General features: G+C 59.2%; 213 protein-coding genes and 1 other RNA gene (2 of these 214 only partly in view). 96 read left to right on the forward strand and 118 right to left on the reverse strand.

The genetic code is table 11. The features are described 5' to 3' along the window. The 5 genes from tpiA to rlmE all read right to left on the reverse strand — a co-directional run. Nucleotides 1-617, reverse strand: partial view of a triose-phosphate isomerase gene (gene tpiA, locus DK870_RS07640; protein ID WP_090365788.1) — the 5' portion only. It extends 139 nt beyond the left edge of the window; 617 of the gene's 756 nt are visible here — the first part of the coding sequence; its start codon is at nt 615-617; its stop codon lies off the left edge, out of view. Nucleotides 618-683: 66 nt separating this feature from the next. Beyond that, on the reverse strand, nt 684-2,021 hold the full coding sequence (glmM, locus tag DK870_RS07645; RefSeq protein WP_090365786.1) for a phosphoglucosamine mutase: 1,338 nt from the start codon (nt 2,019-2,021) through the stop codon (nt 684-686). Between the two features lie 16 nt (nt 2,022-2,037). After that, the gene (gene folP / locus DK870_RS07650; RefSeq protein WP_161548376.1) at nt 2,038-2,892 is read right to left on the reverse strand and encodes a dihydropteroate synthase; all 855 of its coding nucleotides are present in this window, start codon (nt 2,890-2,892) and stop codon (nt 2,038-2,040) included. Between the two features lie 8 nt (nt 2,893-2,900). Continuing rightward, nucleotides 2,901-4,811, reverse strand: a complete 1,911-nt coding sequence (gene ftsH / locus DK870_RS07655) for an ATP-dependent zinc metalloprotease FtsH (protein ID WP_027605365.1) — start codon at nt 4,809-4,811, stop codon at nt 2,901-2,903. Between the two features lie 200 nt (nt 4,812-5,011). After that, nucleotides 5,012-5,662: a 23S rRNA (uridine(2552)-2'-O)-methyltransferase RlmE gene (gene rlmE, locus DK870_RS07660; protein WP_010206606.1), complete on the reverse strand. Its 651-nt coding sequence runs from the start codon at nt 5,660-5,662 to the stop codon at nt 5,012-5,014. A gap of 107 nt (nt 5,663-5,769) precedes the next feature. Between rlmE and DK870_RS07665 the strand changes: the two genes are divergently transcribed. Further along, nucleotides 5,770-6,078, forward strand: coding sequence for a YhbY family RNA-binding protein (locus DK870_RS07665; protein WP_010206607.1), 309 nt, complete (start codon nt 5,770-5,772; stop codon nt 6,076-6,078). A 6-nt stretch (nt 6,079-6,084) separates the two neighbouring features. On the opposite strand, the gene DK870_RS07670 is transcribed toward DK870_RS07665, so the two are convergent. The 8 genes from DK870_RS07670 to grpE form a co-directional block, all read right to left on the reverse strand. Further along, complete coding sequence (locus DK870_RS07670) at nt 6,085-6,489, reverse strand: hypothetical protein (protein WP_060752267.1); 405 nt, start codon at nt 6,487-6,489, stop codon at nt 6,085-6,087. Nucleotides 6,490-6,517: 28 nt separating this feature from the next. After that, entirely contained in the window at nt 6,518-6,994 is a 477-nt protein-coding gene (gene greA, locus DK870_RS07675) for a transcription elongation factor GreA (protein ID WP_060752268.1), read from the reverse strand. Beyond that, nucleotides 6,991-10,212 carry a carbamoyl-phosphate synthase large subunit gene (gene carB / locus DK870_RS07680; RefSeq protein WP_090365780.1) on the reverse strand — a complete coding sequence of 1,074 codons (3,222 nt, stop codon included), beginning with the start codon at nt 10,210-10,212 and terminating at the stop codon, nt 6,991-6,993. Before carB ends, greA begins: the two co-directional genes overlap by 4 nt. A gap of 105 nt (nt 10,213-10,317) precedes the next feature. Continuing rightward, on the reverse strand, nt 10,318-11,454 hold the full coding sequence (gene carA / locus DK870_RS07685; protein ID WP_090365778.1) for a glutamine-hydrolyzing carbamoyl-phosphate synthase small subunit: 1,137 nt from the start codon (nt 11,452-11,454) through the stop codon (nt 10,318-10,320). A gap of 259 nt (nt 11,455-11,713) precedes the next feature. Continuing rightward, nucleotides 11,714-12,520 (reverse strand): 4-hydroxy-tetrahydrodipicolinate reductase, encoded by an 807-nt coding sequence (gene dapB / locus DK870_RS07690; protein ID WP_161548377.1) that lies wholly within the window; start codon nt 12,518-12,520, stop codon nt 11,714-11,716. 10 nt (nt 12,521-12,530) lie between these two features. Beyond that, nucleotides 12,531-13,655 carry a molecular chaperone DnaJ gene (gene dnaJ / locus DK870_RS07695; protein ID WP_060752272.1) on the reverse strand — a complete coding sequence of 375 codons (1,125 nt, stop codon included), beginning with the start codon at nt 13,653-13,655 and terminating at the stop codon, nt 12,531-12,533. A 318-nt stretch (nt 13,656-13,973) separates the two neighbouring features. Then, nucleotides 13,974-15,890: a molecular chaperone DnaK gene (gene dnaK / locus DK870_RS07700; RefSeq protein ID WP_060752273.1), complete on the reverse strand. Its 1,917-nt coding sequence runs from the start codon at nt 15,888-15,890 to the stop codon at nt 13,974-13,976. Between the two features lie 102 nt (nt 15,891-15,992). Continuing rightward, nucleotides 15,993-16,553, reverse strand: coding sequence for a nucleotide exchange factor GrpE (gene grpE / locus DK870_RS07705; RefSeq protein WP_161548378.1), 561 nt, complete (start codon nt 16,551-16,553; stop codon nt 15,993-15,995). Nucleotides 16,554-16,807: 254 nt separating this feature from the next. Here grpE and recN point away from each other — a divergent pair, with 254 nt between their 5' ends. Next, nucleotides 16,808-18,481: a DNA repair protein RecN gene (recN, locus tag DK870_RS07710; RefSeq protein ID WP_060752275.1), complete on the forward strand. Its 1,674-nt coding sequence runs from the start codon at nt 16,808-16,810 to the stop codon at nt 18,479-18,481. An 88-nt stretch (nt 18,482-18,569) separates the two neighbouring features. On the opposite strand, the gene fur is transcribed toward recN, so the two are convergent. After that, a complete protein-coding gene (gene fur / locus DK870_RS07715) occupies nt 18,570-18,974 on the reverse strand; it encodes a ferric iron uptake transcriptional regulator (RefSeq protein ID WP_090365772.1) in 405 nt (134 codons plus the stop codon). Between the two features lie 99 nt (nt 18,975-19,073). Between fur and DK870_RS07720 the strand changes: the two genes are divergently transcribed. Then, nucleotides 19,074-19,601, forward strand: coding sequence for an outer membrane protein assembly factor BamE (locus tag DK870_RS07720; protein WP_060752277.1), 528 nt, complete (start codon nt 19,074-19,076; stop codon nt 19,599-19,601). 64 nt (nt 19,602-19,665) lie between these two features. Here the strand turns inward: DK870_RS07720 and DK870_RS07725 are convergent, their stop codons facing one another. Then, the gene (locus DK870_RS07725) at nt 19,666-19,968 is read right to left on the reverse strand and encodes an RnfH family protein (protein WP_161548379.1); all 303 of its coding nucleotides are present in this window, start codon (nt 19,966-19,968) and stop codon (nt 19,666-19,668) included. Beyond that, entirely contained in the window at nt 19,961-20,395 is a 435-nt protein-coding gene (locus tag DK870_RS07730; protein ID WP_060752279.1) for a type II toxin-antitoxin system RatA family toxin, read from the reverse strand. The genes DK870_RS07725 and DK870_RS07730 overlap by 8 nt, the downstream gene beginning before the upstream one ends. Nucleotides 20,396-20,562: 167 nt before the next feature. Between DK870_RS07730 and smpB the strand changes: the two genes are divergently transcribed. After that, nucleotides 20,563-21,045: an SsrA-binding protein SmpB gene (gene smpB, locus DK870_RS07735; protein WP_060752280.1), complete on the forward strand. Its 483-nt coding sequence runs from the start codon at nt 20,563-20,565 to the stop codon at nt 21,043-21,045. A 37-nt stretch (nt 21,046-21,082) separates the two neighbouring features. Here smpB and DK870_RS07740 read toward each other — a convergent pair whose 3' ends face one another. After that, nucleotides 21,083-21,850 (reverse strand): GntR family transcriptional regulator, encoded by a 768-nt coding sequence (locus DK870_RS07740; RefSeq protein ID WP_060752281.1) that lies wholly within the window; start codon nt 21,848-21,850, stop codon nt 21,083-21,085. A gap of 263 nt (nt 21,851-22,113) precedes the next feature. Here DK870_RS07740 and DK870_RS07745 point away from each other — a divergent pair, with 263 nt between their 5' ends. The 8 genes from DK870_RS07745 to DK870_RS07775 all read left to right on the forward strand — a co-directional run bounded on the left by DK870_RS07745 (nt 22,114) and on the right by DK870_RS07775 (nt 33,165). Then, the gene (locus DK870_RS07745; protein ID WP_060752282.1) at nt 22,114-23,808 is read left to right on the forward strand and encodes a lactate permease LctP family transporter; all 1,695 of its coding nucleotides are present in this window, start codon (nt 22,114-22,116) and stop codon (nt 23,806-23,808) included. Between the two features lie 71 nt (nt 23,809-23,879). Further along, nucleotides 23,880-26,690 carry an FAD-binding and (Fe-S)-binding domain-containing protein gene (locus DK870_RS07750; RefSeq protein ID WP_161548380.1) on the forward strand — a complete coding sequence of 937 codons (2,811 nt, stop codon included), beginning with the start codon at nt 23,880-23,882 and terminating at the stop codon, nt 26,688-26,690. A gap of 136 nt (nt 26,691-26,826) precedes the next feature. Beyond that, nucleotides 26,827-27,108 carry a hypothetical protein gene (locus DK870_RS07755; protein ID WP_060752284.1) on the forward strand — a complete coding sequence of 94 codons (282 nt, stop codon included), beginning with the start codon at nt 26,827-26,829 and terminating at the stop codon, nt 27,106-27,108. A 102-nt stretch (nt 27,109-27,210) separates the two neighbouring features. Next, nucleotides 27,211-27,600: a transfer-messenger RNA gene (ssrA, locus tag DK870_RS07760) on the forward strand. A gap of 187 nt (nt 27,601-27,787) precedes the next feature. Continuing rightward, a complete protein-coding gene (locus DK870_RS07765; RefSeq protein WP_161548381.1) occupies nt 27,788-29,044 on the forward strand; it encodes an integrase domain-containing protein in 1,257 nt (418 codons plus the stop codon). A gap of 950 nt (nt 29,045-29,994) precedes the next feature. Then, complete coding sequence (locus DK870_RS07770) at nt 29,995-30,975, forward strand: integrase domain-containing protein (protein ID WP_161548485.1); 981 nt, start codon at nt 29,995-29,997, stop codon at nt 30,973-30,975. Then, entirely contained in the window at nt 30,972-31,247 is a 276-nt protein-coding gene (locus DK870_RS29645; RefSeq protein ID WP_242787448.1) for a hypothetical protein, read from the forward strand. The genes DK870_RS07770 and DK870_RS29645 overlap by 4 nt, the downstream gene beginning before the upstream one ends. Before the next feature lie 265 nt (nt 31,248-31,512). Continuing rightward, nucleotides 31,513-33,165 (forward strand): DUF6119 family protein, encoded by a 1,653-nt coding sequence (locus DK870_RS07775; RefSeq protein WP_372241668.1) that lies wholly within the window; start codon nt 31,513-31,515, stop codon nt 33,163-33,165. Nucleotides 33,166-33,363: 198 nt separating this feature from the next. Here the strand turns inward: DK870_RS07775 and DK870_RS07780 are convergent, their stop codons facing one another. From DK870_RS07780 to DK870_RS07835, 12 genes are all read right to left on the reverse strand, one after another. Then, nucleotides 33,364-34,758, reverse strand: a complete 1,395-nt coding sequence (locus DK870_RS07780; RefSeq protein WP_161548383.1) for an N-6 DNA methylase — start codon at nt 34,756-34,758, stop codon at nt 33,364-33,366. A gap of 5 nt (nt 34,759-34,763) precedes the next feature. Beyond that, the gene (locus DK870_RS07785) at nt 34,764-35,351 is read right to left on the reverse strand and encodes a restriction endonuclease subunit S (protein ID WP_122554819.1); all 588 of its coding nucleotides are present in this window, start codon (nt 35,349-35,351) and stop codon (nt 34,764-34,766) included. Further along, nucleotides 35,317-35,529 (reverse strand): hypothetical protein, encoded by a 213-nt coding sequence (locus tag DK870_RS07790; protein ID WP_161548384.1) that lies wholly within the window; start codon nt 35,527-35,529, stop codon nt 35,317-35,319. The genes DK870_RS07785 and DK870_RS07790 overlap by 35 nt, the downstream gene beginning before the upstream one ends. 280 nt (nt 35,530-35,809) lie before the next feature. Then, complete coding sequence (locus tag DK870_RS07795) at nt 35,810-38,998, reverse strand: type I restriction endonuclease subunit R (RefSeq protein ID WP_161548385.1); 3,189 nt, start codon at nt 38,996-38,998, stop codon at nt 35,810-35,812. Nucleotides 38,999-39,275: 277 nt separating this feature from the next. Further along, a complete protein-coding gene (locus DK870_RS07800) occupies nt 39,276-40,226 on the reverse strand; it encodes a GIY-YIG nuclease family protein (RefSeq protein ID WP_161548386.1) in 951 nt (316 codons plus the stop codon). After that, nucleotides 40,223-41,527: a restriction endonuclease subunit S gene (locus DK870_RS07805; RefSeq protein ID WP_161548387.1), complete on the reverse strand. Its 1,305-nt coding sequence runs from the start codon at nt 41,525-41,527 to the stop codon at nt 40,223-40,225. Before DK870_RS07805 ends, DK870_RS07800 begins: the two co-directional genes overlap by 4 nt. Then, entirely contained in the window at nt 41,524-43,443 is a 1,920-nt protein-coding gene (locus tag DK870_RS07810; RefSeq protein ID WP_161548388.1) for a class I SAM-dependent DNA methyltransferase, read from the reverse strand. The genes DK870_RS07805 and DK870_RS07810 overlap by 4 nt, the downstream gene beginning before the upstream one ends. Before the next feature lie 624 nt (nt 43,444-44,067). Further along, nucleotides 44,068-44,307 (reverse strand): hypothetical protein, encoded by a 240-nt coding sequence (locus DK870_RS07815; RefSeq protein WP_161548389.1) that lies wholly within the window; start codon nt 44,305-44,307, stop codon nt 44,068-44,070. A 60-nt stretch (nt 44,308-44,367) separates the two neighbouring features. Then, entirely contained in the window at nt 44,368-44,532 is a 165-nt protein-coding gene (locus tag DK870_RS07820) for a DUF2474 domain-containing protein (protein ID WP_161548390.1), read from the reverse strand. Then, a complete protein-coding gene (cydB, locus tag DK870_RS07825; RefSeq protein ID WP_090365752.1) occupies nt 44,519-45,535 on the reverse strand; it encodes a cytochrome d ubiquinol oxidase subunit II in 1,017 nt (338 codons plus the stop codon). The genes DK870_RS07820 and cydB (DK870_RS07825) overlap by 14 nt, the downstream gene beginning before the upstream one ends. A gap of 15 nt (nt 45,536-45,550) precedes the next feature. Continuing rightward, nucleotides 45,551-46,972, reverse strand: coding sequence for a cytochrome ubiquinol oxidase subunit I (locus tag DK870_RS07830; protein WP_090365750.1), 1,422 nt, complete (start codon nt 46,970-46,972; stop codon nt 45,551-45,553). Nucleotides 46,973-47,065: 93 nt separating this feature from the next. Continuing rightward, nucleotides 47,066-49,390, reverse strand: a complete 2,325-nt coding sequence (locus tag DK870_RS07835; protein WP_161548391.1) for an FdhF/YdeP family oxidoreductase — start codon at nt 49,388-49,390, stop codon at nt 47,066-47,068. Nucleotides 49,391-49,824: 434 nt separating this feature from the next. Here DK870_RS07835 and moaA point away from each other — a divergent pair, with 434 nt between their 5' ends. The 5 genes from moaA to moaE are packed head-to-tail and all read left to right on the forward strand — an operon-like array spanning nt 49,825 to nt 52,971. Beyond that, a complete protein-coding gene (moaA, locus tag DK870_RS07840; RefSeq protein ID WP_161548392.1) occupies nt 49,825-50,823 on the forward strand; it encodes a GTP 3',8-cyclase MoaA in 999 nt (332 codons plus the stop codon). Between the two features lie 36 nt (nt 50,824-50,859). Further along, nucleotides 50,860-51,759, forward strand: a complete 900-nt coding sequence (locus DK870_RS07845; RefSeq protein WP_161548393.1) for a bestrophin family protein — start codon at nt 50,860-50,862, stop codon at nt 51,757-51,759. Nucleotides 51,760-51,772: 13 nt separating this feature from the next. Beyond that, on the forward strand, nt 51,773-52,264 hold the full coding sequence (gene moaC / locus DK870_RS07850) for a cyclic pyranopterin monophosphate synthase MoaC (RefSeq protein WP_161548394.1): 492 nt from the start codon (nt 51,773-51,775) through the stop codon (nt 52,262-52,264). Continuing rightward, nucleotides 52,264-52,515, forward strand: coding sequence for a molybdopterin converting factor subunit 1 (moaD, locus tag DK870_RS07855; protein ID WP_090365743.1), 252 nt, complete (start codon nt 52,264-52,266; stop codon nt 52,513-52,515). The genes moaC and moaD overlap by 1 nt, the downstream gene beginning before the upstream one ends. Nucleotides 52,516-52,518: 3 nt before the next feature. Beyond that, nucleotides 52,519-52,971, forward strand: a complete 453-nt coding sequence (moaE, locus tag DK870_RS07860) for a molybdopterin synthase catalytic subunit MoaE (RefSeq protein ID WP_161548395.1) — start codon at nt 52,519-52,521, stop codon at nt 52,969-52,971. Nucleotides 52,972-52,974: 3 nt separating this feature from the next. On the opposite strand, the gene glp is transcribed toward moaE, so the two are convergent. Further along, nucleotides 52,975-54,180: a gephyrin-like molybdotransferase Glp gene (gene glp / locus DK870_RS07865; RefSeq protein WP_161548396.1), complete on the reverse strand. Its 1,206-nt coding sequence runs from the start codon at nt 54,178-54,180 to the stop codon at nt 52,975-52,977. Continuing rightward, complete coding sequence (gene moaB, locus DK870_RS07870) at nt 54,177-54,716, reverse strand: molybdenum cofactor biosynthesis protein B (RefSeq protein ID WP_161548397.1); 540 nt, start codon at nt 54,714-54,716, stop codon at nt 54,177-54,179. The genes glp and moaB overlap by 4 nt, the downstream gene beginning before the upstream one ends. Before the next feature lie 275 nt (nt 54,717-54,991). Here moaB and DK870_RS07875 point away from each other — a divergent pair, with 275 nt between their 5' ends. The 4 genes from DK870_RS07875 (at nt 54,992) to DK870_RS07890 (ending at nt 59,401) form a co-directional block, all read left to right on the forward strand. After that, nucleotides 54,992-55,891: a LysR family transcriptional regulator gene (locus DK870_RS07875; protein WP_161548398.1), complete on the forward strand. Its 900-nt coding sequence runs from the start codon at nt 54,992-54,994 to the stop codon at nt 55,889-55,891. 13 nt (nt 55,892-55,904) lie between these two features. Then, entirely contained in the window at nt 55,905-56,732 is an 828-nt protein-coding gene (gene fdhD / locus DK870_RS07880) for a formate dehydrogenase accessory sulfurtransferase FdhD (RefSeq protein WP_161548399.1), read from the forward strand. A gap of 74 nt (nt 56,733-56,806) precedes the next feature. Continuing rightward, nucleotides 56,807-57,832: a hypothetical protein gene (locus DK870_RS07885; protein WP_161548400.1), complete on the forward strand. Its 1,026-nt coding sequence runs from the start codon at nt 56,807-56,809 to the stop codon at nt 57,830-57,832. A 129-nt stretch (nt 57,833-57,961) separates the two neighbouring features. After that, nucleotides 57,962-59,401, forward strand: coding sequence for a glycosyltransferase family 39 protein (locus DK870_RS07890; protein WP_161548401.1), 1,440 nt, complete (start codon nt 57,962-57,964; stop codon nt 59,399-59,401). Nucleotides 59,402-59,416: 15 nt separating this feature from the next. On the opposite strand, the gene DK870_RS07895 is transcribed toward DK870_RS07890, so the two are convergent. After that, nucleotides 59,417-59,905, reverse strand: coding sequence for a TIGR00645 family protein (locus DK870_RS07895; RefSeq protein ID WP_060752294.1), 489 nt, complete (start codon nt 59,903-59,905; stop codon nt 59,417-59,419). 162 nt (nt 59,906-60,067) lie between these two features. Between DK870_RS07895 and DK870_RS07900 the strand changes: the two genes are divergently transcribed. Next, nucleotides 60,068-61,891, forward strand: coding sequence for a hypothetical protein (locus DK870_RS07900; RefSeq protein ID WP_161548402.1), 1,824 nt, complete (start codon nt 60,068-60,070; stop codon nt 61,889-61,891). Nucleotides 61,892-61,896: 5 nt separating this feature from the next. Here DK870_RS07900 and DK870_RS07905 read toward each other — a convergent pair whose 3' ends face one another. Both DK870_RS07905 and DK870_RS07910 read right to left on the reverse strand, forming a co-directional pair. Further along, nucleotides 61,897-62,214 (reverse strand): hypothetical protein, encoded by a 318-nt coding sequence (locus DK870_RS07905; RefSeq protein ID WP_060752295.1) that lies wholly within the window; start codon nt 62,212-62,214, stop codon nt 61,897-61,899. A 312-nt stretch (nt 62,215-62,526) separates the two neighbouring features. Continuing rightward, a complete protein-coding gene (locus tag DK870_RS07910) occupies nt 62,527-64,965 on the reverse strand; it encodes a Lon protease family protein (protein WP_161548403.1) in 2,439 nt (812 codons plus the stop codon). A 269-nt stretch (nt 64,966-65,234) separates the two neighbouring features. Between DK870_RS07910 and DK870_RS07915 the strand changes: the two genes are divergently transcribed. The 5 genes from DK870_RS07915 (at nt 65,235) to DK870_RS07935 (ending at nt 69,281) form a co-directional block, all read left to right on the forward strand. After that, nucleotides 65,235-65,723: a DUF3015 domain-containing protein gene (locus DK870_RS07915; protein WP_060752297.1), complete on the forward strand. Its 489-nt coding sequence runs from the start codon at nt 65,235-65,237 to the stop codon at nt 65,721-65,723. A 91-nt stretch (nt 65,724-65,814) separates the two neighbouring features. Continuing rightward, the gene (locus DK870_RS07920; RefSeq protein WP_104996025.1) at nt 65,815-67,668 is read left to right on the forward strand and encodes a DUF4105 domain-containing protein; all 1,854 of its coding nucleotides are present in this window, start codon (nt 65,815-65,817) and stop codon (nt 67,666-67,668) included. Between the two features lie 156 nt (nt 67,669-67,824). Beyond that, nucleotides 67,825-68,130, forward strand: a complete 306-nt coding sequence (locus tag DK870_RS07925) for a chorismate mutase (protein ID WP_060752299.1) — start codon at nt 67,825-67,827, stop codon at nt 68,128-68,130. Nucleotides 68,131-68,356: 226 nt separating this feature from the next. After that, on the forward strand, nt 68,357-68,713 hold the full coding sequence (locus DK870_RS07930; protein WP_060752300.1) for a hypothetical protein: 357 nt from the start codon (nt 68,357-68,359) through the stop codon (nt 68,711-68,713). A gap of 70 nt (nt 68,714-68,783) precedes the next feature. Beyond that, complete coding sequence (locus DK870_RS07935; protein ID WP_060752301.1) at nt 68,784-69,281, forward strand: GreA/GreB family elongation factor; 498 nt, start codon at nt 68,784-68,786, stop codon at nt 69,279-69,281. Here the strand turns inward: DK870_RS07935 and gdhA are convergent. Together gdhA and ettA are read right to left on the reverse strand one after the other, a co-directional pair. After that, entirely contained in the window at nt 69,278-70,615 is a 1,338-nt protein-coding gene (gene gdhA / locus DK870_RS07940; RefSeq protein WP_161548404.1) for an NADP-specific glutamate dehydrogenase, read from the reverse strand. The two genes, DK870_RS07935 and gdhA, sit on opposite strands and share 4 nt — an antisense overlap. Nucleotides 70,616-70,966: 351 nt before the next feature. Next, nucleotides 70,967-72,631, reverse strand: a complete 1,665-nt coding sequence (ettA, locus tag DK870_RS07945; RefSeq protein WP_060752303.1) for an energy-dependent translational throttle protein EttA — start codon at nt 72,629-72,631, stop codon at nt 70,967-70,969. Nucleotides 72,632-72,915: 284 nt separating this feature from the next. Between ettA and DK870_RS07950 the strand changes: the two genes are divergently transcribed. Then, nucleotides 72,916-76,767, forward strand: coding sequence for a bifunctional diguanylate cyclase/phosphodiesterase (locus DK870_RS07950; protein ID WP_161548405.1), 3,852 nt, complete (start codon nt 72,916-72,918; stop codon nt 76,765-76,767). 157 nt (nt 76,768-76,924) lie between these two features. Beyond that, complete coding sequence (glyA, locus tag DK870_RS07955; protein ID WP_060752305.1) at nt 76,925-78,178, forward strand: serine hydroxymethyltransferase; 1,254 nt, start codon at nt 76,925-76,927, stop codon at nt 78,176-78,178. A 122-nt stretch (nt 78,179-78,300) separates the two neighbouring features. On the opposite strand, the gene yjiA is transcribed toward glyA, so the two are convergent. The 3 genes from yjiA to DK870_RS07970 form a co-directional block, all read right to left on the reverse strand. Further along, nucleotides 78,301-79,260, reverse strand: coding sequence for a GTPase (gene yjiA / locus DK870_RS07960; RefSeq protein ID WP_104996029.1), 960 nt, complete (start codon nt 79,258-79,260; stop codon nt 78,301-78,303). A 150-nt stretch (nt 79,261-79,410) separates the two neighbouring features. After that, nucleotides 79,411-79,608: a YbdD/YjiX family protein gene (locus DK870_RS07965; protein ID WP_003194308.1), complete on the reverse strand. Its 198-nt coding sequence runs from the start codon at nt 79,606-79,608 to the stop codon at nt 79,411-79,413. Nucleotides 79,609-79,623: 15 nt separating this feature from the next. Then, nucleotides 79,624-81,690, reverse strand: a complete 2,067-nt coding sequence (locus DK870_RS07970) for a carbon starvation CstA family protein (RefSeq protein ID WP_161548406.1) — start codon at nt 81,688-81,690, stop codon at nt 79,624-79,626. Between the two features lie 173 nt (nt 81,691-81,863). On the opposite strand from DK870_RS07970, the gene DK870_RS07975 reads away from it, so the two are divergent. Beyond that, nucleotides 81,864-82,232: a PilZ domain-containing protein gene (locus DK870_RS07975; protein WP_104996031.1), complete on the forward strand. Its 369-nt coding sequence runs from the start codon at nt 81,864-81,866 to the stop codon at nt 82,230-82,232. Nucleotides 82,233-82,236: 4 nt separating this feature from the next. On the opposite strand, the gene DK870_RS07980 is transcribed toward DK870_RS07975, so the two are convergent. From DK870_RS07980 to katB, 4 genes are read right to left on the reverse strand one after another with little or no spacing between them, the layout of a single operon-like run. After that, the gene (locus DK870_RS07980; protein ID WP_104996032.1) at nt 82,237-82,974 is read right to left on the reverse strand and encodes a hypothetical protein; all 738 of its coding nucleotides are present in this window, start codon (nt 82,972-82,974) and stop codon (nt 82,237-82,239) included. Between the two features lie 16 nt (nt 82,975-82,990). Further along, on the reverse strand, nt 82,991-84,358 hold the full coding sequence (gene radA, locus DK870_RS07985; protein ID WP_060752310.1) for a DNA repair protein RadA: 1,368 nt from the start codon (nt 84,356-84,358) through the stop codon (nt 82,991-82,993). Nucleotides 84,359-84,393: 35 nt separating this feature from the next. After that, nucleotides 84,394-84,933: an ankyrin repeat domain-containing protein gene (locus DK870_RS07990; RefSeq protein ID WP_060752311.1), complete on the reverse strand. Its 540-nt coding sequence runs from the start codon at nt 84,931-84,933 to the stop codon at nt 84,394-84,396. A gap of 55 nt (nt 84,934-84,988) precedes the next feature. Then, the gene (gene katB, locus DK870_RS07995) at nt 84,989-86,530 is read right to left on the reverse strand and encodes a catalase KatB (protein WP_060752312.1); all 1,542 of its coding nucleotides are present in this window, start codon (nt 86,528-86,530) and stop codon (nt 84,989-84,991) included. A gap of 287 nt (nt 86,531-86,817) precedes the next feature. On the opposite strand from katB, the gene mscL reads away from it, so the two are divergent. Beyond that, nucleotides 86,818-87,234 (forward strand): large-conductance mechanosensitive channel protein MscL, encoded by a 417-nt coding sequence (gene mscL, locus DK870_RS08000; RefSeq protein ID WP_060752313.1) that lies wholly within the window; start codon nt 86,818-86,820, stop codon nt 87,232-87,234. A 40-nt stretch (nt 87,235-87,274) separates the two neighbouring features. On the opposite strand, the gene DK870_RS08005 is transcribed toward mscL, so the two are convergent. Next, complete coding sequence (locus DK870_RS08005) at nt 87,275-88,051, reverse strand: ferredoxin--NADP reductase (protein WP_104996033.1); 777 nt, start codon at nt 88,049-88,051, stop codon at nt 87,275-87,277. A 445-nt stretch (nt 88,052-88,496) separates the two neighbouring features. On the opposite strand from DK870_RS08005, the gene DK870_RS08010 reads away from it, so the two are divergent. Together DK870_RS08010 and DK870_RS08015 are read left to right on the forward strand one after the other, a co-directional pair. Then, nucleotides 88,497-89,207, forward strand: coding sequence for a LuxR family transcriptional regulator (locus tag DK870_RS08010; protein WP_104996034.1), 711 nt, complete (start codon nt 88,497-88,499; stop codon nt 89,205-89,207). Nucleotides 89,208-89,350: 143 nt separating this feature from the next. Then, nucleotides 89,351-90,475: a class I SAM-dependent methyltransferase gene (locus DK870_RS08015; protein ID WP_104996035.1), complete on the forward strand. Its 1,125-nt coding sequence runs from the start codon at nt 89,351-89,353 to the stop codon at nt 90,473-90,475. Nucleotides 90,476-90,540: 65 nt separating this feature from the next. On the opposite strand, the gene DK870_RS08020 is transcribed toward DK870_RS08015, so the two are convergent. From DK870_RS08020 to DK870_RS08030, 3 genes are read right to left on the reverse strand one after another with little or no spacing between them, the layout of a single operon-like run. Continuing rightward, on the reverse strand, nt 90,541-90,708 hold the full coding sequence (locus DK870_RS08020) for a DUF2474 domain-containing protein (protein WP_081086932.1): 168 nt from the start codon (nt 90,706-90,708) through the stop codon (nt 90,541-90,543). Nucleotides 90,709-90,721: 13 nt separating this feature from the next. Further along, complete coding sequence (gene cydB / locus DK870_RS08025) at nt 90,722-91,729, reverse strand: cytochrome d ubiquinol oxidase subunit II (protein WP_060752317.1); 1,008 nt, start codon at nt 91,727-91,729, stop codon at nt 90,722-90,724. Nucleotide 91,730: 1 nt separating this feature from the next. Further along, nucleotides 91,731-93,170 carry a cytochrome ubiquinol oxidase subunit I gene (locus DK870_RS08030; RefSeq protein WP_104996036.1) on the reverse strand — a complete coding sequence of 480 codons (1,440 nt, stop codon included), beginning with the start codon at nt 93,168-93,170 and terminating at the stop codon, nt 91,731-91,733. Nucleotides 93,171-93,487: 317 nt separating this feature from the next. On the opposite strand from DK870_RS08030, the gene DK870_RS08035 reads away from it, so the two are divergent. After that, nucleotides 93,488-94,726: an MFS transporter gene (locus DK870_RS08035; protein WP_104996037.1), complete on the forward strand. Its 1,239-nt coding sequence runs from the start codon at nt 93,488-93,490 to the stop codon at nt 94,724-94,726. Here DK870_RS08035 and DK870_RS08040 read toward each other — a convergent pair. From DK870_RS08040 to DK870_RS08055, 4 genes are all read right to left on the reverse strand, one after another. Continuing rightward, nucleotides 94,723-96,906, reverse strand: a complete 2,184-nt coding sequence (locus DK870_RS08040; protein WP_060752320.1) for a xanthine dehydrogenase family protein molybdopterin-binding subunit — start codon at nt 96,904-96,906, stop codon at nt 94,723-94,725. The genes DK870_RS08035 and DK870_RS08040 overlap by 4 nt on opposite strands. Continuing rightward, on the reverse strand, nt 96,903-97,892 hold the full coding sequence (locus DK870_RS08045) for a xanthine dehydrogenase family protein subunit M (protein WP_104996038.1): 990 nt from the start codon (nt 97,890-97,892) through the stop codon (nt 96,903-96,905). Before DK870_RS08045 ends, DK870_RS08040 begins: the two co-directional genes overlap by 4 nt. Beyond that, nucleotides 97,889-98,398: a (2Fe-2S)-binding protein gene (locus tag DK870_RS08050; RefSeq protein WP_161548407.1), complete on the reverse strand. Its 510-nt coding sequence runs from the start codon at nt 98,396-98,398 to the stop codon at nt 97,889-97,891. Before DK870_RS08050 ends, DK870_RS08045 begins: the two co-directional genes overlap by 4 nt. A 96-nt stretch (nt 98,399-98,494) precedes the next feature. Then, nucleotides 98,495-98,941, reverse strand: a complete 447-nt coding sequence (locus DK870_RS08055; protein ID WP_090365702.1) for a DUF4879 domain-containing protein — start codon at nt 98,939-98,941, stop codon at nt 98,495-98,497. Nucleotides 98,942-99,163: 222 nt separating this feature from the next. Between DK870_RS08055 and DK870_RS08060 the strand changes: the two genes are divergently transcribed. From DK870_RS08060 to DK870_RS08075, 4 genes are all read left to right on the forward strand, one after another. Next, nucleotides 99,164-100,459, forward strand: coding sequence for an NCS2 family permease (locus tag DK870_RS08060; RefSeq protein WP_161548408.1), 1,296 nt, complete (start codon nt 99,164-99,166; stop codon nt 100,457-100,459). Next, the gene (trmA, locus tag DK870_RS08065) at nt 100,456-101,535 is read left to right on the forward strand and encodes a tRNA (uridine(54)-C5)-methyltransferase TrmA (RefSeq protein WP_161548409.1); all 1,080 of its coding nucleotides are present in this window, start codon (nt 100,456-100,458) and stop codon (nt 101,533-101,535) included. The genes DK870_RS08060 and trmA overlap by 4 nt, the downstream gene beginning before the upstream one ends. Nucleotides 101,536-101,702: 167 nt before the next feature. Continuing rightward, nucleotides 101,703-102,152, forward strand: a complete 450-nt coding sequence (aroQ, locus tag DK870_RS08070; RefSeq protein WP_060752326.1) for a type II 3-dehydroquinate dehydratase — start codon at nt 101,703-101,705, stop codon at nt 102,150-102,152. After that, nucleotides 102,149-102,997 (forward strand): shikimate dehydrogenase, encoded by an 849-nt coding sequence (locus DK870_RS08075; RefSeq protein WP_104996040.1) that lies wholly within the window; start codon nt 102,149-102,151, stop codon nt 102,995-102,997. Before aroQ ends, DK870_RS08075 begins: the two co-directional genes overlap by 4 nt. 184 nt (nt 102,998-103,181) lie before the next feature. Here the strand turns inward: DK870_RS08075 and DK870_RS08080 are convergent, their stop codons facing one another. Both DK870_RS08080 and quiC read right to left on the reverse strand, forming a co-directional pair. Next, nucleotides 103,182-103,823, reverse strand: coding sequence for a TetR/AcrR family transcriptional regulator (locus tag DK870_RS08080; protein WP_060752328.1), 642 nt, complete (start codon nt 103,821-103,823; stop codon nt 103,182-103,184). 77 nt (nt 103,824-103,900) lie between these two features. Next, entirely contained in the window at nt 103,901-105,802 is a 1,902-nt protein-coding gene (gene quiC, locus DK870_RS08085; protein WP_161548410.1) for a 3-dehydroshikimate dehydratase QuiC, read from the reverse strand. Between the two features lie 224 nt (nt 105,803-106,026). On the opposite strand from quiC, the gene DK870_RS08090 reads away from it, so the two are divergent. Beyond that, nucleotides 106,027-107,361, forward strand: coding sequence for an MFS transporter (locus DK870_RS08090; RefSeq protein WP_161548411.1), 1,335 nt, complete (start codon nt 106,027-106,029; stop codon nt 107,359-107,361). 36 nt (nt 107,362-107,397) lie between these two features. On the opposite strand, the gene DK870_RS08095 is transcribed toward DK870_RS08090, so the two are convergent. Continuing rightward, entirely contained in the window at nt 107,398-108,276 is an 879-nt protein-coding gene (locus tag DK870_RS08095) for a DMT family transporter (RefSeq protein ID WP_090365694.1), read from the reverse strand. Between the two features lie 199 nt (nt 108,277-108,475). Here DK870_RS08095 and DK870_RS08100 point away from each other — a divergent pair, with 199 nt between their 5' ends. Genes DK870_RS08100 through DK870_RS08110 form a run of 3 tightly spaced genes read left to right on the forward strand, consistent with a single transcriptional unit; the run spans nt 108,476 to nt 110,821 of the window. Next, entirely contained in the window at nt 108,476-108,892 is a 417-nt protein-coding gene (locus DK870_RS08100) for a membrane lipoprotein lipid attachment site-containing protein (protein ID WP_161548412.1), read from the forward strand. 54 nt (nt 108,893-108,946) lie between these two features. Continuing rightward, nucleotides 108,947-109,834 carry a neutral zinc metallopeptidase gene (locus DK870_RS08105; RefSeq protein ID WP_060752333.1) on the forward strand — a complete coding sequence of 296 codons (888 nt, stop codon included), beginning with the start codon at nt 108,947-108,949 and terminating at the stop codon, nt 109,832-109,834. Then, nucleotides 109,835-110,821 (forward strand): alpha/beta hydrolase, encoded by a 987-nt coding sequence (locus DK870_RS08110; RefSeq protein WP_161548413.1) that lies wholly within the window; start codon nt 109,835-109,837, stop codon nt 110,819-110,821. Between the two features lie 184 nt (nt 110,822-111,005). Here DK870_RS08110 and DK870_RS08115 read toward each other — a convergent pair whose 3' ends face one another. The 3 genes from DK870_RS08115 to DK870_RS08125 are packed head-to-tail and all read right to left on the reverse strand — an operon-like array spanning nt 111,006 to nt 113,079. Further along, entirely contained in the window at nt 111,006-111,605 is a 600-nt protein-coding gene (locus tag DK870_RS08115) for an HAD family hydrolase (protein ID WP_161548414.1), read from the reverse strand. Continuing rightward, entirely contained in the window at nt 111,602-112,471 is an 870-nt protein-coding gene (tesB, locus tag DK870_RS08120; RefSeq protein ID WP_060752336.1) for an acyl-CoA thioesterase II, read from the reverse strand. The genes DK870_RS08115 and tesB overlap by 4 nt, the downstream gene beginning before the upstream one ends. A gap of 38 nt (nt 112,472-112,509) precedes the next feature. Then, nucleotides 112,510-113,079, reverse strand: a complete 570-nt coding sequence (locus DK870_RS08125; RefSeq protein WP_060752337.1) for a GNAT family N-acetyltransferase — start codon at nt 113,077-113,079, stop codon at nt 112,510-112,512. Nucleotides 113,080-113,154: 75 nt separating this feature from the next. Here DK870_RS08125 and DK870_RS08130 point away from each other — a divergent pair, with 75 nt between their 5' ends. Together DK870_RS08130 and DK870_RS08135 are read left to right on the forward strand one after the other, a co-directional pair. Further along, the gene (locus DK870_RS08130) at nt 113,155-114,075 is read left to right on the forward strand and encodes a histone deacetylase (protein WP_060752338.1); all 921 of its coding nucleotides are present in this window, start codon (nt 113,155-113,157) and stop codon (nt 114,073-114,075) included. A gap of 172 nt (nt 114,076-114,247) precedes the next feature. Continuing rightward, the gene (locus DK870_RS08135; RefSeq protein ID WP_161548415.1) at nt 114,248-115,474 is read left to right on the forward strand and encodes a TIGR03862 family flavoprotein; all 1,227 of its coding nucleotides are present in this window, start codon (nt 114,248-114,250) and stop codon (nt 115,472-115,474) included. 116 nt (nt 115,475-115,590) lie between these two features. Here the strand turns inward: DK870_RS08135 and DK870_RS08140 are convergent, their stop codons facing one another. Together DK870_RS08140 and yedA are read right to left on the reverse strand one after the other, a co-directional pair. Further along, nucleotides 115,591-116,925 (reverse strand): DEAD/DEAH box helicase, encoded by a 1,335-nt coding sequence (locus DK870_RS08140; protein ID WP_161548416.1) that lies wholly within the window; start codon nt 116,923-116,925, stop codon nt 115,591-115,593. 48 nt (nt 116,926-116,973) lie between these two features. Next, entirely contained in the window at nt 116,974-117,870 is an 897-nt protein-coding gene (gene yedA, locus DK870_RS08145; RefSeq protein ID WP_104996046.1) for a drug/metabolite exporter YedA, read from the reverse strand. Nucleotides 117,871-118,031: 161 nt separating this feature from the next. Here yedA and DK870_RS08150 point away from each other — a divergent pair, with 161 nt between their 5' ends. Both DK870_RS08150 and DK870_RS08155 read left to right on the forward strand, forming a co-directional pair. After that, a complete protein-coding gene (locus tag DK870_RS08150; protein ID WP_090365685.1) occupies nt 118,032-118,487 on the forward strand; it encodes an Lrp/AsnC family transcriptional regulator in 456 nt (151 codons plus the stop codon). Further along, nucleotides 118,477-119,175: a cyclase family protein gene (locus tag DK870_RS08155; protein ID WP_161548417.1), complete on the forward strand. Its 699-nt coding sequence runs from the start codon at nt 118,477-118,479 to the stop codon at nt 119,173-119,175. Before DK870_RS08150 ends, DK870_RS08155 begins: the two co-directional genes overlap by 11 nt. 118 nt (nt 119,176-119,293) lie before the next feature. Here the strand turns inward: DK870_RS08155 and DK870_RS08160 are convergent, their stop codons facing one another. From DK870_RS08160 to DK870_RS08170, 3 genes are all read right to left on the reverse strand, one after another. Beyond that, entirely contained in the window at nt 119,294-119,905 is a 612-nt protein-coding gene (locus tag DK870_RS08160; RefSeq protein ID WP_104996048.1) for a PolC-type DNA polymerase III, read from the reverse strand. 43 nt (nt 119,906-119,948) lie between these two features. Then, on the reverse strand, nt 119,949-120,425 hold the full coding sequence (locus DK870_RS08165; RefSeq protein WP_104996049.1) for an NYN domain-containing protein: 477 nt from the start codon (nt 120,423-120,425) through the stop codon (nt 119,949-119,951). Nucleotides 120,426-120,553: 128 nt separating this feature from the next. Next, on the reverse strand, nt 120,554-121,318 hold the full coding sequence (locus tag DK870_RS08170) for a DUF2076 domain-containing protein (RefSeq protein WP_161548418.1): 765 nt from the start codon (nt 121,316-121,318) through the stop codon (nt 120,554-120,556). 181 nt (nt 121,319-121,499) lie between these two features. On the opposite strand from DK870_RS08170, the gene DK870_RS08175 reads away from it, so the two are divergent. Further along, nucleotides 121,500-122,159 (forward strand): YciC family protein, encoded by a 660-nt coding sequence (locus DK870_RS08175; RefSeq protein ID WP_126870832.1) that lies wholly within the window; start codon nt 121,500-121,502, stop codon nt 122,157-122,159. A 41-nt stretch (nt 122,160-122,200) separates the two neighbouring features. Next, on the forward strand, nt 122,201-123,289 hold the full coding sequence (locus tag DK870_RS08180; RefSeq protein ID WP_060752347.1) for an endonuclease/exonuclease/phosphatase family protein: 1,089 nt from the start codon (nt 122,201-122,203) through the stop codon (nt 123,287-123,289). 63 nt (nt 123,290-123,352) lie between these two features. Here the strand turns inward: DK870_RS08180 and hrpB are convergent, their stop codons facing one another. Beyond that, nucleotides 123,353-125,860 carry an ATP-dependent helicase HrpB gene (gene hrpB / locus DK870_RS08185; protein ID WP_161548419.1) on the reverse strand — a complete coding sequence of 836 codons (2,508 nt, stop codon included), beginning with the start codon at nt 125,858-125,860 and terminating at the stop codon, nt 123,353-123,355. 252 nt (nt 125,861-126,112) lie between these two features. On the opposite strand from hrpB, the gene DK870_RS08190 reads away from it, so the two are divergent. Further along, nucleotides 126,113-126,532 (forward strand): hypothetical protein, encoded by a 420-nt coding sequence (locus DK870_RS08190; protein ID WP_060754700.1) that lies wholly within the window; start codon nt 126,113-126,115, stop codon nt 126,530-126,532. 9 nt (nt 126,533-126,541) lie between these two features. Continuing rightward, a complete protein-coding gene (locus DK870_RS08195; RefSeq protein WP_060754701.1) occupies nt 126,542-127,435 on the forward strand; it encodes a cation diffusion facilitator family transporter in 894 nt (297 codons plus the stop codon). Here the strand turns inward: DK870_RS08195 and DK870_RS08200 are convergent. After that, nucleotides 127,432-128,481 (reverse strand): DUF6515 family protein, encoded by a 1,050-nt coding sequence (locus DK870_RS08200; RefSeq protein WP_104996054.1) that lies wholly within the window; start codon nt 128,479-128,481, stop codon nt 127,432-127,434. The two genes, DK870_RS08195 and DK870_RS08200, sit on opposite strands and share 4 nt — an antisense overlap. A gap of 431 nt (nt 128,482-128,912) precedes the next feature. Between DK870_RS08200 and DK870_RS08205 the strand changes: the two genes are divergently transcribed. Together DK870_RS08205 and DK870_RS08210 are read left to right on the forward strand one after the other, a co-directional pair. Next, the gene (locus tag DK870_RS08205; protein ID WP_003194418.1) at nt 128,913-129,392 is read left to right on the forward strand and encodes an Lrp/AsnC family transcriptional regulator; all 480 of its coding nucleotides are present in this window, start codon (nt 128,913-128,915) and stop codon (nt 129,390-129,392) included. A 205-nt stretch (nt 129,393-129,597) separates the two neighbouring features. After that, nucleotides 129,598-129,807 carry a DUF2788 domain-containing protein gene (locus DK870_RS08210; protein ID WP_032884769.1) on the forward strand — a complete coding sequence of 70 codons (210 nt, stop codon included), beginning with the start codon at nt 129,598-129,600 and terminating at the stop codon, nt 129,805-129,807. Here DK870_RS08210 and DK870_RS08215 read toward each other — a convergent pair. The 4 genes from DK870_RS08215 to DK870_RS08230 all read right to left on the reverse strand — a co-directional run bounded on the left by DK870_RS08215 (nt 129,802) and on the right by DK870_RS08230 (nt 136,260). Beyond that, on the reverse strand, nt 129,802-130,437 hold the full coding sequence (locus tag DK870_RS08215; protein ID WP_090365671.1) for a pseudouridine synthase: 636 nt from the start codon (nt 130,435-130,437) through the stop codon (nt 129,802-129,804). The genes DK870_RS08210 and DK870_RS08215 overlap by 6 nt on opposite strands. Before the next feature lie 72 nt (nt 130,438-130,509). Then, nucleotides 130,510-131,982: an AMP nucleosidase gene (amn, locus tag DK870_RS08220; RefSeq protein WP_161548420.1), complete on the reverse strand. Its 1,473-nt coding sequence runs from the start codon at nt 131,980-131,982 to the stop codon at nt 130,510-130,512. A 100-nt stretch (nt 131,983-132,082) separates the two neighbouring features. After that, nucleotides 132,083-133,732 (reverse strand): acyl-CoA dehydrogenase family protein, encoded by a 1,650-nt coding sequence (locus tag DK870_RS08225; RefSeq protein WP_104996055.1) that lies wholly within the window; start codon nt 133,730-133,732, stop codon nt 132,083-132,085. A 110-nt stretch (nt 133,733-133,842) separates the two neighbouring features. Further along, nucleotides 133,843-136,260: a hybrid sensor histidine kinase/response regulator gene (locus tag DK870_RS08230; RefSeq protein ID WP_161548421.1), complete on the reverse strand. Its 2,418-nt coding sequence runs from the start codon at nt 136,258-136,260 to the stop codon at nt 133,843-133,845. 287 nt (nt 136,261-136,547) lie between these two features. Here DK870_RS08230 and DK870_RS08235 point away from each other — a divergent pair, with 287 nt between their 5' ends. The 4 genes from DK870_RS08235 (at nt 136,548) to DK870_RS08250 (ending at nt 140,099) form a co-directional block, all read left to right on the forward strand. Next, the gene (locus DK870_RS08235) at nt 136,548-137,345 is read left to right on the forward strand and encodes a hydroxymethylpyrimidine/phosphomethylpyrimidine kinase (RefSeq protein ID WP_060754707.1); all 798 of its coding nucleotides are present in this window, start codon (nt 136,548-136,550) and stop codon (nt 137,343-137,345) included. Between the two features lie 32 nt (nt 137,346-137,377). Next, nucleotides 137,378-138,004 carry a thiamine phosphate synthase gene (thiE, locus tag DK870_RS08240; protein WP_060754708.1) on the forward strand — a complete coding sequence of 209 codons (627 nt, stop codon included), beginning with the start codon at nt 137,378-137,380 and terminating at the stop codon, nt 138,002-138,004. 30 nt (nt 138,005-138,034) lie between these two features. Then, nucleotides 138,035-139,318 (forward strand): glutamate-1-semialdehyde 2,1-aminomutase, encoded by a 1,284-nt coding sequence (gene hemL / locus DK870_RS08245; RefSeq protein WP_161548422.1) that lies wholly within the window; start codon nt 138,035-138,037, stop codon nt 139,316-139,318. 226 nt (nt 139,319-139,544) lie between these two features. Continuing rightward, entirely contained in the window at nt 139,545-140,099 is a 555-nt protein-coding gene (locus DK870_RS08250; RefSeq protein ID WP_161548423.1) for a tetratricopeptide repeat protein, read from the forward strand. 147 nt (nt 140,100-140,246) lie between these two features. Here DK870_RS08250 and DK870_RS08255 read toward each other — a convergent pair whose 3' ends face one another. Further along, entirely contained in the window at nt 140,247-140,573 is a 327-nt protein-coding gene (locus tag DK870_RS08255; RefSeq protein WP_040071161.1) for a DUF1820 family protein, read from the reverse strand. 132 nt (nt 140,574-140,705) lie between these two features. Between DK870_RS08255 and miaB the strand changes: the two genes are divergently transcribed. The 5 genes from miaB to lnt all read left to right on the forward strand — a co-directional run bounded on the left by miaB (nt 140,706) and on the right by lnt (nt 146,113). Then, nucleotides 140,706-142,034 carry a tRNA (N6-isopentenyl adenosine(37)-C2)-methylthiotransferase MiaB gene (gene miaB / locus DK870_RS08260; RefSeq protein ID WP_161548424.1) on the forward strand — a complete coding sequence of 443 codons (1,329 nt, stop codon included), beginning with the start codon at nt 140,706-140,708 and terminating at the stop codon, nt 142,032-142,034. A 215-nt stretch (nt 142,035-142,249) separates the two neighbouring features. Beyond that, nucleotides 142,250-143,248: a PhoH family protein gene (locus tag DK870_RS08265; protein WP_161548425.1), complete on the forward strand. Its 999-nt coding sequence runs from the start codon at nt 142,250-142,252 to the stop codon at nt 143,246-143,248. Next, a complete protein-coding gene (gene ybeY, locus DK870_RS08270) occupies nt 143,241-143,699 on the forward strand; it encodes an rRNA maturation RNase YbeY (protein WP_060754712.1) in 459 nt (152 codons plus the stop codon). Before DK870_RS08265 ends, ybeY begins: the two co-directional genes overlap by 8 nt. Before the next feature lie 42 nt (nt 143,700-143,741). After that, entirely contained in the window at nt 143,742-144,581 is an 840-nt protein-coding gene (locus DK870_RS08275) for an HlyC/CorC family transporter (RefSeq protein ID WP_017735641.1), read from the forward strand. Between the two features lie 8 nt (nt 144,582-144,589). Then, the gene (gene lnt / locus DK870_RS08280; protein ID WP_161548426.1) at nt 144,590-146,113 is read left to right on the forward strand and encodes an apolipoprotein N-acyltransferase; all 1,524 of its coding nucleotides are present in this window, start codon (nt 144,590-144,592) and stop codon (nt 146,111-146,113) included. A gap of 48 nt (nt 146,114-146,161) precedes the next feature. On the opposite strand, the gene DK870_RS08285 is transcribed toward lnt, so the two are convergent. Both DK870_RS08285 and DK870_RS08290 read right to left on the reverse strand, forming a co-directional pair. Continuing rightward, a complete protein-coding gene (locus DK870_RS08285; protein WP_060754715.1) occupies nt 146,162-146,923 on the reverse strand; it encodes a YdcF family protein in 762 nt (253 codons plus the stop codon). Nucleotides 146,924-147,025: 102 nt separating this feature from the next. After that, a complete protein-coding gene (locus DK870_RS08290) occupies nt 147,026-147,349 on the reverse strand; it encodes a hypothetical protein (RefSeq protein WP_060754716.1) in 324 nt (107 codons plus the stop codon). 260 nt (nt 147,350-147,609) lie between these two features. Here DK870_RS08290 and leuS point away from each other — a divergent pair, with 260 nt between their 5' ends. The 5 genes from leuS (at nt 147,610) to DK870_RS08315 (ending at nt 153,655) form a co-directional block, all read left to right on the forward strand. Then, nucleotides 147,610-150,216 (forward strand): leucine--tRNA ligase, encoded by a 2,607-nt coding sequence (gene leuS / locus DK870_RS08295; protein ID WP_060754717.1) that lies wholly within the window; start codon nt 147,610-147,612, stop codon nt 150,214-150,216. Between the two features lie 88 nt (nt 150,217-150,304). Further along, nucleotides 150,305-150,910: an LPS assembly lipoprotein LptE gene (gene lptE, locus DK870_RS08300; protein ID WP_060754718.1), complete on the forward strand. Its 606-nt coding sequence runs from the start codon at nt 150,305-150,307 to the stop codon at nt 150,908-150,910. A gap of 39 nt (nt 150,911-150,949) precedes the next feature. After that, the gene (holA, locus tag DK870_RS08305; protein WP_090365653.1) at nt 150,950-151,987 is read left to right on the forward strand and encodes a DNA polymerase III subunit delta; all 1,038 of its coding nucleotides are present in this window, start codon (nt 150,950-150,952) and stop codon (nt 151,985-151,987) included. A gap of 116 nt (nt 151,988-152,103) precedes the next feature. Next, nucleotides 152,104-152,268: an alternative ribosome rescue factor ArfA gene (arfA, locus tag DK870_RS08310; RefSeq protein ID WP_003176285.1), complete on the forward strand. Its 165-nt coding sequence runs from the start codon at nt 152,104-152,106 to the stop codon at nt 152,266-152,268. A 61-nt stretch (nt 152,269-152,329) separates the two neighbouring features. Then, nucleotides 152,330-153,655 (forward strand): lytic murein transglycosylase, encoded by a 1,326-nt coding sequence (locus DK870_RS08315; protein WP_161548427.1) that lies wholly within the window; start codon nt 152,330-152,332, stop codon nt 153,653-153,655. 118 nt (nt 153,656-153,773) lie between these two features. On the opposite strand, the gene DK870_RS08320 is transcribed toward DK870_RS08315, so the two are convergent. The 13 genes from DK870_RS08320 to DK870_RS08380 form a co-directional block, all read right to left on the reverse strand. Then, nucleotides 153,774-154,694, reverse strand: coding sequence for an LD-carboxypeptidase (locus tag DK870_RS08320; RefSeq protein WP_090365650.1), 921 nt, complete (start codon nt 154,692-154,694; stop codon nt 153,774-153,776). 138 nt (nt 154,695-154,832) lie between these two features. Continuing rightward, nucleotides 154,833-155,834, reverse strand: a complete 1,002-nt coding sequence (gene lipA, locus DK870_RS08325) for a lipoyl synthase (RefSeq protein ID WP_161548486.1) — start codon at nt 155,832-155,834, stop codon at nt 154,833-154,835. A gap of 26 nt (nt 155,835-155,860) precedes the next feature. Then, entirely contained in the window at nt 155,861-156,508 is a 648-nt protein-coding gene (gene lipB, locus DK870_RS08330) for a lipoyl(octanoyl) transferase LipB (protein WP_104996062.1), read from the reverse strand. Then, nucleotides 156,508-156,783, reverse strand: coding sequence for a DUF493 domain-containing protein (locus tag DK870_RS08335; protein WP_090365645.1), 276 nt, complete (start codon nt 156,781-156,783; stop codon nt 156,508-156,510). The genes lipB and DK870_RS08335 overlap by 1 nt, the downstream gene beginning before the upstream one ends. A gap of 84 nt (nt 156,784-156,867) precedes the next feature. Next, entirely contained in the window at nt 156,868-158,025 is a 1,158-nt protein-coding gene (locus DK870_RS08340) for a D-alanyl-D-alanine carboxypeptidase family protein (protein WP_060754725.1), read from the reverse strand. A gap of 182 nt (nt 158,026-158,207) precedes the next feature. Beyond that, nucleotides 158,208-159,209: a septal ring lytic transglycosylase RlpA family protein gene (locus DK870_RS08345; protein ID WP_060754726.1), complete on the reverse strand. Its 1,002-nt coding sequence runs from the start codon at nt 159,207-159,209 to the stop codon at nt 158,208-158,210. Beyond that, nucleotides 159,209-160,219: a lytic murein transglycosylase B gene (mltB, locus tag DK870_RS08350; RefSeq protein WP_161548428.1), complete on the reverse strand. Its 1,011-nt coding sequence runs from the start codon at nt 160,217-160,219 to the stop codon at nt 159,209-159,211. The genes DK870_RS08345 and mltB overlap by 1 nt, the downstream gene beginning before the upstream one ends. Before the next feature lie 17 nt (nt 160,220-160,236). Next, entirely contained in the window at nt 160,237-161,340 is a 1,104-nt protein-coding gene (rodA, locus tag DK870_RS08355) for a rod shape-determining protein RodA (RefSeq protein WP_057703348.1), read from the reverse strand. Between the two features lie 31 nt (nt 161,341-161,371). Beyond that, entirely contained in the window at nt 161,372-163,270 is a 1,899-nt protein-coding gene (gene mrdA / locus DK870_RS08360) for a penicillin-binding protein 2 (protein ID WP_161548429.1), read from the reverse strand. A 15-nt stretch (nt 163,271-163,285) separates the two neighbouring features. Next, nucleotides 163,286-163,753 (reverse strand): 23S rRNA (pseudouridine(1915)-N(3))-methyltransferase RlmH, encoded by a 468-nt coding sequence (rlmH, locus tag DK870_RS08365; protein ID WP_003176297.1) that lies wholly within the window; start codon nt 163,751-163,753, stop codon nt 163,286-163,288. A gap of 9 nt (nt 163,754-163,762) precedes the next feature. Next, a complete protein-coding gene (rsfS, locus tag DK870_RS08370; RefSeq protein ID WP_003176298.1) occupies nt 163,763-164,257 on the reverse strand; it encodes a ribosome silencing factor in 495 nt (164 codons plus the stop codon). Between the two features lie 69 nt (nt 164,258-164,326). Beyond that, nucleotides 164,327-164,971 (reverse strand): nicotinate-nucleotide adenylyltransferase, encoded by a 645-nt coding sequence (nadD, locus tag DK870_RS08375; RefSeq protein ID WP_060754729.1) that lies wholly within the window; start codon nt 164,969-164,971, stop codon nt 164,327-164,329. Beyond that, nucleotides 164,971-166,236: a glutamate-5-semialdehyde dehydrogenase gene (locus DK870_RS08380; protein ID WP_104996065.1), complete on the reverse strand. Its 1,266-nt coding sequence runs from the start codon at nt 166,234-166,236 to the stop codon at nt 164,971-164,973. Before DK870_RS08380 ends, nadD begins: the two co-directional genes overlap by 1 nt. 174 nt (nt 166,237-166,410) lie before the next feature. Between DK870_RS08380 and DK870_RS08385 the strand changes: the two genes are divergently transcribed. Together DK870_RS08385 and DK870_RS08390 are read left to right on the forward strand one after the other, a co-directional pair. Next, nucleotides 166,411-167,094, forward strand: a complete 684-nt coding sequence (locus tag DK870_RS08385; RefSeq protein ID WP_161548487.1) for a DNA-3-methyladenine glycosylase — start codon at nt 166,411-166,413, stop codon at nt 167,092-167,094. A 25-nt stretch (nt 167,095-167,119) separates the two neighbouring features. Then, nucleotides 167,120-168,436 carry a bifunctional DedA family/phosphatase PAP2 family protein gene (locus DK870_RS08390; RefSeq protein WP_161548430.1) on the forward strand — a complete coding sequence of 439 codons (1,317 nt, stop codon included), beginning with the start codon at nt 167,120-167,122 and terminating at the stop codon, nt 168,434-168,436. Here DK870_RS08390 and DK870_RS08395 read toward each other — a convergent pair. Genes DK870_RS08395 through DK870_RS08405 form a run of 3 tightly spaced genes read right to left on the reverse strand, consistent with a single transcriptional unit; the run spans nt 168,430 to nt 170,111 of the window. Next, on the reverse strand, nt 168,430-169,023 hold the full coding sequence (locus DK870_RS08395) for an LON peptidase substrate-binding domain-containing protein (RefSeq protein ID WP_060754733.1): 594 nt from the start codon (nt 169,021-169,023) through the stop codon (nt 168,430-168,432). The two genes, DK870_RS08390 and DK870_RS08395, sit on opposite strands and share 7 nt — an antisense overlap. A gap of 21 nt (nt 169,024-169,044) precedes the next feature. Next, complete coding sequence (locus tag DK870_RS08400) at nt 169,045-169,761, reverse strand: LrgB family protein (RefSeq protein ID WP_161548431.1); 717 nt, start codon at nt 169,759-169,761, stop codon at nt 169,045-169,047. Continuing rightward, entirely contained in the window at nt 169,758-170,111 is a 354-nt protein-coding gene (locus DK870_RS08405; RefSeq protein ID WP_161548432.1) for a CidA/LrgA family protein, read from the reverse strand. The genes DK870_RS08400 and DK870_RS08405 overlap by 4 nt, the downstream gene beginning before the upstream one ends. Before the next feature lie 160 nt (nt 170,112-170,271). Here DK870_RS08405 and DK870_RS08410 point away from each other — a divergent pair, with 160 nt between their 5' ends. The 3 genes from DK870_RS08410 to DK870_RS08420 all read left to right on the forward strand — a co-directional run bounded on the left by DK870_RS08410 (nt 170,272) and on the right by DK870_RS08420 (nt 173,223). Further along, the gene (locus DK870_RS08410) at nt 170,272-170,727 is read left to right on the forward strand and encodes a MaoC family dehydratase (RefSeq protein ID WP_003194496.1); all 456 of its coding nucleotides are present in this window, start codon (nt 170,272-170,274) and stop codon (nt 170,725-170,727) included. 105 nt (nt 170,728-170,832) lie between these two features. Then, on the forward strand, nt 170,833-172,551 hold the full coding sequence (locus tag DK870_RS08415; RefSeq protein ID WP_161548433.1) for a C13 family peptidase: 1,719 nt from the start codon (nt 170,833-170,835) through the stop codon (nt 172,549-172,551). A gap of 30 nt (nt 172,552-172,581) precedes the next feature. Beyond that, nucleotides 172,582-173,223 carry an oxidoreductase gene (locus DK870_RS08420; RefSeq protein WP_060754738.1) on the forward strand — a complete coding sequence of 214 codons (642 nt, stop codon included), beginning with the start codon at nt 172,582-172,584 and terminating at the stop codon, nt 173,221-173,223. Nucleotides 173,224-173,290: 67 nt separating this feature from the next. Here the strand turns inward: DK870_RS08420 and DK870_RS29965 are convergent, their stop codons facing one another. From DK870_RS29965 to DK870_RS08450, 7 genes are all read right to left on the reverse strand, one after another. Beyond that, nucleotides 173,291-173,497 (reverse strand): YceK/YidQ family lipoprotein, encoded by a 207-nt coding sequence (locus DK870_RS29965; protein WP_372241665.1) that lies wholly within the window; start codon nt 173,495-173,497, stop codon nt 173,291-173,293. Between the two features lie 42 nt (nt 173,498-173,539). Further along, nucleotides 173,540-173,668: a YceK/YidQ family lipoprotein gene (locus DK870_RS29970; RefSeq protein WP_372241666.1), complete on the reverse strand. Its 129-nt coding sequence runs from the start codon at nt 173,666-173,668 to the stop codon at nt 173,540-173,542. Nucleotides 173,669-173,873: 205 nt separating this feature from the next. Then, nucleotides 173,874-174,158 carry a YceK/YidQ family lipoprotein gene (locus DK870_RS08430; protein WP_060754739.1) on the reverse strand — a complete coding sequence of 95 codons (285 nt, stop codon included), beginning with the start codon at nt 174,156-174,158 and terminating at the stop codon, nt 173,874-173,876. After that, on the reverse strand, nt 174,151-174,780 hold the full coding sequence (ubiX, locus tag DK870_RS08435) for a flavin prenyltransferase UbiX (protein ID WP_060754740.1): 630 nt from the start codon (nt 174,778-174,780) through the stop codon (nt 174,151-174,153). Before ubiX ends, DK870_RS08430 begins: the two co-directional genes overlap by 8 nt. Further along, nucleotides 174,777-176,126 carry a UDP-N-acetylmuramate:L-alanyl-gamma-D-glutamyl-meso-diaminopimelate ligase gene (gene mpl / locus DK870_RS08440; protein WP_090365629.1) on the reverse strand — a complete coding sequence of 450 codons (1,350 nt, stop codon included), beginning with the start codon at nt 176,124-176,126 and terminating at the stop codon, nt 174,777-174,779. Before mpl ends, ubiX begins: the two co-directional genes overlap by 4 nt. A 154-nt stretch (nt 176,127-176,280) precedes the next feature. Next, on the reverse strand, nt 176,281-177,204 hold the full coding sequence (locus DK870_RS08445) for a hypothetical protein (protein ID WP_218580454.1): 924 nt from the start codon (nt 177,202-177,204) through the stop codon (nt 176,281-176,283). Between the two features lie 98 nt (nt 177,205-177,302). Continuing rightward, nucleotides 177,303-179,234 carry a sigma-54-dependent Fis family transcriptional regulator gene (locus DK870_RS08450; RefSeq protein WP_161548435.1) on the reverse strand — a complete coding sequence of 644 codons (1,932 nt, stop codon included), beginning with the start codon at nt 179,232-179,234 and terminating at the stop codon, nt 177,303-177,305. A gap of 271 nt (nt 179,235-179,505) precedes the next feature. Here DK870_RS08450 and DK870_RS08455 point away from each other — a divergent pair, with 271 nt between their 5' ends. From DK870_RS08455 to DK870_RS08505, 11 genes are all read left to right on the forward strand, one after another. Then, nucleotides 179,506-181,026, forward strand: a complete 1,521-nt coding sequence (locus DK870_RS08455; RefSeq protein ID WP_104996070.1) for an aldehyde dehydrogenase family protein — start codon at nt 179,506-179,508, stop codon at nt 181,024-181,026. A 176-nt stretch (nt 181,027-181,202) separates the two neighbouring features. Beyond that, the gene (eat, locus tag DK870_RS08460) at nt 181,203-182,636 is read left to right on the forward strand and encodes an ethanolamine permease (RefSeq protein WP_060754745.1); all 1,434 of its coding nucleotides are present in this window, start codon (nt 181,203-181,205) and stop codon (nt 182,634-182,636) included. 53 nt (nt 182,637-182,689) lie between these two features. Continuing rightward, nucleotides 182,690-184,084, forward strand: coding sequence for an ethanolamine ammonia-lyase subunit EutB (locus tag DK870_RS08465; protein WP_161548436.1), 1,395 nt, complete (start codon nt 182,690-182,692; stop codon nt 184,082-184,084). Continuing rightward, nucleotides 184,081-184,920 (forward strand): ethanolamine ammonia-lyase subunit EutC, encoded by an 840-nt coding sequence (gene eutC / locus DK870_RS08470; RefSeq protein ID WP_104996073.1) that lies wholly within the window; start codon nt 184,081-184,083, stop codon nt 184,918-184,920. The genes DK870_RS08465 and eutC overlap by 4 nt, the downstream gene beginning before the upstream one ends. An 89-nt stretch (nt 184,921-185,009) precedes the next feature. Further along, nucleotides 185,010-185,468, forward strand: coding sequence for an N-acetyltransferase (locus DK870_RS08475; RefSeq protein ID WP_060754748.1), 459 nt, complete (start codon nt 185,010-185,012; stop codon nt 185,466-185,468). 325 nt (nt 185,469-185,793) lie between these two features. Next, entirely contained in the window at nt 185,794-186,447 is a 654-nt protein-coding gene (locus tag DK870_RS08480) for a DedA family protein (protein ID WP_060754749.1), read from the forward strand. A gap of 6 nt (nt 186,448-186,453) precedes the next feature. After that, the gene (locus tag DK870_RS08485; protein ID WP_060754750.1) at nt 186,454-187,269 is read left to right on the forward strand and encodes a zinc-dependent peptidase; all 816 of its coding nucleotides are present in this window, start codon (nt 186,454-186,456) and stop codon (nt 187,267-187,269) included. Between the two features lie 109 nt (nt 187,270-187,378). Then, nucleotides 187,379-187,906, forward strand: a complete 528-nt coding sequence (gene ppa / locus DK870_RS08490) for an inorganic diphosphatase (protein WP_003176323.1) — start codon at nt 187,379-187,381, stop codon at nt 187,904-187,906. A 214-nt stretch (nt 187,907-188,120) separates the two neighbouring features. Continuing rightward, nucleotides 188,121-188,891, forward strand: coding sequence for a S24 family peptidase (locus DK870_RS08495; protein ID WP_081087018.1), 771 nt, complete (start codon nt 188,121-188,123; stop codon nt 188,889-188,891). Between the two features lie 369 nt (nt 188,892-189,260). Beyond that, nucleotides 189,261-190,475, forward strand: coding sequence for an integrase arm-type DNA-binding domain-containing protein (locus tag DK870_RS08500; RefSeq protein WP_161548437.1), 1,215 nt, complete (start codon nt 189,261-189,263; stop codon nt 190,473-190,475). A 58-nt stretch (nt 190,476-190,533) separates the two neighbouring features. After that, entirely contained in the window at nt 190,534-191,244 is a 711-nt protein-coding gene (locus DK870_RS08505) for a hypothetical protein (RefSeq protein ID WP_161548438.1), read from the forward strand. Between the two features lie 51 nt (nt 191,245-191,295). On the opposite strand, the gene DK870_RS08510 is transcribed toward DK870_RS08505, so the two are convergent. Together DK870_RS08510 and DK870_RS08515 are read right to left on the reverse strand one after the other, a co-directional pair. Next, entirely contained in the window at nt 191,296-192,387 is a 1,092-nt protein-coding gene (locus DK870_RS08510; protein ID WP_161548439.1) for an inovirus-type Gp2 protein, read from the reverse strand. Nucleotides 192,388-192,610: 223 nt separating this feature from the next. Continuing rightward, nucleotides 192,611-192,829 carry an AlpA family transcriptional regulator gene (locus tag DK870_RS08515; RefSeq protein WP_161548440.1) on the reverse strand — a complete coding sequence of 73 codons (219 nt, stop codon included), beginning with the start codon at nt 192,827-192,829 and terminating at the stop codon, nt 192,611-192,613. An 815-nt stretch (nt 192,830-193,644) separates the two neighbouring features. Here DK870_RS08515 and DK870_RS08520 point away from each other — a divergent pair. Further along, nucleotides 193,645-194,613, forward strand: coding sequence for a DUF932 domain-containing protein (locus tag DK870_RS08520; RefSeq protein ID WP_161548441.1), 969 nt, complete (start codon nt 193,645-193,647; stop codon nt 194,611-194,613). 470 nt (nt 194,614-195,083) lie between these two features. Here the strand turns inward: DK870_RS08520 and DK870_RS08525 are convergent, their stop codons facing one another. The 3 genes from DK870_RS08525 to DK870_RS08535 all read right to left on the reverse strand — a co-directional run bounded on the left by DK870_RS08525 (nt 195,084) and on the right by DK870_RS08535 (nt 198,109). Beyond that, a complete protein-coding gene (locus tag DK870_RS08525) occupies nt 195,084-196,226 on the reverse strand; it encodes a hypothetical protein (protein ID WP_161548442.1) in 1,143 nt (380 codons plus the stop codon). Further along, nucleotides 196,226-197,497 (reverse strand): hypothetical protein, encoded by a 1,272-nt coding sequence (locus tag DK870_RS08530; protein ID WP_161548443.1) that lies wholly within the window; start codon nt 197,495-197,497, stop codon nt 196,226-196,228. The genes DK870_RS08525 and DK870_RS08530 overlap by 1 nt, the downstream gene beginning before the upstream one ends. Nucleotides 197,498-197,761: 264 nt before the next feature. Further along, nucleotides 197,762-198,109 (reverse strand): helix-turn-helix domain-containing protein, encoded by a 348-nt coding sequence (locus DK870_RS08535; RefSeq protein ID WP_161548444.1) that lies wholly within the window; start codon nt 198,107-198,109, stop codon nt 197,762-197,764. Between the two features lie 299 nt (nt 198,110-198,408). On the opposite strand from DK870_RS08535, the gene DK870_RS08540 reads away from it, so the two are divergent. Continuing rightward, nucleotides 198,409-199,041, forward strand: coding sequence for a hypothetical protein (locus tag DK870_RS08540; protein WP_161548445.1), 633 nt, complete (start codon nt 198,409-198,411; stop codon nt 199,039-199,041). A 123-nt stretch (nt 199,042-199,164) separates the two neighbouring features. On the opposite strand, the gene DK870_RS08545 is transcribed toward DK870_RS08540, so the two are convergent. Beyond that, on the reverse strand, nt 199,165-199,965 hold the full coding sequence (locus DK870_RS08545; RefSeq protein WP_161548446.1) for an HNH endonuclease: 801 nt from the start codon (nt 199,963-199,965) through the stop codon (nt 199,165-199,167). Between the two features lie 320 nt (nt 199,966-200,285). Between DK870_RS08545 and DK870_RS08550 the strand changes: the two genes are divergently transcribed. Continuing rightward, nucleotides 200,286-201,140 carry a hypothetical protein gene (locus DK870_RS08550; protein ID WP_161548447.1) on the forward strand — a complete coding sequence of 285 codons (855 nt, stop codon included), beginning with the start codon at nt 200,286-200,288 and terminating at the stop codon, nt 201,138-201,140. Here DK870_RS08550 and DK870_RS08555 read toward each other — a convergent pair whose 3' ends face one another. The 7 genes from DK870_RS08555 to DK870_RS08585 all read right to left on the reverse strand — a co-directional run bounded on the left by DK870_RS08555 (nt 201,141) and on the right by DK870_RS08585 (nt 209,841). Further along, the gene (locus DK870_RS08555) at nt 201,141-202,481 is read right to left on the reverse strand and encodes a DNA cytosine methyltransferase (RefSeq protein ID WP_161548448.1); all 1,341 of its coding nucleotides are present in this window, start codon (nt 202,479-202,481) and stop codon (nt 201,141-201,143) included. A 14-nt stretch (nt 202,482-202,495) separates the two neighbouring features. Beyond that, complete coding sequence (locus DK870_RS08560; protein ID WP_161548449.1) at nt 202,496-202,939, reverse strand: very short patch repair endonuclease; 444 nt, start codon at nt 202,937-202,939, stop codon at nt 202,496-202,498. A 36-nt stretch (nt 202,940-202,975) separates the two neighbouring features. Next, nucleotides 202,976-203,098 (reverse strand): transposase domain-containing protein, encoded by a 123-nt coding sequence (locus DK870_RS08565; protein ID WP_372241667.1) that lies wholly within the window; start codon nt 203,096-203,098, stop codon nt 202,976-202,978. Between the two features lie 28 nt (nt 203,099-203,126). Then, on the reverse strand, nt 203,127-206,234 hold the full coding sequence (locus DK870_RS08570) for an AAA family ATPase (RefSeq protein ID WP_161548450.1): 3,108 nt from the start codon (nt 206,232-206,234) through the stop codon (nt 203,127-203,129). Next, nucleotides 206,235-207,992 (reverse strand): hypothetical protein, encoded by a 1,758-nt coding sequence (locus DK870_RS08575; RefSeq protein WP_161548451.1) that lies wholly within the window; start codon nt 207,990-207,992, stop codon nt 206,235-206,237. A 281-nt stretch (nt 207,993-208,273) separates the two neighbouring features. Continuing rightward, nucleotides 208,274-209,377, reverse strand: a complete 1,104-nt coding sequence (locus DK870_RS08580; RefSeq protein WP_161548452.1) for an endonuclease NucS domain-containing protein — start codon at nt 209,375-209,377, stop codon at nt 208,274-208,276. Nucleotides 209,378-209,622: 245 nt separating this feature from the next. Continuing rightward, on the reverse strand, nt 209,623-209,841 hold the full coding sequence (locus DK870_RS08585) for a hypothetical protein (RefSeq protein ID WP_060755230.1): 219 nt from the start codon (nt 209,839-209,841) through the stop codon (nt 209,623-209,625). 574 nt (nt 209,842-210,415) lie between these two features. Between DK870_RS08585 and DK870_RS08590 the strand changes: the two genes are divergently transcribed. The 3 genes from DK870_RS08590 to DK870_RS08600 all read left to right on the forward strand — a co-directional run bounded on the left by DK870_RS08590 (nt 210,416) and on the right by DK870_RS08600 (nt 213,875). After that, nucleotides 210,416-211,816, forward strand: a complete 1,401-nt coding sequence (locus DK870_RS08590; RefSeq protein WP_161548453.1) for an amino acid permease — start codon at nt 210,416-210,418, stop codon at nt 211,814-211,816. Continuing rightward, nucleotides 211,800-213,071 carry an aspartate aminotransferase family protein gene (locus DK870_RS08595; RefSeq protein ID WP_161548454.1) on the forward strand — a complete coding sequence of 424 codons (1,272 nt, stop codon included), beginning with the start codon at nt 211,800-211,802 and terminating at the stop codon, nt 213,069-213,071. Before DK870_RS08590 ends, DK870_RS08595 begins: the two co-directional genes overlap by 17 nt. Before the next feature lie 75 nt (nt 213,072-213,146). Next, on the forward strand, nt 213,147-213,875 hold the full coding sequence (locus tag DK870_RS08600; RefSeq protein ID WP_161548455.1) for a TetR/AcrR family transcriptional regulator C-terminal domain-containing protein: 729 nt from the start codon (nt 213,147-213,149) through the stop codon (nt 213,873-213,875). Between the two features lie 24 nt (nt 213,876-213,899). Here the strand turns inward: DK870_RS08600 and DK870_RS08605 are convergent, their stop codons facing one another. The 8 genes from DK870_RS08605 to DK870_RS08640 all read right to left on the reverse strand — a co-directional run bounded on the left by DK870_RS08605 (nt 213,900) and on the right by DK870_RS08640 (nt 219,923). Continuing rightward, on the reverse strand, nt 213,900-215,057 hold the full coding sequence (locus DK870_RS08605; protein ID WP_161548456.1) for a glutathionylspermidine synthase family protein: 1,158 nt from the start codon (nt 215,055-215,057) through the stop codon (nt 213,900-213,902). Nucleotides 215,058-215,069: 12 nt separating this feature from the next. After that, nucleotides 215,070-215,783 (reverse strand): DUF1190 domain-containing protein, encoded by a 714-nt coding sequence (locus DK870_RS08610; protein ID WP_060755234.1) that lies wholly within the window; start codon nt 215,781-215,783, stop codon nt 215,070-215,072. Between the two features lie 18 nt (nt 215,784-215,801). Further along, the gene (locus DK870_RS08615; RefSeq protein ID WP_161548457.1) at nt 215,802-216,230 is read right to left on the reverse strand and encodes a DUF350 domain-containing protein; all 429 of its coding nucleotides are present in this window, start codon (nt 216,228-216,230) and stop codon (nt 215,802-215,804) included. A 15-nt stretch (nt 216,231-216,245) separates the two neighbouring features. Further along, entirely contained in the window at nt 216,246-216,920 is a 675-nt protein-coding gene (locus DK870_RS08620; protein WP_090365618.1) for a DUF2491 family protein, read from the reverse strand. Beyond that, nucleotides 216,907-217,941, reverse strand: a complete 1,035-nt coding sequence (locus tag DK870_RS08625) for an ion channel (protein ID WP_090365617.1) — start codon at nt 217,939-217,941, stop codon at nt 216,907-216,909. The genes DK870_RS08620 and DK870_RS08625 overlap by 14 nt, the downstream gene beginning before the upstream one ends. Nucleotides 217,942-218,010: 69 nt before the next feature. Beyond that, nucleotides 218,011-218,571 carry a rhomboid family intramembrane serine protease gene (locus tag DK870_RS08630; RefSeq protein ID WP_161548458.1) on the reverse strand — a complete coding sequence of 187 codons (561 nt, stop codon included), beginning with the start codon at nt 218,569-218,571 and terminating at the stop codon, nt 218,011-218,013. 54 nt (nt 218,572-218,625) lie between these two features. Then, complete coding sequence (locus DK870_RS08635) at nt 218,626-219,324, reverse strand: PspA/IM30 family protein (RefSeq protein WP_060755239.1); 699 nt, start codon at nt 219,322-219,324, stop codon at nt 218,626-218,628. A gap of 17 nt (nt 219,325-219,341) precedes the next feature. Beyond that, entirely contained in the window at nt 219,342-219,923 is a 582-nt protein-coding gene (locus DK870_RS08640; protein ID WP_161548459.1) for a YjfI family protein, read from the reverse strand. Nucleotides 219,924-220,251: 328 nt separating this feature from the next. On the opposite strand from DK870_RS08640, the gene ycaC reads away from it, so the two are divergent. Further along, nucleotides 220,252-220,884 carry an isochorismate family cysteine hydrolase YcaC gene (gene ycaC, locus DK870_RS08645; RefSeq protein WP_104996077.1) on the forward strand — a complete coding sequence of 211 codons (633 nt, stop codon included), beginning with the start codon at nt 220,252-220,254 and terminating at the stop codon, nt 220,882-220,884. A 69-nt stretch (nt 220,885-220,953) separates the two neighbouring features. Here the strand turns inward: ycaC and DK870_RS08650 are convergent, their stop codons facing one another. Continuing rightward, nucleotides 220,954-221,985, reverse strand: a complete 1,032-nt coding sequence (locus DK870_RS08650) for a YhcG family protein (RefSeq protein ID WP_161548460.1) — start codon at nt 221,983-221,985, stop codon at nt 220,954-220,956. Nucleotides 221,986-222,189: 204 nt separating this feature from the next. Between DK870_RS08650 and DK870_RS08655 the strand changes: the two genes are divergently transcribed. From DK870_RS08655 to DK870_RS08685, 7 genes are all read left to right on the forward strand, one after another. Next, nucleotides 222,190-222,834 (forward strand): NAD(P)H-dependent oxidoreductase, encoded by a 645-nt coding sequence (locus DK870_RS08655; protein WP_060755243.1) that lies wholly within the window; start codon nt 222,190-222,192, stop codon nt 222,832-222,834. Further along, nucleotides 222,773-223,153 (forward strand): MerR family transcriptional regulator, encoded by a 381-nt coding sequence (locus DK870_RS08660; RefSeq protein WP_060755244.1) that lies wholly within the window; start codon nt 222,773-222,775, stop codon nt 223,151-223,153. The genes DK870_RS08655 and DK870_RS08660 overlap by 62 nt, the downstream gene beginning before the upstream one ends. Before the next feature lie 90 nt (nt 223,154-223,243). Beyond that, nucleotides 223,244-224,383: a Fic family protein gene (locus DK870_RS08665; RefSeq protein WP_161548461.1), complete on the forward strand. Its 1,140-nt coding sequence runs from the start codon at nt 223,244-223,246 to the stop codon at nt 224,381-224,383. A gap of 78 nt (nt 224,384-224,461) precedes the next feature. Next, nucleotides 224,462-224,704, forward strand: coding sequence for an exodeoxyribonuclease VII small subunit (locus tag DK870_RS08670; RefSeq protein WP_003194556.1), 243 nt, complete (start codon nt 224,462-224,464; stop codon nt 224,702-224,704). Further along, entirely contained in the window at nt 224,701-225,588 is an 888-nt protein-coding gene (ispA, locus tag DK870_RS08675; protein ID WP_090365606.1) for a (2E,6E)-farnesyl diphosphate synthase, read from the forward strand. The genes DK870_RS08670 and ispA overlap by 4 nt, the downstream gene beginning before the upstream one ends. Before the next feature lie 123 nt (nt 225,589-225,711). After that, entirely contained in the window at nt 225,712-227,610 is a 1,899-nt protein-coding gene (gene dxs / locus DK870_RS08680) for a 1-deoxy-D-xylulose-5-phosphate synthase (RefSeq protein WP_060755247.1), read from the forward strand. Nucleotides 227,611-227,747: 137 nt separating this feature from the next. Beyond that, nucleotides 227,748-229,631: a TonB-dependent receptor domain-containing protein gene (locus DK870_RS08685; RefSeq protein ID WP_104996082.1), complete on the forward strand. Its 1,884-nt coding sequence runs from the start codon at nt 227,748-227,750 to the stop codon at nt 229,629-229,631. On the opposite strand, the gene DK870_RS08690 is transcribed toward DK870_RS08685, so the two are convergent. Both DK870_RS08690 and DK870_RS08695 read right to left on the reverse strand, forming a co-directional pair. After that, on the reverse strand, nt 229,628-230,422 hold the full coding sequence (locus tag DK870_RS08690) for a cobalamin-binding protein (protein ID WP_104996083.1): 795 nt from the start codon (nt 230,420-230,422) through the stop codon (nt 229,628-229,630). The two genes, DK870_RS08685 and DK870_RS08690, sit on opposite strands and share 4 nt — an antisense overlap. Beyond that, a protein-coding gene (locus tag DK870_RS08695; protein WP_161548462.1) for an MFS transporter crosses the window boundary here: on the reverse strand, nt 230,419-230,686 show its 3' portion. 152 nt of this gene lie beyond the right edge of the window; 268 of the gene's 420 nt are visible here — the last part of the coding sequence; its start codon lies off the right edge, out of view — the gene reads right to left on this strand; the stop codon is at nt 230,419-230,421. The genes DK870_RS08690 and DK870_RS08695 overlap by 4 nt, the downstream gene beginning before the upstream one ends.

The raw sequence follows: 230,686 nt of genomic DNA on the forward strand, positions 1-230,686 counted from the left end.
CGCACACCTTGTGCAACTTCAGAATTCTCTGCCGCCAACTGCGCGCGAATGGCTGCGTGCACATCCTGCGCTTGTTGCGGCGTAGCAGTCAGCCCGGTGCCAATGGCCCAGACCGGCTCGTAAGCAATTACCGCCTTTGCAAATGCACCAACACCCAGCTCCTCGATGATGCTGCCCAGCTGACGCGAGACAACTTCAAGAGTCTTGCCCGATTCACGCTGCTCAAGGGTCTCCCCTATGCACAACACCGGAACCAAGCCACAAGCCTGTGCGGCAGCGAACTTGCGATTGAGTGTCCCATCACGCTCGCCCATCATCTGACGACGCTCGGAGTGCCCGACAAGCACATAGGAACAACCCGCATCAACCAGCTGACTCGGCGATATCTCGCCGGTCAACGCACCTTGCATGGGCTCCACCGCAGAGTTCTGCGCGCCGACCTGAATCGACTTGCCCTTCAAGCCTTCAATCACTTGATTGATATGCAAGCAAGGCGGGAAAACCGCAACATCAACACCGCTAGGCAAGGCCAGGTGACGAAGGCCATTGATCAGCTCAGCGACACTGGCGCGGGTACCGTGCATCTTCCAGTTACCAGCTACCATAGTGCGACGCATGCTGTACCCCGTCGGTCAAAGTGGGCGCAGATGTTACCCAACCACACCCTCACTGGCAAGCCGAATTCAGCCGCAAACTTCAGTTACCAGTTTTGCCAGGTCTTCGGCATGGCCGCGGACCTGATTTTCATCATCACCCTCGACCATAACGCGCACCAAAGGCTCTGTGCCGGACTTACGCAGCAGCACACGGCCACGCCCCGCCATCGCCAGGGTCACGCGCTCGCAAGCCTCCTTAACAGAAGGGTGTTCGATTGGGTTTTCACCCCCAGCGAAACGCACATTGAGCAAAACCTGCGGGCACTTGCGCAGAGCCTGACGCGCCTGAGCCAGGCTCTCATCACGACGGCGCAGGGACAGCAAAACCTGCAAGGCCGCAATAATCGCATCACCCGTGGTGGTGTGATGGAAACAGACCACGTGCCCGGAGTTCTCACCACCCACCTGCCAGTTGCGCTCAAGCAACTCGGCGATGACATAGCGATCCCCCACGTTGGCCCGCACGAAGGGAATTCCCAGATCCGCCAGTGCCAATTCCAAGCCAAGGTTGCTCATCAGCGTACCGACGACCCCCCCTTGCAGCTTATTACGCTCATGCAGGTCGCGAGCAATGATGAACAACAGGTCATCACCATCGACCACCGCACCGGTGTGGTCCACCATCAGAACCCGGTCGCCATCACCGTCAAAAGCGATCCCCAGGTCAGCATGCTCCGCAAGAACTGCGGCCTGCAGCTGCCCCATGTGGGTGGAGCCACAGTTTTCATTGATGTTCAAACCGTTGGGCTGGGCCGACAGCACTGTCACATCAGCGCCCAACTCCTTGAACACGCTTGGAGCTACCTTGTAGGTGGCCCCATGAGCGCAGTCCACAACAATCTTCAGCCCAGCGAAATTGGTACTGGTGGGTACGCTGCTCTTGCAAAACTCGATGTAACGGCCAGAGGCGTCGTTGATACGCGATACCTTACCCAGCTTGCTGGATTCGACCACCGTCATTGGCGCGTCCAGCAACTCCTCAATCATCAACTCGATCTCGTCCGGCAGCTTCGTGCCCTGCCCCGAGAAAAACTTGATGCCATTGTCATCATGAGGATTGTGCGAAGCACTGATCACGATACCGGCTTCAGCGTGAAATGTACGGGTCAGGTAAGCGATTGCCGGTGTCGGCATAGGCCCCAGCAACATCACATCGGCACCTGCGGCGGACAAACCGGCCTCCAGTGCAGACTCAAACATATAACCTGAAATACGGGTGTCCTTGCCTACCAGGATGCGGCACGCGCCCATGCTACGGAACGCCATACCTGCCGCCCAACCCAGCTTCAGCATAAAGTCAGGAGTAATAGGGAATTCGCCGACACGACCACGAATGCCGTCGGTGCCAAAATACTTTTTAGTCATAAATACTCCATCATTCTTATTTGGCGGACTCTACAGCCTCAATCATGCGCACCACATCGACAGTCTCTGCGACGTCATGCACACGCAAAATACGCGCGCCCTTGGCCACTGCGAGCGCTGCAAGCGCAAGACCGCCATATAGCCGCTCGCCCACCGGGCGATTCAAGGCCAGCCCTATCATGCTCTTACGCGAAACACCGACCAACAAAGGCCGACCCAGCACATGCAAGGATTCCATGTGCTTAAACAGACTCAAATTGTGCTGTAACGTTTTGGCAAAACCAAAACCGGGGTCAAGGATGATCTTCTCGGGTGGAATTCCCACAGTGGCACATTGAGCAATACGCTCAGCAAGAAACCCACTGACCTCACCGACCAAGTCATTGTAATGAGGACTGTCCTGCATATTGCCGGGCTCCCCCAGCATATGCATCAAGCAGACCGGCAAACCGGTCGCCGCTGCCGCATCCAGTGCGCCATCCCGTTGAAGAGATCGCACATCATTGATCAGCCCCGCCCCTAAACGCGCTGTTTCGCGCATCACAGCCGGAGTCGATGTATCGACCGAGATGATCACATCCAGCTCACGTGCAATACGCTCGACGATCGGCGCCACCCGCTCCAGCTCCTCCAATGGAGAAACCACGCGAGCACCAGGCCGAGTCGACTCACCACCGACATCGATCAGCGTCGCCCCCGCAGCCACCATTGCTTCAGCGTGACGCAATGCAGCATCCGACTGGCTGAAGCGGCCACCATCGGAAAAGGAGTCGGGGGTTACGTTAAGAATACCCATCACATGAGTATGGGCCAAATCAAGAACCCGGCTGCCGCAAGGCAACCGGGTGGTAGAGGACAACGCAGAAGTCATTTCAAACCTTAGTGGTCAGCTGCCGGGCCGCCGATCGGGGTTTCAGGGCGCTCATTCTGTACCACTGGCGGGGTGCCCGAGGTACCCGAACCACCCTCCCAATCGCGAGGTTCACGCGGTGCGCGCCCGGCCATGATGTCGTCGATCTGGTCGGCATCAATGGTTTCATACTTCATCAGCGCATCAGCCATCGCATCCAGCTTGTCGCGATTGTCGGTCAGGATCTGCTTGGCCGTGCCATAGCACTGGTCGATGATGCTGCGCACTTCGGAGTCGATCAGCTTGGCTGTCTCGCCGGAGAAGCTGGCATTCTGACCACCACCGCCACGTCCCAGGAACACTTCGCCTTCTTCCTCGGCGTACATCAATGGGCCGAGTTTTTCGGACAAGCCCCACTTGGTCACCATGTTCCGCGCAATCTGGCTGGCACGCATGATGTCGTTGGAGGCGCCGGTGGTTACACCATCGAAACCAAGGGTCATTTCCTCAGCGATCCGACCACCGTACAGCGAGCAGATCTGGCTGATCAAGGCACGCTTGGAGAGGCTATAACGATCCTCTTCCGGCAGGAACATGGTGACACCCAGCGCCCGGCCACGAGGAATGATCGATACTTTGTAGACCGGATCGTGCTCAGGCACAACGCGACCGACAATAGCGTGACCGGCTTCGTGATAAGCGGTGTTCTGCTTCTCTTTTTCGGACATGACCATGGATTTGCGCTCTGCGCCCATCATGATCTTGTCTTTCGCCAGTTCGAACTCTTTCATTTCGACGATGCGCTTGCCGGTACGAGCAGCGAACAATGAAGCTTCGTTCACCAGGTTGGCCAAGTCAGCACCGGAGAAGCCTGGAGTACCACGAGCAATCACCGCCGGAGCGACGTCATCGCCCATCGGTACTTTGCGCATGTGCACTTTAAGGATCTGCTCGCGGCCCCGGATATCCGGCAGACCGACGACAACCTGACGGTCGAAACGCCCCGGACGCAACAGCGCAGGGTCCAGCACGTCCGGACGGTTGGTCGCGGCAATGACAATGATGCCGTCATTCATCTCAAAGCCATCCATCTCAACCAGCAACTGGTTGAGTGTCTGCTCACGCTCGTCATGACCGCCGCCCATGCCAGCACCACGATGGCGACCAACGGCGTCGATTTCGTCGATAAAGATGATGCATGGCGCGTGTTTCTTAGCCTGTTCGAACATATCGCGAACACGGCTGGCACCGACACCAACGAACATTTCGACGAAGTCGGAACCGGAAATGGTGAAGAACGGCACCTTCGCCTCGCCGGCAATCGCCTTGGCGAGCAAGGTTTTACCAGTACCTGGAGGACCTACCATCAGCACGCCACGAGGGATGCGACCACCCAGGCGCTGGAACTTGCCCGGATCACGCAGGAACTCGACCAGCTCACCCACTTCTTCCTTGGCTTCATCGCAACCGGCAACGTCAGCCAGTGTGGTTTTCACTTGGTCCTCGGAGAGCAGGCGCGCCTTGCTCTTGCCGAAGCTCATCGGCCCGCCCTTGCCTCCCGCGCCACCTTGCATCTGGCGCATGAAGAACATGAACACGGCGATAATCACCAGGATCGGGAAGCTCGCCACCAGGAGTTGAGTCCAGATGCTCTGCTGCTCAGGCTGCTTGCCTTCGACAACCACGTGGTTATCCACCAGGTCGCCGATCAGACCGTTATCCTGAATGGCCGGACGAATGGTCTTGAAGCTGTCGCCATCGTTGCGCTTGCCGGTGATCACGTAGCCATCAACCGCCACGCGCTCGACCTTGCCATCCTTAACTTGCTGGATGAAGTCGGAATAGTTGAGGGTCTGCGGCTCGTTAGGGCTGGAGAAGTTGTTCATCACCGTCACCAGGACAGCCGCGATGATCAACCACAGGATCAGATTCTTTGCCATATCGTTCAATTAACTACCCTCTGAAGCAAGCTCCGCTACTGGCGCGCGCTTCGCATGATATTCACCGGCCTAACTTACTACATTACCTACAACTCTGGCAGGCGCCGTCTGTAACCCTTTGTGAAACTTTGACTACACAATATTCGTAAAGCTTCGTGACGAAAGCGATATAAAAAAACCTATCGGCTCTCTTAAAAACCTCAAAGACGCTCATCACTGGCGGCGCCTTCGATACCGCGGAACCCCCGCGCCAACAGATACTGCTCGCGAGATCGGTCCCGGGAGGAGTCTGGTTTGCGCATCTGCACCTTGTCGAACAGCTTGCGGATGTTCTTGTGGTACTCGTCGAAACCTTCACCCTGGAAAACCTTGACCAGGAAATCACCACCCGGACGCAATACCCGCCCCGCCAGGTCCAGTGCCAACTCGCAGAGAAACATGGCTCGCGGCATATCAACAGCCGGTAATCCACTCATATTGGGGGCCATGTCGGAAATCACAAGGTCTACCTGCGAATTTCCCACAGCCTCCAATATCTCGGCCAGCACGGCATCCTGGGTAAAGTCGCCATGCACGAAGGTCACATCCGGGATGCTGTCCATCTCAAGGATGTCGGAAGCGATCAACCGGCCTTGCCCACCAATCAGACGACTGGCCACCTGGGACCAGCCACCCGGGGCAGCCCCGAGGTCGATCACGCTCATGCCGGGGCGAAACAATTTGTCTTTGTCCTGGAGCTCCAGCAGTTTGTAACTGGCCCGGGAACGATAGCCATCCTTTTGCGCCTTTTTGACGTAAGGATCGTTGAAATGCTCTTGCAGCCACTTAAGGCTAGTTTTGGAACGGGCCACGGGCCACCTCGAAAAATAAAACGGGTCGTGATTAACTGGGCGGTCCCGGACTCGCTCGGGTAAACTGGCCGCCGCTTTTTTACAAGATCAGACGCAGGGGTCAGATTATGCCGCTCACTCAAGAGCAGAAGAAACAGTACAAATCCATTGGCCACCATCTGAAACCAGTTCTGATTGTGGCAGACAACGGTTTGACTGAAGGTGTGTTAGCCGAATTTGAACGCGCACTGAACGATCATGAGCTGATCAAAATCAAGGTCAACATCCTTGATCGCGAAGCACGCCTGGCCGCCATTGCAGAACTGTGCAAGGTCGGTAAAGCGGACCTGGTTCAGGTCATCGGCAAGATGGCGCTGCTGTATCGCAAGAATTTCAGCGTCAACAAGCAATTGTCGAACGTTCATCGCTTCAAGTAACAAGGGTCACGGGCGCGCTTCGCGCGCCCCGCCACTCCACCCTGGCGCCGGCTGTAAAACCAGCACCAACCCGCAGAACCCTAGCACAAGATAGCTGAATAGCTGCCAGCGCAACGCTTCCGGCAACCATACATGCACCACGCAAAACATTGCGCATGCATACAGCGCCACCAACAGCAGTTGGCCGCGAATATCCCGCCATAAACTCCCCAAGCCTTCGGCCTTGATCAGCACCAGCACCTGGAGCGTCACGCACGCCGCCGCAAAATCCACCAGCAGCGCACTGAGCAATCCGTCGATCTCATCGATCAGCAACGGCGCCAGACCAATCAGGCCCAGCACCGGTAACACGCCAACATGAAACAGCCACAGGCCACCCACCCAAAGCATCTGGGCGAGTTGCCAAAGCATGGCGCCCACACTAAATGGGCGCCGTCTTTCAGATGTGACGAACTTCAACAATCTCGTACTCGATCACGCCACTTGGCGTTTTCACAGCCACCACATCACCCTCTTCCTTGGCAATCAAGGCACGGGCAATCGGCGAACCTACAGAGATCTTGCCCTGCTTGATGTCAGCTTCGTCCTCACCCACGATGTGGTAAGTCACGCTTTCATCGGTCTCGACGTTGGCGATTTCAACGGTGGTGCCGAAAATCACCTTACCCGTATGGGGAATGGTCGTCACATCGATGACCACCGAGTTCTGAAGACGGCCTTCGATATCGCGAATACGCGCCTCGACCATACCCTGCTGCTCACGAGCAGCGTGGTATTCGGCGTTCTCTTTCAAGTCACCCAGCTCACGGGCCGTACCGATGTCCTGGCTCAGCTTCGGACGGACGACCTTGGTCAGATGGGCGTGCTCCTCTTCCAGGGCCTTGAAACCCTGGACAGTCATGGGGTATTTGGTCATGCCTTCAATCCTGCGTGTAGATCCTGCAAGCGACGCACGGTCTTTTCCGGACCGAACTTGAGCGCTTCGCAGATGGCTTCGCCAGCAGCAATAGTCGTGGTGCAGTAGATCTTGTGCTGCAAGGCGTTACGACGGATGGAGTAAGAGTCCGCGATCGACTGGCGACCTTCGGTGGTGTTGATGATCAGAGTGACTTCGTCATTCTTGATCATGTCGACCACGTGCGGACGGCCTTCCGTCACCTTGTTCACGCGACGTACTTTCAGGCCCGCAGCCTCGATCAGCTTGGCGGTCCCGGCAGTGGCCACGACTTCGAAGCCCAAGTTGATCAGATCACGGGCCACGCCTGCAACCAGTGGCTTGTCATCATCACGCACGCTGATAAACGCAGTACCGCCGGTCGGCAGCACTTCGCTGGCACCCATCTGGGCCTTGGCGAACGCCTCACCGAAGGTATCGCCCACGCCCATCACTTCACCGGTGGACTTCATCTCTGGGCCCAGGATCGGGTCCACACCAGGGAATTTGGCGAATGGGAACACCGCCTCTTTCACGCTGTAGAAGTTCGGAATGATTTCCTGGGTGAAGCCGATTTCCTTCAGGGTCTTACCCGCCATCACGCGGGCAGCGATCATGGCCAGAGACACACCGATGCACTTGGAAACAAACGGTACGGTACGCGAAGCACGCGGGTTGACTTCGATGACGTAGATGTCCTCGCCTTGCAGCGCCAACTGTACGTTCATCAAGCCGACTACACCCAGCTCCAGGGCCATTTTCTTGACCTGCTCACGCATCACGTCCTGGATGTGTACCGGCAGCGAATAAGGCGGCAGCGAGCAAGCGGAGTCACCGGAGTGAACACCGGCCTGTTCGATGTGCTGCATGATCGCGCCGATCACCACGTCGGTACCGTCGCAAACAGCGTCCACGTCCATTTCGATGGCGCAGTTGAGGAAGTGGTCCAGCAGCACCGGGCTGTCGTTGGACACTTTCACCGCATCACGCAGGTAACGCTTGAGTTCTTCTTCTTCGTAGACGATTTCCATTGCACGACCGCCCAATACGTAGGACGGACGCACCACCAGCGGGTAGCCGATCTTGCTGGCCGCACGGATGGCTTCGTCTTCGCTGCGCACGGTGGCGTTTGGTGGCTGGCGCAGGTTCAGGCGCTCGACCATTTGCTGGAAGCGCTCACGGTCTTCAGCGCGGTCGATGGCGTCAGGGCTGGTACCGATGATCGGCACACCGGCAGCTTCCAGGGCACGCGCCAGCTTCAGCGGGGTTTGGCCGCCGTACTGGACGATCACGCCTTTAGGCTTCTCGACGCGCACGATTTCCAGCACGTCTTCCAAGGTCACTGGCTCGAAGTACAGGCGATCGGAGGTGTCGTAGTCGGTGGAAACGGTTTCCGGGTTGCAGTTGACCATGATGGTTTCGTAACCGTCTTCGCGCAGAGCGAGGGCGGCGTGCACGCAGCAGTAGTCGAACTCGATACCCTGGCCGATACGGTTCGGACCACCACCCAGGATCATGATCTTGTCGCGGCCCGACGGCGCAGCTTCGCACTCTTCCTCGTAGGTGGAGTACAGGTAGGCGGTGTCGGTGGAGAACTCGGCAGCACAGGTGTCAACGCGCTTGTAGACCGGGAAGATCTCCAGCTTGTGACGATGGGTGCGCAGGTTTTTCTCGGTCACACCCAGCAATTTGGCCAGGCGCTGGTCGGAGAACCCCTTGCGCTTGAGGCGGAACATCATGTCGCGGTCGATGCTGGCCAGGCCCAAGGTCTTGACCTTCTCTTCTTCCTTGATCAGATCTTCGATCTGGACCAGGAACCAAGGGTCAATCATGTTCATGCCGAAGATGTCTTCAACGCTCATGCCGGCACGGAAGGCGTCAGCCACGTACCAGATACGCTCGGCGCCCGGCACGGTCAGCTCGCGCTTGAGCACACTCATGCTTTCCGGGCTGGCCAGGTCGAGCTTCTCGTCCAGGCCGCAAACGCCCACTTCCAGGCCGCGCAGGGCTTTCTGCAGGGATTCCTGGAAGGTACGGCCGATGGCCATGACTTCACCCACAGACTTCATCTGAGTGGTCAGGCGCGCGTCGGCCTTGGCGAATTTTTCGAAAGCAAAACGTGGCAGCTTGGTCACGACGTAGTCGATGGACGGCTCGAAAGACGCCGGGGTCTTGCCGCCGGTGATGTCGTTCGACAACTCGTCCAGGGTATAACCCACTGCCAGCTTGGCCGCGACCTTGGCAATCGGGAAGCCGGTGGCTTTCGAAGCCAGGGCCGACGAACGCGATACACGCGGGTTCATTTCGATCACGACCATGCGGCCGGTGTTCGGGCAGATGCCGAACTGTACGTTGGAACCACCGGTTTCCACGCCGATCTCGCGCAGTACCGCCAGGGAGGCGTTACGCAGGATCTGGTATTCCTTGTCGGTCAGGGTCTGTGCCGGAGCCACGGTGATCGAGTCACCGGTGTGCACGCCCATCGGGTCGAAGTTTTCGATAGAGCAGACGATGATGCAGTTGTCCTTTTTATCGCGGACAACCTCCATCTCGTACTCTTTCCAACCGATCAGGGATTCGTCGATCAGCAGCTCTTTGGTCGGCGAAAGGTCCAGACCACGGGAGCAGATTTCTTCGAACTCTTCACGGTTGTAGGCGATACCGCCACCGGTGCCACCCATGGTGAAGGATGGACGGATGATGCACGGGAAACCTAGGGTCTCGAGGACCGCATTGGCTTCTTCCATGCTGTGGGCGATACCCGAACGCGGGCATGCCAGGCCGATGGACTTCATGGCCTTGTCGAAACGCGAACGGTCTTCAGCTTTGTCGATGGTGTCGGCATTGGCACCGATCATCTCTACGCCGAATTTCTCCAGGACGCCTTCGCGCTCCAGGTCCAGGGCGCAGTTCAGAGCAGTCTGGCCGCCCATGGTCGGCAACAGTGCGTCCGGACGCTCTTTCTCGATGATCTTGGCAACGGTCTGCCACTTGATCGGTTCGATGTAGGTAGCGTCGGCCATGGCCGGGTCGGTCATGATGGTGGCCGGGTTGGAGTTCACCAGGATGACGCGGTAACCCTCTTCGCGCAGTGCTTTACAAGCCTGGGCGCCGGAGTAGTCGAATTCGCAGGCCTGGCCGATCACGATCGGGCCGGCGCCGAGAATCAGGATGCTTTTTATGTCTGTACGTTTTGGCATGGGTTTGTCACTCAAATCCGCAGGTCAGTCGGCAAGCCGTCTTGAACAATCTTTGAAGCGCCTGCAGGGGCCACCGAGGTCCGGGGCCGCCCGCAAGCCGCTCAGTCAGCGTCGCTTGGCCATCTCATTGATGAAACGGTCGAACAGCGGCGCGACGTCGTTCGGGCCCGGGCTGGCCTCAGGGTGGCCCTGGAAGCTGAACGCGCTCTTGTCGGTGCGCTCGATACCCTGCAGGGAACCGTCGAACAGCGACTTGTGAATAGCGCGAACATTGCTCGGCAAGGTTGCCTCATCCACCGCAAAACCGTGGTTCTGGCTGGTGATCATCACAACGCCAGTGTCCAGGTCTTGTACCGGGTGGTTGGCACCGTGGTGGCCGTGGCCCATTTTCAGGGTCTTGGCGCCGGAGGCCAGGGCCAGCAGCTGGTGGCCCAGGCAGATACCGAATACAGGAATCTCGGTTTCCAGCACGTCCTTGATCGCCTGGATAGCGTAGTCGCATGGCTCGGGGTCACCCGGGCCGTTGGACAGGAATACGCCATCCGGTTGCAGAGCGAGCACATCGCTGGCCGGGGTTTGCGCCGGAACCACCGTCACGCGGCAGCCGCGCTCGACCAGCATGCGCAGGATGTTGTACTTGACGCCGTAGTCGTAGGCCACTACGTGGTAAGGCAACTCAGCGGCTTCGATGGTCGCATGGTCATCAGTCTTCAAATCCCAGACCGTGGAGCGCCACTCGTACTTCTCTTTGACGCTGACGACCTTCGCCAGGTCCATGCCTTTCAGGCCAGGGAAACCTTGCGCCGCGGCAATCGCCGCCTCTTCGGAGATATTGTCACCGACCATGATGCAGCCGTTCTGCGAGCCTTTTTCACGCAGGATGCGTGTGAGGCGGCGAGTGTCGATACCGGCGATCGCCACAACGTTGTTGGCTTTCAGGTAATCGGACAGCGACATCGTATTACGCCAGTTGCTCGCAACCAGTGGCAGGTCACGAATCACCAGACCCGCCGACCAGACACGATCAGACTCGACATCTTCCGGTGTAGTACCGGTGTTGCCGATGTGCGGATAGGTCAGGGTAACGATCTGCTGGGCGTAGGAAGGATCAGTAAGGATTTCCTGATAGCCGGTCATGGCAGTGTTGAACACTACCTCTCCAACGGTTTGACCGTCGGCTCCAATGGCATCGCCGCGAAAAATGCTGCCATCAGCAAGGGCGAGTATGGCTGGCTTAGTCAAGAAGACCTCCCGTAAATAAAGCCTGAAAGGGCGATCGCAGGTTGTAAAAAAGCGGAGTGACGTATGGACACGTCACCCCGCTTGTTCACTGAATTATTCTGCGCGCTTTTAGTGGACACACTAAAGCTGTAGCTTACAGAAAAAGGCTTTTTGGGTCCACCGCTAATGAGCCTTAAAGGCAGGGGAATGCGACAGGACGTCGCCTAGCGGGTAAAAACGGGGCCTAAGCATAAGCTTGAGCCCCCCTTTTAGCTACTGATTAGTGCAGATCCAGCACGTCACGCATGTCGTAAAGGCCAGGCTCACGCCCTTCCAGCCAAAGCGCGGCACGCACCGCGCCCTTGGCGAACGTCATACGGCTGGACGCTTTGTGAGTGATTTCCAGGCGCTCGCCTTCAGCGGCGAACAACACAGTGTGATCTCCCACCACATCACCGCCGCGAACCGTGGCAAACCCGATGGTGTCATGCGCGCGCGCACCGGTATGGCCTTCACGACCGTAAACGGCGACTTTCGACAAATCACGCCCCAACGCATCGGCAATTGCCTCACCCATACGCAGCGCGGTACCGGACGGCGCATCGATCTTGTGGCGATGATGAGTCTCGATAATCTCGATATCCGCCTCATCACCCAGCACGCGAGCCGCCAGATCCAGCAGCTTGAGCGAAAGGTTCACACCCACGCTGAAATTGGCGGCGAAGACGATAGGAATATCCTTGCCCGCCTCCACCAACAACTGCTTCTGCTCGGCACTCAAGCCCGTGGTACCGATCACCATGGCCTTGCCGGCCTTGCGGCAGAACGCCAGGTTCTTCAGCATCACGTCCGGCAGGGTGAAATCGATCAATACGTCGAACTCGTCAGCCACCTGTTCCAGGTTGCCGGACAGCGAAACGCCGATACGCCCCAACGAGGCCAGCTCACCGGCATCCGCACCGATCAATGTGCTACCGGGGCGCACGATGGCCGCGGTCAGCCCAGAAGCCGGCGAGCGCTGCTGCACCGCCTCGACCAGCGCCTTGCCCATGCGCCCTGCAGCGCCCATTACGGCTATACGTCGCATACTCACTTCCTTACAGGTCGCCGAAGAAGCGCTTCACGCCATCGAAAAAGCCAGTGGTCTTCGGAGAGTGGGAGTGATCCCCCTCCAACGAACTGCGGAATTCTTCAAGCAATTCACGCTGACGGCGATTCAGGTTGACCGGCGTTTCCACCGCCACGCGGCACATCAGGTCACCGGCGCCACCGCCGCGCACCGGCGCAACGCCTTTGCCACGGATGCGGAACTGTTTGCCGGTCTGTGTGCCTTCAGGAATCTTGAGTTTCACACGCCCATCAAGCGTCGGAATCTCGATCTCGCCACCCAAAGCCGCATCGACAAAACTGATCGGCACTTCACAGAACAGGTGCTTGCCATCACGCTGGAAGATCGAGTGCTCACGCACGTTGATCACCACGTACAAGTCCCCCGTAGGGCCGCCCTGAGTACCCGCCTCGCCCTCGCCCGACAGGCGAATACGATCACCGGTATCCACACCCGCCGGCACTTTCACCGACAGGGTCTTGTACTCTTCGACACGCCCTTCGCCGTGGCAGGAGTCGCACGGGTCGGAAATGATCTTGCCCTGGCCATGGCAGCGCGGGCAGGTCTGCTGCACCGAGAAGAAACCTTGCTGCATGCGTACCTGGCCGATACCCCCACAGGTCGGGCAAGTAATCGGCGAGGAGCCCTTCTTGGCACCCGAGCCATCACACGGCTTGCAGTTGACCAGCGTCGGCACACGAATGTTGACACTGGTACCGCGTACGGCTTCTTCCAGGTTCAGTTCCAGGGTGTAGCGCAGATCGCTGCCGCGCTGGGCACCGCCACGCTGGCCACCACGACCACCACCAAAGAAGTCGCTGAAGACATCGCCGAAGATATCGGAGAAGTTCTGACCACCAAAACCGGCGCCACCACCGCCCATGCTCGGATCGACGCCGGCATGGCCGTACTGGTCGTAGGCCGCACGCTTGTTAGGATCAGATAGGCATTCGTAGGCTTCGTTGGCCTCTTTGAACAGTTCTTCGGATTCCTTGCTATCCGGATTACGGTCCGGGTGATGCTTCATCGCCAGGCGACGGTAGGCCTTCTTCAGGTCCGACTCGCTGGAGCTGCGCTCCACACCCAATACTTCGTAATAGTCACGCTTTGCCATAAGTCTTTGCACTCTTAAGGACGTTCAGCCAGACCCTCCTGAGCCTTGCCAAACTCGTTGAGCCCCAATACAGGCCCGGACCCAACTCACGTCAATTCAACGATCCTGGTCATTACTACTTTTTAACCGGAGCCCCGATCAAAAACGCGGTATTTACTGCTCGGGAAGCAGGAGCATTCCCGGTCACACCGCCAGCATCCGAACGCTGTCGCATGCTGTAAAAATTCGCGTACCCCAGACACGCCAACGCGGGAGCAAGCTCCCGCGCGGCGACATCCTACCAGTCACCGCTTGATAGCGGTCAACCGGACGACCAACTTACTTGTTGTCTTTGACTTCTTCGAACTCAGCATCGACAACGTCGTCATGCTTGGCTTCAGGCTCAGCGTGTTGCGCGCCGCCTTCAGGCTGGGCCTGTTGTTCGGCGTACATTTTCTGAGCGACTGGCGCGGAGACCTTCGACAGCTCTTCGATCTTGGCTTCGATGGCAGCCTTGTCGTCGCCTTTGACAGCGGCTTCCAGGGCAACCACGGCAGCTTCGATTGCAGTTTTCTCTTCAGCAGTCACTTTATCGCCAGCATCAGCGACCATTTTGCGGGTCGAGTGAACCAGGGCATCGCCTTGGTTACGCGCACCGGCCAATTCTGCAAACTTGGCGTCCGCGTCGGCATTGGCTTCGGCATCACGAATCATCTGTTGAATTTCTTCATCAGACAGGCCGGAGTTGGCCTTGATGGTGATCTTCTGCTCTTTGCCGGTCGCCTTGTCTTTCGCACCGACGTGCAGGATACCGTTGGCGTCGATGTCGAAGGTCACTTCGATTTGTGGCACGCCACGTGGTGCTGGTGGAATCTCGGACAGGTCGAACTTGCCCAGGGATTTGTTCTGTGCAGCCTGCTTACGCTCACCTTGCAGCACGTGAATAGTCACGGCGCCCTGGTTGTCGTCGGCAGTCGAGAACACTTGCGATTTCTTGGTAGGAATCGTGGTGTTTTTCTCGATCAGTGCAGTCATCACGCCGCCCATGGTTTCGATACCCAGGGTCAGCGGGCTGACGTCCAGCAGCAGTACGTCTTTCACGTCACCAGCCAGTACCGCGCCCTGAATAGCAGCACCCATGGCAACCGCTTCGTCCGGGTTCACGTCTTTACGTGCTTCCTTGCCGAAGAACTCGGTGACTTTCTGCTGTACCAGTGGCATACGGGTCTGACCGCCCACCAGGATCACGTCGTTGATGGAGCCAACGTCGATACCTGCGTCTTTCAGGGCGATGCGGCAAGGTTCGATGGTGCGCTGAACCAGGTCTTCAACCAGCGCTTCCAACTTGGCGCGCGAGATCTTCACGTTCAAGTGCTTCGGACCGGTGGCGTCTGCAGTGATGTACGGCAGGTTCACGTCGGTCGACATGCTCGAGGACAGCTCGATCTTGGCTTTCTCAGCGGCTTCTTTCAGGCGCTGCATGGCCAGCGGGTCACCCTTGAGGTTCATGCCGCTTTCTTTCTTGAATTCGTCAACCAGGTAGTCGATCAGACGAATGTCAAAGTCTTCACCACCCAGGAACGTATCACCGTTGGTGGCCAACACTTCGAACTGGTGCTCGCCGTCGACTTCCGCGATCTCGATCACGGAAACGTCGAAGGTACCGCCACCCAGGTCATAAACGATCACAGTGTGGTCGCCTTTGGCCTTGTCCATACCGTAGGCCAGAGCCGCCGCGGTAGGTTCGTTGATGATACGTTTTACATCCAGGCCCGCGATGCGGCCGGCGTCTTTGGTCGCCTGGCGCTGGCTGTCGTTGAAGTAGGCCGGAACGGTGATCACCGCTTCAGTCACGGTTTCACCCAGGTAATCTTCGGCAGTCTTCTTCATCTTTTTCAAGACTTCAGCCGAGATTTGCGGTGCAGACATCTTGTTGCCGTTTACTTCAACCCAGGCGTCACCGTTGTCAGCCTTGGCGATTTTGTAAGGCACCATCTTGATGTCTTTCTGTACGACTTCTTCGTCGAACTTACGACCGATCAGACGTTTTACCGCATACAGCGTGTTATGCGGGTTAGTCACGGCCTGACGCTTGGCCGACTGGCCGACGAGGATTTCACCGTCGTTGGCGTATGCAATGATCGACGGCGTGGTACGCGCGCCTTCGGCGTTTTCAATGACTTTTGCAACGCCGTTTTCCAGCACGGAGACGCAGGAGTTGGTAGTCCCCAGGTCGATACCGATAATTTTGCCCATGATTTACTCTCCCGAAACTTGAATTTGGATGCCGCAGCAGTGGTGGCTAACCGCGGTAGCACTTAAACGCTTGACTTATAGATGGGGCCGTTGCGACTGATTTCAAGCCTGCTCATCAATAGAAGGTGAAACGGGTGCAGGAGCCTTGCTCACCACCACCATTGCCGGGCGCAGCAAGCGACCGTTAAGCAGATAACCCTTCTGGAACACTTTCAACACACTGTTAGGCTCAAGGTCATGGCTCTCTTGCATGGCCATGGCTTGGTGATGCTCGGCGTTGAACGGCTCGCCGCCTTGTGGATCGATCGCTTCCAACTGATAACGCTTCAGGGTGTCCTGGAACATTTTCAGGGTCAGCTCGATCCCTTCACGCATCGCACGGATGTTTTCGTCGTCCGGGTTGGACAGCTCAAGGCCGCGTTCCAGGCTGTCGATAATCGGCAGCAAGTCGCCGGCAAATTTTTCCAGCGCGAACTTGTGAGCCTTTTCTACATCCTGCTCGGCACGGCGGCGGACGTTCTGCAGATCGGCGGCAACACGCAAAGACTGATCCTGCGCAGCGGCCAATTGCTCTTCAAGCACTTGTACACGAATTGCCAGCTCATCGCCGACAGCCGAATTGGCGTCTGGAGTTTGCGTATCCTGCGTCTGTTCGTCAGCCATAGATTTCTCCTTTCAAAATCATGCGCGAACTCGACTCGCGCTTCTGTTCCGGTATATGGGGTCACAATTTCCAGGTTCAAGGGCGCAGGCGTTACCAAAAGTCTTTCACAGGCCCGGGAGCATTTCCGTCGCATTCATTCCGTATCGCACTAAGAAAAAACAATACTCAAGCAAATCGAGCTAAGCGCCAGGATTGTCAGGCCCGAACGAAACACTGTATAAATAACCAGACCTAAAGCCTGGGAGCGGCCGTCATGCTGGTGCACCTGTCCGTACATAACTACGCCATTGTTGAACACCTTGATCTCGAGCTGGATCGCGGGATGAGCGTAATCACAGGCGAAACCGGCGCCGGCAAGTCGATCATGCTCGACGCGCTGGGCCTGACCCTGGGCGACCGTGCCGACAGTGGCGTGGTCCGCCCCGGCGCGGACAAGGCCGATATCCTGGCCACCTTTGATCTGGCGGACATCCCTGAAGCGGAAGCCTGGCTGGCCGAACGCGACCTCAATAACGAAGGCCCATGCATCCTGCGCCGGGTCATCACTGCCGAAGGGCGCTCACGCGGCTATATCAACGGCACGCCCTGCCCCCTTGGCGACCTGAAAGCGCTGGGCGAGCTGCTGATCGACATCCACAGCCAGCACGAACATCAATCCCTGCTGAAAACCGATACCCACCGTCGCCTGCTGGACGAATACGCCGGGGCTACCGACCTGGCCCGCCAAGTGCAGCTTGCCGCCCAACGCTGGCGCCAGACCCGCCAGGAGCTGGAGCGCCTGTCCAACTCCGGCGACGAACAACGCGCTCGCCACCAGTTACTCAGCTATCAACTTGAAGAACTGGAAAGCCTGGGCCTGGGCGAGACGGAGCTGGAGCAGCTGGAACAGGAACACAAGAACCTCACCAACGCAGAAACCCTGCTGGGCATTTGTCGCCAGGTAGTGGAGCAGTGCAGCGAAAGTGATTCGGGCAATGTGCTCAATGCACTTACGGCCAGCCTCAATCGGCTGTCCAGCGTCAACAGCGCATCCGGCTCATTGAGCGAAGCCACCACCCTGCTGACCAGCGCACAGATCCAGGTTGAGGAGGCAGTGGGCGAACTGAATCGCTTCCTGGACCACTTTGATGCCGACCCTGCTCGTCTCCAGGAAATAGAAGAACGCCTGGACACCATCTACACCCTGGCGCGCAAACACCGGATCCAACCCACTGAAGTGGCGACGATGCAGCAGAAATTGCTGGATGAAATCGAAACCCTCAACGCAAATGACGAATCCATCGAACGCCTGGGTGAAGAGCTCGCTTCGTTTGCCCGTCATTACCAGGAGAAAGCACGAGAACTCAGTGACCTGCGCCGTCAAGCGGCCACTGGCCTGGCCGCTGCGGTGGAACAGGAAATCCAGCGCCTGGGCATGCCGGGCGGTCGCTTTACCATCGAGTTGCGCACCAACGCCACTAATGAACTGCAACCCCACGGCCTGGAGCAGGTAGAGCTGCTGGTCAGCGCCAACCCAGGGCAACCGCTCAAGGCACTGGCCAAAGTGGCGTCCGGCGGCGAGCTGTCGCGCATCAGCCTGGCCATACAGGTGATAACGGCCCAGACCTCACGCGTCCCCACCCTGGTGTTCGACGAAGTGGACGTTGGGATCGGCGGGCCGACTGCTGAGATTGTTGGTCAGCTGTTGCGACGCTTGGGAGATCGCGGCCAGGTGCTGACGGTGACCCACTTGCCGCAGGTAGCTGCCCAAGGGCATCAGCACCTATTTGTACATAAAGTGCGGGGCAGTGATGCAACGCATACCGCAGTGTCCAAGCTGAACAAATCGGAACGTGTGGAGGAAGTGGCACGCATGTTGGGCGGTATAGACCTGACCAAAGAGTCCTTGGCTCACGCCAAGAAAATGGTGGTAGCCGCCAAGGCTTAGCCAAGCCTTTCTTTATATAGAGGTAGAAAACACGAAGGCGACCCTGAGGTCGCCTTCGATCGTTGCGCGGAGTGAATCCGCGTCATTTTTACTTTTTCTTACGGATGTACAGAACCAGATTGTGGTCGACCAATTCGAATCCATGGTCCTCGGCAATCTTATGTTGCAGAGCTTCGATCTCGGGGCTGGTGAACTCGATAACCTCATTGGTATCCAGGTCAACCATGTGGTCATGGTGACCACCGTCAGCCAATTCAAACACCGCATGACCGCCGTCGAAATTATGGCGAACCACCAGCCCAGCGGCTTCAAACTGGGTCAGCACACGATAAACCGTGGCCAGGCCAACGTCCTCGTTAGACTCCATCAGCGCCTTGTAGACATCCTCGGCACTCATGTGGCGCTGCTCAGCAGAATCGAGCATTTGTAGAATTTTGACTCGTGGCAGAGTCACTTTGAGACCGACTTTGCGTAGTTCGCTATTTTCAACCATGGTTAGCTTTCTCGCGGATGCTGCTTCGCAGCTTCTCTTAATACGGGTATGATCGGCGTTTAACGTTGTCCCAGCCAAGATAGTGGAAGTCGCCCACCGATGCAAAACACCAAGCTCTTGCTAACCAGTTTCACCTTTGTGGGACTGCTCGCACTCGCCGGTTGTTCATTCCCCGGGGTTTACAAAATCGACATCCAACAGGGCAATGTCGTCACGCAGGACATGATAGACCAGTTACGCCCGGGAATGACCCGACGGCAAGTACGGTTTATCATGGGCAACCCCCTGTTGACCGACACTTTCCATGCCGATCGCTGGGATTATCTCTACAGCATCCAGCCTGGTGGCGGTGAACGCCAACAGGAGCGCGTCAGCGTTATTTTTAATGGCAACGATCAGCTTGTCAGCCTGTCAGGTGACTTCAAGCCCGGTGTAAGCCGCGATGACGCCCTGCTCGGCAAGGATAACGGCACGAACGTGAGCGCGCCTGCACAGGACGCCGAGAAGCCGAAGTCCGAAGAGCCTGCCAAGCCCGGCTCCTTGCTGGACCAGATCCAGAAGGACGTCGACGGCGTGAAGACCGTCCCGGTCCCGACACCAGAACCTCTGGACGCCAGCCCGCAGTAACTGTGCGGCAAGCAACAAAAAAGCCCGGCATGCCGGGCTTTTTGTTGCGTGTCATCTGGCGAACCTATGTGCCTTGCTGCCTGGTCATCGCAGCCTTGGCCGCACGCAGCCTACGCACCTCTTTAGGGTCTGCCAGCAACGGCCGGTAGATCTCGATACGATCACCCGCGTTGACGGTACGCTCATCCGGCTTTTCGACCACCTTGCCGAAAATACCCAAGGGATACTCAGCCAGCTCCACCCCGGGAAATTGCGCCGCAATCCCCGACGCCCGCACCGCGCCCCTTAAACTCGTGCCCACCGGTACCGTTACCGCCAACAACACCTGGCGGTCCTCGGCGGCATACACCACTTCAATCTCAACCATGCAGTTGTTTGGCTCGCTGGCAAAATGCGTCCACCAGCGTATTGGCCGCCTGATTGAACAGAGGGCCCAATGTCGCCCGCACAACCGGACCCGCGTAATCAAAGGACAGGTCCAGGCTGATCTTGCAGGCTTTATCGGTCAGCGCCTTGAAGACCCACACCCCATGCAATTGAGTGAAGGGGCCTTCCTGCAGGTTCATTTCGATGGATTGCCCAGGCACCAGCACATTCCGCGTAACAAAGTGCTGGCTGAGACCACCCTTGGCCACCCCGACACTGGCAACCATATGCTCATCAGTGCTTTCCAGCACTTGCGCAGTAGAACACCACGGCAGGAACTCCGGGTAACGCGCCACGTCGTTGACCAGGTCATAGAGCGCCTGCGCCGGATAGGGCAGCAGGGCCGAACGTTGAATATGCGTCGTCATGTGAGCGTGATTTCCACTGCTGAGGCAAACATCGCGAAAAGAACAGCCGGATCCGCGAGCGAAAAAGATCAAAGAACTGTCTGCATTGTCCGGGATTCGTCGAACACGCTCAAGCACGCAGGTTGACCGTAGCCGACACGCTCGCAACTCCCTATAATGCCGCCCCTATGGCTAAACAAAAGAAACACCCCACAGGGACCATCGCGCAAAATAAAAAGGCGCGACACGATTACTTCATCGAACATCGGTTCGAGGCTGGTCTGGTCCTGGCCGGCTGGGAAGTAAAAAGTCTGCGCGCCAGCAAACTGCAACTGGTCGACAGCTACGTATTGCTCAAGGATGGCGAGGCATGGCTGCTTGGCAGTCATATCACCCCGCTGACCACCGCGAGCACCCACGTGATTGCCGACCCGGTACGCACGCGCAAACTGCTGCTCAATGCCCGCGAGATCGATAAACTCGCGGCAGCCGTACAGCAGAAGGGCTATGCCTGCGTCTGCTTGTCCTGGTACTGGAGCAAGCACCTGGTCAAGTGCGAGATCGCACTGGGCAAGGGCAAGAAGGAATACGACAAGCGCGATACCGAGCGCGAACGCGACTCCAACCGTGAGCTGCATCGCGCCGTGCGCAACAAGGGCAAGGAAGAGTAGCCCTTGCGAGGCTGTAGCCTGGGGTGGCTCACCCCGGCTACATGCCTTTACGCCGCTCCGCCCGCGCCACGCGCTGAACCTCCTGACGTACTTCCTCCAACACTTCCTGCACATACAGCAGGTGACGTGTTGAGACTTCCCGTGCCTGCTCGGCCCGCCCCTCGATAATTGCCAGATACAAGTCCCGATGCTGACTGATGAGCATGTCGCGCGTCTCGGTACGTTGCTGGTACATGCCACCGATATTGGTCACCACGTTGCGCTTGAGCAGATCGAACAGCCCCCGAATGGTGTGCAACAACACCGCGTTATGGCTAGCCTCGGCAATCGCCAAATGAAACCGCGCATCGGCCGCCCCCTCTTCCAGGCGGCTTACCTCGTCGGCCCGCGTGTAGCAATCCTGCAACGCGTCAAACGCTGCGGTCAGCCGCTCACGGTCGACCTCGGTGGCGCGCAGCGCCGCGTAATAGGCACAGGACGCCTCAAGCGTCTGGCGAAACTCCAACAGGTCACGCTGCGCCTCGGGGTTGTTTTCCAACAGATGCAGCAACGGATCACTGAAGGTCGACCCCAGCGACTCCGCCACATAGTTACCCCCGCCCTGGCGACTGACCAACAACCCCTTGGCCGCCAGCTTCTGGATCGCCTCACGCAACGACGGACGCGACACGCCAAACCGCTCCGCCAGAGCACGCTCTGCCGGCAAGCGTTCGCCTGACTTCAACGTGCCCTCGAGGATCATGCCCTCAAGCTGCTCGACAATATCGTCAGACAAACGGCGCTGCCGCACCTGATCAAACCCCATAACTCACTCCCCACAACCCCGACCACTCGCCGGGGCCTCTATTCTCGCCTATCGCCGCGCTTGCAGCACCTATCAGAACTCCCTCGATTGACCCAACCAGAACCCCCTCGCCGACGACGCTACGACCAAAGTTTGCCAAGCGGCAAATTGACACACCCACGCCAAGGCTTTTACTCTAGCCGACAGCGCTTGTAAATTGGTCTTACCAATTATCCAAGATGACTGAATCGCGCCTGACCAACAACAATTAGGGGCCACCCCATATGCAAACCTGGCAACAGCTCTACAGCCCTCTCGGCAGCCTCGGCCTGTCCGCATTGGCCGCCGTTATCCCGATCGTATTCTTCTTCCTGGCCCTGGCCGTGTTTCGCCTCAAAGGCCACGTCGCCGGGAGCATCACCCTGGCGCTGTCGATACTGGTGGCAATCTTCGCCTTCCAGATGCCGGTAGACATGGCGCTCGCCGCCGCAGGCTACGGTTTCGCCTATGGGCTGTGGCCAATCGCGTGGATCATCGTCGCCGCGGTCTTCCTCTACAAACTGACGGTCAAAAGCGGCCAGTTCGAGATCATCCGCAGCTCGGTGCTGTCGATTACCGACGATCAACGCCTGCAGGTACTGCTGATTGGTTTCTGCTTCGGCGCCTTCCTGGAAGGCGCCGCCGGTTTCGGTGCGCCGGTCGCGATTACCGCCGCCCTGCTGGTGGGCCTGGGCTTCAACCCGCTGTACGCTGCCGGCCTGTGCCTGATTGCCAACACCGCGCCAGTCGCCTTCGGTGCGCTGGGCATTCCGATCATTGTCGCCGGCCAAGTGACCGGTATCGATGCGTTCAAGATCGGCGCCATGACGGGTCGCCAACTGCCACTGCTGTCGCTGTTCGTTCCGTTCTGGCTGGTGTTCATGATGGACGGCCTGCGCGGCGTTCGCGAAACCTGGCCGGCAGCGTTGGTGGCGGGCGCAAGCTTTGCGGTCACGCAGTATTTCACCTCCAACTTCATCGGCCCTGAACTGCCGGACATCACCTCGGCCCTGGCCAGCCTGATTGCTCTGACCTTGTTCCTTAAAGTCTGGCAGCCCAAGCGCACTGCCGGCGCACAGATCGCCGGTGTCACGCCCAGCGCGACGATCACCGCCAGCGCCGGGGGCTTCGGCCAGCCGCGCAGCACAGTAGCCTCGCCTTATAACCTGGGGCAGATTTTCAAAGCCTGGTCGCCGTTCCTGATCCTGACCGTACTGGTCACCATCTGGACCCTCAAGCCCTTCAAGGCAATGTTCGCCGCAGGCGGCTCGATGTACAGTTGGGTGTTCAACTTCGCCATTCCCCACCTGGATCAAATGGTGATCAAGGTCGCGCCAATCGTCACCAACCCGACCGCCATCCCCGCCGTCTTCAAACTGGACCCGATTTCGGCTACCGGCACCGCGATTTTCTTCTCCGCGCTGATCTCAATGCTGGTGTTGAAAATTGACATCAAAACTGGTCTGACCACTTTAAAAGAAACCTTTTACGAGCTGCGCTGGCCGATCCTGTCCATCGGCATGGTGCTGGCATTCGCCTTCGTCACCAACTACTCCGGCATGTCGTCGACCATGGCCCTGGTATTGGCGGCCACCGGCGCCGCTTTCCCGTTTTTCTCGCCGTTCCTCGGCTGGCTGGGGGTTTTCCTGACAGGCTCCGACACCTCGTCCAACGCCCTGTTCAGCTCGCTGCAAGCCACCACCGCGCACCAGATCGGCGTCAACGACACCCTGCTGGTGGCCGCCAATACCAGCGGCGGCGTGACCGGCAAGATGATTTCGCCGCAATCGATCGCCGTGGCCTGCGCCGCGACGGGCCTGGTGGGCAAGGAATCCGACCTGTTCCGCTTCACCCTCAAGCACAGCCTGTTTTTCGCCACGATCGTGGGGCTGATCACCCTGGCACAGGCCTACTGGTTCACCGGTATGCTGGTGCACTAAAGACCTGCACGTAATAGGGTAAGCATCGACGCCGGACCACGGTCGCGGCGTCAACTATTCCTGGAGGACCGATGAGCCTGCCTGCTGCTTTTCTGCGTGACGTCGCACAGCTGATTTCGAAAGATCGACGCTTCGACGACCCGCTTTCCACCCTGGCCTTCGGCACCGACGCCAGCTTTTATCGACTGATCCCACAACTGGTGGTCCGTGTAGAGTCGGAAGACGAAGTGGTGGCGCTGCTGCAACTGGCCCAACGCGATCACGTTCCCGTGACCTTTCGTGCGGCAGGCACCAGCTTGTCCGGCCAAGCCATCTCTGACTCGGTGCTGATCGTGCTGGGCGACAACTGGAACGGCCGCGAGATTCGTGGGCAAGGCACGCAGATCCGTCTGCAACCCGGCGTGATCGGCGCTCAGGCCAACGCCTGGCTGGCGCCGTTCGGGCGCAAGATCGGCCCTGATCCTGCGTCGATCAACGCCTGTAAAATCGGCGGTATCGTTGCCAACAACGCCAGCGGCATGTGCTGCGGTACGGCACAAAACACCTACCACACCTTGGCGGGCATCCGCCTGGTACTGGCTGACGGCAGCCGCCTGGACACCGAAGATCCAGCCAGCGTCGCAGCCTTTGAGCAACAACATGGTGCACTGCTCGAGCGCTTGGCGACATTGGGCCGCGAGACGCGAGCCAACGCCGAACTGGCAGCCAAGATCCGCCACAAATACCGTCTGAAAAACACCACCGGCTTGTCACTCAATGCCTTGGTCGACTTTGACGAGCCCCTGGATATCCTCAGCCACCTGCTGGTGGGCTCCGAGGGCACGCTGGGCTTTATCAGCGCAGTCACGTACGACACGGTGATTGACCACCCGAACAAGGCGTCGGCGCTGATTGTCTTCCCGGACGTCGAAACCTGCTGCAACGCAGTGACGGTGCTGAAAACCCAACCGGTCTCGGCGGTCGAATTGCTCGACCGGCGCAGCCTGCGCTCGGTACAGAACAAACCGGGTATGCCGGCTTTCGTACAACACCTATCGGAAAGCGCCTGCGCGCTGCTGATCGAATCCCGTGCGGCATCGCCATCGCTGCTGCAGGAACAGATCAGACTGATCATGGCCGCCCTGGCGCCTTTCCCTGTGGAAAAACAGGTCGACTTCACCGAAGACCCAGTAGAGAACGCCCGGTTATGGGCCATCCGCAAAGACACCTTCCCCGCCGTCGGCGCCGTGCGCAAAACCGGCACCACGGTAATCATCGAAGACGTGACCTTCCCGGTCGAACAACTGGCCATCGGCGTCAATCGCTTGATCGAACTGTTCGACAAGCATCATTACGACGAAGCGATCCTTTTCGGACACGCCCTGGAAGGCAATCTGCACTTTGTGTTCACGCAAGGCTTCAACAGCAGTGAAGAAGTCGCACGCTACCAAGCGTTCATGGACGACGTCGCGCAGCTGGTGGCCGTGGAGTTCGGTGGCTCGCTGAAAGCCGAACACGGCACCGGCCGTAATATGGCGCCCTTCGTCGAACTGGAATGGGGCAGCGACGCCTATCAATTGATGTGGCAGCTTAAACGCCTGCTCGATCCCAACGGCATTCTCAATCCGGACGTGGTGCTCAGCGAAGATCCGCAAATCCACCTCAAACACCTCAAGCCCTTGCCCGCCGCCGATGAGCTGGTGGATAAGTGCATCGAGTGCGGTTTCTGCGAGCCGGTGTGCCCGTCGAAAGGGCTGACCCTGAGCCCACGCCAGCGCATCGTGATCTGGCGCGACATCCAGGCCAGACGGCGCGCCGGCGTCGACACCACCGAGCTGGAAGCGGCGTACCATTACCAGGGCATCGACACCTGCGCCGCCACCGGGCTATGCGCCCAACGCTGCCCTGTAGGCATCAATACCGGTGACCTGGTGAAAAAGCTGCGTTCTCGCGACGCCAACCGTACGAAAACCGCCGAATGGCTGGCCAGCCATTTCGCCACCGCCCTGCAAGGTGCACGCTTCACCCTGCACGTCGCCAATGGTGCGCGCATGCTACTGGGCGCACCGCGCCTTGCAACACTCTCGGCAAACCTCACCCGGTTGTCCCAAGGCCAGATCCCGCAGTGGACCAACGCCATGCCGCAGCCGGAGAAAGCCATTCGCTTCAGCCCGCCTGTAACCGACGAGCGCCCCTGCGTGGTTTACCTGGCGGCTTGCGTCTCGCGTGCCATGGGCCCCGCAGCCGGTGATAAAGAGCAGATATCGCTGTACGACAAGACCCGTGGCCTGCTGGAAAAGGCCGGCTACCAAGTCGTATTTCCCGAGCACCTGGACAACCTGTGCTGCGGGCAGCCTTTCGCGTCCAAGGGCTACGCCGAACAGGCCGAACACAAGCGCCAGGAAATGCTCGGCGCCCTGCTCCACGCCAGTCGTGGCGGCCTCGACCCGATCTACTGCGACACCAGCCCCTGCACCTTGCGGCTGATGCAGGACCTCGGCGAAACGCGCCTGGACCTCTACGACCCGGTGCGCTTCATTCGCACCCATCTGATGGACCGCCTCGACTTCACCCCCCAGGAAGCGCCCATCGCCGTACACGTCACCTGCAGCACCCAGCACCTGGGCGAAAGCCAGGCGCTGATCGATCTGGCGCGACGCTGCGCCAAGACCGTGGTGGTCCCGGAAGGCATTCACTGCTGCGGCTTTGCCGGCGACAAGGGCTTCACCACGCCGGAGCTCAACGCCCACTCACTACGAACCCTCAAGGACGCGGTGCAATACTGCAGCGAAGGGATTTCCACCAGCCGCACCTGCGAAATCGGCCTGAGCCAGCATGGCGGCATCGATTACCACGGGTTGGTGTACCTGGTGGACCGCGTCACCCAGGCCCGCGCAGATTAAACCTGCAAAAAAAACAGAACCCCGGCGCGCCGGCGTAGTCATCTGCATAGGTCTTCGTGACGAAGGCCTCAACGACTTCGCTGGCTGCCCCAACCCGGGAGCAGCATCGAGCCTTACGTGTACAAGGAGAATACCGATGAAGCGCACTGCTCTTGCTGGCTTGTTCATCACTGCGGCGATGCTGGCCTCCCCTGTTTTCGCGGCCGGTGAGCCTGATTTGTGCAAAATCAACCTCGACAAAATCAACAACGGCAAAGCCCTGCTGGCCACCGACACCTCCGGCAAAAGCGGCGAAATCGACACCGCCGTCTCCCAAGCCAAGGCAGCCCACGCCGCCGGTGATGACAAGAAGTGCATCGAGATCACCTCCAAAGCCCTGCAAGACCTGCAGAACAGCGACAAAGGTGGCAACCAATAGCGCGCCGACGCTCACGGCCAACCTTCGGGTTGGCCTTCTGTGACCGTTTGGCGTACACTGCACAAGCTTGTCACTCACTATGAAACAACGAGTTACAAGCACGGGGCCGTTTAGGATTCGACGCCGGTCGCGAAACTTTAGGTGCATGCCGAGTTGGTAACAGAACTCGTAAATCCACTGTTGCAACTTCTTATAGTTGCCAATGACGACCAATACGGTGCTGCTCTCGCTGCTTAATTGCAGCTGACATGCACTCCTGATGCCTTCGGGCTCAGCAATCATCAGGGGATGTCTGTAAACCCAAAATGATTGTCATATAGAACAGAATCGCCGTGCAGTACGTTGTGGACGAAGCGGCTAAAACTTACACAACTCGCCCAAAGCACCCTGCCCGTCGGGTCGCTGAGGGTTAACTTAATAGACACGGCTACGCATGTAGTACCGACAGCGGAGTACTGGCGGACGGGGGTTCAAATCCCCCCGGCTCCACCAAATGATCAAAAAAAGACGTCCACGGACGTCTTTTTTTGTGCCTGCGATCCAGCAAATACGCGGCCTCCAGCGCTTTTGCGGTCTTTAGAGAGTTTTTGAGTTCCAGCCATTCGGGTATTCCAGACGGTATTCCACCTCATCCGGTGCTAATCTTTGGAATACCGAAACAGTGCCTGAGGAGAATCTCATGCCTGCTCAAAACCTCCGTCTTTCTGATCGACAGCTCAAGGGAGTCAAACCCGCGTCCAAGGATTATGTCCTCACGGACGGTGACGGCTTGCAGCTCCGGGTACGCAGCAACGGCTCGTTGCTGTGGAATTTCAACTACCGCGAACCGGTGACCAAGAAGCGCATCAACATCGGCTTCGGGACCTACCCCGAACTGTCACTGGCGAACGCGCGAAAGATGGCAGTCGAGGCCCGCGAACTGCTCGCCCAGGGCATCGATCCTAAGGTGCAGCGCAATACGTTGAATGAAGCCAAGCGTGCGGAAACGGAACACACCTTCGAGAACGTGGCCACCGCCTGGTTCGAGCTCAAGAAAGACTCGGTCACCCCTGCCTACGCCGAGGACATTTGGCGATCGCTCACGCTGCACGTGCTCCCCGACCTGAAGACGACGCCACTCGCGAAAATCACCGCGCCGATGGTGATCGAGTTGCTTCGTCCGATCGAAGCGAAAGGCAGCCTGGAGACGGTCAAGCGTCTTAGTCAGCGGCTTAACGAGATCATGACCTACGGCGTGAACTCCGGCCTGATCTTCGCCAACCCGCTCAGCGGCATCAGGGCAGTATTCAAGAAGCCCAAGAAAGAGAACATGGCTGCGCTTCCGCCCGAAGAGCTCCCCGATCTGATGCTGGAGATCGCGAACGCCAGTATCAAACGCACGACCCGCTGCCTGATCGAATGGCAGTTGCATACCATGACTCGGCCAGCAGAAGCGGCGACAACTCGCTGGGCAGACATCGACTTTGAAAGGCGTGTCTGGACTATCCCTCCGGAGCGGATGAAGAAGCGCCGCCCACATAGCATCCCGTTGAGTGATCACGCTGTCGCACTGTTGGAGTCACTGAAGACTCACAGCGGCCATCGCGAATACGTCTTCCCGGCAGACAGAAATCCGCGCACCCACGCCAATAGCCAGACCGCCAACATGGCGTTGAAGCGCATGGGTTTCCAGGATCGTTTGGTCAGCCACGGCATGCGTTCGATGGCGAGCACTATCTTGAATGAACATGGGTGGGATCCGGAGCTCATCGAAGTGGCTTTGGCGCACGTCGACAAGGATGAGGTGCGCAGCGCCTACAACCGAGCCGACTACATCGAACGCCGGCGACCGATGATGGCCTGGTGGAGTGAGTACATCCAGAAAGCCGCCACCGGCAGCTTGCTCGCCTCAGCGTACGGCCAAGTCAGAGACAAGAACGTGGTGCCGATTCGCTAGCGCGGTACAGGCGCAAGAACTGCAGAAACAACTGAACGTTCAAGATTCGGGGCAAGCAGCCTCACTTATCCGCTTCTAAGCGCGGGTCCATCAAAACAGGGCTGCAAAGCCGCCCTGTTTGGATGGACCTTACTTTGAAGAGCTAAAAGCGACCACGTTGCCCAGGATTTACCACGGAATTCCACCGGTGGATAACCGCTCTTCAAGTCCAAAGTGACACTGAATTTCGAACCTTGACCGGGTTTATCCACAGGCGTAGAACTTGCCGTGCAAGCGCTGTCGATGACAGCAACCCCAGGTGGCCCGAACCTTGAAGGTCACGCCGCTCTCGCGGTGGTTCCCCCCAAAAGGCGATTCGCGTCCGGCAGCTCGCCAGGTCACCTCCCCGGTGATGGATGCCTACTTCAGATCATGGCCCTCGTGCGCCAGACGACACTTTCTACTTCGCTGCCCTGCAGCAACCTATCCGCTTGGCCGAATCTTGCGCCAATCTGCGCCCGTCTCTTTCTCCTGGAAAGAGACGGGCGCTCCCACCACTGCTGCAGCCCATATAGAACGGGGCTTTGCCGCAACCCTCCTCGTGACAATCGGCGTGACAAACGCTGATGTCACCAGCAACAGCGATGTAGATGATGGCGCCGCAGACCAGGAAATGGACTGCACCTGACTGACAGTCAGGCATGCCCCAGTCATCGCATTGCTGCGTTCACCCGGCTCAGGATCTTCAGGCGCTGGTCTCGTCAGCCAGTGCTGCCTCCACCCGCCCACCGGTAACGGTGCTCAGGAGGCCAGATCATGAGATGCCCTTGCTCCCGGTCGTAAGGAGCCGCCAGTCCCGCGTAGTGGACACCCCCCACAGGTCGCAGGGGCCTTGATCCCTGATAACACTCAGCATTCTTGGCGGGAAGACGTGGGGCGAGGACAGGAGAATGAAAAGTGAGGTGACCGACGTGGCATTAGTGGGTAGGCGCGATGGTCGTAATTTCGGTTACGGCAGGCAGTTGAGCTATGCAGGACCGCAGGCGCTGAAAGATATGTTCGGCGGTGGCCACTTCGGCACGGTTAAAGCGCACTGTGATCGGTGGCTGGCATTCGTGAAGTGGTGCCACTCCGAACAGGGGCCCGGTATCAATGATGCGCGGCAGATTGATCGGAAGGTGTTGGCCGACTATGCGGCGTATCTACGCGACGTGGTTGGGCGCGGTGACCTCGCCGTCAGTACCGCACAAAACCGGCTATCCAGCGTTAACAGGACCATGGCGGCGCTTCGCGGTGATCAGTACGTGAAGTTACCAAGCCCGAGCAAGGCGTTGGGTATGCAGCGCACCAGGGTTCGCCAGTCGGTGCCGCAAGGGCAGGATCGCGCGCAGGTGCAGCAGATTGTCGATGTGCTTTGTAATCGTGAACAGCTACGCGCGGGGGCGATGATTCAGATGGCACGTGCCACTGGGATGCGGTTGCGCGAAACAATATTGGCTGATTTGCCCAGATTGATCCGTGAGGCTGACAGGCTCGGCAAGATCAATATCCAGGAGGGCACGAAAGGCGGCCGAGGTGGTGCATCTGCGCCACGATGGATTGCAGTGGATCAACATATTCGGGATGCACTGAGGTTTGCGGCAAAGGTGTCGCCGAAAGGTAGCCGTAACATGATCGCGCCAAGCGAGAGCTATGCGAACGTGTTGCAACGAGTAGCCGGGGCATCGCGGGACGTCCTGCATAAAAACGCCCTGAAAGGATTTCATGAGTTGCGCGCGGCGTATGCCTGTGAGCGCTACGAGCAGATTACCCAGCATCCTGCACCGATTAATGGTGGTCATTGCTATGCCATCGATCCGCGCCTCGACAGTGAGGCTCGCATACAGATCAGCTATGAGCTAGGGCATGGCCGGATTGAGGTAGTCGCTGCCTACATCGGGGGACGGGTATGACCAAGGCGTTTGATATGGAGGTGTTCTTGGCTGCCGCGCTGACTGGGTCTCACGCGACGCGGCAACGACACTTGCGCCAAGCGAAGATTATCCAGGCTGCAATCGTACAGCGATGGCAGCGCGAGTCGCCTTGGGGATGGAAACGGAAGCATCTGGCTTGGTTTCTCAAACATAGCCTGAAACATCGCGGTGCGGGCACACGATATTACTATCTGCTCACTGTTCGACTGATCACCCGACGCCTAGAAACGTCATGGGTTTTCGATCTTTGAAAAGAAATAGGGCCTCCGCTGCGAGCGGCGGCCAGAATCGGCCAGGAGCCGTCACCGAGATGCGTGGATGAAGCGATTAAAGTTCTGCTCCGAAGGTCAAACTAGCTTTAACTTCGCTAGGAAGGCCAAGCCAATACTGACTGAATGGATACTCGACAAGGAATTGAACAGTCGCGACGTAGATTGGACAGCTTGATGGCCTATTGCTACGCTAAATTGGTTGTCTGACATTGGCTGACACACAAGGAATAGTGCTTTGCCTAACGTGGAAAAAGTCAGGACGTTATCAATTCGGCTCCTACGCGAGGAGTTTGATATTGCGGAGGCGTTCAAGGACGAGTATTCGCCCGGTACTGGAAGAGTCCAGCTCAGGCGTAGCGACTGGCCGTTAGTGGAACGTGGCGAGCTGTTTGTGGGCCAACTATTCACGAGCCGTCCAAGCTGGCTCGGGTTCTTGGAAGAGCAAGCAGGGCCTCAGCCTGAGAACCTGATTGCTAGCGGTGCCGGAGGCGTCCTGTTTTTGCCTACAGATGACCGCATTTTCGCCATCTGCTTCGGGCATATTCATTTTGCTCTTAATGACGAAGCATTCGAACGCCAGTTTGGCCTTAAGGTCACGCTTAACTCAGTGCCGCGTGATGGACTGCGGACGCTGGACCTGGCGACACCAGATGCCGTCACATTCCAGAAGCGAGTGCAGGCTAGCAAAGACAGTGATTTGCAGGACTTTGGAGTAGATGTTCTAAGAGACCTCGCGCGTGTAGCGGGTGGTACTCCCAGTGATGTGTCCTTCGCAAGATTTGCAGCCGGCCGTGACACTCTTTCGATTACGTGCAAACTAACGTCAGAGACTCTGGCGGATAAGTGCGAGCAGGTACTGGCTGTCTATCGAAGCGATACGTACAAGCAGCGATTCCCGTGGATCGACAACATGCAGGTTGTGCGGATAAAGGAGACTCTCGCTACCCTCGACGGCCACTTGTTCGAGGCAATTAACTCATTGCGAGCAGGGGATGAGAGTGAGCTCCATATGGCCCCCCCAGAGATTGTTGACTATGAGGAAGGCTGTCTCCTTCATTACAACGGCTTCGGCAGCAGTGGTACAGATTTTCACAGCCTGTCGATCGAAGACTATGTGGCGGAACTAAATCGCTGTGAATTCGATGGTACGATTGATGACATCCGCGAGCGCCACTACATCAAAGCCAAGGCCCCTGATGCTGAGGTGTTCAAGGAGCAGTGGCGGGTATACCACTGCTTTACCTTCGAAACCAACCTCAGAGCGGATGATGAGGATCGCAGCTATGTGCTTTTCGCTGGGCACTGGTACAGCGTAGACCGCAATTTCAAACGACAGGTTGAAGCTCGTTTCCAGGCTATCCCTCGGGTAGATATCATAGGGCCGACCGAGTGTCGGAATGAGCGAGAGCTCATTGCAAATCTCGTTGAGCATCGTGAAGACCTACTATGCCTGGATCAGGTAAAAATCAATCCGCTGGGGGTACGCTATGCCAACATCGAACCGTGCGATTTTCTGTCCAGCGATAAACAGTTTATCCATCTGAAGGACGGCCACTCTTCGGGGCCAATAAGCCACCTTTGGTCACAAGGTGTGGTGAGCGCGGAGGCGCTTGTGAGCGATGCAGATTTTCGTAAGAAGCTTCGCAGCGTAGTGCGAGGGCTTCGTAACGAGGCTGTACGCCTCTTGCCTGCAATCAATGGTCGTGTCGTCCGAGCCGACTACACCGTCGTCTATGGCGTAATGCGCAAACCCTACAAGAATGGTGAACTCGATCTGCCTTTTTTCAGCAAGGTGAGTCTTCAGGCGGCCGTGGACCGCATTGATCAGCTCGATATTCCCGTCGCGCTGGAGATCATAGCCAAACCTGCCAACGAGCAAGACGAAGGAGAAGAGTAGAGATAGGGTAGAGCAGCAGGTCTGCAGGGCAAGCACACCGCGACAGATCCGCAATTACTCTCTCCAGATTATTACCTGAAATCAAAGTTTCAAGTTGCTTGCTATAAATTGCCACTTCAAACCCACGGCAAACGTCGGATCAGTAAAATTCTCCTCGGCTCAACCACCGCGCTGCAAGCCAGAAACCCACGGTTTAAACTAATCAATATTGTCCCGACTCAACAGCAACCTCATCTCTTGCTGCAATACGCTTAGTTCGAACTGCAATTTTTCTTGTCGCTCCAATAGTGTAGCCATAGACTCCACCCCCTCTACAGCAGGAGGGGCAACATATCTAGAAACCGTCAGATTCCAGTCATTCTCTTCCAAATCCTTAACAGGAACACAACAAGCAAGACCATTAATATTTTTTCGCTCTGCATACAATCTTGAAATTTTTTCTATCGCATCTTTCCCCAGACGATTCAGGCGTTGACTTCTCGAAAAAAAACTTGATCCATCAATAAATAGCACATCACTGAAGACTGAAGACTTCCTCATTATCAAAATATTCGCCGGTATGGCAGTACCATAAAATGACATTGCAGGAATTGAAATAACGGCATCCACATTATTCTCTAACAGCATCCTCCTTCTGATTTCCCTCTCTACTCCCCCTCTGAATAGAACCCCCATAGGCACAACCATTGCTGCTCGACCATTCTTATTCAAACTGAAAAGGACATTCTGGATAAATGCAAAATCCGCATTAGCTTGAGGAGGCAACCCATAGCGCAGAAAGTCAACGGATCTTTCGCCATCCCAATGACGAAGTGAAAAAGGCGGATTTGCAAGAGCTAAGTCAAACCTTCCGTAAATTTTCTCTTCATAATCCATACGGGCTAGCGCATCACAAACTTCTATACTATCCACACTAACTCCGTGGACATAAGCATTTGCCATTGCTATAAAAGCTGTCTCAGCAGACCTTTCCCGCCCTAAAACATACAGCCAATTCCTTTCCGATGACTCCTTAACTTTATTGATCGCCCCTATCAAAAACTCTCCGGAGCCACATACCGGGTCATATAGCTTTTCTCCACTTTTAGGATCGAGAAGCTGGACCATCAAACTTACTATTCCGTCAGGAGTAAAGAAATACCCTCCCTTATTAGAATTTCGCTCAGCCAACTCTACCAAGAACCATTCAAAAAATGCGGCCAACCCATCTTCGCGATTACACTCATCAAAAGAAAAACACCTAAACTCATCCCAGAGCCTAACCAACTCACTCCTCTCCGACATATCAGAGCTGAGGACAGGATGTACTTCACCCCAAATACTTAGAATGGAATCTGAGAAAAACGAACTTGATTTACTCTCAACTATCCGCGCAATAACCGATGCCAACGACTCCACATCGCTCAACTCATCAATATCTGAATCTTTAACCAAGCCCTCTCTCGCCTGAATACTCCGCTCCTCATCAAGTGCTTTTTTGCAGACCATAAAGAGCAACAAAACCTTTACTGCATCCAGATCCGTTCCGCTCAAGCGCATACGCTCAATACTTTCCAGCACAAACGCTTTCAAACCAGCAAACGAGATACCCATACCTATCAGTCTCCACCCAATATTTCGTGCGCAGCACTTGCCACCATATTCTCTCCATTAAAAATCAACTTACGCAACGTATCCCTCTGCGCACACCAATTATGATAAATATCAACGATTTGCTTTTGCCTTTTCGGGCTTGGGACTGGCACCGATATTTCAAGTAAATTCTTAACACTTATATTGGGTATGCTTGCGGAGGTTCGTATGGACTCAAGTAAAACACTACCCTTAGCTGAATTAAAAAACCAATGGAGGTACTCCAAACTCACCCCTCCATCCTGCCTCGGGCGAATTATGGCGACTTGGTTTGTTGTGGTGACATTACCGCTCTCCCCTCTAAACACCATGGCTTCAGTTCGCATACCTCTCAGCGGCAATAGCAAATCTCCGACCAGGAGCTTAACCTTCAATTTAGAGGGCTCGATATCAGCATAAGGGAGGGAATTTATATCATTCAGCTCCCCCTCCCGGACGTCCTTTATCTGAATCAACCTAACGCCGCTTTCCGGGCTGTCTGTCTCCGCCCGCTCCCGAAAAGTCTGACCTAATGAGACATCAGCGATGTGAGAGAGTATTTTTTTCGCCACCATTGATTAACTTCCCATGTTCAAATTTTTTTATATCTACTTGTAGGTTTCTAGTTTCACTGCCATCAGCATTTACCTGCCACGAACGATTGAAGCCGACCTCGATATTGGGGCTGAGAGCAAGGTAGACCACAAGGGAAAGATACGTCGGGGGTGCTAATTTCAATCGTTTTCGTTTCATTCTATCTCCTTGCGTGTCTGCCAATAGCCAATTCGATCCGTCGCAATCGCAGAATGCAATCATACTGCAGTCGACTTGGAAGCCATGCTAAGGGAATGCCAGTGAGCCGTCAATGCAGTATTGATGCATTCTGCATTTTTTTACGCAAAAAGGTCAGCTTGAAGAGACAAGCCTTACGAGATGGAAATGCACCCTACCTAATCCAGAGGGGCGTCCAGCGATTCGACAGCAAATAGCTTTCAAAGCCGCTTGCCCCTCAAGGTTGAGGACTAGCCGATCTCTACTTACTCGGCCTCGCTAGGTCAAAGAGCTCTGACCCAGGATCTTTCTTTAACAGCTCGTACACCACCGTCAGGAACACCTCGCGTGTCGATTCATCGCTGAGCAGCTTGGTCGCCATACTAGTGTGGCTGCTCATGGCGGCAGCGATGGCAGAGATGGCTTTTGAAGGCAGGTCCGCCTTCATGGTCTGTTCCATCGTGTTGTTCTGCACTTGGGCCATCACCACGCGGTCAGCGCGCAGCTTCTCGGAAACGTGCACCGCGAAGGCCACCTGGTCAGTGTCGGTAATGTCCTTGCCGAAGGAGTTGTTGAGCTTCTCAATCAGCTCGGCAAGGTATTTTTTCTCGCGGTCGCGGGCGTCGCGCAGGCCGTTATCGGTCATACCATAGAGGCCAGGTGTTTCACCCAGCACGGCGACGCCACTGAGGTTGCTGCCCTTCCTGATCTTGTAGTGGCTGAGTTTGAGGTCACCCAGATCCACCTGTTCGGCGGTGATGCCCCTAAGCCGCTTACGCAGCAGGCGCGCATAGCTGGCGAAGGCCTCCAGGCTCGGGTCGCCGAAGTCGATCAACTGGGCGATATACTCGTAGCTGCGCACGAACTTTGTCAGGCTCTCGCTGAAGATCATCAGCTCGTCGCGTGCCTTGCAATACTCCGAACGCTGTACATCGGCGTACTCCATGTCCTTGTCGCTGCCCTCGTCATGGGCCTTCTCCCAGGCTTTTTCCCACTGGTCGATAGCATCGTTGAGCGTCTTCAACTTTCCGTTGAAGCGGTCGGTGGCTGACTGTGTAAGCGAGAACAGCTTCTGGTGCGTCACCTTCGGGTCGACGATGGCATCACCAAAAGCCTCCACCTCGGCCTGCTCATAGATGAACATGCCATCCAGGCGCTGCTTGATGTCGTAGACGATGTTCGGGTCCTGGATGTCCGCCACCTGGGCATCACGATAGAAGGTCTTGAACGACGCCAGTATCTCGTCGGCCTTGTTAGCGAAATCGATGACGAACGTTTTGTCCTTGCCGGGGAAGGTGCGATTCAGACGCGAGAGGGTCTGTACGGCCTCCACACCGGATATTTTCTTGTCCAGATACATGGCCACCAGCTTCGGCTGGTCGAAGCCGGTCTGGTACTTGTTGGCGACGATCATCACTCGGTAGTCCGGGGTGTCGAACACCTTACGCATATCGCGGCCATGCAGGCCGGGGTTCAGGTTGGTTTCACTGAACTGGTGATCCTTGGGCAGACTGGGCTCTTCCACATCCGAATTGGGCACCTCACCTGAGAAGGCCACCATCGCCAGCACGTTATCGTAGCCCTTGCGCTTGCAGTAGTCCTCCAGCGCCAAGTGGTACTTCACCGCTGCAGCACGCGAGCTGGTCACCACCATGGCCTTGGCCTGGCCGCCGAGCAGGTGCGCCACGTTTTTGCGGAAGTGCTCGACGATCAGTTCGACCTTCTGCCCAACATTCACCGGGTTGAGCGACAGCCACTTGGCCAGCTTGCGCCCGGCGCTCTTCTCGTCCACGCGCTTGTCATCGACCATCTCGCTGCCGATTTTGAACGCCACGTCGTAGCTGGTGTAGTTCTTCAGCACATCGAGGATGAAGCCTTCGTCGATGGCCTGCTGCATGGTGTAGAGATGGAACGGTGCGGGCGGGTTGTCAGTGCCAACCGGCTGCGCCGGATTGCGCGGACGGCCGAACAGGCTCAGCGTCGAATGTTTGGGCGTGGCGGTGAAGGCGAAGTAGCTGGCATTGCCGGGGCGCGAGCGCGAGCTCTGCCACACGGACAACCGCTCCGCCTTGGAGAGTTTTTCCCACTCCGCCTCGCTCTGCCCGGTCAGTACATAACGTAGGTCATCCGCCGTGCTGCCCCCGGTGGAGCTGTGCGCCTCGTCAATGATGATGGAGAAACGGCGATTGCGCAGGCTCTGCTCGCCGAGGATGGCCTTCTGCGCATAGGGGAACGTCTGCAGAGTACAGACGATAATCGGTACACCATCGAGCATGGCCTTGGCCAACTGCTGGCTCTTGGGCAGGTTCGACTGTTGGCGGTCGATGGCGCACACCACGCCGGCCTGGTGCTCGATCTGCTGAATGGCATCCTGCAACTGCTGGTCAAGCACCTGGCGGTCTGTCACCACGATCACGCTGTGGAAATACGGCTCACCGTCTGGGCGGCGCACACGAATCAGCGAATGCGCGGTCCACGCGATGGTATTGGTCTTGCCCGAGCCGGCGCTGTGCTGGATCAGATACGGTTGCCCTGCCCCTTCTACCCGCACCGCATCGATCATCCTGGTCACACCTTCCCACTGATGGAAGCGCGGGAAGATCAGGCCTTCCTTGAAGTAGGTTTTGCCGTTGACGTCCTGGGCTTCCTTACGCTCCAGCAGCACGAAGCGGTGGAAGATGTGCAGCCAGTTGTCCTTCTGCAGCACCCGCTCCCAGAAGTAGCTCACCGGGTAGCTACCGTTGTCGCCCGGCGGGTTGCCGGCGGCGCCATCGTTGCCCCGGTTGAACGGCAGGAAGAAGGTTGAGTCCCCGGCCAGCTTGGTGGTCATGCGTACGTCGCTATCGCTCATGGCGAAATGCACCACTGCGCCGCGCTTGAAGGTGAGCAGCGGCTCCAGGCCACCGCTCTTGCGCTCAGGGCGGCGGTCCATGCAGTACTGCTGCATGGCGGCCTGGACTGACTGGGTGAAGTCGGTCTTCAACTCCACCGTGGCCACCGGAATGCCATTGATGAAGAAGGCCAGATCGATCTCGTCGGCTTTGTCCAACGAGTAACGCAGCTGCGGCACTACGCGCAGACGGTTCGCCGCATAGCGGGCGGTCACCGTGTCGTTGCGCGCGTCTTCGGGCAGCGCCTGGCTCATGGCCAGGATACCGCCGCCGGCCACGGCAAAGCCGTAGCGCAGCACATTTACGGTGCCGCCTTCGACCTTGTTCTCCAACTGCTTGACCAGTCGGTCCAGCACCAAGTCGCTCGTGCCTACACCATTCATTGCGAGGATCTTAGCCATAGCCTGCGGCTGACTGTCCTCCAGCCAACCCAGCACATCCTCAGGGACTAGCGCCCGCCCTTGGTCATAGCCTGCAGACTTACCCACCAGCCAGCCGGCAGTTTCAAGCTGCTCGACGATATGGCGTTCCAGTTCGCACTCGTGGTGGATATGACTCATCGTTTCGTCCTTTAACTTCTCGGCCATCCCTGGGAACGGCCCATCAAATAATGTCTATCGGGCGTATTCACTGATACAGCTGGGGCACATTCACTTGCCGCCGTCGTGGGTATCGCTAATCATGTCGGCACGCTGGTAGCAAGCCGTTCTTGTTCAGGTAGAGCCGCAGCGGGTCGAAGGACCCTGTCCTTGGGTACGATAGGAGGCATCACTCAGCGACGGGCCTATCTTGCCGATGTTCTCGTAGCTCAGATTCAAGCGCTGCGGTTACTCGATCTTATTCACTGAGCAACTCATTTTCTGGCTTCACACCGATATCACTCAGTTGACAGTCCTGCCAGGCGGCATAAGTTTCGCCACTACCCTCTACCAGCCAAGAGATTCGACCACTGGCTGCACGACCATAAACAACCGCTGCTGCTGCACTAGGGCTACTGAAGGCATAGTCGTCCTTGAACATTAGGTACTCACTTCCGTCACTGATCATGACACCGTCACTCACCAACTGCTGGTACAGGTTCCGGTAGTTGTGATCCGCAGTTCCTACCCACTGAGCTCGAGCTCGGGACCCCTTCAGTACAAAGAACTCACCATCGACCTCTTGCGCTTGCGCGCGCTCTTTGCTCTTGGGAAGCTGTAATGCAAAACGCGGCGACTGGCTGACCGGTTGCTCGACGGGTGCCATAACGAGCTTGGAGGGTTTGATCAGCTCGCGCAGGAAGTCGAAGCCCAGCACTGGTAGCACAATGCGGATCTGCTCGAGGAAAAACGCCATGTCTGCACGGTCCGACTCAGGCAAGTTGGTGTAGCTATGCGCTGTGCCATTGCCTACTACACAGCGGCCGGTTTGACTGGCGATCTGGATTAGTTGGCTCTCCAGATACTTGGCATGGGCCTTGGTCAGGTTCTGATCCTTGCTGGTAATCAGACACACACGTTCCCAGAAGTCCTTGCCACCCTGTTCTTGAGGACGGTTGTGTTGCCTCAGGCGCTGCGCCACATCATCAGACTCGCCGATATAAACCCGGGTACGCAGGCTGTCGTCCGGGTCGGGGCCGACGAGAAAGTACACCCCGGTACGCGCGCACTCGGCGCGCTGCACCAGTTCGGCCAGCTTGGAGCGCGGGCCGGTCAGCACATGGCCGGTCCAGTTCATGATCTCGGCGGTGAGCAACCCATTGGGCGTGCCATCCACTAGGAACAGACGCAGGCTGCGACCCTGGCTCATACGGCCTCACGAAGGTCGATCTGACCGGTGACAGCGGCGATGATCAGGGCGGAGCGGCGCTCTTTTAGCATTATAACGCTGCACTCTGATGCCCGAACAAGCCGGTCTAGGCGCCCAACATGTACAGCGATAAAGCGATCAATCACAACCTGCTCATCTCTAGGTGGCAGCAACACTGGCGTTCGCCGGAGTGCATCCAGCGTAATTTCTTTGAACGTCGCCCCCTTGGCCATCAAATCAAAGTACACTTGAGCTGCACCTGAGTTCAAAAAAGCCAGCAAAAAGTCTCGCGTAACTTTCTGCCCTGGCGAGACCTTTGCTGTGCCCTGTGTAAGATTGGCGAGATTCAGTTCATTTGGGACAGGCAAGCACTTGCCGACTGACGCCCGTATCGACATGACAATATCGCCTGGTCGCACCCTTGACCGCGCATAAGACGCATCGATTTCAGGGGAGGTAAGGGGATAACCACTGACTGGAAGCTCATCGCCACTCATGTCACTAGTACGGATATACGGCACCCCGCCTTCGAACTCAGGGCCAGCTTGAACGATTCCGTAAGTGATCGACGAGTTCTGATCTACAACGTGCTTGAGCTGCTTGACGCACCAATGCTCCGGCACCTCCCCTAGCCACTCCACGCCTGAGTCTTTCATCTTCACGCTGGGATCGAGGCCCTTGGTGACGGCATGGGTGATCAGCGCCTGACGCTTTTCGCGCAGCAGTTCGATAAAGCGGGTTTTTTTCTCAATCAGTGCGTCGATGCGAGCGGTTTCGCTATTGAGATGACTGACTATTGAACGAAGCTCGACGGATGGCGGCAGAGCAATACGTGTACCCAACACCTCTCCAGAAGACAGGTGCTTCACTGTCGTTGAGTACGCGGTATCGTTAATGATCTTCAAAGGAAAAGGCAGGGAGTACAGCAAGAGCTCAGTTAAACTCTCATTCTCACCACGCAAAGCGCAAACGCGCTGATTCAACTTGGCAGGCCCAGCCAGCCAAAGAACCGCATTGAAATCCCCATCCATTCCAACAAGGACGTCCCCATCATTAACACGGGCAGAGTCAGGACATGGCTCGCTTGTATAAATCCAATTTTCTGAAGGAGAAAGATCGCGGATACGTATCAATCGATCCTCGCCTTCGCCATCAGGAGAAAAACCTGAAGAGTCAAAAGGAAATCCATTACGTAACCGATAGTGATTGCTGATCCGCGTTACTTCCCAATGCTCCGGCACCCTTCCCAACCACTCCACCCCTGAGTCCTTATAGGCCGGGTACGGCTTGTAATGGCTCATGCCGTCACCTCACCGAGCAGTGCGGCAATCTCGGCCTCCACGGCCTTGAGGTCGGCATCGATCTCGGCCAGCGGGCGCGGCGGCTGGTAGACATAGAAGTAACGGTTGAAGTTGATCTCGTAGCCGACGATGCCGACTTGGCCATCCTTCGCGTCCGTCTTGCCGGTATCGACCCAGGCATCCGACACATGGGGCAGTACTTCACGAGCGAAGTACTCGTCGATGCTCTGGCTAAGCGGTACGTTCTCGAACTCGCGAAGGTCGGAGTCGGCCTGTAGGTTGCCCTTGTCGTCCAGCACCGGCTTGGCATTGGCATCGCGCTCACCGAAGCAGGCCAGCGCGGCTTTCAGCGCGCCCTTACCTAGCTTCTTGATGCCGGCCGCCTTGAGGAAGGCCGGCAGGTTGTCGAACTCGTCCTGTACGCTGGCAAATGCCTCGGCCTGATCAGCACCCTTGGTGTTCTGGTAGACGGCGAGCTTGTCAGGGGTAACCGAGAAGCGCAGGCGCAGCGGACACTCGACGGTAATGCGGCGGTAGCCGAAGTCGGTGGTGGCGAAGATCTTACTGTTCGGGCCTTCCTCGAAGGCCTCGTGCAGCTTGGCAATCTGGGCAATCTGCTCATCCGACAGATACTTGCGCTTGCTGCCTAGGCTCTTGCGCATGGGGGCGTGCATGGCGCTGGTATCGATTAACTGCACCTTACCCCTGCGCAGCGCATCCTTGTGGTTGGACAGCACCCAGATATAAGTACCAATGCCGGTGTTGTAGAACAGGTCGGTGGGCAGGGCGATGATCGCCTCCAGCCAGTCATTCTCCAATATCCAACGACGGATCTCCGACTCGCCCGAGCCGGCGCCGCCGTTGAACAGTGGCGAGCCGGACAGCACGATGCCGATGCGGCTGCCGCCCAAATCAATGGGCTTGCGCTTGGACAGTAGGTGCATGAGGAACAGCAGCGAGCCATCGCCCACCCGAGGCAGGCCAGGGCCGAAGCGGCCCGCATAACCTTGTTGGCTGTGCTCGTCCTGTACCAGCTTCTGCACCTTCTCCCACTTCACACCGAACGGCGGGTTGGCCAGGCAGTAGTCGAACTGCTCATGGGGCAACTGGTCATTGGACAGGGTGTTACCGAGCTTGATATTGCGGGTCTCGAAGCCCTGGATCAGCTTGTCCGCCACGGAAATGGCGTAGGTCTCAGGGTTCAGTTCCTGAGCGTAGGGCACCAGGCGTGCATTGGGGTTCCACTCGGCCACCTGCTCGATGGCCGAAGACAGAAAGCCACCGGTGCCGGCGGCGCAGTCGTACACGGTACGCACTACACCTTCGCCATTGAGCGCCTGATGATCAGGGGCGAACACCAGGGTGGTAGCCAGGCGCACCACATCGCGCGGGGTGAAGAATTCTCCCGCGGTGTCGTTGGCGGATTCGGCGAACTTACGGATCAGATGCTCAAACACCAGCCCCATTTCGTGGTTGCTGATGGTTTCCGGGTGCAGGTCGATGCTGGCAAACTTCTGCGTCACCAGGTACAGCAGGTTGGCCTTGTCGAGCTGAACCAGCCAGTCGGAGAAGGCGAAGTGCTCGAATACCTGGCGGGCGTTGGCGGAAAACTTGGCGACATAGTCCTCTAGGTTGGCGCGGGTGCTGGTGGAACCGACCGAGCCCAGGGAGAACTGCGAGACGTTGTAGAAGGTGGCGCCGGCCGTGGTCGGCAAGATCAGGTCCATGTCCACGCCGCTGGCCTTCATACTCTCGTATTGGCTGCGCACCTTGTCACGGGTCGGCTCCAGCACGCACTCCAAGCGGCGCAGCAAGGTAAAGGGGAGGATGATGCGGCCGTAGATGGACTGTTTGAAATCGCCGCGCAGCGCGTCGGCCACGTTCCAGATGAAGTCGGCGAGGTTTTGCTGGTTCACGCTGCTGTTCCTTACTTGGCGGGCAAGGCGATTTGCGCGCCTCCCTGCGAGATGTCTTAATTGATGCCGAACCTTAACCGGTTGGGTAGCTCCGTGCCAGTATTAGAAACCGGCTACGGTACGGATTTGCCCATTCAGCTAGCGGGCTCTCAATCCCGGAACGTTGGCGTTTTGGCCACGTCGCCGCGACCTATGCAGCGCTACGCAGCTGTCGCCAGCAGAGTATGAGGAACGCTATTTTCTGAGTGTTGAGAGTGTCTAGGAAACCAGGGGGACTCATTACCCTGATAAGAACGGAAGCAGAAACCGGCGCGCACCTGGCGAGTACTTAAAAGCAACGGTCCGACACTGGAACAGGGATTGGCAAAGTACCCCGGAGCTGCGCCTTGCCATCTCCTGAGTTCAAGTCCGACTTATCGGTCTTCCAAATGGTATTCCATGAAAATATGGAGTTCGATTTTTACCTCATACTTCAGACACATAGGAAGTCATTTCAAATCCCCCCGGCACAAAAAAAGACGTCCCAAAACGTCTTTTTTTGTGCCCACCATTCAACCCACCATGCCCTTCCAACCTCCACCATCAAACGCATCCGCGCATACAAGCCGACCTCACCGATACGCCTCACCGCCCCAAAAGGTTCACCCAATGCTCCGCCGCCTCATGCGCCTCCAGGAACGCCTGTTCATAGCTGTCCCAGTGATCACCCTCCACATAAACCGTGAGCGGCCTTGGGCCGACCAGGGTCAATGTCGCACCAACAGGAACATCCAGCGGCGGGCTCCAGCTGAAGCCGATCTGTACCGTGCCCCCCCTCTTCGTCTTGTATTCAACAGGATGGGATTTATCAATGCGTGCCGACATAAGTGCCTCCTTGAGCCGGCGCCACCTCTGGCGCCGGATCTTGATTGGGTGAGATATGCCTCAATGGCTGGTCATACCAGCCATGTGCATCATCCAGCGCATCGCACTGGCCACGATGCCGAGTGCAATCACGCTGAGGAACCAAATAGCGACCAGCCAAAACACTTGCTGGTACCAAGGGCCTGCCTGACGTGGCCTCTGTTTTTTCGTCTCAATGGTAGCCATCGCCGATCCTCACTTTTCCGCGGAACACGTAGTAACTCCAGCAGGTGTACATCAGGATGATCGGCAGGATGAACAGCGTGCCGATCAGGATGAAGAGCTGGCTGGAAGGTGGTGATGCGGCGTCCCACAAGCTGATGGATGGCGGCACGATGTTTGGCCAGATGCTGAAGGCCAGGCCGATGTAGCCCAGGAAAACCAGTACCAGGGTCAATACGAATGGCCAATGGGAATGATGCTGGCGCAAGGTCTTCAAAAGCCCGACCAATGCCAGTACGCCCAGCAGCATCAGCGCCCCGAACACCACGATGTGTGCATGGGTGAACCAGCGCGTGGCGATCTCCGGGTGCAGCCAGGGTGTCCATACACATAGCACGGCCACCACTGCCATCAAGGCGAATGCCAGGTAGTGGCTGAACAGCCGCATCCGCGATTCCAGCATGCCTTCGGTCTTGACCAGCAGCCAGGTGCTACCCAGCAATGCGTACGCCACCACCAGCCCGACGCCGCAAAACAATGGGAAGGGTGACAGCCAGTCCCAGGTGCCACCGGCAAATTGGCGGTTCACCACTGCAATGCCGGCGATGTAGGAACCGATCACCACGCCTTGGCAAAAGGTCGCCAGGAACGAGCCGCCGATAAACGCCATGTCCCAGATATGCCGCTTCTGCGGGCTGGCCTTGAAGCGGAATTCAAACGCCACCCCGCGAAAAATCAGCCCTGCCAGCATGAAGATCAGCGGTAAGTACAGCGCTTCCAGGATCACCGAGTAAGCCAGCGGAAACGCACCATACAACGCCGCCCCGCCAAGGATCAGCCAGGTTTCGTTACCGTCCCACACCGGCGCCACGGTGTTCATCATCACGTCGCGCTCCTGCTCGTCCGGGATCAACGGAAACAGGATGCCCAACCCCAGGTCGAAGCCGTCCATGATCACGTACATCATCACCCCGAAGGCAATGATCACGCCCCATATCAACGACAGGTCTATGCCTTGAATGCCCATGTGCAATCCCCTTGATCAGTTGGTGTGGTCGCCGGACGCCAGCGTCTCGGTGACAGCGGACAGGGGACGGCGTGGTGTGCGCTCCTGGCCGGGGCCGCCGTGGGGCGGGTGGTCTTGATGGGGCTGCGGCCCCTTGCGTACCAGCTTCATCATGTAGCCGATGCCCACGGCGAATACCGAGAAGTAGATCAGCACGAATAACGCCAGCGAGATGCTCAGTTGCGTGACGGTATGATTGGACGCCGCATCAGCGGTGCGCATCAGCCCGTACACCACCCACGGCTGGCGACCCACCTCGGTGGTGATCCATCCGGCCAGCATCGCGATCAGGCCGGTTGGCCCCATGAACAACACCAGGCGCAGAAACAGGCGGTTGCGATACAGCGCGCCATGACGCCGCAAAGCCAGTCCAAGCAATCCGGTGACGATCATCAACATCCCCAGCCCGGCCATGATCCGGAAGCTGAAGAAAATGATGGTCGAGTTCGGCCGGTCTTCTTTTGGGAAGCTCTTGAGCGCCGGGATTTGCTTATCCAGGCTGTGGGTGAGAATGAGGCTGCCCAAGTAAGGCACCTCGATCGCATAACGCGTCTTCTCGGCCTCCATGTCGGGAATACCGAACAACACCAGTGGCGTCGCCTGGTTATCGACGTTTTCCCAATGCCCCTCAATTGCGGCAATTTTCGCGGGTTGGTGCTCCAGGGTGTTCAGGCCATGGGCGTCGCCGACCACTGCCTGGATCGGCGCCACGATCAACGCCATCCACATCGCCATCGACAACATGGTGCGGATTGCCGGCGTGTCGTTCTTGCGCAGCAAATGCCAGGCCGCAGAAGCCCCAACAAAGAACGCCGTGGCGACAAAGGCGGCGATCGCCATGTGCATCAGACGGAACGGGAACGACGGGTTGAAGACGATGGCGAACCAGTCCAACGGCATCACCCGACCATCCACGATGGAAAAACCTTGCGGTGTTTGCATCCAGCTATTGGAGGCCAGGATCCAGAACGTCGAGATCAACGTACCGATGGCAACCATCACCGTGGAAAAGAAGTGCAACCCACGCCCTACCCGGTTCCAGCCAAACAGCATGACCCCAAGGAAACCCGCCTCGAGGAAGAACGCCGTCAGCACTTCATAGGTCAGCAAAGGCCCGGTGATACTCCCGGCGAAATCCGAGAACCGGCTCCAGTTGGTGCCGAACTCGTACGCCATGACCAGGCCCGAGACCACGCCCATGCCGAAGTTGACTGCGAAGATTTTCGACCAGAAGTGGTACAGGTCCTTGTAGACCGAGTTGTTGGTTTTCAGCCATAGCCCTTCCAGCACGGCCAGGAAACTGGCCATGCCGATGGTGATGGCGGGAAAAATAATGTGAAACGAGACCGTAAACGCGAACTGAATCCGCGCCAGGTCGAGCGCCCCAGGATTTAACATGACGATACCCTCATTGAGCCTCGCGGCCCACAGCGAACAGATGTCTGGTGATCAGCAAACCCCGGAGCGGCGCCGAGGCCGCCCCGGCCCGGCTCATGCGCCGATAGACTGAATCAGGTTGCTGGCCGGCGCGGGCTCAAGGCGGATCGCGATGAACTTCGACGTCGGGGTATAGGTGCGGTCGCCGTAGCTCTCCAGCGGCACCAGAGGGTTGGTCTCCGGGTAATAGGCCGCCGCCTGGCCAGGCGGGATATCGTAGGCAATCAAGGTAAAACCACTGACTCGACGCTCCAAGCCATCACCCCAGAGCGAGACCATGTCGACCTTCTGCCCAGGCTCGTAACCCAGCTTGCGAATGTCCTGCTCGTTGACGAACACCACATCGCGCATGCCATAAACACCGCGATAACGATCATCAAGCCCGTACAACGTGGTGTTGTATTGGTCGTGGGAGCGCATGGTTTGCAGGATCAGGTCCGGTTTTACATCAAGGTCACGCACGCCTTCGCTGACCAGGTGTGCGGGCAGCACACTGGAGGCAAACTGGGCTTTCCCACTGGCGGTTTTCCAGATGCGCTGAGCGGCGTTGTTGCCCAAGTGAAAACCACCTGGGTGCAGCAGTTTCTTGTTGAAGTCCTTGAAACCAGGAATGGTGTCGGCGATCAGGTCGCGGATGCGCGAGTAGTCGGCCACCGCCCACAGCCAGTCGATCGGGTGTTTCCCCAAGGTCGCATTGGCGATCCCAGCGATAATCGCGGGTTCCGAGCGCATCAAAGATGACTTGGGTTTCAGTTGGCCGTGGGAAATGTGCACCATGCTAAAGGTGTCTTCCACCGTCACGCCCTGCGGGCCCTCTTCCTGCATATCAATATCGGTGCGCCCCAGGCACGGCAAGATCAAGGCTTCGCGGCCCGTCATCAAATGGCTGCGATTGAGTTTGGTGGAGATATGCACGGTCAGGTCACAGTTGCGCAGTGCCTCATGGGTGCGTGGACTATCTGGCGTCGCTTGCGCGAAGTTGCCGCCCAGGCCGATGAACACTTTGGAACGCCCCTCCTCCATGGCGGCAATCGCCATCACTGTGTTGTGGCCATGGTGACGCGGCACCTGGAAGTTAAAGCGTGCCTCCAGTGCATTGATCAGTTCCGGTGGCGCCAGTTCGTTGATACCCATGGTACGGTCGCCTTGCACATTACTGTGCCCACGTACCGGCGACAGCCCGGCCCCTGGCCGTCCGATATTGCCGCGCAACAACTGCACGTTGATGATTTCCTGCACAGTGACTACGGAGTGTTTGTGCTGGGTCACCCCCATCGCCCAGCACATGATCACGCGTTTGGCACGGCGATACATGCGCGCGGCCAGTTCGATCTCCTCAAGGCTCAGGCCGGATTGCTCGACGATGTGCTCCCACGAGGTCGCGTCCACTTGTTCCAGGTAGCTGTTCAGACCCGAGGTGTGTTCGGCGATAAAGGCGCGGTCGAATACCGCCTCGCCATTGTTTTCCAGGGCCTCGCGCTCCCACTTCAGCAAAAACTTGGCGATGCCACGAAAGGCCGCCATGTCGCCGCCCAGTGCCGGACGAAAGTATGCCGACGAGGTAGGTTCGGAGCCGTTGGTGAGCATCTCAAGCGGGTGCTGGGGATGCTGGAAACGCTCCAGCCCACGCTCTTTAAGCGGGTTGAAGCAAATCACCTGGGCACCGCGCTTCACCGCCTCGCGCAATGGCTCGAGCATGCGTGGGTGGTTAGTGCCGGGGTTCTGCCCGATAACAAAGATCGCGTCGGCTTCCCCCAGGTCTTCAAACGTCACCGTGCCTTTACCCACGCCGACGCTGTCGTCCATACCCAGGCCGCTGGCTTCGTGGCACATGTTCGAGCAGTCGGGAAAGTTGTTAGTGCCATAGGCACGAACGAACAACTGATAGAGATAAGCGGCTTCGTTACTGGCGCGTCCCGAGGTATAGAACTCTGCCTGGTCCGGCGACTCCAGCTCTTTCAGGTGCTTGGCGATCAGGGCAAAGGCGTCGTCCCAAGTGGTTTCGACATAACGATCCAGCGAGTCGTCATAACGCATGGGGTGAGTCAGGCGCCCTTGGTACTCGAGCCAATAATCACTTTGCGCCGCCAGCGACGACACCGTGTATTTATTGAAGAATGCCGGGTTGACCAGGCGCCCGGTGGCCTCCCAGTTGACTGCCTTCGCGCCGTTCTCGCAGAACTTGACCATACCGTTTTCCGGCGACTCGCCCCAGGCACAACCTGGGCAGTCAAAGCCGCCATTCTGGTTGGTCTTGAGCATCGCGCGGATGTTCTTGAAGGCGTTTTCACTGCCCAGCCAGTTTTTCGTCACCGCAATCAGCGCGCCCCAACCTGCGGCCGCCCCCTTATACGGTTTATAACGCTCAACTTCGCTCATGATTTTTCTCCAAGACTTCACGCATAGACGGCCTAACTGAAAGCCATTATTGATGATTGTTTTTCAGCCGGTGCGGAACGCAAACCTATTTGAAACTTGTCCAACATGGTTCGCACCGGCCTGTTCCACGGGCTTGCTATCGGGTTACGCTTTCAGACTATGTCGCGCGCAAACAACCTGTCTAATCACAAATAATGACCAAACAATCGAGACAATCTATCAAGGAAATTATTTTTAATTTTCAATATCTTATTTAATTAAAATTCGCAAAAAAAGCCCAATTAACCCCTCATAGATTCCCTCGATCATCCAGTTGTTAATAGTGATTAGACGGCGATAAAAAACAACTTTAGCCTCCACTCAAAGATTCACTTACTTACACCCCCAACACTCATACAGTGCGTACATGCACTGAGTCGCTGCCGGAGGTTTTAATGACCGCGCCGATTTTGACGGACCGTTTTTCTCGTCAGGTTGACTACCTCAGGATGTCGGTGACCGACCGCTGCGATTTCCGCTGTGTCTATTGCATGGCCGAAGACATGGAGTTCCTGCCGCGCCAACGCGTTTTGACGCTGGAAGAGCTTTATCAACTGGCCGAACGTTTTGTGGCGCTGGGCACTCGGAAAATTCGCCTGACCGGCGGAGAGCCGTTGATTCGTCCCGGCGTCGTTGAATGGTGCAAGCGCATCGCCGCACTCCCGGGCTTGCGCGAGTTGTGCATGACCACCAACGGCTCGCAGTTGGGCAAGCTGGCAGCACCGCTGTTCGAGGCGGGCCTGAAACGTTTGAACATCAGCCTCGATAGCCTTGACCCCCAGCGCTTTCGTGAGCTGACGCGCACGGGCAACCTGGCCACCGTCATCGCCGGAATCGACGCTGCAAATGCCGCGGGCTTTCAACGCACCAAACTCAATTGCGTGGTGATGAAAGGACGCAACGATCATGAGATCAATGACCTTGTAGCGTTCGCCATCGACCGTGGTTTGGATATTTCGTTTATTGAAGAAATGCCCTTGGGCGTCATCAGCGAACACAGCCGTGCCGAGGCGTTCTACTCCAGCGCGCAGGTACGTGAGCGTATCGCCGAGCGCTACACACTGATCGACTCCGCAGAGTCGACCCAAGGCCCCTCACGCTACTGGCGTCTGGCCGAGGCCCCGACTATTCGCCTGGGCTTTATTTCGCCCCACAGCCACAACTTTTGCGGTACGTGCAACCGCGTGCGGTTGACCGTTGAGGGCCGCCTGCTGTTGTGCCTGGGCAACGAGCACTCGGTCGATCTCAAGGCGGTATTGCGCCGCTATCCGGGTGAACCGAAACGCCTGGAAAACGCGATCACCGAGGCGATGAAGATCAAACCCTATCGGCACAATTTCGAGCTCAACGATGACGTGCAGGTTGTCCGTTTCATGAACATGACGGGCGGCTAGCCGTTCTGATCTCCCCTTTGCTGGAGGCTGTTGCCCATGATCGTCAGAGCCCAACCCAACCTGATCGGCGTATTGATTTCACTCAAGGGTTCCGTGGCCAGGCGCATTGCGCTGCGCAGCCTGCTGGTAACCCTATTGGCCTCGGCAATTGTGCTGATCGAAACCCTTCACCCGGCGTACTTCTCCAAGGTCAATGCCACGCCCTTCACATTGCTGGGCTTGTCTCTCTCGATCTTCATGAGTTTTCGCAACAACGCCTGTTATGACCGCTGGTACGAAGGGCGCAAAGCGCTTGGCGCCATGGTGATGGATATACGCGCCATGATCCGGGAAACCCAGGTTATCGAGGATGCGCACCAGCGCAGCGCCATCCTGCGCAACCTGTGCGGGTTCGCCCACGCCTTGAACGCCAGGTTGCGTCACGAGGACGAGTCAGGCGTGGCAGAGATCTGGCTGGACAGGCTGCCGTCGCCCGGCACCCCCAATATCCCGGAAAGCATCCTCAGCCGCGTCACCCAACAGTGCTCAGCGCTGGCCGCATCAGGCGCCATCAGTGAATGGCGCTATCAGCTGATGGCCGGCCATTTGAGCAACCTGACCCGGACGCAGACGATGTGTGAGCGCATCAAAAATACCCCGTTGCCCTTCCCCTACACACTCTTGCTGCACCGCACCAGCTACATGTTTTGCATCTTGCTGCCCTTCGCCATGGCCGAGCCATTGGGTTGGCTGACGCCGCTATTCACGGCGATCGTGAGCTACACATTTTTCGGCCTGGACGCGATTGGCGATGAGTTGGAAGACCCGTTCGGCTACGACGAAAACGATCTGCCGACCGATGCAATCGTGCGCACCGTCGAACGCGAAGTCCTTCACGCCAACGGCGCGACGGAACTGCCCGCCGTGCTTCAACCCATCGATTTTATCTTGAACTGATCCGAGGTCACTCATGAACCAAAGCTCCTCTACATTGACGCACCTGGACGCCGCAGGGCGGGCCAGCATGGTCGACGTCACGGACAAGGCTGCAACCATGCGTGAAGCGCAAGCCCAGGCCTGGGTGCGTATGCAGCCGTCGACATTGCGCCTGATCCAGCATCATGGGCACCCCAAGGGCGACGTGTTTGCGGTCGCGCGTATCGCCGGAATCATGGCGGCAAAGAAAACCCACGAACTGATCCCGCTCTGCCATCCGTTGCTACTCAGTTCGATCCACCTTGAACTGAGCGCCGTCGCACCCGACCGCGTGAAAATCGTCAGTACCTGCCGGCTCAACGGCCAGACCGGCGTCGAGCTGGAAGCCCTGACCGCCGCGAGCGTGGCGGCATTGACCCTCTATGACATGTGCAAGGCCGTGGATCGCGGGATGATCATCGATCAGATCCAATTGCTCAAAAAACAAGGTGGAAAGTCGGGCACCTTTATCGCTGGAGACGCCTGATGATTCTGATCAGCTACTTTGCGCGCTATCGGGATCAGCTGGGCATCGGCGGTGAAAAGATTGCGCTGAACAGCTCGTTGCGCACGATTGAAGACGTGAGACAGCAGTTGTGCGCCAGAGGCCCGATCTGGCAGCAGGTGCTTGGAGAAAGCAGCCTGATGTGTGCGCTGAACCATGAACTGTGTACGCCCGCCGCGGTGATAGAAGACTTCGACGAAGTCGCGTTCTTCCCTCCAGTGACAGGAGGCTGAGCCATGCCGGTTCACGTTCAGACCGCGCTGTTTGACCTCGACGAACTGACCCGCAGTGTCCACGCTGGCGACACGGGCGTGGGCGCCGTCGCCACGTTTGTGGGGTACGTCCGCGATATCAACCAAGGGGATCAGGTTAGCGAGTTATTCCTGGAGCATTACCCGGGGATGACCGAGCGCTCCTTGCAACGGATCGTCGATCAATCCCAGGCACGCTGGCCCTTGCAGCGGGTGACCGTCGTGCACCGCGTGGGGGCGTTGAAGGTGGGCGAACCCATCGTGTTTGTCGGCGTTGCCAGCGAACACCGCCAGGCGGCTTTCGACGCCTGCGCGTTCCTGATGGATGCCCTGAAGACCCGTGCGCCCTTCTGGAAACGTGAACAGACGCCGGCCGGTGAACGCTGGGTAGAAGGCCGGGAAAGTGATCAGCAGGCCGCCAAGCGCTGGGACGCATAAGCCTCAGAACAAATCGCAGAACGGAATGAAACGCGCCGTGTCACCGGAGCGCAGGGTGCAGCCCTCGGGGATTTCCACCAGCCCATCCGCCCAAGAGGCCCCCAACAGCACACCTGAACTCTGGTTCGGATACAGCACGGCCTGCCCCTGCTCCAGCCTGGCGCGCAGGAATTCGCGGCGGTTGCCAGCTTTCGGCCAGTCAAACCCTACGCTGACCGCAAAGCTCAGGGGTGTGACGTCTTCGACACCCTGGATACGCAGCAAGTAAGCCCGCGCCAACAGACCGAATGTAACCAGTGCCGAGGTCGGATTACCGGGCAGGCCGATGACCGGCACATTACCGAAATAGCCCACGGTCAGCGGTTTGCCCGGTTTGATCGAGAGTTTCCAAAATAACGGCTTACCGCACTCGCGCAGCACTTGGCCAAGGTAATCGGCATCGCCGGCAGAGACGCCGCCAGTGGTCAGGATCAGGTCGGTGGCAGGCGGCAATTGTTCCAGTTTGAGCCGGGTAAGTTGCGGCTCGTCAGGAAGAATGCCGCCATCGATCACTTCACAACCCAATTCGCTCAACCAATGGCTGAGCAATGTGCGATTGCTATTGTAGATACCGCCGGGCCGGAGGGGCGCCCCCGGCTCCACCAGTTCGTTGCCCGTGGACAGCAGCGCCACCCGTGGCCGGCGTACCACCGGTACATGCGTGCAACCCTGTGCCGCCGCGATGGCCAGCTCGAAAGGCCCGAGGCGCTTACCGGCGTTGAGCAACACCTCGCCCGCTTTGTTCTCCTGGCCTCGCGGGCGAATATTCTGCCCCACGCGCAGCGGCTGCATAAAGCGCACACGACCGCCTTGCAGCACCTCGACGTTTTCTTGCATCTCGATGCAATTGGCGCCTTCGGGCAGCGGAGCGCCAGTGAAGATGCGCGCACAGGTGCCAGGCAGCAGGGCCTGGGGCGCAACACCGGCAAATATCTGTTGCGATACCGCCAGCGGCTCACCTTGCCAATCGCCGAGATTCAGGGCGTAGCCGTCCATGGCACTGTTTGGCCACAGCGGCAGATCCAGGGTCGCAACCAGGTCATTGGCCAGGACCCGTTGCCGTGCATCACTCAGGGCCACCGACTCGCTGTCTTGCAGGCAGTGCTCCTGCGCCATAGCCAGCAGTGACGCAATGGCCGCCTCCACTGACATCAACGGCGAACCCTTCATCCTCGCGTCCCGCACAGCGCCACGGGCTTGAGGTGTGGCACAAAATTGCACGGCCGGTGGCGGGCATCGAGCTGCTCGGCAAGGATGCCTTCCCACGCGGTGCGGCAGGCACCCGTGGAACCCGGAAGGCAACACACCAACGTTCCGTTGGCCAGCCCGGCCAAGGCGCGGCTTTGTACTGTGGAGGTGCCGATATCGAGAATGGAGATTGCGCGGAACAACTCACCGAAGCCCTCAATCTGCTTATCCAACAAGCAGCTCACCGCCTCGGGTGTACTGTCGCGGCCGGTGAAGCCGGTGCCGCCAGTAATCAACACCACCTGAACCTGCTCGCTGGCGATCCAGGTCGCAACCTGTGCGCGGATCTTGTAGAGGTCATCCTTGAGCAGGTTGCGTTCACAGAGGCTGTGCCCCGCTTCCAACAGGCGGCTGACCAGCAATTGCCCGGAAGTATCGTTGGCATATTCCCGGGTATCACTGACGGTTAACACTGCAATATTCAACGGTACAAACAACGCATCCGACGTTACGCTCATGGGACCCTCCGGCAGACTTTTAACGAAACCATTTGCTTGAGGCTAAGGCGCTCAAACCAAGGCTGTCTAATCGTTACGGCTGACTGGGTTATCGAGCGTTTCTATCACTGGTTTTCCTGCAATGAATTCTTCAGTTATCGAGCGAATCGATCACGCCTTCAATACAGGCGATTGGACGCACGGGCCTTACAATGAGATGGTCTGCTCTCTCGCTCGCTGCGCTTCAGACACTGGCACTCATAACGACCTCTTACTTACCCCAAGCAGGCGCCTTAATGGACATAAAGCAACTTAAATTCCTGATCGCACTGGAGCAAACCCGTCACTTCGGCCAGGCAGCCGCGCGCTGCCATATCACGCAACCGACACTGTCGATGCGCTTGCGCAATCTGGAAGATGAGTTGGGCCTGGAGCTGGTTACCCGTGGCCAGCGCTTCGAAGGCTTCACCGAGGCCGGGGAGCGCGTGTTGGCGTGGGCCAGGACCTTGCTGGCCGCGCATGATGGGTTGTTCGCCGAAGCGGCGGCGTGTCGTGGTCAGTTGGTCGGTAACTTGCGCCTGGGCCTGGTGCCGCTTAGCGGGTTCAACCCGATCAGTTACATCCAGGGCCTGTCTCATACGTTCCCCGAACTCAAGTTCAGCCTGTCGTCCATGAGCTCGGACAAGATCATCGAAGCCTTGGGCACCAACCAACTGGACCTGGGCGTGTGTTACCTGGAGCACGTGAACCCCAATTACCTGGACTTTTTCGAGCTGGGTGAGACCCGCGTCGGGCTGTTGTACGACACCCGGCACTTCCATTTCGAAGGCACCGAGATGAGTTGGGAAGACGCCGCCGAGTTGCCCCTGGGGATGATCAGCAATGGCATGCACTATCGTAAGTCCATTGACCTGAGTTTCCGCAGTCGCGGTCTCGACCCCCAGCCCATCCTCGAGAGCGATTCGACCTATCAGTTGTTCCAGGCGATCCACGAAGGTTTTTGCTGTGCGATCATGCCGTTGGACAGCGGCCTGGAAAGCCCTATCGAGAATCTGGCGTTTATCAACCTGCCCGATGCCAGCGTGCTCGCGCCGTTGGGCATGGTCATGCGCAAGACCGAGCCGCGCTCGGCCATCGCCGAAAAATGTTTTGCCGAAGCCAGGAAATTGCTCACCGCCAAGGGCGCAGGCGAGTAACGGAGGTTTGCCCATGATTTGCCGAGTCGAACACGCCGTTGAAGCAGGCGATGCCAATGCACCGGCACCGCAGCCACGCAACGTCGCTTATCGGGAGTATGACGAAGGCGCGCAGGTCGCCGAGGCGGCGCTGGCGGCGGAAATAGCGCTGGCCATCAGCTACAACGGCTTGAGCCAGGCGGTGATGATGGTTTCACCTGGCGACATCGAAGACTTCATCCGCGGCTTCAGCGTGAGCAATGGGATCATCGACAACCAGGGTGAAATCTACGATATCCAACTCACGCATTTTGATCAGGCCTGCCAGGCAGACGTCAACATCTCCAATCGGGCGTTCTGGGCGCTGAAAGATCACCGGCGGCAGATGGCGGGCACCAGCGGCTGCGGGTTGTGCGGCGTGGAGGCGCTGGAACAGGCACTGCCTCAACTGGACATCCTGCAACCGGCGCCCCTGCCGCCCGCGCATCACCTCAAGGGCTTGCGTGAACGTATCGACGCCGCCCAGGTCATGGGGAAAAGTACCGGCGCCCTGCATGCGGCGCTGCACTTCGACGCTGACGGCTCAGCCTTGCTGTGCCGTGAAGACATTGGCCGGCATAACGCACTGGATAAATTGATCGGCGCTATGCAACAGGCACAGGTCGATGCGCGCAGTGGGTTCACGGTCGTCACCAGTCGTTGCAGCCTGGAGCTTATTCACAAGGCCGTGAGGGCCGGGCTGGGCACCTTAGTCAGTTTGTCGGCGCCCACCAGCCTGACGGTGCAATGGGCACGCAAACACCAGCTCAACCTGATCCACGTACCGCATCGAAGCGCACCGCGGATCTACAGCCCGGCCTGAAAGGACGGCTGGAATCCAGCCCCACGACGCATTACCCTGACGGCCTTTATCAGACAACCGGAAGTCAGATACCCGTGCTCAAGCCCCTCGCCGCCATTGCCCTCGCCTGTACGCCTTTGTTGACCAACGCCGCCGACCTGGCCGGGGTGTGGAAAGGCACCCTGGGCAAATCCGTCATCGTTGCCTGTTTCAACGGCGCCGATGGCGAGCACGGCAGTTATTACTATCAGCGCATCCTCACACCGATCCAGCTGACTCAAGCCAGCGACAACGCGCCCTGGGTGGAAGCCGGAAATACCGGTTTCTGGGCGTTGCAACCCCCGCAAGGCGATACGCTTTCAGGCGCCTGGAGCAAAACCCCGGGCGGCACACCGCTGCCACTCAACCTGCAACGCGTCGACACGCAAGGCTGTGGCAGCGACGCCTACAACGCGCCCATGGAAGCCGCGCCGCTACCGATCAAGACCGAGAAGAAAACCTTCGGCGAGCACCGCTATCAGCTCAAGACCCAAGGCGCCCAGGTCACGCTCAAGCTCGAGGGCGATGGCCAGGCCATCCAGAAGATCAACCAGCAACTCGCGGCCCTGGCCGTGAGCGACGATGATCAGAAGGAGTATTTGCAGGAACGGCGCGAGTACCTGGGCCGCAACGGCTCGGCCTACACCAGCGAAATTGAAGTGGCGCCCACGTACTGGTCATCCCAATTCATGACCGTCAGGTTTTACCGTTGGGCCGCGGGCACCGGTGCCGGCGGCATCAGCTGGGGCCTGCACTCATGGGACCTGCAAACCGGTGAAAGCGTCGATCCCTGGGCATGGTTTGGCGGGCGCCAGGAGTGGTATGACGCCTACGCCGGGCACGTGAAGCTACCGGCCAAATTCAGCCAATGGCTGGCCGGGCAGACCAGCACCGACGAAGACTGCCCGGCGATCACCAGCTATTCCACCTTCGACCTGAGCTTCAACACCCAAGGCTTGCAGCTCGCGACGCGCGCCACGGGTGACGGCTGCGATAACGAGCTGAATTTCACCTGGGAGCAATTGACACCGGTGCTGATTGAGGCAGGCAAAGCGGCGTTGCCCCGCTTGAAACAGCCCTGAACGGCAGGCTCGGCCAGCCTTACAAAAACCCCACATTGATTCACCAAATATTAAGAATCGCTTTCGTATACTGCTGGATCGCCCAGGACCGATCCCCCGATCGGTCCCCTTTCCCGGTAGCCAGACTCCATGACGCGCCCCGCCTCTCTGCTGCTTCTTCTCGCTGGACTGTTATTTTTCTGCGCCCTTGGCGGCCATGAGCTGCAAGGCTCCACCGAAGCCCGCGTCGCCGGGATCGCCATGGCCATGCACCTGGACAATGACTGGGTGATCCCGCGCCTGTTTCGCGAACCCTTCCTGGAAAAACCGCCCCTGAGCCTCTGGCTGGACGCCGGCGCCATTCGCCTGTTTGGCGCGTCGACCTGGGCGGTGCGCCTGGCTTCGGCGTTTGCCGGCTTGTTCAGCGTGATGCTGTTCTACGGAATGCTGCGCAAGTTTGGCCGGCCCAAGTCGCTGGCGTTCTGCGCCGCGTTGATCCTGGCGACCATGGCCAGCTACTGGGGCAATGTGCGCGGCGTGGGTGAAGACTCATTGCTCAGCCTCGGTGTGACCACCGCGTTGCTGGCGTTCTACCAGGCGATGCGGCCCGAGTCCGAGCGACAGGGCTCCAACGCGTGGGCCTGGGCACTGTTTACGCTGGGCATGGTCATCGCCACCCTGAGCAAGGGTGTGCTGGGCCTGGCGATGCCGGGCATCGTGATCTTCGTGTACCTGGCCGCGACCAGCCTGATGGACAAGCGCTTGCGCATCGGCGATTGGCTCAAGCCGGCGCTGTTTACGCTGTTGGCGTTGGTACCGCTGCTGATCTGGCTGGGGTTCCTGTACCAGCGTGGCGGGATGCAGGCGGTCGGTGAGGTGCTGTGGACCAACAGCGTCGGGCGCTTCAGCGGTTCATTTGTGGAAGCCGGGCATTACGAGCCGTTCTACTACTACCTCGCGAAATTGCCTCAAGCGTTTTTGCCGTGGAACATCCTGGTGTACCTGGGCCTGTGGCACTTTCGCAAAAGCCTGGTGCGCAATCGCTACCGTCTGTTTTTCAGTGTGTGGCTGTTGGCGCAATTCACCCTGCTGACCCTGGCCTCCAGCAAGCGCACCGTGTACCTGATGTCGCTCACACCGGCCGCCGCCGTACTCGCAGCCGAATATGGGTGGGTGCTGCTGGAACGCTTGAAAGAGCGCAAGCCTGGCGTGTACCGCTACCACCGCCAGGTGATCGGCGGCGTATTCGGTGTACTCATTGCCTGCTATATGAGCGCTGCATTCTGGTTCGCGCCCAAGGCGGACGCCGTGGAGTCATTCGTGCCGGTGATCAGCCAGCTCCAGGCACTGCAGGCAGAAGGCCGGGAAGTGGCAATATTCCAACCTAACGAACGGATCTTCGGTGCCGGGGTGTTCTACATGCAAGCGTACGTGCCCATCCTGCAAACCGAAGCCGAGTTGCGCGCCTTCCTCACGGCCAAACCGGGTAACGTGGCGCTGATGGATCACACCGACCGACTGAATGAAAAGGTCACGGTGATCAAGCAGATGGCAATCGGCCGCCAGCCTTACTACTTCGCGGAGCAGTAAGGCCGGCGCGGGTCATCAGTGCTTGGTGACCTTGTCCAGGTAACCCATGGCGAACGCCGAGATCACGAAGGTCATGTGGATGATCACGTACCACATCAGGTGTTGTGGATCGACGTTCTTGGCGTCCATGAAGATGCGCAACAGGTGGATGGAAGAAATCGCCACGATGGACGCCGCCACTTTCATCTTCAGCGAGGAGGAGTCCATGGTGCCCAGCCAGTTGAGCTTTTCCTTGTTCTCATCGATATCCAGCTGCGAGACGAAGTTCTCGTAGCCGGAAATCATCACCATCACCAACAAGCCGCCAACCAGGGCCATGTCGATCAACGACAGCAGTACCAGGATCAAGTCGGATTCGGCCATCGAGAACACGCTCGGCAGCAGGTGCACCACTTCCTGGAAGAACTTCAACGCCAGCGCCAGCAACCCCAGGGACAAGCCGAAATAGATGGGCGCCAGCAGCCAGCGCGAAGCGTACATAGCATTTTCGATAAAACGTTCCATTGGATCTCACACAGCTTGGCTAAAAATGGCCGCGAGTATACCAGCCGCTACCTGATCGCTGTCACCGCGAGAAAACTGACCCAGGTGGCATCTGTAAGAGATTTTTTCTGCTAGTGTCGAGCCCATGAACTCGGCTCGATGATGTCGGACAGGAAGACTCAGATGATGGATGTGCGATCCCCTTTGACCAGCCTCGGCCTGTGTGCGGCGTTGCTGATAGCCAGCGGCTGCTCACCCAAAGAAGAGCAGAAACAGGCGACCCTCGAAGAGAAAACCGCAAAATTCGAACAGTCACTGGACAGCATCCAGGACCCCAAGCTGCGGGACGCCATCGCCGACCTTGGCGGTTCGCTGCTGCTGCTGGAACGGGCCCGCGTCAAGCTCGCCAACAAGCCGATCGAAGCCGAATACGGCGAAGACACGTTGGCCCTGCTCAAGCATTACCCCACGCCCCAAGCCTTGGTGGACACCTACATCAACGGCCTGTTCGTGTTGCGCAAGACCTCCCATTCCGACTACCTCACGGATTTGCAGCCGGTCTTCCCGTTCAGCTTCAACAGCCCCGACCAGTTCCCCTTCCCTCACAGCCTGGAATGGCAGTCGGTGACGTTGAGCAACAACAAGGTGATCCCCTTCCAACCGGAATGGTCGGAAACCGATCCCGGCATTCAACTGAGCCCGAGCAGCTCCAACCTGACCAACCCCGACGACCTGACGGTGAGCTACCCGTTTATCGAAGGGATCGAGACGGACAACAAGAGCCAGCCCCAACCGGTCAGCCTCAAAGGCACGGTTGACGTGGTGGCACCGGGCAAGGTGCTGACCTTTGACTTGTCAAAAAAGGACGTGGGCCGCAAGCGCACCGAAGGCAACATCACCCTCAACCTGGTGTTGCTTGAAAAAAACTACGCCGAGATCGAGCTGACCAACAGCGAGCCCCTGGCCGCCGAAGTCGGCGACGACTCGCCTAACCCGTTGCTGGTGCAGGCACGCGACAGCACCGGGCAGTTTCTGACACGTTCAGGCTCAATCAACGAAAGTGCCGCGCAAGTGGCGTTCTATGAGCAGCAGTTGGCCGAGATGCGCAAGCAGAAGACGTGGTCCGATGCTTTCGAGAAGCAGCTCACCGACGAGCAAAAAGCCTTTGAGCACAAGCAGACCAGCCATTATGCCAAGGTGTATTTCAATGGCCTGATCGACACGCTGCAGGTCAACGTCCTGGATTTTTCCAAAGCCACGCTGACGCATAAGGACCTGGACCTGCCGGTGATGCGCTTCGACAAGAACAGCCTGCAGAATACGGTGCAAGCCTTGCCGATGCCCGTCACGGTGTACGACGACAGCGCCGCCGGCTGGCTCAAAGACGCAAGCATGAGCGAAGACCAGCTGAAAAAAAGCATCACAATCAGCCAGTCGACCGACGACGCCAGCGCCGCCAGGATCGTGTTTGACCACCCCTTCACCTTCAATGACGAACTGGTGGGCAACGACCACAGCAGCAGCGACGAACCCATCACCTTCTTCACTGCGGACGAAAAAGGCGAACGTGGCGAACCCATCGAGCTGCCCAGCGAAGCCTTTGAGCTGGACCCGGCGCGAGGCACGCTCACCTACGACCTCAACCTGTTCCCGGAAACCCCGGCATACGTGGTGGGCTCGATTCCCTTGTTCCTGGCGAACATAGAGAAAAGCACGATTGACGTCGCGAAACTGCCCAAGGGCCTGACACTTAAAGACAACGCCCTGATCGTCGACCAGAAGGCGTTCCCTTCCGACAGCTGGCGCTTCTACGCCAAGGACGCCAGCGGCAACTATCTCAAGGAAATCCTCGGTGTCAGCCACCGTGCAGAGGAATACGGCACGGCCATGTTCGACGTGCATTATTTCTATGGCAAGCCGACCACTCTGGAAAGCTACCAGCGCACCGACCTGAGCACCGTGCAATACGGCTTTGAGGTCAAGTTGGACAAGCCCGAGAGCCAATAACCTGGCTACAGCGCCAGGCGTTCCTGGCTACCGTTGAGCTGTCGCAGATGGGCCTGCATATGCAGGCACCAGATCTGCGGATCGTCCGCCTGCTCGTAACCGTGCAGGGTCAGGCTGTCGACAATCGACTGAAGAATGGTTTCTGCCACGAAGGGTCCATGAAACGGGCCTTGGGACTTGATGGTGGAAGGCTGTTCGCCGGTCATTCCGGCAGCAAACAACAACGTCCACATCCCGTTATCCCCTGCCAGAGGACGAATGGAGCATTCGATACGGGTGACCAGGCCCAGGCACTGGCGGGTAAGGCTGAGGTTGCGCGACATGGCGGCGACCCTCGGTAGATCGGTGTTCAACCTCAGGCACATGGCGAGGCTGTTTCTATCCTGCGACTCCTGTGGATATCCCTTAAGTTGAGAATAGAGGAAAACCACAACAAACCAAGGTTGTAGGGACCAACGGGCATGGCCCTCCGAGAAGTGTCAATTTATTGGCTAGCCACCCCCAAAAAATACACCGCCAACTCAATGTGGGAGGGGGCTTGCTCCCGATAGCGGTGTGTCAGTCAACCTATTCAGTGATGACCTACCGCAATCGGGAGCAAGCCCCCTCCCACACTTCCCGCGTCAAACCCAAATTCAGGTGGGTTTGGCTTCAGCCAGCGCTTGCTGTGCCAGCTCTTTCTCCGCTTCCTTCAGGTCTTCCTCGCTGATCATCTCCGCAATCGCCCGCAGGCGCTCAACCACCCGCGCATTCACGCTGCCTTCCGGGAATTGCCCTTCGGCATCCGGCTCACCGGCAGGCTCGCCCACCAGCAGGCTCAAGGCCTCATCCGCCTGACGCACGGCATAGATGTGGAATTGGCCGTTGCGCACCGCCTGCAATACCTTCTCGTCGAGCATCAGCGTGGCAACGTTGGCCTGGGGAATGATCGCCCCTTGCTCGCCGGTCAACCCACGGGCCTCGCAGAGGCGGAAGAAGCCTTCGATCTTCTCGTTGACCCCGCCCACCGCCTGCACTTCACCAAACTGGTTGATCGAACCGGTGATCGCAAAACACTGCTTGAGCGGCGTCTTCGACAACGCCGAAATCAACGTGCACGCCTCGCCCAGGGACGCGCTGTCGCCGTCCACGTAACCGTAGGACTGCTCCAGCGCGATACTCGCCGAGATCGCCAGCGGGAATTCCTGGGCATACCGGCTGCCCAGGTAACCGGTGAGGATCATCACGCCCTTGGAGTGAATCGGCTGGCCGAGGTTAACTTCACGCTCGATGTCGACGATGCCACTGCCGCCGGGATACACCGTGGCGGAAATCCGCGCCGGCACGCCGAAGGCCGAATCGCCGACTTCCAGCACCGTCAGCCCGTTGCACTTGCCGACGGCTGCACCGGCGGTGTCGATCAGGATCACCCCGGCGAGCATGTCGTCGAGAATCCGCGCCGACACACGCCCGGTGCGCGTGGCCTTGGCCTTGAGCGCACGTTCGATATGGCCGGCGTCGGTCATCTCGTCACCCGCCAGATGGCGAATGAAGTCCGCTTCGCTGACCAGTTGGAACAAATCGCCAATCCGCGCCGACAAGCGCCCCTGATGCTCCGCCAGCCGCGCACTGTAGGTGGCCAGGCGCGCCACCGCATCCGACGTCAGCGGTGCCATGCCTTCTTCTGACGTGCGGGTTTTAAGCAATTGGGCGAACTGCTCCAGGCTTTCGTCGACCATCGGGATGTCTTCGTCGAAGTCCACCAGCACGCGGAACATCTCCTGGAAGTCCGGATCGGCGTCCTGCAACGCGTAGTAGAGCTGGCGCGAACCGATGATGATGACCTTGACCTGCAACGGAATCATCTGCGGGTTGAGGGTCACGGTGGCCAAGCGGCCCAGCTCGCCCAGGGGCGACTCCATCTTCAACTTGCGCGATTGCAGGGAACGCTTGAGCGCGTCCCACACAAACGGCTCGCCGAGCATTTTTTCCGCTTCAAGGATCAGGAAACCGCCATTGGCACGGTGCAGGGCACCCGGGCGCAACTGGCGATAAGTGGTGTAGAGCGCGCCCTGGTCGGTGCTGTATTCGATACGACCGAACAGGTTGTCGTAGGTCGGGTGCGGTTCGAAAACCACTGGCGCGCCACCGTTGGTCGGGTGGCCCACCACCAGGCTCGGGCAGTATTGCTCCTCGAGCAGCTTGCGGGCCTGGGCGTCGGTCTTGGCATCGTCCACCAGTTGCTCGACCACGGTCTTGAGCAGGTACACCTGCATGGCTTGCAGGTAACCGCAGACGGCGGCGTTTTCCGCGTACTTTTCCGACAGCGGAGCGAGCAATGGCTGCAGGGCCAGGGTGATGGTTTCTTCGTTGAATTGGCGCAGTTGGTTATTCGACTCACGCTTCCACTGCGGCAGGCTGGCCAGCTCCTCGTTGAGGCGTTCTTCCAGCTCGGAAATGTCCGTGTGGAAGCGCTCGCGGTCGGCTTCCGGCAATTGCGAGAACTCGGCTTCGTCCAGCGCCTTGCCGTCGAGCATCGGCGTGAAGGCGATGTTGGAGCTGTCGCGATACAGCGCTACGTCTTTTTCCAGGGCCAGGCGTTCGATGACGTCCAACGCCTTGTCGTAGCGCTGGTTGAAGGCGCGGTCGATGGCGCTTTTGCGCTGTTGATAAGTCGGGTGTTCGAAGACCGCCGGGAAAGTCGCCACCAGGTTGTCGACCAGAGCGTTGATATCGGCGATGAACGCTGCGGCGGCGCCGCCTTGCAGCTCCAGGGCACGCGGTTCGCGCGGCTCATCGAAATTATTCACATAGACCCAGTCCGCCGGGGTCTGCAGGCGTTTGCCTTCGGCCTTCAGGTAGCGTTTGACGAACGAAAAGCGGCCAGTACCGGGCTCACCCATGACAAACACGTTGTAACCGGGGCGTGGCATGGCCACACCGAACTGCAAGGCTTCGACCGCACGTTCCTGGCCAAGCACACCGCGAAAAGGCTCCAAATCATTGGTGGTCGAGAAGCTGAACTGTTCAGCGGAGAAAGGGCGAGTCAGCGCTTCGGGCGCTAGACGCAAGCTGGCAGCAACAGGATCAGGCATCGGGCTTCCTTACATCAGGCGGGGCAGATGACGGCATTCTGGCTCTCGCTTGCGCGCTATGGCAAGGCGCGCCGTTGGGAAAGCTGCGCTGCGGTAGGCGCCCTGCAAAAAAAATCGCGATAAGGCCGATTGTTTTATAAAAAATAACGGAACCCCAGGATCATGCCTAAACTCCAAACTGCGCGGGTTGGACTAATAACTGGCCCCTAGGGCGCTGCGAAGCGCCTGAACCCCTTGTCCATTGGTTTGCACACAAAGAGAACAAAGCTATGAAACGGATCCTTCTTGGTACTCTCTTCACCGTTGTCTCCCTCAATGCTATGGCAGAAGCACCAGGCGGCCCGAACTGCGGTTGGGGCAACATGCTGTTCGAAGGCCAGCGCGGTACTCCGGCGCACTTCCTCGCGTCGACCACCAACGGCACCTCGGGTAACGCCACCTTCGGCATGACCTCGGGCACCAACGGCTGTAACACCAACAGCAAGCTGACCTACGGCGGCAAGTCCTGGATTGCCATGAATGGCATGATGAACGAGCTGTCCGAAGACATGGCCAAAGGCAATGGCGAAGCACTGACCACCTACGCGGTGGTACTGGGCGTAGCCCCTGAGGACCGCGAGCACTTTGCGGCAGTGACCCACGAGCACTTCCAGCAGATCTTCAGCAAAGCTGACGTGACCGCCGACGACGTGCACACCAACACCCTCGCTGTACTGAAAGGCGATGCCCGCTTGGCGAAATACGCGACCCAAGCTTAAGCTCGACCCGCCCGCGTCTTGCGAGACGCGGGCCTTATTTTTTGGACCCGCCCCCCTTTGGGTCTCACTTATTCCGACTTAAGTTGCCCCTATGCTCAAACGCTTTGCCTGGTTGGCACTCTTCGCTTGCGCCCCGCTGTATGCGGCCGCGCCTATTGATGATCAACGTTTGCAGCAACTGGCCAACGACCCGTTCTGGCTATCTTTGGGCCATTACGAAGCCGGCAAAATCAGCGGCTGGCGCAGTTATGTCAGCGACAAGAAATTCTTCATTGCTGCCGATGGCGCACACCACCCGGATGCCGAACTCAAGGCCACCGTCCAGGCGCTGTACCAACCTGCGAGCCTAGGTGAAAAACACGCCCAATGCGTGTACCCCGCACGGACCCGCTGGCTCAAGGACCAGTTGCACCTGACCGACCTGCCCGCCGTGGACTGCACAGAGTTCAAGCAATGGTTCAAAGACGTCGCGCCCCACAGCGCCGTGATGATCTTCCCGGCTGCCTACCTCAACAGCCCGTCGTCGATGTTCGGTCACACGCTGCTGCGCATCGACCAGGCTGACGTGCAGAGCAACAACACCGCCCTGCTCAGCTATGCAATCAACTTCGGCGCCTATATCGAAGGCTCCGACAACAGCATTCTTTACGCCTGGAAGGGCCTGATGGGCGGTTATCCCGGCCTGTTCGCACTGGTGCCCTACCAGGAGAAACTCTCGGAGTACCGCAGCCTCGAAAACCGCGACCTGTGGGAATACCGCCTGAACCTGACCCAGGTCGAAACCGAACGCATGGTCGAGCACGTGTGGGAGCTCAAGCAGATCCAGTTCGACTACTTCTTCTTCGACGAAAACTGCTCGTACCGCCTGCTGGAGCTGCTGCAAGTGGCCCGCCCCGGCTTGCGCCTGACGGAGCAATTCCCGCTGACCGCCATTCCAACCGACACCGTCAAGGCGGTAAAGGATGCGGGGCTGGTCGAGAAGATCGACTATCGCCCGTCCCGCGAGCGCGAGTTGCTGGAGCGCGCCAAGCCACTGGATGGCGATGAACAGCAATGGGTGCTGAAAATCAGCGACGACCAGAAGCAATTGCAGGCGCCGGCCTTCAAAGCCCTGCCCCGCGAGCGCCAGGCGCTGATCATCGACGCGGCCTACCGCCTGGGTCGCTACCGCGCCAATGGCCTGGAGCGCGACACCGAACGCTCCCAGCGCAGCTTCGAACTGCTGCGCGCCATCAACCAGAACCCGGCGCCCGACCTCAAGATCGAACGCCCCGGCCTGCCCGAGAACGGCCATGAGTCACGCACCTGGCAGGCCGGCATCGGCACACGCGGCAGCAAGACCTTCGGCGAATACGGCCTGCGCATGGCCTACCACGACCTCAACGACAACGCCGAAGGCTTCCCGCTTGGTGCACAGATCGAAATCCTGCAAATGAAACTGCGCCAGTACGAAGGCAACCACTGGCAGCTGCAGCAACTGGACCTCGCCACCATCCGCTCCCTGACCCCGCGCAACGCCCTTTTGCAACCCTGGTCATGGCAAGTCACCGGCGGCCTGGAACGCGTGCCGGGCAAGCACGACGACCAAACCCTGGTGGCCCACGTCAACGGTGGTGCGGGCAGCACCTGGCAACTGAGTGACGACATGCTCGGCTTCGCCCTCGGCACCGTACGCGTGGAGCATAACAACGACTTCAGCGAAGCCATCTCCCCAGCGGCCGGGTTCAACACCGGCGTATTGTGGAAAAATCCGTTGGGAAATCTGAGCCTGGAAGCCAAGGGCGACTTTTTCACCAATGGTGAAGTGCGGCGCAGTATCAGCCTGAACCAGCAATGGGAGTTGTCACGTAACCTCGGATTACGCTTGAGTGCGCAGCGCGAGTACAGCCACCTGTCGACGCCTATGAATGAAGTGATGCTTGAAGTGAAGTGGTACCACTACTGATTCCAAGTGTGGGAGGGGGCTTGCTCCCGATAGCATTGCATCAGCCAAGTAGCCATTGACTGACACACCGCTATCGGGAGCAAGCCCCCTCCCACATTTCGGCTCGCGTATATTCAGCTACATCGCATTGCCCGCCCATTCAGGAGCTCAACCAACATGGCTGTTACCTGCACCACCCTCGAAGAAGTCCGAACCCACATCGACCACCTCGACCAACAAATCGTCACCCTGCTGGCCGAGCGCGGCCGCTACGTCTCCCAGGCCGCACGCTTCAAAAAAGACACCGATGGCGTCAAGGCGCCCCAGCGGGTTGAACAGGTGATCGCCAAGGTAAGAGGTTTATCGCAGACCGTGGGCGCCAACCCTGAAGTCACTGAACAGGTGTATCGCGCGATGATCGCGGCGTTTATCGAGCAGGAATTGGCGGAGCATGCCGCACTGACAAGCAACCCTACACAATAAACTTCTGTGGCGAGGGAGCTTGCTCCCGCTGGACTGCGCAGCAGTCCCAATCTTTTGAGGCCGCTTCGCGCCCCGGCGGGAGCAAGCTCCCTCGCCACACGGGCAGTGCAGGTCTTTAACCCAACGCCCTTTAACCCAACACCGTTCTCACACCCCTTTCACGCCGCCCCGACAAATTCCCTTCTAGACTTCCCCTATCAGCCGTGAAACGGCCAGGGAGCAAGCAATGTGGCGGTATGCGGTAATGCTGTGTGCGGCAGTGTGGTTGTCGGGTTGCCAGTCCACCCATCAAGAGTTGCTGGCCAAGGGTTATCCACCGGCCTTTGCCGATGGCTTCGATGATGGTTGCAGCAGCGGGCGCCAGGCTGCCGGGGTGATCAGCGGGGAGTTTCGCAAGAACGTGCCGCGTTATCTGAAAGACCGCGAATACGCCGCGGGTTGGGAAGATGGCTTTCGCCAGTGCAAGGCCATGCGTGAGAACGAAGAGCTGCGTGACTACAAGGACAACCACTGGGACGAGCGTGAGCGCGCCTGGCAGCAGGAAAAGGACCGCGACGCCGCCCGGGCTTATCGCTCGCAATAGGTCGCTTTCAGACATCCGCCGAAACTAAAGCGCGGCGAACATGGCCCAAGCTCCATAGAGGGAGAATGTCATGAGCCGAGCTTTTGTTAATGAAGACAGCGCCGCCGCCCAGGCCGACCAGCCGGTGGAGCGTCAGGTCAGCGGCCAGCCCAATCGCCTTACCGCCCAAGGGCTGGCGCAGTTGCAGGCCAGGGTTGCGCAATTGCAGCACGCGTACAGCGCCGAAGCCGCCAAGGGCGAGCAGGCCGACAAGCAGCGCCAGGCCGACCTTGAGCGGGATTTGCGTTACTTCAACCAACGCGTCCAGAGCGCTCAGGTCGTGCCTCCCGCCTTGTCGACCGACAAGGTGCAGATCGGCAGTTGGGTGACCTTTGCCAATGAGCAAGACGAGCAGCAGCGCATTCAACTGGTCGGAGAAGACCAGGCCGATGCCCACGCCCATTTGATCAACTGGGGCTCGCCGCTGGGCCGCGCATTGCTGGGCGCCCAAGTGGGCGATGAGGTGCTGTGGAAGCGCCCCGTCGGCGATCAGTTGATTGAAGTGATGCGTATCGAGCCCGAGGCTTAGACGATGCCTTGGGCCAGCATCGCGTCGGCCACTTTCACGAAGCCTGCGATGTTCGCGCCCTTCACGTAGTTGACCCGGCCGTTTTCTTCGCCGTAGTGCACGCAGGCGTGATGGATCGACTGCATGATGTTGTGCAGCTTGCTGTCCACTTCACCGGCGGTCCACAACAGGCGCATGGCGTTCTGCGACATTTCCAGGCCACTCACGGCCACGCCACCGGCATTGGACGCCTTGCCCGGCGCAAACAGGATGCCCGCGTCGATGAAGAGATCCACTGCCTCCAGCGTGGTCGGCATGTTGGCACCTTCGGCCACGCAGAGGCAGCCGTTGCGCAGCAGGGTACGGGCGGCCTCGGCGTCGAGTTCGTTCTGGGTGGCACACGGCAGGGCAATATCGCAGGCCAGTTCCCAAGGGGTTTTGCCCTTACGGAATTCCAGGCCGAAGCGTTCAGCCAGCTCAATGATGCGACCTCGCTGCACGTTTTTCAGCTCCAGCAGCGCCGACCATTGCGTCTCGCTCAAACCGCTTTCGGCGTACAGGGTGCCCTCGGAGTCGGACAGGGAAATCACCTTGCCGCCCAGGTCCATCACCTTACGCGCCGCGTATTGCGCGACGTTGCCGGAACCCGAGATGGCCACGCGCTTGCCTTCAACGCGCTGGCCGTCGCGCTTGAGCATTTCTTCGGCGAAGTACACGCAACCGAAACCGGTGGCTTCAGGTCGGATCAGGCTGCCGCCGTAGGTCATGCCCTTGCCGGTCAGCACGGAGGTGAACTGGTTGCTCAGGCGCTTGTACTGGCCGAACAGGAAGCCGATTTCACGCGCGCCCACGCCGATATCGCCGGCGGGTACGTCCACGTCAGCGCCGATATGGCGGTACAACTCGCTCATGAAGGCCTGGCAGAAACGCATGACTTCGGCATCGCTCTTACCTTTCGGGTCGAAGTCCGAGCCGCCTTTGCCGCCGCCCATGGGCAACGAGGTCAGGGAGTTCTTGAAGGTCTGTTCGAAGGCGAGGAATTTCAGTACGCCGAGGTTCACCGACGGGTGAAAACGCAAGCCGCCTTTATAGGGGCCGATGGCACTGTTCATCTGGATGCGGAACCCGCGATTGACCTGGACCTTGCCGTGATCATCCACCCAAGACACCCGGAAGGTAATGGCGCGTTCCGGCTCACAGATGCGCTCGAGAATGCCCGACGTCAGGTAGTGGGGATTGGCTTCGAGAAACGGCCACAGGCTGCGTAGGACCTCTTCCACGGCTTGGTGGAATTCCGGCTGGTCGGGGTCGCGTTTCTTGAGGCGAGCGAGGAAGGATTCGACGGATTCGATCATGAAAAGTCTCGGCAATTTTATTGTAATCAGGGTCGATTTGACCCGGACCTTAACAATTCATATCGCACCTGAAAAGCGCAAAATGTCGCCTTTGTGAATTTAAATGGTGCATTGGATATAAATAACTGGGCTTATTTGCACCAAAAAAGTGATTTCAACCTGGAGCACGCACCAACAGTTGGAGCGCTATCGGGAGCAAGCCCCCTCCCACATTTGATTGGGTTCCAGCCTTTGGAATGCGGTCGAATGTGGGAGCGGGCTTGCTCGCGAACGAATCCACCTCAGTCCTCCTGGAAAAAAGCAAAAAAAAAACGGAGCCCGAAGGCTCCGTTCCTTTATCCACCCGCCGAATCAGGCCAGTTTCTTGTGCCGCACACGGTGCGGCTGGGCAGCTGCTTCGCCCAGGCGCTTTTTACGGTCCGCTTCATACTCGGTGTAGTTGCCTTCGAAGAACACCGCTTGGGAGTCATCTTCGTACGCCAGGATGTGGGTCGCGACGCGGTCAAGGAACCACCGGTCGTGAGAGATCACAATGGCGGCGCCCGGGAAGTCCAGCAGGGCTTCTTCCAAGGAACGCAGGGTTTCAACGTCGAGGTCGTTGGACGGTTCGTCGAGCAGCAGCACGTTGCCGCCCTCTTTCAGGGTCAGGGCCAGGTGCAAGCGACCGCGCTCACCACCCGACAGGTCCTTGACGAACTTCTGCTGGTCACCGCCCTTGAAGTTGAAGCGCCCCACGTAGGTACGCGACGGGATTTCATAGTTGCCGATGCGGATCTGGTCGGAACCGTCGGAGATCTGCTGGAACACGGTCTTGCTGCCGTCGAGGTCGTCGCGGCTTTGGTCCACACAGGCAAGCTGCACGGTTTCGCCGATCTCAATGCTGCCGGAGTCCGGTGTTTCCTTGCCCATCAGCATGCGGAACAGCGTGGACTTACCCGCACCGTTACCGCCAATAACGCCGACGATCGCGCCTTTTGGCATGGAGAACGACAGGTTGTCGATCAACACGCGGTCGCCATAGCCTTTGGTGACGTTCTTGAATTCGATGACCTTGTCACCCAGGCGCGGGCCGGCCGGGATGTAGATCTCGTTGGTTTCGCTGCGCTTCTGGAATTCCTGCGATTGCATTTCTTCAAAGCGTTGCAGACGTGCCTTGGATTTGGACTGGCGGGCCTTGGCGCCTTTGCGCACCCATTCCAGTTCTTCCTTCATGGCTTTTTCGTGGGCCGATTGCTGCTTGGATTCGGCGGCCAGACGCTCGGACTTGGCTTCCAGCCAACCGGAGTAGTTGCCCTCGTAAGGAATACCGGCGCCGCGGTCGAGTTCCAGAATCCAGCCGGCAACGTTGTCCAGGAAGTAGCGGTCGTGCGTGATCGCAACCACGGTGCCCGGGAAATCGTGAAGGAAGTGTTCCAGCCAGGCGACGGAGTCGGCATCCAGGTGGTTGGTAGGTTCGTCGAGCAGCAGCATGTCGGGCGCCGACAGCAGCAGGCGGCACAGGGCCACGCGACGCTTTTCACCACCGGACAGGTGTTCGACCTTGGCGTCCCACGCCGGCAGGCGCAGCGCATCGGCGGCGACTTCCAGCTGGCGCTCCAGGTTATGACCGTCACCCGCCTGCAGGATGGCTTCGAGCTTGGCCTGTTCGGCGGCAAGCTTGTCGAAATCGGCATCCGGTTCGGCGTAAGCGGCGTAGACCTCATCCAGGCGCGCCTGGGCGTCCTTGATCACACTGACGGCCTCTTCGACCACTTCACGTACGGTCTTGGCCGGGTCCAGTTGCGGCTCCTGCGGCAGGTAGCCAATGTTCAGTTCCGGCATCGGGCGGGCTTCGCCTTCGAACTCGGTGTCGACGCCGGCCATGATTTTCAGCAGCGTGGACTTACCCGAACCGTTGAGGCCGAGCACGCCGATCTTGGCGCCAGGGAAGAAGGACAGCGAAATGTTTTTCAGGATTTCCCGCTTCGGCGGAACAACTTTTCCCAGCCGATGCATGGTGAAGACGTATTGAGCCATGGTAAACCTAGCGTCAGTGACTGATGGATTAAGCGGGCGAAGCCCGTGCAGGCCATGCGCCACGCGGGCCGTTGACGGAAATCAATGCCTGCGTGCGGAAAAAGCCTGAATGTCTGGGGCTGGAACGCCCCCGCGTAACCGGCAAAGCTACCTCAATGCGCTTGGTCAGTCCAGCCAAGCGGGACTGGCACTTTGCCACAACTCAAGGCATGCTAGCCGCCCTTCGGGCGTCCGGCTTATAGTGCACGTCGCGCGCCAGTCCAGCCAAACCGCAGGATCACAGCTTGTCCAAAGTCACGCCGCCAACTCCCTTGCGCGCCGCTCATATTGCGCCGGGAGCGCCCCTGCACGGCACCCTCAAAGGCGCGTTGGCGACGCTTGTCCTCATGCTGCTCGCCCTATTGTTCTGGCAGTTGCTGGACCAACTGCAGCAAAACCAGAAAAACCAGCAGCAGTACACTATCGATTACAGTGCCGACCTGGCTGAACAGATCAGCCTGAACATGGCCCTGAGCGCGCAGATCGCTCTCAACCTGCTGCCCATTGTCGAGCCGCCAAGCACTCCCGAGCAGCAACAAGCCTTGATGCGCAGCTTACAGCGCTCCTTGCCGGAGCTGCGCAGCTTCGCCCTGCTCGCGCCCAGCGGCGCGATGATCAGCGATACCGCCAGTGACAGCCAGGACAGTGCCTGGCTGGAAGAACTGGTCAAGCGCAGCCATTCCCAGTCCTATTACCTGAGCAACAACAAGGACGGCACCCTCATCTATCTGCTGCTGCACCAGCCCAGCGGCGGCTCGAAGGTGTATTGGGCCTTGCGCCTTGCCCCCGGCTACCTGACCAACCTCACGCCCCAGGACGGCCAGGGGCCGCGCCCGATGTGGGCGATCGAGAATCGCCTGAACCAGCGTGTGGTCAGCCGTGACAGTGGAATGCCGGCTCACTGGCCTGCTGCGCTGACCCCGGACGAGTTGGATAAAAGCGTGCTGGTCACGCCCTTGAGCAAAAGCGACTGGCAATTGCGCGGGCTGTTCGACCGCAGTGCGGTGCTGGAGCAACTGCTGCCGGCGTTTATCGGCAAATGCCTGCTGGGCCTGGCCTTCTCGCTGGTGCCGGTGATCGTGCTGCTGAACATGCGTCGCCGCCAACGCCAGGTGCATGAAGGCCGGCGGCGCTATCAGGACATTTTCGAAGGCACCGGCGTGGCCCTGTGCGTGCTGGACTTGTCGGGCCTCAACAGCTTTTTTGACAAACCCTACCTGCAGACCCGCGAGCAACTGAATCTTTGGCTGCAGGAAAACCCCCACGGGCACAAGCAGTTGCTCAAAGAGTTACGCATCACCGAGGTCAACCAGGTTGCGGTGCGCCTGCTCAACGTGTCGTCCTGCGAGGAAGCCTGGCAGCGGTTGATCAATGACTGCCCGGACAACGCCACGTCCATCGGCCACCAGATACTCGAAGCGTTGCGCACTCACCAGAACCAGCTGGAGCTGGAAATCCGCTGCAAGGACCTGGCCGGCAACGAGCAATACCTGTGGCTGGTCATGCGCCTGCCGGAGCAGCAGGATGATTTTAATGCGGTGATCCTGAGTATCAGCGATATCACCAGCCGCAAGCTGATCGAGCTGTCGCTGGTGGAGCGCGAAAGCTTCTGGTCGGACGTGGTGCGCACCGTGCCCGACCACCTGTATGTGCAGGACGTCATCAGCCAGCGCATGATCTTCAGCAACCACCATTTGGGCCACACCCTGGGCTACAACAAGGCCGAACTGCAGCAAATGGGTGAGTACTTCTGGGAAATCCTGCTGAACCCCGAAGACGCCGAGTACTACCACGACCTGCGCCAGCAACAGCGTCAGGCCGGTTATTCGACCCAATTGCAATGCCAGCTGCGCTTTCGCCATCGCAATAACCAGTGGCGGCGCTTCGATATCCGCGAGCAAGCCCTGGCACGCGACAAGAGCGCAGTGGTCACGCGGATCATCGGCGTGGCCAAGGACATTACCGACCAGATCGAAGCCAGCGAATCCCTGCGCGACAGCGAGCAGCGCTACCGCATGCTGGCCGAGAGCATCAGTGACGTGATCTGCTCCACCGACAGCCAACTGGCCCTCAACTACATCAGCCCGTCGGTCAACGCCGTACTCGGGTATGACGTGGACTGGGTGTTCAAGAACGGCTGGCAGTCGATTATCGCCAACCCGCAGCAATTGACCGGCATTTATACCCTGATGGAGCAAGTCAGCCGTGCCCTGGGGGATGCCGACGCCCTGAATACCCTGCGCGATGAAGTACAGACCCAGTTGTTCCTGTTCGACTGCCTGCGCGCCGATGGCCGCAAGGTGCCGATCGAGTTGCGCCTGGTGCTGGTGTGGGATGAGCACGGCGCGTTCGAAGGCATCCTCGGCGTGGGCCGCGATATCAGCCAGCAACGCCGCGCGGAGAAAGACCTGCGCATGGCGGCCACGGTATTCGAACACTCGACGTCGGCGATCCTGATTACCGACCCGGCGGGCTATATCGTGCAGGCCAACGAGGCGTTCAGCCGGGTCAGCGGGTATGACGTGGCGGATGTGCTCGACCAGTTGCCCAACATGCTCACCGTCGACGAACAACAGGAAGCTCATCTGCGCTACGTGCTCAAGCAGTTGCACCAGCACAGCACCTGGGAAGGCGAAGTGTGGCTCAAGCGTCGCAACGGCGAACATTATCCGGCCTGGGTCGGCATTACCGCCGTGTTCGACGATGAAGGCGACCTGGCCAGCTACGTGTGTTTCTTCAGTGATATCAGCGAGCGCAAGGCCAGCGAACAACGCATCCACCGCCTGGCGTATTACGACGCCCTGACCCACCTGCCCAACCGCACGCTGTTCCAGGACCGCCTGCACACGGCGTTGCAGTCGGCCGAGCGGCAAAAGTCGTGGGTGGTGCTGATGTTCCTCGACCTCGACCGTTTCAAGCCGATCAACGACTCCCTGGGCCACGCCGCCGGCGACCGCATGCTCAAGGAAATGGCCACCCGCCTGCTGGGCTGTGTCGCCGAGGACGACACCGTGGCGCGCATGGGCGGCGACGAGTTCACCTTGCTCCTGCAACCGCGGGTCAGCCGTGAGATGGCGTTGAACCGTGCGATCACGGTGGCCGAGCAGATTCTCGCCAGCCTGGTGCGGCCTTTTGTACTGGAAGGCCGCGAGTTTTTCGTGACCGCCAGTATCGGCATCGCCTTGAGTCCGCAGGACGGCAACGAGCTGAGCCAGCTGATGAAAAACGCCGACACCGCGATGTATCACGCCAAGGAGCGCGGCAAGAACAACTTCCAGTTCTACCAGGCCGACATGAACGCCAGCGCCCTGGAGCGCCTGGAGCTGGAAAGCGACTTGCGCCACGCGCTGGAGCAGAACGAATTCGTGCTTTATTACCAACCGCAATTCAGCGGCGACGGCAAACGCCTGACGGGCGCCGAGGCCCTGTTGCGCTGGCGCCACCCCCGTCGCGGCCTGGTGCCACCAGGCGACTTTATCCCGGTGCTGGAAGAGTTGGGCCTGGTGGTGGATGTGGGCGACTGGGTGCTCAGTGAAGCCTGCCGTCAACTCAAGACCTGGCACCACAACAAGGTACGGGTGCCCAAAGTCTCGGTGAACATCTCGGCGCGGCAGTTCTCGGATGGTCAGTTGGGTGAACGCATCGCCACCATCCTCAAGGACACGGGCCTGCCGCCGGCGTGCCTGGAGCTGGAACTGACCGAAAGTATCCTGATGCGCGAGGTCAACGAAGCCCTGCAAATCCTCGCCGGCCTGAAAAACCTGGGCCTGAGCATTGCGGTGGATGACTTCGGCACCGGCTATTCGTCGCTCAATTACCTCAAGCAGTTTCCCATCGACGTACTGAAGATCGACCGTACCTTTGTCGACGGCCTGCCGTCAGGCGAACAGGATGCCCAGATCGCCCGCGCCATTATCGCCATGGCCCACAGCCTGAACCTGGCGGTGATCGCCGAAGGCGTGGAAACCCATGAGCAACTGGACTTCCTGCGTGAGCATGGCTGTGATGAGGTGCAGGGTTATCTGTTTGGGCGGCCGATGCCGGCCAGCCGGTTCGAGGCGCAGTTCAGCAATGATGCGCTGTTCATGTTCGACTGAACTGGCCGCATCGGGAGCAAGCCCCCTCCCACACAATGGCACCGCTGATCCGTGGATGAGCCCCACTTGTCCGCGACATGATGTCCTTTCATATGCCATCTAAAACCCATTGAGTTAGAATGCCTTCCTTTTCTGCCCCCGATCCTTGAGGACCGCCATGTTCAGCCGTGATTTGACTATTGCCAAGTACGACGCCGATCTCTTCGCCGCCATGGAGCAAGAAGCTCAGCGCCAGGAAGAGCACATTGAGCTGATCGCTTCGGAAAACTACACCAGCCCTGCGGTGATGGAGGCTCAAGGTTCGGTTCTGACCAACAAATACGCCGAAGGCTACCCAGGCAAGCGCTACTACGGTGGTTGCGAGTACGTCGACGTGGTCGAGCAGTTGGCGATAGATCGCGCCAAAGAACTGTTCGGTGCCGATTACGCCAACGTCCAGCCGCACGCCGGCTCCCAAGCCAACAGCGCGGTGTACCTGGCCCTGCTGCAAGGCGGCGACACCATCCTGGGCATGAGCCTGGCCCACGGCGGTCACCTGACCCACGGCGCCAGCGTTTCCTCCTCCGGCAAGCTGTACAACGCCGTTCAATACGGTATCGATGCCAACGGCCTGATCGACTACGACGAAGTCGAGCGCCTGGCGGTTGAACACAAGCCGAAAATGATCGTGGCCGGTTTCTCTGCCTACTCGCAGATCCTGGATTTCCCACGCTTCCGCGCCATTGCCGACAAAGTCGGCGCTTACCTGTTCGTCGACATGGCCCACGTGGCGGGCCTGGTCGCCGCTGGCGTCTACCCGAACCCGGTGCCTTACGCTGATGTGGTCACCACCACCACCCACAAGACCCTGCGCGGTCCACGTGGCGGCCTGATCCTGGCTCGCGCCAACGCCGACATCGAGAAGAAGCTGAACTCCGCCGTCTTCCCCGGCGCCCAGGGTGGCCCGCTGGAGCACGTGATCGCGGCCAAGGCGATCTGCTTCAAGGAAGCCCTGCAACCTGAGTTCAAGGCTTACCAGCAACAAGTGGTGAAAAACGCCCAGGCCATGGCCAAAGTGTTTATCGACCGCGGCTTTGACGTGGTATCCGGCGGTACTGAAAACCACCTGTTCCTGCTGTCGCTGATCAAGCAGGACATTTCCGGTAAAGATGCTGACGCAGCCCTGGGCAAAGCCTTCATCACCGTGAACAAGAACTCGGTACCGAACGACCCACGTTCGCCGTTCGTCACCTCCGGCCTGCGCTTCGGCACCCCGGCTGTGACCACTCGTGGCTTCAAGGAAGCAGAGTGCAAGGAACTGGCCGGCTGGATCTGCGACATCCTGGCTGACCTGAACAACGAAGCCGTGATCGACGCGGTCCGTGAGAAGGTCAAGGCCATCTGCAAAAAGCTGCCGGTATACGGCGCTTGATTGCAGTGGTTTGAATAAGAAGCCCGGCTCCAGAGCCGGGCTTTTTTATGCCATTTTCAATTTGAAATGCCATCAACTGTGGGAGGGGGCTTGCTCCCTCCCACAGTTGCCTGTATTTCAAGTCAGGATTGGTAAACCTGCTGGAACCCGTCGCGAATTTTCTGTTCCGGCAACTCATCGGCAATGAACACGATCACACTCTCCCGCGCCTCGCCCTCGGCCCATTCGGTATCCCAATCGAACCCGTACAGCTTGAGCACGCCCTGGAACACCAGGCGTCGATCCTCCCCGGCAATGTTCAGCACGCCTTTGTAGCGCAGCAGTTGCTTGCCGTGATCTTCGAGCAACTCGTTCATGAACGCGCTGAGACGATCGATATCCAGCGGCTGGTCGGTGCGCAGCACCAGGCTTGAGATGCGGTCGATGGAAGGCGCGGCACTCACCGGGCGCAGTGTCATGCCGGCGTTGAGGTTGAAACCGCGCACATCGAGCAGTTCGGCCAGATCGATAGCGCCATGGTCCACCACACGAATCGGCGCACGGCGGTTGATGCGTGTCAGGCGCTGGCTCAGGGCGTCAAACGCCGCGTCATCCACCAAATCACGCTTGCTCACCAACAGGCGATCGGCGAAACCGATCTGCGCCTGGGCGATGGTCTGGGTCAGGTGATGTTCGGCGTGGGCGGCGTCCACCAGAGTGATGATGCCATCGAGGATGTAGCGCTCGCGCAGTTCTTCGTCGATGAAAAACGTCTGGGCCACGGGCGCGGGGTCGGCCAGGCCGGTGCATTCGATCACCAGGCGGTCGAAGGCGATCTCACCGCTGTCCAGGCGTTCCAGCAGCAGGTACAGGGCTTTGGTCAGGTCGGTGTGGATGGTGCAGCACACGCAGCCGTTCGACAGGGTCATGACTTGCACCGGCTCATCACCCAGGAGTTGGGTGTCGATACCGGCGTCGCTGAATTCGTTTTCGATCACGGCGATTTTCAGGCCGTGCTCGGCTTTCAGCAGGTGCCGCAGCAAGGTGGTCTTGCCGGCGCCCAGGAAACCGCTGAGGACCGTGACTGGAATGGGAGAGGACAAGCGCAATTCTCCTGAAGCAATACATAAACAAATGTGGGAGGGGGCTTGCTCCCGATAACGGAGTGTCAGCCACTAATAAGGTCACTGACAATCCGCTATCGGGAGCAAGCCCCCTCCCACAGTAGAAAACCGCCAACCCGCGCTAACGGGTCAGCAGCACTTGGGCCCACCCTTGCCGCCGTAACGGGCCTCCTGGCGTTCCCGGAAGAACGCCTTGTAGTCCATCACCGGTTTGTCCGGGTGTTTGGTTTGCATATGCTCGACGTAAGTGTCGTAGTCGGGCATGCCGACCATCAGGCGCGCGGCCTGACCGAGGTATTTACCGAGGCGACTGATGTCATTGAACATGGTTGCAACCCTCGATTACGCGTCTGGTACAGCCTGGAATGGGGCTTCTTTATCCGTACGTTCCTTGTTGCCCCAGGCGGCGACACCCACCTTGAGCGCATAGAACAGGATACTGAACACCACAAACAGGAACAGCGCCGTCAGCGTTGCGTTGGTGTAGGCGTTGTAGATCACGTGCTGCATCTGGTCGATGCTCTTGGCCGGGGCCAGGATCTGGCCGTTCGCCAGGGCATCGCTGTACTTCTTGGCCAGCGACAGGAAACCGATCGCCGGGTTCGCGTCGAACAGCTTGATGAAGCCTGCGGTGGTCGTGCAGATCAGCAGCCATACCGCCGGCAGCAGGGTGACCCAGATGTAGCGTTGGCGCTTCATCTTGATCAGAACCACAGTGCCCAGCATCAGCGCGATGCCCGCGAGCATCTGGTTGGAGATACCGAACAGCGGCCACAAGGTGTTGATGCCGCCCAGTGGGTCGATCACGCCTTGGTACAGCAAGTAACCCCACATCGCTACGCAGCCTGCGGTGGCGATCAGGTTGGCGGTCCAGGATTCGGTGCGTTTGAGCGCCGGCACGAAGGAACCCAGCAGGTCCTGCAGCATGAAGCGACCGGCACGGGTGCCCGCGTCGACGGCCGTGAGGATGAACAACGCTTCGAACAGGATCGCAAAGTGGTACCAGAACGCCATGGTGTTTTCACCCGGCAGTACGCTGTGCAGGATCTGCGCGATACCCACCGCCAGGGTCGGCGCACCACCGGCACGGGCCAGGATGGTGGTTTCACCAATGTCGTGGGCCACGGCCTGCAGCGCCTCGGGCGTAATCGCAAAGCCCCAGCTGCTGACGGTTTGCGCCACGGCCATCACATCACCACCGACCACGGCAGCCGGGCTGTTCATGGCGAAGTACACGCCTGGCTCGATCACCGAGGCGGCAACCATGGCCATGATCGCCACGAACGACTCCATCAACATGCCGCCGTAACCGATGTAGCGGGCGTTGGTTTCGTTATCCAGCAGCTTGGGCGTGGTGCCCGAGGAAATCAGTGCGTGGAAACCCGACACCGCGCCACAGGCGATGGTGATGAACAGGAACGGGAACAGGCCGCCCTTCCAGACCGGGCCGGTGCCGTCGATGAATTGGGTCAGGGCCGGCATTTTCAGCTCTGGCATGGTGACCAGGATGCCGATTGCCAGGGCGATGATGGTGCCGATTTTCAGGAAGGTCGACAGGTAGTCACGTGGCGCGAGGATCAGCCACACCGGCAGCACCGCGGCGACGAAACCGTAGCCGATCAGCATCCAGGTGATCTGGATACCGGTGAAGGTAAAGGCTTTGGCCCAGACCGGGTCGGCCGCGATTTGCCCGCCCAGCCAGATCGAACCCAGCAGCAGGAACACCCCGAGGATCGAGATCTCACCAATGCGGCCCGGGCGGATGTAGCGCATGTACACGCCCATGAACATCGCGATCGGGATGGTCGCCATCACCGTGAAGATGCCCCATGGGCTCTCGGCCAGTGCCTTGACGACGATCAGCGCCAGCACCGCGAGGATGATGATCATGATCAGGAAGCAGCCGAACAGCGCGATGGTTCCCGGGATGCGGCCCATCTCTTCGCGGACCATGTCGCCCAGCGAACGGCCATTGCGACGGGTGGACAGGAACAGCACCATGAAGTCCTGCACCGCACCGGCCAGTACCACACCGGCAATCAGCCACAGGGTGCCGGGCAGGTAGCCCATTTGCGCCGCCAACACCGGGCCGACCAGCGGGCCTGCACCGGCAATCGCCGCAAAGTGGTGACCGAACAGAATATGTTTGTTGGTCGGCACATAGTCCAGACCGTCATTGTTGAGCACTGCGGGGGTGGCCCGCCGTGGATCGAGTTGCATCACGTTGTTAGCGATGAACAAGCTGTAGTAGCGATAGGCAACCAGATAAATGGCCACCGCCGCGACCACAATCCACAAGGCGTTGATCGCCTCGCCGCGGCGCAAGGCCACTACGCCCAGGGCGCACGCTCCTACAATCGCCAGCACCAGCCAGGGTAGGTGGCGTAGCAGGCTATTATTATTTTTCATTTTTATATTCCAGCCAGGGTGGACAGAAGGACAGCCACCCCGAGTTTAGCGCTGTTGGCTTCAAAGACCACCCCCCTACGTTGGTCTAGAGCCTTGCAATGGCAAAAAAAGCAGAAAACCACGCCCGATGATGGCGCAGGGCTACAATGCTTCTATCCACAGAGGGATTCACCATGACCGAACACCCGCCTGAACGTCGCTGCTTCCGCCGGATCGCAATGGACGCTGTGACCGAACTTCGGCAAAACGGCCACGAATGGCCGGTTAAATTAGTGGACTTGTCGCTGAAGGGTTTGGCAATAAAACGACCCGAACCCTGGAAGGGTAACAAGGCATTACCGTTCGAGGTCGATATACGCCTGGACCCAAAGGCGCACATCAAGATGCAGGTGAAACTGGCCCACGATGGCGACGACCAATTAGGGTTTGTGTGCAAGGAAATCGACCTGGAGTCGATCAGCCATCTGCGCCGGCTGATCGAGCTGAACCTGGGTGACCCGGAAGAACTCGAGCGCGAACTCGGCGCCTTACTGGAAGTGTGATCCCTCAGGGAAATGCCGTTCGTGCCGGGAAGTCGCTTTCCATGTCCCAGTAACCCTGTTTCTGACTTGAAGTGCTCTGCCATTGCCCGTCGACAAAGCGATAAGTCTGATAACGGGTGGTGAAATCATCCTCTTCACCTTCACCCTCGCCCTCCATGAAGCATGACACCTGCAGCAGCTCATCCGCCCCGCCACTGGCCGGATGAGCGACTTTCCAGGCCGCCTTGCCCGTGTGGGCCAGGGTCAACGGCTGGACTTTGCCCTCGGCATTCTTGTAGCTCATCGGCTTGAGTTGCTGTGTAGCCGGCTGCAACAGTTGGGTGGCCGGGCCGCTGTAGGTGCCCATCGGCGCGGTTTGATCAACGATCAAAAAATACACAGGTTCGGGCAGCCCGTTGAGCGCAGCTTTCTTGACCTTGGCCAACGGGTAGCCCAGGTCCTGCTGCGCGATCTCCTCACCGGCAGCCGACACCAGCCGCACGCGGGCTTCAAGCAGCGGGTTGTCGACCAGGTCGCCAGGCTCGTCAAACGAGTCTTCAAGCTGCCCGTTGCCCCAACTGTCCTTGTGCAGCTGCGCGCTGATGCGCTGGTCCTCCAGCACTTGCAACTGACGGCCCTCTTCGATCGTCAGTGTCTGCGCCAGGCGGTAACCGGCCGGTAGCTGCGCAGCCCAGGCCATGGCGGGTGCGCCGACCAGCAGGACAAACAGGGCCGCGAGGCCCGGGTAACTCAATCGTTGCATAGCGTCCCTTCCCGATTTATTCGAACAGTGCGTCCAACGCCTGCTCCAGGCGCGTGACAGCAATAATTTGCAAACCTGCCGGCGACTCTTTAGGCGCGTTGCCCTTGGGGACGATAGCGCGCTTGAAACCATGCTTGGCGGCTTCCTTCAAGCGCTCCTGGCCACTGGGCACTGGGCGTACTTCGCCAGACAGGCCGACTTCGCCAAACACCAGCAGGTCATGGGGCAATGGCCGGTTGCGCAGGCTGGACATCACCGCCGCCATCAACGCCAGGTCGGAGGCGGTTTCCAGTACCTTGACCCCGCCGACCACGTTGAGGAACACGTCCTGGTCATGGGTGGGAATACCGCCGTGACGGTGCAATACCGCCAGGAGCATCGCCAGGCGGTTCTGATCCAGGCCGAGGGTGACCCGTCGCGGGTTGGCCAAGTGGCTGTCATCCACCAGCGCCTGGACCTCCACCAGCATCGGGCGGGTGCCTTCCCACGTTGCCATCACCACGCTTCCCGGGACTTCTTCCTGGGCACGCGTCAGAAAAATTGCCGACGGGTTGGAGACTTCTTTCAACCCCCTGTCGGTCATCGCGAACACGCCGAGTTCGTTGACCGCGCCAAAGCGGTTCTTCACCGCCCGCAACAAACGCAGACGACCATCGGATTCGCCTTCGAAATACAGCACGGTGTCGACCATGTGCTCAAGTACTCGAGGCCCCGCCAGCGCCCCTTCCTTGGTCACATGGCCGACCAGGAAGATCGCCGTGCCGCTCTGCTTGGCATAACGCACCAGCAGCGCCGCGCTTTCGCGCACCTGGGACACCCCGCCCGGCGCCGATTGCAGTTGTTCGGTGAAAATGGTCTGGATCGAGTCGATCACCATGACCTTGGGCTTTTCGATACGGGCCGTGGCGATGATGCTTTCGATGCAGGTCTCGGTCATCACCCGCAGTTGGTCCTGGGGCAAACCGAGCCGTCGAGCGCGCATGGCCACTTGCTGTTGGGACTCTTCACCGGTGACGTACAGCGCCGGCATGCGGCTGGCGATGCTGCACAGGGTTTGCAGCAGGATGGTCGACTTGCCGATGCCCGGGTCGCCACCGATCAACACCACCGAGCCATCCACCAGGCCGCCGCCGAGCACGCGGTCCAGCTCGCCGGACGCCGTGGAGAAACGCGGGATCTCCTCAACACTGACCTCGGCCAGCGTCTTGATCTGCGCCTGTTGCCCGGTCCAGCCGGCACGCCCGGCAGGCGCCGCCGCACCGCCGCTTTCGATCATGGTTTCAGTCAGGGTATTCCATGCGCCGCACTCGCTGCACTGGCCGGCCCACTTGGGAAAGGTCGCGCCGCACTCCGTGCAGCCGTACATGCGCTTGGCCTTTGCCATTTGAGAACCTCCAACCGAAAAACCGCGATGATAGCTCAGCGCGGCGCCGGGGTCCGGATTTCACCACTGGCCAGTCGTGAAGCGCTGTTGCCGATCGGGTCCTCGGCGTTGAGATCGGCGCCTTTGGCTTTCAACGCATCCAGCAACTCGACACGCTTGAACAAGCCGGCGTACATGGCCGCAGTCTGCCCGGCGCCATTGCGTTGGTCGGGGTTGCAGTCGGTGGCCAGCAGGCGCTGGGCGATTTTCAGCTCGCCCTTGAAGATCGCGCCCATCAGCGCAGTGTTGCCGCGTTTGTCCTGCACACAAGCGTCGGCGCCGGCGTTGAGCAAACGTTCCACGAAAGGGCCCTGGCCGTGGTAGGCGGCGAGGATCAGCGCGGTGTAACCCTTGTCGTCCTGCGTATTGAGGCTGTAGCCGGACTCGATAAAGGTATTGAGCATATCGAGGTCGCCACGGCGGGCGGCGTCAAAGTAATAATCCTGAAGCTGCGCCTTGAGTGCCGCCGGTTCTGGGGATTCGGCATGGGCGACAAACGCCAGCATGGCCATCAGCAAACCGATAGAAATTCGCATAGGGTTCTCCTGTCAGAGATCGACGCCCCAGGGAGCGTCGATCGGAACCAACGGATCAGTCAGTCAGTTTTTCAGCCAGCGCCTTCACACGCGCCAAGTCACCCTTGGCGACCTTGGCCACGCCGGTGCCGTACTCCGGGTCGGCTTTGTAGAGGAACGACAGGATGATGTGCTTGCTCTCGTCATCGGTGGTGGCCAGGGAGCCGCCAAAGTTTTCGATCAAGTCCTGACGTTCTTTCTTGCTGTAGGAGCGGTACAGATCACCGGCCTGCTTGAAGTTCTGCTCACGCTGGATCTTCGCCTGCTGAGTGCTGCCCGACAGCGCCGACTGGCTGTAGCGCGCAGTTTGCGGCTCTTCCCGCGGCATCAGGCGGCTCGGCTGGTAGTTCACACCGGTGGTGGTCTTGCCGATATTCATCGCGCCATCCTGGTTACCGTTGTTGACGGTCACCCGGGGGGCGTTGATCGGCAGTTGCAGGGCGTTCGGCCCCAGGCGGTACATTTGTGTGTCGGCATAGGAAAACACCCGACCTTGCAGCAAGCGGTCTTCCGACGGTTCGATGCCCGGTACCAGGTTGGCCGGGGCCATGGCGACTTGCTCGGTTTCCTGGAACACGTTGGCCGGGTTGCGGTTCAGCACCATTTGCCCGACTTTACGCTCCGGCACATTCGGCCAGATCTTGGTGGCGTCCAGCGGGTCGAAATCAAACTTGGCCAGGTCTTCGGGCTTGAGCACTTGCACATACAAATCCCACTTGGGGAAATCGCCCTTATTGATATGGGTGACCAAGTCATTGGTCATATGGCTGTAATCACGGCCCTGTACTTCGGTGACTTGCTTGGGATCAAGGTTCTTGATGCCTTGCAGGCTCTTCCAGTGGAACTTGACGTAGTGCACTTCACCCTTGGCGTTAATCAACTTGTAGGCATGTACGCCATTGCCGTCCATTTCCCGGTAACTGGCCGGGGTGCCGGAGTCAGAGTACAACTCGGTCAACGTACGGGTGGACTCCGGTACATGGGAGAAGAAGTCAAAACGGCGTGAGTCGTCGTCCAGGTTAGTGCGTGGGTCCGGTTTGAAGGCGTGGACCATATCCGGGAACTTGATGGCGTCGCGAATGAAGAACGTCGGGAAGTTATTGCCCACCAGGTCCCAATTACCCTCGGCGGTATAGAACTTGGTGGCGAAGCCACGTGGGTCACGCAGGGTTTCCGGGGAATGGTTGCCGTGAACCACCGCAGAGAAGCGCACAAACACGGGGGTGGTTTCACCGGCGGCGAACACTTTGGCCTTGGTCAGGTCGCTGAGGTTATCCGTGACCGTGAAGGTGCCATGGGCGCCGGTGCCACGGGCGTGTACCACACGCTCCGGAATGCGCTCGCGGTCGAAGCGTTGCAGTTTCTGAATCAACTGCACGTCTTGCAGCAGTACCGGGCCGTTGGCGCCGGCGGTTTGTGAGTTCTGGTTGTCACCGACGGCTGCACCGTTGTCACGGGTCAGGTTGGCGGCTTGCACGGAGAGGGAAAGCAGGCTGGCGGTCACCAGTGCCAGCGCACTGCGCGCCGATACCGGCTTGCGGCGAATGAGAGTGTTCATCAAGGTTTCCTCTGGTTTTTTTAGTGCACATTCAGTTGTGCTTGCCAGAGGCTAGTGACCTGGGAGTCAGAAGATAAATAGAAAAACGCCACAGGGCCGATTAAGAAAATAATGTGGTAAACCACTGAATTCAGGCGTATTTCGCGCGCGATTGATGGCACTTTGCAAACTAATTACGATTTAATGTGTCGATAAAAGCCGTCAGTGTTAACAGTTGTGTCAAGCAAGCCTGCTGTGACTGACTTACACTGACCTCCACCCTTCTCATCTGTAACAAGGAATAACCTATGGGCGTGATCAGTGAGTTCAAGGCCTTCGCGGTCAAAGGCAATGTCGTCGACATGGCCGTCGGTATCATCATCGGTGCCGCCTTCGGTAAAATTGTTTCCTCGTTTGTAGGCGACGTGGTGATGCCTCCTATCGGCCTGCTGATCGGTGGCGTGGACTTCGCGGACCTGGCGGTGCAACTCAAGGCCGCACAAGGCGGCGCTCCGGCGGTGGTACTGGCCTATGGCAAGTTCATCCAGAGCATCATCGACTTTGTGATCATCGCGTTCGCGATCTTCATGGGGGTGAAGGCCATCAATCGTCTCAAGCGCGAAGAGGCGGTGGCTCCAACCTTGCCACCGACGCCGACCAAAGAAGAAGAGTTGCTCACCGAGATCCGCGACTTGCTCAAGGCTCAGAACAACAAGCCGCTTTAACCGGTGGAATCCAAAAGGCGCCCTTCAAGGCGCCTTTTTTCTACCAGTAGTTTTCCACGGCCACCTGGCCCGGACGACGGCTCAGGCTCAGTTGCAGATCACGCTGCTTGAGCAATTGGCGTGTGTCGTCGACCATTTGCGGGTTACCGCAGATCAGTACGCGAGAGTGTTCCGGGGTTAACTCGACACCGGCCGCACGCTCCAGCTCACCATTTTCGATCAAGGTGGTGATGCGCCCATTCAGCGCGCCCGGGTGCTGTTCACGGGTGACAATGGGGATATAAGTCAACTTGTGGGCGTGCTCAGCCAGGTACTCCCGCTCGCCCAGGGTGTGGATCAACGATTGGTAGGCCAACTCCTTGGCCTCGCGGGCGCTGTACACCAGCACGATACGCTCAAATTTCTCCCAGACTTCGAAGTCCTGCAGCATCGACAGGAAGGGTGCCACACCGGTCCCCGTGCCCAGCAGCCAGAGATCACGCCCATCCACAAAGCGGTTCAGGGTCAGGAAGCCGGTGGCCTGACGCTCCACCATCAGCGTATCCCCCACCTGCAAGCGGCTCAGCTCGCTGGTGAATTCGCCCCCCGGGACGACAATCGAAAAAAAGTCCAAGTGCTCGTCAAAGGGCGCAGACACGATGGAATAGGCGCGCCATACGGTGCTGCCATCCGCCTTGGTCACCCCCAAGCGCACGAACTGGCCGGCGGTAAACCGAAAGCTGGAGTCGCGCGTGGTGCGCAGGGTAAACAGACTGGGGGTCAGCGACTGCACGTCGAGCAAGGTCTGGCGGGTAAATTTCTCAGCACTGGCCGTCATGGGGAACTCCGTTTTGCACAGAGCCCTAGTGTCCCTCAAAGCAGCCTGCGCAAACACCGCTGATTTGTACTGGCATTGCCGAAGGGGTCGTGATGCGCACCGGTACAGATTGCGTCAAGATCAAAAACAGTTGCCGAATAACGGCACATTAGTTCAGACAAACTATTTAGCTATTAGCCCGGCGACTTTCTACTGGCAGATGGAACAGTGCGCTCAAGCGCCATCAGTTTGGCACTACCCACAACCCATTAAATTCAATAAAAAAGTTATTGCAGGCAAGACTATTTGTACAAATCAACACCAAACGTACAACTTACTAAGAACTACGCCCTGGTTACTTAGAGCATTTTTTCCCACGCAAAGATAGGCGATGTCCTACACTATTTTCGTGCTGCGTAGGGATGAGGACGTACCCACGCCACGCAAAATCCATGGAGAGTTACAAATGGTGAAATGGCGCAATACCCGGCTCCCCAAACTGGAAGGTGAAAACGAGATTACCAGTGTATTTGACATGGTCCTTAACCGTACCAATGAACTCGGCTTCCAATTCTGTTCCTTTACTATGAGTACCCAACTCGCTGACGACCAAACAAAACCCATTCAAGTCAATAACTATCCAGAGAAATGGAACGAGCTGTATCAACAGGCGCACTTCTTCCCCATCGACCCTGTTGTTGCCCACTGTAAACGCTGTGTACTGCCTATTGTCTGGGAGCAAAAGGCATTCGACTCCTCACCCAACTTATGGTCGTTGGCCCAAACGTTTGGTGTGGATTGTGCCTGGACGCAGCCGGTGCACGACTTCCAGGGTGTCTACAGCATGCTGACCCTTGCACGCAGCAGTGGTGAAGTGAGCCCGCAGGAGCTGTATGAAAAAGCCGGCCAGGTGTTATGGCTTTGCCATGCAATGCACTCGGTGGTTGCACGCAAGTACACCGATGAGCCCAGTGCGTCGCCCTGCTGCAAACTGACCCCACGGGAGACGGAAATACTCAAATGGTCAGCCTTGGGTAAAACCGCCGGGGATATTGCGACCATTCTGTGCCTGTCAGAGCGCACCGTAGGCTTTCACATCAAAAGCACGTTCAACAAACTGGGGGTCAACAACAAGATCGCCGCCGTCCTCAGAGCCTCCAAAGCGGGGTTGTTTTAGCCGGCACGGAAACACCGCATGTCATCAGGCTCAAAAAAAAGTACCATTTACGACCCATTCTGAGTGTTGAGCGGCACCTTCAGGTGTCACCTCGTAGTTCACTCAGACGGTTCCGCCGATGATCACCCAGAGCCTCCCCCGCCATGCCCCTGCTCCACAGCCCGTTCGCCCAGCTCGATCTGATCCGCCAACCCGAGCAACATAACGATCCGCTGCAAGCCTTCGATGCCGCCGACGAGTACCTGCTCGACTATCTGGCGCAGCAGCAACCGGCGGCAGCCACTCGCGTGATGGTGCTCAATGACAGCTTTGGCGCCTTGGCCGCCAGCCTCCAGGGGCAGGTACAAGTGACCTCCAGCGGTGATTCGTTTCTTGCAGCCTTGGGGTTGGAAAAAAACCTGGTACGCAACGGCAAGACGTTTGATGCGGTGCCGTTCATCCCGGCCAGCCAGGTGCCCACGGGGCCGTTCGACCGGGTGCTGATCCGCGTGCCGAAAACCCTGGCATTACTGGAGGAACAGTTGATCCGCCTGCAGGGTCAGTTGGCACCGGGTGCCGAAGTGATCGCCGGGGCGATGATCAAGCACCTGCCACGGGCTGCGGGGGAATTGCTGGAGCGCTACATCGGTCCGATGCACGCCTCACTGGCGGTCAAGAAGGCACGCTTGTTGATCGCGACCGTCGACCAACGGCCCACCGCCCTCTCGCCCTACCCCACCCGCTACGCCCTCGACGCCCCGGCCATCGAACTGCTCAACCACGCCAACGTATTCTGCCGTGAAGGCCTGGATATCGGCACCCGCGCCATCCTGCCCCACCTGCCGAAAAACCTCGGCAACGCCCGCGTGGCGGACCTGGGCTGTGGCAACGGTGTATTGGCAATCGCCAGCGCCTTGCAAAACCCCGCTGCGCACTACACCTTGGTGGACGAGTCCTTTATGGCGGTGCAATCGGCCGCCGAGAACTGGCGCGCCGCGCTGGGTGAGCGCGACGTGGTGATACGCGCAGGCGACGGCCTGGCCGGCCAGGAGGCACAGTCGCTGGACGTGGTGCTCTGCAACCCGCCTTTCCATCAGCAACAGGTGGTCGGCGATTTCCTCGCGTGGCGCATGTTCCAGCAGGCGCGGGAAACCCTGGTCGTCGGCGGTGCTCTTTACATCGTCGGCAACCGTCACTTGGGCTACCACACCAAACTGGCCCGGTTGTTCCGGGGTGTCGAGCAAATCGCCACCACGCCAAAATTCGTGATTATCAAAGCGCGCAAATAAAAAAACCCTGCCACTCGTGCAAATGGCAGGGCTGAAAGCCGGGCCGTGAGGCCCGGATTGGGATGTCAGTGCGTGGTCAAGCCGGCCGCGTTCATGAACAGGCGCATCAGGCTGGCCACGATGAACAGGGCCAGCACGCTGCCGGTCCAGATCATCGCCAACCACCCCAGGCGCCGCCACAACGGCTGTTTCTCGGCCTGTTCAATCTCGTGCAACGTCGGTTTGCCGGACATGGGACGCTCCCTCCTAGTGGTAACCGTCTTCATGGGTGACCTTGCCGCGGAACACGTAGTAGCTCCAGAAGGTGTAGCCCAGGATGAACGGAATGATGAACAACGTACCCACCAGCATGAAACCCTGGCTCTGCGGCGGTGCGGCGGCATCCCAGATCGAAACTGATGGCGGGATGATATTTGGCCACAGGCTGATCCCCAGGCCGCTGTAACCGAGGAAGATCAACACCAGCGTCAGCAGGAACGGCGTGTAATGGGCATTACGTGCCACTGCGCGAATCAGCCCGTACATGGTCACCAACACCAGGATCGGCACCGGCAGGAACCAGAACAGGTTCGGCAGGGTGAACCAGCGCGAGGCAATTTCCGGGTGCGACAGGGGCGTCCACAGGCTGACGATACCGATCACCGCCAACACCACGAAGGCCAATGGCCGCGCCAGGTTGTGCATCTGCTCCTGCAACTTGCCTTCGGTCTTCATGATCAGCCAGGTGCAACCCAGCAGGGCATACGCAACCACCAGGGCGACACCGCAGAACATCGTGAACGGCGTCAACCAGTCCAGCGAGCCGCCGGCGAACTGACGATTCACCACCGGGATGCCGTCAATGAACGCCCCCAGCGCCACACCCTGGAAGAACGTCGCGGCAATCGATCCGCCGATAAACGCCTTGTCCCACAGGTGGCGCTTGTGGTCCTTGGCCTTGAAGCGGAACTCGAACGCCACGCCACGGAAGATCAGCCCGACCAGCATCAGGATCAGCGGCAGGTACAGCGCCGACAACACCACCGAATAGGCCAGCGGGAAAGCGCCGAACAACGCCGCGCCGCCCAGTACCAGCCAGGTCTCGTTGCCGTCCCATACCGGGGCGACGGTGTTCATCATGACGTCACGGTCGACTTTGCCCGGAATAAACGGGAAGAGGATGCCGATACCCAGGTCGAAGCCGTCCATCACCACGTACATCATGATGCCGAAGATGATGATCACGGCCCAGATCAGCGGAAGATCAATACCCATCTCAATTCCCCTTGTGCTGGATGTCGGCGTGTTGGTCATCACTGCCGTCATCGGCCGCCGACAACGGACGCGCCGGTGTACGTTTCTGGCCAGGGCCACCGTGGGTTGGCTCGGTACTTTCGTGGGTGACCGGACCTTTGCGCACCAGACGCATCATGTAACCCAGACCTGCGCCAAACAGCGCGAAGTACACCACCACGAACAACACCAGGGTGATCGTCATCTGCGCCAGGCTGTGTCCGGAAGACGCATCCGCCGTGCGCATCAAACCGTAAACCACCCACGGCTGGCGGCCAATTTCGGTGGTGAACCAGCCGGCGAGAATCGCGATCAACCCGGACGGGCCCATCCACAACGCCAGGTACAGGAACGGTTTGCACGAGTACATTTTGTCGCCCTTGCGCAGCCAGAGGCTGAACAAGCCGGTGAAGATCATCAGGAAACCCAGGCCAACCATGACCCGGAACGACCAGAACACGATGGTCGAGTTGGGGCGGTCCTCAGGCGGGAACTCCTTGAGCGCCGGCACCTGCTTGTCCAGGGAGTGGGTCAGGATCAGGCTGCCCAGGTACGGAATTTCCACCGCGTACTTGGTTTTTTCGGCCTGCATGTCCGGCCAGCCGAACAGGATCAGCGGCGTCGGTTCGTTGCCGACGTTTTCCCAGTGGCCTTCAATCGCGGCAATCTTTGCCGGTTGGTGCTTGAGGGTGTTGAGGCCATGGAAGTCGCCGATGACCGCCTGGATAGGCGCGACGATCAGGGCCATCCACATGGCCATCGACAACATGGTGCGGATTGCCGGGTTGTCCTTGCCGCGCAACAAGTGCCAGGCCGCCGAGGAGCCGACGAAGAACGCGGTGGCCACGAAGGCCGCCGTGGCCATGTGTGCCAGGCGGTAAGGGAACGACGGGTTGAAGACCACCGCGAACCAATCGGTCGGGATCACGCGTCCGTCAACGATCTCAAAGCCCTGAGGCGTCTGCATCCAGCTGTTGGACGACAGGATCCAGAAGGTGGAGATCAACGTACCGACGGCCACCATCACCGTGGCGAAGAAGTGCAGCTTGCGCCCCACTTTGTTCCAGCCGAACAGCATCACCCCCAGGAAGCCTGCTTCCAGGAAGAACGCCGTGAGCACTTCATACGTCAACAGCGGGCCGGTGACGGAGCCGGCGAAGTCCGAGAAGCGGCTCCAGTTGGTGCCGAACTGGTAGGCCATGACCAACCCGGAGACCACGCCCATGCCGAAGTTGACGGCAAAGATCTTCGACCAGAAGTGGTAGAGGTCACGGTAGGTGTCGTTGTGGGTCTTGAGCCACAAACCTTCCAGTACCGCAAGGTAACTGGCCAGGCCGATGGTGATCGCCGGGAACAGGATGTGAAACGAGATGGTGAACGCAAATTGAATTCGGGCGAGATCTAGCGCCTCCAAACCGAACATAAGTTTTCCTCTGTCAGGTAATACCGGCTGCTGGCGGGAGCCTGCACCCACTGCCCCCACGGATATGGAGCCTGTCGAATTTCAATTCGTTTCTTTTTTTTACCCACCACGCGGGGAATCTGGCCTTGCGGCCGCCAGAACAATTCCGGGGCCGGTTTTGATCTGGATCAAGCATTGCTGAAAGAGTAGTCCCATTTTCGTTGCAGGACGGCGTGGTCTTTTGCCGCGTGACAGACTGCCTCAGCTCAGTTCCTGCAACCATCTGTTACAACTTGATGATAATCTCGGCCTTTCTCCGGCCCTGACCTGAACTCCCGATGCCAAGCGAACCCGTGTTGCTGTTGCGCCATCACCGCCCTTTCATCGCGTTCTGGCTGGCGCGGATCTTTACCGCCAGCGGCTTCCAGATGCTCACCGTGGCGATTGGCTGGAACCTCTACCAATTGACCGGCAACGTGCTGGACCTGGGCTTGGTGGGTTTGGTCGAATTTGTGCCGCGCGTACTGTTCATGCTGCATACCGGGCATGTGGCCGACCGTTACGAGCGCCGCAAGGTGGCCGCCATCTGCCAGACCGTGCAGGCATTGATTGCCCTGAGCCTGGCCATCGGCGGCCTGACCGGCCACGTGACCCGCGAGATGATCTTCATCCTCGCGTTCCTGTTGGGCGCCGCACGCTCTTTTGAAATGCCCACCACCCAGGCGCTGCTGCCAAGCATCGTGCCCAGCGCATTGTTCCCACGGGCGGTGGCGTCATCCCAGTCGGCCCAGCAACTGGCGACCATCGTCGCGCCGGCGCTTGGCGGTTTGCTGTATGCATTCGGCAGCGTGTGGGTCTACGGGCCTACCGTGGTGCTTTACCTGATTGCCTGCACGCTGACCCTCAACCTGCCCGCCCGCCAGACCCCACTCAATAAAGGCAAGGCCACCCTGGATTCGCTGCTGGCCGGCATCCGTTTCATCCGCAGCCGCCCGGACATTCTCGGCGCCATTTCCCTGGACCTGTTCGCCGTGCTGCTGGGCGGCGCCACCGCGTTGCTGCCGGTGTTCGCCAAGGACATCCTGCTGACCGGTGCCTGGGGCCTGGGCCTGCTGCGCTCGGCACCGGCGGTGGGTGCGTTGTTGATGTCGTTGTGGCTGGCGCGGTTTGCCGTGGACCGGCACGTGGGACGCGTGATGTTCACCGCCGTAGGCGTATTCGGCGTGGCGACTATCGCCTTCGGCCTGTCGACCTCGTTCTGGTTCTCCCTCGGGGTACTGGTGGTGTTGGGCGCGGCGGACATGATCAGCATGGTGATCCGCGCCTCGTTCGTACAACTGGAAACCCCGGATGAAATGCGCGGGCGCGTCAGTGCGGTCAACGGCCTGTTCATCGGCGCGTCCAATCAACTCGGCGAATTCGAGTCCGGGATCACCGCCCACTGGTTCGGCACCGTGCCCGCCGTGGTCATGGGCGGGGTCGGGACATTGCTGGTCACCGGCGTGTGGATCAAGCTGTTCCCGACCCTGGCCAACCGCGACCGGATGCATGTTCCGGTCGAAGAGGCCAAGGTTTAAAGCACCTTATCCAGGGTGATCGGGAAGTCCCTGACCCGCTTGCCGGTGGCGTGGTAGACCGCATTCGCGACGGCCGCCGCCACCCCGACAATGCCGATTTCACCGACCCCCTTGGAACCCAGGGCATTGACGATCTCGTCGTGTTCTTCGACGAACAGCACGTCAATGTCACCGATATCGGCGTTTACCGGAATGTGGTACTCGGCCAGGCTGTGATTCATGTAACGACCCAGCTGATGGTCAACTTGGGTTTCTTCGTGCAGCGCCATACCGATGCCCCACACCACCCCGCCGAGAATCTGGCTGCGGGCCATCTTGGGGTTCACCACACGCCCGGCCGCAACCGCGCTGACCACCCGGCTGACGTGCACAGTGCCGAGGTCTTCGTCCACCCGCACCTCCACGAACACCGCTGAATGGGTGGCGGTGGCGTAGCCTTCGCGCTTTTTGTCGGGCTCGCTGTCGACCTGGACTTCCAACGCCTCTTCACCGCTGTCCTTGACCAACTGGGCCAGTGAAACACTGACATCCCCGCAGTGCAGTTGGCCGTCTTCGAAGCGCACCGCTTCAGCCCCTTTAAAAACCGGGTAAGTCTGCCGGGCGATTTTCAGCAACTTGGCGTTCAACGCTTCGCACGCTTGCTGAACGGCGGTCCCGACGGAAGACACAGTAAACGAGCCCCCTTGCAGCGGCGCCGTGGGCAACGATGAATCCCCCAACAGAAACGCCACGTCCTTGACCGCCACCCCACTGGCCTGCGCCGCAATCTGGGTCATCACGGTATAAGTTCCGGTGCCGATATCCGTGGTGGCGCTGCTCACCGTCAGCTTGCCTTGCGCGTCGATCCGCGCCTTGGCGCTGGCCTTCATCTGCATGGCCTCCCACACACCGCCGGCCATGCCCCAGCCGATCAATTGCCGGCCCTCCCGCATGCTGCGCGGCTCCGGGTTGCGCCGCTGCCAGCCGAAACGTTCGGCGCCTTCGCGGTAGCACTCACGCAGAGCTTTACTCGACCAGGGTTTGTCTTCGTTCTGGTTGCGCTCGGCATAATTGATCAGGCGCAGTTGCACCGGGTCCATGCCCAAGGCACACGCCAGTTCATCCATGGCGCATTCCAGGCCGATCACACCCAGGGCGGCGCCAGGCGCACGCATATCTAGCGGGGTGAATACATCGAGCGGCACCAGTTTGTAGGTCAGTTGCACGTTGTCGCAGTGGTAGAGCATGCCGCTCCATTCCACCACGTGCTCACTGAAGTCCTCGAAACGCGAAGTCTGGCCGATTGCGGTATGCCCAAGTGCCAGCAATTGCCCGTTGGCGGCGGCGCCCATTTGCAGGCGCTGCAAGGTGCGCGGGCGGTAGCCGAACGTGAACATCTGCTGACGCGTCAGGGTGACCCGTACCGAACGCTTGAGCGCCAGCGACGCCATCACCGCCAGCGGCAATTGATACTGCGGACGCAAGCCCGAGCCGAACGCCCCGCCGACGAAAGCGGCAAAGATACGCACCTGGCTTTTATCCAGGCCGAACACCTTTTGCACATAGGCCTGGCAGTTCTGTGGCCCTTGGGTTTTATCATGGATATGCAGGGTGCCATCCGGCTGATACAGCACCGTACTGGCATGCGGCTCCATAGGGTTGTGATGCTCGATGGGCGTGCTGTAGTGCAGATCCAGGCTGACGGCGGCGGCGCTCCACTGCGCCTGAAAATTGCCACGCGGCTTGGGCGGCGTTTGCGGGGAAGCGTGGGCCTGCTCCTGCATCGCCAGCAAATCGGTGTCGAAAGCCTCGCACTCGTACTCGATATGCACCAGCGAACCGGCATGGCGCGCCAGCTCCAGGTTATCGGCGATCACCAAAGCCAATGGCTGGCCGCTATAGAGCACGCGGTCGTTGTACAACGGGCGAAACGGCGACCCGTCCGCGGCATCGGCATCGGCAAACGCGTCGTCGTAACTGGCGAGTTTCGGCCGGTTGAGGTGATCGAGCACCATGACCACGCCGGGCAATGCCAGGGCCCTGGACGCATCAATCCTGACCACTCGCCCCTTGGCGATAGTACTGGATACCACGCTGCCGTGGAGCAGGTCCTGACCGGCAAACTCACCGGCATAACGCGCCTGGCCCGTCACCTTGAGCAGACCCTCGACGCGGTCCAGGGGTTTTCCGATAGCGGTCATGGGCGTTCTCCTGCGACAGCGGCATCGCTCAGGGCGCGGATAATCGCCCGACGCGCCAGCTTGATCTTGAAGGCGTTGTGTTCCAGCGGCTCGGCATCCTGCAACAAGGCGTCAGCGGCACTGCTGAAGGTTTCGCGGCTGACCGTACGGCCGGTCAGCGCGGTTTCCACCGCACGGTCCCGCCAGGGTTTGTGCGCCACGCCGCCGAGGGCCAGGCGGGCGTCGACGATGGTGTCACCGTCCAGCTCCAATGCGGCGGCAACCGACACCAAGGCAAACGCGTATGACGCACGGTCGCGCACTTTCAAATAGTGACTGTGGCCCGCCAGACGGTCGGCCGGTAACTCAATGGCCGTGATCAGTTCATCATCGGCCAACAGGTTGTCGCGCTGCGGCGTGTCGCCCGGCAAGCGATGGAAATCGGCAAACTCAATCACACGCGAACCGCCACGCCCCTCCACATGCACCCGTGCCTCCAGGGCGGCCAGGGCGACACACATGTCCGACGGGTGGGTCGCCACGCACTGCTCGCTGGCACCGAGAATGGCATGAATGCGGTTCAAGCCGGTTCGCGCCGGGCAGCCACTGCCCGGCTCTCGCTTGTTGCAGGGCACGCCGGTGTCATAGAAGTAATAGCAACGGGTGCGCTGCAACAGGTTGCCGCCAGTACTGGCCATGTTGCGCAACTGCGGTGACGCACCGGCGAGGATCGCCTGGGACAGCAAAGGGTAACGGGCTTCGATCAACGGGTGCCAGGCCAGGTCAGCGTTGCTGACCAAGGCGCCGATCATCACGCCACCACTGGCCGTAGGTTCAACGCCATGCAGCGGCAGGCCGGTGATATCGATCAAGTGTTCGGGCCGGCTGATGTTCTCTTTCATCAGGTCCAGTAAATTGGTGCCGCCGGCAATAAAGCGCGAGGCGGCGCTACTCAGCCGCACCGCTTCATGTACGTCGGTCGGCTTGCTGTACTGGAAAGGGTTCATGGTTTGTCTCCCAGCACGACCGTTTCAATCGCATCGCGGATGTTGCTGTAGGCACCACAGCGGCACAGATTGCCGCTCATCAGTTCCTGGATCTGCGCGGGGTCCTGGGCCCGCCCCTCATTGGCCAGGCCAACGGCAGAGCAAATCTGCCCGGGCGTGCAATAGCCACACTGGAACGCGTCATGCTTGATAAACGCCTGCTGCATCGGATGCAGCTCGTCTCCGTCAGCCAAGCCCTCGATGGTGGTCAACTCGGCACCGTCGCACATCACCGCCAGGGTCAGGCAGGCATTCACGCGTTTGCCGTCACGCAACACGGTGCAGGCACCACATTGGCCGTGGTCGCAGCCCTTTTTGCTGCCGACCAGGTCAAGTTGTTCGCGCAGCAGGTCGAGCAAGGTGGTCCAGGGCAACACGTTCAGCTGGCGCTGCTGGCCGTTCAGGGTCAGGCGTATCGGGTGGCTGACGAACGGTTGAGCCGCCGCGTCATTGGGGGTTGCGCTCATAAACACCTCACGGGTTGAAGTCCGTTCGCGGCGTTCGGGAAAGTCGCCGTCTCTGGGGTACGACTACCCGTGGTTATGAGCGTTCAAGAGGATTGATCAGCGGATATTGAGCATCACCTTCAAGGTATTTTGCGGGCCGTTGATCGACGTATTACTGAACTCGAACCACCCCTGGGCTTCGACATTCAAGTCAAACACATAGATGTAGCCCATCAGCGTGCCCACGCCATTGCACGCCTCGCTGATATTGCCGACCTGGCACACCGGCGTGCGCCGCCCGTCCAACTCGGCGCCATTGAAGCGGCCCATGGGGCTGTTACCCAGGCCGACTTCCATCACCGAAACCTGGGTCGGGCCACGGTGCTCGCACATCTGGGTACTCTGGGCGCCTTCCGCGACTTTCTCGCTGCAACGCGCCGACTCGACCTTGAACACCCGCACCTCGCTCAAGGGCGGTGCAGCTGCGCCCCACGCTGGTGCCGCGCCCCACCACAGGCTGAGACTGGCGATCAGAGCTAGACTCCACGCGTTGGCTTTTTTCATGCTGTTAACGACCCTGCCTTGAACGTCGGCGCAGTATGCCTCAAGGCCATGATCCACAGCCATGCATCGCCAAGCCAACCCCGTGCGCCACACGGCCTCGGCTGCTGGTATGATGCGCCGCTTTTTCCGATCCTCTCTGAAACCACAGGCGCTTGGCGCAGTTTGTGCTTTGACTTAGAGGTCAACAAATAACGACGCAAGATAGCGTCACAGGGAGCCGGCATGCTGGAAAAGCTGTTTCAACTCAAAGCACACAACACCAACGTGCGCACCGAGATTCTCGCGGGTATCACCACGTTCCTGGCGATGGCCTACATCCTGTTCGTGAACCCGAGCATCCTCGGCGAAACCGGCATGGACAAGGGCGCCGTGTTCGTCGCGACCTGCCTGGCGGCCGCCATCGGTTCGACCGTGATGGGCCTGATCGCCAACTACCCGATCGCCCTGGCACCGGGCATGGGCCTCAACGCCTTCTTTACCTACACCGTGGTGCTGCACATGGGCCACACCTGGCAGGTTGCCCTGGGTGCGGTATTCATTTCGGCAGTGCTGTTCTTCCTGCTGTCGATCTTCCGTATCCGTGAGTGGATCATCAACAGCATCCCGCTGCCGCTGCGCTCGGCGATTGCCGCCGGTATCGGCCTGTTCCTGGCGCTGATCGCCCTGCATAACGCCGGTATCGTGGTCAGCAACCCGGCCACCATGGTCGGCCTGGGCGACCTGAAACAACCGGCGCCGATCCTCGCCACCCTCGGTTTCGCGCTGATCGTGGCGCTGGAAGCCCTGGCCGTGCGCGGCGCGGTGCTGATCGGCATCCTGGCAGTGACCATCGTCTCCATCGTCATGGGCTTCATCCCGTTCGGCGGCGTGACCTCGATGCCACCCTCGCTGGCCCCGACCTTCCTGCAACTGGATATCAAAGGCGCGTTGGATATCGGCCTGGTCAGCGTGATCTTCGCGTTCCTGTTCGTCGACCTGTTCGACAACTCCGGCACCCTGATCGGCGTCGCCAAGCGCGCCGGGCTGATGGGCAAGGATGGCCACATGCCGAAAATGGGCCGTGCGCTGATCGCCGACAGCACCGCCGCCATGGCCGGTTCCCTGCTGGGCACCTCGACCACCACCAGCTACATCGAGTCCGCCGCAGGCGTAAGCGCCGGTGGCCGTACCGGCTTGACCGCCATCGTGGTGGCGATCCTGTTCCTGCTGGCGCTGTTCTTCTCGCCACTGGCCGCCAGCGTACCGGCCTTCGCCACCGCACCGGCGCTGCTGTTCGTGGCCGTGTTGATGACGTCGGGCCTGGCGGAAATCGACTGGGATGACATTACCGTGGCAGCACCGGTGGTGATCACCGCCCTGGCGATGCCTTTCACTTACTCCATCGCCAACGGCATCGCCTTCGGTTTCATCGCCTGGACCGCCATCAAGCTGCTTTCGGGCCGCTACCGTGAGCTGAACCCGGCACTGGTGATCCTGTCGATTCTGTTCGTGATCAAGCTGGGCTGGTTCAACGCATGACTTTTGACGCCGCACGCTACACCGCTCAACTGCAAGACAAGGTCACGCGCTTGCGTGACCTGCTGGCACCGTTCGACGCACCCGAGCCACAGGTCTTCGATTCGCCGCTGCAGAACTTCCGCCTGCGGGCGGAGTTCCGCCTGTGGCGCGAAGGTGGTGAACGCCACTACGCGATGTTCTCCCAGGACGACAAGCGCACGCCGATCCTGATCGAAGAGTTCCCCATCGCCAGCCACCGCATCAACCAGTTGATGCCGCAACTCAAGGCCGCCTGGCAAGCCAGCGCCGCCCTGAGCCACAAGCTGTTCCAGGTGGAGTTCCTCACCACACTGGCTGGCGACGCGATGATCACCCTGTGCTATCACCGCCCACTGGATGAGCATTGGCACACCGCCGCCAAACAGCTGGCCGCCGACTTGAATGTCAGCATCATCGGCCGCTCCAAGGGCAAGCGCGATGTGATCGGCCATGACTACGTGGTGGAAAAACTCGAAGTCGGCGGCCGTACCTTCAGCTATCGCCAACCCGAAAGCGCGTTCACCCAGCCCAACGGCACGGTGAACCAGAAGATGCTCAATTGGGCGTATGAAGCCTTGGGCGATCGCCCGGATGACTTGCTGGAACTGTACTGCGGCAACGGCAACTTCACCCTGCCGCTGGCCACCCGCGTGCGTAAGGTGCTGGCCACCGAGATCAGCAAAACCTCCGTGAACGCAGCGCTGGCCAACCTCGATGAAAACGCTGTGGATAACGTCACCCTGGTGCGCCTGTCTGCCGAAGAACTCACCGAGGCGCTCAATGAAGTGCGTCCGTTCCGTCGCTTGCAAGGTATAGACCTGAAGAGCTATGAATTCGGCAGCGTGTTCGTCGACCCGCCCCGCGCCGGCATGGACCCGGACACCTGCGAGCTGACCCGGCGCTTCGACAACATCCTGTACATCTCCTGCAACCCGGAGACCCTGGCCGCGAACATCGCGCAACTGCATGACACGCACCGCATTACCCGCTGTGCAATGTTTGACCAGTTCCCGTGGACGCACCATATGGAATCCGGCGTGTTGTTGACCCGACGCTGACCCGTACGCCGCCCGCATTCGGGCGGCGCACCTTCTGCAGCGACTGCCCTGGATTAATGGTTCGATAATCGAACACATGCCAACCCGGGTACACTGCCGTCGATTGACCAAATTAACCATTCAGTACATTTTACCTCCACAACGAACAATAATTGTGGAGACACCCCATGCCGCCCCTCATCCTGGTGCTCAACGGCCCCAATCTCAATCTGCTCGGCACCCGTGAGCCGGCCACCTACGGGCATGAAACCCTGGCCGACATCGCTGCCCTATGTGGCCGCAGCGCTGAACAACTGGGGTTGAAACTGGAGTTTCGCCAAACCAACCACGAAGGCGAACTGCTCGACTGGATCCACGGCGCCCGCGCCCGTTGCGCCGGGATCGTGATCAACCCGGCCGCCTGGACCCACACTTCAGTCGCGATTCGTGACGCACTGGTAGCCAGTGAAGTGCCGGTGATCGAAGTGCACTTATCCAATGTGCATGCGCGTGAGGCGTTTCGGCATCACTCCTTTGTATCGCCGGTCGCCACCGCAGTGCTGGCCGGCTTCGGCAGCCACGGCTACCACTTGGCCCTGAGCCACTTCAGCCAGTTGCTAAAAGGATCGACCCGATGAAACCGCGCATCCTCGCCGGCCTGATCGGCTCGGGCATCCAGGCTTCCCGCACCCCGGCGCTGCATGAGCAGGAAGGCGACGCCCAAGGCCTGCGTTACCTGTATCGCCTGATCGATCTTGCACCGTTGCACCTGGACATCAACGCCCTGCCCGACCTGCTGCGCGCCGCCGAGTTGATGCACTTCACAGGGCTGAACATTACCTACCCGTGCAAGCAGGCGATTCTGCCGTTGCTCGATGAACTCTCCGACGAAGCCCGAGGCATCGGCGCGGTCAACACCGTGGTATTCAAGGCCGGCAAGCGCATCGGCCACAACACCGACTGCCTGGGGTTTGCCGAAGGGTTTCGGCGCAACTTCAATGATGTCGCGCGCCAACGCGTGGTCCAGATGGGCGCCGGCGGTGCGGGAGCGGCCGTGGCCCACGCACTGTTGGCCGAAGGCGTACAGCACTTGAGTATTTTTGACGTGGAGATCAGCCGCGCCCGCGACCTTGTCGATAACCTTGCGCAGCGTTTCGGCAGCGGGCGTGCCCAGGTCGCCAGCCACTTGGAAAGCGCCATGGCCGAAGCCGATGGGTTGGTCAACACCACACCGATGGGCATGGACAAACTGCCGGGCACGCCGGTGCCGCCCGCGCTGTTGCGGGCTGAATTATGGGTCGCGGAAATTGTGTACTTCCCCCTGGAAACCGAACTGCTGCGCGACGCCCGCGCCTTGGGTTGCCGCACCCTGGATGGCGGCAACATGGCGGTGTTTCAGGCGGTGAAGGCGTTTGAGTTGTTCAGTGGCAAGGCGCCAGACGCCGACCGCATGTTGGCGCACTTCCAGAGCATGAATACCTGACCGGCAAAAAAATCCCAATGTGGGAGCGGCTTGCCCTAATGCCAGTCAGTTAAGCGATAGAGCGGACGATGGTTAACCTGTGGGAGGGGGCTTGCTCCCGATAGCGGCAAGTCAGTCGAAAAACTGCTGACTGGCACAACGCTATCGGGAGCAAGCCCCCTCCCACATGGGTCCTGTTTCAGCCTTAGGCCTGCAAGTAACGCATCACCGAATCACAAATCATCTCGCGGTGGCGCTGCTTGATCGCCTCGTCCGACAGCTCGATCTGAAAAATCTCACTGAACGTATGGCGGTTGGACACCCGGTAAAAGCTGAAAGAGTTGATCAGCAGGTGCACGTCCAACGGCTCCAGCCCCTCGCGGAACAGCCCCATCTCGGCCCCCCGACGCAAGGTGGCGCCCAGCGCTTCAAGGATGTTGCTGTTCATCGCCTTGATCGCATCCGAACGCTTCACGTATTCGGCGTTGTGGATATTCTCGATGCTGACGATACGCACGAAATCCACGTTCTGGTCGTGGTGATCAAAGGTGAACTCCACCAGGCGCCGGATCGCTTCACGGGGCTCCAGCGCGGTGAGGTTCATACGGGTTTCGGTATTACGGATGTCGCCGTAGAGCTTCTCCAGTACTTCGACGTAGAGCTGCTCCTTACTGCCGAAGTAGTAATAGATCATGCGTTTGGAAGTGTGGATGCGCTCGGCGATCGCATCCACGCGAGCGCCGGACAGGCCCTGTTGAACGAACTCGACGATGGCTTCCTGAAGGATGTTTTCGCGGGTCTTTTCCGGATTGTTCTTACGACTCTTGCGCGGTGCTTCGGAGGTCATGGTGCGCTCACGGCCAGTGTTATGCAGGCGGTGATTATGGGCCGCGCCGCCCGCCGAAGGAAGCACCCGACACGCCGTTATAAACGCGCCTGCCGCGCCGCGCCGCTACGGGATTTGGCCATCGCCGCAAGACGTACCGCCACGTTGGCCGCGCCATAGCCGGCGTAACCGTTCTTGCGCTGGATAATCTCGAAGAAAAACCGCCCTTCGAACGCCTCGGTGTACACATGAAACAACTCACCGCCCTGGGCGTCGCGGTCGTACAACACGTTGTAGTACGCCAACTCGCTGAGGAACTCATCGTCGAAATCGAACCGCGCCGCCAGGTCGTCATAGTAGTTGAGCGGGATATCCAGCAACGGCACACCCGCCGCCTTCGCCCGGCTGACCTCGGCGAAAATATCCGCGCAGTCGAACGCAATGTGGTGCACCCCCGAGCCTCGATAGCTCGATAGTGCGTGGGAAATGGCGGTGTTGCGGTTCTCGGAAATATTCAACGGCAGGCGGATCGAGCTGCAACGGCTGCGCAGCGCACGGCTTTTCACCAGGCCGTAAGGGTCGGGCAACACCACTTCGTCATCGGCCTCGAAATCCAGCAGGCTCTTGTAGAACAGCACCCAACTGTCGAGGCTGTCGGCCGGCAAGGCCATCGCCATATGGTCAATGCGCAGCAGGCCGCCGCTGGAAAGCGCTGCCGGCTGCAAGTTGAAATCAGTGTCGTACAAGTCGCCTTCGCTTGGGTCCACCAAGTAAATCAGGCTGCCATCCGGTGCGCGAACCGCGCCCAGTTCCAGCTCGTTGGGCCCCACCAATCCGCGATACGGCTGGCCTTTGTAGGCCACTGCCCGTGCCATCGCCTTGGCACTGTCCTTGACCCGAATCGCCGTGGCACACAACGATGGCCCATGGGCCTCGAAAAAATTGTGCGCGAAGGAATACGGCTCACAGTTGAGGATCAGGTTGATATCCCCCTGGCGCAACAGGCTCACACTCTTGGAACGGTGCTGCCCGGCCTTGACGAACCCCAGGCGCTCCAGCCATTGAGTGAGCCTGGCCCCGAGGTTTTCATCCACAGCGAACTCCAGGAACTCGATGCCACCGTATTCGCTGGCGGCCGGGGTATCGAACAGGATATCGACGGGCTGGGCAGGCGCTTGCTGCTGGAGGCGTTCACGGGTTTTCTCTTCCAGGTACAGCAGCGAGCGCAAGCCGTCCGCCGCATTCCCCCGGGTGGGTGCCGCGCGGAAACCATCGTTGAAGATCTCCAGGGATAACGGCCCGGTGTAGCCGCTCTGGATGATCGGTGCGAGGAACCCCGCCAGGTCGAATTCGCCCTGCCCGGGGAAGCAACGGAAGTGCCGGCTCCACTCCAGCACATCCATGGCCAGGATCGGCGCGTCAGCCATTTGCACAAAGAAGATCTTGTCGCCGGGGATCTGCGCGATCGCGCTCGGGTCGCCCTTGAGCGACAAGGTGTGGAAGCTGTCGAGCAGCACGCCGAGGCTGGGGTGATCGACCTGGCGCACCAGGTTCCACACCTGCTGCCAGGTGTTGACATGCTTGCCCCAGGCCAGCGCTTCATAACCAATGCGCAGTCCACGGCGCCCGGCGTGTTCGGCCAGCAGGCTCAAGTCGTCGAGCAAAATGCGTTCATCGCCCACGCAATCTGCCGAAGCATTACTGCACACCAGCACCAGGTCGGTGCCCAGTTCCTGCATCAAGTCGAACTTGCGCTCGGCCCGTTCAAGGTTGCGCGCCAGGCGGTCGCGGCGGCAGCCTTCGAAGTCGCGGAAGGGCTGGAACAAGGTGATGGCAATGCCCAGGTCGGCACACATTTGCCTGACTTCCCGCGGGCTGCCGTCGTAATACAACAAGTCATTCTCGAAGATCTCGACCCCGTCAAACCCGGCGGCGGCAATGGCTTCAAGCTTTTCCGGCAGAGTACCGCTCAAGGAAACGGTGGCAATGGAACGTTGCATGGGGCGACTCCCGGCAATTGTTGTTTGTGGCAAATTATTCGCCCCCAGCCTACACGCAGCAATTAAAATGTACGAACCGGTTAGTTTTTGGTGCGATTATCGAACACTAAGCCCCTTTGGCGAATTGACGATTTTTTAACCGCTACGCACCATCGTTCTCGCAGCTACACCCGAAAAAGAAGCCCAGCACACACCATAACAATTTCAAAAACGGGTACCACCTCATGCCTTCGCAAAACTCCGTCCTGGCCGCGCGCCCGGGCAACCCGCACGCCGGCATCGGCGACAAGATCCGCGGCGCCCTGGCCGTGGGTAAAACCCGCTGGGGCATGCTGGCCCTAGTGTTCTTCGCCACCACACTGAACTACATCGACCGCGCCGCCCTGGGCGTGATGCAACCGATCCTGGCCAAGGAAATGAGCTGGACGGCGATGGACTACGCCAACATCAACTTCTGGTTCCAGGTGGGTTATGCCATCGGTTTTGTACTGCAAGGCCGGCTGATCGACCGCATCGGCGTCAAGCGCGTGTTCTTCTGCGCGGTCTTGCTGTGGAGCCTGGCCACCGGCGCCCACGGCCTGGCCACCTCGGCGCTCGGCTTTATGATCTGCCGTTTTATCCTCGGCATCACCGAAGCCGCCAACTATCCGGCCTGCGTCAAGACCACGCGCCTGTGGTTCCCGGCGGGTGAGCGCGCAGTCGCCACCGGCATCTTCAACGCCGGCACCAACGTCGGTGCGATGCTGACGCCGATGCTGCTGCCGTTGATCCTGCACGTGTGGGGCTGGCAGGCGGCGTTCCTGTGCATGTCGGCACTCGGCGGGATCTGGCTGGTGTGCTGGGGCCTGAAGTACTACAACCCGGAAGACCACCCCACCGTTAAACAATCCGAACTGGATTACGTACAGCAGGAACTCGAACCGGAACAACCTCGCGTCCCGTTCAGCCGCATCCTGCGCATGCGTGGTACCTGGGCCTTCGCCCTTGCCTACGCGATGACCGCACCAGTGTTCTGGTTCTACCTGTACTGGCTGCCGCCGTTCCTGAACCAGCAATACAACCTGGGCATCAACGTGACCCAGATGGGCATTCCGCTGATCATCATTTACCTGACCGCCGACTTCGGCAGTGTGGGTGGGGGCATTCTGTCGTCGTTCCTGATCGGCCGCGGGATGAACCCGATCAAGGCGCGGTTGCTGTCGATGCTGCTGTTTGCCTGCTGCATCATCGGTGTGATCATGGCCGCCGGTTCCAGCCAGCTGTGGGTCGCAGTGTTTGCCATTTCCCTGGCCATCGGCGCGCACCAGGCCTGGACCGCCAATATCTGGAGCCTGGTGATGGACTACACGCCCAAGCACATGATGAGCACGGTGTTCGGTTTCGGTGGCATGTGCGCGGCGATCGGCGGCATGTTCATGACCCAGATCGTCGGGCATATCCTCACGGTCACGAACAACAACTACACGGTGCTGTTCACCCTGATCCCGGCGATGTACTTCATTGCCCTGACCTGGATGTACTTCATGGCACCGCGCAGGATTCCTACCGTAGACGTCTGAGCTACCCCACGAGCTATCCCCCGAGCTCCCCCCGAGCTATCTGCGCCGCTGCTGCCAGGCAGCGGCCAACCCGCTCATGCAGATCACCCCGATCCCGACCACCGTGGTCAGGTCCGGGGTGTGATTGAACACCAGCCAGCCCAACAACCCTGCGAACACGATCTGGCAATAGCCGAATGGTGCCAGCAAGGCCGGCGCCGCGAAGCGGAACGCCTGGGTCAACAGCAGGTGCGCCGTCATACCGCACGTACCCAGCGCCAGCATCAGCACTGCGTGCCATAGCGTGGGGATTTGCCAGAAGAACGGCACCATGGCACTCATCACCAGGGTATTGCACAGGCCGGCGAAGAAGTTGCTGGTGGTCGGTGTGTCGTATTGGCTGAGGATGCGCGTGAGCAGTTGGTAGAAGCAGAAAAACAGCGCCGAACACAGCGGCAACAACACCGCCGGGGTAAACAACTCGCCCCCCGGATGGATGATCACCAGCACGCCGACAAACCCGCAGATCACCGCCAGCCACTGGCCGCGCGTGACATGCTCGCCGAGCAGCGGCACGGACAGCGCCGTCACCAGGATCGGCGCGAGGAAGTTCACCGCCGTGGCTTCCGCCAACGGGATGTAATGCAGCGCCGTGGTGAAAAACAGGCTGGTGCCTAGCAGGCACAAAGCGCGCACCACCTGCATCCCCGGGCGTTTGCTGCGCAATACCCGCAAGCCCGATTGCGGCAGGAAGATCCCGGCCATCAACAGGGTGTGCACCAGGTAACGCGCCCACACCACCATCACGATCGGATAGAACCCGGCCAGGTATTTGGACAAGGCGTCGTGGCTGGAAAACAGAAAGGTCGCCACCACAATCAGCAAAATGCCTTTGAAGGGACGGTTGACGCCGGAAAGGGGGGTGCTGACGGTCATTGAATTCTCTTGCATGGCGGGCTGAACGCTGAGCACTGAACACGGCAGCACTCAACCCGGTAATCTAGCAGCCGGGTCGGAGTCTGCCCCAAGAGCATAACCAAACACCGTGCGAACAGCGCACTAAATCACGGTATTCGAGTCCAACGCAGCACGTTTGCCCAAGGGCTGCACACTTTTTGATCAAGGCCATGCCGCTATGAAAAAAATTCTCTTTGTTCTGTCTGCCCTTGCCCTGCTCACCGCCTGCAATAAAGAGCCAACGCCCGCGCCCAAGCCCGCTCCCGCCTCGGTACAGGCCACGCTGGTACCGGCAACCCCGCCGACCGATAAATGGGTCGGCAAGTGGATCGGCGTCGAAGGCTTGAGCCTGACCATCGCCAAGGACGACAGCATCGGCCGTGGCCATTACCTGCTGACCATGAAGTACGGCCTGGATGACGACGACGCCGGCACCTTCAAAGGGGAAGCCAACGAAGACGGCATTACCTTTACCCGCCCCGACGGCCCGCAGCAATTGAGCGCCGGCGACGGCGAGGCCACCGGCCTGAAATGGCTGGCGGATAAAAAGGACTGCTTGATTGTCGATACCGGCGAAGGTTATTGCCGCGATTAACGGCCATACTCTTTCCCAATTAATGTAATACCGTTTACCGAGAGGATTGCCCCCATGCTATGGAAAAAAGGCCGACGCAGCGACAACGTGGTGGATGCCCGCGATGACAGTGGCGGCGGTGGTGGAGGCATGCGCTTCGGTGGCGGCAAGGGCCTGAGCCTCACGGCGATTGTGCTGATCGTCGGCATAGGCTGGCTGACCGGCCAGGACCCGCTGCAGATCCTCGGCCAGTTGACCGGCCAGATGGAACAAGCGCCCTCGGTGAGCACGCAAACCCGCCAGGCCCCGCCGGCCAACGACCAACAGGCTGACTTTGTGCGCGCCGTGCTGGGCGATACCGAAGACACCTGGGGCCAGGTATTCAAGGAAAATGGCCTGGTCTACAAAAACCCCAAGCTGATTCTGTTCCGTGGCCGGGTCAACTCCGCGTGTGGTAGCGCCACCTCGGCCAGCGGCCCGTTCTACTGCCCGGCCGACCAACAAGTGTATCTGGACCTGGATTTCTTCCGGGAAATGTCGCAACGCTTCCAGGCTGCCGGCGAGTTCGCCCAGGCGTATGTGATCGCCCACGAAGTCGGGCACCATGTGCAAACACTGCTGGGCATCTCCTCCAAGATCCAGGCCGCGCGCCAGCAAGGCCGGCAAATGCAAGGTGACGGCGGTTTGCTGGTACGCCAGGAGCTGCAGGCCGACTGCTTCGCCGGGGTGTGGGCCAACCGTGCGCAAAAACGCCTGAACTGGCTGGAGCCCGGCGACATTGAAGCCGCACTGAACGCCGCCAACGCCATTGGCGATGACCGTTTGCAGCAACAGGGTCAAGGGCGCGTCGTGCCGGACTCGTTTACCCACGGCACCTCGGCACAGCGCGTGCGCTGGTTCAAGACCGGCTTTACCGAGGGGCAGATCACTCAATGCGATACCTTCGCCGCCAAGAGCCTCTAAATGAACCAACGACTGGGTCTACTGCTGGGCTTGATGATCAGCTGTTCCGCCAACGCCTCGGCCGCCGAGAAAGCGCACGGCGTCAAAGTGGTCAGCCCCGAGCGTTTTCATCTGCAGGCGGGTGACCTGAGCCTGGGCCTGAGTCAGGACTGGCGCCAGCCGCTGCCCAACGTCACCCGTGCACTGATCATCGTGCACGGTCGCTTGCGCAATGCGCAGACCTACCTCAAAAGCGGCGAAGATGCCGCCGCACACGCAGGCGTTGCCAGCCATACCCTGGTGATCGCACCGCAGTTTCTCAATGAGCTGGATGTGCAACGCAATCACCTGGCTAAGCAGGTGCTGCGCTGGCACGGCAATGACTGGATGGCCGGCGAACTGTCGACCGGCCCGGGCCAACTCAGCTCCTACGGTGCGCTGGACCAGGTCATCAAGCACCTGGGCAACCGCAAACTGTTCCCGGCGCTGAAAGAAATCGTGGTCGCCGGCCACTCCGGCGGCGGCCAAGTGGTGCAGCGTTTTGCCCTCACCGGCCATGATCACCCGCTGCTGCAAACCGAAGGCATCAGCCTGCGTTACGTGGTGGCGAACCCCTCGTCATACGCCTATTTCAGCCCGCAGCGCCCAGTGAAGTTCGATGTGGCCAGTTGCCCAAGCTTCAACGAATGGAAGTACGGCATGCAGCACCTGCCCGCCTACGCAACAGGCCAGGGCGCCGAGCAGCTTGAGCAGGCTTACGTGTCACGCGACATCACCTACCTGCTGGGCCAGCAGGACACCGACCCGAACCACCCGGCCCTGGATAAAAGCTGCGAAGCCGAGACCCAGGGCGCGTACCGGCTGGTTCGTGGGCACAACTACTTTGACTACCTCAAGACGCGCCATCCGCAACTGAGCCATAAGCTGGTGGAAGTGCCGGGCGTGGGCCATGACGGCGACAAGATGTTCACCTCGCCTGAGGGCGAGAAGGTGCTGTTTACCCAGTAAGCACTGAATAAACCAACTCAAAATGTGGGAGGGGGCTTGCTCCCGATGGACTGCGTAGCAGGCCCATTTTTGAGGCCGCTGCGCGGCCTATCGGGAGCAAGCCCCCTCCCACAGGTTATCCATCGTCCGCTCTATCTCTTAACTGACAGGCATTAGGGCTTGCCCCCTCCCACACTTCGCTTTTTCAGTGGCTGGCCTGGATCATCCGGCGCAATGCCACACAGTCTGCAGCATGCCAATCCGCCAACGCTGGCCACGGGTTCTCCGGCAAGTTCACCAACACCGTCCGGGCTCCCGCCGCCCGGCCGCAATCCAGATCAAAGCGGTAATCTCCCACCATCACCATCCGGCCCGGCGAAACATCCCAGGCCGCCGCCAGCTTCAGCAAGCCGCCCGGGTCTGGTTTGGGCGGCGCATCATCACGGCCTAATACATCCTCGGCGGCAAAGCAGTCCGCCAAGCCAATCGCCGCCAGGGTGATATGCGCCAGCTCCCGCGCATTGCGGGTCAGGATGCCCAGGCGATAACCGCGCTCGGCCAGCTCGCGCACCAGCTCCACCGCGCCTGGCGCGGCAACCGAGCCCACCGCCAACTCGCGCTCATGCTCCAGCAACCAGGCATGCTTGGCCGCTGCCACATCGGCCGGCAACGCCGCCAGGTGGGTGAGGATGTCGTCCTCCGGCGGAATGTCCAGGGCCACGCGAATGGCCGCAAAATCATGCACGGCCACCGTGAGGGTGCCGTCCATGTCAAAGACCCAATGTTGGATATGCGCCAGGCTCATGCCCAATCCTTGCGATGACGAATCAAGCCTTCCTGGGTCACCGAGGCCACCAGCTGCCCGGCGCGGTTGTACACGCTGCCACGGGAGAAACCACGGGAGTTGCCCGCCCAGGGGCTGTCCATGGCGTAAAGCAGCCAGTCATCGGCACGCAGGTCCGCGTGGAACCACAGCGCATGATCGAGGCTGGCTACCTGCATATCTTTCTGCCACACGGTCTTGCCGTGGGGCAGCAGCGAGGTGGTCAGCAGACCGAAGTCCGAGGCGTAGGCCAGCAGGTATTTATGCAGCGCCGGCAAGTCGGCCAGGGCGCCGTCGGCACGAAACCATACGTACTTGACCGGGTCGGACGGCTGCGGGTTGAACGGGTCTTTCTCGGTCACCGGGCGCACTTCGATCGGCTTGGGGCACAGCAGCTTGTCGCGCATGTGCTCGGGGATCAGGTGGGCGCGTTGCTGGGTCAGTTCCAGCTCGGAGGGTAGGTTTTCCGGGCCGACCACCACAGGCATGGTGCTCTGGTGCGTAAAACCTTCCTCGTCATATTGGAACGAGGCGCTGCAGGTGAAGATCGGGTTGCCCTTCTGGATCGCGGTGACACGGCGTGTGCTGAAACTGCCGCCGTCACGTACGCGGTCCACCGAGTACACCACCGGCAATGCGGCATCGCCCGGGCGCAGGAAATAGCCATGCAGGGAATGCACATGCCGCGCGTCTTCTACGGTCTGGCTGGCCGCCGACAGCGACTGGCCGAGCACCTGGCCGCCGAACAGTTGGCGAAACCCCAGGTCCTGGCTGCGGCCACGAAAGAGGTTTTCCTCGATCGGCTCCAGGGTCAGCAGGTCCACCAGATCTTCCAATACTTGGCTCATAGAGCAACTCCTACAATCTATGGGGCATTCCGGTCTGCTTATCCGTGCAGCGTGTCCAACCATTGGGCGCGGGTGATGCGATACAAAACATGATGGCGCAGCGGGTCATCGGCTGCGACCTTGGGGTGTTCAAAATCTGCCTGGGGATCGTAATGCATACCGATGGCCTGCATGACTTTTTGTGATGGCAGATTGGACTCAGTGGTGAAAGCCAGGATCTCATCCACCTGCAAACGATCGAAGCCGCAACGCAAGGCGGTCCAAGCCGCCTCGCTGGCATAACCCAGGCCCCAGTGTTCGCGGGCCAGGCGCCAGCCAATCTCCACGGCCGGGGTAAAGTCAGCCTCGAAGTTGACATTCTGCAGCCCGGTCAGGCCGATAAACTCGCGAGTGTCCTTGCGCTGCAAGGCCCAAAAACCAAAGCCGTACTCGGCAAAGTGCCCGCGAATCCGCCCGATCAACGCAGCCGTTTCCAGGTGGCTCAATTTAGCCGGGAAATAGCGCATCACCTGCGGGTCCGCGCACATGCGCGCAAATTCCGGCAGGTCGCTGTCGCGCCATTGGCGCAGCACCAGGCGTGCGCTTTCCAATTCCAGTATCGGCTCCATGGGTCCCCTCCCTTGCCATGTGCGTGAGTGTACAACGCGGGTAAGATGCGTCGCAGGTTCCCGTCAGAAAATCCCATGCCCTTGCCATTGATCTATCACGATGACTACAGCCCCGAGTTCCCGGCGGACCACCGGTTCCCCATGGACAAATTCCGCCTGCTGCGCGACCACCTGGTCGACAGCGGCCTGACCGAAGACCGCCAACTGCTGCGCCCGCAACTGTGCCCACCCGAGATTCTGGCCCTGGCGCATGACCGTGGATATATCGAGCGCTATATGAGCGGCGAGTTGTCCCGTGAAGACCAGCGGCGCCTCGGCCTGCCCTGGAGCGAAGCCCTGGCCCGGCGCACCGTGCGGGCGGTCGGCGGCTCGCTACTGGCGGCGGAGCAGGCATTGGAACACGGCCTGGCCTGCCACTTGGCGGGCGGCACCCATCACGCCCATTACGATTACCCGGCGGGCTTTTGCATCTTCAACGACCTGGCGGTGATCAGCCATTACCTGCTGGCCAGCGGCCGGGTCAATCGCGTGCTGATCTTCGACTGCGACGTGCATCAGGGCGACGGCACCGCGCGTATCCTCCACGACACGCCGGAGGCGATCACGGTGTCGCTGCATTGCGAAAAGAACTTCCCGGCACGCAAGGCCCAAAGCGACTGGGACATCCCGCTGCCCATGGGCATGGGGGACGCCGACTACCTCAAGGTGGTGGACGACGCACTCAACTACCTGTTGCCGCTCTACCAGCCGGACCTGGTGCTGTACGACGCCGGCGTTGACGTGCACAAGGACGACGCCCTCGGCTACCTGAAGCTGACCGACGCAGGTGTCGCCGCCCGCGACGAAAGCGTGATGCGCCACTGCCTGGGCCGTGATATTGCGGTAATGGGCGTGATCGGCGGCGGTTACAGCAAAGACCGCCCCGCCCTGGCCCGTCGCCACGGCATCTTGCATCACAGCGCCCAGCGGGTGTGGGCGTCATCAGGTTGTCATTGAACCCTGGGCGTTACCCACAATGCCTGTGGAACCACCTGTGGATAACTTGAGCGTAAGCGTCTGAACGCTGCTTTACGTAAGGCTTGTAGGAAGCTGTATGTTTTTTGATCAGGCGTTTGCGCTGTCGTCGGGTAGAATGCTCGGCCTATTCAAGCGACCGTAGCCCTGCCCCATGCCCGATACCCCTTCCCAACACGTCATCATTATCGGCGGCGGCCCTGCCGGGCTGATGGCCGCTGAAGTCTTGAGCCAGGCAGGCGTGCGGGTCGACCTCTACGACGGCATGCCGTCGGTGGGGCGCAAGTTCCTGCTGGCGGGTGTAGGCGGCATGAACATCACCCATTCGGAAGCGTACCCGGCGTTCCTGTCGCGTTATGCCGAACGCGCCCCGCAAATGGCGCCATTGCTGCGCGCGTTTGGTGCCCAGGCGTTGTGCGAATGGATTCACGGCCTGGGCATACAGACCTTTGTCGGCACTTCGGGCCGCGTCTTTCCTACGGACATGAAGGCCGCCCCGCTGCTGCGCGCCTGGCTCAAGCGCTTGCGCGACCAGGGCGTGGTTATCCACACCCGCCATCGCTGGGTGGGTTGGGCCGCAGACGGCGGGCTGGTTATCCACAGCCCGGACGGCGAAAAAACTGTCCACAGCCCTGCCGTGTTGCTGGCCCTCGGCGGCGGCAGTTGGTCGCGCCTGGGTTCCGACGGAGCCTGGCTTAAGCTGTTCGAAGATCAAGGCTTGCCGTACGCCCCTTTGCAGCCGAGCAATTGTGGTTTCGAGGTGTCGGCCTGGAGCGACTTGATGATCAGCAAATTCGCCGGTGCACCACTGAAAAACGTCGCCATCGGCCTGGCGGATGACAAGCCGCGGCTGGGGGAATGTGTGGTCACCGCCACGGGCATCGAGGGCAGCTTGATCTATGCGCTGTCGGCACCGATTCGCGAAGCGATCCATCGCGACGGTTCGGCCACCGTGCATCTCGACCTGCTACCGAGCAAGCCGCTGGACAAGGTGCAAGCCGCGTTGGCCAAGCCCCGTGGCTCGCGTTCGATGAGCAAGCACTTGCACAGCCAGTTGGGCCTGGATGGGGTCAAGTCGGCCTTGTTGCGTGAGCTGACACCGGCAGGCCACTTCAATGATCCGGCGCAGTTGGCGGTGGCTATCAAGGCGCTGCCGTTGACCCTGGTTAAAACCCGGCCAATCGATGAAGCGATCAGCACCGCGGGCGGCGTGCCGTTCGAGGCGTTGGATGAGCGCTTGATGCTCAAGCAGTTACCGGGGGTGTTCTGTGCGGGAGAGATGCTGGACTGGGAAGCACCGACGGGCGGGTACTTGCTGACGGGGTGTTTTGCCAGCGGCAAAGCGGCGGGGCATGGGATGCTGGAGTGGCTCAAGCGCTGAGATTTGTGGTGATTTTAATGCCGCCATCGGGGGCAAGCCCCTCCCACATTTTGAACGGTGAACAGATTCAAAATGTGGGGGCTTGCTTCCGATGAGGCTATCAGCCACGCAGCAAATTACTTCTTCTTACGCGGCCCGGTGTTAAACACCGGCACCTTGCGCACCGGTTTGATCGATGGCTCCGCCGGCGCCACTTCGCCACTGTCCACCCATTTGCCCAGGTTACGTTTGCCGCCACCGCCCGAGGCCTTGGGCTTCTTCGGTTTTTTCGGTTTCTTTACCACTTGCCCACTGGCGTCGGTGTCCGGCACGCGGTGCTCGGGCTCGAAATCCGGCTCGACTTTGCGGGTCAAGGTCTGACGCGTCAGCATCTCGATGGCCGACAGCATGTTCACTTCATCGGCGCACACCAAAGAGATCGCCTCACCGATGTTGCCCGCACGCCCGGTGCGGCCAATACGGTGGATGTAATCTTCGGCGACGATCGGCAGGTCGAAGTTGACCACCAGCGGCAAGTCTTCGATATCCAGGCCACGGGCGGCCACATCGGTGGCCACCAGGATCTGCACCTCGCCGGCCTTGAAGCGGTCCAGCGCCCGTTGGCGGGTGGCCTGCGGTTTGTCACCGTGGATGCCATCGGCATTGACGCCCAGGCCCTGCAACTTATCCACCAGTGCGTCCACGCCGTTGCGGGTCTTGGCGAACACCAGTACCTGCTTCCAGCGGCCTTTGCGCATCAGGTGCACAAACAGCTCTGGCTTACGCTTCTTGTCCACCGGCACCACCCATTGCTTGACGGTGTTGGCCGCGACGTTGCGCGGGCTGACTTCGATGCTCAGCGGGTCGTTGAGCATCTGCCCGGCGAGCAGGCGGATGTCATCGGAGAAGGTCGCGGAGAACAGCAGGGTCTGGCGCTTTTTCGGCAGCATGCGGTAGATGTTCGCCAGTTCTTCGGAAAAGCCCAGGTCGAGCATGCGGTCGGCTTCATCCAGCACCAGGGTTTGCAGCTGATTGAGTTTCAGCGCGTTCTGGCGGAACAGGTCGATCAGGCGGCCAGGGGTGGCGACCAGAATGTCGACACCTTTGCGCAGCTTCATCATCTGCGGGTTGATACTCACGCCGCCGTACACCGCGTAAGTGGTCAGCGGCAGGTGTTGAGCGTACTCGGCGACACTGGCGTGAACCTGCTCGGCCAGCTCGCGGGTCGGGCACAGGATCAGCGCGCGCGCCGAGTTGGGGGCGACTTTCGGCCCTTCCAGGGTCAGCAATTGCAGGAGCGGCACGGCGAAACCTGCGGTCTTGCCGGTGCCGGTCTGGGCCGCGGCCATCAGGTCGCGACCGGCCAGCACCGCCGGAATGGCCTGCGCCTGCACCGGCGTCGGGGTCTGGTAGCCAAGCGTCTCAAGGGCGCGCAGCAAGGGTTCGATCAGGCCAAGGGTGGCGAAAGTCATGTGTTTACCGTAGGAAAAATTCAGCGCAAGTGCTTAATGCGCCGCAGTTTACCTTATTTCAGGCTTGGGCTTTCGCCACTGGGGCAGGCTGATCAACAGCACCGCGCTGATGATCACCAGCATCGCCAAGGCTTCTTCCATGCCGATGGTCTCACCGACGAACACGATCCCCAGCAACACGGCCACTGCCGGGTTCACATAGGCATAGCTGGTCGCCGCCGCCGGCCGCACGTGCTTGAGCAGGTACATGTAGGCGTTGAAGGCAATGATCGAACCGAACACGGTCAGGTAGGCCAGCGCCAGCCAGCCTTCCAGTGGCGGCACGGCCTGCAGGCGCTCACCGGAAAGCGCGCTGACCAGCAGCAGCGCCACACCGGCGACCAGCATCTCCGCAGCACTGGCCATGGCGCCCTGGGGCAGCGGCAATTGCCGGCTCCACACCGAACCGAACGCCCACGACGCGGCCGCCACCAACAGCAGAACAGCGCCCATGGGGCTCGATTGCAACGTGCTGCCCATATTGAGCATGGCAATGCCGATAATGCCCAGGATCACCCCGGCCCATTCCAGACGGGTATTACGTGCGCCCCAGAAATACCCACAGAGCAAAGTGAACAACGGCACGGTCGCCACGGCCAACGCCGCCACGCCGGACGACACGCCCATATGTTCAGCCATGCTCACGCCACCATTGCCGATGGTGAGCAACAAGATGCCAATCATCCCGGCCGCTTTCCACTGAGCCCAGGTCGGCGCCGGCACCCCGCGCCACCTGAGGAAGCCGTACATCAACACCCCGGCCGTGCAAAACCGAATCCCGGCCAGCAACAACGGCGGCCAGTACTCCACGCCGACACGAATCACCAGGTAGGTAGACCCCCAGATCACGTACAACGCAAAAAAGGCGGCGATCAACGGTAAGGGAAAGCGACGTGGGCCAGGCATTGGGCGGCTCTATGGCAGGAGGACAGAAGACATATTCTAAAAAGGCAGGTTGATAAACATAAGTTACAAAACCTGTTTAAAACGCCAATACACTTTTCAAAACACGGTTATGAGGGATATAAACCATAGATTCGAAAGCCACACATTACGGAGCCTTATCATTGGACAAATACGACCGCATGCTCCTCAGTGCCTTGCTCGAAGACGGCCGCGCCTCGTTTGCGCAACTGGCTCGCACGGTCAACCTCTCCGCCCCCGCCGTGGCTGAGCGCGTGGCCAAGCTGGAGGCCAGTGGCGTGATCACCGGGTATCAGGCCAAGGTGGACCTGTCCAAAGTGGGTTTGCCGATTCAGTGTGTGATTGAGCTGCGCCTGACCAATCACGGCAGCCAGAAGGTGTATGACGCCTTATCCGAAATTCCCGAACTCACCGAATGCCACCGCGTGACCGGTGACCCGTGCGTGATCATGCAAGCCGCCGTGGGCTCGATGCCGGAGTTGGAGAACCTGATCAACCGGATCGCAAAATTCGGGTTCAGCAAGACCTCGATCATTTTGTCGAGCGCGATAGAGCGGCGGGTGCCGCTGGGGCAGTTGGAGGCCAGAAATGCTGGATAAACAGCGCAAGGTCATCAGCCTCAGCCACCCGGTCAGCCCACGTATCCCGCTATGGCCGGGCGACCCTCCGGTGGTTTTTGCAGAGGTCGCCGCCCTGGAAAAGGATGGCTATTTCCTGCGACGTTTCAGCATGGGTGAACACAGCGCCACGCATATGAATGCGCCGAACAGCTTCTACGCCGACGCAATGGGGATCGACGGTTATCAACCCGAAGACCTGGTGCGGCCGGCAGTGGTAGTGGACGTGCGCAGTAAAACCCAGGGCAACCCCGATTACGCAGTCAGCCCGCAGGATATTGAAGAGTGGGAACGCCAACACGGGCCAATCGAGCCCGGCTCGGTGGTCTTGATGTACACCGGCTGGCAACATCTTTGGCATGACCCGGTGGCGTTCTTCGGGCTGGACGCGCAAGGCTCGCACTTTCCGGGGATCGGCGAGGCGGCGATTGGTTTTTTGCTTGAGCAGCGTCGGATCGCCGGGGTCGGTATTGATACCCATGGGGTTGATCCGGGGCAAAGCACTGCATTCGCGACCAATCGTGCGGTGCTGGCCAGGAATGGGATTGTGCTGGAGTGTTTGACCCATCTCGACCGCCTGCCGGCCAAGGGTGCAACATTGGTGATAGGTGTCTTGGCGCTCAAAGGCGGATCAGGGTCGCCCGCATCGGTGATGGCGTTTACTCCCTGACGACACTGTGGGAGGGGGCTTGCTCCCGATGGCGGTGGACCAGCCCGCTAATCTGGAGCTGACACACCGCTATCGGGAGCAAGCGCCCTCCCACAGTTGGAGTTTCATTGTCAGGGGCTCAGAACCCGCGGTGCTTCTTCAGGTGTTCGGTGATCTTCGCCGCCGGCACTTTCTGCAGGGTGCACAGCAGGTCGTGGGAGAGTTCGCGCAAGCCGTGAGTCCCGCGCAGTTCCTGGGCCAGGTACGCCGTGAGGTTGGCCGCCATCTCCGCATCCGCCAGCGCCCGGTGAGCCTTGCCGGTATGGGGCAACTGGGCGTAGCTGTTGAGGGTGCCGAGTTTGTGGTTGGGCGCCGCGGGCATCAGGCGGCGGGCGAGTAACAGCGAGCAGGCAAATTTCTGCAGGCGGGTGCGGCGGATCAGGCCCAGCTCATAGTCCCAGAACTTCTGGTCGAAGGCCGCGTTGTGCGCCAGCAGTGGCGTCGTGCCGACGAACTCGTTGACCTCGTTCATCACACGCTCGGCCGGCGGTGCGCTGCGCAGCATGGCGTTACTGATGCCGGTGAGTTGCTCGATAAAGCCCGGCACACGCACACCGGCGTTCATCAGGCTCTGGTAGCGATCCACGATCTGGCCGCGCTCGAGGATGACCACCGCGATTTCCGTGGCCCGGCAGTGGCTGCTCGGGGTGATGCCGGTGGTTTCAAAGTCGATGACCGCTATACGTTCCAAACCTGTTCCAACTCCGTCTAACTGTTTATCAAGCCGCAACGTTCTATTTGAGCAGCAGCGCGCCTTCGATCGGCACATAGCGGCTGGCGGCGCGTATCAGTGAGTTGGCCGTCAACCCCGGGACACCGTAGGCCACGGCTTCGACGCCATGCTTGTGGATAACGCGCTCGAGCAGCATGTCGAAATCGCCGTCGCCGGAGGCCAGTACGATTTCGTCGACGTGGTCGGCGGCATCCATGATGTCGAGGGTGATGCCCACGTCCCAGTCGCCCTTGGCCGAGCCATCGCTGCGCTGGATGTAGGGCTTGAGTTTTACCGTAAAGCCCAGGTTGCGCAGGATCTGCTGGAATTGCTGCTGCTTGCTGTCGCCACGGTCGATGGCATAGGCATACGCCTCTACGATCTGCCCGCGTGAACCGATGTCAGCCCACAAGGCGGCGTAGTTGAAGTGGCAACCATAGGCTTGGCGCACGGTGTAATAGAGGTTTTGTACATCGGCGAACACCGCAATTTTTTTCACCGCACTTCCCCAGGCTTACCACTTGGACGCCGGACACGAAGGTCCGCAAAGGCGCCAGTATGCCAGCCACGGGAAAGTTTCCGAGAAAAATCAGCCCGGGGCGACGAAGCGCCCCGGTTGAATGCAGGTCAGACGTAGGAATCGTCGTCGTCAAAAGACGAGGGATCGTCGGAATAATTGCTGTCTGAAAAGTTGTCAGCGTTGTTGCCGCCCCAACTGTCATTCCCGGCGAAACGCTGGTCGTCATTGCCCCAGTTGCCGTTGTCACTGGCCGGCGCGGGCTCTTCGCGGATGATTTCTTCCACGACCTGCGGCTGTTGAGAGTTGTGGTTGAACAAGCTGCTGATGCCTTCGGCCAGCATCACACCACCGGCCACACCAGCGGCGGTTTTCAAGGCGCCACCGAGAAAACCACTGCCAATCGGCGCTGCCGGTGCCTGTTGCGGCTGTTGATAGTTCTGCGGCGGTGCAGCGTAGTTTTGTTGCGGCGCAGGTTGGCCGAACGATGGCCGCCCCGGCTCACGCCAGCCGCCACCCGTCGACGCTGGCGCGCTCTGAGCCGGTTGCGGATCGCGGGAGCCGCCGCCAAAGATACTCGACAGGAAACCGCCACTGCTCGGCGCAGGCTGGGCCGCCTGGGAACGGGCTTGTTGCAGCTCATCCTGCAATTGCTGGATCTGCTGTGCCTGCTGCTTGTTCTGCGCGTCGAGACTCTTGATCGCGTGTTCCTGCACCAGGATCGACTGGGTCATGTAGTACCCGGCGGCCGGTTGGCGAGTCATGTGCTCCTTGATCCGCGCTTCGGCCAGTGCGTCGCGGGGGGCTGAGTCCTTTTCGGCTTGTTGCAACCGTGAAAACAGTCCATCGATCAGGGTTTGCTCTTCGCTGTTCATGGCGACCTCGTTAGATTGCCGGTAGAAATCATGGGCCTGCCTGGGACCAGGCAAGCTACGCGACTAGTTATGGGGCTGTTACCAGACGTTTCAATAGTCTTTACCTAAGGTTTACGTTTGCTTAACGCCAGCGCTGATCGGTTAAAGTGTGGGCCTTGCTTTTTGGCCTGCGATGAACCTGATGAATCCGTTAGACGTACTGCGCGACTCCTTCCGTTTCACCCAACGCAACCTGGGCGCCATCGTCCAGCTGTGCCTGCCGCTGGTGATCCTCGAAGCCCTGCTGCAACAGGTGCTGGACCACACGCTGGGGCCGGATGCGTTCCCCGGTTACAGCGTGGTCGTCGGGCTGCTGGTGTATCCGCTGTACACCGGCGCCCTGATCCTGTTTCTGGATGCGCGCACCCGCGGCGAGTCGCCGCGCACTAAAGATGTCTGGGCCATGGCCCTGACCCTGTGGCCACGCTTCGCCCTGCTGACGGCCATGAGCACGCTGCTGATTCTGCTGGGCTTGTCGTTGTACTTCCTGCCCGGCCTATGGCTGATGGTGGTGCTGGCGTTTGCCGAGTACCTGCTGGTGCTGCGCGGCATGCCGGCACTGGACGCGATGAAGGAAAGCTTTCGCCTGAGCCGTGGGCACTTCTGGCGAATCCTGGTCTGCCTGCTGTGCGTGATGACGCCGCTGTGGTTGCTCAAGGGCGCCAGCGCCGCGGCCTATCCAGACCCGGGTCCGTTACTGGGGCTGTTGATGGACAGCGCCCACAGTTTCCTGCAGTTGTTTACCAGTGTGGTGTTGTTCCGTTTATTCATGCTGATCGGTGGCGACGCCGACGCACGGTGATATGCTCCGTGCCTGTCCTGACACGCTGATAAGCCGAGCCAATGACCCGTTTATTGCGCATCTTCCTGCTGGGCCTGCTGATCATCGCAGGCCTGCTCACTGCCCTGATCTACAGCTTGACCTGGCGCCCTGCCGACAAGCAAACCCTGCCCGTCAGCTGTGGCGCCCCCCGCGCGCCGACCCTGCTGCCGGGGCAGGCGCTCAAGGTGATGACCTGGAACGTGCAATACCTGGCCGGCAAAAACTACGTGTTCTGGTACGACACCCCCGACGGCAGCGGCCCGGACGACCGTCCGACCGTGGAAGACATGGCCTACAGCCTCGATGAAGTGGCGCGGGTGATCCGTGACGAACAACCCGACATCCTGCTGCTGCAGGAACTCGACGAAAACGCCAAGCCATCCCACTATCAAGACCAACTGGCCCTGTTGCAGGAACGCCTGGTCGACCTTTACCCGTGCAGCGCCCAGGCGTTCGACTGGAAAGCCGACTTCATCCCCAGCCTGCATATTTTCGGCAGTGTCGGCCGCAAACTGGCGACCCTGAGCCGCTACCAGATCGAACACGCCGAACGCCTGCAACTGCCGGTATCGCCCGGCAACTTCATCAGCCGCCAGTTCCAACCCAAGCCGGCCTTGCTGCTGACGTACCTGCCGCTGAGCGATGGAGGCCAACTGGCGGTGCTCAATACGCGTCTGGGTCGCGATATGCCTGGGCGTTCGGCGGTGGATGAGCAAGTCAAGGCAACGGTGAAACTGCTGGATAAACTCGAAGGCCGAGGCACGCCCTGGTTGATCGGCGGGGATTTCAACCTGCTGCCGCTGGGGCAGTTCCTGCGCCTGGAAGCGGGCAAGCGCGGTCAGTATTCGCCGGACAGCGAGTTGCATTTGCTGTGGGACAAATACCCGATGATCCCCAGCAACAGCGAAGCCAGCGGCATCGACCGTGCGAAATGGCTGACGCACTACCCCAACGACCCAAGCCTCGACGGCCCGGATCGCACCTTGGACTATCTGTTCTACAGCCCACGCATCAAGCGGGTCGAAGCCAAGGTGCGGCAGGAGGATACGTTGCGCATTTCCAACCATTTGCCGGTGATTGCCCGGTTCCTGCTGCCCGCCGCGCCCTGACAGGCACCCCCGAAATAATGTGGGAGGGAGCTTGCCCCCTCCCACAGTTGTTCTCTGTTGTGGCTACTTGCGGGGTTTGATCCGGGCCGTCGCCTCGGCGACCAATGGATCATCCGGCCAGTAATGCTTTGGATAGCGCCCTTTCAAATCCTTCTTCACCTCGGCATAGGTGCTGCGCCAGAAGTTCGCCAGGTCCTGCGTCACCTGCACCGGGCGCCGCGCAGGCGACAACAAGTGCAGCTTCACCACCTGCCGCCCACCGGCAATGCGCGGCGTATCCGCCAACCCGAACAATTCCTGCAGGCGCACCGCCAGGATCGGCGGCTGTTCGCTGTAGTCCAGTCGCACCGACGAACCCGATGGCACCTTCACATGCTGCGGTGCCAGTTCGTCCAGGCGCTGTGGCAGCGGCCAGGGCAGCAGGTTGTGGAGGAAACTGGAGATATCCAGGTTGGAAAAATGACTGAGGCGCGACACCTTGCCCAAGTACGGCATCAGCCAGTGCTCCAGGCTGGCGAGCAAGGCGCTGTCGCTAAGGTCGGGCCATTCGCTGGTTTTTCCGGCGTCCAGCTGGCGCAGCAGCATGACACGGGCCTGCCATTGGCGCAGCTCCGGGGTCCAGGGCAACAGCGCCAGCCCCTTGCGGCGGATAAGGTTGACCAACGCCTGGCTGCGGGCGGACTCATCCAGGCCGGTCAGGGGCTCGCGGCTGAGCACCAGTTCGCCGACTTTGCGTTGGCGCTCGGCGCGCAGCACGCCTTCGCGCTCGTCCCAATCCAACTGGTCGACGTTGCGCACCTGTTCGGCCAATACCGTATCGAATAGCGCCGGGTCGAAATCCGCCGCGAGGTAGATGCGCTCTTCCCGCTGGCCCTGGCGGCTGCCGAGGTCGGCGATCACCAGCCAAGGTTGTTTCATCAGGCTGTCAGCCTCGGCGAACAGCGCGGCGCGCCCATTGGCCAGGCGGTATTCGGCGCCACCCGGGCGACGTTGTTGCGCGACGCGGTCCGGGTAGGCCAGGGCCAGCAAGGCGCCGAGCCAGCGCGGGTGGTCGGGATCAGCCACCGCCTGAGTCGCCTTGCCGCGCAGATAACCACGGTACTGCCGGGCCAATTGCCTGGCTCTTTGCACACCACCCTGGGTGCCACGTGCGCGCTCTTCGCCGGACAGCAAGGCCAACCGACTGTGCAAATCGGCACCGCCACCGCGCAGGATATCGCGCTCGCCCAACAGGGCGGCCACCTCACAGGCCGTGGCCGCCAAGCCCAGATCCTGCCCACGCAGCAATAAATGAGCGATACGCGGATGCGCCGGCAACTCGGCCATTTTCTGACCGTGCGGGGTCAGCTTGTCGTCCTCCAGCGCGCCCAGCCGTACCAGCAAATCCTGAGCCTGGGCATAGGCGGCGGTCGGCGGCACATCCAGCCACACCAGTTGCGTCGGGGCCACGCCCCAGCGCGCGAGTTGCAAGGCCAGGCCCGCGAGGTCCGCCGCGAGGATTTCCGCGCTGCCATACGCCGCCAGACCTTCATGCTGATCCTCGGACCACAACCGATAACACACCCCCGGCTCCAGACGCCCCGCCCGGCCGGCGCGCTGCGTGGCACTGGCGCGGGAGATGCGCTGGGTGTCGAGACGGGTCATGCCGCTGCCGGGGTCGAAACGCGGCACCCGCGCCAACCCGGCGTCGATCACTACGCGCACGCCGTCAATCGTCAAGCTGGTCTCAGCGATGTTGGTAGCCAGTACCACTTTGCGTTTGCCGGCAGGCGCCGGGTCGATGGCGGCACGTTGGGCGTTGAGGTCCAGTTCGCCGTGCAGCGGGCAGAGCAGCACATCATTGCGCTTGCCCAGGGCATCCGCGAGTTGCTGGTTGACCCGACGAATTTCCGCCTGCCCCGGCAGGAACACCAGCACACTGCCAGCTTGGTCCTGCAAGGCTTCAAGGATGGTCTGCAGCACACGCGGCTCGATAAATTCACCGGCCTGATACGGCCGCCCCCAACGCACCTGCACCGGGAACATGCGCCCTTCGCTGCGCAGGATCGGCGCATCCTCCAGCAGGCTCGCCAGGCGTTCACCTTCGAGGGTGGCCGACATCAACAGGATCTTCAGCGGCTGTTCATCACGAAACAGCTCGCGGCCGTTGAGGCTCAGGGCCAGCGCCAGGTCGGCGTCGAGGCTGCGCTCGTGGAATTCGTCGAAGATCAGCAAACCCACACCCTCCAGTGCCGGATCGTCCTGCAGGCGACGGGTGAGAATGCCTTCGGTGACGACCTCAATACGGGTGTTCGGGCCGACCTTGCTGTCCAGGCGAATGCGATAACCGACGGTTTCGCCGACTTTTTCCCCCAACTCGCTGGCCAGGCGTTCGGCCGCGGCGCGGGCCGCCAGGCGCCGGGGTTCGAGCATCAGGATGGTTTGCCCGGCCAGCCACGGCTCGTTCAACAAGGCCAAGGGCACGCGGGTGGTTTTACCGGCGCCGGGCGGCGCTTCCAGCACGGCTTCATGGCGAATCGCCAAGGCGTCACGCAGGGCGGGTAAAACTTCATCAATCGGCAACGAATTCATACTGGCTCCAGAACAGAGCGGCGAGTATAACGGCGAACTGCCGGATGCCGATGATGGTCTCAACAACACCACGGTTCTGGGCTGTCGACGCGGCAACTGTGGGAGGGGGCTTGCTCCCGATAGCGGTGGGTCAGTAGCCAAGCAGTTGCCTGACACATTGCCATCGGGAGCAAGCCCCCTCCCACACTTGATCATCGTCGCCTGACAAAACTGGCTTATATTCACCCTTAAAACGTGTTCAGGAGAGTTTCCATGCGTATCGCTTCCCGCATCATCGGCGGTGTCCTCGCCGTCACCCTGTTGAGCCAGCTGACCGCCTGCGGTTCGATCTTCTACCCGGACCGCCGTGGCCAGATCGACGGCAAGATCGACCCGGCGATTGCCGTGCTCGACGCCGTGGGCCTGCTGTTCTATGTGATCCCCGGCCTGATCGCGTTCGGCGTGGACTTCGCCACCGGCGCCATCTACTTCGAACCGGGCAAGACCGCCCAGGTTGACCCGGCAAAACTCCACGAAGCCATTGGCGCAGACGGCAAGGTCGACAACGCCAAGCTGCAAACCATCATCCAGAAAGAAACCGGGCGCAGCCTGCCACTCGATGACCCGCGCCTGATCCAGTTCAAGGGCAGCGTGCAACAACTGGCCGCTCTGGGCCTGCAACCCGCTGCCTAAGGATCGTCCATGACCAGCAGTCCTGAACACGCCAGGCTCCTGCGCCTGGCCACCCGCGCTTCAGTGGGCGTGGCCTCTGCGCTGATTATCACCAAGGCCATCGCCTGGTGGTTCAGCGGCTCGGTGAGCATGCTCGCCGGGTTGACCGACTCGCTGCTCGATGGCGTGACCTCGCTGCTGAATTTGCTCGCCGTGCATTACGCGCTGCGCCCGGCCGATGACGACCACCGTTATGGGCACGGCAAGGCGGAATCGCTGTCGGGTATGGCCCAGGCCTTGTTTATCGCCGGCAGCGCGGTGTTGATCGCGTTCCAGGCGTACCAGCGCTTGCAGCATCCGGAACCCGTCGGCGCGCCGTGGTTGAGTATTGGGGTGATCGTCTTTTCGCTGTTGATGACGGTAGCGCTGCTGATGCTGCAACACCGGGTCATCCGTGAAACCGGCTCCAACGCGGTGCGCGCCGACTCGCTGCACTACCGCTCGGACTTGATGCTCAACGGCAGCATCCTGGTGGCGCTGGTGTTGGCGGGTTTTGGTTACCATCAGGTCGACGCCTGGTTCGGCCTCGGCATTGCCGCCTACATCTTGTGGAGCGCCATCCAGATCGCCCGGGAGAGCTTTGCGGTATTGATGGACGAGGAACTGCCAGCGGACGTGAGCCAGCACATGCTGGAACTGGCCCGTGGCGTCCCCGGTGTATTGGGCGCCCATGATTTGCGCACGCGAATCTCCGGCAGCCACTGGTTCGTGCAGTTGCATCTGGAATTGCCGGGGGAATTGACGCTGTCAGTCGCCCATGGCATCAGCGATCAAGCCGCCGACGCCATTCACCAAGCCTACCCGCGTGCCGAAGTGCTGGTGCACGCCGACCCGCGGGAAGTGGTCACGGGCAATAAAACCTAATACTGCACCTGGTAGCCGCGACTGCTCAGGCAGTTGCCCTGGGCCTGACGGTAGGTTTGCACCACCGCAGGCGCCGGGGCGTAGGTCACCGCCTGCGGATCAAAACCGCTTTGCTGCACCGCCCAGCGATAGCAGTCATAACCATCCTGTTGCACCTGGCCCGGTGACTGGCCGTTGGCAGGATAGGCCACCACGTCATAACCATTGCCCTGTGGCGCCGGCGGCGGTGTCGGCACCTGGGTCGGCGGTTGCACCACCACGTACTGCTGGGTGCTGCTTTCGTAGGTGTAATAAGCGCCGGCCGCGAGGAAGAACAGCGCACTGCCCACCCACACTTCCCGTGCGTAATCCGGCAGGTATTGCACGCGGATACCGTACGGCGGCGTTACCACCACATAACGCGGGCCTTGCGGGCGATACCAGTAGCCACCGGAGTAGAAATAGTCCTGGCCACGGTAGGGCACGCGGTAATTACGCTCGGGGAAACGGTCGACGACATAGCCCGGTCGGTATTGCGGGCCTGGACCCCAGCCGTTGCCGTGCCCATCGGGGCGGCCTGGCCAGCGGTGGTCATCAGGGCGGCCATTGTTGAAACCGCCACCGGGACGCGGCCCGGGGCCATTACCGGGTTGCCAATGCGGATTGCCGTCATTACGCCGTGGGATGTCCTGATAGTAACCCTGGCGCGGCTCCTGGGTTTGCCGAACGGTGTCCGGGCGCCCCTGGATCGGCAGGTTATTCGCAGGCTGCGGCGCCGGCCGAGGCGGTTCGGCGCCTTGCGGCCGGCCTTGCCACTGCCCGTGCCCCTGCTGCTCGCCACGCTCGAAATGCTCGTTTTGCGGGCGCGGCGCATTGTTCTCGAAATGTTGATTCTGTGGACGGGGCTGGTTGTTTTGCGGGCGGGGCGGTTCGTTGCCTTGCCGCCCACCCTCCGGCCCTCTTTCATGCTGGCCGCCGCCTTCAGAACGGGGGTCATCAGCCATCACTTGCGCGCTGACGGTGACCATCAGCAAACCTACACCTGCCAAACGCCAGATGCGTTTCATGCTCTTCCTCACTGCGGATTAGGGCCTGGATACCCGGCCTCATACATGAGACTGGAAAAGCCTCACCCGGTTCTGAGACAGGTTATCAGTCACGAGAACAATTTTCTCAAGGCAAAGAAAAAGGGGCGACCCGTCGGCCACCCCTTGAGAATTTTGTCCTGGCTCAACGCTTTTGACGTTGGCTCACCTCACGCCGTCTGGTAGACAGTGTGCAGCCTGGAGGCCGGCTCAACCCTGCTGGGGCGGCGGCCGCAGCGTGCCTGATTGGGCTCGCTGGGAGTGGACTGTTGTCCAGGCGGTGATTCTGTTGATAACGATACCCGCGTGTGCCCGACAGATGATTGCGAAGATTGCGTCAATAAACAGTGCTTGCGCAATTTTTAACCCTTCATAGATAATTCACCGCAATAGTTACGACAAAGGCCAACCCAATGAGCAAGCTTGACCGATACGACCTGAGTATTTTGGCGGAATTGCAGCGCGACGCGAGGATCTCCAATCAGGAGTTGGCCGAGCGCATCGGCCTGTCACCGTCGCCCTGCTCTCGCCGGGTCAAGCAATTGGAAGACGACGGCTACATTGCGCGCCAGGTCGCCTTGCTCGACCGCAAGATGCTGGGCCTGAGCCTCACAGCCTATGTATTGATCGGCATGGACCGTCACACGCCAGAGCGTTTCGAGAACTTCGAAGCGGCCATCCGCACCCTGCCCCAGGTGCTGGAATGCAGCCTGGTGACCGGGATGGATGCGGACTATCAATTGAAAGTCGTGGTGCCGGATATGGACCACTATCAAAAATTGCTGCTGGGCCACCTGACCCGCATCGAAGGCGTGACCAGCGTGCGATCAAGCTTTGTGCTGAACCAGGTGTTGAACAGCACCGAACTGCCCCTGACCCACCTGCGCACCTGACCCCAGGACCAATCGCGATCCAATGTGGGAGGGGGCTTGCTCCCGATGGCAGTGTGTCAGTTGATGCATCCAGTGAATGACACTCCGCTATCGGGAGCAAGCCCCCTCCCACAGTTGGAACGGACTTCGATCCAGGTCAATGTTGCGTCAGTAGCGCTGCCGTATACTCGCCGCCTTCACTGTCGGAAAAATCCCCATGAACAACATCGACCCCGCCCTGTTTGAAGAATGGATGATGACCGGCCTGGTCACTGTCCTGATTATTTTCATGGGCTTTATCGTCTGGGACCTCGCGAAGAAGTCCAAAGCCGGCCGCTTTGGCTCGTTCATCCTGTTTTTCGTACTGGGGCTGGGCGTGGCGGCGTTCATCATCAAAAGCGTGGTGATCGGCCTGATCGAATCCGGCGCCCTATAAGCGCGCCGGCACTTCCTTCCACTGGCCTTGATCCAGGCCATCGATCGACCAGCCGCCAATGCGTACCCGCACCAGACGCAAGGTCGGCAACCCAACCGCCGCCGTCATGCGCCGCACCTGGCGGTTGCGGCCTTCGCGAATCACCAACTCCAGCCATGACGTCGGCACGCTTTTGCGAAAGCGTACCGGTGGGTTGCGCGGCCACAACTGCGGCTCATCCAATTGGCGTGCTTCGGCGGGCAGGGTCATGCCGTCGTTAAGCTCCACGCCGTCACGCAGGCGTTGCAGCTGCTCTGGCGTCGGCTCGCCTTCGACTTGCACCCAGTAGGTTTTCGCCAGCTTATGCTTGGGGTCGGCAATCCGCGCCTGCAGTTGCCCATCGTTGGTCAGCAACAACAACCCCTCGCTGTCACGGTCCAGGCGACCAGCCGGGTAGATACCGGGGATGTCGATAAAGTCCTTGAGGGTCGCACGCCCACCTTCGTCGCTGAACTGGGTCAGTACATCGAACGGCTTGTTGAACAGGATCAGCTTCGGCTCGGCCGGGGGCGCCTTGGCGACACGCCGCGCAGCGGAATACGGAGGTTTCACGCCTGGGCGGCGCGAATCGGGGCGAGTGGGACGGGACATGGCAAAAAGAACATCTAACGGTCAGGACCGACAATGCTAGTGGCCTGACCGCTAAATGACCATCCCAACCGCTTAGCGGAACGGTGGTTCGTCGAAGCTGCGCAGCTTGCGCGAGTGCAGCGAGTTGAGCTCGGTGCGCAACAGGTCGACCGCCTCGATGCCGATCTTCAAGTGCTGGCTGACCGCGCGCTCATAGAACGCATTGGCCGAACCTGGCAGCTTGATCTCACTGTGCAACGGTTTGTCCGACACACACAGCAAGGTGCCGTAAGGCACGCGCAAGCGGTAGCCCTGGGCGGCAATGGTGCCGCTTTCCATGTCCACCGCCACGGCACGGGACAGGTTGATCAGCGGCCGTTCCTGGGCCCAACGCAGTTCCCAGTTGCGGTCGTCGTAGGTCAGCACGGTGCCGGTGCGCAGGCGCTTTTTCAGCTCTTCGCCCTTCTCGCCGGTGACATTCGCCGCGGCCTGCTGCAGCGCCAGTTGCACTTCGGCCAGGGCCGGGATCGGAATGTTCGGCGGCACAACGCGGTCCAGAATCCCGTCGCGGCGCATATAGGCGTGGGCCAGTACGTAGTCGCCGATGGTCTGGGATTGGCGCAGGCCGCCGCAGTGGCCGATCATCAGCCAGCAATGAGGGCGCAGCACAGCCAGGTGGTCGGTGATGTTCTTGGCGTTGGACGGGCCGACGCCAATGTTCACCAGGGTCACGCCGTGGCCGTCAGCGGCCTGCAAGTGGTAGGCCGGCATCTGATAGCGGTGCCAGACCACACCGGCGGCAATCGCCGAGGCTTCGCCGTGATCCATGCTCTTGTCGATCACCACGTTGCCCGGCAGCACCATGCGGATAAAGCGCGGATCGCTGCGCAGTTGCTCTAGGCCATGCACGATGAACTGGTCAACATAGCGATGGTAGTTGGTCAGCAGAATCCACGGCTGCACATGGCGCCAGTCGCTACCGGTGTAGTGCACCAGGCGACGCAGGGAAAAGTCCACGCGGGCCGCATCGAACAGTGCCAGAGGCAGCGGGTCGGTGTTTTCCCAATCGTAGAGGCCATCGGCAATGCCGTCGGTGGCGGCGGACAGGTCGGTGCTGGGGAATACGCGAGCCAGGGTCGCGGCGGTAACGCCGGAGCCGGCCAGTTCGTCACCCTGCTCCACCACGTACGGGTAAGGGATGTTCTGCTGGCTGACGCCCACTTCTACCGTCACGGTGAAGTCGTGCATCAGCGGCACCAGTTGCTCCAGCAGATACTTACGGAACGCCGCAGGATGGGTGACGGTAACGCTGTAGGTTCCCGGCAGTTGGACCTTGGCATATGCCCGGGTGGTCTGTGGGACTTCACCGTGGCAGTGATAGGTCAAGCGCAGTTCCGGGTAGCGAAACAGTGCGCGCTGTTCGGCGTCGGGTTCGACGCGGTTCTTGAGGTATTGCTTGAGAGCCTGATTGAGCGCCCCGGTAGCACGCTCATGCAGAGCCGCCAGCCGGTCCACGGCTTCTTCAGCGGTTTGAACGACAACAAAAGCTTCGGTCACGGTAAGCATCCTGTGTTCTGACTTGCAGGCCTTTATCTTGCCTGTATCCCTGCTGGACGGAAACCAAGGATTGAAATGCGTGCAAAATGGGTGGGCTTGACCGAGCGCCTCAAAGGGCTGGCGTGGAACGCGCAACAATCGCCTCGACTTCCACCCCTCGCGGCAAGGTGCCATACACGCGGCCGGACGATGCCCCCAGCCGGCTGGCGATAAACCCGTCACTGACCGCCGCATTCCCCGCTTCCAGCAACAGCTTTGCCTGTAAGGCCAGGGCGATATCCTCGGTCAGTTGCCGTGCGCGGTACTGGATATCCTGGGTGTCCATGAACGCCGTCTTCAACTGTTCGATATGCCGCGCCAGTTGTTTATCGCCGTGACCGCTACCCAGTTCGACGAACAGCGCCTCCAGCACACCCGGCTCTTTGGACAACGCCCGCAGCACGTCCAGGCACTGCACATTGCCCGAACCTTCCCACGTCGAATTCACCGGTGCCTCACGGTACAGACGCGGCAGGATGCTGTCCTCCACATACCCGGCGCCGCCCATGCACTCGGCCGCTTCGTTGATCATCGCCGGCGCACGCTTGCAGATCCAATATTTGCCCACCGCCGTGACCAGCCGGGCGAACTTGGCTTCCTGCTCGTCAGCGAGATGGTCCAACGCCCGCCCCATGCGCAGGCTCAATGCCAGGGAGGCTTCGCTCTCCAGGGCCAGGTCGGCCAGTACGTTTTGCATCAGCGGTTGCTCGCTGAGCACGCGGCCGCCGACCGAGCGATGGGCGCAATGATGGCTGGCCTGGGTCAGCGCCTGGCGCATCAGGGCACTGGAGCCGACCATGCAATCGAAGCGAGTCATGGCGACCATCTCGATGATGGTCGGCACGCCACGCCCCTCCTCGCCGATCATCCAGGCCAGGGCGCCGCGAAACTCCACTTCGCTGGACGCATTGGAGCAGTTGCCGAGCTTGTTTTTCAGGCGCTGGATGTAGAACTCGTTGCGCGTGTCATCCGGGCGGTGCCTGGGCAGCAGGAAACAGGTGAGCCCCTTGTCGGTCTGGGCCAGGGTCAGGAACGCGTCGCACATCGGTGCCGAGCAGAACCACTTGTGCCCCACCAGTTCATAGGCTTGCCCGGGGCCGCCCGCGCCCACCGGGTAGGCACGGGTGGTGTTGGCGCGCACATCGGTGCCACCCTGCTTCTCGGTCATGGCCATGCCGATGGTCGCACCGCCCTTGTGCGCGATGCCGACGTTGCGCGGATCGTATTGGGTGTTGAGTACTTTGGGCAGCCAGGTCTGCGCCAGGTCCGGTTGCAGGCGCAGCGCCGGCACGCAGGCGAAGGTCATGGTCAGCGGGCAACCGGTGCCGGCTTCGGCCTGGCTGTGCAGGTAGGTCATCGCAGCGCGGGCCACATGGGCACCGGGCTGCGGATGGGCCCAAGGCAGCGACGGCAGGCCATGTTCGACGGCGGTGCGCATCAGTTCATGATAAGCCGGGTGAAATTCAACCAGGTCGATGCGATGACCATAACGGTCATGGCTGTTGAACACCGGCTTGTTCTGATTCGCCAGGAACCCGGCTTCCATCAACGGGCCACCGGCCAGCGCACCGTAAGCATCGATACGTGTCTGCGCCCAGCCGGCGCCGAAACGCCGCGACCATTCTTGCAGGGGCAAGTCGACGCGGTAGAGGTTGGTACCGTCCAGGGAGGGCGGCTGGTTGGTGACGTCGTGGGTTTCGGCGAACGAGTGCAAGTTCATGACGGGCCTCCTGAAATAAAGGCCACGTCGATCAAGGCGGTTTACAGGAGCGAGCTTGCTCGCTGCTGCACGCTGCCTACCGGTAGGGCCGAAGTTTCAGTTAAGCACCGTCATCGGCCTTTAAAAAGTGGCATAAACGCCGAATGTCCGGCGCTTTCACCCTCTACCGAGCACAGCACACGCCGCTCCAGCACCGCCTGCAAAGCGTCGAAGCGCACGGGTTTTGACAGGCGGTCGCTGACGCCGACACCGTGGCAACGCTCACGCTCCGGCACCTGCAAAGAGGTACTCAAGGCAATCACCGGCAACTCACCGCACCCCGGCAAGGCACGGATCTGACAGCACAATGAGAAACCACCTTCGGGCACATCCAGCAACACGGCATCGAAGGTTTCGTCTTGCAGGAGCGCCAGGGCTGACGCGCCACTGTCTACGGTTTTCACCCGGTAACCGAGCTTGAGCAACATCCCGCGTACCGCCAGTTGGCCCACGCTGTTGTCGTCCACCAACAGCACCGCGCAATCCTGAGGAGCACGCTGCCTGTCGAGGGCGACTTTCGGTTCAGACGGCACTTTCAGTTCAGACGGCGCCGCGCCGACTTCCATCTCCAACTGGAACCGGCTGCCTTTACGCGGCTCGGAATGATGGGTCAGACGCCCGCCCAGCAACTCGATCAACTGCCGGCAAATCGCCAAGCCAATACCCAGGCCGCCGTATTCGCGAGTGGTCGAACCATCGAGTTGGAAGAAGCGTTGGTATAGCGTGGCCTCGTCCAGAAAGGCGAAGCCCACGCCGGTGTCGGTCACGATAAAGCTCAAGCGCAACCCGCCATCCGCATGGGGCACGCCCACCACGCGCAAACGCACACTGCCTTCGTGGGTGAACTTGAAGGCATTGTCCAACAGGCAATCCAGGCACTGAGTGAGTTTGCCCGCGTCACCGATCATGCGGTCCGGCAGTTCATCGGCGATATCGATGGAAAACGCCAGCCCCTTGCTCTGGGCGCTGGCGCTGAACTGCTGGCGCAAGGTATCCAGGGTGCCGCGCAGGCTGAATACCTGGGGTTGAGCAGTGAGGCGCCCGGCTTGCAGTTCGGTCAAGGTGAGGATGCCGTTGACCATGCGCATCATGTCCCGCGCCGAGCCGGCAGCCGTTTGTTGGTACTGCGCCAAGTCATCGTCCAGCGGCACGGTGTGCATCAGCTCCAGGGAACCGATCACGCCATTCATCGGCGTGCGCAACTCGTGAGTCAGCGTGGCGAGGAATTCGTCCTTGAGGCGGTTGCTGCGGGCCAATTGCTGGTTGAGCACTTCGAGCTTCTGGCTGGCGTCGAAGAGGATCTGCGCCTGTTGCTCACGCATGCCGTTGATGCGATCGGCCAGGGCCAGGGACAGCAACGCCACCTCAATGGCCGAGCCGAGTTGGCTGGCATACATGGTCAGGAACACATTAGGCAGGTAGCCCAGCACCATCATCGTGTTGACCACCCCGCCCAGCAGGAACGCCGACCAGGCAATGATGAAATAACGCGCCATGCGCTGGCCACAGAACCAGGCCTTGATGGCCGTGAAAAAGATGGTCACGGTAAACACCAGCGCCAGGCCGGTCGCCAGGCGCAAGGCCAGTGCATAGCTGGTCAGCAGCGCCAGCACCATCACCACCGCGCCGCAGGCCGCCAACGCCAGCAACAGACGATCAAGCCAGCGGCTGTGCTGCGCCGTGTGCAGGAAGCTGCGTGCGAACAGGCTGCCGAACAGCGCTGCCGAGCCGATCAGGAACGGCACCGCCGCATTCGCCCACCACGGGCTGTTCGGCCAGAAATACTCCATGGCCACGCCATTGACCGCCAGTTGATAGAGGCCGAACGAGGCAATGTAGAGGATGTAATAGAGGTAGCTGGTGTCGCGTACGCTCAAGTAGATGAACAGGTTGTAGACCAGCATTCCCAGCAATACGCCATAAATGGCTCCGAGCACGTAAAGGCGCAGTGGTTGCTGTTCCAGGTAGGCGGTACCGGACCACAGTGTCAGCGGCGCCTGGATCGAACCTTCACTTTGCAGGCGCAGATAGACGGTTTCCTGCTGGTCGGGCACGAAGTTGAGCTTGAACAGGTAGTTGCTCTGGCGGACCTCACGGCTGGAAAACGGCAGGGCGCTGCCCGTGCGCGCCGTCAGGCGGTAGTGACCGGTGCCGTCCTTCTGGTACAGGTCCACATGGTTGAGCGGCGGATAGGCCAGTTCCAGAAACCAGCCACGCGGGGCGCGGGGGTCTTGGGCGAGATAATGCAGGTCGACCTTGAGCCAGAACACCGAGCGCGAATAGCCGGCATTGAGGGTGGCTTTATCATGGGTCTTGAACTGGGCAGCGTAAGCCGGGGAACTGACTTCGGCGATGGTGAGGGCATCCGTGGGGTCTTCGAGCACTTGCATGACCCGGCCCAGCGGCAGGCTTCGAGTCTCCTGATCGAAGTCGACGGCGTTGGCGAGCAGCGGCAACCCGCACAACAATAAGATCAGCAAATAGCGCATAGAGCCCCAGCGTGGACTGTCCGGTTATGTCAAAAGCCCCCCATTCCTTTTGAGTAGACGTACACCGGCGATACCGTGAGTTGTTTGAATCCACTCTAGCATAGCCAGTAAAGGCCATTAGACACTATTGAAATAATTTTTTGAAAGCTTCTATCACGAGGCTTTCAGCGCTTTTTCATGGGCTCAGCCAGATCATTGGCGGGGAATATCCAGGTGGTTTTCAAGCCATTAATTCCCCCCACGCCCGACAGCCACGCCAAAAGCGTTTGGTGGTAAGCTCGCGCACCATGAATATCTACAGCTCTCGTCCCGTTGTCCTCTGTCTCTCCGGCCACGACCCCAGTGGTGGCGCCGGCTTGCAGGCAGATATCGAAGCCCTGCTCGCCCAAGGCTGCCATGCGGCCCCGGCCGTCACCGCGTTGACCGTGCAGAACACGGTCAACGTCAGTGATTTCCGCGTGCTCGACCGCGAATGGGTGCTGGCCCAGGCCAATGCCGTGCTCGGCGACTCCGAAGTGGCGGCGGTCAAACTGGGCATGCTGGGTTCCATCGCAATGGTCGACACCGTGGTCGAACTGCTACAGGCGCATCCGCACCTGCCAGTGGTGTGCGACCCGGTGCTGCGCGCCGGCGGTGGTGGCAGCCTGGGCAAGGACGAAGTCGGCTATGCGATGCGTGAGCGCCTGTTGCCGCTGTCGCTGATCGCCACGCCGAACCTGCCTGAAGCGCGCATCCTCGCCGAGTTGCCTGAGGGGACGGCGGACGAATGCGCCGAGAAGCTGTTGCCCTATATCAAGCACCTGCTGATCACCGGCGGCCATGGCGACGAGCACGAAGTGCACAACCGCCTGTACAGCCGTGACGGCAGCCGCCAGACCTTTACCTGCCAGCGCTTGCCCGGCAGTTACCACGGTTCGGGTTGCACGCTGGCCAGTGCGCTGGCCGGCCGCATCGCCCAGGGCGAAGGCTTGGCCAGCGCCGTGCAATCGGCGCTCAACTACACTTGGCGGACCCTGCGCGACGCCGAACAACTCGGCCAGGGCCAGTTCGTGCCGCGCCGGCTGCCGCTGGATTTCTGCTCGTAACTTTTCGTCCTTAAAAGCAAGAGGCCTGCCCGATGAAACTACGTGGCCTGTATGCCATAACCGACAGCCAACTGTTGGCCGGCAAATTCCTCGCCTACGTCGAAGCGGCGTTGGAAGGCGGTGTGAGCCTGTTGCAATACCGCGACAAAAGCAGCGACGAAGCACGGCGCCTGCGCGAAGCCGAGAAGTTGCGAGAGCTGTGCTCGCGCTACAAGACCCAGTTGATTATCAATGATGACGCAGAATTGGCCGCACGCCTGGGCGTCGGCGTGCATCTGGGCCAGACCGACGGCCCGCTGACCCCTGCCCGCGCCCTGCTGGGTTCCAAGGCAATTATCGGCGCCACCTGCCACAGCCAGATCGAACTGGCGGAGCAGGCCGCCAGGGAAGGCGCAAGCTACGTCGCTTTCGGCCGTTTCTTCAATTCCAATACCAAGCCTGGCGCCCCCGCTGCCACCGTCGAAATGCTCGCCCAGGCCCGCACCCGGTTGCAGTTGCCAATCTGCGTGATCGGCGGCATCACCCTGGAAAACGCCGAACCACTGGTGGCCCACGGTGCCGACCTGCTGGCCGTGGTGCATGGCCTGTTCGGTGCCGACAGCACCCAGGAAGTCACGCGCCGCGCCCGCGCATTCAACGACCTTCTGCGCCTTAAATAGACACCACACCTGAATTCAGAGAGCCCCGACATGTCCCGTTCCGAAACGCTGTTTGCCAATGCCCAGAAACACATCCCCGGCGGTGTGAACTCCCCCGTGCGTGCGTTCAAGAGCGTGGGCGGCACGCCACTGTTCTTCAAGCATGCCGAAGGCGCCTACGTCACCGACGAAGATGACAAACGCTATGTGGATTACGTGGGTTCCTGGGGCCCGATGATCCTCGGCCACAGCCACCCGGACGTACTCGACGCCGTGCGCAAGCAACTGGAACACGGCCTGTCCTATGGCGCGCCGACCGCCATGGAGACCGAGATGGCCGACCTGGTGTGTGCCATCGTGCCATCCATGGAGATGGTGCGCATGGTCAGCTCGGGCACCGAAGCCACCATGAGCGCGATCCGCCTGGCCCGTGGCTTTACCGGTCGCGACAGCATCATCAAGTTCGAAGGCTGCTACCACGGCCACTCCGACAGCCTGCTGGTGAAAGCCGGTTCCGGCCTGCTGACCCAAGGTGTGCCAAGCTCGGCCGGCGTACCGGCGGCGTTCGCCAAACACACCCTGACCCTGCCGTTCAACGACATCGCCGCCGTCGAGCAGATGCTCAATGAAGTCGGCCAAGACGTGGCGTGCATCATCGTCGAACCGGTGGCCGGCAACATGAACTGCGTACCACCGGCGCCAGGCTTCCTCGAAGGCTTGCGCGAACAGTGCGACAAACATGGTGTGGTGCTGATCTTTGATGAAGTGATGACCGGTTTCCGAGTCGCGCTCGGCGGCGCCCAGGCCTACTACGGCGTCACGCCGGACTTGAGCACCTTCGGCAAGATCATTGGTGGCGGCATGCCAGTAGGCTGCTTCGGCGGCAAACGCGAAATCATGCAACACATCGCACCGTTGGGCCCGGTGTACCAGGCCGGCACCTTGTCGGGTAACCCGTTGGCGATGGCGGCCGGCCTGACCACCCTGCGCCTGATCAGCCGCCCAGGCTTCCACGCCGAGCTGACCGACTACACCACGCGCCTGCTGGACGGCCTGCAACTGCGCGCCGATGCCGCGGGTATCCCGTTTGTCACCACTCAGGCGGGCGGCATGTTCGGCCTGTACTTCAGCGGTGCCGACGACATCGTCACCTTCGATGACGTCATGGGCAGCGATGCCGACCTGTTCAAACGCTTCTTCCACCTGATGCTGGAAGGCGGTGTGTACCTGGCACCGAGCGCCTTTGAAGCCGGCTTCACTTCGATCGCCCATGGCGAAGCCGAGCTGAAACTGACCCTGGATGCTGCCGAGCGTGCCTTCGCCGCGTTGAAATAACAGTGACAACACGTCAGGCGTTGCCTTGGGCGACGCCTGATTTACTACTTTGCCTACAGACTTTTCCTAGTTTTTTCGAGAATCTCCCTGCAATCCGGCAGATAACTTGCCCTCGCAGCAGAAAATCGAGTAAAGACTTTGTAAGCAGGGGCCTGCTTATTTCATAATGCGCGCTCATTGGACTCCCCGAGGGTCCGCGCGCCCCGTCAGAGGTAAGTCGATTCCCATGAAACGCACCGGCCGCACCCTGGTACTGGGCTGCCTGTTGCTCCTTCAGCCGCTGCTGGCACATGCACAAGCAGGCGGCAACTCGTTGTTAATCCCAGCGATGGGTCGTTGCACCCTCAATACACAGCCAGACAGCCAGGCCGAAGCCTTGAGCGCGTGCCAGAAACAGGCCGACGGCGGTGATGCGCAGGCGCAATACGAGTTGGGTGAGTATTACCACGACAGTAAAAATCCGGCCCGCGACCTCAACAAAGCCTTGAGCTACTTCGAGAAAGCCTCTTTGCAGGGCCACGCCCAGGCGCAATTCCAGCTGGGCACCATGTTCTTCAAGGGCGAAGGCGTACCGGCCAATAACGTCCAGGCGTATATCGTGCTGAAAATGGCCGCGGTCAACGGCGCCGAAGACGCGCTGGACACCGCCGACGAAGTCGCCGCAAACATGCAGCGTGATGAGTTGGAAGTAGCCACCCAAGTACTGGGCCAGATCTTCCGCAATTACCTGCAGGAATTGCAGAGTGCCGATGGGCGCTCGCCCTTCTCCCCCCTCCCCTGATCAGAACCTGTAGTGAGCGGGCTTGCCCCGCGCTGGGGGGCGCAGCCGCCCCAAACCCAGGCGCCTCGGTCTACCTGAAACACACCAGCGTCCTTGTTGGGGCGGCTTCGCCCCCCAGCGCGGGGCAAGCCCGCTCACTACCAAGCTTTATTTCTCAGGCATCGGCATCGGAAACGGCATGACATTGCCCACGCCCCGGGCCTCGCTGATCTTCGGCGTGCCCAGGCGCTCCACCTCGTCGATGCGCACAATCGAATGCATCGGCACAAAGCTGCGCACCACGCCTTCAAACTGCGCCTTGAGCTTTTCCTCGCCCGGGTCGACGACCAACTGGGTGCGCTCGCCAAAGACGAACTCTTCCACTTCCAGGAAGCCCCACAGATCACTTTGATAGATCTGCTTGGCGTACATTTCGAACACCTGGCCCTGGTTGAGGAAAATCACCTTGTAGATTGGAGCTTCACGTTTGGTCATGGCGGGCAAACAACACATCGGGGGATATAAAAGGGGGCGCGAACTATAGCATGCCACCCGATGCACAACGCTAGGAACCCATGGGCATGCCCCCTATAATGCGCGGTTCTTTACCACCAGTTGACGATCCCCATGGCCAAGAAGCTTTACATCGAAACCCACGGTTGCCAGATGAACGAGTACGACAGCTCGCGCATGGTCGATCTGCTGGGCGAACACCAGGCCCTGGAAGTCACCGCCCGCGCCGAAGATGCCGACGTGATCCTGCTCAACACCTGCTCGATCCGCGAACGAGCCCAGGACCGTGTGTACTCCCAGCTGGGCCGCTGGCGCGAATTGAAGCTGGCGAACCCGGAGATGGTAATCGCCGTCGGCGGCTGCGTGGCCAGCCAGGAAGGTGCTGCGATCCGCGACCGCGCGCCCTATGTCGATGTGGTCTTCGGCCCACAGACCCTGCACCGCCTGCCGGAAATGATCGACGCCGCCCGCGTGACCAAGTTGCCGCAGGTCGATGTCTCGTTCCCGGAAATCGAAAAATTCGACCACTTGCCCGAGCCGCGCATCGACGGGCCGAGCGCCTACGTGTCGGTGATGGAAGGTTGCAGCAAGTACTGCACCTTCTGCGTAGTGCCTTACACACGCGGTGAAGAAGTCAGCCGGCCGTTTGACGATGTGCTGTCGGAAATCATCCACCTGGCCGAAAACGGCGTGCGCGAAGTGACCCTGCTGGGCCAGAACGTCAATGGCTATCGCGGCCAGACCCACGACGGGCGCCTGGCCGACCTGGCGGAGCTGATCCGCGTGGTGGCCGCGGTCGACGGCATCGAACGCATTCGCTACACCACCTCCCATCCGCTGGAGTTCTCCGACAGCCTGATCCAGGCCCACGCCGAAGTACCGGAACTGGTCAAGCACCTGCACTTGCCGGTGCAGTCGGGCTCGGATCGCATTCTGGCAGCCATGAAGCGCAACCACACCGCGCTGGAATACAAATCCAAACTGCGCAAACTGCGGGCGGCGGTGCCGGGCATCTGCATCAGCTCGGACTTCATCGTCGGCTTCCCAGGCGAGACCGAAAAAGACTTCGAGCAGACCATGAAGCTGATCGAAGACGTTGGTTTCGACTTTTCCTACTCGTTCGTCTACAGCCCGCGCCCGGGCACCCCGGCCGCCGATCTGGCAGACGACACCCCCGAGGCGCTGAAAAAAGAACGCCTGAACGCACTGCAGCATCGCCTGAACCAGCAAGGCTTCGAGATCAGCCGACAAATGGTCGGCTCGATCCAGCGCATCCTGGTCACCGACTACTCGAAAAAGGACCCGGGCGAACTGCAAGGCCGCACCGAGAACAACCGAATCGTCAACTTCCGCTGCGATAATCCGACCCTGATCGGCCAATTCGCCGACGTGCACATCGACGCGGCGCAACCGCACTCGTTGCGCGGGTCGTTATTGCAGTGACCTTGTGAACGACACAGATCAAATGTGGGAGGGGGCTTGCTCCCGATGAGGGCGTGTCAGCCCCAGATGCTTTATCTGGACCACTGCTATCGGGAGCAAGCCCCCTCCCACACTGGGATTACGCCGAATTCGGGTTATATAAGTGCTTTCGCACACCGGCGGCTGGCGTTATCCTCTCTTTCACCTCAACAGCCAAAGGGCGGCTAAAAGCGACCTTGAACGCACCCATAGAACCTCATCGTTTTCTCCTCGAGCCCTTTGAGGCTCGCCGTTTCGCCAACCTGTGCGGACAGTTCGACGAGCACCTGCGCCTGATCGAACAACGTCTGAGCATCGAGATCCGCAACCGCGGCAATCAGTTCGAGCTGATTGGCGAACCCCAGCACACCACGTCTGCAGAAAACCTGCTGCGTCGCCTCTACCGCGAAACCAAAGGTAGCGAGCTGTCGCCGGAGACCGTGCACCTGTACCTGCAGGAATCCGCCGTGCAAGACCTGGCCAACAACCCGGTGGCCGAAGCCAGCGTGGCCCTGCGCACCAAGAAAGGCATGATTCGCCCACGCGGCTTGAATCAGCAGCGCTACGTCAAGGAAATCCTCGGCAACGACATCAACTTCGGCATCGGCCCCGCCGGTACCGGCAAGACCTACCTGGCGGTAGCCTGCGCGGTGGATGCCCTGGAGCGCGAGCAAGTACGCCGCATCCTGCTGGTGCGCCCGGCGGTCGAAGCCGGCGAGAAACTCGGCTTCCTGCCCGGCGACTTGGCGCAGAAGATCGACCCGTACCTGCGCCCGCTCTACGACGCACTTTACGAGATGCTCGGCTTTGAATACGTGGCCAAGCTGATCGAGCGCCAGGTGATCGAGATCGCCCCGCTGGCCTATATGCGCGGTCGCACCTTGAACAACAGCTTCATCATCCTCGACGAGAGCCAGAACACCACCGTCGAGCAGATGAAAATGTTCCTGACCCGTATCGGCTTCGGCTCCACCGCCGTGATTACCGGTGACATCACCCAGGTCGACCTGCCCAAGGGCACCAAATCGGGCCTGGGCCAGGTGATCGAGGTACTCAAGGATGTGCCGGGCATCAGCTTCACGCATTTCATGCCCAAGGACGTCGTGCGCCACCCGCTGGTGCAGCGCATCGTCGAAGCCTACGAGCGCTTCGAACACCAGGGCGACGCCCCGAAGGAAGCACGCCACGATGCTTGAGCTAGACCTGCAACTGGCGACCGACGCGCCCGCGCCCAGTGAAGAACAGTTTCGCCGCTGGTGCGCCCTGGCCCTGCGCCAGCGCACCGCCGACTCTGAGCTGACCATCCGCCTGGTGGACGAGCCTGAGGGCCGTGAGTTGAATCACACCTGGCGGCAAAAGGATTACGCCACCAACGTGCTGTCCTTCCCCGCCGACGTACCGGATGAGTTACTGGATATTCCCCTGCTGGGCGATCTGGTCATCTGCGTGCCGGTGGTGGAGCGCGAGGCGCGTGAACAAGGCAAGGAACTTGAAGCCCACTGGGCCCATCTAGTCATCCACGGCTGCTTGCATCTCTTGGGTTACGACCATATAGACGATGACGAAGCCGAGGAAATGGAAACACTGGAACAAACGTTGCTTGCAGAACTGGGTCACCCTGACCCTTATGCAGATGACGAAAACTGATCAACACTTAACCTATACAACAAAGGATTCAGAGTAATCGCTATGAGCGAAGACCGATCGAGCAACGGGCAGAAGTCATGGCTGGGCAAGTTGACCCAGGCTTTTGCCCACGAGCCGAAAAACCGCCAGGAGCTGCTGGAGCTGCTGCGCGAAGCCCATCAGAACAAGTTGCTGGACAGCGAAGCGCTGGCCATCGTCGAGGGCGCCATCCAGGTCGCTGACCTGCAAGTACGGGACATCATGGTCCCGCGCTCGCAGATGATCAGCATCAAGGCGACCCAGACCCCACGGGAATTCCTCCCGGCCGTGATCGACTCGGCGCACTCGCGCTACCCGGTGATCGGTGAAAGCCATGACGATGTCATGGGTGTCCTGCTGGCCAAGGACCTGTTGCCGCTGATCCTCAAGGAGAACGGTGACAACTTCAACATCAAGGACCTGCTGCGTCCGGCCACCTTCGTGCCTGAATCCAAGCGCCTGAATGTGTTGCTGCGCGAGTTCCGCGCCAACCACAATCACATGGCCATTGTGATCGACGAATACGGTGGCGTGGCGGGCCTGGTCACGATCGAAGACGTACTGGAGCAGATCGTCGGCGACATCGAAGACGAACACGATGTCGAAGAAGACAGCTACATCAAGCCCCTGCCCAGCGGTGACTTCCTGATCAAGGCGCTGACGCCGATCGAAAACTTCAACGAGTTCTTCGACAGCGAATTCTCCGACGATGAGTTCGACACAGTGGGCGGCCTGGTAATGAATGCGTTCGGGCACCTGCCAAAGCGTAACGAAACCACCGAAATCGGTGCGTATCGCTTTCGCATCCTGAATGCGGACAGCCGTCGCATCCACTTGATCCGCCTGACACCTATTGCCCGCTAAGGACTGATATGCGCCGCTTGATCGCCCCCGGCTGGCCCGGTAACTTGCTGGCCGTGGTGGCCGGCGCCATCACCACCCTGGCCCTGGCACCCTTCGACCTGTGGCCGTTTGCCCTGGTGGCCGTCGGATTGTTCTATGTCGGGCTCCGGGAACTGACGCCACGCCAGGCCCTGGGCCGTGGCTGGTGTTTCGGTTTCGGCCTGTTTGGCGCCGGCACCAGCTGGATCTACTACAGCATCCACCACTTTGGCGGCGCTTCGGCGCTGCTGGCCGGCTTCCTGATGCTGCTGTTCACCGCCGCCATCGCCTGGTTCTTCGCCCTGCCCGCGTGGCTATGGGCACGCTGGCTGCGCCGTAATGAGGCGCCGCTGGCGGACGCGCTGGCCTTTGCTGCGTTGTGGGTCGGCCAGGAAGCGTTCCGCGGTTGGTTCCTCACTGGCTTCCCGTGGCTGTACTCCGGCTATAGCCAGCTCGACGGCCCGCTCAGCGGACTCGCCCCGCTGGGCGGCATGTGGCTGATTTCCTTTGCCCTGGCACTCACGGCGGCCCTGCTGTGCAACCTGCCCCGCCTGTTGGCGGGCAAGCGCAACGCTTTTATCGGCGCGGGCCTGGTGCTGCTGGTTGGGCCATGGGCCGTCGGCTTTGCACTTAAACACCATGCCTGGACCAGCCCTGCCGGCGCGCCACTGAGCGTGGCCGCGATCCAGGGCAACGTCGAACAAAGCATGAAGTGGGACCCCGAGCAACTCAATGCGCAGCTGGCGCTGTACCGCGACATGAGCTTCAGCGCCAAGCGCACCGACCTGCTGATTTGGCCGGAAACCGCTGTACCGGTGCTCAAGGAGTCCGTCGAGGGTTACCTGGGCATGATGGGCAAGTTCGCCGCCGAGCGGAATTCCGCGCTGATCACCGGCGTACCGATTCGCCAGGAAGTCCATCACGAGAAGCGCTACTTCAACGGCATCACGGTTGTGGGCGAAGGCGACGGCACCTACCTCAAGCAAAAGCTGGTGCCTTTCGGTGAGTATGTGCCGCTGCAAGACCTGTTGCGCGGGCTGATCGCCTTCTTCGACCTGCCCATGTCGGACTTCGCTCGAGGCCCTTCTGACCAGGCCATGCTCCAGGCCAAGGGCTATCACGTTGCGCCGTTCATTTGCTACGAAGTGGTGTACCCGGAGTTTGCCGCAGGCCTGGCGGCCCAGAGCGACCTGCTGCTGACCATCAGCAACGACACGTGGTTCGGCCGCTCCATCGGCCCATTGCAACACCTGCAAATGGCGCAGATGCGGGCTTTGGAAGCCGGTCGCTGGATGATCCGCGCCACCAACAACGGCGTGACCGGCCTGATCAACCCATTCGGGCAGATCACTGCGCAGATCCCACAGTTCGAACGCGGGATTCTCTACGGAGAGGTCGTGCCGATGCACAACCTGACGCCGTACCTGCAATGGCGTTCGTGGCCGCTGATCATCGTGTGCGTGCTGCTGTTTGGCTGGGCGCTGCTGGCCGGCCGGATGTCCAAGGCGCTCTAACCGAATGTGGGAGGGGACTTGCTCCCTCCCACATTTTGATCTGCGGTGTTATCGGTAGAACAACCGATACCCTACCTGCCCCACGGCCTCGTTGAGCAACTGCCCGCTCTGCCACACCGACTTGAACTCGGGCATCCAGCCTCCTAGCGGTCGCGCATTGTCTATGCCAAGGAACCCCACCGGCCCCGGCACCACCGTGAAACCGGCCTTCTCGAAGCTCCACACCGAACGCGGCATATGCCAGGCCTGGGTCACCACGACGACGCGCTTGATGCCCTGGGACAACAGGATTTCGGCACTCATCTGTGCGTTTTCCCAGGTGGTACGGCTACGCTCTTCCTTCCAGCGTACGGTGACGCCAAAGTCATCCTGCATCGACACAGCCATCAGCTCGGCCTCACTGGGCGGCGTGCCGTAGTGCAAGCCGCCGCTGGTCAACACCGGCAAGCCGGATGCCTTGGCCAGACGTGCGGCATAACGCTCGCGCTCCAACCCGATCCCGGTCGGCTGGTCAGTTCCCCATGCGGAGTCACCGCGCTCGCGTCCCGACCCCAGTACCACAATCGCATCGGCCCGTTGCGCCAGGCTCGCCCACTCTTCACGGGCCAGGGGTGGTTCGGTCTCCAGCGCATGCGCTCCCCATTGCACCATCACCGGCAGGCTCATCAGCCACATGCCCCCCAAACCCAGGGCAAAGCAAAACCCTGCCAGGCGCGGGCGGCTGCGACGAACCCACCAGGCGAACGCCAGCAACAGCAAGAAGATGCCGGGCGGCAGCAATAGTTGTTTGATGAAATAACGAAAAGGCATCGGGCATCTCCTAAGATGCCCGAAGCCTAGATGCAACGGGGTTTAGCGACAATCCTTACCAGCACATTCCGAGAAAAACCAACGACAGACACGCGGTTTATTTCACTTGCACCTCACCGCCTTGAGTTTGTCGCCTGCCCGCCCGGCGGACAGGTCCTTCAGCCAGATCACCTTGGCTGAACGCGTCGGCTCTTGAGACTGGGACGGCGGGGAAGCCTGCCCAGAAGAGGCGCGATGTTGATTCAATTCCAGGTAGCGCTTGATCAGTTCAAGTTCAGCCTGGCTCAAGCCTCGCAACTCCAGCTCCAGAGGCCGCTCATCACGCAATCGGCCTGCGGTTTTTGCAGCATCTAATGCCCGACCCAAACGGTCGATCAGCCCTTCATACAATTGCGGTTTCGTTAAGGTTCGCTGCGATTCACCCATCCCCTCACCTCATTGAAGAAATACTTGCTCCCCAATAAACAGCGTAGTCTGCGTGACTGTGCCTGCCCGGCGCCGCGACAGACGGCCTCGACCGCGCAATCAGGGTTTCCCTCGATAGAGTGGGGTCATGTATGCTACGGCGCTTCCTGTAACTCCACTTCCCGCAGGGTTTGGGCACAGACGCGCCGCTTTTTGGCGTCGATCACCTGAATGTTGTACCGAAGAGGATTAGGCCACCCCTATTCAGTTCAAAAGTAGCCATGCACGAACAATATCAGCCCCGTGAAATAGAAAATGCCGCCCAAACCTTCTGGGACGAGCAAAAGTCCTTTGAAGTCAGTGAACAGCCAGGCAAGGAGACTTACTACTGCCTATCGATGTTCCCTTACCCCAGCGGCAAGCTACACATGGGGCACGTGCGCAACTACACCATCGGCGACGTCATTTCCCGCTACCAGCGCATGCTCGGCAAGAACGTCCTGCAACCCATGGGTTGGGACGCCTTCGGCATGCCGGCGGAAAACGCCGCGATGAAAAACAACGTGGCGCCCGCCAAGTGGACCTACGAAAACATCGCCTACATGAAGACCCAACTGCGCAGCCTGGGCCTGGCGGTGGACTGGTCCCGCGAAGTGACCACCTGCAAGCCGGACTACTACCGCTGGGAACAATGGCTGTTCACGCGCCTGTTCGAAAAGGGCGTGATCTACCGCAAGAACGGCACCGTGAACTGGGACCCGATCGACCAGACCGTACTGGCCAACGAGCAGGTCATCGACGGTCGCGGCTGGCGTTCCGGCGCGCTGATCGAAAAGCGCGAAATCCCGATGTACTACTTCAAGATCACCGCCTACGCGGATGAACTGCTGTCGAGCCTCGACGACCTGCCCGGCTGGCCGGAACAGGTCAAGACCATGCAGCGCAACTGGATCGGCAAATCCAAGGGCATGGAAGTGCAGTTCCCGTACAACGTCGATTCGATCGGCGAAGCGGGCGCACTGAAAGTCTTCACCACCCGTCCGGACACCCTGATGGGCGCAACCTACGTTGCCGTCGCCGCCGAACACCCGCTGGCCACCCAGGCCGCGCAGAATAACCCTGAGCTGCAGGCATTCATCGCCGAATGCAAAGGCGGCAGCGTGGCCGAAGCCGACGTCGCCACCCAGGAAAAGAAAGGCCTGCCAACCGGCCTGTTCGTCGAACACCCGCTGACCGGCGAGAAGCTGCCGGTGTGGGTCGCCAACTACGTATTGATGCACTACGGTGACGGCGCGGTAATGGCTGTGCCGGCGCACGATGAACGCGATTTCGAGTTCGCCACCAAGTACAGCCTGCCGATCAAATCCGTGGTGCGCACCAGTTCCGGCGACACCAACCCGGCCCCGTGGCAAGACGCCTACGGCGAGCACGGTACGCTGATCAACTCCGGTGAGTTCGATGGCCTGGATTTCCAGGGCGCTTTCGACGCCATCGAAGTCGCCCTGATCAAGAAGAACCTCGGCGCCTCGCGCACCCAGTTCCGCCTGCGCGACTGGGGTATCAGCCGCCAGCGCTACTGGGGCTGCCCGATCCCGATCATCCACTGCGAAAGCTGCGGTGACGTACCGGTGCCGGAAGACCAATTGCCGGTGGTACTACCGGAAGACGTGGTGCCGGATGGCGCCGGTTCGCCGCTGGCGCGCATGCCCGAGTTCTACGAGTGCAACTGCCCGAAATGCGGACAGCCGGCCAAGCGTGAAACCGACACCATGGACACCTTCGTCGAGTCCTCGTGGTACTACGCCCGCTACGCCTCGCCGCACTATGAGGGCGGCCTGGTGGAAAAAGCCGCAGCCGACCACTGGCTGCCGGTGGATCAGTACATCGGCGGTATCGAACACGCCATTCTTCACCTGCTGTACGCGCGTTTCTTCCACAAGCTGATGCGCGATGAAGGCCTGGTAAGCTCCGATGAACCGTTCAAGAACCTGCTGACCCAGGGCATGGTGATCGCCGAGACTTACTATCGCCGCGAAGCCAATGGCGCCTACACCTGGTTCAACCCGGCGGACGTGGAGCTTGAGCGCGACAGCAAAGCCAAGGTGATCAGCGCCAAGCTGAAAGCCGACGGCCTGCCGGTGGAAATCGGCGGCACCGAGAAGATGGCCAAGTCGAAGAACAATGGCGTCGACCCACAGTCGATGATCGACCAGTTCGGCGCCGACACCTGCCGCCTGTTCATGATGTTCGCCTCGCCGCCCGACATGAGCGCCGAATGGTCCGACTCGGGCGTAGAAGGTTCACACCGTTTCCTCAAGCGCGTCTGGCGCCTGGCGCACGCCCATGTCAGCCAGGGCCTGCCGGGCAAGCTGGACGTTGCAGCCTTGAACGATGAGCAGAAAGCCGTTCGCCGCAGCACTCACCTGGCTATCCGCCAAGCCAGCCAGGACGTGGGCCAGAACCACAAATTCAACACCGCCATCGCCCAGGTGATGACGCTGATGAACGTGCTGGAAAAAGCACCGCAAGCCACCGAACAGGACCGTGCGTTGATCCAGGAAGGCCTGGAAACCGTCACCCTGTTGCTGGCACCGATCACGCCGCACATCAGCCACGAACTGTGGAGCCGCCTGGGCCACAGCGACGCGGTCATCGATGCGCGCTGGCCAGTGCAGGACGACAGCGCCCTGGTACAGGACACGCTGCAACTGGTGATCCAGGTCAACGGTAAATTGCGCGGCCAGATCGACATGCCGGCCAGCGCCTCTCGCGAGGAAGTTGAAGCGGCGGCGCGTTGCAACGAAAACGTGCTGCGCTTTACCGAAGGCCTGACGATCCGCAAAGTGATCGTGGTGCCGGGCAAACTGGTCAATATCGTCGCTAGCTAATCGGATCGGGCGCAGGGCTTGGGCCCTGCGCCGAACAAAGCCTTCAGGGCCTCGATAGGGCCCACATGGTTTCAAGGGGAGCAACAAAATGATCAAACGCAACCTGCTGGTAATGGGCCTTGCCGTGCTGCTGAGCGCTTGCGGCTTCCAGCTGCGCGGTACCGGCACCAACGAGCTGTCACTCAAGGAACTCGACGTCAGCGCCCGCAACGCCTACGGCGAAACCGTCAAGCAACTGCGCCAGACCCTGGAAAACAGCGGCGTGCACGTCTACGAAGGTGCGACTTACAAGCTGAACCTGATCGACGAGCAGGAAACCCAGCGTAACCTCAGCTACGCCAGCGCCGGTCGTGCGTCTGACATCGAGCTGAATACCAAAGTCGTGTATGAACTGCGTGGCCGTGATCAGCTGCCATTGATGGGCGACAAGGTTGAAGTGCAGAAGGTCGTCAGCCACGACGGCAACAACCTGGTGGGCTCGGACTCGGAAATTATCCAGGTGCGCAAGGAAATGCGTCGTGAGCTGATCCAGCGTCTGATGGTCCGCCTGCAACAGCTGACCCCGGAAAAACTGGCAGCCCTGCAACAGACGGCTGACAACAAGGCCAAGGCTGACGCCGATGCCCTGAAAGCCGCGCAGGAGTATGAAGACAACACGCCGAAACAATCGCCTGTTGAAGTCCCTGCCGAGTAAGCCATACGGGGCGCCCCAGGCGCCCCGTTCGCCCTGCCTATGAAACTCGCTCCCGCTCAACTCGCCAAACACCTGCAAAGTGGCCTCGCGCCTGTCTACATCGTCAGTGGGGATGACCCGCTGCTGTGCCAGGAAGCCGCCGACGCTATCCGCGTGGCTGCGCGCCAGCAGGGCTTCGATGAACGCCAGGTGTTCAGCGCCGATGCCAGTTTCGACTGGGGGACGTTGCTGCAAGCCGGCGCGAGCATGTCGCTGTTCGCCGAAAAACGCCTGCTGGAACTGCGCCTGCCTTCGGGCAAACCCGGTGACAAGGGCGCAGCCGCCTTGATGGAATACTGCTCACGCCCCGCCGAAGACACGGTCTTGCTGATCAGCTTGCCCAAGCTCGATGGCAGTGCGCAGAAGACCAAGTGGGGCAAGGCGCTGGTTGAGGGTGCGCAGACTCAGTTCATCCAGATCTGGCCGGTAGACAGCAACCAGTTACCCCAGTGGATTCGTCAACGGCTGTCCCAATCGGGGCTGTCGGCGACGCAAGACGCGGTCGAGCTGATCGCTGCGCGGGTCGAAGGCAACCTGCTTGCCGCCGCCCAGGAGATCGAAAAGCTCAAGCTGATGGCCGAAGACGGGCAGATCACCGTCGAAACCGTGCAAGGCGCAGTGGCTGACAGCGCGCGCTTCGACGTATTCGGGCTGGTGGATGCGATCCTCAACGGTGAGCCCGCCCACGCCCTGCGCATGCTCGAAGGGCTGCGCGGCGAAGGCGTCGAACCGCCGGTGATTCTCTGGGCCCTGGCCCGGGAGCTACGGGTGCTAGCCAATATTGCCCTGCAATACAGCCAGGGCACGCCCCTGGACAGAGCCTTCAGCCAGGCCAAGCCACCCGTCTGGGACAAACGCAAACCCCTGATGAGCAAAGCCCTGCAACGGCACTCGGCGCAACGCTGGGCGCAGTTATTGCTGGAGGCACAACGCATTGACGCGCAGATCAAGGGCCAGGCGGCCGGTTCGCCGTGGATGAGCCTGAGTCGCTTGTCGCTGTTGATGGCGGGTCAGCGGCTCAGCCTTCCCGCCGAATAACCTTCCTTCGCAGATTTTGACTGCGCTTACATTCCAAGAAACTTGTCAGGCTTTACAGCCGCACAACTTCGGCAGATTATTTGCACCGCTTCTTCCCCCCAACGAGAGTACCCACCATGAGCAAAAAGCCATCCAAGCATGGCCCCAACAAGGCCAAATCCATCATCGCCCAGCCACTGTTCCGCAGCCGTCAGGAACGCGCCGGCAAGGGCAAAGGCAGTTACCGCCGCGAAGCCTTCCAGTCTAATAGCTGGGAGGCTTCTTACTTTCTGGCTGCCTGAAGGCAAGTGCCCCTCCGGCATGATAAGGTCTGCACCTGATCTGTAATTCCTGGACCTGTGCATGCCCTCTAGTCTTTCCCGTCGTTGGCACCTTCGCCAATTGATCGCTGCCTCCAGCCTCATTCTGCTTGTCGCCTGCGCGGAAAAACCCACCGCCGCAGATGCCCAGCCCCTGCCTAAACTCCAGACCGCGCCGGCCGTAGCGCCCGCAGTGGTGGCCCCGTTGGCGGTGGACAATCTCGATATCCAGCCGACCCAAACCTTTGCCGAGTGGATGGCCGGGTTTCGCGCCGAAGCCCTGAAGGCCGGCATCACGCCAGCGGTGTTCGATAACGCCTTTGCCGGGGTCACGCCCGATATGGCGGTTATCCGCGCCGACCGCAGCCAACCAGAGTTTTCCCGCCCGGTATGGGAATACCTCGACGGCGCACTGTCGCCGCTGCGTGTACGTAATGGCCAGGCCTTGCTGATCAAATACGCCGACATCCTGCAACGCATCGAGGAGCGTTACGGCGTTGATCGCCAGGCGCTGGTCTCCGTCTGGGGCATGGAAAGCAACTTCGGCCAGTTCCAGGGCAACAATTCGGTGATTCGCTCCCTGGCGACCCTGGCCTATGAAGGCCGTCGCCCGGCGTTCGCCCAGGCCCAACTGCTGGCGGCGCTGCAAATCATCCAGCATGGCGATATCGCTGCCGACCAGATGAAAGGCTCCTGGGCCGGCGCCATGGGCCAGACCCAATTCATCCCGACCACCTATAACACCCACGCGGTCGACTTCGACGGCGACGGTCGCCGCGACATCTGGAACAGCCCGGCCGACGCCCTCGCCTCCACCGCCCATTACCTGCAGAGCTCCGGCTGGCAGCGCGGCCAGCCGTGGGGCTTTGAAGTACGGCAATTGCCAGCCAACTTCGACTACAGCCTGGCCGACGGCGGCATCCGCAAGACCGTCGCCGAATGGATGCGGCTGGGTATCCAACTGCCGGCCGGCAGCAGTATGCCGCCGAATGTCGAGCAACTCTCCGCCGCCCTGCTGCTGCCGGCCGGTTATCGAGGCCCGGCATTCCTGGTGCTGGATAACTTCCGGGCAATCCTCAAGTACAACAACTCTTCATCCTATGCGCTGGCGGTGGGCTTGTTGTCGCAGCGGTTTACCGGAGCAGGTGTGATCCTCGGCAGTTGGCCGAAGGACGAGCTGCCGCTGAGCCGCTCCCAGCGTATAGATTTGCAGACAGTGCTCAGCGCCAAGGGTTATGACGCGGGCAACGCAGACGGGATCATCGGCGCGAATACGCGCAAGGCGATTCGCGCGGCGCAGCAGTCATTGGGCTGGCCGGCGGATGGGTATCCGACGGTGAAGCTGCTGGAGTCGTTGCAGGGCCGATAGATCGGCTTATGGCGACTGGCGCCATCGGGAGCAAGCCCCCTCCCACGCTGGCTGTATTCACATATCTGAATTTGTGAACACCGTCATTGTGGGAGGGGGCTTGCTCCCGATGGCGGTTTCAGGGTTTAAACACCACATCCTGTTCCAACACCACCCGCTGCTCCCCCGCATCCAACCGTACCAACGCGCCCATCGGCAGTGTCAGGTTCGGATCGCAATGCCCACTGCGCCAGCCGGACAGCACCGGAATGCACAGCGGCTCGAAGGTTTGCTTCAGCAGGCGCTCTAACGCCGCTTGATCCACCCCGGCGACATCCCCCACCAGCACGCCGGCGACCTGGGCCAACTTGCCTGCCAGGCGCAAATGGGTCAGCAGCCGGTCAATCCGGTAAAGGGGCTCATTGACGTCTTCGATCAACAGGATGATGCCCTCAGCCTCGATCTCGTAAGGCGTGCCCATCACTGCCGCGATCATCGACAGGTTGCCGCCCAGCAAGCGCCCGCAGGCAATGCCCGGCGAGACGGTGCTCAACGGGTAGGCCACCGGGTGCGCCAGCACGCTGCCGGTGCCCAGTTGGCCGCGCAGCATGGCGAACAATGAAGACTCGGTAGGTGGCAGCTTGTCTCCCAACAGGTCGGCATTGAGCATGGGGCCATGGAAGGTCACGAACCCCGCGTAACGGCTGATTGCCAGGTGCAGCGCGGTAATGTCGCTATAGCCCACGAAAGGCTTGGGGTGGGTGCGTAGCAGGTCGAAATCGATGCTATCGAGCAGCCGGGGCGTGCCGTAGCCGCCGCGCAGGCAGAAGATCGCGTCGATGTCAGGGTCGGCAAACGCCTTGTGAAGATCGTTGAGGCGGGTTTTATCGCTGCCGGCAAGGTAGCCGTCGCGCTCATAGACCCCAGGGAAGATTCGCAGTTGGTACCCGCGGGCACGCATCCACTGGCCGGCTTTTTCGACATCCAGCGCGGCGGGGCCGGCGGGTGCGATCAGGGCAATGGTGCCTTCGGAACGCAGGGCTGGAACGGCTACGGTCATACACAACTCTCCCTAACTGACACGCAACGAAATGTGGGAGGGGGCTTGCTCCCGATAGCGGTACATCTGCAGCACATAAGCTGCCTGATACTCCGTTATCGGGAGCAAGCCCCCTCCCACATTGGGTCTGAATCCCTATCAGGAAACCAGGCTTGCCTTGACCAGCTTGGCCTGCTCATCGGCATGGTACGAGGAGCGTACTAACGGGCCGGAAGCCACGTTCTTGAAGCCCATCTTGTAACCTTCCTCGGCGAACCAGGCGAAGGTGTCCGGGTGCACGAAACGCTGCACCGGCAGGTGGCTGCGCGACGGTTGCAAGTACTGGCCCAGGGTCAGCATGTCGATGTCGTGCTCGCGCATGCGCTTCATGACTTCGATCACTTCCTCGTCCGTCTCGCCCAGGCCGAGCATCAGGCCGGATTTGGTCGGAATGTGCGGCATCATCTGCTTGAATTTCTGCAGCAGGGTCAGCGACCACTGGTAGTCCGAACCAGGACGTGCGGCCTTGTACAGGCGTGGCACGGTTTCAAGGTTGTGGTTGAACACATCCGGCGGCTCGGCAGCGGTGATTTCAAGCGCTACGTCCATACGGCCGCGGTAGTCCGGCACCAGGGTTTCCAGCATCACGTTCGGCGACAGCTTGCGGATTTCACGAATGCAGTCGGCAAAGTGCTGGGCACCGCCGTCGCGCAGGTCGTCACGGTCTACCGAAGTGATCACTACGTACTTGAGGCGCAGGTCGGCGATGGCGATGGCCAGGCTTTCCGGCTCGTTGACGTCCAATGGCTTCGGCCGGCCGTGGCCAACGTCGCAGAACGGGCAACGACGGGTGCAGATATCACCCATGATCATGAAGGTGGCGGTGCCGCCGGAGAAGCATTCGCCCAGGTTCGGGCAGGAGGCCTCTTCGCACACGCTATGCAGCTTGTGCTTGCGCAGCAGGGACTTGATACGGTCGACTTCCGGGGAAACCGGGATGCGCACGCGGATCCAGTCAGGTTTCTTCGGCAGTTCGGTGGTCGGGATGATCTTCACCGGGATGCGTGCAACCTTCTCGGCGCCGCGCAGCTTGACGCCGGCTTCCACCTTGGCACGCGGGGCCGGGGCCGGACGTTCGGTAACGTCCACCGTCGGGATCATGGTTTGCACTGCATCAGTAGTCATAATCAGTCGATTCCGCCCGTCAGGGTCGTCTGCTCAGCATAGTCGAGGTGTTTGACGAGCTGCGCACGCAGCCGGGCACTTACCTCGGCAAATTTAATCGGTGTGGCATGCTCGCTCAATTGGGTCATGGCCAGCCCGGCGTAACCGCACGGGTTGATCCGGCGAAACGGCGCCAGGTCCATGTCCACGTTCAGGGCCAGGCCATGAAAGGAACACCCATGACGAATACGCAGCCCCAGCGAAGCGATTTTCGCGCCTTGCACGTACACACCCGGCGCATCGGGCTTGGCCGCGGCCGTCACGCCGTAACTGGCCAACAGCTCGATCAGGCAAGCCTCCATGCGGCTGACCAGATCGCGTACGCCGAAACCCAGCTTGCGTACGTCCAGCAGCAGGTAAGCCACCAGTTGACCAGGCCCATGGTAAGTCACCTGGCCACCTCGGTCGACCTGCACCACCGGAATATCACCCGGCAGCAGCAGATGCTCGGCCTTGCCGGCCTGGCCCTGGGTGAACACCGGCGGGTGTTCCACCAGCCAGACTTCGTCGGGAGCCGAGGTACCGCGTTCGTTGGTGAAGCGCTGCATGGCATGCCAGACGGGCTCGTAGTCCATCCGGCCGAGCTCGCGAAAGCCCAGGACCTGCGACATCACAGCACCATGTGTACGAAGCCGGTGGCCCGCAGTTCGCTGTTGATGTTGTAGAGCTGGTCCTGATCCGTCGCAACGATGTGCAATTGGATCGTGGTGTACTTACCGTTGGTGCTCGAACGCTCGTCCACCCGGTTGTCGTTGATCGTGGCGTGTTTACGCACGATCTCGAGAATCTTGTCCTTGTTGCCTACACCGGTATCGCTGATCACTTTGACTGGATAATCAGTCACTGGGAATTCGATCTTTGGCGCCTTTACTTCTTTATCGGTCATGGCGTAACGGCCTCGTAAGCGTAAGCCGTGGCGACGGGCAAAGCCCCGTGTCGGGTCGACACGGGGCTTTGCAGGTGCACACTATCAGTTGAACAAGCTGTAGAAGAATAGACGGATGCTATCCCACACGCGGCGGAAGATACCACCTTCATCGACGGCGTCCAGAGCGATCAGGTCGGCGCTGTGCACCACTTTGTCGTCCAGCTTCACTTCGACCTTACCGATCACGTCGCCCTTGGCGATTGGCGCAACCAGATGCGGATTCATGGTCATGCTGGCGGCGAGCTTTTTCAGCTGGCCTTTCGGCATGGTCAGGGTCAGGTCTTCAGCCAGGCCGGCCTTGACCTGAGAAGTGGCGCCTTTCCACACCGGCGCGGTCGCAAGCTCGGCACCCTTCTTGTAGAAGGTCTGGGTTTCGAAGAAACGGAAGCCGTAAGTCAGCAGTTTTTGCGTCTCGGCCGCACGAGCCTGCTCGCTGTTGGTACCGAAGACTACAGCGATCAGACGCTGGCCATCACGTACAGCGGACGACACCATGCAGTAGCCGGCTTCGTCGGTGTGGCCGGTTTTCAGACCGTCGACGGTCTTGTCACGCCACAGCAACAGGTTGCGGTTAGGCTGCTTGATGTTGTTCCAGAAGAATTCTTTCTGGGAGTAGATCGCGTAGTGAACCGGGTCGACACGGATGATGGCACGAGCCAGTACCGCCATGTCATGCGCCGAGGAGTAGTGCTCAGGGTTCGGCAGGCCGGTCGGGTTCATGAAGTGGCTATTGGTCATGCCCAGGTCGCCGGCGGTCTTGTTCATCAGGTCGGCGAATGCATCTTCGCTGCCGGCGATGTGCTCGGACAGGGCGACGCTGGCGTCGTTACCGGACTGGATAATGATGCCGTGCAGCAGGTCACTGACAGTCACCTGCGAACCCACCTTGATGAACATCCGCGAACCGCCGGTACGCCAGGCGTTTTCGCTGACGGTCACCGGGTCGTTCTCGCCGATCTGGCCGCGACGGATTTCCAGGGTCGCGATGTAAGCCGTCATCAGCTTGGTCAGGCTGGCCGGTGGCAGGCGTTCGTCACCGTTGCTCTCGACCAGCACGTTGCCGCTGGCGGCATCCATGAGGACCCAGGCCTTGGCGGCCAGTTGCGGGGAAGCCGGCACCATCTCAGCCGCCCAGGCGGCCGGGGTGATGATCAGCGAAAGAAGCAGGCACGTGCGTTTGGCTAAGGTGGTGATGTTCATCCGTCTCTCGAAATTGCTTATAAAAACTTGCCCTCGCGGGCAAAACTATTCAGACAGCCCGCTTCCAGACTGTCGCGTGTTCGGTTGCCCGCTCACCCCTTGCCCCTGGGTTTTTATTGTTCAACGAGCCAACAACCAAGGCTCGAACCCGCGTGCGGGCCCAAGCCATCAATCCCTTACTTTTACTCTGCGGTGACCACGCTGGGTTGCCCCAGGTTGGCCAGACGCACGCTGTTCTGTACTTGCGCAACCTCGCTCGGCGAGCCGATCGGGCCCATGCGCACACGGTGCAGGGTCTGCTGGTTACGCACGATGGAGCTGATGAATACCGGCGCCCTGACCATACCGCTGAGTTTCGACCTTAGCAGTTCCGCCGCGTCCGGGTTGGCGAAAGCGCCCACTTGCAGGTATTGCCCGCCGGCCATCGAGGCGCCGGGTGCGGCACGCGGTACAACCACGGTATCCGGTGCGTGCTGCGCCGGCGGCGGCGTCCACTGTTCGATCTTGCCGGCCGAAGCGGTGACCTGTGGCTGTGGCGTCTGCGGTTCGTTGAGCATCAACGGCGCCGGCTTGCCACGCTGGGCCCAGTACTGTGCCGGGTCGATACCTTCGACCTTCACCCGCGCCGTGCCGGTCTCGGCATAACCGAGCTTCTTGGCGGCCGCGTAGGACAGGTCGATGATCCGGTCGGAATAGAACGGCCCCCGGTCATTGACCCGCAGGATCACCGTGCGGTTGTTGTCCAGGTTGGTCACACGCACATAGCTGGGCAGCGGCAAGGTCTTGTGGGCCGCGCTCATGCCGTACAGGTCATACACTTCGCCATTGGCGGTGTTCTGGCCATGGAACTTGGTGCCGTACCAGGACGCCGTACCCGTTTGCGAGTAGCTCTTGGATTCCTGCAACGGGAAGTAGTTTTTACCCAGCACGGTATAGGGGTTGGCCTTGTACGGGCCGGTGTGCAGGGTTGGGGTGGCGTCCGGGATCTTCGAAACATCGACATCCCACCACGGTGCGCCATCTTTATGCGCGCGGTTGATGTCCAGGCCCGGCTGGGCGCGGACGATAGCCCCGCCCTTCGACGCGGGTGCGCGACTGGTCGTGGAGGAGCAACTGACAACCAGCAAGGACAACGCGGCAAACGCCACCAGCTTGAGCGGTTTATTGAACGGCGATACCCGCATTACTTGTTGCCCCGTGCTTGGACCAGCATGTCTGACAGCTGATGCACGGCCATGGCGTACATCACGCTGCGGTTATAACGCGTGATTGCGTAGAAATTCTTCAGGCCCATCCAGTATTCCGGGCCATTTTCACCTTCCAGGCGGAACGCCGTCACCGGCATATCATCGCGTGGCGCATTCTGACTCGACCAGCCCAGCGCCCGCAACTCCCCGACCGTCTTGGCAGGCTCGATGCCCTGGGTCAGGCCTTCATCGGCGCGATCGCCGGTCACATCGGCACGAATCACCACGGGTTCGCCGGCCACCCAGCCATGGCGCTTGAAGTAGCTGGCCACGCTGCCAATCGCGTCGTCGGGGTTGCTCCAGATATTGATGTGGCCATCGCCGTCGAAATCCACTGCATAAGTCCGGAAGCTGCTCGGCATGAATTGCGGCAGGCCCATCGCGCCGGCGTAGGAACCCTTGAGGGTCAACGGGTCAACCTGCTCTTCGCGAGCCAGCAAGAGAAATTCGCGCAGCTCCTTACGGAAGAATTCGGCGCGTGGCGGGTAATCGAAACCCAGGGTCGACAAGGCGTCGATCACCCGGTAACTGCCGGTATTGCGCCCGTAGAAGGTTTCAATGCCGATGATCGCAACGATGACCTGGGCCGGCACACCGTATTCCTGCTCGGCGCGGGCCAGTACGGCCTCGTGCTGACGCCAGAAGTCCACACCACGTGCCACGCGGGCATCGGTGAGGAACATGGGACGATATTCCTTCCACTGCTTCACGCGTTCGGCGGGGCGCGAAATCGCGTCGAGGATCGCCTGCTTGCGCTGGGCTTCGCGAAACACGCCCATCAGCTGTTCGCCCGCGAAACCGTAGTCGCGGGTCATTTCACCGACAAATTCGGCAACCTGGGGTGAACCATCGTAGTCACCGGCCAGCGCCTCCTGCGTCGCGCCCAGCAGCCCGATCAGGCCCATCCAGGACGCGTGCCGAGTCGCCCAGCCGCGCATTACTTGCATTGACATCTTCACCTTATTCAAACCTGTGCGATCCACTTGCGATGCGTATGAATCGACATCAAAACCCCAAACGCTGACAGCAATGTCACCAGCGAAGTTCCGCCGTAGCTAATGAACGGCAACGGCACCCCAACCACCGGCAGCAGGCCACTGACCATACCGATGTTGACGAAAACGTAAACAAAAAAAGTCATGGTCAGGCTGCCGGCCAGCAATTTACCGAACAGCGTCTGCGCCTGGGCGGTAATCACCAACCCGCGACCGATCAGCAGCAGATAGATCAGCAACAGCGCGCAGATGCCCACCAGGCCGAACTCTTCACCCATCACCGCAATAATGAAGTCGGTGTGGCTTTCCGGCAAAAAGTCCAGGTGCGACTGGGTGCCCAGCAACCAACCCTTGCCAAATACGCCACCCGAGCCAATAGCCGCCTTGGACTGGATGATGTTCCAGCCGGTGCCCAACGGGTCGCTTTCCGGATCGAGGAAGGTCAAGATCCGTTGCTTCTGGTAATCGTGCATAAAGAAGAACCACATGGCCACGGCCACGGGGATGGCGGCAGCCAATACGCTGAGAATCCAGCGCCAGCGCAGCCCGCCCATGAACAGCACGAACGCACCACCCGCGAGAATCAACAGCGAGGTGCCAAGGTCGGGTTGGCGCACGATCAGGATAAACGGTACGCCGATCAGGATCAGGCTGATGCCCACATGCTTGAGCTGCGGCGGCAAGGTGCGCTTGGACAGGTACCAGGCGATGGTCGCCGGCATCAGGATCTTCATGAATTCCGACGGCTGGAAGCGAATCACCCCTGGAATGTTGATCCAGCGGGTCGCACCCATGGCGTTATGCCCCATCACATCCACCACCACCAGCAGCAACACACCGGCCACGTAACCCAGCGGCACCCAGCGCGCCATGAACCGTGGCTCCAGCTGGGCGATCACCACCATCGACAACAGACCCAGGCCGAACGAGGACGCTTGTTTGATCAGCAAATCCCAGTTTTTGCCGCTGGCCGAATACAGCACGAACAGGCTGCCGGCCGCCAGGGTCAGCAGCAGGATCAACAACGGGCCATCAATGTGCATGCGCTGCAGCAGCGTCGCACGGCGACGCATCACATCGTCGCTGGAGAGGATGCGGTCAAAATTACTCTTCACGGGCCGTAACCTCGGGGCTTGAAGGGGGGCCACCATATTCGGGCTTGAGCCTGCCGTCGTCGGCCAACAACCAGGCGTCCATCACTTGGCGCACCACGGGCGCGGCAACGCCGGAACCGGACTCACCGTTTTCGACCATCACGGCCACCACGATCTTCGGGTCGTCCGCCGGGGCGAAACCGACAAACAAGGCGTGGTCACGGTGGCGTTCCTGAACCTTGGAGCGGTCGTATTTCTCGCCCTGCTTGATCGCGACCACCTGGGCCGTACCGCTCTTGCCAGCGATGCGGTATTGCGCGCCGATTGCCGCCTTGCGCGCGGTACCGCGGGCGCCGTGCATCACCTGCTGCATGCCGTGATTGACCTTGGTCCAATCGGACGAGTCGCGCAGCACGACGTCCGGGATCGGGTTTTCATCCACGGGCTTCTCGCCTTCGATGGTCTTGGCCAGATGCGGGCGGTTCCAGATCCCTTTGTTGGCCACCAGCGCCGTCGCCTGGGCCAGTTGCAAAGGCGTGGCCTGCATATAACCCTGGCCGATACCGAGGATCAGGGTTTCACCTGGGAACCAGGCTTGGCGACGGGTCGCACGCTTCCACTCCCGCGACGGCATCAGGCCGGGGGATTCTTCGAACATGTCCAGGGAGACTTTCTGACCGAGGCCGAACTTGCTCATATAGGCAGACAGGCGATCGATCCCCAGCTTGTGGGCCAGGTCGTAAAAATAAGTGTCGTTGGAACGCATGATCGCAGTGTCCAGGTCGACATAGCCGTCGCCGGTACGGTTCCAGTTACGGTATTTGTGATCGTAGTTGGGCAGCATGTAATAGCCGGGGTCGTACACACGGCTGGAGGCTGTCACCACACCAGCATCCAGGCCGGCAATTGCCACGGCGGGCTTGATCGTCGAACCCGGCGGGTACAGGCCGCGCAGCACGCGGTTGAACAGCGGCCGGTCGATGGAGTCGCGCAGCTCGGCGTAGGCCTTGAAGCTGATCCCGGTGACAAACAGGTTCGGGTCGAAGCTCGGCTGGCTGACCATCGCGAGCACTTCGCCTGTCTTCGGGTCCAGCGCTACCACGGCGCCACGACGCCCACCCAGCGCCATCTCAGCCGCTTCCTGCAGCTTGATGTCCAGGCTCAACACAATGTCTTTGCCCGGCACCGGATCGGTACGCTTGAGCACCCGCAGCACCCGGCCGCGAGCGTTGGTCTCGACTTCTTCGTAACCGACCTGGCCGTGCAGCTCGGGCTCGTAGAAGCGCTCGATACCGGTTTTGCCGATATGGTGAGTACCGCTGTAATTGACCGGGTCGAGGGTTTTCAGCTCTTTCTCGTTGATCCGCCCCATATAGCCTACGGAGTGGGCAAAGTGCGGCCCTTGCGGGTAATGCCGCACCAACTGCGCCACCACTTCCACACCCGGCAGGCGGAACTGGTTCACCGCGATCCGCGCGATCTGTTCTTCGGTCAGCTCAAACAGGATCGGCACCGGCTCGAATGGCCGACGCCCCTGTTTCATGCGCTTCTCGAAGATCGCCCGGTCTTCCGGCGTCAGTTGCAGCACCTCGACGATCACATCGAGGACCTGCTGCCAGTCGCCGGAACGCTCGCGGGTCATGCTCAGGCTGAAGCTGGGTCGGTTGTCCGCCACCACCACGCCATTGCGGTCGAAAATCAGGCCACGGGTCGGCGGAATCGGCTGCACATGCACCCGGTTGTTCTCCGACAACGTGGAGTGATAGTCGTACTGGATCACCTGCAGGAAATACAGGCGCGCAATCAGCACACCCAGCAGGGCGACCACCAGAATCGCACCAAACACCACCCGCGAACGTACCAGACGTGCGTCTTTCTCGTGGTCCTTGATGCGGATCGGCTGGGTCATCGGGAGGGGCGCAGACTATTTGTGGTAAGGGTGCCCGGACAGCACTGTCCAGGCGCGATACAGCTGTTCACCGATCAGGATCCTTACCAACGGGTGCGGCAACGTCAGCGCCGACAGCGACCAGCGCTGGTCGGCCCGCGCACAGACTTCCGGGGCCAGCCCTTCGGGGCCGCCGACCATGAAGTTGACGGTGCGCGAGTCCAGGCGCCAGCGATCCAGCTCCACCGCCAACTGCTCGGTGCTCCAGGGTTTGCCGTGCACTTCGAGGGTGACGATGCGCTCGTTGGGGCCGACCTTGGCCAGCATGGCTTCGCCTTCCTGACGGATAAAGCGAGCCACGTCGGCATTCTTGCCCCGGGTATTGAGCGGTATTTCCACCAGTTCCAGCGACAGCTCAGCGGGCAGACGCTTGGCATACTCGTGCCAGCCTTCTTCCACCCACTTGGGCATGCGTGAACCGACAGCGATCAGACGCAGGCGCACAGCCGTTCCTTATTCCTGGTCTTTGTTGAGCTTGTCGAAGTGTGCGTGGCCCACTTCCGGGCTGTGGTGCTTGCCGTCAGCCGCGCGGCTCTGCTCGGCGCCTTTCCACAGACGCTCCAGGTCGTAGAACTGGCGGGCGTTGGACGTCATCATGTGAACGATCACGTCGTCCATGTCCAGCAGCACCCAGTCGCTGTCGCCCTTGCCTTCTTCACCCAGCGGCTTCACGCCCTGGGCTTTGACGGCTTCGCGGACCTTGTCCAGCATCGCGCCGATCTGGCGGTTCGAAGTACCGGTGGCGATGATCATGAAGTCGGTGATGCTTTGCTTGTCGCGTACGTCCAGCACCTGGATGTCCTGGGCCTTGACGTCTTCCAGGGCAGCCACGGCAACCTTTACCAGCTCTTCGCCGGCCAGCTCCGGGCCAACATGGGCTTCAACCGGCAACGGCGCGCTTTTGAAGGTGCCTTTGCGCTTAACTTTGCTTACGTCTTTGTTCGTCATATAAAACTCGTTTTGCTCGTATGTTCGGGCGCTTGCTGCACGACTGTGCGTGCGTTCAAGCGCGCCTTTTCAGTTCGACGCACGGTAAAGCCCGTGCGCATCGATGTAGGCCAGGACCGCGTCAGGCACCAGGAAACGTACCGACTTCCCGCTGGCCAGCAGTTGACGGATCTGGGTGGCGGACACCGCAAGCGGGGTCTGCCAGACGAATGCAATATTCCCGTTCGGCCCGGTCAGGGCCAAGGGGTCACTTACCGACCGCGCGGCCAGCAGGTTGCGCAAAGCATCCGGCGGTTCGCTGTCGGCATCCGGGCGTTGCAAAACCAGGATGTGGCAATGCTGGAGGAGTTCCTCCCAGCGATGCCAAGAGGGCAGGCCGCAAAATGCGTCCCAGCCCAAAAGCAGAAACAACTGGTCATCCGCGGCCAACTCGGCGCGCATCAGCTCCAGGGTGTCAACAGTGTAGGACGGTTTATCGCGCTTGAGCTCGCGGTCGTCCATCACCAGCGGCGCAATGCCCTCCACCGCCAGGCGCACCATTTCCAGGCGCTGCTGCGGTGACACCTGCGGCGTATCGCGATGCGGCGGCCGTGCGTTGGGCATCATGCGCAGCTCATCCAGCGCGAGGGCATCCGCGACTTCGAGCGCGCTGCGCAAATGGCCGATGTGCACGGGGTCGAAGGTACCGCCGAGCAGCCCGATGCGTTTAGTCATCAAGTGCGCACATGACCGTCGCCGAACACCACGTATTTCTCGCTGGTCAGGCCTTCCAGGCCCACCGGACCACGAGCGTGCAGCTTGTCGGTGGAGATACCGATTTCCGCCCCCAGGCCATACTCGAAGCCGTCGGCAAAACGCGTCGAGGCGTTGATCATCACCGAAGCGGAGTCCACTTCGTTGAGGAAACGCCGGGCATCGCTGAAATGCTCGGAAACGATGGCGTCGGTGTGCTTGGAACCGTAGGTGTTGATGTGTTCGATAGCCTCGTCCAGATCGTCGACAATCTTGATCGACAGGATCGGCGCGGTGTATTCGGTGTACCAGTCCAGCTCGGTCGCTTCGATCACGTCCGCGCCCAGCAACGCACGGGTACGCACACAACCGCGCAGTTCCACGCCCTTGTCCCGGTAAATGGCAGCCAGCGGCGGCAGCACGCGCTCGGCAATGCCGGCGTGCACCAACAGGGTTTCCATGGTGTTGCACGGGGCGTAGCGGTGGGTCTTGGCGTTGTCGGCAATGCGGATGGCCTTGTCGATATCGGCGGCGACGTCGATGAACACGTGGCACACGCCGTCCAGGTGTTTGATCACTGGCACCTTGGCATCACGGCTGACACGCTCGATCAGGCTCTTGCCACCCCGTGGCACGATAACATCGACAAACTCCGGCATGGTGATCAGCGCACCCACGGCAGCGCGGTCGGTGGTTTCCACCACTTGCACCACTTCGGCCGGCAACTCGGCCACTGCCAGGCCCTGCTGAATGCACGCGGCAATGGCGCGGTTGGAATTGATCGCCTCGGAACCGCCGCGCAGGATGGTGGCATTCCCGGACTTGAGGCACAGGCTCGCGGCGTCGATGGTCACGTTCGGGCGCGACTCATAGATGATGCCGATCACGCCCAGGGGCACGCGCATCTTGCCGACCTGGATGCCGGACGGCAGGTAGCGCATATCGCGGATTTCACCGATGGGGTCAGGCAGCTTGGCCACCTGACGCAGGCCTTCGATCATGTCGTCGATACGCGCCGGGGTCAGCGCCAGGCGGTCCAGCAGGGCTGGCTCAAGGCCATTGGCGCGGCCGTTGGCCAGGTCCAGCTCGTTGGCGGCGGTCAGCTCGGAGCGCGAGGCGTCCAGAGCATCGGCGGCGGCCAACAGGGCGCGGTTCTTCTGCGCGGTGCTCGCACGGGCGATCAATCGCGAGGCCTGACGGGCAGCGCGACCCAGGCGGGTCATGTAGTCAAGAACGGACTCAGTCATAGTCAGGGAGTCTTGGCAGGGAGGAAAGCGGCAGATTATAGCTGTGACGCCGCTCGACTGACAGCGGTGAGGGGCGGATGGTCGAAATGAACTGTAAAAATCCGAGGTTCAGCGGTAATTAAGGTGGGAGTTGTTATGATTCCGTCACATTTAGCCGTATTCCCCCCTACCGCCATGTCGATTTTTTTGCCCGAACACCCTGCCAGCGCGCTGCCCGACAGCTTTTTCGACCGCGACGCGCAAATGCTTGCGCGCGATTTACTCGGAAAAGTCATACGTCATCGCGTCGGCGATCTCTGGCTTTCAGCGCGAATTATTGAAACCGAAGCCTACTACGTGGCCGAAAAAGGCAGCCACGCCTCACTGGGCTACACAGAAAAGCGTAAGGCTTTGTTTCTGGATGGTGGTCATATCTATATGTATTACGCCCGCGGTGGCGATTCGCTGAACTTCAGCGCCAAGGGCCCCGGCAATGCCGTGCTGATCAAATCGGCCTATCCCTGGGTCGACGAAGTGTCCGGCCCGGCCAGCCTGGCGCAGATGCTGCTGAACAACCCGGACGCCAACGGCCACCCGCGCCCCTCGCACAAGCTGTGCGCCGGCCAGACCCTGCTGTGCAAAGCGCTGGGCCTGAAAGTGCCGATGTGGGACGCAAAACGTTTTGACCCGCAATCGCTCTACGTGGAAGACGTCGGCCAGGCGCCGACGCATATCCTCCAGACCACTCGCCTGGGCATACCCAGCGGGCGCGACGAACACCTGATGTACCGCTTTGTCGATGCCGGCTATGCCGCTTATTGCACGCGGAACCCGCTGCGCCGGGGCCAGGCCGAAGGCCGCGATTATTTTTTATTGTGAACAAGACATGTGGGAGTGAGGATTTATGAGCCAATGGCTCGATAGCATTACCGGCTGGCTGACGCTGAACCCCGAATGGCTGGCGGTGGCGGTGTTTGTCGTCGCGTGCGTGGAGTGCCTGGCCATTGCCGGGCTGATCGTACCCGGCACGGTGTTGCTGTTTGCGATTGCCGCGCTGGCGGGCAGCGGCGCGCTGTCCTTGAGTGAAACCCTGTTGCTGGGTTTCCTCGGCGGCTTGCTGGGGGATGGGGTTTCCTACTACCTGGGCCGGCACTTCCATCAGAATATCCGGCGCCTGCCCGGCCTGCGTCACCATCCAGAATGGATGAACGGTGCCGAAACCTATTTCCACAAGTACGGCATCGCCAGTCTGTTGGTAGGACGGTTCATAGGCCCGTTGCGCCCCATGCTGCCGATGGTGGCCGGCATGTGCGACATGCCCTTCCCACGCTTCGCCGCCGTGAGCCTTGTGGCGGCGGCAGGTTGGTCGGTGGCCTACCTGTTGCCGGGCTGGGCGACGGGCGCAGCGTTCCGCTTGCCGCTGCCCGAAGGCTTCTGGCCCCAAGCCGGGGTGGTCGCCGCCTGTCTCGCGGTGCTGCTGGGGCTGAGCTTGAACGCCAGCTTGCGCGGCCATCGTCGTGCCACTTTGTGGATAGGCTGCGCCAGCCTGACGCTATTGGTTGCACTGTTTATCGGCTACCCGCACCTCGACGCGTTCGATCAGGGCTTGAGCGCACTGGTGCAGGAACACCGCAGCCCGTGGCTGGACGAGGCCATGGTAATGGTCACCCAGTTGGGCGAGTTCAAGAAGATGTTTGTCGCCAGCGCCGTGTTCACCGGCCTGCTGTTCTTGGCGCGGCAATGGCGCCATGCCCTGTTCGTCGGCGCGACCTTGGCCGGGGCGGCGGTGATCAACACGGGCACCAAGTTGTTTTTCGCTCGTGGCCGCCCTGAAATCCTCACCGACCCCTTGACCAGTTTCAGCATGCCCAGCGGGCACGCCTCAGGTTCATTTGCGTTCTTCCTCGCCCTGGCCGTGCTGGCCGGTCGCGGCCAACCCACACGCCTGCGCCTGACCTGGCTGCTGCTGGGCTGCATTCCCGCCGCATTCATCGCGCTGTCACGGGTTTACCTGGGCGCGCATTGGCCAACGGATATTCTGGCCGGCACGCTGCTGGCGATGAGCGTGTGTGCCTTGAGCCTGACCGCCAGCCAATACCGCAGCCCGCTGCCCGCCATGCCGCAAAAAACCTGGTGGTTGCTGTTGCCGGTGATCGTGGCGGTGCTGAGTGTCATCGCCTTCACCGGCACCTCCAGCGCCCTGCTGCGCTACGCCTACTGAGCGAAAAGTTCGCCCTGCAACTCGTCGAGCAACATCTGGATGGCATCCAACCGTTGTTGCGGATCGTCGAGTTGCAGCAGGTCGACCTTGTCCGCCTCGGTGAACGGCAGCAGATAAGCCAGTTGATTGCCCAGGGCCTGCTGGCCCTCGGCCTGGGTGCCCATGTCCAGCGAGGCAACCATCGGGTGTTCGGCCAGGGCCTGCAGCAGCGCCAGCAGGTCTGCATCCTCCTCTTCCAGCGGCTGGTCCGGCAGCTCTTCGAGCCATTGCACCTCGGCCACCAGCAACTGGTCTTTCTGCACACCGGCCTCCCGCACGCGAAAACGCCGCCCGCCTTCGACACGAATGCCCAACAGGCCGTTGTCCTGCTGCTTGAAGTCGCGGATCAACGCTTCACAGCCGATCAGCGCGTAACCGTCGGGCGCCTGGCCGACCTCCTTGCCATCGAGGATGCACACCACGCCGAAGCTTTCGCCCCGTTTCATGCAACGGCTGATCATGTCCAGGTAACGCGCCTCGAACAGCTGCAAATCGAGGGTGCAGCCAGGGAACAGCACGGTATTGAGCGGGAACAGCGCCAGACTCATAAAGGTTTCCTTAACCCCGGTTTAAACGATCACCGACACGGCCAACGGCAAGAAAACCGCCGTGGCCACGCCCATCAGACTCATGGCCAGCGCCGCAAAGGCGCCGCACTCTTCGCTTTCCTGCAAGGCCACCGACGTGCCCACCGCGTGGGCGGTCATGCCCAGGGCCATGCCACGCGCCTCAGGGCTGCGCACGCCCAGTGCCGAGAGGTACGCCGGCCCGATCATCGCGCCGATCACTCCGGTGATCAGCACAAACACCGCCGCCAACGCCGCCACGCCGCCGATCTGCTCAGCCACCAGCATGGCGATCGGTGAAGTCACCGACTTGGGTGCCATGGTCATCAGCATCATATGCTCGGCACCAAACCACCAGCCCAGCCACACGCACAGGCCGGTAGCCAATACCCCGCCTACCACCAGCGTAGTAAAAATCGGCCAGAACAATTGGCGAATCCGCCGCAAATTCAGATAAAGCGGTACAGCCAGGGCGACGGTCGCAGGGCCGAGCAGGATGCCCATGATCTCGGTGCTCTTGCGGTATTCGGTGTAACTCAGGCCACAGGTGAGCAGCACCGCGACCACCAGCAACATGGAGACCAGCACGGGTTGCAAGAAGATCCAGCGGGTTTTCTCGAAACCGGCCAACACCAGTTGATAGGCGCCCAGGGTGATGCCGATACCGAATAACGGATGATGAATCACCGCCGCCCACGCGCCCGCCCAGTCGAAGGTCATTGGTCCTTCTCCTTACGCTTGACCAGCTGTTGCGTCAGCAGGCCGACAAAGCCCATGGCGATCACCAACGACACCACCAGCGCTCCGACGATGGCCCAGAAGTCGGCGGCAATGTCCTTGGCGTACACCATCACCCCCACCGCCGGCGGCACCAGCAGCAGCGGCAAGTAACGCAACAGGCTGCCGGCCGCCAGGCTCAGGGGCTCGCCGACTTCACCGCGCCAGATCAGGAACCCCAGCATCAGCAGCAAGCCAATGATCGGCCCCGGCAGCACCGGCAACAGCAAGTGGTTGATCGCCGTACCGATCAATTGAAACAGCACCAGCCAGGTCAGGCCACGTAACAGCATCAGCTCTCTCCCCCCTCAAGACTCGCCCGCATTATAAGCATGCCCGCCCTATGCTCCGGCATTCGCCAAAGGCATGGTGGGTTGACCGAGCTGATTGCCCATGATGATCTACCATGGATCTGGCCCCCTATAAAAAACCGATGAACCAAGGAGAGTCGCAATGCCCTATGTACCTGTAGCGCAGCTCAAAGATTATGTCGGCAAGGAACTGGGACGTTCCGAATGGCTCACCATCGACCAGGCGCGTATCAACCTGTTCGCCGAAGCCACGGGCGATCATCAGTTCATCCACGTCGATCCGGTCAAGGCCGCCCAGACACCGTTCGGCAGCACCATCGCCCACGGTTTCCTGTCGCTGTCGCTGATGCCCAAGCTGATGGAAGACATCCTGATCATGCCCGAGGGCCTGAAGATGGCGGTCAACTATGGCCTGGACAGCGTACGTTTCATCCAGCCGGTGAAAGTGAACTCCAAGGTCCGCCTGAACGTCACCCTCACCGACGTCACCGAGAAGAAACCTGGCCAATGGCTATTTAAAGCCACCGCCACCCTGGAAATCGAAGGCCAGGAAAAACCCGCTTACATCGCCGAGTCGTTGTCACTCTGCTTCGTGTAACGGCGTGCCTGTGGTGAGGTGATAAACCTTGCCACAGTGTATGTAAATTTATGTATGAACCTCGCAGCTGCGGCATACTCGGCGCTCAATTATCCGGATCCCGCTATGCGCCCACTTGCTCCCCTTGCCCTTGCCCTGTTGCTCACCGCTTGCGGAGACGGCGAATCGCTGTTGCCGCCCGATGCGCGCCTGCCCGATGGCGGCCGCTATCGTGGCGATGTGGTCGACGGTTTGTTGCAAGGCCAGGGCCGTGTGGACTACCCCAACGGCAGTTGGTACGCCGGCCATTTCGACAAGGGCCAGTGGCACGGCCAGGGCGAATGGCATGGCAGCAACGGCGAGGTCTATAAAGGCCAGTTCAAGCAAGGCTTGTTCGACGGTCAGGGCAGCCTGACCACCCCGGGCAGCAGCTACGTCGGCGGGTTCAAAAACGGTCGACGCAACGGCGAAGGCACCCTCAAAGAAGGGCAGATGACCTATCGCGGCGAGTTCCTCGATGACCAGTATTCCGGCCTCGGTCGCCTCGAGCTGGCTGATGGCAGCCAGTACCAAGGGCAGTTCGCCCACGGCAAACCCAATGGCGAAGGCCAGCGCAACGACGACAGCGGCAACCAGTTCAGCGGCCACTTCGTGGATGGCCAGCTCGAAGGCAATGGCACCTTCAACAGCGCCGACGGTGATATCTATGTCGGCCAGTTCAAGCAGAACCAGCTCAACGGCAAAGGCCGCTATGAAAACGCCGACGGCGACGTGTGGATCGGCCAGTTCAAGGAAGGCGCACTGAGCGGCAAGGGCGAGCTGATCGGCATCGATGGCAGCCACTATGTGGGCCAGTTCAGCGAATGGCGCTTTACCGGCGAGGGTCGCCTGAACCTCACCGATGGCAGCTTCTATATCGGTGGTTTCGACAGCGACAACTATCAAGGCAAAGGCACCCTCGTCCTCACCGACGGCACGGTACAGGCCGGCACCTGGGTCAACGGCATGCGCGTGCGTGATGCCGACGGCAAGCTGCTGCCCGACCCGCTGGAAATCGGCGTGCTGGCCCAAGGCCGCTTGCTCGAGGCGGCACTCGCGGCGGTGCCACCCTCCACGCCCGCCGTCGAGCTTTACACATTAGCCATCGCCGGCGATGGCAAGCAAAGCGTGTTCCTGCGCGAAGCCGACTACGTCAGCAATATGCTCGCCAGCCGCTTCGGTGCGCGAGGGCAGATTCGCCTGGTCAACCACCGCGACCATATCACCGACCGCCCGCTGGCCACTCGCGAGAGCCTGCGCCGCGCCGTGCAGACCCTGGCCGAACGCACCGGGCCGGAAGACCTGGTGTTCATTTACATGACCAGCCACGGCACCCACGAACACGAGTTCGTGCTGGACCAGCCGCGCATGGAACTGGCCGACCTGCCCGCCGACGAATTGGCCGCCGTGCTCGAGCCGCTGAAAAACCGTGACAAGATCATCGTGATCTCCGCCTGCTATTCCGGCGGCTTCATTCCGGCACTCAAGGATGAACGCACCTTGATCATGACCGCTTCGCGCGCCGATCGCGTGTCCTTCGGCTGCTCAGAAGAAGCAGACTTTACCTACTTTGGCGATGCCCTTTTCGTACAGGCTTTCAACCAGACCGACGATTTACAACACGCGTTCAAGCTGGCACAACTACACGTGGCCGAGCGCGAACAAGCTGACAACTTCGAAGCCTCGGAACCGCAGATGTGGGCCCCCAAAGGCGTGATTGCCCATTGGCAACTCTTACGTAAACAGCAGGCCCGAAAGGCGCTCGGAAGCGTCTCAATGAATAGCAAGGAAGCCAAAGGCAACTAAGCTGTAACGTGTAACAAGGGGGGAAACACCATGTACCTGACACCTCAACATATCCTGTTGGCCGGAGCTTCCGGGCTGACCGGTGAGCACTTGCTCGACCGCTTGCTCAACGAGCCTACGGTGACCCGTGTACTGGCGCCGAGCCGCAAACCCCTGGCCGAACACCCGCGCCTGGAGAACCCTGTCGGCGATCCCGCCGTGTTCCTGCCGCAACTGGGCGGCCAGGTGGATATCGCCTTCTGCTGCCTGGGCACCACCATCAAGCAAGCGGGCTCGGAAGCCGCCTTTCGCGCCGTTGACCTGGACATGGTGGTGGCCTTTGCCAAGCGCGCACGGGAATTGGGCGCGCGCCACTTGATCGTAATCAGCGCCATTGGCGCCGACCCGAAATCCTCGATTTTCTACAACCGGGTCAAAGGCGAAATGGAGCTGGCGTTGAAGGCACAGGATTGGCCGCAACTGACCATCGTGCGGCCTTCGCTATTGCTGGGGGAGCGCCTGGAGCCGCGATTGGCCGAACAATTGGCCGGGCCATTGTCGCGATTGATCCCGGGCAAATACCGCGGCATCGAAGTCTGTGAACTGGCCCGCGCCATGTGGCGTCTGGCGCTGGAAGAGCAGGATGGCGTGCGGGTGGTGGAGTCGGACGAGCTGCGCAAGCTCGGCAAATAACCCTTTTAAAGACCTGAAAACACAAAACCCTGTGGGAAGGGGCTTGCTCCCGATGGTGGTATGTCAGTTACAGATAAGCTGACTGGCACACTGCTATCGGGAGCAAGCCCCCTCCCACAATGATTTTGTGGTGTTTTGAAGTCCCCGACAGTGGCAGCAACAGCGTATCCAAGACTGCGCTTGCCGGTAGATCCATGCCAGGGAGAGTGCGGGTTGAAGTCGGATGAGCTGCGCAAGCTCGGCAAATAACCCACTTAAAGACCTGAAAACACAAAACCCTGTGGGAGGGGGCTTGCTCCCGATAGCGGCAGGTCAGTTACAGATAAGCTGACTGGCACACTGCTATCGGGAGCAAGCCCCCTCCCACAATGGTTTTGTGGTGTTTTGAAGATCCCGACAGTGGCAACAACAGCGTATCCAAGACTGCGCTTGCCGGTAGATCCATGCCAGGGATGGAGTGCGAGTGCTGAAGTCGGATGAGCTGCGCACGCTCGGCAAATAACCCATTTAAAGACCTGGCAACACAAAACCCTGTGGGAGGGGGCTTGCTCCCGATAGCGGCAGGTTAGTTACAGATAAGCTGACTGACACACTGCTATCGGGAGCAAGCCCCCTCCCACAATGGTTTTGTGGTGTTTTGAAGACTCGGGTCAGAGGCCACCCGTTGCGTTGAATCCCACGCCCAGTACCGTCAACACCGACAGTGGCAACAGCAGCGTATCCAGGACCGCGCTTGCCGGTAGGTCCACGCCAGGATAAGCCGGGGCCTCAGCGCCAAACCGGTCCTTGGCGCAGCAACCGCCGTTCATTGCATACAGGTCCAAGCGCGTGCCGGCATACACTACCGGCGCGCCAGGTTGCGCCGCATCCAGCGTGCGTGCGGTCGCGCAGCCCGTCAGTTGCAGCGCCAGCAACAGCAACAGCGCCTTATTCATCACTGCTCAGATGATGTTCACCCCAACGTGGCAGCATGTCCTGGGGAATATTCAGCAGGTTCAGAATGCGCGCCACCACGAAATCCACCAGGTCATCGATGGTCTGCGGCTGGTGATAAAAGCCTGGCGAGGCCGGCAAGATGGTCACGCCCATGTTCGACAACTTCAGCATGTGTTCCAAGTGAATGCTCGAATACGGCGCTTCGCGTGGCACCAGGATCAACTGGCGGCGCTCCTTCAGCGTCACATCCGCCGCCCGCTCGATCAGGTTGTTACAAGCACCCGTCGCAATCGCCGACAAGGTACCGGTGGAACACGGCACCACCACCATCGCGGCCGGCGCGCCGGAGCCGGAGGCGACCGGCGACATCCAGTCTTCTTTGCCGTAGACCTTGATCTGCCCCGCCGCCGCACCGGTGTATTCGGTGAGGAACGCCTGCATCGTCTGGACCTTGGCCGGCAGCGCGACATCGGTCTCGGTCGCCATCACCAACTGCGCCGCCTTGGAGATCAGGAAGTGCACTTCACGGTCTTCGCGTACCAGGCAATCGAGCAGGCGCAGCCCATAGGGCGCGCCGGAGGCGCCGGTCATCGCCAGGGTGACGCGCTCGGGGCCGCTCATTTCAGCGCCTCGGCCAATTTACCGTGCAGGCCGCCAAAACCGCCGTTGCTCATCACCACGACGTGAGTGCCAGGCGTGACCCGTTGCTTGACGTGTTCGATGATGCCTTCGATCGAATCACAGACCTTCGACGGCACCGTGCACAGCGCCGCAATGGCCGGCAGGTCCCACCCCAGGTTGGCCGGCGCGTACCAGACCACCTGATCGGCGTCGTTGACGCTTTCCGGCAAGCCATCACGGTGCGCACCAAGCTTCATCGAATTGGAGCGCGGCTCGACAATGGCAATGATCGGCGCGTCGCCAACACGTTTGCGCAGGCCGTCCAGGGTGGTGGCAATCGCCGTCGGATGGTGGGCGAAGTCGTCGTAGATCGTCACCCCATTTACCTCGGCGACCTTTTCCATACGGCGCTTGACGCTCTTGAAAGCGCTCAACGCGGCAATCCCCATGGAGGGCACCACGCCCACATGGCGTGCCGCCGCCAGGGTGACCAACGCGTTGGCGACGTTGTGCTGGCCGGTCATGCCCCAATCGACAATGCCCTGGGACTCACCCTCAAACAGCACTTCAAACCTTGAACCGTCGTCGCTCAGCAGTTTGACCTGCCACTGCCCGTGCGCGCCGGTGGTTTGCACCGGGGTCCAGCAGCCCATCTCGATCACACGCTGCAACGCAGGCTCAGTGGTCGGGTGGATAACCAGGCCTTCACTCGGGATGGTGCGCACCAGATGATGGAACTGCCGCTCGATCGCCGCCAGGTCAGGGAAGATATCCGCGTGATCGAACTCAAGGTTGTTCAATATCGCCGTACGCGGGCGGTAATGGACGAATTTGGAACGCTTGTCGAAGAACGCGCTGTCGTACTCATCCGCCTCAATCACGAAGAACGGCGTATCGCCGAGGCGCGCCGACACCGAGAAGTTCTGCGGTACACCGCCGATCAGGAAACCCGGGCTCATGCCCGCATGCTCCAGCACCCAGGCCAGCATGCTGCTGGTGGTGGTCTTGCCGTGCGTGCCGGCCACCGCCAACACCCAGCGGCCTTGCAACACATGGTCCGCCAGCCACTGCGGGCCGGAGACATAAGGCAAACCTTTATTGAGCACGTACTCGACCGCCGGGTTGCCACGGGACATGGCATTGCCGATCACTACCAGGTCGGGCACCGGGTCGAATTGCGACGGGTCATAGCCTTGGGTCAGCTCGATGCCCTGTGCCTCGAGTTGCGTGCTCATGGGGGGGTAGACGTTGGCATCGGAGCCGGTGACATGATGGCCCAACTCTTTGGCCAGAACCGCCATCGAGCCCATGAATGTGCCGCAGATACCAAGAATATGAATGTGCATAGTCGACCTCGTAAAACATCGAGGCAGGTTAGCGCAGGGAGGGGCAAATGGCACTCTTTTACCTACACACGGCGCTTGCCCTGGCAGGCTGCCGCCACCTCCCCCCGGAGTCCGATGCCCGGACACTCCACCAGTACCCGACCAAACGCTATTATTAAACGACTTGCGCAGATTCCTGAGGCGCCTCTTCCTGCAAGACATTAAGCATACGAACAATCATTTTCTGGATAACTTTGTTTCTTTTATCCAGCACATCAAGGCGCGATGTCATGGAAGTTTCAGGCGTCAGCAATGGATTCTTATAAGGTTTGAAGATGAATTCGTTATGTTCGGCGAGCGCCTTCAAGGAAGTTTCGGCGGCGTCATATAACTTTTCCAGGTGATCAAGACGTGCACTCGACTCCGTTGGCCAGCCTGCCGACTTATCCAACGCAAGCCCCTTACCTCCTTCGGCAAATGACTGGATGGTATTAGCCGTCAACAGCAGCTTTAATTCTGCGTTTTCCAGGCGTAATTGCAGATCTTGCGCCGATGGCTTGGGCAGCTCATTGCCCAAGCCTGCCACCCCTTTGGACTGTTGGCTGGGTGCCGGCTGGTGCGCCGCAGGCAACAAGGGCGTATTGGCGGAGAACGCGCCCTTGATCTGCTCACCGCTCCAGACGGAGCCTGCATAGGTCGCAATGCTCAGGGGCGTGCTGACCAGCCCATTGACCGCGGCATTGACAAAAGCGTCGCGGGTCACCGTTTTCAAGTCTGGCCCGGTCTTGAAAACACCCGCCTTGACCAAGCGATCCGCCGTGATCATGTTTTGTACAACATCACCCATCGTCTTTGGAGCAGGGTGCGCATGTGAAGGAAGCTTGGCCCCCGCGGCACCAGTGCTCTTCATATCCAACAGGAGTTTTTTGAAATTTTGATTAGCCAACATTCGATGCGGATCAGACGGAACGTTAGTCAAGTTCGTACGGGGAACAGGTAGGTACTTACCTGCAGTACCCGCAGCAGGTACCTCGACTTTTGGCGGGCTGATTTTATGGAGGGCACTTTTAAATGGGTTAAAAATAGCGGGAATTCTCATAGCAATCACCTTATTGAGCCAATCATTCAGTGGCACTCAATAAGTGGATAAAAAAATTCCCCAGTTCCACATATCCACACACAGTAGAAACTACATAATTACCCCTGTTCACGTTTAACACGCAACTCGACGCCATACTTACGCAACTTTCGATAGAGGGTATTACGGCTGACCCCCAACTGCTCGGCGGCACGGGTCATCTGCCAGCGCTGTTGTTCCAGGACGCTGACCAACGCCAGGCGCTCGGCGTCCTCCAGCATCGAGCGGGACGGCACATCCGCCACGCCTTGGCGCGTTGACGCCTGGCGAATCATGGCGGGCAAGTCATCCAGGCCGATCCATTCGTCATCGCACAACGCGACCAACGTGCGTAAAACCGTACGCAACTGCCGCACATTGCCCGGCCAGGCATACGCCAACAGTGCCTGGCGCGCTGCGGCGTGCAGCGAAACCGGCTGCCCGCTGGCTTCCTGCTCCAGCACAAACGCCAGCAACTGCTCTTTATCACTGCGCTCACGCACAGCGGGCAAAGAAACTTCCAGACCGTTCAGTCGATAGTACAAGTCCTCTCGAAAGCTGCCTTCCTGCACGCGCTCAATCAGATTGCGGTGCGTGGCGCTGACGATTCTGACATTCACCGCCTGGGGCTCGCCGCCCAGGGGCACCACCATGCGATCTTCCAGCACCCTCAAGAGCCGCGATTGCAACGCGAGCGGCATGTCACCGATTTCATCGAGGAACAGCGTGCCCCCGTCGGCCTGTTGCAACTTGCCCTGCATGCCTTCCTTACGGGCACCCGTGAAGCTGCCGGCACGATAACCAAACAGTTCACTTTCAATCAGGCTTTCCGGGATGGCCGCACAGTTGAGGGCGATAAAGGCTTTATCGGCACGCTGACTGGCCTGGTGCACGGCCTTGGCGAACGCTTCCTTGCCGGACCCGGTTTCACCGCTGACCAGCAACGGTACGTCGCGCTCGAAAACCCGCAGCGCCTTGCGAAAATCGTTTTGCAGGGCCGGATCGCCCAGGCAGATCCCCGGTTGGCGAGGCGGCTCGGTCTTCACCGCAGGAACCGGCATGGCAACCGGTACGCTGCGCGACTGCCCCCTCACTGCGGCGAACAACTGCCGGCCATCACGGGTGCGTAGCGGCCAACTGGCCGTGGCATTGGCGCTGGCCCGCCCAAGCATCTGGTCCAGGGAGCAGTCGAAATAGGCTTCCACCGGCTGCCCCAACAGGCCACTGCGCCCCTGCCCCAGCAGGTTCAATGCGCTCTGATTGACCGCACAGATACGCCCGTCGCCATCGAACGCCACCAGCCCTTCACTGAACAGCCCCACCGACTCGGCTTGCAGGTGAAAACGCAACAGCCAGTGATGTTCAAAATGCCGCAGGAAATAGCAGCTCTCGATCATCTTCGCCGACAGGTTCACCAGTGCCATGGTGTGGAACTGGCTCTGGCGCGACACCGCCTCCCGCGCGGATGACACATCCAGCACCGCGAGCAATTCACCTTGCGGGTCGAACACCGGGCTCGCCGAGCAGGTCAGCCCGGTATGACGGCCGCGAAAATGCTCGTCGCGGTGAATGGTCAGGGACTGGCGCTCCACCAGGCAGGTGCCGATGCCATTGGTGCCCTCACAGGCCTCGCTCCAATCGGCGCCGAGCCACAGCCCGGCGCGCTCGAAGATCTTGCGCTCGGACGGCGCTGTCACACAGTTGAGGATCACCCCGCGTGCATCGGTGAGCAGCACGGCATGGCCGGCGCCCGATAGTTGCTGGTGCAGGCTGTTCATCTCGCTGCCCGCAATGTGCAGCACTTGTTGCAGGCGTTCGCGGCTTTCCAGCAGGCGGCCGTGTTCAAGCACGGTGGGGGCGAGGGTCTGGGCGGGGTCGAGGTGATAGTCCTCCAGGCAACGCAGCCAGGAGCGGGCGATGGACGGGTCGCTGCCCGGGCCCAGGGAAAGGTCTTGCCCACGGGTGACGGTCAAGACTTGCTGGGCATGGCGACTGAAATGATCATTGTGCATGTTCTTATTATTCTCCCTGCGTGAGAACAGCCAGCATCCCCCAGCCATCCGACCATTGCAATCCCGGGCAGACTCACCGGTCACAGGCTGTATCGCGTGTGGCACAAACTGTCACACCACCTGTACCAGGTACGCCACAGCAACGCCTTGCAACAAACCCTAACCCCTTGATTTGCCTGGCTCGCGCAGCAGTGGCCCAACCTTTGCTCTACGCTTTATCAAGCGCTTTGCGCTGCACTCCAATAAACATAAAAGCCAGGAGATACCCACCATGCGTTACGCACACCCCGGTACTGAAGGCGCGATCGTTTCGTTCAAGGCCAAGTACGGCAACTACATTGGTGGCGAATTCGTTGCGCCTGTCGAGGGCAACTATTTCACCAACACCTCGCCGGTCAACGGCAAGCCTATCGCCGAATTCCCCCGTTCCACTGCCAAAGACATCGACAAGGCGCTGGACGCCGCCCATGCCGCCGCTGACGCCTGGGGCAAGACCTCGGCCCAGGACCGCTCGCTGGTGCTGCTGAAAATCGCCGACCGCATCGAGCAGAACCTCGAACTGCTGGCCATCACCGAAACCTGGGACAACGGCAAGGCCGTGCGTGAAACCCTCAACGCCGACATCCCGCTGGCCGCCGACCACTTCCGCTACTTCGCCGGCTGCATCCGTGCCCAGGAAGGCACCAGTGCCGAAATCAACGAACACACCGCCGCCTACCACTTCCACGAACCCCTGGGCGTGGTCGGCCAGATCATCCCGTGGAACTTCCCGCTGCTGATGGCCGCGTGGAAACTCGCCCCGGCCCTGGCCGCCGGCAACTGCGTGGTGCTCAAGCCTGCCGAGCAAACCCCGCTGGGGATCAACGTGCTGCTGGAAGTGATCGGCGACCTGCTGCCGCCGGGCGTGCTGAACGTGGTGCATGGCTTCGGCAAAGAAGCCGGCGAAGCGCTGGCCACCAGCAAGCGCATCGCCAAGATCGCCTTCACCGGTTCCACGCCGGTGGGCTCGCACATCATGCATGCAGCGGCCACCAACATTATTCCGTCCACCGTTGAACTGGGTGGCAAGTCGCCGAACATCTTCTTCGAAGACATCATGAAGGCCGAGCCTTCGTTTATCGAAAAAGCCGCCGAAGGCCTGGTGCTGGCGTTCTTCAACCAAGGTGAAGTGTGCACCTGCCCGTCGCGGGCGCTGGTGCAAGAGTCGATCTACGACGACTTCATGAAGGTGGTGATGAAGAAGATCGAACAGATCAAACGGGGCGACCCGCTGGACACCGACACCATGGTCGGCGCCCAGGCGTCCGAGCAGCAGTTCGACAAGATCCTGTCCTACCTGGATATCGCCAAGGGCGAAGGTGCGCAACTGCTGACCGGCGGTAAGGTCGAGCAGCTCAGCGGCGACATGGCCGGCGGCTATTACATCCAACCGACCCTGCTCAAGGGCAATAACCAGATGCGCGTGTTCCAGGAAGAAATCTTCGGCCCGGTGGTGAGCATCACCACCTTCAAGGACGAAGCCGAAGCCCTGGCCATTGCCAACGACACCGAGTTCGGCCTGGGCGCCGGTGTATGGACCCGCGACATCAACCGCGCCTACCGCATGGGCCGGGCGATCAAGGCCGGTCGCGTGTGGACCAACTGCTACCACCTGTACCCGGCGCATGCCGCGTTTGGCGGTTACAAGAAATCCGGCGTGGGCCGCGAAACGCACAAGATGATGTTGGACCACTACCAGCAGACTAAAAACTTGCTGGTCAGTTACGACATTAATCCGTTGGGCTTTTTCTAACTAATACCCCTCTCCTGCATTTGAAATGCACTCAACTGTGGGAGGGGGCTTGCTCCCGATAGCGGTGTTTCATTCGCACCCCTGTTGCCTGATACACCGCTATCGGGAACAAGTCCCCTCCCACATTCGGCACACAGAGGCCGAGTTAAAAACAATAAGAATGGAAGGTACTTCCCATGCCTAGCGAACCCACGAGTTCTTCCGTCGACTTCGAAAAAGTCGACTCCGAATACTTCCAACAACGCGAACTGAAAAAAGGCGCCGCCGGCTGGGTGCTGCTGGTCGGCCTTGGTGTTGCCTATGTCATCTCCGGCGACTACGCCGGGTGGAACTTCGGCCTGGCCCAAGGTGGCTGGGGCGGCATGTTCCTGGCGACATTGCTGATGGCCACCATGTACCTGTGCATGTGTTTTTCCCTAGCCGAACTGTCCTCGATGATCCCCACCGCCGGCGGCGGCTACGGGTTTGCCCGCAGTGCCTTCGGCCCTTGGGGCGGGTTCCTCACGGGCACCGCCATCCTGATTGAATACGCCATTGCGCCCGCCGCCATCGCGGTGTTTATCGGGGCTTATTGCGAGTCGCTGTTCGGCATTGGCGGCTGGATGATTTACCTCGCGTTCTACATCATTTTTATCGGCATCCACATCTTCGGCGTGGGCGAAGCGCTGAAGCTGATGTTTGTGATCACCGCCATTGCGGCCATTGCCCTGGGGGTGTTCCTGGTGTCGATGGCGCCGCACTTCAACATCGCCAACCTGCTGGATATCCCAGTGACGCAAGCCAAGGGCGCCAGCACCTTCCTGCCCTTCGGCTACGTCGGGGTGTGGGCGGCTATCCCCTATGCGATCTGGTTTTTCCTCGCCGTAGAGGGCGTGCCCCTGGCCGCCGAAGAAACCAAGAACCCCAAGCGCGACCTGCCTCGGGGCCTGATCGGCGCCATTGTGGTGCTGACCAGTTTCGCCTTGCTGATTCTGGTCATTGCACCCGGCGGCGCGGGCACTTATGCGCTAATCAAGTCGGGTAACCCGCTGGTTGAAGCGCTGGCGCTGTCCTACGGCGGTTCGACCTGGATGGGCGGCTTCGTCAACCTGGTCGGCCTGGCCGGGCTGATCGCCAGCTTTTTCTCGATCATCTACGCGTATTCGCGGCAGATCTTCGCCCTGTCCCGCGCCGGTTACCTGCCGCGCAAACTGTCCCAGACCACCAAAAGCAAAGCACCGGTCTTTGCCTTGGTGATCCCCGGCATCATCGGCTTCGGCCTGTCGCTGACCGGCCAGGGTGATTTGCTGATTCTGGTGGCGGTGTTTGGCGCGACCATTTCCTACGTACTGATGATGGCCGCGCACATCACCTTGCGCATCCGCCGCCCCAAAATGGACCGTCCGTACCGCACACCGGGCGGGATCTTTACCTCGGGTGTCGCCCTGGTGCTGGCCTGCGTGGCCGTGGTGGCGGGCTTTCTGGTCGACCCTCGCGTCGTCATTGGCGCCGCGATCATCTATGGAGTATTAATTGCTTACTTTGCTTTCTACAGCCGGCATCACTTGGTAGCAGGCACGCCGGAAGAGGAATTCGCGGCGATCCAGGCCGCGGAAGCCGCCTTGCACTGAATGCCGTAAACCTCGGCGCGGGCGCCTTGCCCGTGCCGCCAAGGAGACACTGTATGGCAAGTTTTTCTCACGCGGTGGGTACACAAACCTACCGCTTTGACAGCCTCAAGGACGTGATGGCCAAGGCCAGCCCTGCACGCTCCGGGGACTTTCTTGCCGGCGTGGCCGCGCAGAACGACGGTGAACGGGTGGCCGCGCAGATGGCGTTGGCGAATATCCCGCTGAAGCACTTTCTGCAGGAAGCGCTGATCCCGTATGAAAGCGATGAAGTCACCCGACTGATCATCGACACCCATGATCAACAGGCGTTTGCCGCCGTCAGCCACCTGACCGTCGGTGGCCTGCGCGATTGGCTGCTCAGCGAGGCCGCCGATGAACAATCCCTACGCGCCCTGGCGCCAGGGCTGACACCCGAAATGGCCGCCGCCGTATCGAAGATCATGCGCGTGCAGGACCTGGTGCTGGTGGCGCAGAAGATCCGCGTGGTCACAAAGTTTCGCGGCACCCTGGGCCTGCGCGGGCGCTTATCCACCCGCCTGCAACCCAACCACCCGACGGATGAACCGGCGGGCATCGCCGCGAGCATTCTCGATGGCCTGCTCTATGGCAATGGCGACGCCATGATCGGCATCAACCCGGCCACCGACAGCATCGCCTCGATCTGCGCCATGCTGGAAATGCTCGACGCGATCATCCAACGCTACGAAATCCCCACCCAAGCCTGCGTGCTCACCCATGTCACCACCTCCATCGAGGCGATCAACCGTGGCGTGCCGCTGGACCTGGTGTTTCAGTCGATTGCCGGTACCGAGGCGGCCAACGCCAGTTTCGGCATCAGCCTGAGCGTGCTGCAGGAAGGTTACGACGCCGGCCTGAGCCTGAACCGCGGCACGTTGGGCCAGAACCTGATGTATTTCGAAACCGGCCAGGGCAGTGCCTTGTCGGCCAACGCACACTTTGGCGTGGACCAGCAAACCTGCGAAACCCGTGCCTACGCCGTGGCGCGGCATTTCAAGCCATTTTTGGTCAACACAGTCGTAGGATTTATCGGCCCGGAGTACCTGTACAACGGCAAACAGATCATCCGCGCCGGCCTTGAAGATCACTTCTGCGGCAAATTGCTGGGCGTGCCGATGGGCTGCGACATCTGCTACACCAACCACGCCGAAGCCGACCAGGATGACATGGACACCCTGCTGACCCTGCTGGGTGTGGCCGGGATCAACTTCATCATGGGCATCCCGGGCTCCGACGACATCATGCTCAACTACCAGACCACCTCGTTCCACGATGCCTTGTACGCCCGCCAGACCCTGGGGCTGAAACCGGCACCGGAATTTGAACAGTGGCTGGCGAAAATGGGCATCTTCACGCAAGCCGACGGCAAGGTGCACTTCGGCAACAGCCTGCCACCAGCGTTTCGCCACGCCTTGGCGCAATTGGGATGAAGGAGCCGCCTGTGCAACCCGTAGAACTCCCCGACAACCCCTGGTTGGAACTGCGCCGCCTGACGCCGGCGCGCATTGCGCTGGGCCGCACCGGCACCAGCATTCCCACCCAGGCGCAGCTGGATTTTCAATTCGCCCACGCCCAGGCGCGTGACGCGGTGCACTTGCCCTTCGACCACGCCGGCCTGAGCCGCCAACTGGCCGAACGTGGCCGTGACAGCCTGTTGCTGCACAGCGCCGCCGTCGACCGGCATATGTACCTGCAACGCCCGGACCTGGGGCGACGCCTGAGCGATGACTCGGCGCAACAGTTGCGCGACTACGCGAGCGCCCACCCTGGCGGGGTCGACCTGGCCGTGGTGGTCGCGGATGGTTTGTCGGCGCTGGCGGTGCATAAACACACGCTGCCATTTCTGACGCGCATGGAAGAACAGACCCACGCCGAAGGCTGGTCTTTATCTCCCGTCATTCTGGTGGAACAGGGCCGTGTGGCGGTGGCCGACGAAATCGGCCAATTGCTCGGCGCCAAGATGGTGGTGATCCTGATCGGCGAACGTCCAGGGCTAAGCTCGCCAGACAGCCTGGGGCTGTATTTCACCTACAACCCCAAGGTAGGCCTCACCGACGCTTACCGTAATTGCATCTCGAATGTGCGCCTGGAGGGGCTCAGTTACGGCATGGCGGCTCATCGCCTGCTTTACTTGATGAAAGAGGCGTGCCGCCGGCAACTGTCGGGCGTCAACCTCAAGGACGAGGCGCAGGTTCAGACCATCGAGTCGGATGATCCGGACCTGATGAAAGGGAATTTCCTGCTTAGCCCAGCGGATGACCGATAGCCGCATGATTGCGCTTTTTAGCGCCATTAGGCAGCATCGAGTCACGGCCGCTTGCGTGGTCATCCCCCCATTTGACGTCGAGGCCTGACATGCGGATTACTCAAGCGACCCTGGAACACCTGGACCTGCTGACGCCCCTGTTCGTCAAATACCGCGAATTCTACGGCGCATTGCCGTTCCCGGACTCCTCGCGAAACTTCCTGGAAAAGCGCCTGCGCCGGAAGGAGTCGGTGATCTATCTGGCCCTGGCGGATGACGACGACAAGAAACTGCTCGGGTTCTGCCAGCTGTACCCAAGCTTTTCGTCGTTGTCGCTCAAGCGCGTGTGGATTCTCAACGACATCTACGTCGCCGAAGACGCCCGCCGCCAACTGGTGGCGGACAACCTGATGCGCACGGCGAAGAAGATGGCCAAGGAAACCCAGGCGGTGCGGCTGCGAGTATCCACCAGCAGTGACAATAAGGTGGCCCAGAAGACCTACGAGTCGATCGGATTTCGTGAAGACACCGAGTTCAAGAACTATGTATTGCCGATCAGTGAAGACTGACCACAGAACACCCTCAACCACCTGTGGAAGGTGACCTGTGGGAGGGGGCTTGCTCCCGATAGCGCAGTATCAGTCGATACATTGATTGGCCGACCTACCGCTTTCGGGAGCAAGCCCCCTCCCACATCCCCCACATCTGGATTGATGTATAGCTTTGATAATCGCGACATCCCCCGCTACAAAACCAACACGCTTTTCACTTGCCGATCCGTATAATGCGGGCCTCTTTCGGTTGTAAGAATCACGACATAAGCTTGTAGCCCAACTTAACCGTAGCCCCCCCGCACTGGCCTGCTGAGCCGGGCCATTCACACAGGTGCCCTTCATGGATTTCAACCCGCTCGACCTTATCCTGCATCTCGACGTGTACCTCGACATGCTGGTGAAAAACTACGGTGTGTGGATCTACGCCATTTTGTTCCTGGTTATTTTTTGTGAAACCGGCCTGGTGGTCATGCCCTTCCTGCCAGGTGATTCGCTGCTGTTCATCGCCGGCGCCGTCGCCGCAGGTGGCGGCATGGACCCGGTGTTGCTGGCCGGCCTGTTGATGTTGGCGGCGATCCTGGGGGACAGCACCAACTATGTGATCGGACGAACGGCGGGAGAACGCTTGTTCAGTAACCCGAACTCGAAGATCTTCCGCCGCGACTACCTGCAAAAGACTCACGATTTCTACGACAAGCACGGCGGCAAAACCGTGACCCTGGCGCGTTTCCTGCCGATCCTGCGCACCTTTGCGCCGTTCGTCGCCGGTATCGCCAAGATGCCTTACCCACGCTTCTTCGGGTTCAGCGTGTTCGGCACCGTGATCTGGGTCGGTGGCCTGGTGACCTTGGGTTACTTCTTCGGCAACGTGCCCTTTATCAAGAAAAACCTGTCGTTGCTGGTGGTGTTCATCATTCTGCTGTCGCTGGTGCCGATGATCATCGGTGTGATCCGCAGCCGCTTCGGCAACGCTTCCTCCGAAGCCAAGCCCTGATCACCGATGTGGTCCCTCAGCGCCTGGCGTCGCCGGCGCCTGCTGGCCAAGCACCCGATTGCCGATGACACCTGGCAGCGGGTGCGCCACCACCTGACCTTCCTCGACGGCATCAGTGCCGAGCAAGACCAGTGGCTGCGCGAAGCCTGCGTGGTGTTCCTCGCCGAAAAGCACCTCACCGCCCTGCCCGGCGTCGAACTGCATCAGGAACAACGCCTGCTGCTCGCCGCCCAGGCGCAACTGCCCTTGATGAACCTGGGAGACCTGGACTGGTACCAGGGCTTCCATGAAATCGTGCTGTACCCCGACGACTTCCTGAGCCCGCAGCGCCATCGCGATGCCAGCGGCGTCGAGCATGAATGGGACGGCGAACACAGCGGCGAGGCCTGGCAACAAGGCCCGGTGATCCTCGCCTGGCCCGGCGTCCTGGCCAGCGGCAACTGGGAAGGCTACAACCTGGTGATCCACGAACTGGCGCACAAACTCGACATGCTCAACGGCGACGCCAACGGCCTGCCGCCGCTGCATCACGATATGCGCGTGCAGGAATGGGCCAGCGTGATGCAAAGCGCGTTTGATGACCTCAATCGCCAGCTGGACGCCAACCCGGACGCCGAAACCGAGATCGACCCCTACGCCGCCGAAAACCCGGCGGAGTTCTTCGCCGTCACCAGCGAATATTTCTTCAGTGCCCCGGATTTACTGGTCAGCCATTATCCGCAGGTATACGCGCAACTCAGCCGTTTTTACCGCCAGGACCCGCTGGAACGCCTGGTCCGGCTGCAAGCCCATGACCCGCGCTACTCGCCGCACGGCGAATGAGCTTACGACGTCTGGCGCATGGCATCAGCGTCAGAATATGCCTATAATCGCCGCCACTTTTAGGCCAATCCGGCCAAGTTTCTTGGCCAATTAACGGGGGCAACGCCCAATGAGCTACAGCAAGATTCCGGCTGGCAAAGACCTGCCGAACGACATCTACGTCGCCATCGAGATTCCGGCCAACCACGCGCCGATCAAATACGAAATCGACAAAGACAGCGACTGCCTGTTCGTTGACCGTTTCATGGCCACCCCAATGTTCTACCCGGCCAACTACGGTTTCATCCCCAACACTCTGGCTGACGACGGTGACCCCCTCGACGTGCTGGTGGTAACCCCTTACCCGGTGACCCCAGGCTCGGTTATCCGTGCACGCCCGGTCGGCATCCTGAACATGACCGACGACGGCGGCGGCGATGCCAAAGTTATCGCAGTACCCCACGACAAGCTGTCCCAGCTGTATGTGGACGTGAAGGAATACACCGACCTGCCGCCACTGTTGCTGGAGCAGATCAAGCACTTCTTCGAGAACTACAAAGACCTCGAAAAAGGCAAATGGGTGAAGATCGACGGTTGGGGCAACGCAGACGCCGCCCGCGCCGAGATCATGAAGTCGGTTGCCGCCTACAAAGGCTGATACCGGTTCTTCATTGCTTCGGCAATACAAAAAGCCCCGACTATTCGGGGCTTTTTTTATGCATAAAATTAAACACCAAGTTCAACTAACAACTAACCCTGTTTAATACCTTGGAACTATAGAAAAATCCGGCTACAACCCAGTAAAAGCCTACAGGCGCAATTCAACGCATAGTTTATTTGATTAGTTTTTACGGCCAGTAAACTCTGCGTTTATGAATACATCAGGTGATCGTTTAAAAGCGCTATTACGGGAAGTTCATCTTTCCGCCTCCGACTTCGCCAAGAACCGCGGCGTCACGCCTCAACACGTGAACAACTGGTTCAAGCGCGGCGTCCCCATGGGCCGACTCAACGAGATCGCAGAGCTGTTATGCGTCTCCAGCCGGTGGCTGAACACCGGCCTGGGCCCCAAACATCCACCGGCCAACTTCCTGTTGGACGGCCCCACTGCAAGGACTGCACTCACCCGCGAAGATAGCGGCAAATACCTCACAGGCCCGGCCTGCCCTGCGGAAAAACTCGACGTGGAGATCCCCCTCCACCCCACATTCACCTCCACCGAACGCATCCGCGTCTCCCGGCACACCCTCGACCTCCTCACAGTAAACCCTGACCGCGCCTGTGGCGCCTACATGGTCGACAACAGCATGATCGAGATCATCCAACAAGGCGCCACCCTCGCCGTCGACCGTGGCCGCACCCAAATCATCGACGGCGAAATCTACGCCGTCGAACACGACGGCATGCTACGCATCAAATACCTCTACAACCGCCCCGGCGGCGGCCTGCGCATGCGCAGCCACAACGCCGCCGAACACCCCGACGAATACCTCACCTACGAACAACGCTTCGAACAGAACTTTGAGATCGTGGGCTGGGTATTCTGGTGGTCCACCCTCAACAACCGCCGCCCACCCGTGCCTCTGGATGACCAGCTTTTGGGCTGGGAAGGCTCTAAATCGGAACCGGAGGTGGGCAATTGAGGTGAATGTGGGTATCATGCGCGGCACATTGGGCAGGGGAGGCTTTCAACCACACACCCTGCCAGGCGAAGCGGAGGAGTTCCCGCGGATGCCCCTACTATTCAGCCAGACGCGATGTTGGCTGAGCGATTTGAAGGCTGCTGAGGTTTGTCAAAAACAAGCTGAGGCAGTCCCCGAGAAGCCGGCCACAAGCCGGCTTTTTAATTGTCCGAAATAATCCTATCCCATCCAAGAATCTTCCTGATAGCTTAGCTATTCCGGGGCTTTCAGGCATTCCCTTGTCCGATGGTGTTCAACGCCATTTGACCTCATCCAACGATGAAGTGGGGGGACAGGTGGGGGGACAAAAGGGACGACAGGGGAAATCTAATGGCTAAGCTGAATCCGAAACAAGTCGAAAACCTGACCGAACCTGGCACCTATGAAGATGGTGATGGCCTACGGTTGGAAGTCAAACCTAGCGGAAGTAAATCCTGGACACTTCGCTTCCAACTGGCAGGTCGCCGTAGAGAGATGGGCTTGGGCTCATTTCCTGAGGTGAGCCTCAAGAAGGCCAGGCAAGATGCCAGTGCTAAACGCAGCCAACTGAGTGATGGCATCGATCCCTTGGCAGCCAGAGACATAGAGCGAGCAGCTCAACGGGAAGCCCAGCGTGCAAGCGAAGCCAAGCAACTGAAGTTCGAGACGCTCGCAACGGAATACCGTGATGCTCATGGCGCCGCGTGGTCGGAGAAGTGGCGTAAAGGTTGGCTGCGGAAGCTGGAGCTGTATGCGTTTGATCACATAGGCAAGCTGTCAGCCGAAGACATCGGTACTCCCGAAGTGCTCAAGGTGTTACAACCCATTTGGGCAACCAAGACCAGAACCGCTGACGAGGTACGCGGCCAGATTGAGCAAGTTCTGGATGCAGCCAAAGCACGCAACCTCCGACAGGGTGAGAACCCTGCTCGCTGGCGCGGGCACTTAGACAACCTGCTGAGCCGTTCTGAAAAGAGGAAGGCTCGGAAGCGTGAGCACTTTGAAGCCTTGCGCTGGCAGGAAGTACCTGAGTTGATGTTAAAGCTCAGGACAAACTCGACACCTCCGTCTCAGGCCGCTCAACTGTTGATCATGACCAGCGCACGCGCCCACATGGTCAGGTTCGCTCGCTGGGACGAGTTTGATCTAAAAGCTGGGACTTGGTCGCTGCCAGGTGAGCGAATGAAGATGCGGGTAGCTTTCGTAATTCCGCTTGCCGAGGAAGTCGTAAAGCTGGTGAAGAGCATTCCACGAGATGAGGGAAGCGCCTTTCTATTTCCAGGCCAGGGCAAGACAGGAGTCATGCACGCAAACGCAGTACGGACGCTCCTGCATGGCATGGGGTACGAACACATCACCCGACACGGCTTTCGATCCTCATTTAGAGACTGGGCCGGTGAATGCACTCACTACCCACGGGAGGTTTGCGAGATGGCTCTGGCGCATGATGAACGTGACCAAACTGAAGGGGCGTACTCTCGCTCAGATTTTCTAGACAAACGCAGAGCATTGATGACCGACTGGGCAAGCTTTATGGGAAGCAAAACCAGCGCCACAGCGGAATAACAACTTTAGCAAACAGCAATTAAAACTAACTATGCGGTCAAAAAAACCAGGACTTTAGATGCCTACCATTGACAAAAAAGTAGCCGCGCCGAAGCCTAAAAAGAATGAAACAACGGGGCTAGGCGTAACTGAAGAGTTTTATCAAGCACTAGCCCACCGAACTCCACGAGACGCAATTGAAAAGAATTTCCAGTTACTTGATGAGAGTACCAAGCTCATCGACAAGAAAACCAAATTCCACCGACTCAAAAAAGAAATAGAAAATGACATAAGAATAAATCCCGAGTTCACCAACAAGATCGAAGTTCTTTGGGTAAAACATACGTTAGGGCTCGCGAGAAATCCTTATGAGTACTTTTATTACGCCTCGCTTACGCTGACCATAATGGCGACCCTAGCTGTGGAAGAGGGAGAAACGGAAAAGGCTTGGTCTTACGTTGCCGAGGCCTTATTTCTAAGCGGGACACTCTCAGAAAAAGAGATGGCTACAATCCGACAAGAAAAAAATCAATCAAAGAAAACAAGCAACTCAACTGGCGGAATAAAAGCAGCTAAACGTTATGACGCTGTAAAGCTGCTAATCAAGAAACTCTTAACGGCCAAACGATCAACGAGCAACTGGATTACAGCAACAGATGCCGTTAATTCCATCATGAAAGAGCTTCAATCAAATAAAGAGTTCATCCTTTCAGGGGACAATGCTGGAAAAACCATAAGAAAGTGGATTATCCATGATGATATATTCAAAGAGTTTGGATTTAAATCTTGATCTTCACCTCATAAAAAACAACTCAAGCCAGTGCTAGGCTTGAGTTGTTTTTTATGAGGATTGAACCAGTGACCTGGGCCTTCCCATCTTCTTAGCTGGTATTTTAGGCGCTAATCCCTTACCGAGTGCTCGAGATTTTCCCGGGAGAACCATTCGCAAATAATAGTCGGGCTTCGTTAAGTAAGAGGCAGCCAGCATTAAGTTTTCGCGCTTTTTTTGATCATGATGTTCTACAATTCCTATTCCGCAGTCTCTATAAAGATATTTCTTGCTATTACAATTAAAGTAAACACCATCACCGTTTGTAACCTCGCTGACCCAGATCTCTCCTGCCCGCTTGGCCCACATGACATCTTCCTGGACCTGAGAACCGTCGAAAAACAACATCAAATGGTAGTGATAAAATTTATCCAGGCCATACTCTAATTTCCAAACAAAGCCGACCATCTTATCTTTTGCCAACTTATTTAAAGCCTTAAAAAACTCCACTCTATCTTTACTTACATTCCTGTGCTCAACTTCTTTTTCGACGTCTATATCTGCTAGCGTCCTACTGTATCCGAGATCAAGACGAACAACCATAAGCCGCGAATAAACTGAGAACATCCCGTTTATATATCTTTTAACCTCAATAAAATTCTTATCCGCAACACGACGGAAATTTCTTAATTTAGCCTTAAATCTCTCCACCTTACCTAAGCGCCTAAGCTCTTCAATAGCTGTATTTAGGGTAGCCACAGACAAGGTAAGGTTTGGTACAAGCTTACCCCTTAGCTCCCAAGCCAAGTTATTAAGCTCAAGCTTGTAGGCAACATCAAAGAAGATAGAAACATACGGATTAAATTCATAGTACGGGAAATTCCTGGACACCAACTTAAGTTCAGCCTGTAGAAGATTAATGAACTTAACTCCGAGCTCACTCATCTTCAATCTATGACCACCGGACCGACCAATCGGCACCACATAAAACAAAGGACTCTTAGTCGATATTATTTTTTTCAACACTTTTTCTATAGTGCAAATATAATCTGCAACATGCCACTCATCACCTAGCACACGAACAGCTAATTCTCCCCCACCCGCATTACACCCCGCCGTCTTATAACAAGATGCAAATAGTGCCATTTCATTTTCTGAGTACATGGCCAACTCCACTCCTTCCGACTGCTATCAAGATTAGCTTTATAAACGTATTTCTTTTATTCATATTAACAATAACAAATGAACCAGAACTCGCCTGAAGGCTTATGCCTATAGCGGTGGCGCTTTGACTGGGAAATTGTTAGTAAATACTAATAGCTAAAAAATTTATAACTTAAAGAGTTAGTGCCAAAGCCCACCTCCTCGATCAACTCGATTTACGGTGTCAACAGCTAGGGCGATTGCCTATCCATTCGTTCAGCGAGGATTCGATCCAACCTACGGCAGAGATTCCTATTTTCACGGGCTTAGGGAATGAAGCATCGTAGCGAGGAGAGCGATTGTTGAGCCGATCATAAATGGTTGAACGTGAGAGCCCCAAACGCTCGCGGACCTGTGTGAGCCTCAAAATTCTGGCGGTTGGTGGGATATCTGAACTCATCATTTGCCTACCTTCGTATCGTTGCGGAGAGAAAACTCTACCGGCACATCAACAGGCGTGGTTGTGCTCTTCTCGAATTAAAAAAATACACGATTTGGGCCATTGGAAATGAGACACGAAGCCATCATCACGAGGCAGCAAATCCTTGCCCCCTAACTCCCCCCTCCCCACCACCGGCCAACGAGGTCGATGGCTTCAGATCTGGCCCAGCGTTGCTCAAAACCCATCTTGCAATGCTAGAGCTCGGTTGTTGCCCAGAACCGATCCAAGCAACAACGCAAAAAATCTCAGCCACACATCATGAACAGGAGAGTCCAAGTTTTTGGGCATCCTCGTCGGCAACCAACCTGCAAAGAGCAGGCCTTTCAAGACCTATTTGTCCATTCAACAGGAGCACAGGCATGCCACTCAGTTGCCCATCATGCAGTCCAAATCCAAGAGCTTCGAACACACCCTCTCGGAAAATTTTCTCAATTATTTCACTGGTTGGTGCCACGTTGCAGGCTATCGCTGACGGAAAGGACGTGAAATCTAAGCTGAGCAGAAACAGCTCACTCACCGGGTTCGCTGGATCTTTCCTTCACGCACTTTCGAGGGAAGCTGCCAGCTTTACCAACGCAAATAACAGCGTTCAAAACACGCTATCTCCCGGTGCCTGCCAAAGCTGCTTGAACCTCGCCAGACACCGTTAAATCCGGGCTGGGCCCTAAGTCTCACCAGCCCCATAACGTTTCCACCTCCCGTTAAAAAATACGCCACCGTCACCCCTATGAGTCTGTATGGAGGATGAGCTGTGGCAATAACTTTAAGGACATTGCATGACACATCTTATCGAACACATGGCGTACAGCGGTGCAGCACCTTGGCACGGCTTGGGCTCCAGTCTTTCGCCGAAGCAACCTCTGGAGATATGGCAGCGAGAAGCCGGGATGAGCTGGCAGATCGAGGAAAGCCCCGTACATTTCAAAGCCGATGCCGTCGGACACCTGAGCACGATTCACTCCTTTTCAGAACAGAAAGTCCTTTACCGTTCCGACACAAAATCTCCGTTGTCGGTGGTTTCTAGTCGTTATCAAGTGGTCCAGCCTGGCGAAGTGCTGGAGTTCTACCGAGATCTCACTGAGGTATCAGGGTATGAGTTGGAAACGGCAGGTGTATTGAAAGGAGGCCGCAAATTCTGGGCTCTCGCCAGAACGGGCCAAGCGACCACACTCAAAGGAAACGATCAGGTGAACGGCTATTTGCTGCTGGCAACCTCTTGTGACGGCACACTAGCAACCACGGCAACGCCCACCAGCATTCGTGTGGTTTGCAACAACACACTGGCGGTTGCATTGGATGGAGCCACACACGCCATCAAGGTCCCACACAGCACACGTTTTGTTCCACAGACAGTGAAGAAACAATTGGGCATCGCCGTCTCGCAATGGGACGAATTCATGTACCGAATGAACATGCTCGCCGCACGCAAAGTACAGTGGCATGAGGCTATGGGCTTTTTCATGGAAGTACTGTGCGACACCGGCTCTGGGGACCCCATTCCCAAAGTGCTGCCAAATAAACGAGCGATGGAAAAGGTGCAAAGCCTGTACGAAGGAAAGGGCCGAGGGGCGGATCTGGAATCCGCCCGAGGCACCGCATGGGGTCTGTTGAACGCAGTGACTGAATACGTTGATCACGAACGCAGGGCCAGGACCTCGGAGTACCGGGTAGATTCAGCCTGGTTCGGTCAGGGTGCGACAATCAAACAACGCGCCCTCGACTCAGCTCTTCGATTGGTAGCCTGACGCAGCTTTCCACCACAACTGCTTGAGCGGTCGCCGCTCAAGCAGCTTTATGCCTGAAGGAACTCGCAATGAATTTAATACGTTTTATCAGCCAACTTTTTCTGTTCATCGGAATACTGGCGAGCTGTGTCTTGGCCGTTTTGCTTGTGTTCACCTTGGCGCGCTTTTGGCCATTGCTAATTGCCGTACTCCTGACTTGTTTAATATTTGAGATGGTAACAGCATATACAGGAGGAAAAACATCTACAATCTAACAATGAAAAGCTGAAAACTCTCAAAGTCTAGCAACCTGCACACTCCTCCCCTTTGCCGGGTTTATAATTCCAAAACCTGAAGGTCATCGCAAAAAACTCCACAACATACAACACTCCCCCAAAATCACCGCAAAAAAATTAGATCACTGGATACAACTGACACACAAAAAATTAAGGGGCGCCACACCAACTAACCGGCACGACGCCACTTTCAACTCAGTTATCCTGAAACAACTTAGCCTGCTTACTCTTAAGGCTGGTTTCTGGAACGGGCGAAACCGCAGATTTGATATCCTCAGGGCTCCAAGCCTGAGCAAACCTAGCACGATCTATTCCTGCATAATCGAGTAATGCGCCAAGCATCGACTTTGTTGAATTTGTTAAGTGATCAAACGATAGAAGATTAACACTATAAGCTTCCATCTCTAGCTCCCGCCCCGTCAGGAAAAGCATATCTGCCTTTAACAGTTTTATCGCTTGATCAGCAATTATTTCAGCTGGAATTTGATCCAAATCACGTTTCAAGCCATTTTCAACTGCGGTGGCTGTGATCTTACCTGCCGGCGCATACTTCTCAACTAGAGCTAACGCCAATCTTAAACTTTGCTGCCCTCTATCACTACTAAGAGCACCATATCGAACAGCTCTTAATATTAACTCTCGTTTTTCTTCAAGTGGACGAAATGCAGCCCCAACGCTTACAAAATCCAAACTCTCACAAACTATCGAAGCGGCAAGGTATGCAAGTCGACCAGCAGCCCGAGCTGCTAGCGAGTTGGGGTGATAGCTGACTACGGCCGAGGCGAGCCGGCTAAAGCTTTCTAACGCACGCACTGCCGAGGGCGCACCAAAGCCTTCAGAAAGCGAAGATAAAATATCATCGCGCGCGTCTTGTAGCACCTTCGACCGAAACTCCTTGTCAACGACCTGCAACTCTTCAACTAATTGCTCGTCTCCTATTCGCTCTGGATAAAGAACACTTTGGCTAGCGAGCATCCGTTGAATGTCTGCGCCATCAATAAGTTGTAGATCTAGTTTTTCCGCAACTGCTCGAAGGTTTTTTCTCTTGTCCGTTGTTGCAACATAGGCCCCATCAATATCCAGAGCCTTTGCCAACCCACTAGTCCAAAATATACGCTCTACGGCTTTTGGTCGTTGCTTATATTTGATATCGCATATTTGCACCCTTCTAGCTGTTCCGGTTGGGCGCTCGTAAAGCCATAAGTCTACGTCTGTCAGATCCTCATCGGCAAATCGAAACGGAACGCCTCGTATTACAAAAAAACCAGCTCTCAAGAAGTAAGCCCGAAGTAGCTCTTCAAGAACTGCGCCTTTACTTGTTTGCTGTTTGCTATTCATTAAAATGCCCGCCCGCCTCGAACGGCTTCAAGAATATCTCTAGTAGTACGCTTACTTAAAGTTGATTGACGTTTTCTTAATGACGTCCGACTTGCTTCAGGCCCTATATATCCTGACATTGGCGCACTAGGTAGCTCTGTCAGAGACTGCGCATAAGCATTACCTTGAGTAAGAACCTGTAGCGCCAACTCTCCCACTTCTTTTTTTAGTAGCCTCATATAGAAACGGTTCGAGTAGTTTGGATGGGCACGAAGCTTCACAACTCGACTAATTTCGAGGACGCGATAATCTTGCCCAATTGCCGTAGCCGGCCCGATCTCTGCTCCACTTATAAGCTTACCAAGTAACGCCGGCAAAGCATTTATTCGACCTTGAGATGCCGCTCGATCATTCATGCCATAACTTAATGCTGCCACAAGCGATTTTGCCATATCAAAGCAGTCATCGATCATCGGGTCAACAAACTTGTGAAAAGCTGATGGCGAGGTAATATAAACGTGACTACCTTGTTCATTAGTAACCTGATTAAGATCGAAAAGCCCAGCAGCAACCAGCTTTTCAAAAAGCTGCTTAGAAAGCTTCTTTTCAACATAAGGAAGAGTGAGACAGCCAGTCTTCGACAGTTCTTCACCCACCTCTTGAAACAGCAAGCGCTCGATATCTGTTAGGGAAGATAGCACCTTTTGAGTCTTTAATATTGAGTCTCGACGAAACAGATTACCATTAAATAAAAGCTTATCCTCACCGTCTCCCTCTCTGTCAATAAATCCAATATCCTCAGCTCGATTCAGAAAGTCGACTACCTGAAGCTTAGTTAACTCATGTTCATCGCCGAGCTCTTCTGAGATATCTGCTCTACGTACTGGCTCAACCGAGGTCATCTCTGCCAAGGTCAGTGAAGCTAGCTCATAGGAACTTGGCTCCGCGTCATGAAAAATATCTGCGGCATGGCCCAATGATGCTCTCGTGTTAACACCAAATATGGTGATATTTTCCCCTTCTTGCCCTATAAGTCTCTTCTTCTCAAGAACTTGTAACAGTCCAGAAAGCTCGTGGCGTGGGTTTAACCCGGACGCTACCGCAATTGCGCGCACCTCATTTTTGGATATCTTGTCGTTATCCGATTGCCCTAGCTTGGTTAACAATGTTGCAGCTTTAGCTGCCTCATCCAATGCTGGAAACTCCGCACAACCATTTGAATCAAGGACCAATTTACGCCCGTGATGGATTATCCAAGCGCCTTTAGTTTCTTTAATATTTACACCAGACATCGTAAATCATCCTAGTTGATCAACGTTCTGGGAGACCCTTTTCGTACCTGACAGGCCTTTAATGTCCCCCTCCCCAGAACCAGTTATATCAGATTCGCCTGAGCGAGGGATGCGGTGATTGCAACAGGTGGATTCTGCGCATCTGCCTTCAGCCTGAGGCTGATTCCGCCAGCCACCTTACCGGCCTGGCGCTCCTCTGAACCGAGATAGCGCGAAGCCTCACGCATAGCAGGTACCGATACGGGAGGGTATTTCGACAATTTGTCACTTGTGCTTTAGGTGTTCGACCAATTGCTCAACCATATTCATGATAAGCAGCCGCTCAGAGTGATCCAGGCCACTTATCAAATCGGCCATTCGACTGGCCTGATCGGTTGAGCGAGTACTGGTTTCAGTCAGTAACTCTGCCGTCTCGCAGCCGAAAATCGAAGCTAGCTGCATTAATCGAGCAATAGTCGGCATGACGATACCGCGCTCGGTACGCGACACAACGTCAAAGCTCACCCCCAGCTTTTCTGCCACCTCATTTTGAGTTAGCCCACGGCGCTTGCGCTGCCTGGCAATCGCTCGCCCAACAACCGCAGCCATTTGTTTCTCTTCGCTGCCCAACATACCGCCCTCCAATTGGAGCGGAATGGTTGGGCATTAGCCGACCCACAGGAATAGCGTTTTATGTCGAGTGTAGGCACAATACGCCGTGTTACAGCTATTTATGCTGGGTCAATGAGGCTGCAATGCAGGAACGACAAAAAGCAGATGGCACACGAACGCATCGCAACCAATAGCGACGGTCGCCATTTCTGCATCTGAATACATTCTTAAGCGAAATACCCAAAAAATTTCTGCCTTCGCCGCGAAGCAGACACAGATAACTCAATGGTTTCGTACCTATCATCGTGAAGGTAACCGTCATGAAATTCTCGCTATTTTCCCTACTACCACTCCTACTGATACTTGGCACCGCTGCCCAGGCTAATGACGATGTCACAGGCTGTTCTCTAATTCGAATAGACCAGTATTACGGCCTTAAAGAATGGGACTGTCGTGTTCCCAACAGCCCCGTCCGAATCAGTAACGTCTATACAGACCAGCATGGTCAGCAACGTGTAGAAAGTATAAGCAGCCAACAAAATGCGATGTGTGACGATCAAGGAGTCTGCTCGAATAGCGGCAACTTCGCAGGTAACGCGCCAGCGGGCAGTTACCACTACACATTCGGGTGGTACTTGGGTACGGATACGAAAGGCAACCCTGCGTCTTACAAAAACGGGGTAGGGCCTGGATTTGGTGGAAAATACTTGAACCCTACGGCCCAGTCTGCGACTGCCAAATCAACAAAGTCCCTACCTGAAGTGGTCTGTATGCCGACGGCCAGTTTTAATTGTTCGATAGATGGTAAAGAAATAGAAGATGAAGAACTTCCTAAATACTTACCAAAAGTGAAAGAGCAGGAAGTAAAAAAAGCCGGAGGCAACTGCCAGAGCACGCCACTGTGCTATGACAAGAACATGACTCTTTTGGGACTGAATGAAAAGTTTTTCTAGGCAAAAACACTTCACCCACAGCATCAAAATATTTAGAAACTCACTAGTAGTGGATGACTTACGAAGAAGTCATCCACTATTAAAATCAAAGAACCAAAAAAACTCAAAAACCACATATGAATTCTAGTCAGCTAAATCAGCACCATAACTATTCAAATAAACCTTCACTCGATTCCACTCGCTATAATACAAATAAATCGCAGACGCCAATTCCCCAAAAAAAACCAACTCCTCTGCGGTCCCTTCATGGCTAGTATCAACAATTCGCTCACCGCGATATACGATACTAAACTCAGGATATTTACTAATGATTTTTAACAGCCGTATCAGTTCAGCTTGGCGCCTGTGAAAGTCAGGAAAAAAGCACCAATGCTCATTGTCATTATTCCAAGAGTACCCAACATTCCCTCTAGCAATCTGAAATACCCTAGACACTATCTCCTCAGAAACAAGAAATTTATCGCCTCTCGACCTATAAAAAACCATATCCTGAAAAGCAACTATTATTAAAATCTGGTGTTCCAAGAAGCTTTTGGCTCGCCTCAACTCATCCCTAAGATCCAAGCCTGGATACGACAATGCAGGTCTACCTAGCTGGTACCCGTAGTCCTCCATGGCCTTCTGCTTCCACCCAATCAGCAAATCTACCGGATATAGCGCAGTATTTTGATCTACACGGCGATGGCAGTTTCGACACAACCATATTCCATTTCCAAAATCATGACGCTCCGAATCAGATTGATTAGGATCATACCTCGGACCTCTAGCTCCTTTAATGTGTGCTGCCTCACCGATATCTATTTTTTTCCCCGTCTGAATGTCAAATTTTGCGGTACGAACTCTACAGTGAGGGGCAGAACAAAGATCCCCAACAGAATCCATCAGCTTTTTTCTTATTAACTCTGGAAAACGAACTCCATTCATTTTCAAAACCTTTCCATACAGAAACATCTGCGATAATTAATTCAAGCAGAAATCATACTAAAATCACTTCACAATCAAAATAACGAAATCTCAAAATAAAAACAATCTCACTTAACAGCCACCTGATTCGGAGCTGCTAAGTACGATCACAGCCGAGCGAGTTTTTTCACTGGCACTCGCATCAATTGGCAGGCCGCGCGCCTGGTTATCCCTAAGCTCGACGGTATGCAAATCGGCGCAAGCTTGGTTCGGTAAATGCCCCTCCATCACCTTTCTTGTTACCATCTGTAAGATCATAAATTTCAGATGGAGTCTGGTGAATGGCCGTTAGCGAAAAAACAATAATCATCGAGCGGATATTCGATACGCTTTACGATGAGAAGACCAAGACGTTTTCACGCACGCTGGTTAGCGCAGCAGATGTCCAAGACGCGAAGCGCTACTGTGCAGAGCACCACGGCATCAAAATGAAGCTGGACGGCAACCCGTTTAATTTCATGAAGGACATAGTCAGAGGAAAAAGCGCATCGAAAATTTGGCCTCAGCGCCTGAAGGACTTAGAGATAGGTGGAGTCCAGAGGACTGGTGATGGCGCCATTTTCGAATTTGTTCACGGAATGGCCGGAGCCTTGGACAGCCTTGATGAAGACTTTCTCCCTTCTGACTCGACACCTAGCTTTCCTGTGCAAAGCCTCAGCTTACCCCTTGCGTCGAAAGCGCTGGGGCGTACAGATGAGTCATGGCTACTTCAGGTGGCAGTAAACCTTCGAATTATAGAAAGTCACTTTGCTAACGCGACGAACAGCCAGATTGAAGCGCTGGAGCTCACCCATCTTCAAATGGATATCAAACTGAGGAAAGTCCAGATAGATGCTTTGTTTCGAGCACTCCATGCGACACCTGATGGTAGCCAGTCAGATGTGCTCATTACAGTTGAAGCCAAACAAGGTAATCAGCGCATTTTAACCGAACAAATTGGCCGTCAAGTCATAGCTGCTTTCGAATCAACTGATACTGAACTGGTAATCCCCGTCGCAATTGCAGCGATCAAAAATAAGGGGATTTACGTGGTCGAGTTTGCAGCAGTGACCAGGGATACGTTGGGTCAGTTTAGCGTCCCGACATTCCATCGAGACGCTATGTTCGTACTTCAGCCGAAGGTAAAGGGCATTTAACTAAGCGGGCTGAGTGGCTGACTGTCTAGGTTTTGGCGTTCCCTTGCGATCTCGCTGCTTGATCGGAACATTAATCTCGAAATGGCGAGAAGCCTGCCCCATGTCCATGGAAAGCAGTCGCTCATCCCCCATCAAAATGGCGCCGGTAGGACTGGATGGTTCCCAGCCAATGGCGTCAATGATGCTTGCTGCGACTGCTCGAGCCAGTGGCGGAGGAACAGCGTTCCCGACCTGTCTCGCCCCATGCCATTTCGTTACATGCGTACGAAACCAGTCTGGAAAACCATGTAGACGAAGCATTTCGCGCACAGTGATGCAGCGCGGGTACTTATAGTGGATGGGTCTAGGGCTGGTGAATGCACCCCGAGCAGAATCAGTGCCCGCACGAAGCGTGTTAGACACCCCATTAGCGTGCAGCTTAAAGAATCGAGAGGTAGGCTCTACTTGGCCCATCTCCGTTGACGCAAATCGAGCACGAGATATTTCAGAGTGATTCGTGCGAAGGCTGCTTGTTAGTAGTTCTTTGTTCCATTTTCTTTTGTAGCCGTAGTAGGTCGACTCGGCAACCATGTCGCGAAGAATTCTGGCATAGGCACTCGGACGTCCCCACTTGACGGCTGTCGAATCATTTTCGATCAACGCCTCGTAATCTTCTGCATCAGGAATATCTCCCAGAGCATCTTGGCAAGACGGTCCCTCTGGCAGCTGCGCATCGAGTAGCAGAGAAGATCTAGGCGACCTAGTTGTCGGCTCCGGGTACTCAGGAAGTTTTAGTCCACGCTTTGCCCCAATCAGAATCAAGCGCTCTCGTTCCTGAGGTACGCCATAGTTCGCTGCGTTTAGCACTCTCCAAGGCAGAACGTCATAGCCGTTGCTCTGAAACTCCTCTATGAGCTCTGCAAGAAACTGCTTGTGGCGGCCAACCGTAATGCCTTTAACATTTTCAAAAACAAAGTATGAGGATTCCAAGCCTACGACAATGCGTACAAAGTCTTTGACCAGCGAGTTACGCGGATCATCAAGGGCGCGCTGCCCCATTAAGCTAAAGCCTTGGCACGGGGCGCCACCGAAAACGATATCCACATTTCGGAGGCCAATGTTCGCAGTGTCACGAATATCCTCAGCCGTTAACGAGGATACCGATTGAGGTATCACCACACAGTTGGGGAAATTATAAGAATGCACGGCTGCATGGATTGGGTCGATCTCAACGGCAGCTACCACGTCAAAGCCCGCCTGTTCGAAGCCCAGGGACATTCCACCGGCCCCGGCAAAGAGATCTATTCCAATTGGTCGTGTCATCTGCATTCCTCCCTCGGCGAGAAAAATCATCGCCTTCATACGAGGCGTGGAATTTACGCGATTCCGGGACAGATGTCGATCGGTTTTTTTCTGGGCCCAAGAAACGCCGACAGACGACACCCTAAAAGATGAAGGTCTTTAAGCTCGCATTGCCATACGGTCAGAACGTCCCATCCCTTGAGACCAAGGGCTTCCTCGGCTTCACGGTCCCGTTGGCGATTACGATCAATTTTAGGGCCCCAGTACTCAAGACGGCTTTTGGGTAGTCGCCCCTTCGGGCACCCATGTCCGTGCCAAAAGCAACCATGAACAAAGATGACCTTTCTTTTTTTTACAAAAACAATATCTGGTTTTCCAGGTAAATCCTTCCGGTGCAACCTGTACCGATATCCCAAAGCGTAGAGAACTCTTCGTACGGCCATTTCCGGCCCGGTGTTAGCGGTTCCGACGGATTGCATGATTTTGCGACGCTGCTCTACAGAGCGGGGGTCAACCATTCGTCCTCCAGGCCTTGCAGTAAGCGTCTGCCCTGCTCACCTGCCTATGTCACCAAGGCATATACCGATGCGCAGTAGCGGATCAATCTTACTGGCATGTTGTATCGGCAGTCGCGTCAGCACATCGTCGAAATAGGCATACGGGTTATTCCCACTCATGCGCGCAATGGATCAGGCTGAATCGCCCCTAACCAGCAGCCATCCCACGCTCTAGCTGAATGCTCCGAAACGATTCACCTAGAAAGCTAAATTTCCGAGCAAAGAGCGACGCGATTCGAGTATCTGCTGTAGCAAAGAAAATCTGTCGATTGGAGTTCACAGCCAAATCGCGTAGGTAGTCGAGGAAGGACAGTGCGTTCAAATCGTCGATATGTGCGATAGGGTCGTCAATCAGAAGGACTGGAGGTGCCTTGGTCGCGTTGCGGTTCATCGACAAGAATACAGATAGCGCGAAGGCTGCACGCTGCCCGGTGCTTATTTGCTCAAGCGTACGTATCTCGTGCGAGGTACATGTCTGAAGGAGTGCCTCTCCCTTACCAACATACTCGTACTCGTGTGGAGCATGAATACGACTGAAAATTTCATTAATCTGCGAGCTGATGGCACCCAACGACTCTTGCGTTGCATGCTCAAGAGAGCACTCATTGCGGAGCAGTTCCAAAGTTTCTTTGGCGACCAGATAGTTTTCCGCCTTTTCAGAACCTCGTTTCAGCTGCTGGTTTAATTGCTCAACGCGCTCAACAAGTATGGAAATATTGCTTGATGCCATGCTTTCAATTTTGACGGCCTCAATCGCCTCAGAATGGGTTCGAATGGCGCCAACGACGCCCATACTTAACTCAGCGATAAGCTTGCTGCCGTCTATATCCATAAGGCCTTGCAAAGCATCAATTCGGCTCTGAATCGATTCGATTTCACCTTGCATAATAACGAGAGACTCTATACCAGCGTCGTGTTGAGCGCGGGTCTTCCAACCTCCGACACAGACAGCCTTACTGAGATCAGAAAGCTGTTTTTCTACGTGATTGTGCCCCTCGAAATTCTGAGTTTGAATTTTCCGGGTTGCAGCAGCAGCTTCGCGAAACGTGATTCGTGCTTCATCGATAGCCGCCGTATCGAACTCTGATTCGGGCGAGAGCAGAAAAGAGGTTACAGCGCTCCGAAGGTCATCGTGCTCGCTGATCGTTAATTCGGAATTGGCGAGTTGCTTCCAGTCCATTCTGGCGGCGGTAAGTTCTTGTTCAGCACTCGCCAACTCAAATTTTAACTTTACCAGTCGAGCGGGAACCTCAGCGCAGAGAACATCTGGTGCTAGGTCAAAGGCGTTTGCCATTCGCTGCAGCAGCTCGAAGAAGCGGACCTTCTCTTGAAAAGAATCGAGTTTTTCCTGAGCTTCGGCAAGTTTAGAAGTAACCTCTGTGAGCTCGTTTGTCTCTTCTAGTGTGTGGGTAATTTGATCGACGAGAACGGCCAATTCCTGAGGCAAATATTTGGCCCGGCAAATGGGACATTCATCTTCCGGATGGCCTGCGTCGAACGATGCAGCAGCAGCGGCTCGTAGTTGGCGTGCAGCTTGCGCTCGTGCAGATGCTGCCTTTCCAAAACTGTCAGACAGATTCTCCAAATCGATCACTTGATCACTGCTGTCCCGAACATCCAAGTTTGCGCCGCGAATTGCGGACTCCAGCGATACGGCTGCATATCCTTGAGGTACCTCAGGTATATCGCTAGTCGCGAACAGCCCAAGCCTGCGCTGTGCGATTTCGACCGCTGCTTTGGCCTTCGTGCCGCGAGCATAGGCGACGGCGAAGCCACTATTCACGTAAGTTAACCAACGGTCTAGGGTTTCAGACGCATTTTCGCTTACCGTTACCTCATCAACCAGCCGACTTATTTTTTGCGTGTATCGTTTTCGCTCAGCTTCGAGCGGAAGGGCTTTGGCAAGTGCCTGGTTGAGCTCTGTTCTACGCACCGAAATTGCATGTATAGACACTGCGGCTGAATCTGCCGCAAGTACAGATTGTAGATGGCCGAGCGCCTCCGAGAGGCCCTTTGCTTCTTCCTCAGTAGCTAGGGGCGCTGTAACTCTTGGAGCTTTCCAACTAAGCCCATCCAAGGCGACGCGGAACGCATCTGTGAGAGTTTTGCCGTTAGAGGGGCGACTCTGGGCATCCTCAAGCTCCTTCTGAGCAATCTCGAGCATCTGCCGACTCTCGTCGACTCGAATAATTGAACGCTCGTGGGCGGTTTCGACCTCAGGCGAAATCTTGCCGAGATAGTCCCAAATCATTGAGGCGTCCGCACCGACGAGTAAGCGGCTCAAATCACTTGGTATTTCTGATGGCTCTAATTCTGTTGAGATTCTGAAGGCCGCATCTGTATCGAGAAAGTTGTATCGAGTGAACGCACTCAGAATCGACTTCGCAAATCGCTCATCCCGATTATACCAACTGAAACAGCGCGCCCTGATTCGTCCAGCGTCCGTGGAGGCTAACAGCGGCTCAATGCTGCCGACCAGAGAACCGGAGATTATCGGAGTGATTGCATTCCCCTGCCTACGGTTGTACCCACAGTAGAAGTACTCGATAGCTTCAAGCAGAGATGTCTTGCCGGTGCCGTTGGCCCCAACAATGAGAGTTACCTGGCCAAATGTGTACGATTTCCCATCGTGGACTGGACGGAACCGATCAATGGCAATAGATGTAAGCCACTTCTGAGCAAGCGCCGCGTCTGATGGATTTAGCGTCAGGGTCTTGTCTGCAACGGGCACGCGTTTGGCTGAGCGAGTGCCGATGCGCTCAACGACGTCCCTTCGTGTAGGCCGATCAAGCAATTCATCCAAATCAGCAGCGGCGAGGCGCTTCTCCCATTCACTAACGACGTTGAAGTCCTTGCCAGCGTTGTTTGGTATGAAATGCTGAGACGCGCCAAGCAACTCTTCAAGCTCTTCTTCAGAGACGACACGCTTGCGTGCGTACTCTTTGTCCGACTCAATCGTCGCCTTCGCTTTTTCAAAACCGCCATCGCGTAGCGATTTCGGGCCGGCAACGATGTAAAGGTACTTGTTCCATCGCAAGTCGCCAGGCGTGCCGAAGAAGTCGTCGCCGAGGACTCGCTCCTGAAAGTCATAAAGTTCGCGAGCACGACCGACCACATTATCGGCAAGGTCCACATAGGCAATGGCGTAGCACCTGCCTTCGTGGCGGCGCTCGCCTCGTACGACCGTGTCATCGATGTTCTTTACATCACCGAGCAGTGCGAAGACTTTCTCTCGAACCGACTGAAGTTCCAACATTTAGTCCCCCTCCACAATGGAGGTGGCACTGCCGCCTCCATGGGTGATGTCAGTGAGCTTGGAAATTGGTGCGAACTCGGCTTGCCCATCTATCGTGTGATAGCAGACCGCGATGCGGTGCTTGTGGTCATTGTTGTTCTCACGGCGCAGCAACTCAAATGCAGCGTCACCTACGTTTTTAATGGTCTCGGAGCTCGGATCCATCCCTAAATAAGCGACCAAGGCTGGCTGTTTCCCATCTTTGAAGACGTTCACGTGCGGCAAGTCTGGCCGCCACATGATTTGAGCTCCACCACCACCTAGGTCGTGAATCTGAGGAGGTAGCTTCTTCGTGGCCAAGATTTTGTTGAGAGCCGCAACTTTTTTGATGCTGTTTTCGCGTGCACTGCGCGCTGCCTCATCGCGGTCCAGAGCGAGCGTCACGCGTCGCACAACTTCGTCCTCCCCCAGTTTGCACGCATCAAGGTCGGCAGCCTTGAACCAAGTTTCCTTGCATTTCGAGAGGCCGCATGAAAGCGCAATAGCACGCTCCACCTGAAGTCGGCTATTCACCGTTGTCAGGCTTGAAAAAGCCGACGCAACATCAGACGAAAGTGCGAAGAGATCTGACAGGCCCGGATCGGGGTTTTCTGCGTTCGGTACCCAGACTTGCTGATCATCCTGCCAGGTGTACCGAACATCCATCTTAGGTCCGAGATGGTTGTCGTGGACTCGGAGACCGAGGTGAACAACCTTAGCAACCGTCAATTCAAACGCAGCTGCACCGAAGTGAAAGTGGAGCACGTGCCGCTGGTTAACGTGGCGCGAGAAATAAAGACCACACTTTTCATTATTCTCAACCTCATCGTCGTTCGATGAACAACGATGTTCCGAGATGTACCAAGCGGACCCGCTCTCGTTCTTCCATGCCTCGCTTTTGCCGCCGGGCTCATCAACTTGGACCATGTTTTCTGCCCAATTCAGGCAGACGATGTCGCAGTTGTTTAGGTCCTTATTTTTGCTGAACGTATCGACGCGATAGCGCATGTAGCCGGTGTGCTTAGGCTTCGGGTTCAGCTGAATGTGTAGCAGCGTTGCGTTACGCGAAAGTTTCCTGCGTACAGCTTCGTCGGGGGATACATTAAAGGCGTCGGAGCAGATGATGGTTGCGAGTGAGAGCTCTTCATCCGTACCCTTGAATTGATAGATGACGTTACCGCAGCGAAGGTTTTTGTTTTCGAAGAAGTGCAGATCCCTCGAAGAAATCGTCTTGAACTGCAAGATAATCACGCGCCGGTCTTTTCCCTCGGCGTCATTCGTAACGAAGCAGTACGCGACAGGATCGTAATAGACACCCTGAATGGCCGCCGCTGTATCTTCCTCGAAGATCACATCGCAGTGCCCAGCACAGTCGACCTTAAACTTCTCGACCTGTACGGGCGTCATGCTTTCACACCCCAGAACCCAAAGGGCTCCGACGGCAGGGAAAGTAGCGCCTTGAGCACACTTCAGCAGAGTCGCTATGGGAAGGTAGTACTCCGGGGTTACAACGAGATGGTGTCCCTTCGCTGTGGCAAGCTCTAGGAACTTCGTCGCCTGCTTGTCGGCGAACTCGAGGTCGAGCGGACCGATGCGGGAATTATCGGCTAATATTGGACCGGCAGGCTGGAGTAAAAGCGCGCGATAGGACTGGTCGTTCGGGTTCAGCGCATCAAGCGATGGATTTCTGAGTGAGCGAGCTTGGAGCACGTCTTTCACGTCACAGATGGAAATAGTCACAACGCCTCCCTGCAGCGGCTATCGCCTGCTTCTTTTGCCGACCGCATCGTAGCAGCTTGTTATTAAATGAGAGAAGAGAAGGCAACCACCAGTCAACTTTTAGCGACGTGGATGCGTCGATCACCTGACTACGCAGCACGCAAATGGGGGGATAAGTGGGGGGACAGAATAAAATCTCTCTGCAAAACCCAGTAAAACCTAGGAAAATATCAAAAATAACGCCGCCCACAAGCCGGCTTTTTAATGCGTGCTGAACCGCATTTTCAGCCCCGTACGCATCGCTACAACATACTCGCAACAATCTCATCAAAATCAGCAAACCTCTCCTTCAACCGCTCAATCGTCCACCGCCACTTCTGTGTCCTTGGCCTGCAAATCGTATTCTGATTACCAAACATCCCAGTCTCCCGCACAGCTTGGCTCACAGGCACCGTATCCAACCACTCAACCGACACAAAGTAATCACACCGTTCCGGGTCATCCACAAACTCAGCGTGATAATTTGCACGCTTGGCAACCTCCAGCACAGGGCGCTCCTCACCGTTCACTGTTACGGTGAATTCGTCTGCGGGGGTCGACTTTCCACGCACCCTTCCAACGCCAACATAACCCTGCTGCGGAATGTTCACCCACACACGATCACCTGGCGAAAGCAACTGCAACGTTCTGCTATACCAAGCGCCGCCGCCACCTGAAATAAAGCCAAACTCCCTGGCATCCTCCCATGAGCGAGAAGCCGAATCTCCAAACGAGCAATAGAACTCACCGTTCCAAGGCTCGTTATGCCCCTCGCTCACCGATACCGCATTCACTTGAGTCTGAACGGGATCGAGTAGCCAGGACCGACTCAACAGCTGCTGCTCGCCCATTTGGAAAATTTGAAAGCACAGCACGTTGATCGGAATATCTCGTTTGCTGAGGTATTCAACAATCCGCTCGCTGCTGGCGTCTAACTCCGTCGCAACGATGACCAATTGATGGCTTTGATTTAGTTCGTCATCGTCTAAAACTCGTCCGAAACGAGTTAAAAAGTCAGCGTACAGGGTATTTCCTGGCCGGAATCGCTCGTAAATCGCACCTATCTCATTAGGCTGTAAACCTTGAACCCACGCAGCATAATCGAGTGTCTGAGCAACAACGTCCCGAGGGGTACGGTCGCGTTTGAGTTCAACCAGCACAAGGTTGCCATCGGGGGCTATCGCCAGCAGGTCAATGCGCCCACCTGAGCTAGTTTTTTCTTGCTTGCCTATCAGCATCCACTCCTCTGAGAGAATGCCAGGTGAGTTGAGGATCATGTCCTCAAGCAGCTGCTCACTGACCAACCGACTTACAGGGAGCTTGTTCGGCGCAACACCGACGGTCCAAACATCCGTTTTTATGGGCAAGTGGCACATCCTTGATGAGGTGGAATTTCGGGACTCTAACACCGTTGCACGTCATTCTGGCGAGATGCGAAATTGGGCAGCAGGCTGGTGCTCAAATTCGATGGGATATTGATATGTCGCCAATAGCGACATGAAGGAAAAACGTGTCGAAAAAAACGGTAAATGACGACATAGGCACGAGACTAAAACATGCTGGCCGGGACGGCATTTGACCAGCATATTGCTGACCAAATACCTATGTCACGTCACCTCGGCTGCAAACACTCCACCGCCCGATCCGCCACCATCTTCGCCATTTCCACCAACCTCTGCGGCGCACCCAGCGGCTCTCCGAGCCCCTGCGACGTCACCACCGCGCACTGCAGCAACTCCGCAACCCGCACCCAGGCGTCCTCAAAGCTCAGTTCTTCATTTACGACAAATGGCTTGGTGACCGACGACGAATCAGAAACAACGTTACCCATAGCAAATCTCCAATCGATAATTTGGAGCTGCCACTTCCTGCGACTAAACAAAAGGCGGCAGCTGTACGCAGGTTAGTCGACCGGTCGATTGGGCCCGGCGCACCCGGAGGTGCCCTGCGCACAGCCACCATAAGGTGCAGGCGAAGGGGTGCCTGACTCATGAGTTGCTAATGCGCCAATCGAATCCGGGCGACTAAACCCGGTCACTGAATAAGCAGTGACAAACCGCAGCCTAGTCACCCATCCCCGCTGGCGCAATGCGCTTGGGATTCTCTCGGAAACGTCCCGCAAATGAAAGCGACCCGCCCTGCTGGCCCTTGAAAATCAGCGCATTTTCGCCCCTGTGTTCCGCCCACCCACCTGTGTTCTCTGGTGACACTTGCCCGCCTTGCCCTTCCCGATAAACGCCAGACGAAACGTCCTACACGCATATCTAAACAAACCGTTTAACTCCGATACCCACGCCTCCCTTCCGCGCTGGCCCAAAACCTGCTTATTGCACACCGTACAATAAAACCGGCCTGAGCCGGATTCATGTCAACCACTGCTGCGCAATGCAGCTCGGGGAATGCTGATGACTACAACACCGCTTCACTCTTCCAACCATGGCCTGGCGCGGTCGCTCAAGGAGCGTCATGTAATGCTGATTGCGATTGGCGGGATTATCGGGGCCGGTTTGTTTTTGGGCTCGGGCAAGGCGATTGCCACAGCGGGGCCAGCGTTGTTGCTGGCGTATGCGTTGTGTGGGGGGATGGTTTATCTGATTGCGCGGGCACTGGGGGAGTTGTCGTTGTATCGGCCCAGCAGTGGGTCGTTTGCGACCTACGCGGAGGAGTTTCTGGGGCCGCGGGTAGCGTTTATCACGGGGTGGTCGTATTGGATGATCTGGATTCTGGTGGGGGTGCTGGAGGTCACCGGGATTGGTTTGTTGATGAAGTATTGGTACCCGGATTTGCCGCAGTGGATTCCCGCGTTGGTCACCGTGGGCGTGTTGATGGTGATCAATCTGTTTGCGGTTAAGACGTTTGGCGAGGTGGAGTTCTGGCTGGCGTTGATCAAGGTGTTGACGATTGTCGGGCTGATTGTAGCGGGGTTGGTAATTCTGTTGTTTGGGTTGGAAACCTCGGCGCAGACGGCACCTTCGGTGGCCAATCTCTGGCGGCATGCTGGCTTTTTTCCGAATGGCTGGAGTGGCTTTTGGTTCGCGGTACCTGTCGCCGCGTTTACCTTTGCGGGGGTTGAGGTGGTGGGTTTGGTGGCGGCGGAAACGGCGCAGCCGCAGCGTACGTTGCCGCGTGCAATCAACAGCATCCTGTGGCGCATGGCGATTTTTTATCTCGGGTCGACGGCGGTGATCATGGCGCTGTATCCGTGGAATCAGATCGATACGGCGCAAAGCCCGTTTGTGATGGTGTTCGACAGTATCGGGCTGGGGATGGCCGCCGGGCTTATCAATTTTGTGGTGATCAGTGCATTGGCGTCTTCGTGTAATACCGGGCTGTTTGCCACCAGCCGGATGTTGTTTGCGCTGTCGCATCTTCAGCAAGCGCCCCGCCAGCTGCAGGTGTTGAGCCCACGCCAGGTGCCGGCCCGCTGCTTGATGGTATCGACCGCGATTTTGCTGGTCGGCGTGCTGCTCAACTACTGGATCCCGGAGAGCATTTTCAGCCTGTTGATGACCGGAATCCTGGGCCTGCTGATTTGGGTGTGGGTGGTGATTATCACGGCGCATATGGCCTATCGCCGCAAGGTGCGGCGCAACGAATTGAAGGAGGTGCACTATCGCCTGCCCTGGCCCCAGGTCAGCAGTGTGCTGGTGCTAGGTTACCTAGGCGTGCTGACGGTGCTGGTGATCCGCGACCCGGAGACGCGCGCGGCGTTTTATGTGGCGGCGGCGTGGTTTGCGCTGTTGATGCTGGTGTATCCGAAACGCGCCGCGTCGAAGAAGGGGGTGAGTGATGCCTGGAATGCTTGAGCTTGAGCGCTGCATCCAACGCTACATTCGCGCCAACCCCAACAGCGCCCGCCAGTTGGATTGGGCGGCGCGGGTGATGCCTGGCGGGAATACGCGGTCGGTGTTGTTTTATGAACCCTTCCCACTGGTGATGAAGGGAGGCAGCGGGTGTTTTCTTGATGACCTGGACGGGCATCGCTACGTCGACTTCCTGGCCGAATACACCGCAGCGCTGTATGGGCACTCCCACCCGATCATCACCCATGCCCTGGCGACCGCCATGGCAAACGGTTTGAACCTGAGTGCCCACACGGAGTGGGAGGCGCGCCTGGCGACGTTGATTGTGGAGCGCTTCGCTTGTATCGAGCAGGTGCGCTTTACCAACTCCGGCACCGAGGCGAATTTACTCGCGCTGGCGGCGGCAAAAGCCTACACCGGGCGCAGTGGTGTCATCGCCTTCAACGGCGGCTATCACGGTGGCGTGTTGAGTTTTGCCGGGGCGCACACGCCGATGAATGTGCCGCACCGGGTGTACCTGGCCGACTATAACGACCTGGGCAGCGTGGAGAGGCTGCTGCATGAACAGGTCGACATTGCGGCAATCCTGGTGGAGCCCATGTTGGGTGCGGGTGGATGTATCTGCGCCGCGCCAGGTTTTCTCCAAGGGTTGCGGGAGCGGAGCCAGGCCCATGGCACGCTGCTGATCTTCGACGAAGTGATGACCTCACGCCTGGGCCCCGGTGGCCTGCAGGAAAAACTCGCGATCACGCCCGACCTGATCACCCTGGGCAAGTACCTCGGCGGCGGCATGCCGTGCGGCGTACTCGGCGGCCGGCAGGAGATCATGGCGCTGTTTGACCCTCGGCGTGGCGGCCTCTCCCATGCCGGCACATTCAACAACAATGTGCTGACCATGGCGGCGGGGATCGCGGGATTGGAGCAGGTGTATACCCGCGACGCAGCCTTGAAACTCAACGCCCGTGGCGACCGGCTGCGCGAGCAACTCAATGCGGTGCTGGCACCTGTATCGATGCAATTTACCGGACAAGGTTCGGTGATGAACCTGCATCCCAGCGGCTTGCCGATCAGGCGCCCCGCGGATATTCCGACGGGCCAGAACCACCTGCGTGATCTGTTCTTCTTTCACCTGCTCGAATCTGGGATCTACAGTGCGCGACGCGGGTTGTTTGCGCTGAGCCTACCCCTGACCGAGCACGAACTGAACCGACTGGTGACGGCCACGCAGTTGTTCGTCGAGCGCTACGCAGGCCACTGACGCCACCCCCCGGAAGAGCGACAGCGAATCGGTGAACCGCTATCCTTTCGCCGTCGCTTAACCGGAGCCCTGACCATGACCAGCAAAACGGCAAACCCACGCGGCAGGCGTAAAAAAGCCGCTGGCGAAGAGGCCAAAAACCCACTCAACAAAGACACCATCATCAGCGCCGCATTGGCGCTGATCGACCGCGAGGGTCTGGAGAAATGCAGCCTGCGCAACCTGGCCGGCAGCCTGGGCGTATACCCGACGGCCATCTATTGGTATGTCTCGTCGCGGGAGTTGTTGTTAAGCGAAGTGCTGGCCAAAGTCCTGGAACATGTAGCCCCCGACCCTCAGGAACGCTGGCAGGATTATCTGCGTGCAGCGATGGTCAACTGCCATGACGCGGTACGCCGGCATCCGAATATCGCACCACTGCTAGGTTCGCAATTGGTGTCCAACGCCAGCACGGATTTCAAGTTGGTCGAAGGCGTGTTGGCCGCGTTGCAACAGGCCGGTTTCAGCGGCCCTTCCCTGGCTGGGGCCTATAACTCCTTTATCGCCGCCCTCGCCGGGTTCACCACACTGGAGTTCGCCCCCCTGCCGGAGAACACCGCTGCCTGGCAGCGCCAGGTGCAGGAAAACCTGCGGGCCGTCGACGCGGAGCAACACCCCACGCTCGCGCAGAACATGGACCAATTGAGCAATCGCGGCTTCAGCCTGCGTTGGCAAAATGGTGTCGACGCGGCGCTGAATGACAGCTTCACGTTCTACGTCGACACCCTCCTCTGCGGCCTGGAAACCCTGGCTGCCCGCCGCTGATCATTCGTACCCCAGCGGATGTGCTCAGTCCAGTATCAAGTGCGGCAAAAACCGGCTCGAATCCTTGGTAATCAGACTATTGTCCTCCCGCACGCCGATGCCTGCGGCCTGATCGCCAATCACCCAAGAGCCAATCAGTGTGTAGCTGTCGCCAAACCGTGGCAGCGGCGCAAACTCTTGAAGGATAAACGGCGCATCCGTGTAAGGCCCGTCCTCTTTCACGATCAGGCCGTCAGTCGTTTGCAGCTCAATATTCGCGCCTTCCCGCGAGAAGAACGGCTTGCGCACCCAGCCCTTCGGCACGGCCTTGCCGGGGTCGGTATCCAGGTGGGACGCGAGCAGATTCGGGTGGCCTTTGTTGAACTCCCACAACAGCGGCAGGATGCCTTTGTTAGAGAGGATGGATTTCCAGGCGGGCTCGAAAAACTGCGTGTCACTCTGGGCGATCGCCGCACCAAAAGGCTCGTGGAAGATGAATTCCCAGGCGTGCAGTTTGAACAGGTGGGGAATCCAGCGATCTTCGAGATCGACGAAACGGCCTTCACTGGTCAGGCCGATGTCTTCAATGTCGATGTGGCGCGATTCGATGCCGACTGTTTCCGCGACCAGGCGCAGGTAATCGGTGGTGCCTTTGTCTTCGACCGAGTCTTTCATCGAGGCGAAGTAGAACGGCTGCTTGACCTGCAACTGGGCGAAAGCCTGGTGCAGTTTGGTGTCGATGCTGTTGAACTGGTCGGCATGCTTGGGCAGCAAGCCGCGCTCGATGCATTGTTCCAACCAGCCCCACTGGAACGCCGCCGCTTCATACAAGCTGGTCGGTGTGTCGTAGTTGAGCTCCAGCAACTTGGCCGGCCCGGCGCCGTTGTAGGAGAAGTCCATGCGCCCATACAAGTGCGGGTGCCCTTCGAGCCATGAGGTTCGGATCATGTCGAAGAAGGCTGCGGGAATGCTCAGGCGCCCGAGCAGCTCTTCGCTGTGGACCACGCGGGCCACGAGGTCAATGCACATGTCATGGATCTCGGTGGTCGGGTCTTCGAGGTCTTGCTCGATTTGCTTGAGCGTGAACTGGTAATACGCGCGCTCGTCCCAGTAGGGTTCGTCGTCAATGGTATGGAACAGAAAGCCGAGGCTTTCGGCCGTCTGTTTCCAGTCATGACGCTCTGCGCAATGGATCTTCTTCATGGCCAGATTTCCTTAACTGCTCGACCCGCCGCCGCCCCAGCCGCTGCGTGCGCTGGCCTTGCTGCCAAAACCGCCACGGGAGGTGGACGATGCAACGGACACCGGCTTGCTCGAAGAGCGCAGCGTGTTCGAGTAGTTGCTGCTGCCGTACCGGGCCTGGTTCGAGCGGCCGAATGTGGCCCCATTGGACACGCGCTGATTGAGCGTCGAGGAGGCGTAGTTGCCGCGATCATCGCGATAGCGATACACCGGCTCGGAGCTGTAGCTGTTGCGGTTGTTGCTCAGCATGTTGCCGATCAGCAGCCCGGTCAGCAGGCTGCTGGTGGAGAAGCCGGAGCCGCCACCGCTCGCTTGCGCGCCAGCCACTTGGGCGTTGGCAGCGTCGACCTGGGACTGTGTCACCTGGCCCGCGGCGGTCAGTTCGAAACCGCCCAGCCTGGGGATGAACTTGCCGGTGGAGTCCTGCTGGCACCAGTCGGCGACAAAGTCGGCATCGCAATCGGCCTGGCTGTCGTACACCGGCGCAATGCGGCGGTGCTCAGCCATGGCCGTCATGTAGGCGTCCGAGCAGACGTCCACCGGGAGCTTTTCATCGGCGCATTGCTGAACCGACTGGAAGTTGTACTTCTTCTGCAAATCGTAGGTTTTTTCCGTCGGCCCACAACCGGATATCGCCATGGCGACCGACGCAGCCAGCGACAGCTGAACATACTTGCTTCGTTTCATCAAAGGCTCCGTGCGCAATCAGTTCTGGGTAGGCGTCATGCACGCGGCATTCAACATGCCGACGCTGATGGCGACGGCGGCCACGTAGATACCGGCCGCGAGCTCGCCGTTCTTGATGCGCTCGGACGTGCCTTTGAGCACCAGGCTGGTCAGCAGAAACGCCAACAGCTGGACGACGGCTGCGATCACCGCCCAGACGGCGAAGTCGAGGAGGTTGATCGAGTACGCGATCACATTGCTGGCCGGAATCGCGAAACCGATAATCGCACCGCCCAGCGCGACCGCCGCCGCCACGTTGTTCGCACGGATCAGCTCGAACTCCTTGTGCGGGGTGACGCGAGTGTAGATGAACTGGAACAGGCCGAACAGCACGGCAGCCCCCAGGATGTAGATGACAAACCCGAGCACGGCCGCTTTGTTCAGGGAAATAGAGAGAGCTTCGAGCATGGACTTCTTCCTTTTTTAGAGCACATTCAAATCGGTTGTGTACAGCGAGATGCCCAGCGACGTGCTCAGGCTGACGGTGCCTTCAGCGTCTTCCTCGACGGAGAACAGCAGGAACTCCCGGCGATCGGTCAGGCCGGTATCACGGGCATATAGCATCGAGCGGTGCTCAACGCTGTAGGAGGTCTCGGGGTTTATCACCTGCTCGCTCATCGCCACCAGTTCTGTCTGGCCATTTTCGCTGCCCCACACGCGCGCGTATTCGACGCCGTCGTGGGTGTAGGTCGGCAACCCGATCAGGCTTTGCGGGCCGGCCAGCCGACGCAGTTCCGCTTCGCTGCTGAGGGTGACGTAACTCAGGTAGTTGAACAGGATCACTGACTCCACCTGGCCGGCGATGTCGCCTGTGGTGTGCACCTGCAACCAGTAGTCTTCATCGTTCATGTAATAGCGCGACAGCCAGGTCGACTGCCCGAGGTCAATGGTGCCGTTGCTCCAGATTTCCTGGGAGCCGGGGATGACCACCGTGGTTTGCCCATCGAGCAGCAACTTCAGGCTACTGTCGAACATCACGCCTTTGCCCGGCGCCAGGCCCAGCGGCCCGGTCGTCGGCAGCGGTTCGGCGGCGGCCCGGTTCGCTGGGGTATTCGCGTTCGGGGCCTCAAGCCCCATCAACTGTTTAAACCATCCCATTGGAGATTTCCTTGAGGCGGGTGGAGGCGATGTAGAAGAGTTCGCCGCCTTCAACGCGGGTGGCGCTGGGCGGGTTGATCGACGGTTGCTGGGCATCTTTGGCGCGATAGCCGATGAGCGTGGCGTTGTGCTGTTCTTTCATCCGGGTGTACAGGTCGCCGAAGGTGGCTTCAAAGGCTTCGGGCAACTTCATCAGGTATTGGGTGGCACCCTGCCCCACGCACAGCAGCTCATTAATGACCACCGACGAGCCCGGATCCTGAGAGGCGCGTACCAGCATCTCGATGGCCATGCTTGAGGTGCACTCCAGGCGGGGTGCATAGGAGCTGGCCAGTGCGGCGATTTCACTGTCATTGAAGTGGGCGACCACATGCCCGACAGGATTGAGTTGGTTCACCGCCAGCACGGTGGCCAGGGTCAGATCGTCAGAGGGGGTTCGCACCAGCACGCGCTCTGCACCGGGCACCCCCGCACGCAGCAATAACGCGATGGAAGACAGGCTTTCGCCGCGGATGAATGCCGCCTTGCCCGGCATCGGGTTTTCGTCGAGGGTGCAATCGCAGATGACGATCAGGTTGTCGTTCGAGGTCTCGTCTTGCAGCAACAACTCAATGACCCGCTCACTGGATGCGCCTTCCCAGCCGATGAGCACGGTATGGCCGACCTTGCCGGTGAAATCGCCTTTTCCCTTCATGCCTTTTCTCCATGCATCGATGACACTGCTGGTGGTTTTACCGATGGCTGCGGTCAGCAGCGCGATGCCTCCGAGCATGACCCAAGCCGCCACGAACACTCGGCCTGCCGAAGTCTGCGGCGCAAGATCGCCATAGCCGACGGTCAGCGTGGTGGTGAGATAGAAATAAACAAATGTGGCGAGAGCGGTCAGGTGTTGCTCGCCCAGATATACCAGGCCCAGATAAGCCGTGCTCAGGTGGACGCCCAAGGCAATGACCAGACCTGCCCAGCCGAAACGGTGAAAAAGGGAGGAAGCGTACATGCGCAACAGAAGAAAAATCGACATTTCGTCCCTGGTTCCCTGGGTTCTTGCTTCCTGATGTCGTCGCCTCGGCATCTGGATGCTCGAGTGCGCTCAGCCGGCATTAAACCTGCTACCTGGTTTGGAGAGAAGTACCTTGGCTGCAATAAATCCGGCGAATGCACCAAACAGATGCCCTTCGAAGGAAACCCCTTGGCGAGGAAGAAAGCCCAGGACCAGGCCGCCGTACAGCGCCGCCACTACACCCGCTGTTATGAGGTTGCTCCAGCTCCTGTGAAACCAGGCGCGAGACAACAGGTAGGCCCATAAGCCGAATACCCAACCGCTGGCCCCCACGTGTATGCCCGCAAAACCGAATAACCAGACCAGCGAACCGCCCAGCAGAATAATGATCGCGCTGACGGTCACGAATCGATTGAGCCCTTCGATAATCACCAGCGTGCCCAGTACCAGGAAGGCAATCAGGTTCGCACTCAGGTGGGCGAAAGACGCGTGCAAAAACGGTGACGTGAGGATGCCGGCCAACCCCTGCAGTGTTCTTGGGATCAGACCAAACGCCATGAGGCTGTAGCCGGTCGCTACATTCAGCAGTTGCAGCGCGACCATGAACAGAGCCAGGCCTGCGATTGTCTTGAAACCTTTCAGGGCGTCCATCCTGACCTCGACCTAAAAGAAGGGCAGACAGCGCCCTTCTTGTTGCGGCTGTATTTACTCGGCCGACTTTTGCTTCAGACGCTCCAGAATCGCATTGGCACTGCCTTCGTTCGGCGTGATGCCAGCTTCGCGAAGCTTGCGCTCGAGGTCGGTACCGGTCGATGCATCGGCCAGTTCGTCCTGGGCTTGCAGCTCAGCGGCGCGTTGCTGCTGTTTGGCCTGCAGGCGATTGAGCGTACCGACAGCGGTTTCCAGCTTGCCGTTGGCACCGCCGCTGGCGATGGAAGCGCTGACCTGGGCCTTCTGCACGCTTTCACGCGCCTTGGCCATATCCACTTGCTGGCGCAGGCTTTTGATCCGGCCTTCGGCCTTGGTGATGTCCTTGCGCATGCCGTCGGCATAGCCACCGAACTCGGCCGCCTGCTTTTGCTCGACGTCGCGGTCGTTGGTCAGGGTCGAAATGGCTTCGGCCACTTCAAGGGCCAGGTCTTCACGATTGGCCTGGATCGCGGCCATCGCCTTGGACTCCAGGTCAGAGATCTTGGCGTTGTACTCATTGACGCGATCAGTCGCCAGTTTGTGCTTGGCCATGATGCTGACCAGTTCACGCTTGGCGTTGGCCAGCGCGCTGTCGGCATCGCGGATTTCCTGGTCGAGGATGCGCAAGGCTTGCTGGTCGACGATCGATTCGCCGACTTCGTTGGCACCGCCACGCAGCGCGGTGAACAGTTTGCTCCAGATGGATTGAGTCATTGGATACTCCCGAATACTTAATTGAAGAAACGTTCAAAGGCTTCGCTGGCGCGCTGCACGTTGTCGACGAGGGTTTTCACCTCGGTCACGATGTTGGTCAGGCTGGAGTCGGAGCTCAACGCGCCGAACATGTTGTAGACGACCTGCCCGTTAGGCATGGACTCGATACCGATGGAAGACAGCGGGAACATTTCCCGGCTGCGCAGCACCGCGTCATTGAACCGGGGTACGTCGTTGATGGATTCGACGTCGACCAGCACGGTATCCACGATGATCTGCTCGCCCACCACCGCGATGTAAATCGGCAAGCCACCGAAGTCGTTCATTTCCAGCTTGATGCTGGACTCGGAGCCTTGAAGCAGAGAAAGCGTGATGTCCTTGTTGACCACCTCTTCCAGGGCCTGAAGCGCGCTGAAGAGGCGATCGATGTTCCAGTTAGTACCTGCGCTCATATAAGTCTCCGACAAGAATGAGCCAGCTAGAATCGGCTGGCGAAGCTGTTTCTCCATTTGCTTGAGCAGGCTTCGATTTTCGGGAAGCACCCAAGTCTCGTGTTTCACATAACCGGCGGCCGCCAGGCCCGCGCGCATCTGCTTCATGTAGAAGCTCGATGGTTTTTTCGCGGACGGTTTCAAGCGCTCTCCCTGAAGGCTTGCTGAATCGGTCTCGGGCCCTGCTGACGGGCTCGATGGAGAGCTGCTGTTCATACCACTGACCTCGCTCTGAAAAACTCACGCGTGAGAAAATCTACAGGTAATGCTTGCCGGACTCAATAGCTCACGCGTGAGATTTTTAGCCATTCAACATTGTCCCTTTTGAGTTGACGGTATGACCTGTTTCAGCCGATTTATCGCTCCCCATTCCCCCAGTAATCTGTGCCCATGTTGAACGCAACGCCAAACCCACTTAAACAAAAAGGATTCAACCATGAGCACTCCAACCTACAATCGCCTCAACAAAGACGACGCCATCGTTCTGCTGGTTGACCACCAGACCGGCCTGATCTCTCTGGTGCAGGACTTCTCCCCCAACGAATTCAAGAACAACGTGCTCGCCCTGGCCGACCTGGCCAAGTTCTTCAACCTGCCGACCATCCTGACCACCAGCTTCGAGCAAGGCCCTAACGGCCCACTGGTGCCGGAGCTGAAGGAAATGTTCCCGGACGCGCCGTACATCGCTCGCCCTGGTCAGATCAATGCGTGGGACAACGAAGATTTCGTCAAGGCGATCAAGGCCACCGGCCGCAAGCAGATCATCATTGCCGGTGTGGTGACGGATGTGTGCGTAGCGTTCCCGACGTTGTCGGCATTGGCGGAAGGGTTTGAGGTGTTTGTGGTCACCGATGCGTCCGGTACGTTCAACACCACGGTGCAGCAAGCGGCGTGGAGCCGGATGACCCAAGCCGGGGCGCAGTTGATGAACTGGTTCTCGGTGGCGTGTGAGCTGCACCGCGACTGGCGCAACGACATTGAAGGGCTGGGGAACCTGTTGTCCCAGCGCATCCCTAACTATCGCAACTTGATGAATAGTTATTCGGCGCTGACGGCGCGCAAGAACTGAGTCAACCGCTGCACCACTAAGCCTGCCTTGAACAGCAGGCTTTTTTCGTGAGTAACTCGCCATTCGCAATCAGCCCGCCAGCTCCCGTTCGATCTGCTCGATACTCGGCAGATTGGTTTGCAACTCTGCGGGCAACGACTCAACCAACTGGTATTGCGCCACGCCAATCGGTCGATTGTTGTCGCGCAGCGCATATTCGGCGACGACTTCGTTCTTGCTCTTGCACAACAGCAGGCCGATGGTGGGTCCGTCTTGTGGATGTTTAAGCTGGGCATCGACAGCCGCGAGATAAAAGCTCAACTTCCCCAGGTGCTCGGGTTTGAACTTGCCCGCTTTCAGTTCTATCACCACGTAGCAGCGCAGCTTCAAGTGATAGAACAACAGGTCGACGAAGAACTCATCGCCGCCGACGTCCAGCAATACCTGCTGGCCAACGAAGGCGAAACCTGCACCGAGCTCCAACAAGAAATCGGTGACGTGCTTGATCAAGGCGTTTTCGATGTCACGCTCCTGCGCGTCCAGGCCCAGGCTGAGGAAATCGAAACGATAGGGATCTTTTAGCGATTCCCGCGCCAGGTCGGATTGCGGCTTGGGCAGGTGATATTCGAAGTTGCTGACAGCCTTGCCACTGCGTTCCAGCAATCGGTTTTCGATCTGCATGACCAGGGTATTACGCGACCAGTTGTGCTCGATTGCCTGGGCGATATACCAGCGCCGGGTTTCGGGGCTGGGGAGTTTGTCGAGCAATACCACATTGTGGCCCCAGGGCAATTGTGCAGCAGCTTGTTGCACAAATTCCGTGTCTGGCCACGCCTCGGCAAAAGCGCGCATGTACTTGAGATTTCGCGGTGAGACCCCCTTCATGCGGGGAAAAGCCATGCGCAAATCCTGGGCCAGGCGATCAATGACTTTGCTCCCCCACCCTTGCTCGGCCTGGCGGGTCAAGATGTCGTGGCCAATCTGCCAATAGAGCAACACCAGCTCCCGATTGACCGCCAATGTGGCGCGCTGTTGCGCCGCGTGAATACGCCCTTTCAGGTCCGTCAGCCAGTCGCTGTAGCCCGCTGGAGGCGTGGTCAAGCCGATACAGGTTTCGCTCATGCCGTTTCACTCGTTGAGTTTTGAGGCAGGCTAGTCAGGGGTATTGGCTGTCACAAGGGGCCAAGGGCGGTCGAGGAACAGCCTTCCAAGGATTACCGAAACGTCCTGCTGGCACTGACAAATCGGCGCATTGCGGACCCCACGCTTGACTCTCCCCTATACGGCAACCCTTACCCTGAAACACCCTGTTCAGGACCCCACCTCATGCCGCCGCGCACCCTGGTTATTCTCGGCCACCCCTCTAACGCCAGCTTCTGTTCGGCCCTGGCCGACGCCTACATCCATGCCGCAAAAGCCGCCGGCCATGAAGTACGCGTGCTGCGCCTGGGGGAGCTGGCTTTCGACCCCGTCCTGCACCACGGCTACAGCCAGGCCCAACCACTGGAGCTCGACCTGCTCAGCGCACAATGCGACATCCTTTGGGCCAACCATCTGACGTTTGTTTTCCCGGTCTGGTGGGGCGGCATCCCCGCCTTGATGAAGGGCTTCATCGATCGCGTGTTCCTGTCCGGCTTCGCCTTCAAATACCGAGCCGGCAAGGCGTTCCCTGACAAGCTGCTGCAGGGCCGGACCGCACACTTGTTGGTGACCCTGGATACACCACCCTGGTATTACCGCTGGTTCTATCGCATGCCGGGCATCCATCAGATGCGCAAGACCACACTGGCGTTTTGCGGCATCAAGCCGCTCAAGACGTTGCAGTTCGGGCCGGTGCTGGGCTCTACTGCGGCGCAGCGGGACAAGTGGCTGAAACAGGCCGGCGCTTTAATAGGAAAAGGGAGTTTTCATGTACATCGGCAAAGCCGCGCAGTTGTCAGGCACGACCATCAAGGCGATCCGTCACTATGAGGCGATTGGGCTGCTGCCAGAACCGCAGCGCCAAGGCCAATACCGGGTCTATTCGGAGCAGAGCGTTGAGTTGCTGATGTTTATCAAGTGCGCGCAGCAACTGGGGTTCAAACTCAAGGAATTGCAGGAAATCCTCCAGGGCCATCAGGGTGACGCATTGCCTTGGGAACGGGCGGAACAGGCCATCAACAATAAGAAACGCGAGTTGGCCGTACAAATGGCTGCACTGCAAAAGATGCAGGCGGGGCTGCTCGAGTTCGAAGCCCAATTAAAAAACGCACACGGCCGTTGCTCTCAATCGGCCATAGCCCCTGCCTGAGTGGACGATGAGCCGAATAGAATGCACAATCGGCTCACATAATGAGCCGAATAGCGTTTTTATTCGGCTCACACGCTCAGGTATCTCTCCATGGATCACCCGCTCTGGATCTGGCAACACAACGATTGGCCGCATTTCCACTGGCAACCGGGACGCCTGGCCGCCTTGTTGCGCGAGTGCGGGCAAGCGCAAGGCAAGCTGCTGGGTATGCTCGGTACAGTCAGCCAAACGGTCAGTGCTCAGAATGCGCTGGATGCGTTGCTGCAAAACATCCTGACCTCTTCGGCCATCGAGGGGGAACAGTTGAATGTGGGTTCGGTGCGTTCGTCCCTGGCACGACGGATGGGCCTGGAGGCAATGACAGACGGGCAGGTCAGCCGTCGCAGCGAGGGCCTTGCTGAACTGATGATGGATGCCACTCAACCATTCGCGCAGCCATTCACCCTCGCGCGTCTATTGAATTGGCACCACTTATTGTTTCCGGCACCCGAGGCAGGCTTTGCCGCCCGCGCATTGAATATAGGTGCACTGCGCGGGGATGAGCCCATGCAGGTGGTATCGGGCCGGCTTGACCGACCGACCGTGCATTTCGAGGCGCCGCCACGCCTGGGCCTTGAGCAAGCGCTGGAGGAGTTCCTGGAATGGTTTGAAAGCAGTCGTAATCAACCGGAACTGGACCCACTGGTCCGCGCCGGCGTGGCACATTTCTGGTTTGTCACACTGCACCCATTCGATGACGGCAACGGTCGCCTGACCCGTGCCATCACGGATTTGGCGTTGGCCCAGGGCGAGCACCAAGCCATCCGTTTTTACGCAATGTCGGCCAGCATTCTCGAGGACCGCGCCGGTTATTACCACGCACTGGAGTCCAGTCAGAAGGCCACGCTGGATATCACCGACTGGCTGGAATGGTTCCTCAAAACCCTGTTGAACAGCCTGCAGCAGGCGATGGCTCGGATTGATCGGGTATTGGACAAAAGCCGTTTCTGGCAGCAGCACCGCGACCTCGCGTTGTCCGCCGAACAGATCAAGGTGCTCAACCGCCTGCTCGACGGCGGTGAAAAGGGCTTTGAGCACGGGATCAGCGCCGCTCAGTACCAAGCCGTCGCCAAGGTGTCAAAAGCCACGGCGACGCGTCACCTGGCTGATCTGCTGGAAACCGGCTGCCTGGTGCGATTGCCCGGTGGAGGCCGCAGCACACGCTATCAAATCAACAATGGCAGAGATTGAAGAGCGCCCCGCTCATTTGCCCAGAATCCCCATGTCTGCTAGTGTCGCGCCGGTTTACCGTCTACCGGAATAGCCGCCATGGCCCGCAAAAAAGTTGCACTCGATTTCGAACAATCCCTCGCCGACCTGCAAGCCCTGGTCGAGCGTCTGGAGAACGGCGAGTTGTCGCTGGAAGACTCGTTGACGGCGTTTGAGCAAGGCATCGGCCTGACTCGCGACTGCCAGAGCGCGTTGGCGCAGGCGGAGCAGAAGGTGCAAGTGCTGCTGGAACGTGACGGGGAGTTGGCCGAGGAACCTTTCGATGCGGAACAGCCGGAATGATCGACGCGTATCAGGCCAGTAGCCAAGCCCGGGTCAACGCGGCGCTGGAACCCTTGTTTGTTGCACCCAGCCCGGAAATGAACCGCCTGTATGCCGCCATGCGCTACAGCGTGATGAATGGCGGCAAGCGCGTGCGCCCATTGCTGGCGTATGCCGCCTGTGAAGCCCTGGGTGCGCCGGCCGAGGAGGCCAATGGCGCGGCGTGTGCGGTGGAGCTGATTCACGCCTACTCCCTGGTGCATGACGATTTGCCGGCCATGGACGACGACGATCTGCGTCGCGGTCAACCGACGACTCACAAAGCCTTTGATGAGGCCTATGCGATTCTGGCCGGTGATGGCCTGCAGAGCCTGGCGTTCAGCGCCTTGCTGGACCCACGCTTGAGCAGCGTGAATGCCGAGATCCGCCTGCGCATGGTGACCACACTCGCCCACGCCGCCGGCCCGGCCGGCATGGTCGGCGGGCAAGCCATCGACATGGGCTCCGTCAGCCTCAAGCTGGACCAGCACGCCCTGGAACACATGCATCGCCACAAGACCGGCGCGCTGATCGAAGCCGCCGTGCACCTGGGCGCCCTGGCCAGTGGCCGCGCGCAAGCTGCGCAATTGGCGGCCCTGCAGACCTACTCCCGGGCCATCGGCCTGGCGTTCCAGGTGCAGGACGACATTCTGGATGTGGAAAGTGACACCGCCACCCTGGGCAAACGCCAAGGTGCCGATATCGCGCGGGACAAACCGACTTATCCGTCCCTGCTCGGCCTTGAAGCCGCCAAGGTCTATGCCCTGGAACTGCGCGACCAGGCCCTGGAGGCCCTGCGACCTTTCGACGCGGCAGCCGAGCCGCTGCGCGACCTGGCGCGGTATATCGTCGAACGCCGCCACTGAGCCGCCACTGAGCAAGTGCGGCCATTCGCGCCGCCGAATCAGCCAAGTTCGGCGCTTCGCGTGGGCAGTTTGCGATGCTTGAGGTAAACTGCCGCCTCTTTTATACCTATAACGATTCGCCTGATGCCCACGACGTTTCAAGAGATTCCCCGCAAGCGCCCGTCCACGCCCCTGCTCGACCGTGCTGCCACGCCGGACGGCCTGCGTCGACTGGGTGAAGCCGAGCTGGAAACCCTGGCCGATGAGTTGCGCCTGGAATTGCTCTACACGGTCGGCCAGACCGGTGGGCATTTCGGTGCCGGGCTGGGCGTTATCGAGCTGACCATCGCCCTGCATTACGTGTTCGACACCCCGGACGACCGGCTGGTGTGGGACGTGGGCCACCAGGCGTACCCGCATAAAATCCTGACCGGTCGTCGCGAGCGCATGAGCACGCTGCGCCAGAAGGACGGCGTGGCCGCCTTCCCGCGTCGCTCCGAGAGCGAGTACGACACCTTTGGCGTCGGCCACTCCAGCACCTCCATCAGTGCAGCGCTGGGCATGGCGATTGCCGCCCGCCTGCAAGGCAGCGAGCGCAAGGCGATTGCGGTGATTGGTGACGGCGCATTGACCGCCGGCATGGCCTTCGAGGCGCTGAACCATGCGCCGGAAGTGGACGCCAATATGCTGGTGATCCTCAACGACAACGACATGTCGATCTCGCGCAATGTCGGTGGCCTGTCCAACTACCTGGCCAAAATCCTCTCCAGCCGTACTTACGCAAGCATGCGTGAAGGCAGCAAGAAAGTGCTCTCGCGTCTGCCGGGCGCGTGGGAAATTGCCCGACGCACCGAAGAGTACGCCAAGGGCATGCTGGTGCCTGGCACCCTGTTCGAAGAGCTGGGCTGGAATTACATCGGCCCCATCGACGGCCACGACCTGCCGACCCTGATCGCCACCCTGCGCAATATGCGCGACCTCAAGGGCCCGCAATTCCTGCATATCGTCACCAAGAAGGGCAAAGGCTTCGCGCCGGCGGAAGTCGACCCGATCGGTTACCACGCGATCACCAAGCTGGAGCCACTGGACGCCCCCGCCGCTGCGCCGAAAAAGGCCAGCGGTCCGAAGTATTCCGGGGTATTTGGCGAATGGCTGTGCGACATGGCCGCCGCCGACCCACGCCTGGTGGGCATTACCCCGGCCATGAAGGAAGGCTCCGACCTGGTGGCGTTCAGCGAGCGTTTCCCGCTGCGTTACTTCGACGTGGCGATTGCCGAGCAGCACGCGGTCACCTTTGCCGCCGGCATGGCCTGTGAAGGCGCCAAGCCCGTGGTGGCGATCTACTCGACGTTCCTGCAGCGCGGTTACGACCAACTCGTCCACGATGTGGCCGTGCAGAATCTCGACGTCTTGTTCGCCATCGACCGCGCCGGCCTGGTGGGCGAAGACGGCCCGACCCACGCCGGCAGTTTCGATCTGTCGTACCTGCGTTGCATCCCCGGCATGCTGGTGATGACGCCAAGCGACGAGAACGAACTGCGCAAAATGCTCAGCACCGGCCACCTGTACAACGGCCCGGCTGCAGTGCGTTACCCACGCGGCACGGGCCCGAATGCGGTGATCGAGAAGGACCTGGAACCGATCGAAATCGGCAAGGGCATCGTGCGCCGCCAAGGCCGCCAGACGGCATTCCTGGTGTTTGGCGTGCAATTGGCCGAAGCCTTGAAAGTGGCCGAAAAGATCGACGCCACCGTGGTCGACATGCGTTTCGTCAAGCCGCTGGATGAAGCACTCGTGCGCGAGATCGCCGGTAGCCATGAGCTGCTGGTGACCCTCGAAGAGAACGCCATCATGGGCGGTGCGGGCGCGGCGGTCAGCGAGTTCCTGGCGCGGGAGAATGTGCTCAAGTCGGTACTGCACCTGGGCTTGCCGGATGTGTACGTCGAACATGCCAAGCCGGCGCAGATGCTGGCTGAATGCGGGCTGGATGAAGCCGGTATCGAGGCGGCGGTGCGTGAGCGCATGACGCTGCTGGGCCTGTAACAAGCATCAAACTGTGGGAGGGGGCTTGCTCCCGATTGCCGTGTGTCAGTCTCGATATCTATGACTGATGCACCGCTATCGGGAGCAAGCCCCCTCCCACATTTGATGGGTGTTCACTTCAAAACTACGGAAAGACCATGAAACGCCTGTGCCTCGCCCTGCTGCTTCTGCCTTCCTGCGAACTGCTCGCCGACACCCGCGACGACGCCCTGAAACTCCCCGACGTGGTCATCAGCGCCAACCGCCAGGTCCAGGCACGTAGTGACAGCAGCACCGCCAACACGGTCTTCACCCGCGACGATATCGACCGCTTGCAGCCCAGCAGCGTGAGCGACTTGCTGAGCCGCGTGCCAGGTGTGCAGGTGGCCCCCAGTGGCGGCCGTGGCAGCACGACCAACGTTTACATTCGGGGGACCTCCACCGCCCAGAGCCTGGTGCTGGTGGATGGCCAACGCATCAGCAGTTCCACCACCGGCACCAGCAACCTGCAATACCTCAATATCGAGCAGATCGAGCGCGTCGAGGTGCTGCGAGGCTCACGCTCGGCGATCTACGGCAGTGATGCCATTGGCGGGGTGATTCAGATCTTCACCCGGCGCAATACGACGTCCGGTCTGCAACCGCGCCTTCACCTGGGCTTCGGCAGCCGCCAGACGTGGGAACGCAGCCTGGGAGTGTCCGGGGGCGATTCGCAGACCCGCTTCAACCTCGGCGCCAGCCTGGATGACACCGCCGGGATCAACCGTACCTACACCTCCTACCCCAGCGATGGCGATCATGATGCCTATCGCAACCAGGCCCTCAGTTTCAGCCTGAGCCACGCCTTCAGCGACCAGGTCGACGCCGGCATCAACGTGTTGGATAACCGTGGCAAAAGCGCGTACGACAACCCGTTTGGTCGCTATGACTCGACCACCTTCCAGAGTTTCCAACAGAAACCCTACACCGACTTCAGCGTCAGTAACGTCAGCAGCTTTATCGACGCGCGGATCAACGACACCTGGAAGTCCCGCGTCGAACTGGGCCACAGCGAAAACCGCGAAGAGTCGCTGGATAAACTCAGCGATGAACGCAGTGTGTTCAACACCTACCGCAATTCGCTGAACTGGCAGAACGACCTGACCCTCAATGATCAGAACAGCCTGATCCTGGGCGCCGATGGCTACGAAGATCGGGTCAACAGCAGCACCGCGCTCGCCGAAGACAGCCGTTGGAACCGTGCGGTGTTTATCCAGCATCGCTTTGCAGCGCGGTACTTTTCCACCGAGCTGGGCCTGCGTCGCGACCAGAACCAGCAGTTCGGCGGCCACAACAGCTGGAGCGGCAGCTTGACCCTGCCCGTCAACCCGGACAACGACCTGCTGTTCAGTTACAGCGAGGGGTTTCGCGCCCCGACGTTCAATGACCTGTACTACCCGGACGAATACGGCTTTAAAAACAGCAACCCGAACCTGCGCCCCGAAACCTCGAAAAGTTACGAAGTGCAGTGGCGCAGCCAACTCAGCGACACCGCCCGCCTGGAAGCTTCGCTGTACCGCACCGATATCCAGGACGCGATCGTGTTCGGCAGCGACGGCCCGCAAAACGTCAGTTCGGCACGCATCAATGGCTTCGAAGCCACACTCAGGCAGGATCTGTTCGGCTGGCAAGGCAGCCTGGGCCTGGCCATGATTGACCCACGCGACCGCGATACCGGGCGCACCTTGGCACGTCGCGCCCGGCGTACCCTGAGCCTGGACCTGGATCGGCAATTCGAGCGTTTCGGCGTAGGCGCCAGCTGGCAAGCCGTCAGCAGCAGCTATGACGACCCGAAGAACCAACACCCGTTGGGCGGCTATGGACTGCTCGGGTTACGCGCCAGTTGGGCCATGAGCCGTGAAATCGCGCTGAACATGAAGCTCGATAACCTGCTGGATAAACGCTACAGCCGGGCGTTGTATCAGTATCAAGGCCAGCAATATGGCTACCGCGAAGAAGGTCGGACGCTGATGTTTGGCGTCACCTGGACTCCGGAACTCTAACGGGCAAGCACCTCACACAAGCGCGCCACCGCCTCCAGCATCTGCCCGCTGGGCCGCTCAAGGCCCTTGTCCGGCACCACCAGCAACCGCTCCTGCGCCACTGCGGCGACTTGAGGCCATGCTTTCCATGCTTCCAACTGAAGTTGATCGCCGACCAGGATCACCTCGGGATTGCGCTGCAACACCGATTCGATGCTGACTTGCGGCGCGGGCAGCTTGAGGTCACCGAACACATTGCGTGCACCGCACACACTCAACGCATCGCTGATGATCTGCCCGCCACCGACGGTATACAGCGGCTGGTTCCACACCTGATAAAACACCCGCAGCGGCTCGGCCCGTTGGTAGCGCTGGCGCAGGTCGGCCAGGCGCTGATGCAACTGCCCCGCCAACTGCCGGCCCGCCTCGGCCCGCCCCAACTGCTCGGCGATGGCTTGGATTTGGCCGGTCAGTTGCTCAAGGCTGTGGGGTTCGGCGACATACACGGGGATATTCAGGCGTTGCAGTTGCTCACGCTGGGCCGGGCCGATGCTGCCGGGCCACAGCAGGATCAGGTCCGGCTTGAGGCTGAGCAGGCGCTCCATATCCAGTTGGCCGTAATGCCCGACCGAGGGCACCTTGGCCAATGCAGCAGGACGTTCGCCGCCGTCGAGCACGCCCACCAGCAGGTCGGCCGCCCCCAGTTCCACGACGATTTCAGAGAGAGATGGCGCCAGGCTGACCACCCGTTCAACGGCCAGCCCCGGCACACTGAATGCCAGCAGCAGCACCGCCAGCCAATGACGCCTCATCCCAGCTGACGCGGGATGCGATAAAGGTAGAACAACACCAGGGTCGACAGTGCCAGCAAACACAACGGCACGGCTTCCAGGCCCACGAATACCGCCAGCGTACCGATCCAGGCCGGCAGGGCAGCCACCATCAACGCCGTGCGTCGACGCGCCGCGAGGGTAATCCAGGCGGCCGGTTCATCGGGGGTGTCGAGGGCTTTAGAGGTGGCGATCAGCGCGTGTTTATAGCCGTTGAAGTAGCGCAGGCTCAGAAACATCGAGGCC

It is taken from the genome of Pseudomonas sp. Q1 (assembly GCF_009935975.1).
Taxonomy (GTDB): domain Bacteria; phylum Pseudomonadota; class Gammaproteobacteria; order Pseudomonadales; family Pseudomonadaceae; genus Aquipseudomonas; species Aquipseudomonas palleroniana.

Coding starts and splice junctions, on each gene's coding strand:
- glmM (WP_090365786.1), bottom strand. CDS start 2,021: ATGACTAAAAAGTATTTTGGCACCGACGGCATTCGTGGTCGTGTCGGC.
- folP (WP_161548376.1), bottom strand. CDS start 2,892: ATGACTTCTGCGTTGTCCTCTACCACCCGGTTGCCTTGCGGCAGCCGG.
- ftsH (WP_027605365.1), bottom strand. CDS start 4,811: ATGGCAAAGAATCTGATCCTGTGGTTGATCATCGCGGCTGTCCTGGTG.
- DK870_RS07665 (WP_010206607.1), top strand. CDS start 5,770: ATGCCGCTCACTCAAGAGCAGAAGAAACAGTACAAATCCATTGGCCAC.
- DK870_RS07670 (WP_060752267.1), bottom strand. CDS start 6,489: ATGCTTTGGCAACTCGCCCAGATGCTTTGGGTGGGTGGCCTGTGGCTG.
- greA (WP_060752268.1), bottom strand. CDS start 6,994: ATGACCAAATACCCCATGACTGTCCAGGGTTTCAAGGCCCTGGAAGAG.
- carB (WP_090365780.1), bottom strand. CDS start 10,212: ATGCCAAAACGTACAGACATAAAAAGCATCCTGATTCTCGGCGCCGGC.
- dapB (WP_161548377.1), bottom strand. CDS start 12,520: ATGCGACGTATAGCCGTAATGGGCGCTGCAGGGCGCATGGGCAAGGCG.
- dnaJ (WP_060752272.1), bottom strand. CDS start 13,655: ATGGCAAAGCGTGACTATTACGAAGTATTGGGTGTGGAGCGCAGCTCC.
- dnaK (WP_060752273.1), bottom strand. CDS start 15,890: ATGGGCAAAATTATCGGTATCGACCTGGGGACTACCAACTCCTGCGTC.
- grpE (WP_161548378.1), bottom strand. CDS start 16,553: ATGGCTGACGAACAGACGCAGGATACGCAAACTCCAGACGCCAATTCG.
- recN (WP_060752275.1), top strand. CDS start 16,808: ATGCTGGTGCACCTGTCCGTACATAACTACGCCATTGTTGAACACCTT.
- fur (WP_090365772.1), bottom strand. CDS start 18,974: ATGGTTGAAAATAGCGAACTACGCAAAGTCGGTCTCAAAGTGACTCTG.
- DK870_RS07720 (WP_060752277.1), top strand. CDS start 19,074: ATGCAAAACACCAAGCTCTTGCTAACCAGTTTCACCTTTGTGGGACTG.
- DK870_RS07725 (WP_161548379.1), bottom strand. CDS start 19,968: ATGGTTGAGATTGAAGTGGTGTATGCCGCCGAGGACCGCCAGGTGTTG.
- DK870_RS07730 (WP_060752279.1), bottom strand. CDS start 20,395: ATGACGACGCATATTCAACGTTCGGCCCTGCTGCCCTATCCGGCGCAG.
- smpB (WP_060752280.1), top strand. CDS start 20,563: ATGGCTAAACAAAAGAAACACCCCACAGGGACCATCGCGCAAAATAAA.
- DK870_RS07740 (WP_060752281.1), bottom strand. CDS start 21,850: ATGGGGTTTGATCAGGTGCGGCAGCGCCGTTTGTCTGACGATATTGTC.
- DK870_RS07745 (WP_060752282.1), top strand. CDS start 22,114: ATGCAAACCTGGCAACAGCTCTACAGCCCTCTCGGCAGCCTCGGCCTG.
- DK870_RS07750 (WP_161548380.1), top strand. CDS start 23,880: ATGAGCCTGCCTGCTGCTTTTCTGCGTGACGTCGCACAGCTGATTTCG.
- DK870_RS07755 (WP_060752284.1), top strand. CDS start 26,827: ATGAAGCGCACTGCTCTTGCTGGCTTGTTCATCACTGCGGCGATGCTG.
- DK870_RS07765 (WP_161548381.1), top strand. CDS start 27,788: ATGCCTGCTCAAAACCTCCGTCTTTCTGATCGACAGCTCAAGGGAGTC.
- DK870_RS29645 (WP_242787448.1), top strand. CDS start 30,972: ATGACCAAGGCGTTTGATATGGAGGTGTTCTTGGCTGCCGCGCTGACT.
- DK870_RS07780 (WP_161548383.1), bottom strand. CDS start 34,758: ATGGGTATCTCGTTTGCTGGTTTGAAAGCGTTTGTGCTGGAAAGTATT.
- DK870_RS07785 (WP_122554819.1), bottom strand. CDS start 35,351: ATGGTGGCGAAAAAAATACTCTCTCACATCGCTGATGTCTCATTAGGT.
- DK870_RS07790 (WP_161548384.1), bottom strand. CDS start 35,529: ATGAAACGAAAACGATTGAAATTAGCACCCCCGACGTATCTTTCCCTT.
- DK870_RS07795 (WP_161548385.1), bottom strand. CDS start 38,998: ATGAGTCATATCCACCACGAGTGCGAACTGGAACGCCATATCGTCGAG.
- DK870_RS07800 (WP_161548386.1), bottom strand. CDS start 40,226: ATGAGCCAGGGTCGCAGCCTGCGTCTGTTCCTAGTGGATGGCACGCCC.
- DK870_RS07805 (WP_161548387.1), bottom strand. CDS start 41,527: ATGAGCCATTACAAGCCGTACCCGGCCTATAAGGACTCAGGGGTGGAG.
- DK870_RS07815 (WP_161548389.1), bottom strand. CDS start 44,307: ATGTCGGCACGCATTGATAAATCCCATCCTGTTGAATACAAGACGAAG.
- DK870_RS07820 (WP_161548390.1), bottom strand. CDS start 44,532: ATGGCTACCATTGAGACGAAAAAACAGAGGCCACGTCAGGCAGGCCCT.
- cydB (WP_090365752.1), bottom strand. CDS start 45,535: ATGGGCATTCAAGGCATAGACCTGTCGTTGATATGGGGCGTGATCATT.
- DK870_RS07830 (WP_090365750.1), bottom strand. CDS start 46,972: ATGTTAAATCCTGGGGCGCTCGACCTGGCGCGGATTCAGTTCGCGTTT.
- DK870_RS07835 (WP_161548391.1), bottom strand. CDS start 49,390: ATGAGCGAAGTTGAGCGTTATAAACCGTATAAGGGGGCGGCCGCAGGT.
- moaA (WP_161548392.1), top strand. CDS start 49,825: ATGACCGCGCCGATTTTGACGGACCGTTTTTCTCGTCAGGTTGACTAC.
- DK870_RS07845 (WP_161548393.1), top strand. CDS start 50,860: ATGATCGTCAGAGCCCAACCCAACCTGATCGGCGTATTGATTTCACTC.
- moaC (WP_161548394.1), top strand. CDS start 51,773: ATGAACCAAAGCTCCTCTACATTGACGCACCTGGACGCCGCAGGGCGG.
- moaD (WP_090365743.1), top strand. CDS start 52,264: ATGATTCTGATCAGCTACTTTGCGCGCTATCGGGATCAGCTGGGCATC.
- moaE (WP_161548395.1), top strand. CDS start 52,519: ATGCCGGTTCACGTTCAGACCGCGCTGTTTGACCTCGACGAACTGACC.
- glp (WP_161548396.1), bottom strand. CDS start 54,180: ATGAAGGGTTCGCCGTTGATGTCAGTGGAGGCGGCCATTGCGTCACTG.
- moaB (WP_161548397.1), bottom strand. CDS start 54,716: ATGAGCGTAACGTCGGATGCGTTGTTTGTACCGTTGAATATTGCAGTG.
- DK870_RS07875 (WP_161548398.1), top strand. CDS start 54,992: ATGGACATAAAGCAACTTAAATTCCTGATCGCACTGGAGCAAACCCGT.
- fdhD (WP_161548399.1), top strand. CDS start 55,905: ATGATTTGCCGAGTCGAACACGCCGTTGAAGCAGGCGATGCCAATGCA.
- DK870_RS07890 (WP_161548401.1), top strand. CDS start 57,962: ATGACGCGCCCCGCCTCTCTGCTGCTTCTTCTCGCTGGACTGTTATTT.
- DK870_RS07895 (WP_060752294.1), bottom strand. CDS start 59,905: ATGGAACGTTTTATCGAAAATGCTATGTACGCTTCGCGCTGGCTGCTG.
- DK870_RS07900 (WP_161548402.1), top strand. CDS start 60,068: ATGATGGATGTGCGATCCCCTTTGACCAGCCTCGGCCTGTGTGCGGCG.
- DK870_RS07905 (WP_060752295.1), bottom strand. CDS start 62,214: ATGTCGCGCAACCTCAGCCTTACCCGCCAGTGCCTGGGCCTGGTCACC.
- DK870_RS07910 (WP_161548403.1), bottom strand. CDS start 64,965: ATGCCTGATCCTGTTGCTGCCAGCTTGCGTCTAGCGCCCGAAGCGCTG.
- DK870_RS07915 (WP_060752297.1), top strand. CDS start 65,235: ATGAAACGGATCCTTCTTGGTACTCTCTTCACCGTTGTCTCCCTCAAT.
- DK870_RS07920 (WP_104996025.1), top strand. CDS start 65,815: ATGCTCAAACGCTTTGCCTGGTTGGCACTCTTCGCTTGCGCCCCGCTG.
- DK870_RS07925 (WP_060752299.1), top strand. CDS start 67,825: ATGGCTGTTACCTGCACCACCCTCGAAGAAGTCCGAACCCACATCGAC.
- DK870_RS07930 (WP_060752300.1), top strand. CDS start 68,357: ATGTGGCGGTATGCGGTAATGCTGTGTGCGGCAGTGTGGTTGTCGGGT.
- DK870_RS07935 (WP_060752301.1), top strand. CDS start 68,784: ATGAGCCGAGCTTTTGTTAATGAAGACAGCGCCGCCGCCCAGGCCGAC.
- gdhA (WP_161548404.1), bottom strand. CDS start 70,615: ATGATCGAATCCGTCGAATCCTTCCTCGCTCGCCTCAAGAAACGCGAC.
- ettA (WP_060752303.1), bottom strand. CDS start 72,631: ATGGCTCAATACGTCTTCACCATGCATCGGCTGGGAAAAGTTGTTCCG.
- glyA (WP_060752305.1), top strand. CDS start 76,925: ATGTTCAGCCGTGATTTGACTATTGCCAAGTACGACGCCGATCTCTTC.
- DK870_RS07965 (WP_003194308.1), bottom strand. CDS start 79,608: ATGTTCAATGACATCAGTCGCCTCGGTAAATACCTCGGTCAGGCCGCG.
- DK870_RS07970 (WP_161548406.1), bottom strand. CDS start 81,690: ATGAAAAATAATAATAGCCTGCTACGCCACCTACCCTGGCTGGTGCTG.
- DK870_RS07975 (WP_104996031.1), top strand. CDS start 81,864: ATGACCGAACACCCGCCTGAACGTCGCTGCTTCCGCCGGATCGCAATG.
- DK870_RS07980 (WP_104996032.1), bottom strand. CDS start 82,974: ATGCAACGATTGAGTTACCCGGGCCTCGCGGCCCTGTTTGTCCTGCTG.
- radA (WP_060752310.1), bottom strand. CDS start 84,358: ATGGCAAAGGCCAAGCGCATGTACGGCTGCACGGAGTGCGGCGCGACC.
- DK870_RS07990 (WP_060752311.1), bottom strand. CDS start 84,933: ATGCGAATTTCTATCGGTTTGCTGATGGCCATGCTGGCGTTTGTCGCC.
- katB (WP_060752312.1), bottom strand. CDS start 86,530: ATGAACACTCTCATTCGCCGCAAGCCGGTATCGGCGCGCAGTGCGCTG.
- mscL (WP_060752313.1), top strand. CDS start 86,818: ATGGGCGTGATCAGTGAGTTCAAGGCCTTCGCGGTCAAAGGCAATGTC.
- DK870_RS08005 (WP_104996033.1), bottom strand. CDS start 88,051: ATGACGGCCAGTGCTGAGAAATTTACCCGCCAGACCTTGCTCGACGTG.
- DK870_RS08010 (WP_104996034.1), top strand. CDS start 88,497: ATGGTGAAATGGCGCAATACCCGGCTCCCCAAACTGGAAGGTGAAAAC.
- DK870_RS08015 (WP_104996035.1), top strand. CDS start 89,351: ATGCCCCTGCTCCACAGCCCGTTCGCCCAGCTCGATCTGATCCGCCAA.
- DK870_RS08020 (WP_081086932.1), bottom strand. CDS start 90,708: ATGTCCGGCAAACCGACGTTGCACGAGATTGAACAGGCCGAGAAACAG.
- cydB (WP_060752317.1), bottom strand. CDS start 91,729: ATGGGTATTGATCTTCCGCTGATCTGGGCCGTGATCATCATCTTCGGC.
- DK870_RS08030 (WP_104996036.1), bottom strand. CDS start 93,170: ATGTTCGGTTTGGAGGCGCTAGATCTCGCCCGAATTCAATTTGCGTTC.
- DK870_RS08035 (WP_104996037.1), top strand. CDS start 93,488: ATGCCAAGCGAACCCGTGTTGCTGTTGCGCCATCACCGCCCTTTCATC.
- DK870_RS08040 (WP_060752320.1), bottom strand. CDS start 96,906: ATGACCGCTATCGGAAAACCCCTGGACCGCGTCGAGGGTCTGCTCAAG.
- DK870_RS08045 (WP_104996038.1), bottom strand. CDS start 97,892: ATGAACCCTTTCCAGTACAGCAAGCCGACCGACGTACATGAAGCGGTG.
- DK870_RS08050 (WP_161548407.1), bottom strand. CDS start 98,398: ATGAGCGCAACCCCCAATGACGCGGCGGCTCAACCGTTCGTCAGCCAC.
- DK870_RS08055 (WP_090365702.1), bottom strand. CDS start 98,941: ATGAAAAAAGCCAACGCGTGGAGTCTAGCTCTGATCGCCAGTCTCAGC.
- DK870_RS08060 (WP_161548408.1), top strand. CDS start 99,164: ATGCTGGAAAAGCTGTTTCAACTCAAAGCACACAACACCAACGTGCGC.
- trmA (WP_161548409.1), top strand. CDS start 100,456: ATGACTTTTGACGCCGCACGCTACACCGCTCAACTGCAAGACAAGGTC.
- aroQ (WP_060752326.1), top strand. CDS start 101,703: ATGCCGCCCCTCATCCTGGTGCTCAACGGCCCCAATCTCAATCTGCTC.
- DK870_RS08075 (WP_104996040.1), top strand. CDS start 102,149: ATGAAACCGCGCATCCTCGCCGGCCTGATCGGCTCGGGCATCCAGGCT.
- DK870_RS08080 (WP_060752328.1), bottom strand. CDS start 103,823: ATGACCTCCGAAGCACCGCGCAAGAGTCGTAAGAACAATCCGGAAAAG.
- quiC (WP_161548410.1), bottom strand. CDS start 105,802: ATGCAACGTTCCATTGCCACCGTTTCCTTGAGCGGTACTCTGCCGGAA.
- DK870_RS08090 (WP_161548411.1), top strand. CDS start 106,027: ATGCCTTCGCAAAACTCCGTCCTGGCCGCGCGCCCGGGCAACCCGCAC.
- DK870_RS08095 (WP_090365694.1), bottom strand. CDS start 108,276: ATGACCGTCAGCACCCCCCTTTCCGGCGTCAACCGTCCCTTCAAAGGC.
- DK870_RS08100 (WP_161548412.1), top strand. CDS start 108,476: ATGAAAAAAATTCTCTTTGTTCTGTCTGCCCTTGCCCTGCTCACCGCC.
- DK870_RS08105 (WP_060752333.1), top strand. CDS start 108,947: ATGCTATGGAAAAAAGGCCGACGCAGCGACAACGTGGTGGATGCCCGC.
- DK870_RS08110 (WP_161548413.1), top strand. CDS start 109,835: ATGAACCAACGACTGGGTCTACTGCTGGGCTTGATGATCAGCTGTTCC.
- DK870_RS08115 (WP_161548414.1), bottom strand. CDS start 111,605: ATGAGCCTGGCGCATATCCAACATTGGGTCTTTGACATGGACGGCACC.
- tesB (WP_060752336.1), bottom strand. CDS start 112,471: ATGAGCCAAGTATTGGAAGATCTGGTGGACCTGCTGACCCTGGAGCCG.
- DK870_RS08125 (WP_060752337.1), bottom strand. CDS start 113,079: ATGGAGCCGATACTGGAATTGGAAAGCGCACGCCTGGTGCTGCGCCAA.
- DK870_RS08130 (WP_060752338.1), top strand. CDS start 113,155: ATGCCCTTGCCATTGATCTATCACGATGACTACAGCCCCGAGTTCCCG.
- DK870_RS08135 (WP_161548415.1), top strand. CDS start 114,248: ATGCCCGATACCCCTTCCCAACACGTCATCATTATCGGCGGCGGCCCT.
- DK870_RS08140 (WP_161548416.1), bottom strand. CDS start 116,925: ATGACTTTCGCCACCCTTGGCCTGATCGAACCCTTGCTGCGCGCCCTT.
- yedA (WP_104996046.1), bottom strand. CDS start 117,870: ATGCCTGGCCCACGTCGCTTTCCCTTACCGTTGATCGCCGCCTTTTTT.
- DK870_RS08155 (WP_161548417.1), top strand. CDS start 118,477: ATGCTGGATAAACAGCGCAAGGTCATCAGCCTCAGCCACCCGGTCAGC.
- DK870_RS08170 (WP_161548418.1), bottom strand. CDS start 121,318: ATGAACAGCGAAGAGCAAACCCTGATCGATGGACTGTTTTCACGGTTG.
- DK870_RS08175 (WP_126870832.1), top strand. CDS start 121,500: ATGAATCCGTTAGACGTACTGCGCGACTCCTTCCGTTTCACCCAACGC.
- DK870_RS08180 (WP_060752347.1), top strand. CDS start 122,201: ATGACCCGTTTATTGCGCATCTTCCTGCTGGGCCTGCTGATCATCGCA.
- hrpB (WP_161548419.1), bottom strand. CDS start 125,860: ATGAATTCGTTGCCGATTGATGAAGTTTTACCCGCCCTGCGTGACGCC.
- DK870_RS08190 (WP_060754700.1), top strand. CDS start 126,113: ATGCGTATCGCTTCCCGCATCATCGGCGGTGTCCTCGCCGTCACCCTG.
- DK870_RS08195 (WP_060754701.1), top strand. CDS start 126,542: ATGACCAGCAGTCCTGAACACGCCAGGCTCCTGCGCCTGGCCACCCGC.
- DK870_RS08200 (WP_104996054.1), bottom strand. CDS start 128,481: ATGAAACGCATCTGGCGTTTGGCAGGTGTAGGTTTGCTGATGGTCACC.
- DK870_RS08205 (WP_003194418.1), top strand. CDS start 128,913: ATGAGCAAGCTTGACCGATACGACCTGAGTATTTTGGCGGAATTGCAG.
- DK870_RS08215 (WP_090365671.1), bottom strand. CDS start 130,437: ATGTCCCGTCCCACTCGCCCCGATTCGCGCCGCCCAGGCGTGAAACCT.
- amn (WP_161548420.1), bottom strand. CDS start 131,982: ATGCTTACCGTGACCGAAGCTTTTGTTGTCGTTCAAACCGCTGAAGAA.
- DK870_RS08225 (WP_104996055.1), bottom strand. CDS start 133,732: ATGAACTTGCACTCGTTCGCCGAAACCCACGACGTCACCAACCAGCCG.
- DK870_RS08230 (WP_161548421.1), bottom strand. CDS start 136,260: ATGCGCTATTTGCTGATCTTATTGTTGTGCGGGTTGCCGCTGCTCGCC.
- DK870_RS08235 (WP_060754707.1), top strand. CDS start 136,548: ATGAATATCTACAGCTCTCGTCCCGTTGTCCTCTGTCTCTCCGGCCAC.
- thiE (WP_060754708.1), top strand. CDS start 137,378: ATGAAACTACGTGGCCTGTATGCCATAACCGACAGCCAACTGTTGGCC.
- hemL (WP_161548422.1), top strand. CDS start 138,035: ATGTCCCGTTCCGAAACGCTGTTTGCCAATGCCCAGAAACACATCCCC.
- DK870_RS08250 (WP_161548423.1), top strand. CDS start 139,545: ATGAAACGCACCGGCCGCACCCTGGTACTGGGCTGCCTGTTGCTCCTT.
- DK870_RS08255 (WP_040071161.1), bottom strand. CDS start 140,573: ATGACCAAACGTGAAGCTCCAATCTACAAGGTGATTTTCCTCAACCAG.
- miaB (WP_161548424.1), top strand. CDS start 140,706: ATGGCCAAGAAGCTTTACATCGAAACCCACGGTTGCCAGATGAACGAG.
- ybeY (WP_060754712.1), top strand. CDS start 143,241: ATGCTTGAGCTAGACCTGCAACTGGCGACCGACGCGCCCGCGCCCAGT.
- DK870_RS08275 (WP_017735641.1), top strand. CDS start 143,742: ATGAGCGAAGACCGATCGAGCAACGGGCAGAAGTCATGGCTGGGCAAG.
- lnt (WP_161548426.1), top strand. CDS start 144,590: ATGCGCCGCTTGATCGCCCCCGGCTGGCCCGGTAACTTGCTGGCCGTG.
- DK870_RS08285 (WP_060754715.1), bottom strand. CDS start 146,923: ATGCCTTTTCGTTATTTCATCAAACAACTATTGCTGCCGCCCGGCATC.
- DK870_RS08290 (WP_060754716.1), bottom strand. CDS start 147,349: ATGGGTGAATCGCAGCGAACCTTAACGAAACCGCAATTGTATGAAGGG.
- leuS (WP_060754717.1), top strand. CDS start 147,610: ATGCACGAACAATATCAGCCCCGTGAAATAGAAAATGCCGCCCAAACC.
- lptE (WP_060754718.1), top strand. CDS start 150,305: ATGATCAAACGCAACCTGCTGGTAATGGGCCTTGCCGTGCTGCTGAGC.
- holA (WP_090365653.1), top strand. CDS start 150,950: ATGAAACTCGCTCCCGCTCAACTCGCCAAACACCTGCAAAGTGGCCTC.
- arfA (WP_003176285.1), top strand. CDS start 152,104: ATGAGCAAAAAGCCATCCAAGCATGGCCCCAACAAGGCCAAATCCATC.
- DK870_RS08315 (WP_161548427.1), top strand. CDS start 152,330: ATGCCCTCTAGTCTTTCCCGTCGTTGGCACCTTCGCCAATTGATCGCT.
- DK870_RS08320 (WP_090365650.1), bottom strand. CDS start 154,694: ATGACCGTAGCCGTTCCAGCCCTGCGTTCCGAAGGCACCATTGCCCTG.
- lipA (WP_161548486.1), bottom strand. CDS start 155,834: ATGATCCCGACGGTGGACGTTACCGAACGTCCGGCCCCGGCCCCGCGT.
- lipB (WP_104996062.1), bottom strand. CDS start 156,508: ATGTCGCAGGTCCTGGGCTTTCGCGAGCTCGGCCGGATGGACTACGAG.
- DK870_RS08335 (WP_090365645.1), bottom strand. CDS start 156,783: ATGACCGATAAAGAAGTAAAGGCGCCAAAGATCGAATTCCCAGTGACT.
- DK870_RS08340 (WP_060754725.1), bottom strand. CDS start 158,025: ATGAACATCACCACCTTAGCCAAACGCACGTGCCTGCTTCTTTCGCTG.
- DK870_RS08345 (WP_060754726.1), bottom strand. CDS start 159,209: ATGCGGGTATCGCCGTTCAATAAACCGCTCAAGCTGGTGGCGTTTGCC.
- mltB (WP_161548428.1), bottom strand. CDS start 160,219: ATGCAAGTAATGCGCGGCTGGGCGACTCGGCACGCGTCCTGGATGGGC.
- rodA (WP_057703348.1), bottom strand. CDS start 161,340: ATGCGTCGCCGTGCGACGCTGCTGCAGCGCATGCACATTGATGGCCCG.
- mrdA (WP_161548429.1), bottom strand. CDS start 163,270: ATGACCCAGCCGATCCGCATCAAGGACCACGAGAAAGACGCACGTCTG.
- rsfS (WP_003176298.1), bottom strand. CDS start 164,257: ATGACGAACAAAGACGTAAGCAAAGTTAAGCGCAAAGGCACCTTCAAA.
- nadD (WP_060754729.1), bottom strand. CDS start 164,971: ATGACTAAACGCATCGGGCTGCTCGGCGGTACCTTCGACCCCGTGCAC.
- DK870_RS08380 (WP_104996065.1), bottom strand. CDS start 166,236: ATGACTGAGTCCGTTCTTGACTACATGACCCGCCTGGGTCGCGCTGCC.
- DK870_RS08385 (WP_161548487.1), top strand. CDS start 166,411: ATGTCGATTTTTTTGCCCGAACACCCTGCCAGCGCGCTGCCCGACAGC.
- DK870_RS08390 (WP_161548430.1), top strand. CDS start 167,120: ATGAGCCAATGGCTCGATAGCATTACCGGCTGGCTGACGCTGAACCCC.
- DK870_RS08395 (WP_060754733.1), bottom strand. CDS start 169,023: ATGAGTCTGGCGCTGTTCCCGCTCAATACCGTGCTGTTCCCTGGCTGC.
- DK870_RS08400 (WP_161548431.1), bottom strand. CDS start 169,761: ATGACCTTCGACTGGGCGGGCGCGTGGGCGGCGGTGATTCATCATCCG.
- DK870_RS08405 (WP_161548432.1), bottom strand. CDS start 170,111: ATGCTGTTACGTGGCCTGACCTGGCTGGTGCTGTTTCAATTGATCGGT.
- DK870_RS08410 (WP_003194496.1), top strand. CDS start 170,272: ATGCCCTATGTACCTGTAGCGCAGCTCAAAGATTATGTCGGCAAGGAA.
- DK870_RS08415 (WP_161548433.1), top strand. CDS start 170,833: ATGCGCCCACTTGCTCCCCTTGCCCTTGCCCTGTTGCTCACCGCTTGC.
- DK870_RS08420 (WP_060754738.1), top strand. CDS start 172,582: ATGTACCTGACACCTCAACATATCCTGTTGGCCGGAGCTTCCGGGCTG.
- DK870_RS29970 (WP_372241666.1), bottom strand. CDS start 173,668: ATGGATCTACCGGCAAGCGCAGTCTTGGATACGCTGTTGTTGCCACTG.
- DK870_RS08430 (WP_060754739.1), bottom strand. CDS start 174,158: ATGAATAAGGCGCTGTTGCTGTTGCTGGCGCTGCAACTGACGGGCTGC.
- ubiX (WP_060754740.1), bottom strand. CDS start 174,780: ATGAGCGGCCCCGAGCGCGTCACCCTGGCGATGACCGGCGCCTCCGGC.
- mpl (WP_090365629.1), bottom strand. CDS start 176,126: ATGCACATTCATATTCTTGGTATCTGCGGCACATTCATGGGCTCGATG.
- DK870_RS08445 (WP_218580454.1), bottom strand. CDS start 177,204: ATGAGAATTCCCGCTATTTTTAACCCATTTAAAAGTGCCCTCCATAAA.
- DK870_RS08450 (WP_161548435.1), bottom strand. CDS start 179,234: ATGCACAATGATCATTTCAGTCGCCATGCCCAGCAAGTCTTGACCGTC.
- DK870_RS08455 (WP_104996070.1), top strand. CDS start 179,506: ATGCGTTACGCACACCCCGGTACTGAAGGCGCGATCGTTTCGTTCAAG.
- eat (WP_060754745.1), top strand. CDS start 181,203: ATGCCTAGCGAACCCACGAGTTCTTCCGTCGACTTCGAAAAAGTCGAC.
- DK870_RS08465 (WP_161548436.1), top strand. CDS start 182,690: ATGGCAAGTTTTTCTCACGCGGTGGGTACACAAACCTACCGCTTTGAC.
- eutC (WP_104996073.1), top strand. CDS start 184,081: ATGAAGGAGCCGCCTGTGCAACCCGTAGAACTCCCCGACAACCCCTGG.
- DK870_RS08475 (WP_060754748.1), top strand. CDS start 185,010: ATGCGGATTACTCAAGCGACCCTGGAACACCTGGACCTGCTGACGCCC.
- DK870_RS08480 (WP_060754749.1), top strand. CDS start 185,794: ATGGATTTCAACCCGCTCGACCTTATCCTGCATCTCGACGTGTACCTC.
- DK870_RS08485 (WP_060754750.1), top strand. CDS start 186,454: ATGTGGTCCCTCAGCGCCTGGCGTCGCCGGCGCCTGCTGGCCAAGCAC.
- ppa (WP_003176323.1), top strand. CDS start 187,379: ATGAGCTACAGCAAGATTCCGGCTGGCAAAGACCTGCCGAACGACATC.
- DK870_RS08495 (WP_081087018.1), top strand. CDS start 188,121: ATGAATACATCAGGTGATCGTTTAAAAGCGCTATTACGGGAAGTTCAT.
- DK870_RS08500 (WP_161548437.1), top strand. CDS start 189,261: ATGGCTAAGCTGAATCCGAAACAAGTCGAAAACCTGACCGAACCTGGC.
- DK870_RS08505 (WP_161548438.1), top strand. CDS start 190,534: ATGCCTACCATTGACAAAAAAGTAGCCGCGCCGAAGCCTAAAAAGAAT.
- DK870_RS08510 (WP_161548439.1), bottom strand. CDS start 192,387: ATGTACTCAGAAAATGAAATGGCACTATTTGCATCTTGTTATAAGACG.
- DK870_RS08515 (WP_161548440.1), bottom strand. CDS start 192,829: ATGATGAGTTCAGATATCCCACCAACCGCCAGAATTTTGAGGCTCACA.
- DK870_RS08520 (WP_161548441.1), top strand. CDS start 193,645: ATGACACATCTTATCGAACACATGGCGTACAGCGGTGCAGCACCTTGG.
- DK870_RS08525 (WP_161548442.1), bottom strand. CDS start 196,226: ATGAATAGCAAACAGCAAACAAGTAAAGGCGCAGTTCTTGAAGAGCTA.
- DK870_RS08530 (WP_161548443.1), bottom strand. CDS start 197,497: ATGTCTGGTGTAAATATTAAAGAAACTAAAGGCGCTTGGATAATCCAT.
- DK870_RS08535 (WP_161548444.1), bottom strand. CDS start 198,109: ATGTTGGGCAGCGAAGAGAAACAAATGGCTGCGGTTGTTGGGCGAGCG.
- DK870_RS08540 (WP_161548445.1), top strand. CDS start 198,409: ATGAAATTCTCGCTATTTTCCCTACTACCACTCCTACTGATACTTGGC.
- DK870_RS08545 (WP_161548446.1), bottom strand. CDS start 199,965: ATGAATGGAGTTCGTTTTCCAGAGTTAATAAGAAAAAAGCTGATGGAT.
- DK870_RS08550 (WP_161548447.1), top strand. CDS start 200,286: ATGGCCGTTAGCGAAAAAACAATAATCATCGAGCGGATATTCGATACG.
- DK870_RS08555 (WP_161548448.1), bottom strand. CDS start 202,481: ATGAAGGCGATGATTTTTCTCGCCGAGGGAGGAATGCAGATGACACGA.
- DK870_RS08560 (WP_161548449.1), bottom strand. CDS start 202,939: ATGGTTGACCCCCGCTCTGTAGAGCAGCGTCGCAAAATCATGCAATCC.
- DK870_RS08565 (WP_372241667.1), bottom strand. CDS start 203,098: ATGAGTGGGAATAACCCGTATGCCTATTTCGACGATGTGCTGACGCGA.
- DK870_RS08570 (WP_161548450.1), bottom strand. CDS start 206,234: ATGTTGGAACTTCAGTCGGTTCGAGAGAAAGTCTTCGCACTGCTCGGT.
- DK870_RS08585 (WP_060755230.1), bottom strand. CDS start 209,841: ATGGGTAACGTTGTTTCTGATTCGTCGTCGGTCACCAAGCCATTTGTC.
- DK870_RS08590 (WP_161548453.1), top strand. CDS start 210,416: ATGACTACAACACCGCTTCACTCTTCCAACCATGGCCTGGCGCGGTCG.
- DK870_RS08595 (WP_161548454.1), top strand. CDS start 211,800: ATGCCTGGAATGCTTGAGCTTGAGCGCTGCATCCAACGCTACATTCGC.
- DK870_RS08600 (WP_161548455.1), top strand. CDS start 213,147: ATGACCAGCAAAACGGCAAACCCACGCGGCAGGCGTAAAAAAGCCGCT.
- DK870_RS08605 (WP_161548456.1), bottom strand. CDS start 215,057: ATGAAGAAGATCCATTGCGCAGAGCGTCATGACTGGAAACAGACGGCC.
- DK870_RS08610 (WP_060755234.1), bottom strand. CDS start 215,783: ATGAAACGAAGCAAGTATGTTCAGCTGTCGCTGGCTGCGTCGGTCGCC.
- DK870_RS08615 (WP_161548457.1), bottom strand. CDS start 216,230: ATGCTCGAAGCTCTCTCTATTTCCCTGAACAAAGCGGCCGTGCTCGGG.
- DK870_RS08620 (WP_090365618.1), bottom strand. CDS start 216,920: ATGGGATGGTTTAAACAGTTGATGGGGCTTGAGGCCCCGAACGCGAAT.
- DK870_RS08625 (WP_090365617.1), bottom strand. CDS start 217,941: ATGTCGATTTTTCTTCTGTTGCGCATGTACGCTTCCTCCCTTTTTCAC.
- DK870_RS08630 (WP_161548458.1), bottom strand. CDS start 218,571: ATGGACGCCCTGAAAGGTTTCAAGACAATCGCAGGCCTGGCTCTGTTC.
- DK870_RS08635 (WP_060755239.1), bottom strand. CDS start 219,324: ATGACTCAATCCATCTGGAGCAAACTGTTCACCGCGCTGCGTGGCGGT.
- DK870_RS08640 (WP_161548459.1), bottom strand. CDS start 219,923: ATGAAGCAGATGCGCGCGGGCCTGGCGGCCGCCGGTTATGTGAAACAC.
- ycaC (WP_104996077.1), top strand. CDS start 220,252: ATGAGCACTCCAACCTACAATCGCCTCAACAAAGACGACGCCATCGTT.
- DK870_RS08650 (WP_161548460.1), bottom strand. CDS start 221,985: ATGAGCGAAACCTGTATCGGCTTGACCACGCCTCCAGCGGGCTACAGC.
- DK870_RS08655 (WP_060755243.1), top strand. CDS start 222,190: ATGCCGCCGCGCACCCTGGTTATTCTCGGCCACCCCTCTAACGCCAGC.
- DK870_RS08660 (WP_060755244.1), top strand. CDS start 222,773: ATGTACATCGGCAAAGCCGCGCAGTTGTCAGGCACGACCATCAAGGCG.
- DK870_RS08665 (WP_161548461.1), top strand. CDS start 223,244: ATGGATCACCCGCTCTGGATCTGGCAACACAACGATTGGCCGCATTTC.
- DK870_RS08670 (WP_003194556.1), top strand. CDS start 224,462: ATGGCCCGCAAAAAAGTTGCACTCGATTTCGAACAATCCCTCGCCGAC.
- ispA (WP_090365606.1), top strand. CDS start 224,701: ATGATCGACGCGTATCAGGCCAGTAGCCAAGCCCGGGTCAACGCGGCG.
- dxs (WP_060755247.1), top strand. CDS start 225,712: ATGCCCACGACGTTTCAAGAGATTCCCCGCAAGCGCCCGTCCACGCCC.
- DK870_RS08685 (WP_104996082.1), top strand. CDS start 227,748: ATGAAACGCCTGTGCCTCGCCCTGCTGCTTCTGCCTTCCTGCGAACTG.
- DK870_RS08690 (WP_104996083.1), bottom strand. CDS start 230,422: ATGAGGCGTCATTGGCTGGCGGTGCTGCTGCTGGCATTCAGTGTGCCG.